Below are 219,215 nucleotides of genomic sequence, written 5' to 3' on the forward strand. Positions count from 1 at the left end.
CCGGTCTACGGCGTCAACGGCCAGAACAGCCAGATTCCGGCGGTCGTGGCGATGGCGAACACCAACTGCAGCGGCCCCCCGACGCGCAGGTAGTCGGTGAACCGGTAGCCGCCGGGACCGTAGACGAAGAGGTTCGTCTGGTAGCCGACGGGAGTCATGAACGCCGTGCTCGCCGCGAAGGTCACGGAGAGCACGAACGCGAACGGGTTCGCGCCGATCTGGAGCGCGGCCTCCACGGCGACCGGAATCATGAGGACGACGCTGGCGTTGTTGCTGATGACGTTCGTCAACAGCGCCGTCACGACGTAGAACAGGCCGAGCACCGCGACGGTCGGCAGGACATCGGCGCTCATCACCACGAGGTCGGCGAGCAGTGCCGCGCCGCCGGTCTGGTTGAGCGCGACGCCGAGGGGGATGACGCCCGCGAGCAGGAAGATGACGTCCCACTGGACGGCGTCGTAGAGTTCGGTCGGCTTGAGGACGCCGGTGGCGACCATCGCCAGCGCGCCCGCGAGCGCGGACACGAGGATTGGGAGTACGTCGAGTGCGGCGACGGCGACGACGGCGGCGACGATGCCGAGCGCGAGCGGTATCTTCGACTCGCGGAAGTCGGGACGCTCGACCTCCTGTGCGACGATGAAGTCCGGGTTGACGCCGAGGCGGTTGATGGTGTCCGTCGTCGCCTGGACGAGCAACGTGTCGCCGACCCGGAGTTCGGTGGCGTCCAGTCGCTCGCGGAGTACCTCCGGGCCGCGCCGGAGCGCGAGCACGGTGGCGTCGTAGCGCTCGCGGAAGCTGGCGGTCGCCAGCGTCTCGCCGACGAGGTCCGACCCGGGACTGATGACCACCTCGACGAGGTTCTCGCCCTCGCTCGCGGCCTCCAGTTCCGCCTCGTCGACCTGGACGTTCGGCACCAGGTCCAGTCCCTCGGTGTCCACCAGTTCGACCAGCGTGTCGCGGTCGGTCCGGAGCGCGAACACGTCGTCGGCCCGGACGGTCTTGCGGGCGAGCGGTTCGAGGAACACCTCCCCACCCCGGACGAGCTGGATGACGTCCACGTCGAGCGGCGTCTCGGCCAGCACCTCACCCAGAGTCCGGCCGACGAGGGGGGAGTCCTCGCGCACGACCACCTCGGTCAGGTAGTCGGCCATCTGGAACTCCTCGGTCAGGTCCTCGCGCGGTCGGATGCGCTCCGGGACGAGCCACCGCCCGACCGTCAGCAGGTACACCGTGCCGACCACGGAGACGAGGAGGCCGAGATGCGTGAACTCGAACATCGAGAACTCGTGGAGCCGGGTCGCTCCCTCCTGGGCCGCGGCGAGTTCGCCCGCGAGCTGGCTGGCCAGGATGTTCGTCGACGTGCCGATGAGCGTCAGCATGCCGCCGAACATCGAGGCGTACGAGAGCGGCAGCAGGAGTTTCGACGGCGACGTGTTGCCCTCGTGGGCGATGTCGGTCACCATCGGCAGGAGGATGGCGACCGCCGCGGTGTTGTTGATGAACCCCGAGATGGGTCCGACGACGCCGATGGTCGCGCCGAGCTGCTTCGTCTCGCTGTCGCCCGTAACCTGGGATATCTTCCGGCCGAGTATCTGGACGACTCCGGTGCGCTGGACGCCGTGACTCAGGATGAACATCGCCAGCACGGTGATGGTCGCGGTGCTGGCGAACCCCGAGATGCCAAGCTCCGGCGTGATACCGGTCCACGGTTCGAGGACCATCAGCGCGACCATCACGCCGATGGCGGTGACGTCGATGGGAACGGGTTCGGTGGCGAACAGGACGAGCGCCGCCACGATGATGCCGAAAACTATCAGCATCCCCGCCGTCGGTGCTGGCACGGCACAGGATGGTGACGAGCGCAACAAAAAGCAACCGAACCTGACCCGCTGCAGTCACGACCCCGCGAGGGACAGCGAAAGCGCGGAGTTCGGGCCGCTATCGGGTGTCGACTCTGACCGTACTGCCCGTGACCTCGGTGATGCGTTCCTGGCCGATTCGGTACTCGTCCTGGTTCTCGTGGCCCTCTCCGAACACCGACTTGATGCGGTCGGTGATGCTGTCGTGCGGCTCGACCAGGATGTCGTCCCCTTCGACGGCGTCGACCGTGCCGATGCGCTCGCCGTCCGAGTCGACGACGCGCTTGCCTTCGTCGTCGGGCGTCAGTTCGACGCGCTCCGTCGCGTCACGGCTCCCCTCGTCCATGGCCGTCGAGGTCGTCGTTCCGCCGGCGGTCGTACCCTCGTCGGTCCTCCCCCGACCTATCTCGGGCGTCGTGTCGACGATGCCGGTCATGTGCTCGTGGTCCGTCTCCGACGGGGTTTCGAGCGACTCCACGTCGATGGTCTCCTCCTCGACGAGTTCGCTCTCGGTCACTTCGCTCGTGACCACGTCGGTGTCGATGACCTCGGCGTCGCGGAGGTCGGCGGTGACGAGTTTCGTCTCGGTCACCTCGCTCTCGATTATCTTCCGCTGGACGGCCGACCTCTCGGTCGGTTCGCCCTCGATTCGTTCGCGGGTGACCGTCTCGGTCTCCATGGTCTCCCTGTCGGTGACCTCCTCCTCGACGTCGTCGCTGTCGACGAGTCGCTCGTCACCGCTCGTCGTGTGGGCCTCGGTGGTGTCGCTCTCGACGGTCTCTTCGGCCGTCGTGTCGGTGTCGACCACCTCGCTCTGGATGTACTCGCGCTCGAAGGCCTCGCTCCTGATGCGGTACGTCTCCAGGACCTCGTTCTCGACGAACGCGCCGATGGCCGTTTCACCTCCGACGGTGTCGGTGTCCATCGCGTCCCCGCCGGCGTCGGTGTCCATCGTGCCCCCGCCGGCGTCGGTGGCCGTCTCGTCCTCGACGAGGCGGCAGTCGACGAGTTCCCGCCCCACGAGTTCGGTGTCGAGGACGTTGCTACCGATTATCTCGCTGTCGACGACCTCGCTCTCGACGGTCTCTTTCTCGACGACCTCGGTCTCGACGACGCGCGTTCGAACGACCTCCGTCTCCACGGTCTCCCCCTGGACGATCTCGTCGTCGATCGAGGTTCGGTCGATGACCTCGGCGAACTCCACCTCGTCGTCGACGCTGTCGAACTCCTGGTACATGAACGCCAGTTGCTCGTCCTCGAACCGGTCGAAGAACTCGTCCCACGACACCTCCTCGTGTCCGGACCGGCCGGTTTCCGCGTCGTGAACGAGCCGGACGCTCGGTTCCTCCGTGCCGGCGGTCGTCCGCCGTACCGGCTCGAGGTTCCGTTCGTCGGCCCAGTTTCGAATCGTTTCGCGGTCTGTCGTTATCTTGCTCTCGACGGCATCTTCGTTCATAATCCCCCCACCGCATCAGAACCCACCAGCGCTGTAGTTAGTTATACTGGCCACCGCGTCTGGCCGGCGTACCGTGCCTTACTCCTCTTCGCCGTGGCGCTCGAGGTCCGCGACGATGTCGAACGGGTGGTGGTCCTTGCGGATGCCGTCGAGCATCTTGAACGCCTCGTCGGGCGCGAGGAAGTGCGTCGTCACCACGCGACCGAGGTCGGTCGGTTCGAAGCCGTCGATGAACTCGTACTCCAGCAGTTTGCCGAGCGCGTGCTTGGTCGGCACGTCGCCGATCATCCGGTCGTTCAGGCGCTTGGCCTGCTTTCCGGCGACGGTGACGTTCGCCAGCGTCTCCTCAACGGCGGCGCTCTCGTCGTAGAGGGTGCGCACGTCCTCCATCTCGCCTTTCAGCAGCTTGAACGCCACCTCGTCTTCGCTCATCTCCATGCTGTTGTGGTAGCTCCCGTCCGGTTCGACGAGGACGTACACCTTCCCGCGGTCGTGGTAGTCCGGACGACCCGCCCGCCCGAGCATCTGGTGGAACTCCTGGACGGTGAGCCACTCGATGCCCATCGCCAGCGAGTCGAAGATGACCTGCGACGCCGGGAAGTCGACGCCGGCCGCCAGCGCCGCCGTCGTGACGACCGCGGCGAGTTCCTGGTCGGCGAACATGCGCTCGACCTTCTTCCGGCGGCCGTAGTCCAGGCCGGCGTGGTACGGCGCGGAGCTGTACTCCAGCTTCCGGGATATCTCGTGGCAGCGTCGACGGGAGTTGGTGAAGATGATGGTCTGGCCGCGATACCCCTGCGAGGACTCGCGGTCGAACTCCCGGCGGACGAGCTTGTTCTCCACGTCGGGTTTCTCCTTCCCGTCGGCGAACGTGACGTGGCGTTCGAGGGGGACGGGCCGCTCCTCGAACTCGACGAGGTTCGCCCGGAGCGACTCCGCGAGGTCCGATGGGTTGCCGACGGTCGCCGAGAGGTACACCCACTGCGCACCGTCGTACTCCTGCCGGCGCTGCTCGCGCTGCTCGCAGTAGTGCTTGAGCCGCGAGATGAGGCCGTCGAGGCGGTGGCCGCGCTCGCCCTCCTGGAGGGTGTGGACCTCGTCGATGACGACGGTCCCGATGTCGCCGAGGTTCCGCCCTGTCCGGAGCGCGTGGTCGATGCCCTCGTAGGTGCCGACGATGACGTCCGCGTTCGGGTCGAACGCGTGCCCGTCGTCCCGGACCCGGCTCGCGCCGACCCGGATGGTCACGTCGACGAGGTCGCCGTACTCCTCCTCGAAGTCCTCGTGTTTCTGGTTCGCCAGCGCGACCAGCGGGACGAGAAAGAGCATCTTCCCCTTGCCGTTCAGCACGCGGTCGATGCCGGTCATCTCGCCGACCAGCGTCTTCCCCGTCGCCGTCGCGCTGACGACGAGCTGGTCCTCGCCGTCCAGCAGGCCGTTCTGGACCGCGAGGCTCTGGACCGGCAGCAGCTCCTCGAACCGCGGTTCGAGGAGGTTCTGGATGCCGGGATGCAGCGAGAGCGACTCGACGGGGACGGTGTCCACGTCCTCGACGTTCGCGCTGATCTCGTCGAACTTCGTCAGGTCCGGGTCGAGCTGTCCTTTCAACAGGTTCGTGATGCGTTCGAGGTCCTGGACCTCGACCAGGAGCTCCTCGAGGCGCTCTTTCGCCGAACTCGTCAGGTCGCCCTGGAACGCGAGTTCGCGCTCCAGTTCCTCTTTCGCGCAGTCCGGGCAGATGTACTCCTCGCCGGCGTCGATCGCCGTGTCGCTGTTGATGGGCGAGTAGCGTCCGGAGTTGGCACAGAACCGACACGTCCGCACCGCCTTCGCGTCGAGCTGGTAGCCCGACAGCAGCGCCTTCAGTTCGTCGCGCGCCTCGCTCGACGTCTGCTGGGAGATGCGGATGCGGCCGGCTCCCCGCGCCAGTTCGACGAACTCGTCCGGGCTGCGCGGCTCCTCGCTGGAGCCCTGCTTGACCCGGAACCGTCCGGGACGCGGCCCCGCGTCCGTCTCCTTCAGTTCGAGGACGGCCTGGAAGCGCCGCTCGCCGCCCTGCCGGACCACCACCTGGTAGCCCCGGTCCACCTCGTGAAGGAACAGCGTATCCACCTGCTGGGCCTGCTTCGACACGAATACCGGTACACGGTCGAGCTATTTCAGCGATTCGAATCGTTGGATTCGAGGTGCGTGTCGTCACCGCGCGGTCCGGGGTGGTGCGACGCAGAGCGCAGGGGTGGCGAACTGGGGCGGGCGAGGCGGTCGGAGCGACGCCAGCGGAGACGTACGAACGTGGACGGGTCCGGCGGACGACCACCGCCGGGACCACTATCAGGTTTTGCGAAACTTCTTACCTAATCGAGTGCCAAGGGTCACTGAATGGCCCGCGCGGAGAACACAGAACTCGTCGACCGGTTCGAGCAGTTCTACCGGCGCTACTACAGCGACGAGATCGGGGACCTCGCACAACAGTACCCCAACGAGCAGCGGTCACTGTACGTCGACTGGGACGACCTCTATCGCTACGACGCCGACCTGGCGGACGACTACCTCGCACAGCCACAACAACACCAGGAGTACGCCGAGGAGGCATTACGGCTCTACGACCTCCCGGTGGACGTGAGTCTCGGGCAGGCCCACGTCCGGATGCGCGGCCTGCCGGAAGTGACGGCCATCCGGGCCATCCGCGCCCGGCACGTCAACACGCTGGTCAGCGTGCAGGGTATCGTCCGCAAGGCGACGAGCGTCCGCCCGAAGATACAGGAGGCGGCGTTCGAGTGTCAGCGGTGCGGCACCCTGACCTACATTCCGCAGGAGGGCGGCGACTTCCAGGAGCCACACGAGTGCCAGGGATGCGAACGACAGGGTCCGTTCCGCATCAACTTCGACCAGTCCGAGTTCATCGACTCGCAGAAGCTCCGCATCCAGGAGAGTCCCGAGGGACTCCGGGGCGGCGAGACGCCCGAGAGCATCGACGTCCACATCGAGGACGACATCACCGGCGAGGTGACGCCCGGCGACCACGTCACCGTGACGGGCATCCTCCACCTCGAACAGCAGGGCAGCGGCCAGGACAAGTCCGCCGTCTTCGACGTGTACATGGACGGCGTGTCGGTCGAGATAGAGGACGAGGAGTTCGAGGACATGGAGATCACCGACGAGGACAAGCAGAAGATAGCGGAACTCTCCAACACCGACGGTATCTACGAGGAGATGGTCGACTCCATCGCGCCGTCCATCTACGGCTATCGTCAGGAGAAGCTGGCCATGATTCTCCAGCTCTTCTCCGGGGTGACCAAGCATCTCCCCGATGGCTCCCGGATTCGCGGCGACCTGCACATGCTCCTCATCGGTGACCCCGGGACGGGGAAGTCCGCGATGCTCCAGTACATCCGCAACATCGCACCGCGCTCCGTCTACACCTCCGGCAAGGGGTCGAGTTCGGCGGGGCTGACCGCGGCCGCCGTCCGCGACGACTTCGGCGACGGCCAGCAGTGGACGCTCGAAGCGGGCGCGCTCGTGCTCGCCGACAAGGGCATCGCGGCCGTGGACGAACTCGACAAGATGCGGCCGGAGGACCGGTCGGCCATGCACGAGGCCCTCGAACAGCAGTCCATCAGCGTGAGCAAGGCCGGCATCAACGCGACGCTGAAATCGCGCTGTTCGCTGCTCGGGGCGGCGAACCCGAAGTACGGCCGGTTCGACCAGTACGAGTCCATCGGGGAACAGATAGACCTCGAACCGGCGCTCATCTCGCGGTTCGACCTCATCTTCACGGTCACCGACCAGCCGGACGAACAGGAGGACCGCCAACTCGCCGAACACATCCTCCAGACGAACTTCGCGGGCGAGTTGAACACCCAGCGAACGGAGATGAACGCGCCGAACGTCTCCCAGGAGGCGGTCGACGAGCAGACCGACGAGGTCGCGCCGGCCATCGAGGCCGACCTGCTCCGGAAGTACATCGCCTACGCGAAGGCGAACGTCTTCCCGACGATGACCGACGAGGCGAAACAGGCCATCGAGGACTTCTACGTCGACCTGCGCTCGAAGGGGGCCGACGAGGACGCGCCGGTGCCGGTGACCGCCCGGAAGCTGGAGGCGCTCGTCCGCCTCGCGGAGGCGAGCGCCCGCGTCCGCCTCTCGGACACCGTCGAGCGCGAGGACGCCGACCGCGTCATCGAGATCGTCCGCTCGTGCCTGCAGGACATCGGCGTCGACCCGGAGACCGGGCAGTTCGACGCCGACGTGGTCGAGACGGGGACCTCCAAGAGCCAGCGCGACCGCATCAAGAACATCAAACAGGTCATCGCGGACATCGAGGAGGAGTACGACGAAGGTGCGCCGGTCGACGTGGTGCTCGACCGCGCGGACGAGGCCGGCATGGACCCCTCGAAGGCCGAACACGAAATCGAGAAGCTCAAGCAGAAAGGCGAGGTGTACGAGCCCTCGACCGACCACCTGAGGACGACGTAGGATGGACCGCATCTCCGCGCTCCGGAACGTCGAGGACGCGCTCGCGGACTTCGAGGCCGGCGAGTCGGACCTGCGGGAGACGGAAGAGCGAGTTCTGACGGTGTTGCGAACGTACGCGACCGAGTTCGAGGACCCGGACCTCTCGGCGTATCGAGCGACGGGAGCCGACCCCGCGGACGGCGTCGTCGTCGTGGCGGAGAGCGAAGCCGACGCCCGCGCTCGCGTCGCCGACCTGCTGGACGCCGAGCAACTGGAGTTCGACCTCGAAACGGTGTGAGTGCTGACAGTTCCATCGACATGGAAAAATAAATAAGCTTGCTCCCGGAAAGAGAAGACACGAAACTGCGCGTGCGAACGCACCAACGCCCGAAACCACACACCGGCCTCGACCGGGTTATAGGGTCCATAATAATGGCGGTAGCCCGATGAATTCCACACGATGGCACGGGACGGACCACGCGGCGAGCGGACACGCAGTTCCCGGGAGCATCCACGAATGACCGAACTCACCGAGCTGGACGGGGAATCGTCTATCCTGCTGCTCTCGCCGTCCATGCGCTCCGAGACCGACGACGTCTGCCTCGACCTGCTCTCGCAGGAGTCGCCGCAACGGGAGAACGTCCTCTGGGTCACGTTCACCCGGTCGCCGGACGGCTGCGTCCAGGACTGGCTCGGTCACGTCGGCGAACGTCCGGCGAACCTGCGATTCGTCAGCGTCGGCGAGACGGTCCGGTCGGCCGCCAGTTCGTCGCCGGTCCAGGAGACGCCGGCGGACGCCGTCATCGAGACGCTGTCGAACCCGGGCGACCTGACGGGACTCGGGATCAAGATAAGCGAGGTGCTCCAGCAGTGGCAGAACGACGGCAACCGGACCGTGGCCTGCTTCCACTCGCTGACCGCGCTACTCCAGTACGCCGACGTGCAGACGGTGTACAAGTTCCTCCACGTGCTGACGGGTCGGTTCGCCACGGCGGGCGTCACCGCCCACTTCCACCTCGACCCGGCGGCGCACGACGACCAGACGATAAACACGCTCAAGTCGCTGTTCGACGCCGTCGCCGAGTTCGACGACGGCGAGTGGTCCGTTCGAACGCGCTAGTTAATTTTAAATCTATCAGGTAAGAAGGAACTCGTGTGCTGCTGGTGATAACGCACTCCCAGCCGGCCCGCCAGACGCTCCGGAACGTCTGCAACGCCCACGAGGAGTCCGTCGTCCGGCGTCTCGGCCGCGCGGCGCTGCTGAAGCCGACGGAGTTCGGCGCGTTCCTCGCGCTCAGACTCCGCGCGAAACACGAGGGAGCGGTCCAGCTAGAGCGGACCGCGCCGCTCAACGAGTTTCGCGACGTGCCGGACGCGGTCAGGGAGGCGGCGTCGTCGTACGAGGACCGCGACCACGCGAGCACGCCGTACGCCCGGTTCGCGGCCGGAACGGGGCACCCGTCCCCCGAGTCGATGCGCGGCGAGGAGCTATGAACGTCCTCGTCGCGGGCGAGCGTCGCTCGGGGCGGGCCGTCGACCTCTCGGGGCACGACCTCGACCCGACCGACGTCGCCGCGGCGGTCCGTGCCGGGACCGGTGACCCGGCGGACGAGAGCGGTCCCGGACGAGACGACCTGGTGGTGCGCTGTCCCGACCCGGGACCGGTCCATGACCGTGTCGGCGTCGTCGCTCCGGACGCGACCTGCCGGGTGCGCCCCGCGCTGGCGGCCGCGGCGCGCTCTCGCGGCCTGACCGCGCCGCAGGCCGACGAGATAGCGCGCCTGGAGCGGCGCATCGCCGACCTCGACGTGCCCGCGGTGTCGCTCCGGGACGCCCGCCGTCGCGTCGCGGAGGCGGCCGGTTCGGAGACGGAACTGCGCGAGCGCGTCGCCGCGCTGCGCGGCCGGGTGCAGGCGCTGCGCGAGGCGGACGCCGACCCGACCGACGCGGAGGAGCGCCTCCTCGAAGCGACGCGTCGTCTCTCGGAGGCCGAGACGGAGCGCATCGCCGCCGAACAGGCGCTCGACCGCGCCCGCGAGCGGGCCGAGTCCGCCCGCGACGACCGGGAGAGACGACTCCGCCTCCGGGACCGGAAAGCGAACCTCGAACGCGAGGCGCGCGCCCACCTCGCCCGGCAGGTCCGCGACGAGTTCGCCGACGCGGTCGCGGCGGTGCGGGACGACGGTTCGACCGGGGCGGAACGGGACGACGACGTGGCCGAACGAGACTCGAACGAGCCCGTCGTCGGCGCGACTCCGGAGGGCGGCACGGCGGCCGCGATTCGGGACGGCGGCCCGTCCCCCCGTTCGCCGCCGGACGACGTGACGGCGGCGCTCGCGGTCGTCCGCGTCGCCGACCTCGACGCGCCGGTCGTGCTGGCCTGCGACCGCTTTCCGTCGGCGGCCGCGGCGGCCGACCGCCTCGACGCGCCCGTCCTCTACGTTTAAGAGTGAAGACGGGACCACGCCCGACCATGGTGACGCTTCGCTGGTCGACCGACGCGCGGACAGGCGCGCACGGAACGGTGACGCTCGTCGAACTGGTCGTCGAGAACCCGGCCGAGACCGCGACCCGGATCCGGGTCGGCAACCGCCTCGACGGACCGGTCTGGCCGCCGCGGCGCGAGGGCGTCCCCGAATCCGGCTGGGACGACGGCGGCTTCGAGAGCGTCGTCGCGGCCGACAGCAGTCGTTCGCTGGGGTACGCCAGCCCCGCCGCCCCGGAGGACCCGCCCGTCGAGGTCGTCTGGACCGAACGCGCCGGGACGCCGACCGACGATTCCGGGTCCGGTCCGGCCGGCGGTGCCGGCCTCGACGCCGCGGCCGTCGCCGTCGACGCGGAGGCGACCGTGGCGGGTGCGATTCGCTCGCTCGGCGACCCGCGACCGCCCGCGGACGCGGTCGCGCCCTCGCCCGACGGCGAGCGGTCGGCCGACGACGAGCGGTCGGACGCGGACGGCGACCTCCCGACTCCGGTCGCGGAGTGGCTGGCGGCGGTCGAGCGGCGGGTGGAGCGCCGGGAGGCGCTGGCGGACGCGCGGTCGCTCGGGGCGGCCGCCGACCGACTGGAATCGGCGGGCGGACTTGCGGGCGCGGAGGAACTCCTGGCCGCGACCCGCGAGGACCGCGCGGCGCTCCGGGCGCTCGAAACTCGCGCGGCCGACCTGCGCGAGCGCACCGCGGCCGACGTTCCGCTGTCCGCGTTCCGGAGGCTCGCGTGATAGTCGCGGTCGCTGGCGGAAAGGGCGGCGTCGGCAAGTCGACGGTCGCGCTGAACCTCGGCGCGGAACTCGACGGCGTCGTCGTCGACGCAGACCTCGCCATGGCCGACCTTCCGGCGGGTCGCGGGCCGGACCTCCACGACGTGCTCGCCGGACGCGCCGACCCCTGCGAGGCAGTCACGCGGGCCGGACCGGTCGCGTTGCTCCCCTGCGGACGGACGCTGGCCGGCGCGCGCGCCTGCGACCTGACCGGTTTCGCGTCGGCGATGGCGGACCTCGCCGCGGAGCGCGAGTGGGTCGTCGTCGACTGCCCGGCGGGGATGGCGGCGGACGCGGGCCTGCCGCTGGTCGCGGCGGACGCCTGCGCGCTCGTGACGACGCCCCGGCGGGCCGCGCTGGCCGACGCGGTCAGGACGCGGGCGCTCGCCCGTCGCTTCGACGCCGGCCTCGCCTGCGTCGCGCTGAACCGCGCCGGTCGGGACCCGCCGACCGACGACGTGGCGCACACGCTGGGCGCGCCCGCAACCGCGATTCCGGAGTCGGCGACGGTCGCACGGGCACAGCGGCAGGGTCGCCCGGTCGCGTCGCTCGCGCCGGAGAGCGTGGCGGCGGACCGCTTCGAGGCGCTGGGACGGGCGATTCGCCGGGCGTCGGTCGCCTCCCGTCGGGCGCGGGTCGAGTAACGTTCGGACCGACGACACGATTTATAATCCAGAGTCTTCTCATGGTCCGTAGATGAACGCGCGCCGTCGTCGCCGGATAACGGCCCGGGACGTCGCCGGATGGGACGACCTCGACGCCATCGCCGAGACGCTCGGCTATCGCGGCCTCGACGACGCGAGCGCGCAGGAACTGACCGACGACCAGCGGAACGCACTCACCGGCGCGGACGTCCGCTTTCTCGAACTGGCACCGGAGGCACTCGTCGGCGTCGTCGAGGCCGCCGAGGGACGGTCGCCGACGGACTACGAGGACGCCCTCGGCGGGCGGTTCGGTACCGCACTGGTCACCGACGACTACCGGCGGTTCACGTTCCTCACCCGCGAGCGGCCGTTTCGCCCGGGGGGACGCGTCTCGTACCGGCGGTTCGCCTTCGAGAAGCGTCATGTCGGCCCCAACGGCGGGCGGTTCTCCGTCCTCGACAGGCTGAACGGCGTCGAGGCCGGCGACCCGACCTCCGTCCGGAACCTCTACGACGCGAGCGACGTGGTCGAGGCGTTCCACCGGGCGTTCGCGTCACTTCGCGCCGACCTCACCGAGGCTGTGTCGGGCGTGACCGCGAGGAAGGCCGGCGACGCGAAGCGGCGGTACGTGCAGGTCCTCTTCGACCGTCTTCTCTTCCTGCAGTTCGTCCAGGCGAAGGGGTTGCTCGACGGGAACCGAAGCTACCTCCTCGACCGGCACGCCCTCGCCGAGTCGACGGCGGCCGGCGTCGCCGAGACCTTCTACGGGCCGCTGTTCGGCGTCCTCGCAGGGGCGGACGACGACGTCGACGCGTCGTTCGTCGAGGGCGACTCGCTGCCGTCCCTGGACTGCGGCCTCTTCGCACCGACTGCGGTCGAACGCGCCAACCCGGACGTCCGTCTCGGCGACGCCATCGAACGGGAGAACGCGCTCTACCGCCGCGTCCTGGAGTTCCTCGACGAGTGGCGCTGGCGCGTCGACGAACGAGCGGTCGTCGTCGAACCGAAGACCCTCTCGCCGTCGATTCTCGGCCACATCTTCGAACGGACGGTCGACCGGAAGGAGATGGGGGCGTACTACACGCCCGACGAGATGACGGAGTACATGGCCCAGGAGGCCATCTACCCGCGCCTCCTCGACGACCTCAACGAGCGAATCGACGGCCGCTCCTACGAGTCGCTAGACCGGGCGCTCGACGACGGCACGCACCTCGAAACGCTGTACGTCGACGTCGTTCGCGGGACGAAGGTCCTCGACCCCGCCGTCGGCAGCGGCGCGTTCCTGCTCGCCGCCCAGCGAGCGCTACTGGACGTCTCCCTCCAGTGCATCGACGGCCTCCGCGAGCGGTACTCGCGCCCGACGACCGGCGACCCCCCGGCGACCGTTCGGGCGGCGATAGAGCGCCCGCCAGACGAGGACGAACCGTTCGCGAGGCGGACCATCGTCCGGGAGAACCTGTACGGGGTCGACGTCGACGACGGTGCCGTCGAGATTTGCAAGCTCCGGCTGTGGCTCTCGACGCTCGCGGCGGTCCGGGACGACCCGGACGCGGTCGAACCGCTGCCGTCCCTCGACTCCAACCTCCGGACCGGCAACGCCCTCATCGGACTCGTCGACGCGGACGAGGACGCGCTCGGGGGACGCCTGCACGAGCGCGTCGCGGCGATCGCGGACCGTCTCGACGCGCGGGAGGCGGCGGCGGGCCGGGAGGCGGCGGCGCTCGGGGAACGGGCCGAGGCGCTGCTGGACGAGTGCCGGCGCGAACTGGACGAGCGGGTGCTGGCCGAGTTCCACGACGCGGGAGTGGACGCGGTCGACGTCGAGGCGGTCCGGGACCACGACCCGTTCCACTGGCCGGTCGAGTTCGCGCGGGCGTACCGCGACGGCTGGTTCGACGTCGTCGTCGGGAACCCGCCCTGGGACCGGATTCGTCCGACCCGCGACGACTTCTTCTCGCAGTACGACGAGTCGTTCCGGAGCCTGCCGCCGGCGGCGAAAGACGACCGGGTGACCGAGCTCCTGGAGCGACGCGAGGGTCTGCGAGCGGAGTACGAGCGGTTCGAACGCGAACACCACCGGCTGGCGGAGTACTTCCGCGGGAGCGACGACTACGAGTTACAGCAGCCGGCGATAGACGGTCGCACGCGCTCGACCGACGCCGACCTGTCGGCGCTCTTCCTCGAGCGCGTCTACCGGCTGGCGCGCGAGGACACGCGCGTCGCGCTGCTCCTGCCCGGCAACGTCTTCACCGGCCTCGCGACGAAGGACCTCCGGACCCGGCTACTCGACTGCAAGCGCGCCGAGTCAATCCTCGGCTTCGAGAACAAGGGAACGTTCGACGACCTGCACGACCAGTACAAGTTCGGCGTCGTCACGTTCGAGAACTCCGGCGAGACGGACGGTCTCAGAGGGGTCTTCGGCCAGACGGACCTCACCGTCCTGCGAGAGCTCCGGAACGGTCGCGCGGACCGACTGCCGGAGATTCCTCGGGCGGTGCTCGCCGACTACTCGCCCATCGCGGGGCTCTTCCCGATGGTCCGTTCCCAGGCGCAGGTCGACGTGCTGGACACCGTCGTCGACCACCCCCCGGTCTCGGAGCCGGACGGGGGAAGCTGGTACGCCGACCCCTACCGGGAACTCGACCGGACGCAGGACGCCGACCGGTTCGTCGAGACGGCGGACGACGGCGACTATCCGGTTCTCGGCGGCGCGAACGTCTACCGCTACGCCTACGACGACCGCGTCCACGACCTCGAACCACCGCGGTTCTGGTCGGTCGACGACGGCTCGGCCGCCAGCGCCAGACGGCGCGTCCGCGAGAAGGGTCGCCGAACGCTCAAGCGTGAACTGTACGAGTTCGCGACGGAGTCCGACGCCGTCCGGGAACGGTACGGCGTTCGGGCGACCGGGTCGATGCGGTCGACGGTCGACGACCTGCTCGAAGCGGCGCGGGGCGAACCGCTCCGCGCGGACGACGTTCGCCTCGACTGCACCGAGTATCGCATCGTCTACCGCGACGTCGCACAGCCGACGGACGAGCGGACGATGATCGCCGCGGTGATTCCGCCCGGTCCCGTGTGCCACAACAAGCTCCACACGGTGCGGCCGTTCGAGATAGCTCCCTCGGTCCTGGACCTGGCGGAGCGGCCGCTCCACGGCGTCTACGAGCGGGTGTTCACCGACGAGGAGCTGTTCGCTGCGCTCGGCCTGCTGAACAGCGTCCCGTTCGACTACCTGATGCGGACCAAGGTGGACAAGAGCGTCGTCATGTACAAGTTCCGGGAGTCGCAGGTCCCGCATCTCACCCGGGGTGACGACTACTTCGAGGCCGTCTGGCGGCCGGCCGCGCAGCTGAACTGCTACGGCGAGCCGTTCGCGGAGATGCGTCGGCGGCTCGGCGGCCTCGCGGCCGTCGACCCGGACGACGAGGAGACCCGTCGCGAGAAGCAGGCGCGCGTCGACGCGGCCGCGTTCCACGCGTACGGGTTCGACGGCGAGGAAGTCGAGTTCGTCCTCGCGGACTTCCACCGCGTCACGTCCCCGCGCGTCATGGACGAGGACTACTTCGCGGCGGTCGAGGACGCCTACTACCGTCTGCAGTAGGCGACCTACTCCGGGCCGACGGTCGTTCGACCGGAGTCCCGGAGCGTCGTGTACGTCGACCGGAGCGTCACCGGCGTCACGTCCGCGGCGTCGGCGGCCTCGCGCTGGGTGAGCGGGTGATTTCGCTCGCGTGCGGCGGTGTAGAGACACGCCGCGGCGACGCCGACGGGGTTCTTGCCCGCGACGAGGTCCAGGTCGTGGGCCGCCTCGACGAGTTCCCGTGCGCGCCGCTCGACCGGGTGCGGCAGGTCGAGACGGGTCGCGAACCGCGCCAGGTACTCGCCCGGGTCGATGGGGCCGGTCGGAAGTCCGAGGTCGCGGTTCAGCGCGTCGTAGGCGCATTTCAGCTCTTCGCGGTCGGCCCGGGCCGCGTCGTCGACCTCTTCGAGGCTCCGTGAGATGTCGCGGATACGGCAGACGGCGTACACGGTCGCGGTCGCGAACCCCTCGATGGAGCGACCGCAGAGGAGGTCCTCGTTCTGGGCGGACTCGAACAGCGTGCAGGCCTGCTCTCGGACGTAGTCGGGGAGCGAGAGCGCGCCGACGAGCCGGCGAATCTCGGTGAACGCGTACACCTTGTTCCGGTCGGACTTCGTCGGTATCCGGGCGCGGTTGTGCTGGCGTCGCATCCGGGCGACGCGCCGGCGCTTGCGACCGGTGAGGCGATTGCTTCGCTTGCCGTACCCGATTTCCGTGGTGAGCCCGCGGTCGTGGCGCGAGCGCGTCAGCGGCGCGCCGGTGCGCTTTCGGTTCGAGTCGCCGTCGCCCTCGAACGTCCGCCACTCCGGCCCGCGGTCGAGCTGGTCTTCGGCGACGACTAGCCCGCACTCGGTGCAGACGGTCTCTTCGCCGCTCGTTCGCAGTTGGCCGTGACACTCCGGACAGGCTTCGACTGGCGCGTGTGCTTTGCTCATCACGTTCGAATCTTCGTCCGAGATGGTATTTAAACGAGCGCCGGAGACGGCGAACGAAACCCGTTCGCGGCGCTCGAACCTACCGGTAACCGGTAGGTTCCGCCCGCGGGGGAGATATCACGACTGATACCTGTCTAGAAGTTTGAAGTGGGAGACGGACTGACCTCCGAACGTGACGCTCTCCGACATCGCTGCGGGGCTAGAGGTGACAGCCGAGCAGCGCGACCGCGGCGTCGCCGCAGTGGACGACACGGACGGCGACCTCCGGGAGCGTCTCGTCCCGTTTGCGGACGACCTGCCCTGCGACCCCACCTCGGCGGCGACGGTCGTCGAGTCGTTCACGGCGGGCGCGTCGGTCGGCGACGCCGGCCGGGACGCCGGGGTCGCGCCCGTCACCGCGGCGAAGACGCTCCACCTGCTCGGGCTCGACGGCGTCTCCCCCCTCGGCCCGACGGCCCGGGACGTGGTCGGCGACTGGCTGACGGCGGACCTCTCGCGGTCGGACGCGAAGGCGCTCACCGGCGCGAGCGAGACGGAGTTCGCGCTGGCGGCGTTCGTCGAGACCCACGACCCGCTGGACGGGGCCGTCGAGGCGGTCGAGGGCGCGCTCTCGCCCGCCGGCGACGCCACCGTCCGGAAGCGTGACGAACTGGGGGAGACGATGAGTGACGTCGGCGACCTGCTCTGACTCTCGTGTCAGAGTGGCGTCGTCGCGTGACGAGCGAGTGACGTCGGTGACCTGCTCCGAGTTCGTCTCGGAACGGCGTCGCACCGCGGTGGAGCGACGTCGGCAACCTGCCCCGACTTCGGACGACCGCGAACCGTCGCCTCCGCGGGGAGGTTTAAGGCGGTTCCGGCGCTACGTACGCCTATGAGAAGCTTCAGAATCGGGAGCGCCTTCGGCATCCCGATAAAGCTGGACCTGACGTTCCTGTTGATTCTGCCGGTGTTCGCGTGGATCATCGGGACGCAGATCGGTCAGTGGGTCGACATCCTGAACATGCTCTGGGGAGTGCAACTGACGGTCGAGCCGTTGACCGGCGGGTCGATGCCGTGGATTCTCGGCACGATAGCGGCGGTCGGCCTGTTCGCCGGGGTCGTCCTCCACGAACTCGGTCACTCGCTGGTGGCGATGCGCTTTGGCTTCCCCATCGACTCCATCACGCTGTGGATCTTCGGCGGCATCGCCAGCCTGACCGAACAGCCCGAAGACTGGCTCGAGGAACTTCTCATCGCCATCGCCGGTCCGGCGGTCAGCATCGCGCTCGGCGTGCTCTCCTACGCCGCGCTCTTTCTCGTCCCGGTCGACCTGCAGGCGGTGCGGTTCGTCGTCGGCTATCTCGCGCTGATGAACCTCGTGCTCGCCGCCTTCAACCTCCTGCCGGGATTCCCGATGGACGGCGGTCGCGTCCTGCGCGCACTGCTCGCGCGCACTCGACCGTTCGCGCAGGCGACCCAGACCGCCGCGGAGGTCGGCAAGTTGTTCGCCATCCTGCTCGGTCTCCTCGGCCTGCTGCAGATCAACATCGTCCTCATCGGCATCGCCTTCTTCATCTACATCGGCGCGACCAGCGAGGCCCAGCAGACGGTGTTCGCGGCCGCGTTCAGCGACGTCCGGGTTCGGGACGTGATGACGCCCGCGTCGGAACTGAAGACGGTGTCGCCGGACGACTCGGTCGCCGACCTGCTCGACCGGATGCTCCGAGAGCGCCACACCGGCTACCCCGTCGTCGAGAACGGCAATCTCGTCGGCATCGTGACGCTGGACGACGCCCGCGAGGTCGACCAGGTCGAGCGCGACGCGTACCGCGTCGACGACGTGATGTCGGGCGAAGTCCAGACGATATCGGCCGAAAGCGACGCGATAGACGCCCTCCGTGCGCTCCAGCAGCACGGTATCGGTCGGATGCCCGTCATCGACGCGAACGGCGACCTGGCGGGCATCATCTCACGAACCGACCTGATGACCGCCTTCAACATCATCCAGAGCAGCGGACGGTCGGAAGAAGACGTTTCCCAGCACGAACAGCCGCTGTAGCGGCGTACGGTCGCCACCCGCTCCGACTGCGGTCTCGCCCTTCGGTCGCTACTCGCGCAGCGACACCGACCGCCCGTCGAGGGTGAGCAACTGCGGGTTGTACTGCGAGAGTGGGTGCGGTTCGAACCCCGAACCCCGCGATGGCGAACGCGAGCCACGCTATCTTCCCCGAGATGGCGACGACGATACCGAACGCGGAGTAGATGCCGCCGCCTATCATCCCCCCGAGAGCCATCGCTACCGCTTCCTTCAATCCGAGCTGCTCTCCCATCGGGTGAAAATCGTTCTCCCAGCCACGGGAATCTGACGGCTGAATTTTCGATGTCGTTTAAGACGAGGGCGGTGACGCGGCGAACGACGTCGGTCGCGTCTCAATCAGCGTCGTCGCTCTCGGTCGTCTCCAGCGCGAGCGTGTTCTGTAGCAGGTTCGCGTGGGCGCGTCGCATGCGCTGGGAGACGGACTGGACGGTGATGCCGAACTCGTCGGCCAGGTCCTCCATCGTCGCGTCCCGCGGTACCTCGAAGTACCCCATTTCGAGCGCGGTCAACAGCGTGCCGCGCTGCTCGGCCGTCATCTCGAAGTCGCCGAACGTCGCCGTGTTCGACCGGTCGAACACCTGCTTCAGCGAGTAGTCGTACTCCTCGTCGCAGTGGTCGTCGAACGCCGAGAGCGCGTCCCGAGTGGGGAACACCATCCGGAGGTCCCACACCTCCCCGCCCGTCCTGGCGTGAGTGACGGTCGCTTCGGCCTCGTGAATCCCCCTCACGAGGTGGTCGACGTCCTCCGTCCAGTCGCCCCGGTAGAACCGCTCGTCGTCGACGCGTTCGAGCGTCCGGACGTTCGTCACGGTCTCGTCGTCGTCGACGTAGCGCTCGAACTCCTCGAGCGCGTCGCCGGCCACCTGGAAGTACGGCGTGAGACTCGACTCCGTCTGGACCACCCGTTCTATCCCCACGGTCACGTCCGGCCCGTTGCACACGGCGTGGGAGAGAACGAAGTCCTCCGGAGGCACTGCGAAGTCCGCGATGACGCTCATAGTCTCGCTTGGGGGCGTCGAACAGATATGTCTACTTGCCGCGCGAGACACGCCAGCCGGCCGTTCGAACATCTCTCCCGGGCCTTCGACTCGCGTCGACGCTCCGATTCGGGCTCCCGGCCGTCGGTCATTTTCGCGGCCGCTCGGCCGACCGCCGTGGGGAACGAGTTAGGAAGATTCTTCCCGCTCGCTCACGACTATCTTGGCATGAACACGTTTACTGTTCGCGGACGCTTCCAGGCCCGTAACGGCTGGGAGCAGTTCGAGACGACCATCGACGCAGAGAACGAGTCCGTCGCCGAGGAACACACGTACGCCAACTTCGGCAGCAAGCACGGCCTCAAGCGCACGCAGGTCGACGTCTCGGAGGTCGAAGCGCGATGATGGGTGGCGGCAACCAGGAGCTCCAGCAGCTCCAGCAGCAGTTGCAGGAACTCGACGAGCAGAAAGAACAGCTCGAAAACGAGGTCGAGTCGCTCCGGGACGAGAAGGACGAGGTCGACGAGGCCATCGAGGCCATCGAGACGCTGGAGACCGACTCCGTCGTGCAGGTGCCGCTGGGCGGCGGCGCGTACATCCGCACGACCGTCGACGACATCGACGAGGTCGTCGTCGAACTCGGCGGCGGCTACGCCGCGGAGCGCGACCAGAATGGCGCGGTCGACTCCCTCGAGACGCGCAAGGACACCCTCGACGAGCGCATCGACGAACTCGAAGCCGACATCAGCGACGTCGAGGAACAGAGCAGCGAACTCGAACAGAAGGCCCAGCAGATGCAACAGCAGCAGATGCAACAGCAGATGCAGCAGATGCAGCAGCAGGAAGACGACGAGAGCGAGTAATCGCCGATGTTCGACAGCCTGAAGGACAAGATCAGCGGGTTCCGCGAGGACGTCGAGGAGACGACCGAGGAGAAGGCCGAGGAGGCCGCCGACGAGGCCGAGGCGACCGAGGCCGAACCGGAACCTGCCGAAACGAACGCGACCGAAGCGAACTCCGCGGAATCGGACGCGACCGACGCGGAACCGGCGGAGTCGGACGCGACCGAAGACGAGGCGTCCGAGCCGTCGAACGGTGGCGGTTTCACCCAGAAGGCGAGGTCGTTCGCGCGCGGGGAAATCGTCATCGAGGAGCAGGACATCGAGGACCCGCTCTGGGAACTGGAGATGGCCCTGCTGGAGAGCGACGTGGAGATGAGCGTCGCCGAGGAGATCCTGGAGGGCATCCGCGAGGACCTCGTGGGCGCGACGCGGTCGTTCAACGCCGAGACGGCAGACGTGGTCGAGGAGGCGCTGCAGGACTCGCTGGAGTCGGTCATCAGCGTCGGTCAGTTCGACTTCGACCGTCGCGTCGCCGAGGCCGACAAACCGCTCACCATCATCTTCACCGGCGTCAACGGCGTCGGCAAGACGACGACCATCGCGAAGCTCTCCCGGTATCTCGAAGAGCGGGGATACTCGTCGGTGCTGGCGAACGGCGACACCTACCGCGCCGGGGCGAACGAACAGATTCGCGAGCACGCCGACAATCTGGACCGGAAGCTCATCGCCCACGACCAGGGCGGTGACCCGGCGGCCGTCATCTACGACGCCGTCGAGTACGCCGAGGCGCACGACGTCGACGTGGTGCTGGGCGACACGGCCGGTCGACTCCACACCAGCGAGGACCTGATGGACCAGCTGGAGAAGATAGAACGCGTCGTCTCCCCGGACATGACGCTGTTCGTCGACGAGGCCGTCGCCGGCCAGGACGCCGTCCAGCGCGCCAAGCAGTTCAACGACGCCGCGGAGATAGACGGGGCCGTCCTCACGAAGGCGGACGCCGACTCGCAGGGCGGTGCCGCCATCTCCATCGCGCACGTCACGGGCAAACCCATCCTCTTTCTCGGCACCGGTCAGGGGTACGACGACATCGAGACGTTCGACCCCGAGCGCCTCGTGAACCGGCTCGTCGGCGAGGACGAGGCGTAACGTCCGCCCCGTCTTTCCGCCGCGTTCGTCGACGAGGAGCGACGTCGCTCGCGACGGTTCGGCGGATGGGAGAATCCGGACTAGAAAAAGCATTTAAACGAGTACGGAGCCAAGAAGGGACAACGATGGTACTCGACAATCTCGGCAGTTCTCTTCGCGGGTCGCTCGACAAGTTGAGCGGCAAGTCGCGCGTCAGCGAGGAGGACGTCGAGGAGATCGTCAGGGAGATTCAGCGGTCGCTCCTGCAGGCCGACGTCGACACCAGCCTGGTGATGGACCTCTCGTCCTCTATCGAGGAGCGTGCGCTCGAGGAGGAACCGCCGGGCGGAACGACGGCCCGCGACCACGTGCTCAGCATCGTCTACGAGGAACTGGTCGACCTCGTCGGCGAGTCGACCGACCTGCCGCTGGAGAGCCAGACCATCCTGCTCGCCGGTCTCCAGGGGTCGGGGAAGACGACCACCGCCGCCAAGATGGCGTGGTGGTTCTCGAAGAAGGGGCTGCGGCCCGCAGTCGTCCAGACGGACACCTTCCGTCCCGGCGCGTACGACCAGGCGAAAGAGATGGCCTCCCGGGCCGAGGTGGAGTTCTACGGCGACCCGGACAACGACGACCCCGTCGACATCGCCCGGAAGGGACTTGAGGAGACCAGCGACGCCGACGTACACATCGTCGACACCGCGGGTCGCCACGCGCTCGAAGACGACCTCATCGACGAGATAGAGCAGATAGAGCGCGTCGTCGACCCGGACCGCAACCTGCTCGTGCTCGACGCCGCCATCGGTCAGGGCGCGAAACAGCAGGCCCAGCAGTTCGACGAGTCCATCGGCATCGACGGCGTCGCCATCACGAAACTCGACGGGACCGCGAAAGGTGGGGGCGCGCTGACCGCCGTCAACGAGACGGACTCGTCCATCGCCTTCCTCGGCACCGGGGAGACGGTCCAGGACGTCGAGCGCTTCGAGCCGAACGGCTTCATCTCCCGGCTGCTCGGGATGGGCGACCTGAAACAGCTCACCGAGCGCGTCGAGCGCGCGATGGAGGAGACCCAGGAGGAAGACGAGGACTGGGACCCCGAGGACATGCTCCAGGGCTCGTTCACCCTGAAGGACATGCGAAAGCAGATGAACGCGATGAACAAGATGGGGCCGCTCGACCAGGTGATGGACATGATTCCGGGCATGGGCGGCGGCATGATGGACGAACTCCCCGACGACGCCATGGACGTGACGAAAGACCGGATGCGGGACTTCGAGGTCGTCATGGACTCGATGACCGAGGCGGAACTGGAGAACCCGCGCGCCATCGGCGCGAGCCAGGTCGAACGCATCGCCCGCGGTAGCGGCAAGGGCGAGGAGCGCGTGCGCGAACTGCTCGAACAGCACAAGATGATGGCCCAGACGCTCAAGCAGTTCCAGGGCATGGGCCAGGGCGGCGACATGGAGCGGATGATGAAGAAGATGCAGGGCGGCGGTGGCGGCGGCGGTGGCGGCATGGGCGGAATGGGACCGTTCGGGTAAGACGTCCGCCTCCCGGCCCACAGAGCTATCGACACCGCCGTCGACCGGTCGTACCATGCCATCCGTCCAGTGTCACGGCGCAGACCTCTACTTCGAGGACGAGGGAACGGGACCGCCGATACTTTTCCTGCACGGGGTAATGGCGGGACTTCGCTTCTTCGAGCCGCAGCTGTCGACGCTCCCGGCCGACCACCGGACGGTCGCGCTCGACTACCGGGGCCACGGCCGCTCGGCGAAGACCGAGACCGGGCACACGGTGGCCCAGTACGCCCGCGACCTCGACGCGTTCCTCGAACGCCTCGACCTCGACGAGGTGGTGGTCGTCGGTTGGTCGATGGGCGCGCTCGTCGCGTGGGAGTACGTCGACCGGTTCGGTACCGACCGACTGCGCAGTCTCGTCGTCGTCGATATGTCGGCGTCGGCGTTCCAGTGGGACGACTACGACCACGGCACCACCGACCTGTCGCGGCTGACCGACACCCTCGAACTCGTCCAGACGGACCACGAGCGCCTGCTGGAGCAGCTAATCGCGGCGGCGTTCGAGCAGCCGGTCGACCGCGAGACGCACGCGCTGGCGTTCGACGAACTCTCCCGCACCCCGCCGCCGGTTACGAGCGCGATACTCTTCGACTACACGATGCGCGATTACCGCGACGTGCTCCCCGGCGTCGACGTTCCGGCGCTCGTCTGTGCCGGCGCGGACGAGACGTGGCGGTCCGTCGCGGCCGTCAGGGACGTCGCCGAACGGCTCCCGGACGCCGACTTCGAACTGTTCGAGGAGAGCGGCCACTGTCTCTCGCTCGAAGAACCGGACCGCTTCAGCCGGACCGTCGGGGAGTTCGCCGCGTCGACGTGACCGCGACGACGTTCGACCGTCGCCCGCGACGAACGTTTTTTTGTCCGGGGGCGGTGACACGGGAATAGATGAGCGTCCGCGACGTCGCCGTCGAGGCCTACCGCGAAGCCCTGCCTGCGCTGGGTGCGAGCGTGGTCGGCGGCCTGTTCGCGGGCGTGGTCCTCGGCGGGATGCGCGCGGAACTCCGGGCGGTGCCGGGCCTGCTGGTGCTGGTGCCCGCGCTGCTGGCGACGCGCGGCAACGTCTACGGCTCGCTCGGCGCGCGGCTCGCCTCCGGTCTCCACCAGGGGGTGGTCGACCCGGAGGTCGTCGCGAGCGACGAGCGCGTTCGGGCGGCCGTCGCGGCGGCGCTCGCGAACGGCGTTCTCGCCAGCCTGTTCGCGGCGGCCGTCGCGTTTCTCGTCCTGCAGGTGCTCGTACGGCCGGTCGCGCCGCTGCCGACGCTGCTCGCCATCGCGCTCGTCGCGGGCGTCCTGTCCGGCGTGGCGCTGACCGTCGCCGTCGTCGTGGTCGTGTTCGCCGGCTACCGGCGCGGCCAGAATCCGGACACCCTGGTCGGACCGCTCGTGACGACGACGGGCGACGTGTTCGGCATCGCCTTCCTGTTGCTCGCGGTGCGAATCGTGCTCGCGCTCGGGGGTGGGTGAGTGCCGACGTCCTGGACCGTTCGCGCCATCACGCGGGCGACGCTCCCGGTCCTGCTCGCGCTCACCGTCGTCGAAATCGGCAGCGGACTCGTCCTCGGGTCGTTCGAGAGCGAACTGCTCCGGTACCCCTCGTTGCTCGCGCTGGTCCCCGTCATCATCGGCACGGCGGGCAACCTCGGGAGCATCCTCGCGGCGCGACTCTCGACGGCGTTCCACCTCGGCACCCTCTCGTTCGAACGCGGCGACGAACTCCTGGCGGGCAACGCCGTCGCGACCGTCGCGCTGTCGGTGACCGTCTTCCCCGTCGTCGGCGCCGGCACGTGGGTGCTCACGCGAGCGACGGCCGGCACCCAACTCGAGTTCGCAACGGTCGTGGCCGTCGCGCTGGCCAGCGGCGTCGTGCTGGCGTTCGTCGCAATCGCGGTGACGCTCGTGGCGACGTACGCCGCCTACCGACTCGAACTCGACCCGGACGACGTGGTCATTCCGGTCGTGACCAACGTCTGCGACGTGCTCGGCGTGATCGTCCTGTTCGCCGTCGTCCAGATGCTGGTGTGAGTCCAGCTGTCTCTCCTCGACTCGAACCACACGGATTGAAACCATCACGGCGGAAACAGGGCAGCCAACGGACAACTTCGGCGGCTTCGATTCGAACCCATGCAACCCATCAAGGACAGCGTCCACGACCACGTCGAACTCCCGCCGGTCGCCGAGGACCTGCTCGACACGGACCCCCTCCAGCGACTCCGGCACGTCAAGCAGTTGAGCACCGTCCGCCTCGTCTACCCGTCGGCGAACCACACGCGCTTCGAGCACAGTCTCGGCGTCGCCCACCTCGCGGACCGCGCGCTGGACCACCTCGGAGTCGAGGGCCACCGCGCGAAGATGGTCCGCGCGGCCGCGCTCCTGCACGACGTGGGTCACGGTCCCTACGGCCACCAGACCGAGGGCGTCATCGAGCGCCGACTCGGCCGTCACCACGACGAGGTCGGCGACCTGCTGGCCAGCGGGGAGCTCGCGGCCGTGCTGGAGCGCCACGACCTCGACCCGCGCCGGGTGGCCGCGCTCGTCGCGGGCGAGGGGGAACTCGGGCAACTCGTCGCGGGCGAACTTGACGTCGACCGGATGGACTACCTCGTCCGGGACGCCCACCACACCGGCGTCCCCTACGGCACCATCGACCACGGTCGCCTGCTCCGGGCGCTGCGGTTCGCGGGTGGCGAACTCGTCCTCGCGGAGGGCAACGTCCGGACCGCCGAGAGCCTGCTCGTCGCCCGCGCGCTGATGAACGCGACCGTCTATCGCCACCACGTCTCCCGCATCGCGGGCACGATGCTCGAACGCGCCAGCGAGCGCCTGCTCGACGCGACCGACCTCTCCCCGGAGCGGTTCCGGCGGCTCACCGACGCCGAACTGCTCGCCGCGCTGCGCGACTGCGACGCGACCGCCGAGATGGCCGACCGGCTCAGGGGACGGAACCTCTACAAGCGCGCGACGTGGGCGGAGTGGGACGCGGTGTCCGAGGCCGTCGTCGCCAGCGACCACGAGGCGATTCGGCGCTACGAGCGCGAGATAGCGGCCGAGGCGGGCGTCCCGGAGGAGGAGGTCGTCCTGGACGCGCCCGGCGAACCGAGCATGCCCGAGTCGTCCACCCGCGTCGTCGTGAACGGCGAGATTCGACGGCTCGACGACCAGTCTCCGCTCGTCGAGGGGCTACAGGCCGCCCACCGAACCCAGTGGCGACTCGGCGTCTACGCGCCCGAAGCGGAGACGGCGGCCGTCGGTGAGGCGGCGGAGGCGGTACTTGGCCTCACTCTTTCAACGCACCCGCGGTCAGACCGCTGACGATGCGCTCCTGGGCGATGACGACCAGCACTGCGACGGGGAGGACGCCGACGATGCTCGCGGCCGCCATCAGGTTGTAGTACGCCTGGAACTGCCCCTGGTAGTTCAGGATACCCCAGACGATGGGGGCCCAGTGCTGGGCCTGGCCGTCGGTCATCAGGAACGAGAAGAAGAACTCGTTGTACACCGAGATGAAGGTGAGGACGCCGGCGGTGGCGACGCCGGGCGCGGACAGCGGCATGATGACCCGGAACAGTGCGCCGATGCGGGTCGCGCCCTCGACGCGCGCGGCGTCCTCCAGCCCGTCCGGTATCTGGCCGTAGAACGTCGTCAGGATGAATATCGTCAACGGCATGTACAGCCCCGAGAACGGCGTCACGAGCGCTCCCGGCGTGTTGAACCAGTTCGGGCTCGACACCCCCAGGACCGAGACGTTGCCGGTGAAGAAGTTGAACAGCGGCAGGATGAACGCCGCCGGGGGGAAGTACGAGATGGCCAGCAGGAGGAGCAACAGGCCGGTCCGGCCGCGGAACTCCAGGCGACCGAAGGCGTACCCGGCGAAGCTCCCGATGAAGAGGACGATGACGGTCGTCGCCAGCGCGATGGCGATGCTGTTGAACATGTACCGGTGGAACGGGATGAGCTGGAACATCTCGACGAACGACCCGGGGTTGAACCCCTTCGGCACCACTCCCATGTTGGAGATGCGAGCCAGCGGCGTCAGCGCCAGCACGAGCAGCCAGTAGAACGGGAACAGCGTCGTGACGATGAAGAAGATGGCGGCGACGTAGAACATCGCCCGGTACGCCTTCCGGGGGTTCTGGATGGTGCTCTGCACCCAGCGCGTGTACGGCCCGTCCTCGGGTTCCTGTTCGTACGACATGGTTAGCTCACGTCCGCGAACCACACGATGTACACCATCGCCACCGACCCCACGATGACCGCCGTGATGAACGCCACCGCCGCCGACGTTCCGTATCGTCCCGAGCTGAACGTATCGACGACGAGACACGTGAGGGTGGGGACGTTGCTACAGCTCGTTATCGTCTCGACGATTCCGAACACCCGCATCGCCTGAATCGTCCGGAACAGCATCGCCACCAGGAGCGTCGGCAGCACGAGCGGGAACGTTATCATCTTGAACATCTGCCACCTCGACGCGCCCGACACGCGACCGACCTTGTACAGCGTCCGGTCGACGCTCTGCAGGCCCGCGAGGATGAGCAGCGCCATGAACGCCGACGCCTTCCAGATGTCGGCGACGATGAGGATTATCATCGAGTCGACGCTGTTGATGAGCGGCGTCGACGAGAACACGCCGAGGTCCTGCATCAGGCTCGTGCCGAAGCCGATGCCCGGCTGGAACAGCAGGTAGAAGATCATCCCCTGGATGGCGATTGGCACCGCCCACGGGATGATGATGGCGACCCGGACCCAGCGCCGTCCCCGGAAGTCCTGGTCGAGCACGAGCGCCTGCCCGAAGCCGACGAGCGTCTCGAACGCCACGCTCACGACGGTGAAGATGAGCGTCACGACGATGGCGCTGGAGAACGGCTGGCTCAGACTGAAGAAGGGGTTCCCCAGGATGCTGTCGCGCTCGCCCGTCATGAGGGCGACGTAGTTTTCGATTCCGACGAACTCGTCGACGTAGCCCCCGCCGAAGAGGTTGTCCGCGTGGAGCGACAGCTCGAACGTCCGAACGAGCGGCCAGAACGCCATCGCACCGACCAGCAGGAACGCCGGAAGAACGAGCAGGTACGCGAACTGCTCCTCGTCCAGCCGCTCGGTCCAGCTGGCGGGGCGTTTGACCAGCGTTCGCACGGAGCTGCGCTCCGTACTCATCTGGTCAGACGCTCCCCTCGATGTCCTGTAGCGTGCTCTTCAGCGCCGACATCGCCTGCTCCGGCGCCTGCTGCTGGGCGAGCACGGCGTTGACGCGGTCGGCGATGGCCGTCGACTCGTCGGGCCAGACCACGGTGACGGGGCGCGGAATCGCCGTCTCGCCGGCGAGACGCAGGGTCTCGAGGTAGTCGCCCCAGACGTCCACCTGCTGTGCGCGGTCGGTCTCCAGGAAGGTGCTGTCGGGCGGGAAGTAGCCGAGCTCCTGGAACTCGAACTCCCGGAAGGGGACCTTGGCGACCGCGTTGAGCGCCTGCACCGCGGCCTGTTTGTTCTGGGAGTTCGGGTTGAGCGCGAGGTGCCAGCCGCCGAGCGCGGCGGCGGTGCCGCCGGTTCCGTCGTACTCCGCCTGGTCGGGCTGGACCCCGTACGGAATCGGCATGACGCCGAGCTGGTCGCCGAACTCTTGGGCCGCCTCGAAGAGACCCGAGGGCCACCAGCGCATCGCCACGGCGTTCTCGTTCATGAACGCCGACTGCGACGGCCCTTCGGTCCACTGGAGCACCGCCTCGGGGGATATCTGCTGGTAGCCGTCCAGCGAGAACTGGTCGTCCTGACCGTGGACGAAGGTTCGGCCCATCCGGAGCGCGTCGATGACGGGCTGTTCGTCGACCGTGACGGGTCGGTCGCCGACCGGTCCGAAGAGGTTGTCGCGGCCGCCGAAGTACGCGCCGCCCCACGTCGTCATCAGTTCGTTGAACGTACAGCAGGACAGGCCCTCGTAGGCGTTCGCCTGCCACGAGTAGCCGTACTGGGTGTTCTGCTGTTGCTGGGTCTGGCTGATGACCTGGGAGAAGCGCTCCCACGAGATGGGTTCGGTCGCCCAGTTCTCTCCCTCCGGGTCGAATCCGGCGTCGGTCACCCAGTCCTTGCGGTACTGTATCGTCGGCAGGTCGGTGAAGTACGGCACCCCGTAGAGGTCGCCGTTCGGTGCCGACGCGGTGTTGACGCTGGCCGTGAAGTTGTCCTCCTTGATGCGGTTCACGGTCTCCTGAGACAGTTCGTCGCTCAGGTTCGCTATCTGGTTCCGGGCGATGAACGGTATCGTCCACCCGCTGTCCATCCGGAGGATGTCGGGCTGGTTACGACCGGCCTGCAACCACTGGCGGTACTGCTGCTGGACGTCGTCGGTGATGTTCGAGGTGACGATGACCTCGATTTCGATGTCCTGGGACATTCCCGCGTCGCGTAACGCCTGGGTTATCGCGTCGACGTTCTGCTCGTCGACGGGATTGCCCGCCCACTGAATCGTGGTCGTTCCCTGTCTCGTCGCGGTCGCGAACCCGGAAACCCCCGTGAGCCCCCCGGCCGCCCCGACGGTCTTTACGAACTTCCGTCGCGTCGTGGCCTTTCGTGCCATTTGTTTCCGCTCCCCACCGGGATACCACAGACGTTCTCAAATGAGTTGCGTATCAGTCGTGACAAGTAGTAATATAATCACAATAACGCGGACGATTGGTTGAAACTGCCAGACAGTCGGGTAGGTGCACGAGGGCGGCGCTCGACGCACCGATTATACGTTCGATAAGTCGGTTAACACGTTCTGTAATCGAATCCAAGACATGGATACGCTCGCTTATGTGATGGATAGTAATCATACCGGGCGTCGTACTGCGAGCAAATGTCGAACTCGGAACTTCTCGGGATAGTCGCCGGCCAACTCCTGGCGGTGGCGGTGCAGGCGGTCCAGTTCGTCGGCTTCTGGACCTCCGTGTCGCTGCCGCTGCTGTACGTGCCGCTGCTCGCAGACGGCCTGGAGGCCGGAGCGGAGCTGTTCGCCGGACTGGTAGCGCTACACGTCGTCTCGCTGGTGCTCGGTCACGAGTACGGACGGGACGAGGTCACCGACGACGTCACCTGACGCCGACTGCGGGGTCATTCCCACTCGCCGCCCACCTCGTCGACGGCCTCGGCTTTCGCCCGGGAGCGCTCGACCACGTCCGGTCGCCCCTGGACCGCGAGCGACACCGTCTCCCCGCCGTAGTCGACGCCCTCGACGGTCGCGTGGTCGTACGCCCACGAGACGACTCCCATCGCGTCGTCGCAGTTCGGCATCGTCAGTTCGGCGCGCTCGGTCGGCAGTCGTTCCCGGACGGCGGCGACCAGCCGCTCGACGTTCGTCCCCGCCGTGACGCTGACCGGGACGACCGCGGGCGCGAGTTCCGCGGCGACGGCCCGCCGGCGTTCGCGCTCGTCGTCGTCGAGCAGGTCGACCTTGTTCAGCGCGGTCACGACGCGCTCGCGCTCGACGTCCTGTGCGTCGAGGACGTCGAGCGACACCGAGAGCTTCTCGCGGAGTTCCTCGACCGGATCGCTGGCGTCCGCGACCAGGACCACGGCGTCGGCCGCCGCCGCCTCCGACAGCGTCGCGCTGAACGACTCGACCAGCCAGTGGGGCAGGTCGTCGACGAATCCGACGGTGTCGGTCACCAGCGCCGGCCGCTCGGCGAGCGTCGCTCGGCGCGTCGTCGTCTCCAGCGTCTTGAACAGCCGGTCCTCGACGGCCGCCGTCGCGTCGCGGTCCGGATGGTCCGGCTCCGCGGCGAGGTCGAGGTCGTCGGCGAGTCGATGCAGCAGCGTCGACTTTCCGGCGTTCGTGTAGCCGGCGAGCGTCACGAGGTCGAATCCCTGCTCGCGGCGGCGTTCGCGGTACTGTTCGGCCGGCTCAGGCAGGTCGTCGAGCTTCGACTCCAGTTCGTCGATGCGGTCCCGGACGTCGTACAGCCGCGTCCCCTTCTCCGTTCGACGGTTGAGCATCCCCTCGTCGCTCTCCTCGCGAATGCGGGGTAGTTCGTACTTCAGTCGCGCGAGTTCGACCTGCAACTGCGCGCGACGCGTGCTCGCCTGCTCGCCGAATATCTCGAGGACGAGGCGGTAGCGATCGTAGACGCCGGTCCCGTCCGGGAGCGCATCTCCCAGCTGTTTGCTCTGGCCGGGCGACAGTTGGTCGTCGACGACGACGTGGTGCGCTCCGGTCGCTGCAGCGCGGTCGGCGAGTTCCTCGACCTTCCCCGCCCCGAGATACGTGCCGGGGTCCTTCGGACGGACCTGCGTGACCGCTCCGACGACCTCGTAGCCCGCGGCCGCGGCGAGCGCGCGAATCTCTTCTGTTTCGACTGGCTTCGCGTCGGCACGCCGCGCGACGAGCGCCGGCGTGCCGGTTCCCGAATCGTGTTGCATTGCTGTGTAATGACGTGGTATCGGCTAGCGAACGATACCGATCGGCCGGAGTCGAGCTGCGAGTCCGGCCGGCGAACGAAAGAGAACCGGGTAACCGCTACGCTTCCGACGTGGAGACTCCGGAAGCGGGGCGGACGACCCGGCTCAGTGGAAGGATAGGGTCTCCATGGGCCTCGACTCACCAGTCGCGCGACTATCATTAATAATTTTCCCCGCCGTCCGGCCCGACTCCGTTCGACGCCCCCTGGCCCACGGGTCGACGCCGCTCGCGGCCGAGCGTCGGAGTCCGTCGCTGACTCCGAACCGTCGCCGAGCGCACATTTGATATCGCACTATAGGATTTATGCCAACTGCCTTTAAATACGGTAGCGTCGTCCGCCATGGAGTCGTCCGTCGTTCGAGAAGTCCAGCGACGAATCGCGACGTCACGTGAATCGGATGGTCCGTTCGCGGCCGTCGATCACGGCCTCGGCCCCCATCGGCAGCGGAAGAACCGGCGCGGCGTGGCCGAAGTCGAGGTCGAACACCACCGGCAGGTCGTCGGCGTATTCGGCGACGGTGCCGGCGATGGCCTCGCGCTGCCGCCGCCGGAACTCCTCGCGGTCCTCCCGAGCACCGCCCGGCGTCTCGGGCTTTCCGACGAGTAGGGCCGCGAGGTCGCCGAGGACGCCCCGTTCACCGAGCGCGACGAAGAACCGCTCGACCTCGCTCGCCCCGGGCGTTTCGCCGGAGGTCTCGACCGCCAGCGCGCAGTCGTCGAGCGAGTCCAGATCGAAGTACGGCGCCCCGGCGATCAGGTGGGTACGGAGCATCGACAGACAGCCGCCGACCACGGGTGCGCGCACCCGTTCGTCGGGTCCGTGCCACTCCCAGCCGTCGGCGGGGAACCAGGTCCGGGGTTCCCGGTCGTCGAAGTCGTAGTACTCGTCGCTCCACCGGGGTGCGGGGCGGACCCGACCGAACGGCGTCTCCCCGAGCGCCCGTTCCACGTTCGCGCGCGTGTAGGGGTGGACGGCGGGGTCGGCGGCCAGGTCCGGGAAGAGCTGACCGCCGTAGAAGGAGACGAGGCCGGCGCTGTTGAGGAAGAGGTGGAGGTGGGTGTTGTCGCTGGACCCGAAGAACCGCTTGGGGTTCCGGGCGACGGCGTCGGCGTCGAGGTGGTCGAGCAACTGGACGGCGCGGTTACCACCCATCGCGGCGACGACGGCGTCCGTCTCGTCGTCCCGAAAGGCGTCCATCACGTCCTGCGCTCGGGCCTCGGGTCGGTTCCGAAGCCACGCCGTGTCTCGGGTCGCCGTATCGAAGAGCTTCGTCCGGACGCCGAACGACCGGAGACGGCGCAGACCCTCGTCGAACCCGTCGGGTGGGGCGTGGGAGGGCGCGACGACGGCGACGGTGTCGCCGGCCGTCACGGGCGGCGGATAGTCGCAGTCGAACATGCCAGCGAAAGGAATCGGGGTTCGGAGTTACGTGTTCCGGCCGGGGCACCCCGCATTCTTTAAATCTTGTATCGTATATCGCTATATAGAATCTCCTTTCGACCGCCTCGCTCTCCTCACTCTCTCCGGAGGTACGGAAACACGCCCGCCAGAAATCTAATAGCCGCTGGATGTCGAAGTACTACCTCGTCGTCGGGGTGCCCTATGACTGCTATGACTGAGATAACTTCATCTCGGGACGAGCGTCATCTGGTCGGAGAGGTGACTCGATGGTTTCTGCTCACCGGCAACCGCCTCCTCGTCTCGCTCGTCCCGCTCGCGATACTGGGGGCGTACATCCTTCACGTGGCGACCATCGCCCGACGAACGGCGGCGTTCGGCCCGTTCGTCCCCGAAACCGACCGTCGGTCGAGCGACGACGAGACGTAGGGTCCGGGGGTCGACGCGGACTTCGACGCGGGTGGACGCCCCGGTAGGGGGAACCTTCTCTCGGAAACGTCGCGCGTGAGGAGCGGTGCGGCCGGGTCGTTACCGGTACACCTCGCCGCGGGGTTCGTACTCCATCTCCTCGCGCACCTGCGTCGCCGTCTCCGCTCCGAACTCCCGTTCGACGAGGTGGAGCGCGAGGTCCAGTCCCGAGGTGACCCCGCCCGCGGTCAGCACGTCGCCGTCGTCGACGACCCGGGCGTCGACGACCTCGGCGTCCGTCGCCCGCAGGTCGTCGAGCGCGCTGGCGTGCGTCGTCGCCGGCCGTCCGTCGAGGAGGCCGGCGCGTGCGAGCAACATAGCGCCGGTACAGACCGACGCGACCGTCGTACCCGCGTCGTTCGCCGCGGCGACCGCGTCCGGAACCGCGCCGCGCTCGGCCTCCGTCCACGCGCCCGCCTCGCTACGGTCGTTCCAGCCGCCGCCCGGGACGACGAGCAGGTCGGGCGACAGGTCGTCCAGGCGGTCGTCGACCTCGACGCCGAGGCCGTGGCTCGCCGCGACCCGTTCGCGGCCGTCGAGCGTGCACAGCGACGTTCGACAGTCCGCGCCGACGTTCGCGGCGTTCTCCAGCACCTCGAAGGGGCCGATGGCGTCCAGTTCGTCGAAGCCCTCGTACAGCAGGATGGCGACCTTCATGCGACTGGACGACGGTGAACTCCCACCGGCAAAAGGGTTCGCACGGCCGGGCCGCGACGGCGACGGAGCCGACCTCACCGCGCTCTCGACGGGACCGGGCCAGCGTTCTCGTGGTATCGTCGACGCCCTCGGCGAAAATTCCTTTCCGAATACGGCACGAAGAGTTCGGCGTATGTCGCCCAGAGAGTGGGAGTACGAGACGATTCGTCCGCCGCGGGAGTCGACGAAGAAGGAAGCGGCCGACCCGAAGGAGAAGCTGAACGAACTCGGCGCGGAGGGGTGGGAACTGGTCGAGAGCATCGAGTACGTCGGCGGCGGAACGAAGCTCCTGGTGTTCAAACGGCCCGTCGCGGGCGAGGAGTCAGCGGATGTCTGAGAGCAACGGCGGGGACATCAGCACCGCGAACACGATGCGCGAACGGGCCGGAGAGAGCCATCTCAAACTCCGGCTTCTGCTAAGGAGCAATCGACTGGTGGTGACGGCCGTCCTGGCCGCGTCGGTGTTCGCTCTGTTCGTCCTCGCGGGCGTGTTCGTCTATCCGGACTTCGCTTCGCAACTGCGGGGTAGCGACACCCTCGAGACGATGTTCTCGACGATGATCAGCGTCGTCGTCACCGGGACCACCCTCGTCGTCACCATCAACCAGCTGGTGCTCTCCCAGGAGACGGGGCCGCTGGGCGACCAGCGCAAGCGGATGAGCGACTCGATGGACTTCCGCACGTACGCCAGTGAACTGATGGGGGAGACGACGCCCTCGGACCCGTCGGCGTTCCTCCGGGAGATAGTTGCCGTCAGCGAGACCCGCGCCAGACGATTGCGAGAAGCGGTCGCGGACAGCGAGAACGACGACCTGCGCGACGAGGTCGACGAGTTCGTCGACAGCGTCACGGGCAACGCCCAGACGGTCAAGGAGGAACTCGACGGAGCGTCGTTCGGTTCGTTCGACGTGCTGTTCGCCGCGCTCGACTTCAACTACTCCTACAAGATATTTCAGGTCGAGCGAATCAGCGACGAGTACGCGGACGACCTCACCGACGACCAGGCGGCTGCGTTCGACGACCTCCGGACCTCGCTGACGATGTTCGGGCCGGCGCGCGAGCACATCAAGACGCTGTACTTCCAGTGGGCGCTGGTCAATCTCTCGCAACTCATCCTCTACGCCGCGGTGCCGGCGCTCATCGTCGCCGGGAGCATGCTGGCGTTCGCCAGTTCGACGACGTTCCCCGGCACCACGTTCGGCGTCGCGAACGTCCTCTGGATGACGGGCGTCGCGTTCACGGTGACGCTCGTCCCCTTCCTGCTCTTCACGTCGTACGTGCTCCGCATCGCGACCGTCGCGAAGCGCACCCTCGCCATCGGCCCGCTCATCCTCCGGGACTCCCAGCGGTAGCGGAACGGGTCCACGGACGCCGACGCCGTCGACCGGGCCGTAGCGAACGAAGAAAACGAGCCGTTCCCTCTCAGGCGTTCTGGACCTGCTGGAGCACGTCCGGCGCGTCCTCCAGCGCCTCGTCCAGCTTGTCGGCGTCGGGGCCGCCGCCCTGCGCGAAGTCCGGCGGACCGCCGCCGCCGCCGCCGACCTTCGCCGCGAGTTCGCTGACGACGTCGCCGGCGTTGACGCCACTTCCCTCGGGGACGGCGACGACGAACGTCGCGCCGTCGGCTCCGCTGCCGATGACGGCTATCTTGCCCTCCTCGACGAGGGCGTTCGCGGTCGCGCGGAGTTCGTCCATGTCGGCGTCGATGCGCTGGACGACGGCCGTCGTGTCCCCGACCGTGACCTCCTCGCCGCCGCCACCGCCGCTGGCGCGGGCCTCGGCGAGTTGCTCTTTCAGGTCCTCGATGGTCTTGCCCCGCTCCTTCCACTCGCGGAAGAAGCGCTCGGCGGTCTCGGGCACCTCCTCCGTGGAGACGTCGAGCGTGTCGGCGGCCGCGCGGAGGTCGTCCTCGGCCTCCTGGGTGGCCTCGATGGCGGCGTCGCCCGCGGCGAACGTGAGGCGCTCGACGCCGTCCTGCACTCGCTCGGTGTTCAGAATCTTGATGGCGCCGACGTCGCCGGTCCGCCGGACGTGCGTGCCGCCGCAGGCCTGCACGTCCTCGGCGACGTGGATGAGCCGGATGTTCGTGCCGCCCGGGATGCCGCCCTGGTAGAGGTCGAAGCCGAACTCCTCTTCGGCCTCGTGGCGGTTCGGCCACTCCTGCTGGATGGTCGTGTTCTCCATCACGATGTCGTTGGCGAGGAGCTCTATCTCCTTGGCCGTCTCGCGGTCGATGCGCTCGTAGTGGCGGACGTCGATGCGCGAGCTGTCGGTCCCCTTCTGGGCCCCGGCCTGGCGGACGTGCTCGCCGAGCACCTCCCGGGCGGCGTGGATGACGATGTGGGTCGCCGTGTGGTGGCGCATCAGCCGGCGGCGACGCTCGACGTCGATCTGGCCGCGGACGATGTCGCCCTTGCCGACCTCCTCCTCGGTGCGGTGGAGGACGACGCCGTTCTCGATGGTCGTGTCCTCGACCTGGACCGTCTTCTCGTCGGTCGAGAGCGTCCCCCGGTCGCCGGGCTGGCCGCCGCCCTCGGGGTAGAACATCGTCTGGTCGAGCACCACGTCGTACCCCTCGTCGCGCTCGAACACGTCGAGCACCACCGCCTCGAAGTCGGTGCGGTACTGGTCCTCGTAGTAGAGGCGTTCGGTCTTCGGCAGGTCGGCCAGCCGGTCGTCCTCCTCGACCTCTTCCTCGAACGCCTGCCCGCTATCGTGGCGGTCGGCGACGATGCTGTAGAAGTCGTCGGGGACATCGACCGCGACGCCGAACTCGTCGGCGATCTCCTGGACCATGTCCGGCTGGAGGCCGTGGGAGTCGTACAGTTCGACGAGCTTCTCGGTCGGGATGGGCTTGCCCTCCTCGGCGTGTTCGCGGGCCAGGCGACGCACCCGGCGGCCGCCCTGGTCCAGCGTCTCGCGGTACTTCTCGACCTCGGTGCGGACGATGTCCCGGATGGTGTCGCGGTTCTTGTAGTCCAGGCGCTCGGCCTGCATGTCGACGAGTTCGTCGAGCGGAGCGTCGACGCCGACGTTGTCGCAGAGGCGCTTGGTGCGCCGGAGGACCATCCGTGCGAGGTAGCCCGTACCGACGTTGCTCGGGACGATGCCGTCGCCGAGCATGTAGGCGAGCGTGCGGCAGTGGTCGGCGATGGCGTAGATGTCCTCGAGCGGTTCCAGCAGGTCCTCGAGGCGCGTCGTGGAGACGTCTAGCTTCTCGGCGATGTTGTCCCGGGCGGCCTCCATGTCCTCGGCCTCGTCGATGTCCATGTGGCCGGCGAGCTTCGAGGCGCGGTGGACGAGTTCGGCCTCCTCGTCGGTGTGGTCGATGCCCGCGTTCTCCTTGAGGAACGATATCATCTCGGGGTAGACCGCCTCGTAGACGGTCGGAGTCCCCTGGGACATCCACGTCCACCGTTCGAGGCCGTACCCGGTGTCGACGATGTAGGTGTCCATCTTCGAGTAGCGGTTGCCGTCCTTCATCTCGTACTCGCCGTCGGGGTCCTGCTCCATCGACATGAAGACGAGCGTGGCGAGTTCGGCACCGCGGTAGATGACCTCGATTGCGGGCCCGGCGTTGCCGCCGCCGACCCACGGGTCCTCGATGTAGGTTATCTCCTCCAGGTTCGCGCCCATCGACTCGAAGAACTCGTCGCAGTACTGGACCGTCTCGTCCTTCCAGTACACCTCGCCGGAGTAGGCGTACTCGTCGCCGACCTCCTCGCGGGCGTTGAACGCGTGGTGGGCCATCATCTCGAAGGCCATCGTGTGCCGGCCGGTCTTGCCCACGTTGTCGATGTCCTGCATCCGGATGCAGGGCTGGCTGATGGTGAGGGGGTTCGCCGGCGGTGGCGTCTCGCCAGACGTGACCAGCGGCTGGAAGTCGTAGATGGACGCCTGGGTCAGCAGGACGTCGTCGCGCCAGCGGTTCGCGGCGACGGGGTAGGGGTCGATGCGCTCGTGGTCGTTTTCCTCGAAGAACGAGAGGAACGCCTCTCGCATCTCCGTGAGCGACAGTTCCTCGTCGAAGCCCGGATTGTCGATGAACGAGTACTCCTCGCAGGGAGGCTCACCACACGTCGTCCGGTCGTGGTCGCGCGTCCAGAAGTGGTCTCCACACTCCGAACACTCCTTTCGCACGAAGTCGTTGTCCTCGAAATATTCGAGGCGATACTCTTCCTCGAGTTCACTCATTCGTGGTTGTTCCTCGCCCGTCAGCGGGTAAAACAGTTCCGCAAGTACTACCTCCGGCGAATAGGGGCCTCGAGCGTGCGTTCGGCGAACGTCGCGCGAGCGTTGCGCGGCCGGTCGCCGACGGTCCTCGCTGAGGGGAAAACTCCCCTCCCGGTCACCTCGCTGCGTCTCCTCCCGGCGACGCTGCCGCCGACGCTGGCGGGCGAATCGCCGACCGCTCTCAGAGCGTGAACGTCTCGAACCGGCGGACGGCGTACCGGTAGGCGGCGGGCGGTGCGACGACGCCGAAGAGGACGGCGACCGCGCCGCCGGCCAGTCGGACGGTCTCGGCCCCGGGAGCCAGCGGGACGCCGGCGAGGTCCGCGAGGAAGGCGACGAGGCCGGCGACGACTTCGGGGGCACCCTCGACTGCGAACAGCGCCGCGCCGCCGAAGCCGAGGACGACGACGACGGAGTAGAGCGCGAACGCGGTCTTGCTCGGGACGACGACCCGCCGGCTCCGGGTCACCTTGACCTCGCTGAACCGCGGGAAGGTGGTGCCGACGCCGAGCGCGACGACGGTGCTGGCGACCGTGACGACCGCGCTCGCGGCGGCCAGCGCCAGCCAGCGTGCGGGGGCGAGCGGACTCAGGTAGCCCGTGAGCGCGGTCGCCGCGACGACGAGCGGGAGACCGACCAGCGTCGCCGCCAGCACGTGCCCGCGGACGAACCGGTCGCCGTCGACGGTCGAGGTGAGGGTGACGGGAAGCATCGCGCCCTCGTCGCCGAGGGGGTTGAGCGCCGACGCGCCGACCGCCCAGGTGCCGTAGAACGCGAGGAAGACGGGCAGCGACCGGGGGATGGAACCGATCTCGACGGCGCTGCGAAGCGGCGTGACGAGGAAGAAGAGGGGGTAGGCGACGTAGACGAGTCGCAGCGGCGAGCGCTTCGTCCGCCGCCAGACGTTCGCGGTGACGGTGCGCGTCTGACGGTGGGCGACGCCGGCGAGGAACCCGAGACTCGACTCGCCGGCGGCGTTCCGTTTCGTCCCCGACCCTCCCGTCCGGGACTCGCTCGACTCGGGGCGGACGCGGTCGGTGTACCAGAGCCGGGTCGCCGCGCACACGTCGACCGCGAGCAGGGCCGGAATCGCGACGGCGACGAGCGCGACCGCGCCGGCGACCCGGGTGAACGAGGGGTCGACGCCCGTCGTCCCGACCAGCAGCGCGTCGCCGAAGTACGCCATCGGGGCGTCCCGGAGGACGGTGCCGAGGCGTAACAGCACGTCGCCGAAGGCCTCCGACGTGATGGCGGCCATGTAGACGAGGAAGGCCGCGACGAACACGACGCTCCTGTAGCGTGCGAGCAGTTCGGACTGCGCGAACGCTATCTTGAGGGCGACGCCGACGACGTGGCCCGCGAGCAGGGCGGTCGCCAGCAGCGCCGCGGCGGTGACGGGGACCGCGACGACGGACACGGGCGTCCCGAACGCGACGCTCCAGGCGGCACTCGTCGCGAGCAGCGGGACGACGGCGATGGAGAACAGGCGACCGAACTCCGCGAGAACCAGTCCGCCGACCACGTCGCGGGCCGGTACGGTCGTCAGCATGCCGGCCTCCCGGTCGATGCGGCCCGTCTTTCCGATGGTGCGCGTCGCCGTAATCACGCCGACGCCGACCCAGGCGACGGCGGTCGCACCGCGTGCGGCGGCGAGCAGCGGCAGGTTCGCCGCGATTCGGTCGCCGAACCGGTAGATGCCGTACGCGCCGCCGACGGTCGGGACGCCGACGAACAACAGGAGGAAGACCCCGAAGCCGAGCATCTGGACGGTGTTGTCGGCGATGGCGCGGACGCTCCGGCGGTACTCGACGCGGGCGATGCGGAGGCTCCGGCGTGGCGTCGGCCAGTTCATCGCTCCACCGCGGCCGGTTCCTCGCTCGTCACGTCGAGGAACACCTCCTCCAGGCTCCGTTCGGCCTCCGCGCGGTGGGTGAGCCGTTCGGGGGAGTCCTCGGCGACGAGGTCCCCGTCGTACAGCACGCCCACCGTGTCGGCGAGTTCCTCGACGACGGGCAGGATGTGCGTCGAGAGGAAGACGGTCATCCCGCGGTCGGTGAGTTCGGAAATCAGGTCGCGCACGGTCCGGGCGGCGCGGGGGTCCAGCCCCGACGTCGGTTCGTCGAGGAAGACGACCGCGGGTTCGTGGAGGATGGCCTGGACGAGCGCCGCCTTCTGTTTCATCCCCTTCGAGTAGGTGCCGACGCGGTCGTCGGCGTCCGCCAGGAGGTCGAACCGGTCCAGCAGCGCGTCGATGCGCTCGTCGGCCGCCCGTTCGTCCATGTCGCGCAGGCCGGCGACGTACCGCAGCTGTTCCCGGCCGGTGAGTTCGTCGTACAGCGGCGGCTCCTCGGGGAGGTAGCCGACGTGGCCGACGACCGCCTCGCGGTCGGCGACGGAGTGGCCGGCGACGCGGGCGGTCCCGCTCGTCGGACGGATCAGCGTCGTCAGCATCCGCATGGTCGTCGTCTTGCCCGCACCGTTCGGGCCGAGGAACCCGTACACCGACTCGGCGGGAACGCTCAGTTCCAGGTCGTCGACGACGGTCGTCTCGTCGTACCGCTTGGTCAGCCCCTCGGTCACTATCGCCGGGTCGGCGGGCGAGCGACTCATCGCCCCACCTCCCGGCGGCGGCGACGTGACCGGAGGACCGGGGTAGCCCGAGAACCGTGGCAGGCGTACGTCATATCCCTACGAGCACGCTGGGGGGTGAAAAGACCATCTCTCGGGCGGAGGAGAGCGTTCTTCGCCGACCGGAACGCTCCCGTCGAACTGGAGGTCGACCGTCTCCGACGACGAACCGAAGCGGGGTCCGGACGACGGAGCGACGGGAAGCCCAGCGAGTCCGGAGGGCGTTCTCGGTCAGTCGTCGAGCGCGAGCGAGGCGAGCATCGCCTCCAGTTGGACGCGCTCGTTCGCGCCCTCCGTGATGCGGTAGTCGGCCTCACCGACGCGGTCGAGGATGCGCACGGCGTCGTCGTCGTCGAGGTCGAACTCCCAGACGGAGCGGTGAATCTGGTCGATGACGTCGCCGCCGGCCATGCCGCGCTCGGTGAGCAGTTCGTCGAGCGTCGAGCGCGCCTTGCTGAAATCGCCCGCGAGCGCCATGCTGACCATCTCCTCGATGTCGTCCGGGCGGGCGGTGCTGGTGATGGTGAAGACGGTGGACTCGTCGACCGTCTCGCCCATCACGGCGGCGGCCTGGAGCGCGTTGATGGCCTTGCGCATGTCGCCGTCGGCGGCGTAGACGAGCGCGTCGACGCCGCCCTCGGTCGTCTCGATGTCCTGGTCGACCGCTATCTCGCGGACGTACTCCGCGATGGCCTCGTCGGAGAGCGGGCCGAACCGGAAGACGGCGCACCGCGACTGGATGGGGTCGATTATCTTGCTGGAGTAGTTACACGAGAGGATGAACCTGGTGTTGTGCGAGAACTGCTCCATCGTCCGGCGGAGCGCCGACTGGGCGTCGTCCGTCAGCGAGTCCGCCTCGTCCAGGAAGATGATGCGGTAGTCGTACCCGCCGAACGACGAGCGGGCGAAGTTCTTGATGCGGTCCCGGACCACGTCGATGCCGCGCTGGTCGGAGGCGTTCAGTTCGAGGAAGTTGTCCCGCCAGTCGTCGCCGTACACCTCGCGAGCGATGGCGAGCGCGCTGGTCGTCTTGCCGACGCCGGCTGGCCCGGAGAAGAGGAGGTTCGGGAGGTCGTCCTGCCGGATGTAGCTCTGTAGCCGGTCGGTGATGTCGTCGTGGCCGGCGACGTCGGAGAGCTCCTGCGGGCGGTACTTCTCGACCCAGATGTCGCCGCGCCCGGCGGCGCTCTCCTCGTCGGCGTCCGTCGCCTCCTCGGCGGCTTCGGCCGCCTCGGCGTTCGTCCCGACCTCGTCCGCGTCAGCCTCGGTCATACTCCAGCAGAGGTACCTGTTACCCTTAAAGCCCGCGAGAACGGCCGCGCCGCGGAGCGATAGGTGGCGGTTGGATTCCGCCGTCCGGACCGGAAACATCCGTTTCGGGAGCTATAAGCACTCAATTACTATCCCGACGGTCGTCGTTTCCGGCCGACATGATGGAACGCTCGGTCGCCGTCCTCGCGGTCACCGTCGTCCTGGTCGCCGCGCTCGCCGCGGTTCCGGCGACGGTCGCGGCCCAGGAGACACGAACGGGCGGAACTGTCGTCGTCGAGCGCGGCGAAACCGTCGACGGCGACCTCACCGTCACCGCGGGGAGCCTCGTCGTTCGTGGAACCGTGAACGGCGACGTGACGGCGCTCTCGGGCAACGTCGACGTCCCGGGGACGGTGAACGGCGACCTCGTCGCGTTCGCCGGCAACGTCCGGGTGAGCGGCGACGTCGCCGGCTCGGTCAACGCCGCCAGCGGGACCACCATACTCGAACGAGGCGCACGGGTCGGTGCGGTGGAGTCCGCGAGCGGGTCCGTCGCCCTCAACGGGACGGTCCGCCGGGACGCCGTCGTCGGCGCGGGTTCGATATCCCTCGGCCCCAACGCGAGCATCGGCGGCGACCTGCGGTACAACGGCGAACTCGACCGTGCGGAGGGCGCGCAGGTTCAGGGGTCTATCATCCAGAGCGACGAACTGCGGGTCGGTCCGGCCCCGGTCGTGCCGAACTGGGTCGGCGCGGTGTACGGCTTCTTCGTGAACCTCCTGCTCGGCGTCGTCCTGTTGGCGGTGTTCCCCACGTTCTCCCAGAGCGTCGCCGGTCGAGCGCGCGCCACTCCGCTGCTCTCTGGAGGCGTCGGCCTCGCGCTGCTCATCCTCGTTCCCCTCGTGCTCGTCATCTTCGCCATCACCATCGTCGGCATCCCCATCGCGGTCCTCGGCGCGCTGCTGTTCGCCGTCGTCCTCTGGGCCGCCGCGGTGTACGGGGCGTACGTCGTCGGCGCGTGGTTGCTCTCGCTCGCGGACGAGCGCAACCGCTGGCTGGCACTCCTGCTCGGACTGCTCGTCGTCGCGGTGGTGACGAGCATCCCCATTCTCGGGGGACTGGTCCAGTTCTTCGTCCTCCTGCTGGGGCTGGGCGCGCTCTCGCTGACGCTGTGGGCGCGCTACCGGGGACGGCGCGAGGAACCGACGCGACCCTCACAGCGCGGGCGCGGGGGCGACGAGGGACCGACCACCTGAGACCGGGCGACGACACGCTAAAGGCGAGACGGGCGAAACGGGGAGTATGAACGTCACCGTCGAGGTGGTCGGCGAGGACACCCACGAGTTCGAGGTGGAGGAGGCCACGTACGCCGACCTGCTCGCGGAGGTCGGTCTCAGCCCGCACGAGGTGTCCGTGATGGTCGACGGTCGGCCGGTCCCCGAGGACCGGCAGGTGGACGCGGCGCACGTGAAGGTGCTCCGGCTCATCAAGGGCGGATGACCGTCCGCGTCGCCGACCCGGACGACCATCTCGCCGTCATGCGTCTCCTCGACGCCGCGATGCTGGAAGCCGACGCCGCCGCCGTCGAAGCGCGCATCGAGGCGGGCGACGTGCTGGTCGCGGTCGAGGAGGGCCGGGTGCTGGGCGCGGCGGTGCTCGAACCGCTCGACGACGGCGTCTTCCTCCGGTCCATCGCGGTCCGGCGCGCCCGCCGCGGGAACGGCATCGGAACCGCGCTCGTCGACCGGGCGACCCGGCGCCACGGACGGCTCACCGCCGAGTTCGACGAGCGCGTGCGACCCTTCTACGCCTCGATGGACTTCGAGATGGAACGCCTGAGCGACGACAGGCTCCGGGGGTCGACCGGGGACGACCCCTGAGCGTCCGCGTCTCGCTCCGCTGCCACACGACTCCCGCCCGCGACGGCATCCGAGTCGACCGTCCTCGGGCGACTGCGAACCCAAACACTGACGCGCGTCGCCGGCCAACCGTGACCATGGACGAGACGAAACGGCGTCGACTCGCGGGCATCTGGCTCGCGTTCGCCGTCCTGATGGCGTACATCACGCTCGCCGACGGGTTCGTGATGGGCGTCGGCGACCTCCTCGGACTGCTCGTCGCCCTGCTCGGCGTCGCGCTGGCGGTCGTCTACTACCTGAATCCGAGCGGCCTCCTCAGCCTCGACTCCACGTGACGGACCCAACGTTTATCACTACGACGGGAAACAGGTACAGGTGATGACACCCGACTGCGTGCGAGACGCGCCGACGCGCCGGCGCCGCGAGCGCTCCGCTCGCACACTGCGTACGCAGCGGGACGCGTCCGCCCCGAATAGTGCGCCTGCCACGTAGCAGGCGCTCCACAGACTCCCCCTCGTTTTCGCCCGGTTCGCCCGACGGCGAGCCACGGTATCGCGTGACGAACGACGCTACCCAACAACACGACTACGCAACGACACGACTCCATGACACACATCGTAGCTATCGGCGGCGGAGAGATCGCCGAACGAGAGACTGAACGAATCGACCGGCGCGTCGTCGCGGCGGCGGACGGCGCGTCACCGACGGCGCTGTTCGTCCCGACCGCGAGCGGCGACGCCGCGGGCTACTGCGAACGGTTCCACCGCTACTACGGCGACGAACTCGGCTGCGAGACGACGGTGCTCCGACTGGTCGACGACCCCGACGGCGACGACGCGGTCGAACGGAAGATCGCGGCGGCCGACCTCGTCTACGTCGGCGGCGGCGACACGGGTGCGCTGCTCGACCGGTGGCGCGAGCGCGGCGTCGCCGAACGACTCCGGACGGCGGCGCGGGACGGGACGCTCCTCGCGGGACTCAGCGCGGGCGCGCTCTGCTGGTTCGACGGCGGACTCGCCGACGCGGTTCCGGACGCCGAGTACGGACCGCTCGACGCGCTGGGCTGGGTCGACGGCCTGCGGTTCACGCCGCACGCCCACGCGGAGCGACGGCGTGCGTTCGCCGACGCGCTGTGCGGGACCGGCGCGACGGGGCTGGCGCTCACCGACCGCGCGGCGGTCGAGATACGGGACGACGAGTTCCGGATTCTGACCGACGGCGACGACGCGGCCGCGTACCTCCTCGTGGACGTCGGCGGGCGCGTCGTCACCGAGCGCGTCGAAGCGACGTCGTTCCGGCCGCTCGACGACCTGGGCTACCGGTTCGGTGCGGACTAGACCAGCGGCTCGACCAGGTCGCGACCCGCGTCCAGCAGTTCCGACACGCGGTCCTCGCTGTCCGCCTCGGCGTAGACGCGCATCTTCGGCTCCGTCCCGCTCGGCCGGACGAGCAGCCAGGAGCCGTCGTCGAGCAGTATCTTGAACCCGTCCGCGGTCACGACGTCCTCGACGTCCTGGCCGGCGACCGACTCCGGCAGTTCGGCTTCGAGGTCGTCGAGCACGCGCGCCTTCTCCTCGTCCGGGCAGTCGACGCTGATCTTGCCCTGGTGTATCTCGCCGAACTCCGAGAGGAGGGCGTCGACGCGGTCGTCGAAGCCGCGTTCGGCGGCCGCGGCGGCCGCGAGCAGCGCCACGAGGACGCCGTCCTTCTCGCGGACGTGGCCCCGCACGGAGAACCCGCCGCTCTCCTCGCCGCCGACGAGCGCGTCGTGGTCGGCCATCGCCTGCGCGACCCACTTGAAGCCGACCGGCGTCTCGAACACCTCCTCCCCGTGGGCGTCCGCGACGCGGTCGACGAGGAAGGTGGTGGAGACGGTCCGGATGGCGGGTCCCGAGTCGTCCTCCAGCAGGTAGTCGTACAGCGCGGCGAAAAAGAGGTTCTCGTCGAGGAAGCCCCGGTCGGGCGTGACCACCGCGAACCGGTCGGCGTCGCCGTCGTTGGCGATGCCGAGGTCGGCGTCGCGCTCGCGGACCGCGGCGGCGAGGTCGCCGAGATGCTCCTCGCTCGGTTCCGGCGGCGACCCGCCGAACTCGGGGTCGCGCTCGCAGCGCAGGCGCTCGACCTCCGCGCCCGCCTCCGCCAGCAGGCGGTCGGTCACGCCGCGACCGCTACCGTGCATGGCGTCGTAGACGACCGAGAGGTCCGAGAGGTCGAGAGGGACTTCGCCCCGGCTCCCGTCCGACCCGGCGCGCTCGGCGACGAGACCGAAGGCGTGGTCGGCGTAGGGCGCGACGAAGTCCTCCTCGCGGACCACACCGTGTTCGTCTTCGGGGAGCGGGTCGGGTTCCGCGAGTCGCGCCTCTATCTCGTCCGTCACCTCGGGGAGCGCAGGCGCGCCGTCCGACGGGATGAACTTCACGCCGTTGTACTCCGACGGATTGTGCGAGGCGGTCACCATTAGCCCGCCCGCCAGCTCGCGGTCCGCGATGGTCCACGCGAGCAGCGGCGTCGGCGTGTCCCGCTCGGGGATGAGCACGTCGAAGCCGTTCGCGGCCAGCACCCGGCTGAGGTCCTCCGCGAACCCGCGCGAGGTCTCCCGGGCGTCGTAGCTCACCGCGACGGTGCCGTCCTCGCGCCCCTCCACCTCCCGCAGGTAGTTCGCCACGGCCTGCCCCACGATACGAACGCGCGGAGCAGTGAACTCGTCCAGCGTCGCCCGCCAGCCGTCGGTTCCGAACGAAATCGGCGTCTCCATACTGCCCACGACATCGCGCCCCCCGAAAAAACCTCCGCGTAACGGGGTTCGTTCACAGGCGTCACGGCTCCGCGCCCCGCCGACGCCGGGCGATTCGAGGTCCGTCCGGACGGGCTCGCGGCCGGAATCTCCCCGGGGACGGACCGCGGCCACGGACCGCCGTCGACGCCGGTCGCGGTCGGAAGCGGCCGTGACGCGACGACGCGACGGAGCCGGGACGACAGCGGTCGTTTCGCACGCTTTTTGAGGCTCGACCGCAAAACGATGACAACGAATGATCTCGAAGGGCTGTGAACAGTGCGCCAAAGGGGGCAAGATGGTACTTTTCGTCTACGGTTACTGCGACCAGCGCGACTGCTTCTACTGCCCGCTCGGAGAGAACCGCAAGAACGTCACCGACGTGTACGCCAACGAGCGCCTCGTCGAGGACGACGAGGACGTCATCACCGAGGCGAAGCGGATGGACGCTCTCGGCACCTCCATCACGGGCGGCGAACCGCAGGAGGCGATGAACAAGACCTGCCGGTACCTCTCGATGCTCAAGGAGGAGTTCGGCGAGGACCACCACACGCACCTCTACACCGGCATCACGGGCGGCCGGGAGAACATGCGTCGCCTCTCGGAGGCCGGCCTCGACGAGATACGGTTCCACCCGCCCTACGAACTCTGGGGGGACCTCCACGGCACCGAGTGGGAGGAAATCCTCCATATCGCCCGCGAGGAGGGACTGACGCCCGCGTTCGAGATTCCGGGCATCCGACCCGAGGAGGAGTTCCTGGAGTTCCTCGACGAAGGTGCTGCCGAGTTCTGCAACGTCAACGAGTTCGAGATGTCCGACGGCAACTACCGCCGGATGCAGGAGGCCGGCTACGAACTCCAGGACGGGCACATGTCCGCCGTCGACGGGTCGAAAGAGCAGATTCTCGACGTGATGGGCGACCACGAGCGCGTCTACTTCTGTACCTCCGTGTTCAAGGACGCGGCCCAGCACCGCAATCGACTGAAGCGGATGGCCCGGAACATCCGCCGGGAGTTCGACGACGTCACCGACGACGGCACGCTCGTCTACGGCAAGACGTGGGAGACGAGAGAGCGTCTCGAAGAACTCGGCGTCCCGGAGGAGTTCTACACGGTCAAGTCCGACCACGTCGAACTCGCGTGGTGGCTGCTGGAGGAGATGGTCGAGGAGGGCGACGTCGAGCGCGGCGAGATCGTCGAACAGTATCCGACCTACGACGGACAGGTCGTCGAACGCACGCCGCTGGCCTGAGATGACCGGACAGTACCTCACCATCGGACTGCTCGCGCTGTGCTGTGCGACGTTCGGCGTCTCGCTGAGCATGATGGGTATGCTGACCGTCGGCCTCCCGTTCGTCCTGCTGTACGGCGGCAGCGGCGCGTACGTTCTCTGGAAGCGCGACGTCCGTTCCGCGTGAGCGAGGCCGACCGCCGGAACGTCGCGGTCCTGGGTGTCGCCGCTCGGCGCTTCTCGGACGGGAGACCACGGGCAGCGACGGCGGTGCGTGCCGGCGTCTCGGGCCGCAGAAAACGGCTGTCGGAAGTGTTTAGGCGGGGGGAACACAAGAGGTAGCCATGCCGGACTGTCCACTCGCCGACGACTGCCCGAGTTTCGAGGAGCGCATCGATGGAATGGGGTGTCACCACTACGGTGACCGCGGCGGGGCCGAGTGGTGCAACTACTACAACCAGCCGATTCGCGACCTGAAGACCGCCCCGGTCCAGCCCGGCGAGGAGGTCGTCGTCGACGTCGACGACATCCACGAGAGCGGTGCCGGCGTCGGCCGGACCGAGGACGGCTTCATCGTCATGGTCGACGGCGTCCTGCCGGAGGCCCGCGCCAAGGTCGAGATAATCAACGTCAAGAGCAATCACGCTCGCGCCGACCTCGTCGAACGTCTGCCGATGGACGAAGCGGACGAAACCGACGCGGACGAAGCGGACGCCGACGCCGACGAAGCGGACGACGAGGCGACCGCTGACGACGAGGAGACCGCCGAAGACGACGGCAGCGAGCGACCGCCCCAGCTCGGCAGCCGCGACAACTTCTGGGGCGGGTGAGGCCCGACGAGACGACCGTTTCGGGCGTGGACAGTCCTCGGTCTCTCTCGTCTCGCCGGAGTTCGCTCGCCGCGGACGGACCTTTTTTCGCTCCCGACTCCTATCGGTCGGTATGAGCCAGCACCCCGACGCCGACGAACTGCTCCGGCAAGCCGGGTTCGACGCCGACGAGAGCGTGCTCACGTATCGGCAGGCGGAGGTGCTCGCGCTCCGCGAGCGCGGGCTCTCCCAGGCCGCCATCGCCGACGCGCTCGGGACGTCGCGGGCCAACGTCTCCAGCGTCGAAGCCAGCGCCCGCGGGAACGTCCGGAAGGCGCGCGAGACGGTGGCGTTCGCGGCGGCCCTCGAAGCGCCGGTACGCATCGAGGTCGACGCCGGAACCGACCTCTACGACGTTCCCTCCCGGGTGTACGACGCCTGCGACGACGCCGGCGTGAAGGTCAGCCACGCCGCGCCGGAACTGATGAAGCTCATCAGCGACTCGGCGGGCGACGCCGTCGACGGTCGGGCGGTCCAGGAGCCGCTGCTCGTCGGCGTGACTCCCGACGGTGACGTGACGGTGCGCAAGCCGGGCCGACCGTCGCCGTAGTCCCGGGCGCTGGCGAACCGCGGACGCGAACCGGTGGGATTGATGAGCGTCGGAGCAAACGTGTCGAACAATGGGCATCCTCGAAAACAAGCGCCGCGCGAGGGTCTTCTACAAGTACCTCTCGAAGGTGTACGACACGGTCAACCCGTTCGTCTGGAACGAGGAGATGCGAGCGGAAGCGATATCGATGCTCGACATCGACCAGGACGACCGCGTGCTGGACGTCGGCTGCGGTACCGGCTTCGCCACCGAGGGGCTGCTCGAGCGGACCGAGAACGTCCACGGGCTGGACCAGAGCGTCCACCAGCTCGAGAAGGCGTGGGACAAGCTCGGCAAGCACGACCCCGTCAGCTTCTATCGCGGCGACGCCGAGCGTCTGCCGTTCCGCGACGACACCTTCGACGTGGTGTGGTCGTCGGGGTCCATCGAGTACTGGCCCGACCCGGTCGCGACGCTGCGGGACATGCGACGCGTGACGAAACCCGGCGGCCAGGTGCTCGTCGTCGGCCCGAACTACCCCAAGACGGGCGTCATGCAGAAGGTCGCTGACGCCATCATGCTGTTCTACGACCGCGAGGAGGCCGACCGAATGTTCCACGCGGCGGGCTACGACGACGTCCGCCATCGCGAGATGGGCCCCTCGTACGACCCCGACGTCGCCATAACGACGGTGGCGCGCGTGCCCGAGGAGTGACGAACCGCCGGACGAACGTCTTCTCTGCGAGCACCTCTCGGCGAACGCTCGATTCTCGACCGGGGCGTCGGACTCCCGGACTCGACGAACGGGAACTCAGCCAGCGGTCGTCGACACCTCCGCGACGAGTCGACCGTCGAGGCGGACGCGGACCAGGACGCGGTCGCCCGGGTCGAGGAGCGGGTCGTTCGTCCCGGCGAGTTCTATCGCCGCCCGTTCGCCGGAGGTCCAGGTCTCGTTCGTCGCGCTGTTGAACGGCCCCGTCGGGCCGGGCCGGAACCCCGTCGCGGCGAAGAACGGGACCGGCGGCTGGTGGTCGAGCGGCGTCCCGTCGATTCGGACGGCGACCGAGAGTCGCTCGACCGACAGCGGGTCGCCGCCTCGGTGGAGCAAGACGAGCCGGTCGGCTTCCGCGTCGGCCGAGACGGCGAGGGCGGCGTGGGTCGGCTCTCGCGGCACGGTCGTATCCAGCGCGAGCGTCCCGACCCCTCCGGCGAGGACGAGCGCCACGACCAGCAGGAGGACGGTGCCGACGGCGGGCGAGAGGGCGCGAGACGACACGCCCCGAGGTGGTCCCGTCTCCGTACTTCAAGTTTCGGACGGGCCGGACGTGGCGTTCTCGGCCTGGACGCCGTACGGACGGACGGTCACCGAGACGGTGTTCAGTCCGCGTCGAGCGGAGACGGTGAACTGCTCGCGCGGAGCGACGGTCATCAGGACCCCGTCCGCGCCGGTCGGTCCGAGTTCGGTTCCGGCGACCTCGACGGTGCCGTTGACCGGATTACCGTTCGCGTCGGTCAGGTTGACCCGGAGCGGACCCCCGGAGTACGTCCGGTTGACCGCCAGTTCGAGGTCCGTGGAGTTGTTCCGTACTGCCGGACCGTAGGGGACCCGAGACGGACCGGTGAGGTCCTTGTACTGGACCTCGCGGAAGACCTCCTTCGTGCTGCCGTCGAGGTACGCCTCGATGACTCCCTGGGGGTGGACGAAGTCGGTCTTCCAGATGCCGACCGAACTGTATCGCACGTCGGTACTCTTGTCCACGTTGACCGAGTTCGACTGCAGCCACGGATACTGCGAGACCGTGACGTTCTGGGCTTCCCGGTAGGACATCGTCCCCGTCGTCTTCGGTTTTCGGTAGTCGGCCCGGTACGCTTCGCGGACGTACTGCGAACCGCGAGTCGTCGCGAGGACGACCCCCGACTTCGTCGCCGCGACGGAGACGACGTTGGCGTCCGACTGGCCGCGAATCGTCCTGCCGATCGACTGCCTGACCGGCCCCTGTAGCGTGACGAGGTCGCCCCTGAGCGTCCAGACCTGCGGCGCGAACCGCGGGACGTCGTCCGCGTGCTCCGCCATCCAGCTTATCGACCGCTCGACGCCGGCCGCCTGCGCGTCGATGAGGGCGAGTCTGCGAGTGTACTGCCGCGTCGTGAGCGTTCCGTCGTTGTACTTCTGGCTGGCGGCGCGCTCCGCGTTCTGTAGCGTCGAGAGCCGGGACTTGATCGAGAACTGGTAGCGGAGCAGGATCTGATTTTTCTCCTGGCGACCGCTCGCCGACTGGAGGCGCTCCTCTAGCGCGTACATCTGGTGTCGGGTCTCGGTCCGTTCGGTGTTCATCGCCAGCGCCGTTCCGAGTCCGATAGACGGCGAGTGGACGTCGGTTCTGCCCGGTGTTCCGAGGCTCAGATGCGAAGACGTGTTGTTGAACCCGGGCGGCTGTACCGGATTCGATTCATTCTCGCTCGGTGGCCTCTCCGCCGCGGGCGCGTCGACGCCGACGGCGACCGCCGACGACGAAAGGAGAAGGAGCAACGACAGGATAAGGGGGAGGGCTCGACTCATAATCGTTGCTTAGGAACTTACTCGTTAAAATACGTGGGGGTCTCGGAGAGGAGAACTACGAACGACGCAGAGAGGCTGAAACGTTTTAAAAACAACGTTGATGTTTTATCGCATGGATGGAAAGTATTTTCTTGGCGGGTTGACCAGACATGGGTATGCGGTCGCACCCGTCCCTCCTCGTTGCCCTCCTTTTCCTCCTCGTTCTGGGGGTCGCCACCGGAACGAGCGGCGCACGCTGGGACGCCACTCGTCCCGGCGTGGCCGCGAGCGTCGACGCTCCCACCGACGTCGACGCAGCGGTCGCGAACCGGTCGGCACCGGCGAACGCCACGCGGTCGAACGGAACGACGATGTACGTCACGCCGCAATCCGACGGTGACGCCCACTGGAACGTCTCGACGAGGTTCGCGCTCGACGGTGCGAACGAGACGGCCGCGTTCGAGCGCCTCGGCAAGGAGTTCGAACGCGGACAGAACGACGTGGGCTACTCCGTCGAGTTGTTCCGGAAGGTCGCTCGTCTGGCCGCGGACGAAACGGGTCGGACGATGCGGATACGGCAGGTCGACCGGAGCTACCACGTCGGGAACGGGACGGGACGGCTGTCGCTGACGTTCACCTGGACGAACTTCTCCCGGACGCCGGGCGACCGCATCGTCGTCCGCGACGCCTTCCTCCTCGACGGGGGCAACTCGACGTGGCTCTGGGAACTGCGGGACGACCAGCGACTCGTCATCCAGAAACCGGAGGGGTACCACGTCAAGAGTTCGCCGAACAAGGGTCACGAGAACGGGACGCTTCGCTACGAGGGCCCGACGTCGTTCTTCCCCGGCGAGATAGCGGTGACGTACGAGAAAAACAGCGGCCAGGGGCCGTCCCAGGAGAGTTTCGACTGGCGCGGGCTACTGGGAATCGTCCTCCTGTTGTTCGTCGTCAGCACCGGCGGGGCGGGTCTGTACGTCCTGGCGCAGCGGCGTGACGAGGAGTCGTCCGACGACGCGCCGCCCGCCGAGGAGCAGACGTTCGACCGCGCCGGCAGCCTCGCTCCCGAACCGGACGCGTCGGACGGGGACACCGACCCCGAACTGCTCTCCGACGAGGAACGCGTCGAACACATGCTCCGCCGAAACGGTGGTCGGATGAAACAGGCCGACATCGTCACGGAGACGAACTGGTCGAACGCGAAGGTGTCGCAACTGCTGTCGTCGATGGCCGACGAGGGGCAGGTCGACAAGCTCCGCATCGGCCGCGAGAACCTCATCACGCTCCCCGACGAGGAAGTCGGCGACTTCGACGAGGAGTGACCTGCGGTTCGTCCGCTCGTCTTCGCTGCACGACGCTCGCCCCGTCAGTTCCTGCGGGAGCGCGAAAAGAGTCGGTTCAGGCTCCGCGGGGTTCGCTCCCCGGCGGAGTGGTAGTCTCGCGGGCCGTCTCGCGGCCGCCCATGGCGACGAACACCATCGCCAGACCGCTGGTCAGCAGCTTCACGCCGAAGAGCAGGCCGATGGCCCAGGCCGCGCTCGCCGGGAAGTTCACCCAGACGAGTCCGGCCAACACGAGCGCGAGCGCGCCGCTGACGACGAGTCCGCTCCAGTTCTTCTCCGGCCGTGCCCGGACGCCCATGACGATCTCGAAGACGCCGGCCGTGAACAGGAACGCGGTCACCAGCACGGTCAGCGTCGCGAGTCCGACGACCGGGTTCGCCATCAGCGAGATGCCGGCGACGGCGTAGAGGACCGCCAGCAGCCCCTGGACGACGAATCCCGTCCATCCCTTGCCGGAGAACGCCGCCGCGACGTGGACGAGGCTCCCCACGACGAGCGCCGCGCCGAGCAGGATGGACAGCGAGACGCCCGTGACGAACGGGAACAGTATCGCCAGGACGCCGAGGACCGCCACGACGATTCCGGCTCCCATCATTCCGCGCCACCCCTCGGCGGCGGTGTTCGATACCATTTCGGTGCCACTCTCGTACTCAGTGTTCATCGTAATTCCTCCTCATTATGTAGATACGCTAGAATACTATTTAAATAGAGTTGCCTGTTTGAAGCAGCTTCCGGCTTCTAGACCGTTCACCGGGCGTACTGCGGTCAGAATCGGCCGCGTCGCTCGAACGTCGCGGCACGAGCGACTGCGTCCCCGTCGTCAGGACCGACTACGAACACGTCGAGCGGCCGGCCGATTCGCCGGCCGTACCGTTCCACCGCAGTCCGGGCGTTCGGTCGCGGAGCCTCGAACGTCTGACGGGTCGCCGGCAGGACCCTCCCGAACGTCGCTCTCGTTCGTCCGGAACTCCGGTCACCACGTCTCGACGCGCCCGTCGCGGACGTCCTCGGCGCAACCCTCGCAGTCGGGATGGTCGGGGTCGAAGCAGGCCGGACGACCCTCGGGGTCGAGGCGGACCGCCCGGCGTTCGACGTACCGCCGACAGACTATCTTCGCCCGGCCGTGCTCGTCCTGTGGAAGGTCCGCGAGCGCGGTGTCCCGGGCGTTCCGGTAGGCCTCCTTCGCCTCGGAGATCTGGTCGCTGGTGGACCTGCGTCGCTCTTCGACCTTCTTGCCCGCCTTCCGGAGTTTCGAACGGAGGAAGCGTTCGAGGCGGTCGTCCATGCGTCGCGTTTGTGGGTAGAGGTAGATAGGTTAACTGGTGGTCTCGGCCTCGCGGTCGGCGGCCACGCGTCCGCTACGATTCGGAGGGAGGTTGCAGTCCCAGCATCACCTCGTCGGTTTCGGCGACCGACGGGAGCGACCGTATCTTCGGGTGGACGAGGTAGTAGCAACCGAGCACGACGAGCAGCCCCGAAAACAGGGACAGCACCGACCCGGGACCGAACGCTTCGCCCGCGGCTCCGCCGAGGAGGTTGCCGACGGGCATCATGGCTGCGGTGAGACTCGACACGACGGCGCTGACGCGGCCGAGGAGCGCGTCGTCGACCGACGATTGCAGCATCGACGAGAACATCACGTTGAACGCGCCGACGGGGGCGACGCTGGCGAACAGGAGCACGGTGGTGGCGAGCGGTCCGCGAACGGTCAGCGCCGCGAACAGGCAGCAGCCGGCCGACACGAACCCGACGACCGAGAAGTACCCGTACGACCGGTTCTCGACCAGCGACGCGGCGGCCGCACCGAGCAGGTTCCCGCCGGCGAGCGCCGCCATCAGCAGACCGTACGTCTCGGGGCCGCCCAGCGAGTCGGCGAACGCGGGCAGCACGGCCATCGCCGCGCCGGCGCCGAAGTTCGAGACCATCGCGCCCAGAACCATCGATACGACGACCGACCCGCGGAGGTAGTCGATGCCTTCCCGGAGGTCTTCGAGGTAGCGTTCGTCCGCCGCGTCGTCCTCGTCGCTCGCGTCGTCCACCGCCGGAACGGTCAGGCCGACGAACAGGAGGGTCGCGGCCGCGAACGTGACCGAGTCGACGACGAACAGCGTCGTCGCGCCGACGACCGCGAGCACCGCACCGCCCGCCGCGTTGAACACCACCTCGGTTCCCTAGTAGGCGGTCGAGAACAGCGAGTTCGCGCGGACGAGCTGCTCTTCGTCGACGATTCGAGGGAGCGCCGCGGTCTGGGCCGGGTACACCATCTGGTTGACGAGCGAGAGCACCGGCATGACGGCCAGGACGACCCAGACCGAGAGATGCCCGGTCGCGGCGGCGAGGGGGACGACGAGGACGAAGACGCCCTGGACGAGCTGCGTCCCCACGAGGACGCGTCGGAGCCGCCAGCGGTCCACGAGCGGGCCGAAGAGGAACTGAACGCTGGTCGGTAGCTGGACGAGGAATCCGGCGATTCCGGTGTAGAGCGACGACCCGGTCAGGTGGTAGACCAGCCACATCGCGCCGACGAAGTAGAGGCTGTCGCCGGCGTTCGTGACGAGTCGACCGAGGAACAGCCGGACGAACGCGACGTTCGAACGGAGCTTCGACATGAACGGAGGCAGTACCGCCCCGCCGTTAACTGTTAGTAGAAATACATTTCTGTGAGCGTCGTTGCAGAAACGAGTTTCTATTACGAATCTGTCACTTTTGCCGGTCGTCGACCACGTCGAGGTCCGCGTCGAAGGTGAACACGCGGGTCTCGTCGTCGACCGTGACCGGAACCTCGACGCGAAGCGGGTCCTCGTCGACGACCGTCGCGGCCCCTGCTCGCAGCCAGTCCAGTTCCCACATCGGCGTCTTCCGCACGTCGACGCCGTGCTCGTGGTGGAAACCGGCGACGGCCGGATGCGCGACGACGACGGCCGGAATCAACGAGTCCCACCGCTGACTGCACCGACCGCAGTCGTACCTGACCCGGACGTCGAACTGCTCGCCGTCGACCCAGTCCGGGGCGACGTCGTCGTCCGGCAGGTACACCGTCTCCTCGACGGGGCCGTCGCAGCAGTCGCAGAACCCGTAGGTCATCGCGTGCATCAGCTGCTTGCTCCACCGGTCGACGACCGCCGGGGCGTCCTCCCGTGACCGGTCTTCGAGGATGCCCGGCGGGACGTCCGGATTCGCGAACGTCATGTCACAGTCGTCGCAACCGACGGTGATGCCGTCCTCGCGGAATCGCGTCTCCATCGGCGCGCCGCAGTTCAGGCACGGGACGTCCATGGGGACCGGGTCGCCCTCCAGCACGCTGGTGTACCCGCCGGACAGCACTGCACCGACGACTCGACGTCCGGCGGCAGTGAGCCGATACCCCTCGTCGTCCTCGCGGACGAACCGCCCGACGAGTTTCCCGAGGTGGTAGTTGAACTGTCCCGGGTCCTCGACGCCGACCCGCTTTCGCACCTCGCTGAACGCGAGCGGGTCGTCGACCTCGTCCAGCGCGCGGAGGATGCGGAACCGGGTCTCGTGAGCCATCAGTTCGAAGGCCTCGTCGGGGGACAGGCGCTCGACGACGACGTCGCTCATGCCCGTCGTTCTGTCGGCGATGGACAAGGAATTTCGGGTCGGCACCGGTCCCGCGCTTGTTCTAACCCGGACCACCCTCCGGACGAACCGGAGAGGGCTCTCGAACCGCCCGAAAACGCTAGCTTCAAACCACCCATATACGCATCCTCGGCGCTGCTCGCTCGGATTTACACTTTCACTCCGGCTACGTAACCTTTTATGCCATCGCGCACCAACCCCGATACGTCTCCCGTGGAAACCAAAGCGGAGACGTGGAGCAAACCATGACCGATGTGCGACAGCATGCGGAAGAGATTCAGGAACAGTTCTCCGACCACCTGGACGTGACGGTAGACGACGTAGCGTCGCGTCTCGACAGCCTGGTCAACGAGTACAGAGTGCCGATGGAGGAGGCTCGACGCAGCGTCGTCAGCCACTACCTCGACGAGGCGGGCCTCGAACGCGACGAGATTCGCAGCGGCGGCGGCACCGAGGAAGCCGAACTCGCCGACATCGACACCGACGAGCAGTGGCTGAACGTCACCGCCAAGGTAGTGGACCTCTGGGAGCCCCGGAGCGACGCCGTCGGGCAGGTCGGCCTGCTCGGCGACGAGAGCGGCACCATCAAGTTCACGAAGTGGGCCAAGTCCGACCTCCCGGAACTGGAGGAGGGCAAGGTCTACCGACTCGGCAACGTCGTCACCGACGAGTACCAGGGCGACTACTCCGTGAAGCTCAACCGGACGACCACCATCGAGGAACTCGACCGCGAGATGGAGGTCGGCGACGACAGCGAGGAGATCGAGGGCGCGCTGGTGGACATCCAGTCCGGCAGCGGCCTCATCAAGCGCTGTCCCCACGACGACTGCACTCGCGTCCTCCAGAACGGTCGCTGCTCGGAACACGGCGAGGTCGAGGGCGAGTTCGACCTGCGCATCAAGGGCGTTCTGGACGACGGCGTCGACGTGCACGAAGTCATCTTCGACGAGGGAGCGACGGAGGAACTGACCGGCATCTCGCTCGACGAGGCGAAACAGATGGCGATGGACGCGCTCGACACGACGGTCGTCGCCGACGAGATGCGCGAAGAGACGCTCGGACACTACTACCGCGTCTCCGGGCCGACGATGGGTCGATACCTGCTCGTCGACGAGATGGAGACGCTGACCGGGCCAGTGGATGCCGAGGAAGCGCTCATCAAAGCGAGGTCGATCTGACATGAGTGGTGCACCAACGCGAGAAGTCGCGCGGCGTGCGTTCGCCGCGGAGTTCAACGACGCGAGCTACACGTTCAAGGAGTCGGAGGACGAACGCGCACCGGTCTACCTGCTCCTCCCCACGGGCGAGCGGGCGAACCGCGTGTTCGTCGTCGGAACGCTGACCGAGAAGGAGGACGTCGGCGAAGACAGCGAGTACTGGCGCGGCCGGGTCGTCGACCCGACCGGGACGTTCTTCGTCTACGCCGGCCAGTACCAGCCCGACGCCGCGGGGATGCTCCGCGAACTCGAACCGCCGGCGTACGTCGCCATCGCGGGCAAACCGCGCACGTTCGAGACGGACGACGGGACGGTCAACGTCTCGGTGCGTCCCGAGTCCATCACGGTCGTCGACGATTCGACGCGCGACCGCTGGGTCGTCGAGACGGCACAGCGCACCATCGAACGCGTCGCGGCGTTCGACGACGACGCGAACGAGTACGCCGCGATGGCGCGCGAGCAGTACGACCTTCCGGTCGAACAGTACCGCGAGGCGGCCATCGACGCGCTGGAGGGCCTCGACGAGGACGCCGACGCCGGCGACGCTGGCGAGTCCGGCGAGTCGGAGCCTCCTGCGCAGTAGCGGACGCGGTCGACTCGACGGCCGCGGTCCACCGCGTTCGAGAACATTTCTGGGGGGGTGACGACGAACCGTCGAACGAAGACGGAGCCGCGAGTAGTCGTACGAGCGCGATGGGCGGGAGAACAGCGCGACGAACGACGCCTGGCGTCGTGAAACGGTCGGGGTGTCACCAGCACCCCGACGCCGGGCGTGCCTCTGCCAGCAAGCCCAATGCACACCCATACGAGACGGTTACAAGAAATCACCGTTCCCGAACCGATAACCGGGCCGCACGAGGGACTCGACGCGGACGGACGCCTCGACCACCAGTACTGGCGCTGTGAGCGCTGCGGCCTCGAAAGCACCGACTCCCGCATGCGAGCGGGCTGCTTCCGCTGCGGTGCGGGAGGCGACGATGGTTGACGAGCGGTCCTCGCCCAGCACCGGCTGGGAGGAGGTGTACGACGCGATGGACGCCGACACCGACGCCGAGGGGCCGGCCCGCCCGTGTCCGGACTGCGACGCGGAGTCCGAACGCGTCTTCGACCGGGTGTTCCGCTGTCCGGACCACGGGTTCTGGGCGCTCGGCCGCGACGGAGACGTGCGGTCGGGCAACCGGACCGGGACGGAAGCGTAGTCGCGCTCCGGCCGACTTCGGACCGTTACTCCAGCGACTCGTCGAGGTCGTCCTCGACGCGCGCTTCGAGCAGGCCGGACCGGACCAGCGTCGCTGCGGTCGCGATGTCCTCGTGGATAGGTCGGTCCTCGACGAGCGGCGGCACGACCTCCCGAACCGCGTCGTAGGCCGCGCCCGTCCCGACCCCGTGCGCGAGGTCGTCGTCCTCGCCGTCGTGGTCGGCGCTACCTGTCGCGTCCGCCGCCGCCAGCGCCTCGCGGTCCACGAACTCCGCGGCCTGGGCGGCACAGAGGAGTTCGACCCCGACGACGGTCAGCGCGTTCTCGACCGCGCTCCGGGCGTCGAAGGCGCTCTGGGCGCTCATGCTCACGTGGTCCTCCTGGTTGCCGCTGACGGGCGTGTTGTCCATCGACGGCCGGCCGGTCGCGCGGTTCTCGTTGACGAGCGCGGCGGCGGTGTACTGGGCGAGCATGTACCCCGAGCGCAGGCCGGGCCGTTCGGTGAGGAAGGGCGGCAGGTGCGGTTCCTGCACGTTCGGGTTCAACATCCTGTCCACCCGTCGCTCGGCGATGGCGGCGAGTTCCGTGACGGCGTTCGTCAGGTAGTCGAGCGGGAGCGCGAGCGGGTCGCCGTGGAAGTTGCCGCCGGAGAGGACGGCGGCGTCGCCGGTCCCGCTGGCGCGCTCGTCGACCGCGTCGGCCGGGAAGATGAGCGGGTTGTCGGTCGCGCTGTTGAGTTCCGTCTCCACGGCATCCCGGAGGTGGGCGACGGCGTCCCGGACCGCGCCGTGGACCTGGGGAAGACAGCGAATCGAGTAGGCGTCCTGCACGCGGTCGCAGTTGCGGTGGGACTCGACTATCTCGGAGTCGACGGTGAGTCGCTTGACGTTCCGGGCGCTCGCGGCGTGGCCGGCGTGGGGACGCACGTCGGCGATGGCCCGGTCGCAGGAGGCGGTCGTGGACATCGTCACCTCGGTCGTGAGCGCGCCGGCCACGTCCGCGGCCCGTATCGCGCGCTCGGCGTCCTGGACCGCGAGCGCGGCGAGGCCGACCGTCAACTGGGTGCCGTTGATGAGCGCCAGCCCCTCCTTCGCCTGCAACGTCAGGGGTTCGAGGTCGGCGGTCGCGAGCGCCGCGTCGCCGTCGAGTCGTTCGCCGTCCGCTCGGCGGTCGCTCTCCTCCTCGCTCGCCCCGTCCGTCGAGCGTCGCTCGACGCGGGCCTCTCCCTCGCCGACGAGCACCAGCGCGAGATGCGCGAGGGGGGCGAGGTCACCGCTCGCACCGAGGCTTCCCCGGGAGTTGACGACCGGGTGAATTCCCTCGTTCAGCATCGTCGCGAGGTGGTCGACGACGACCTCGCGCACGCCGGAGTAGCCCTTCACGAGCGCGTTGACGCGTCCGACCATCATCGCCCGGACCTCCTCGCGGGTCAACTCGCGGCCCGCGCCGGCCGCGTGGCTCCGGACGAGGTTGGTCTGCAGGGTCTCTATCTCCTCGGCGGGGATGCGCTCGTCGACGAGTTCGCCGAACCCGGTGTTGACGCCGTACACCGCGTCGCCGCTCTCGACGACCGCGTCGACGCGCTCGCGGGCCGCCCGGACGCGCTCGCGGGCGTCGTCGGTGACGGTGACTGGCGCGTCGTCGCGGGCGACGCGCTCGACGTCCTCCGGCGTCAGGCTCTCGCCGTCGAGGCGTACCTCGGTCATGCTCGCACCTCCTGAACGCTCAGGGTCGCCCGTCGCCGCCGGTGAACGACACCCTCCCGTCCGCCTCGGCGACGTAGCGGTCGCCGAACCGACCGTTCTCCGATAGGACCTCGCGAATCACGACGTGCATCTCCTCGGGCGTCGAGTCGGGCCGCTCGACCAGGAACTGGAGACTGAGCGACCCGACACCGACCGGGCCGACGTCCGGTATCTCCAGTATCGTCGCGCCCGCGTCGGGGTCGTCGCGGAAGCGAATCTCCGGGTCTGGGCTGCCGTCGAAGGTGTCGAGGTACACGTCCGGCGGTACGCTCACGCACGGTCGACCACCTCCCTGCTCTCGACCACGTCGCCACCGTCCGCGACCACCTCGCCGCCCTTCACCACGGTTTCGACGGCGTTCACGCCGAAGTTGTAGGGAACGTGAACGTAGGTCGGCGCGTCGAGCACCGCGAGGTCGCCGGGCGTCCCCTCCAGCAGGGTCCCGGTGCCGTCCTCGACGTCGACGGCCCTGGCCGCGTTCTTCGTCGCGGCGACCAGCGCCTCGGCCGGCGTCATCCCCATCTCGACGCAGGCGAGCGACGCGGCGAACCCCATGCTCTGGGAGTAGCAGTTCGGGTTGAAGTCCGTCGCGGTGGCGACGGGCGCGCCGGCGTCGAGGAACGTCCGGGCGTCGGCGTAGTCCGCGCCGAGACCGAACGCCGTTCCGGGGAGGAGGACGGGCGAGACGCCTGCCTCGACGAGCGCGTCGACGTCCTCCTCGGTCGAGTGCAGCAGGTGGTCGGCGCTGGCCGCGCCGACGTCGGCGGCGAGTTGCGTCCCGCCGATGTGGGCCAGTTCCTCGGCGTGCACCTTCGGCGTCATCCCCTGCTCCGCCGCGGTCACGAGCACGCGCCGCGACTGGGGAACGTCGAAGACGCCCTCCTCGCAGAACACGTCGCAGAACTCCGCGACGCCCTGGTCGGCGACGGCGGGGATCTGCTCCTCGACGACTTCGGTGACGTACTCCTCCGTCTCTCTCCCCTCGGGCACCGCGTGAGCGCCCATGAACGTCGGCACCACGTCGACGGGATGGCGGTCGTCGGCGCGGTCGACGACGTCGAGCATCCGAAGCTCCGTCTCGGTGTCGAGGCCGTACCCCGACTTCACCTCGACCGTCGTCGTGCCGTGCGCGAGCATCGTGTCGAGGTGGTCGAGCAGGTTCGAGAGCAGTTCGTCGTCGCCAGCGTTCCGCGTGGCCCGCACCGTCCGGAGGATACCGCCGCCCTCCGCCAGTATCTCCTGGTAGGTCTTCCCCCGCAACTTCGCCTCGAACTCGTCGGAGCGGTCGCCCGCGAACAGCGCGTGCGTGTGGGGGTCGACGAACCCCGGAATCACGGCCTTCCCGTCCGCGTCGACCGCGTTCGCGGCGTTCTCCGGCGGGAACTCGCGGGTGACCGGGCCCGAGGAGCCGATTCGCGCCACCTCGCCGTCGACCACGGCGACCGCCGCGTCCTCGTAGACGCCGAGCTCGCCGTTCTCCTCGACCGTGACGACCTCGTTCGCGTCGTACACCACGGCGTCGACGTCGCTCATCGTCCACCTCCCGCGGCCGCGGCGAGGAAGTGCGCGACGGCTCGCGCCCCGGCCTGCGCCGTGCGGTCGCCGGACTCCAGCGGCGGCGCACACTCGACCACCTCGAACCCCGCGACGCGGTCGCGAGGTCCGCCGGCGTCCGCCGTGGCGCGTCGTGCCCCGCTGGCGACGAGGCGGAGCGAGCGGAACAGCTCCCGGGTCGAGAGGCCGCCGGGCGTCGGCGCGCTCACGCCGGGCGCCGCGGCCGCGTCGAGCACGTCGAGGTCGACGCTGACGTACACCGAATCGACGTCCGCCATCGCGTCCAGCGCGGTGTCGACCGCCTCGACCGGGTCGTCGCCGACCTCCTCCGCGGTGACGACCTCGCCCCGCTCGCGGACGTAGTCGGCGTACGCCGTCGAGTTCTCGAAGTGGCGCGCACCGACCACGGCGTAGGCGTCCAGCCCCGCCTCGTGCAACTGGCGGTACGGCGTCCCGCTGGACGGCTGGCCGTCGACCGCCCGGCAGTCGAAGTGGGCGTCGAAGTTGACGACGCCGACCGACTCGTCGAGCAGTGGCGCGACGTTCGGCACCGTCAGCGAGTTGTCGCCCCCGAGAAACACCGGTAGCGCGTCGGTGTCGTGGACCGCCGCGGTCGTCTCACCTATCGCGTCCTGAACGTCGGCGACGCTCTCGCCCGTCGGTACGTCCACGTCGCCGAGGTCCGCCACGCCGCCGACGGGACCGGCGTCCAGGTGGTGAGTCTTCGTTCCCGCGAGCGCGCTCCGGACGGCGGCCGGTCCCTCGCGGGCACCCGGACGGCCGATGACCGCGCCGTCGTAGGGTTCGCCGACGATGACGGCGTCGTACCGGTCGGCGTCCGCGAGCGCGGCCTGCTCGACGACGTGGCCGAACTGCTCGTCGTTCGGGTCCGCCGAGGTCCCCGTCCACTCGAAGGCGTGCGTGAGTCCCGTCATTCTCGGTCACGCATCGGGACGGCGACGTTCGACTTCTCCGACTCCTCCAGCGCGAGGTCGTAGCCAGCGTCGGCGTGCCGGACGACGCCCATGCCGGGGTCGGTGGTGAAGACCCGCCGGGCCTTCTCGGCGGCGAGGTCGGAGCCGTCGAGCACGACGTGGTTGTTCGCGTGGAGGGCGTTGCCGATGCCGACGCCCCCGCCGTCGTGGACGCTCACGATGTCCGCGCCCGCCGCGCAGTTCAGGAGGGCGTTCAGGATGGGCCAGTCCGCGACCGCGTCCGAGCCGTCCTGCATCGCCTCCGTCTCGCGGTTCGGCGAGGCGACGCTGCCCGCGTCGAGGTGGTCGCGGGTCACGACGACGGGCGCTTCTATCTCGCCGTCGGCGACGAGGTCGTTGATGCGGAGCGCGAACCGCGCCCGCTCGGTGAGTCCCTCGTCGTCCGTCTCGTACCCCAGCCAGCAGACCCGCGAGGGGAGGCCCTGGAACTCCACCTGCTCCTGGGCGAGGTCTATCCAGCGGTGCAACTGCTCTTTCTCCGGGAACAGTTCCTTGACCGCCTCGTCGGTGCGGTGGATGTCCTCGGGGTTCCCCGAGAGCGCCGCCCAGCGGAACGGCCCCTTCCCCTGGCAGAACAGCGGGCGCACGTAGGCCGGGACGAAGCCCGGATAGTCGAACGCGTCCTCCATCTCCCGGTGCTCTTTCACCTGCCCGCGGATGTTGTTGCCGTACTCGAAGGCGACGGCCCCCGCGTCCTGCATGTCGAGGATGCCCTGGACGTGCCGGGCCATCGTGTCGAGGCTCTCCTCGACGTACGTCTCGGGGTCTCGCTCGCGCAGTTCGTCGGCCTCCGCGACGGTGTAGCCGGAGGGGTAGTACCCCTCAAGTTCGTCGTGGGCGCTCGTCTGGTCGGTGACCACGTCGGGGACGAACCCTCGCTCCAGCATCGCCTCCAGCATGTCCGCGGCGTTGACGTGGACCCCGATCGAGTAGGATTCGCCCGCCTCGGCGGCCGCCTGGGCCTTCTCGATGGCCTCGTCCAGGTCGTCGGTCTTCTCCTGGCAGTAGCCGGTCTCGATGCGGCGGTCGATGCGGTCTTCGTCCACCTCGGCGGCGATGCAGACGCCCTCGTTCATCGTGACGGCGAGCGGCTGTGCGCCGCCCATTCCGCCGAGACCGCCCGTGACGACTATCTTCCCGCGAAGCCCGTCGTTCTCCGGGTAGTGTTCCTCCGCGAGCGCGGCCAGCGTCTCGTACGTGCCCTGGATGATGCCCTGCGTGCCGATGTACGCCCACGAACCGGCGGTCATCTGGCCGTACATTATCAGCCCCTTCGCCTCGAGTTCGTGGAAGTGCTCCCAGTCGTCCCAGTGGCCGACGAGGTTGGAGTTGGCGATGAGGACGCGCGGGGCCATCTCGTGGGTCCTGAAGCGACCGACGGGCTTGCCGGACTGGACGAGCAGGGTCTCGTCGTCGTCCAGTTCGCGCAACTCGTCGACGATGGCGTCGTAGGCGTCCCAGCTCCGGGCCGCCCGTCCGGTGCCGCCGTAGACGACCAGTTCCTCGGGCTTCTCGGCCACCTCGGGGTCGAGGTTGTTGTTCAGCATCCTGAGGGCGGCCTCCTGCCGCCAGCCCTCGCACTCGATGTCGGTGCCAGTGGGCGCACCCCGGTACTCGCGCCACTGCTCGCTCGGTTCGCCGACGTCGTGGTCGACCTCGACTTGTTCACTCATCTCTACCACGTGTTTGGTTCCCAGAGTGCAAATATCTCGGCCCCCGCAAGCGGAGGGGCATTTAAGTACTATCGGTGAGACGGAGCGTCCATGCACGAGGCGGTGTTGCGCGTCGGACAACCGGGCGTGTACGCGGCGGCGACGGACGGCACCGACACCACGCTCGAACTGTGGTGCAACGACCACTGTGACCTCCTGCACGTCAGCGGTCCCGGCGGTCGGGCGGTGCTGGACCACGTCGAGTCGCTGGTCGGCGTCCGCGAGTGGCTGGTCGAGGGCGACGAGCGCCTGCTCATCACCGAGTCCTGTCTGAAAGACCACGAGAACGACCGCATCGAACCCGTGCTCGCCCGCCACAACTGTCTGCTCGTCCCGCCGCTGCGGTACGCGGACGGCGAGAAGTGGTGTCGCGTGCTCGCGCTCGACCCGGCGAACCTCACCGCCCTCTACCGCGAACTCGCCGAGTCGTTCCCGGTGACCGTCGAGTCCAAGCGCGAGGTCGCCTCCGTAACCACCGACCGTCCGCTGCTCACTCCGGAGACGGCGCTGCCAGACCTCTCCGAACGCCAGCGGGAGGCGCTGCTCGCGGCCCACGAGGCGGGCTACTACCGGATTCCGCGCGAGACCACGACGGCCGAGTTGGCCGACGCGATGGACGTCGAACGCCGGACGTTCGAGGAACACCTCCGACGTGCGGAGAACAAACTCGTCGCCGGGCTGACCGAGTTCTACTGAAGCAGCCCGAGCGCGGCCACGAGGTGCGTCATCGCGGCGACGAGCGGGACGAGGATGACGGTTCGCATCGCGAACAGCAACAGGAGGTCACGGAACCGGATGGGGACGTCGCTGAACATGTCCATTATCATCGGACCGACGCTGGAGAAGAAGATGAGTTGCGACACCGCGAGGACGGCGACGAAGAACCTCGCCATCGGAGCGGCGTTCTTGGCGATGAGGACCGGCACGTACATCTCCGTGATGCCGACGATGGTCGCCGGCGCGACGGTTTCCGCGCTCGGGATGCCGAGCGCCGCGACGACCGGAACGAGCGGCGTTCCCAGGACGTCGAACGTCGGCGTGTACGCGGACAGGAGCACCGCCGCCAGTCCGACGGCGAGGATTGTTCCGAGGATGAGGCTGGTGAGCCGCAGTCCGTCCACGAACCCTCGTCTCGCCGCCTCGAAGAACGTCTCTCCCTCCTCTGCCTTGCCGACCGCTTCGCTGACGGCGAACCGGAAGTAGTCGAGTCCGGACCCCTGGAACGGGACTTCGGGGTCGGGTTCCGCGACGTACTCCCGGGGAATCGAACTGATGGGTGGAATCCGGACGAGAATCGCGCCGCAGACGACGACGCAGACGAAGTACGCCGCGAAGATGATCGGGAAGAGCGCGAGCATGTCGAGCGTGACGGCGACGACGCCGACGAACCCGATGCTGACCGTCGAGAAACAGGTGGCGATGGTGAACACTTCGCGTTTGTCGTAGCCGCCGCGTTCGAACACGTTCCGGGTGACGTACAGTCCGACGCTGTAGGACCCGACCCACGAGGCGAGACTGTCGAGTGCGGCCCGGCCAGGGAGCTTGAACAGCGGTTTCATCAGTGGACGGGCGAGCGTCCCGACGAACTCCAGCCCCCCGAGTTCGACGAATATCGTGATGAACACCGCGCCTATCGGGATGATGACGCCGACGCTGTACACCAGCGTTCCCCACATGAACCCGCCGGTGCCGTTCGAGTGGAGCCACTCCGGCCCCAGCTTGAAGAACATGACCGGTGCGAGAATCGTCCCGACGACGCGCAGGAACCAGAATCCGACGGAGATCTCGTAGTACGAGAGGTCGACGTCGAACCAGCCACGCCTGACGTCGAGTTCGGCGAGCGTCGTGAGTACGCCGCCAGCGACGATGATAGCGAGCGAATAGACCCCGACGGCGTCCGGGAAGTTGTCGGTGACGTAGCTCACCGCGATGTCGAACGGGACGGTTATCTGGCCCTCCCACGGAATCGGCAACAGGAAGAAGAACGCGCCGACGGCGAACGCGACGACGAACTTCGCCACGGGTCGCGTGCTGTACTCGTTCAGGTCGATATCCTCGATGCTCCGAACCGACGGCTCAGTGTCGACGGTCCACGTGTTTTCGGTAGACATTGACACCCACGAATCGACGGCCGCGTGATATATACCCCACACCGCCACACGCGGAGGAATTTATAAGCTCTCTCGCTCTCACCGGTCAGCGACGGTCGATTCGCCAGCCGTGTCGATACGCCGTTGCTAAGGCCGCCGCCCGACGCCGGGCGCGGAGAAACGGCTCGTTACGACGGATTCAAGCGGCCCGTAACGGCGGAGCGAAACGGTATCGCCAGGATACTGTCGAGAAAGCGGCTCATAACAAAGCCGGTCGCACCGTTACGCCAGGCCACAGGCGCGAGAGTTGTTATGAGTGGCACGCACGAGACGAGTACGCACGAGGAACAGTTGCCCCAGCGGTTCGACGAACGGGTGGAACTAGAGATCGAAGACGGCGCAGAGCGCGAACGACCGCTGGTCAGGATGCGCGACGCGACCGACGACGGGGCGTGGGTAGCGGCGAACATCGACGCCGTCGTCTCCCTCTCCGAACACCGCTAGGCGTCTTCGACGAGTTCTATCTCGTCGTCGCCGTTCGGGACGGCGCAGATGAACGCGCCCGCCTTCTCGGCCTCGTTGCGGTACCAGTGGACGGTCCCGGCGGGGATGAACAGCGAGTCGCCCGCGCTCACCTCGTACTCTTCGTCCCCGATGCCGACGACGTACTCGCCCTCCAGCACGTACTGCTCGTGTTCGACCTCGTTGGTGTGTTTCGGGACCTCCGCGCCGGCCTCGAGCGTGAACCGCCGGACGGCGAAGTTGGGGGCGTTCTGGTCCTCGCCGACGAGCACGCCCTTCGACAGGCCGTCGGCGGCGTCGACGCTCTCGTACTCGATATCGTCCGACCGGCGAACGACTGGGTCTGGCATACCCGGTCGTAGGCGCTCCGCCGGCTAAGTCTTTGGCACTTCCGACAGTTCCGCGTTCGGAACGAAGTCGCCGTCCGGCGTCACCCGACCCGAGGACAGCGCGCAGTACGCCGCGCCGACGCCGGGCGAGGAGAGCGGCCCGCGGCGAACGCACCGGAACGCGACGTTCTTCGCCGCGTTGTAGTCGTCGTTGGCCTCGTTGCCACATTTCAGGCACTCGAAGTGGTTGCGGTCGAGGTCGCGGTTCTGGGGATGGGTGAACCCGCAGGCGGTGCAGCGCTGGCCGGTGTACTCGGGGTTGACCTGCACCACGGTGATGCCGCGTTCGGCGGCCCGGTAGGAGACGAACTCGTACAGTCGCTCGAACGCCCACTCGTGGAACTCCCCGGCGTCCTGCAGTCGGTCGTGGGCGTCGCCGAGTTCGCCGAACGCGACGACTTCGCAGCGGTGTCGCTCGGCCTCGTCGACGATGCCGCCGGCGACCCGGTGGAGGTAGTCGCGGGCGTGCCGGTCCGTTCGGTCGCCCGTCCTGCGCAGCGTGCGGCGGGCGCTCCGGGTGTCGGTCGCCCGGAGGCCCGCCCGGCGGTCGACGAACTCGCGGTGGCGGTGCGCGAGTTCACCCCCCGGGAAGAACTCCGCCGTGCTGGTCACCGCGAGGTTCTCCACGCCGAGGTCGACGCCGAGGACGGTCGCGTCCTCGCCCGGCGGGTCCACGGCGGGCCGGGACGCGCGAAAGCCGAGGTGGAGGTCGAACTCGCCGTCGCGGTAGTGGAGGGCGCTCTTGGCGGGTTCCCAGCGGTCGTCGTCGAGGTAGCGCGACTGGTACCCGTCTTCGGCGGTGACGAGGTCGCAGCGGACGCGCTCGTCGGTCGTCGTGAGGCTGACGGTGCGGTCGTCGAAGACCGTCATCGTCCGGGTGTCGTAGACGACCGTCGGTGCGGTGAACTCGGGCTTTGCGCCCGGGTCGTCGGCCTGCCCCCGGTCGATCGCACCCTTGACCGCTTCGGCGGCGCGGTGGGTGGCGAGGACGGCGTGCTGGCTCCCCAGGTCGGTGCGCTCGCGAAGCTCGTCGTACGCGAGCTGCTGGACCTCGTTTCGCGTGTGACAGCGTCCCCAGGCGCTGTTGACCGCTATCTGACACCCCCGCTTCCACTCCCGGACCATCGCCAGCAGTCGCTCCCGGTCCCGCGGCTCCACCGCGAGGCGGGTGACCGCCGTCCGCTTGCAGTAGTCGGACTCCGTCACGCTCTTTTCTCGCGGGAGTGGCGCCTTGAATACTTCGGGATGGTACGCCCGCGCGGTCGTGGCGGAACCGGGCTTGTCGTCCCGCGCGCTGAATCGGGCGTTCACCGTCTTCAGGAGAGCGAGTCCGGCACGTACTCGTCGGGAACGTACTCCTCGCGGGCGGCGTTCAGCACGCCCTCCGTCGGGAACTCGACCTCCAGTTCGGCCGCGACGAGCGCTTCCGCGGCGCGGGCGACGGCGGGCGAGAACTCGGCGTCCAGGTCCGGTGCGCTCGCCGGGGCGGCGTCCCCGTTCGCCGGCACCACCGCGTCCGCGGCGTCGACCGGCTGGTCGTCGTCCGTCGCGCGGGTGGCGACGACGGTCTCCGCCGTCACCCCGACGTCGGCCAGTCGACCGCGGGCGCGCTGGACGGCGTCCGCGCCGCGCTCGGTGGCGGGTGCGACGAGCGCGACGCGCTCGACGGCGTTCGCGGCCGCGACGGCCTGGTTCGCCGCGACCGGCGGCGTGTCCACCAGCACGTGGTCGAACTCGCGGGCGGCCTCGGTAATCAGGTCCTCGAAGCGTTCGGCCGCCTCGGCAGTCTTCGCGCGAGCCAGCCGCTCGAAGGGAGCGTAGGCCGGACAGAGCGCGAGTCGCCCGGCGAGGTCGGCGGGGTGGTCGACGAGCGCGTCAGAGAGGTCTACGTCGGTGTCGGTCAGCAGCGCGGTCGCGTCTGGGTCGATGCGTCCGGGCGCGTGGCGGGCCAGTCCCTGGGTGGCGAAGGCCGCGTCGAGAACGGCGACGTCTCGTCCGGCGTGCGCGAGCAGGGCCGCGACCTCGACGCAGAGCCGGGTCGTCCCGGCCCCGCCGGTCGCGCCGACGAGTGCGACGGTTCGTTTCACGTTTCTGACCGAAACTGCTTCGGTGTCCTACAAAAACCTACGGGTCAGCGGGCGGAAGAAGGTCAGTGACCGCTCTCGATGTCCGCGGCGATCTCGTCCAGTTCCTCCTCGGAGAGGTCGGGGCGCCGGCCCGCGACCGCGTGGATGGGATTACCGCCGTCGTCGTGGAACCGGGGTATGACGTGGGCGTGGACGTGCGGCACTTCCTGGCCCGCGGCCTCGCCGTTGTTGAACGCGACGTTGCTCCCGTCGGCGTCGACCGCGTGCTCGACGGCGGGCGTGAGCCGGTGGAGGACGCCGAAGAGGTGGGCGGCGGCGTCCTCCGGCACGTCGTCGAGCGTCTCGTGGTGGCGCTTCGGAATCACGAGGGTGTGGCCGGGCGCGAGGGGATTCGCGTCGAGGAACGCCATGGAGACGTCGTCCTCGAAGACGGTTCGACTCGGAATCTCGCCGTCGACTATCTGGCAGAAGATGCAGTCGTCTTGGCTCATGACGTCGGTGATTTCGAGCGCGTGGCGTATCAAGGTTGAGGCTCCGCTTCGGCCCCGTCCGCGACCGACGCTCCGTCGGGACGGCCCGAATCGACCTCCGACGGGTACTACAGGCCCAACTGTACAACCGAACTCGATTTAACGTCGGGGAAGCACAGAACCAGTATGAGCAGCTTCGAGGACAGCGAGGAACAGAACTCGTCGAACCGCCGAACGCGGTTCGGCGAAGTCGACGACCAGTACGAGCCGGACGCGGTGGAGGACCGCGTGTTCGAGTACTGGGACGAGGTGGACGCCTACGAGAAGGCCACGGAACACCGCGAGGGAGAGGAGCCGTTCTTCTTCGTCGACGGCCCGCCGTACACGTCCGGGGCGGCCCACATGGGAACGACGTGGAACAAGACGCTGAAAGACGCCTACATCCGCTACCTCCGGATGCAGGGCTACGACGTGACCGACCGCCCGGGCTACGACATGCACGGGCTGCCCATCGAGACGAAGGTCGAGGAGCGGATGGGCTTCGAGAACAAGAAGGACATCGAGGAGTACGGGATGGAGAACTTCATCGAGGAGTGCAAGGAGTTCGCCGACGAGCAACTCGACGGCCTCCAGAGCGACTTCCAGTCCTTCGGCGTCTGGATGGACTGGGACGACCCCTACAAGACGGTCACCCCCGAGTACATGGAGGGCGCGTGGTGGGGGTTCCAGCAGGCCCACGAGCGTGGCCTCGTCGAGCAGGGCAAACGCTCCATCAGCCAGTGTCCGCGCTGCGAGACCGCCATCGCCAACAACGAGGTCGAGTACGAGGACGTCGAAGACCCCTCCGTCTACGTGAAGTTCCCGCTGCGGGACGGCGGAGCCGGGAACCGCGAGGGCCACCTCGTCGTCTGGACGACGACGCCGTGGACCATCCCGGCGAACACCTTCGTCGCGGTCGGCGAGGACGTGACCTACGTCGGCGTCGACGCGGAACGGGAGGGCGACACCGAGCGCCTCTACGTCGCCGAGGACGTCGTCGACGACGTCCTCAAGCAGGGACGGTACGAGGACTACGAGGTCGTCGAGGAACTGACCGGCGAGGAGATGGTCGGCTGGGAGTACGAGCACCCGCTCGCCGAGGAAGTTCCGGACCACCCCGACGGCGAGGATGCGCTGCAGGTGTACACCGCGGACTACGTCGAGGTCGACCGGACGGGGCTGGTCCACTCCGCGCCCGGCCACGGTGAGGAGGACTTCGAGCGCGGCCGCGAACTCGGTCTCGACATCTTCTGTCCGGTCGGCGGCGACGGCGTCTACACGGAGCAGGCGGGCGAGTACGCCGGCCAGTACGTCAAGGACGCCGACGACGACATCGTCGCCGACCTGGAGGAGAAGGGGCTGATGCTCTCGTCGGACACGACGACGCACAGCTACGGTCACTGCTGGCGCTGTGACACGGGCATCGTCCAGATAGTCACCGACCAGTGGTTCATCACGGTGACCGACATCAAGGACGAACTGCTCGCCAACATCGAGGACAGCGAGTGGCATCCCCCGGAGGCCCGCGACGAGCGCTTCCGCAACTTCGTCGAGGACTCGCCCGACTGGAACGTCTCCCGGCAGCGCTACTGGGGCATCCCCATCCCCATCTGGACGCCCGAAGCGGACGGGGACTCGTCCGCCGACGACTGGAACGGCGACATGGACGACGCCATCGTCGTCGGTACGCGCGAGGAACTCGCCGAACTGGTCGACCAGGACGTCGACCCCGAGAGCGTCGACCTCCACCGGCCGACGGTCGACGACCTGACCATCACGAGAGACGGCACCACCTACACGCGCGTCCCCGACGTGTTCGACGTGTGGCTGGACTCCTCGGTGGCGTCGTGGGGAACGCTCGACTACCCGAGCGAGCAGGACGACTTCGAGGACCTGTGGCCTGCAGACCTCATCATCGAGGCCCACGACCAGACCCGTGGTTGGTTCTGGTCACAGCTCGGCATGGGTACCGCCGCACTCGACGAGATTCCCTACGAGGAGGTGCTGATGCACGGGTACGCCAACATGCCCGACGGACGCGGGATGTCCAAGTCGAAAGGCATCACCATCGAACCCGACGAGGTCATCGACGAGTACGGCGCCGACCCGATGCGGCTGTTCTTGCTGTCGGTGACCCCGCAGGGCGAGGACATGAGCTTCTCGTGGGACGAGACCGAGAACATGCAGCGGGACCTCAACATCCTCTGGAACGTGTTCCGGTTCCCGCTGCCGTACATGCGCCTCGACGACTTCCGTCCCGACGACGTCGACCTCGACGAGGTCGACCTCGAACTCGTCGACGAGTGGGTGCTGTCGCGGCTCCAGACCGTCACCGCCGAGATGACCGAGCACTGGGAGGAGTTCCGCCAGGACAAGGCGCTGCACACCTTCCTCGAGTTCGTCGTCGAGGACGTCTCCCGGTTCTACATCCAGGTCGTCCGCGAGCGCATGTGGGAGGAGGAAGACAGCGCGAGCAAGCGGGCCGCCTACGCGACGTTCTACCACCTCCTCACGGACCTGGTCGCCCTGCTCGCGCCGTACGCGCCCTTCGTCAGCGAGGAGATCTACCAGAAGCTCACCGGGGACGCGGGCTACGACACCGTCCACATGCTCGACTGGCCGGACCCCAGCGGCTATCTCCAGGACCCGCAGCTGGAGACCGACGTGACGATGCTGCGCGCCATCGAGGAGGCGGGGTCGAACGCCCGCCAGCAGGCCGAGCGCAAGCTCCGCTGGCCGGTCCAGCGCGTCGTCGTCGACGCCACCGACGAACGAGCGGTCGAGGCGGTCGAGCGCCACCGCGACCTGCTGGCCGACCGCCTGAACGCCCGGAACGTCGAACTCGTCGCACCCGACGAGCAGTGGGGCGAACTCCAGTACAGCGCCGAGGCCGACATGTCACTGCTCGGTCCCGCGTTCGGCGACGACGCCGGCCGGGTGATGAACGCGCTCAACGAGGCCCGCGTGACGGACCCGACCGTCGCCGCCGTCGAGGGCGCGGTCGAGGAAGCGCTGGACGAGGACGTTGCCCTCGACGAGGAGATGGTCTCCTTCGTCACCGAGACGCCCGACGACGTCACCGGTGCGTCGTTCGGCGTCGACGGCGAGGAGGTCGGCGTCGTCTACGTCGACACCGCGCTCACCGAGGACATCGAGAGCGAAGGGTACGCTCGCGAGGTCATCCGCCGCGTCCAGGAGATGCGCAAGGCCCTCGACCTCGACATCGAGGAGCGCATCCGTCTCGAACTCGACGTCCGGGACGACCGCGTCGCCGACCTGGTCGACCAGCGCCTCGACCTCGTGACGTCCGAGGTCCGCGCCGACGACGTCGGCCCCGTGGAGGACGGCCACCGCAAGGAGTGGGACGTCGAGGGCGTCGCGATGGAGATCGCCATCGCGCCGCTGGCGGAGGCGCAGGCGTAACCCGACGGCCGTTTTCTTTTCCGCCGGCACAATCGCTGTTTTTATACCGTGTCGTCGTACGGTGCCCGTCGAAGTCGGCGACGAACTCCACTGGAGCGACGAGATAACGGCCGACGAGATAGCCGACCTGCTCGACTGACTACAGCGCGTCCGCGACGGTCGGCGCGACCGACACCGCGCTCACCGCGCCCTCGACGGTGTCGGTGCCGTACACGGCCTCCACTCCCGCGCGCGCCAGCTTCGTCCGGGCGTTGCTCGCCAGCACGGGATGGACGCAGGTGACGTACACGTCGCCCACGTCGCGCTCGCCGAGGAGGGAGACGGCCTCGCTCATCGTCGAGCCGGTGGCGATGATGTCGTCGGTGACGACCACGTCGCGGCCGGCGACGTCGGTGTCGCTCGGGCGCATCTCCACCTCGGTGTCCGAGAGGCGCGTCTTCTCGAAGTAGTCGGTGGTTCCCGTACCGTAGGCGTCCCGGACCGTCTCGGCGATGTCGAGCGCGCCGTCGTCCGGCGAGAGGAAGACGGGGTCGACGAGCTCGCCGGGCAGCGGTTCGGCGAGGCGACCGGCGGCGTCGACCGGTTCGGCGGGTACGTCGAAGAAGTCACAGACCGCGTCCTCGTGGGGATTGACGGTGAGCACGCGGTCGGTGCCGGTGCTGACCGCGCGAGCGACGGCGCGGGCGGAGATGGGGTAGCCCGGCGTCGGTCCCTCGTCCGCCTTCCCGGGCGCGAGCGGCCTGTCCTGGCGGGCGTAGCCCATGTACGGAAGGACTGTGACGACCTCCTCGGCACCCCACTCGCGCGCGGCGTCCTGCAACTGGAGCAGTTCGACGTGGGCGTCGCTGGAGACGGTAGAGGCGACGATGACGGCTCGGTCGTCCTGGAAGCCGGGCGCGCTGGCGAGCAGTTCGCCGTCCGGGAACTTGCGGTACGCCACGGACGCGAGCGGTTCGTCCAGTTCGTCGGCGAGGGCCGCCGCGAGCGACTGGGAGGCGGACCCGCTGAGTATCATAGAAGAAGGCTGGACGGCCCCGGTTAAACTCGTTTTCACTCCCCGTTACGGGCCCAACAGCATCGCGGCGGCTTCCGACTCGCGTCGCCTCTCGTCCGCTTCGTGGTCCTCTGACTCTTGGGACGTTTCTTCTTCTGATTCCATCGTTGTTTACAACTATCACGCTCTACAACTAAAGCGTGTTGGCGCGTTGACGACGTGGCGGAGACGACTCCCTCCGGATATATTTTATGTAGTAAAATAATAATATTTTATTTATCCGGCGGGGTATTAGTGTCGGCGCGATGGTTTCGGTAATTCGGCTCGACAGCGATGCCGCGGGGCTCGTCGACGAAGAGAATCTGACACCGGCAGAGACGGGCGTCGTCAACCTGCTGGTGAAGGACCGGTGTACTCCCGCGTACGTCGCCGATCAACTGGCCATCGAGCCGGGCACGGCCGGGGCGCTACTGAGCGACCTGTGCGAGCGCGACGTCGCCAGGAAGGTGTACCGCGGCCTGTACGAACTCGCGGACGGGACGCCGGACCCGCATCGCCGACCGACCGAACGGTTGCTCGTCGACGTCCCGTACGACGAGACGCAGTTCTCGCCCACGGAACGCGGAATCCTGAACCTACTCGGGGAGGGACGAGCCATCCCGGCCTATCTCGCACAGGAACTCGACGTGACCCAGGGTTGGGCGAAGGCGCGACTCCGCGACCTGTCGCAACCCGGCCCCGTGAGACGCGTCCATCGGGGCCTGTACGAACTCGATGCGCGACGATGACCGCGAGCAACGCTAGTGGGTGACGCCAGCCTGCGCGACTGCGAGCCTGTGCGACCGTCGGGTCACGCGACCGCGAGGCCGTTGACGTCGCGGAGGCCGATTCCCCGGTGTCGCCAGCCGTCACCGACCGTCACCAGGAACGTGCCGTCCGCGGCGACGACGTAGGTCCCCTCGCCGTAGTCGACGTCGGCGACGGGTCCGTCGACGGGGAGCGACTCCTCGCGCCACTCGTCGCCTCGCCGGGCGAACAGGGCGTCGTCGGTCGCGGCGTGGGCGCGCCCGGCGTCGGCACCGACGACGCGGAAGTCGCCGTCGAGCAGGTCACGCCAGCCGTTGCCGAGTCCGTAGAGACCGGTGCCGGTCGCGGCAAGCGGCGGTTCGGCGGCCGCCACGTCGCTTGCGTCGTCGAGACCGACGTGCTGGACGCCGTCGTCGAGCGCCCGGTAGACGCCGTCGGCGGTCGCCACGAGGTCGCCGTCGATGGAACGCACGTCGCCGACCGCACCGAGTTCTCGCCACCCGTCGTCGCCGTCCAGGCGTTCGACCGTTCCGTCCGGCGACGCCGCCAGGAGGGCGTCGCCGTCGAACCCGACCGCGACCGCCGGGCCGAACCCGAGGGGTTCGAACGCCCCGTCGAGCACCGCCTCGTCCGTGGCGACGGCGACCGCCGGTCGACCGTCCCGTCGCGCGTCGTCCGCGGTTCGGTCCCTGGCCGCCACGTCGCGAGCGGAACAGCGGTGTGCGACGCCGAACTCGCCGACGATGTCGTCCGACACCGACACGGTCACGACGCCGATGTCGGCGGCGACGAGGACCGTCGTCGCCTCGCCCCGGTCGTCGTACACGCGCTTCTCGTCGATGCTGACCATGTCCGGAACTCGAACCCGGGGATGCGAAAACGTTCGGATTCGGGTACTGGCTGCGGTCGCCGTCACCGTGCCGTCCCGCATTCGGGCGACGACGGTGCTCCCGACTGCGGAGGTGGTCGACCGCTCCCGACGTAGTATTCTCGTCGGCTGTTTTCGGGACTATTCGGAATCTCTTTGAATGCAGGGGCCTCACCTGGCGCATATGAAGGTGTTCGGGTCGAGCGGGACTCGCGGAGTCGTCAACGAGGAGCTGACTCCGGAGTTCGTGCTGAAGATCGCCAAGGCAGCCGGTACTGTCTGGCGGTCGGACCGGGTCGCGCTCGCGCGGGACACGCGAGCGACCGGGGACATGCTCGCGGACGCGGCCGCGAGCGGTCTCGCCAGCGTCGGTGCCGACGTCGACCGTCTCGGGATGGTGCCGACGCCCGCCGCGCAGGCGTACGCCGAGCGCGAGGGCGTGCCGGCGCTGGTGATCACCGCCAGTCACAACCCGCCGGAGTACAACGGCGTGAAACTGGTCGGGGACGACGGCATCGAACTCTCGGTCGACCACCTCGAACGCGTCGAGGAGAAGTTCCTCACGGAGGCGTTCGAGTCGGTTCGCTGGAACGAGACGGGCCACACCCACCGCGTCGAGGACGTACGCGACCGCTACGTCGACCAGTTGCTCGACGCCGTCGACCGCGAGGCCATCGCGGACGCCGACCTGACCGTCGCGCTCGACCCCGGTCACGGCGCGGGAGCGCTCACCTCCCCCGAGTTCTTCCGCCGACTCGGCTGCGACGTCGTCACCGCGAACAGCCAGCCCGACGGTCACTTCCCCGGCCGCGACCCCGAACCCGTCCCGAAGAACTTAGACGACCTCGGCCGCCTCGTCGAGGTCACCGACGCGGACGTCGGCATCGCCCACGACGGCGACGCCGACCGCGCCATCTTCTACGACGAGACCGGCGAGTACGTCGAGGGCGACGCCACCCTCGCCGCGCTCGCCGCCGCGGAACTCGACGCGGGCGACGCGGTCGTCTCGGCGGTCAACGTCTCCCAGCGCCTCGTTGACGTGGCCCGCGACGCCGACGCTCGACTCGAACTCACGCCCATCGGGAGTACGAACATCATCACCCGCATCCGCGAACTCCGCCGGGCGGACGTGTCCGTCCCCGTCGCCGGCGAGGGCAACGGCGGCATCTTCTTCCCGAACTACCGCCTCACGCGGGACGGCGCGTACACCGCCGCCAAGTTCCTCGAACTGCTGGTCGACGGTCGCGCCAGCGAGGTCGTCGCCGACTACGACGGCTACCACAACGTCCGCGTCAACGTCTCCTACGCCGGCGACGCCGAGCGCGACGCCCTGCTCGCGGCCGCCGAGCGCGCCGCGTCGGAGGCCGACGTCGAGGTGAACGCCCGCGACGGCTACCGCCTGGACCACGGCGACGCCTGGGTGCTCGCCCGCCCCAGCGGTACCGAGCCGATGGTCCGCATCTACGCCGAGGCGCGCGAGAGAGAGCGCGCCGAGGAACTCGCCGAGGAGATGGCCGAGACGCTGCGCGTCGCGAAAGCGAGCGTCTGAACGCCCGCCGTCGACCGCGGTCCGCACGCTACCCGGAACCGACTGTCCGACGAGCAGTCGGACGGTCGACCCGCGTGGCCCCTCGAAACCCCGGGCCGCTCGTCGGGGATTTCGGCCGCGAGACGCGTCGGTCGGCGGAACTCACGCCTCCTCGCTCCGTTCTTCTCCGTGCGCCACACAGAGGATGTCGCCGGTTTCCGTGTCGAAGAAGAACGCGTCGCCGGGTCCGATTCGCTTTCCGTCCTCGCCGCACCCGTCCGCGTGCTGCAGGAAGTACTTCCCCTCCTCGCGTCCGGTCTCCAGCCGCCCTGCCTGTGCGGCGAACCGGACGATTCCCTCCCCGATCTGCGTTCGCTCGGTCGAATCCGCCATCTCGAAACGAATGAGTGGCACGTGAATCCCCCGGCGACCTACGGGGACCGGGGGAATAAATCCGCGGACCGGCGCTTGCCATACGGTAACAATCACTATTGCGCTCGCCGACTACGGTGCGCCCATGGAGGATGCCACGTCGATCTTCGAGGAGTTCGGTGACGAACGGTTACCGCCGGGCCAGCGCCGCACGAAACGGTTTCCCGTCCTCTCGAAGAGCGGAGTTCCGAAGCGGGACGTGGACGCGTGGGAGTTCACGGTCACCGGAGCGGTCGAGGACGAACTCGCGTTCTCGTGGGACGAGTTCACCGACCTCCCGGCCGAGACCCAGCGCCAGGACTTCCACTGCGTGACGGGATGGAGCCGGTTCGACAACGAGTTCACCGGCGTGCCGTTTCCGACCATCGCCGAGCGCGCGGGCGTGCGCGACGACGCCGTCCACGTCATGTTCTCCGCGCTCGACGGCTACACGACCAACCTTCCGCTGGACGAGTGCATGCGCGAGGAGGTCCTGTTCACCTGGGAACTCGACGGTCAACCGCTCCCGTCCGACCACGGGGGTCCGCTCCGGGTCGTGACGCCGCACAAGTACGCGTACAAGGGTGCGAAGTGGGTCGACGGCGTCGAGTTCCTCACCGAACCGGAGCGCGGCTACTGGGAGAAGCGCGGCTACTCGAACACCGCGAACCCGTGGGAGCAAGAGCGGTACAGTTCGTGGTGAGCGCTACGACGCGCCGGAGCGTCCGCGAGGAGGCCCGCGAGCGGACTACTTCCGCGGAGAGTCGAGTTCCATATCGAGGTCCTCCAGGAGCTCCTCGGCCTCCTCGCGTTTCTCCTGGTGCTCTTCGAGGAACTGCTCCATCAGCTCGGCGGCCTGTTCCTTGCAGCCGCCACAGAGGCGCTCGCCGCCGACGCACTCGTCGTACACCTCCTTGGCGAACTCGTCGTCGTCGCCCGCGAGCAGGTAGGCGTACAGTTCGTACACGGGGCATTCGTCCGCTTGCCCGCCGAGTTCGCGCTGCTTCTCGGCCGTCTCGCGGCCGCCGGTGGTCGCGGCCTTCACCTTGTCGTACCCCTCCTCGGGGTCGTCGAGCAGGCTGATGTGGCTCGCCGGCACGGACGAGGACATCTTCCCGCCCGTCAGCCCGGTCATGAACCGGTGGTAGATGGACGATGGCGGGACGAAGCCGTAGCCGCCGTGGTCGACCTCGACCTCCCGGGACAGCTCCTCGGCTTCCTCCCGCGAGAGGTCGAAGGAGTCGACGTGCTCCTCGAAGACGCGCTTCTCGCCGTCGACGGCCTCGACGAGCGCCTCGAACGCCTCGTCGGTGGCGTTGCGGTCGAGGAACCGGACGCGCGGCCGCAGGGGCTCCATGCCGGCGTTGTCGAGCTTGTCGATGGTTCCGGCGACGACGGGGTCGGTCGCGTCCCTGACGTCGGCCAGCCACTCGGCGGCCTCCTCGCAGCGCGGTCGCTCGGGCTCCTCGGCGTACGATTCGCGGTTCTGATACGCTGCGGCGACGTGGATGCGCTCGGCGTCGGTCAGCTCGAAGCTCGCGTACGCCTCCGTCACGCCGAAGTAGCGCATCCGCGCGGCGAGGTCCCGGGCGAGTCGGACGTGGGGGTCCTGGTCGGGACCGACCGGGATGACGGTCGGCTTCGGCTCGTCCAGTTGCGGGTAGCAGATGTCGGCCATCTGCGTGACGACCGACTGCATGTGGGCGACGTCCGTCTCGCCGGAGAAGCCGTAGATGTTCTCGAGTTCGGAGAAGTTCGCCTTGCTCCCGAGTTCGAACGCGAGGTCCTGCAACTCGCGGTTCTCGGACTGCCGGTAGAGCGTCCCCTCCTCGGGGTCGAAGCCGAGCGCCACGAGCGAGAGGAGGTAGTCGCGGGCGTGTTCGTCGATTTCGTCCCACGAGAGCCCGCGAGCGCTGTGGGCCTCCAGGTCTGCGATGAGACCGTAGGTGTCCCCGCCCTGCTGCTGGTGCCAGATGAGTTCGTCGAAGACGAGCTTGTGCCCGATGTGGGGGTCGCCGGTCGGCATGAACCCCGAGAGCGCGGCGAACGGCTCGTCGTTCCGCATCGCCTCGGCGACCCGGCGGTAGTCCCGATGGCCGAAGATGACGCCCCGGCGCATCAGGTAGTGCGGGTCGGGCACCTCCTCGAGCAACTCGTCGAACTCCTCGATGCCGAACTCCTCGAACAGTTTCCGGTAGTCGGCGACGGTCGCCGACCCCCAGGGGTCGAGCGCGACCTGGTCGTCTCCCGCCGCCGTTCCGCCGTCGGGGAGCTTCTCCTCGCGTTCGCTATCGATGTCTCGTGTCATGGTGTGAGTCGGCCGACCGAGAGCCGCGTCGTTGTGCCCTGAATCGGGTCGGTTCGCGCAAAAACTATTCGGTCTCGGCGGGCGCGACGGCGCTCGACACCCGTCGGCGGGAACCGTCCGCGCTCTCCTACGGCGTCAGCCGATTCACGCCCACCCACGACACCGACTCGCCGTCGGTCAGGGCGAACACCATCCGCTTGCGGACGCCGTGGGCCAGTCGCACGTCGAGCGCCAGGTCGCGCGGGGAGAACACGTAGTCCGCGGGCAGCACGCGCACCAGGTTCTCGGAGTGGCCGAGGTTCTCGACCGACTCCACGTCGGCGTACGTCCGGAAGTCGGCTCCGAACTTGAACCCCGTCTTCGGAACGACGTCCTCCTCCCGCAACGTCCGGTAGACGGCCAGTCGGCGGTCGAACCGCTCGCCCTCGACGGTTCGGCCACGCTCGACGATGGCGTCGTACCCCCCGTCGACGGAGAGGACGCCCTCGGCGGCGAGGTGGGCAGCCTCCAGCAGCGACAGCTGGAGGACGTCGACGGCGCCGCGGTCGCCCAGCGGCTGGCCGTAGAAGGCGTCCTCGTGGACCGCGGCGGGCGGGTCCCACAGCAACACGTTGTCGGCCAGCAGCGCGCCCTCCAGACGCGCGGGCAGGTGCTCCTCGGTGTCGCCGGTCGGGTCCGGACGCTCGGTCTCGAAGTACGTTATCTCGCTCTCCTCGTCGACGACCGCCAGGACCACGTCGCCGAGTTCCGTCGCCGGCAGCGACTCGCGTTCGGAGACGACCCGGACCCGGTACAGCAGGTCGTCGCCCCACGGCCCGTCTCCGCGCGGGTAGACGACGAAGTCCGACCCCGGAAGGGGGTCGGGAACCCACCCCTTCCGGTCGGGCGAGAGGTAGAAGCCGCGCTCGCGGAGGTCGGCGTAGACGAGAAAGCGCGCCCCGAACCCGTCGCCCGTCGAGTTCTGGAGGAACTCGCGAAACCCCGCGCCGTCGACGGAGTCGAGGTCGCCGCGAAAGAGGAGGTGGGCGGCCTCGACCCGCGAGAGCGCCACGTCGTCGCCCCCGAGCGGTCGTCCGTACCCTCGCGAGTCGTAGTAGCGCTGGCGGGCGTCGCCGCTCACGACCACTTCGTCGTCGCGCAAACGTCCGTCCATACGCGCTCTTCCGGCGCGCGGCGTCATAGGTACTGCGACTCGGGCGCCGACGCCGTCCGCCGCTCGCCCGCCCTCCGGAATCGCTCCCACACTTCCCCCGTCCGCACCTTTAAATTGCAGAACGGGACCAGGGCGGCCCATGCCCGAGACGATACGCGTCTTCGCCGGCGACTGCACGATAACGTTCGGAGACGACGACCGCCGCCGACAGCGCGGGGAGGTCGTCGTCCTGCTGAAACCGGACGACACCCTGCTCGTCCACGACGTCGACGGGTACCAGCCCGTCGCGTGGCTCACCCGCGCCGATACCGCCCGCGCCGAGGTCGAGGACGGCACGTTCACGCTCGTCGCGGCGACGAACGACCGCCGGGTCCGCGTGGAGTGTCACACCTGCTACGGCATCTCCCGGTACCCCGGCTCCGAAGCCGGCATCCCGGTCGGCGACTGCCCGGACTGCGACGGGCCGCTCGTCCGCGCCGACGGGAGCGTCGCCTGCCTCGGCTGTTCGGTGGACCACGCCATCCCCCGCCGGGCAACCGTCCGCCAGGAGACCTGCGAATGCGGCCTCCCGACGATGCGCGTCGAGCGCGGCGACGCCTTCGACGTGTGCGTCGACCGCGACTGCGAACCGCTCGTCGCGGCGGTCCGCGAGCGGTTCGACCGCGAGTGGGACTGTCCGTACTGCGGGGCCGACCTCCGCATCCTGGAGCGCGGCGGCCTCATCGCGGGCTGTGAGGAGTATCCCGACTGCGACACCGGGTTCGGAGTTCCCGACGGAGCGGTCGTCGGCGACTGCGACTGCGGTCTCCCGGTGTTCGAGACCCGAACCGGTCGGCGCTGTCTCGACACCGACTGCGACGCGGAAGTCCCCCGCCAGCGCGACCAGCCACAGTCGAACCGCTCATAAGTACCATGAATGTGAAACTCGTATCCTTAACGATTCGAACGCCGTTAACGAAATATGACTAGCTCCGGCCCAGATGAGGAGCCAGCGTCTGCTGGCGAAGCGTGGGACGTCGACGTTCGTCGACACCACGACTGGGACAGCGAGGACCACGTCGGAACTGCGATCATCGCTGCCCTGGCGGAAGCCCTCGACGTTCCACCGCCCGAACTCACGCCGACGCTGTACGACACCGTCGACCCCTCGGCCATCGACGCGCTGTTCGCGCCGTGCGACGACGGAACCGAACGGTCGACGACGGGCCACGTCTCCTTTCGATACGAGGAGCGTCGCGTGGTCGTCGCGAGCGACGGAACCATCGAGGTCAAGAAACGGTGACGCCCGGTCGGTAGGCGTTCACCGTCGACGGGCGACGGTGGCGAGCGACGGACGTCCGACAGCGACAGTCCTACGATGCCGGGCCGCGTTGGAACGCCCGTGCCTACATTCGATGCAGTACTGTTCGACATGGACGGAGTCATCGTCGACTCGGAAGATTACTGGGTCGACATCGAAGAGCAGACGATCTTCCCCGAGGTCCTCGAAACCACGGTGTCCGCCGACGAGATAACCGGGATGAACTACCGGGAGATCTACGACTATCTCGACGAGCATTACGAGACGACCGTCGAGAAGTCGGAGTTCGTCGACATCTACGACGAGGCCGCCGAGGACGTGTACGGCGAACACGCCGCGCTGATGGACGGCTTCCGGGACATCGTCGCGGACCTGCGCGCCGACGGGGTCGACGTCGCGCTCGTCTCCTCTGCACCCCACGCCTGGATCGACGTGGTGCTCGAGCGATTCGACCTCGACTTCGACGCGGTCGTCAGCGCCGAGGACGTGGACGCGCCGGGGAAACCCGGGCCGGCCATCTACGAACACGCCGCCGAGCGGCTGGGCCACCGGCCGTCGGCGTGCGTCGCGGTCGAGGACTCCGAGAACGGCGTCGAGGCGGCGGTCCGGGCCGGTGCGGACTGCGTCGGCTACCGGAACGGTGCGAAGAAACTCGACCTCTCGGCGGCCGACGCGGTGGTCTCGACCCCCGAGGCGCTGCGCGAGCAGTTGTTCACTCGACCCTGACCGTCCGCGAGTCGGTGACCGGCACGAGCGGCAGGTCGGGGAACGCGACGCGGACGACGAACTCCATCTCCTCGGCGCTACCGCCGAACACGCCGACCGGGACCGATTCGGGGCCGTCGAGGTACGTCGTCCGGTCGGTCATCTCGACGCCGTTGACGGTCACGTCGATGGCGGCCTGCGCGCCGCCGCCCCGGTTGCGGACGGTCACTTCCTGCATCGCGTTCTCGCCGCGCGCGATGTCGTCGGGGAACGCGCCCCACTCGATATCGACAGCGGGCAGTTCTCGCACGCTTTCGACGACCTGCTCGGCGACGCCCTCGGAGAGCCCCGCCCGGACGAGGCCGTCCACGCCCGCTTCGCGCACGTCGGCCGGCGTCTCCAGGCCCTCGGCGGCGAGTTTGCTCGCCCGGCCCGAGCCGACCCCGTCGACGGCGGTCAGCCCGACGGCGGTCGACGAGACGCCGTTCTCGACGCGCGCCTCGACGCGGCGGGTGCGGTTGGCGGCCACGGGGCGGTCGAACCGCTCGAAGAAGGCCCGCAACGCGGAGAGGAGGCGGACGGCGTTCTGGCGGATGACCCACGCGTCGCTCCGGAGGTCGGCGGGGGTCGACCCGGTCATGCTCGACCGGAGGATGGCGAGTACCTTCCGACCGCCGGCCTCCAGGTCACCCGAGTCCTGCCCGACCAGCACGGAGTCGACGGCCTCGCGCTCCGACTGGCGCGCGCTGACGCTGTCGAACTCGCCGGCCCCGGCGACCGTCGCCAGGATGGCGTCGTCGTCGACCGTGGGCAGGTTGGCGAGGTCGGCGAAGCGCTCGGCGGTGTCGAGGCGGAGGTAGAACTTCGAGGCGAGCATGCCGAGCGGGGTGGCGGCGACGCCGAGGTCGTCGCCCGTCTCGACGAAGCCGCGGTCGACGAGGCGTTCGAGCGTGGCCCGGACGCGGTCGCGCAGGTTCTCGAAGTCGTACTGCTCGGGGTCGTTTTTCGCGCGGACGTAGTAGAACGTCGTCCGGAGCCAGTCCATCACGTCGTCGAGGTCGGCGATGGTTCCCATCGCTATCTCGGCGTTGAGGTGGGCGTCCAAATCCTCCGCGAGTCGGGACTCTATCTCCTTGCCCTCGCGCAGCAGTTTCCGGTACTTGTCGGCCTCGGCGTGGTCGCAGACGACCCAGCCGTAGCCGACGTCGTCGTACCCGGGTCGGCCCGCGCGTCCGAGCATCTGGAGCACGTCGAGCGGACTCATGTCCACCTCGCCCTCCAGGGGGTCGTGGAGCTTCGTGTCCCGGAGGACGACGCAGCGCGCGGGGAGGTTGACGCCCCACGCCAGCGTCGAGGTGGAAAAGAGGAGCTGTATCTTCCCCTCTCGGAACCACTCCTCGACGAGGTCCTTGTCGTTCTTGGAGAGGCCGGCGTGGTGGAACGCGACCCCGTCGAGGACGGACTTCCGGAGCGTCTCGTTCTCCAGTTCCTGGGTCTCGGTGTGGAAGTCGTAGTCGCCGCGCGCGCCGACGGAGAGGTCGCGTTCCGCTATCTCGTCGCGGGCCTTCTTGGCGGCCTGCACGGTGTCCTGCCGCGAGGAGACGAACACGAGCGCCTGGCCGCCCTCCTCGATGTGGGGCTCCGCGAGGTCGAGCGCGCGGTACAGCCGGCGGTACTTGTCGGCGAAGGAGTTGTCCCCGTGGGTGTAGGTCTTCACGTCCGCGTGGAGGTCGACGGGACGGTACTCGTCGCCGAACTCGAAGGTGGTCTCGGGCGGCGCGTCCAGCCACTCGGCGACGTCGTCGACGTTCGGCATCGTCGCAGAGAGCGCGACGATGCGGGGGTCACAGAGCCGTCGGAGGCGCGAGACGGTCACTTCGAGGACGCTCCCGCGCTTCTCCGAGTCGAGCAGGTGGACCTCGTCGATGACGCAGACGTCCACGTCGGTGATGAACGAGTAGCGCCGCGAGTCGTGCTTCCGGGTCGCCGAGTCGGCCTTCTCGGGCGTCATCACGAGGATGTCCGCGCGCTCCGCTCGCCGGGGATTGAGGTCGCGCTCGCCCGTGACGACGTAGACGGAGTGGCCGAGGTCCTCGAACCGCTCCCACTCGCTCTCCTTCTCGTTCGTGAGCGCGCGCATCGGCGCGACGAAGAGCGCGGTGCCGCCGTCCCGGAGCGCCTTGCAGATGGCCAGTTCCGCGAGCGCGGTCTTCCCGCTGGCGGTCGGCGCGCTGGCGACGACGTTGTCGTCGCTGTCGAGCAGGGCCGGCAGCATCTCCCGTTGCATGTCGTTGAACTCCTCGAACGGGAACGCCTCCGCGAACTCGGGGACCACCTCGGAGACCTGCATCGTTACGAAGGCAGGACGGGGGGTAGAAAGGCGTTTCTTTACTCGACTGTGGTTCGATTCGACAGGTCGGAACCCGGTCGTGACTAGCGCTGGGCACTTCGCACGAGTCGTCGAGGATTGGCAGGAGAATCCGCAGCCCGCCGAAGTAGGTCGACATCGAACTACCGACGCTACTCTTCCGGCCGGCGTGCTTCCGTCGGTTTGGTGGGTCGGTCCCGGCCGTATCGTACGCCCGCTCCGATAGCGAAGGCCGTCGTCCCGACGGCGACGGTGTACAACCCTGCCGAAAGGAGCAGTGCGTTAATCGCGCTGACTATCGTCGGCTCCTGGCCGAGTGGCGCGTCCGTGAGCGCGAACGAGAACGCGAACGGAAGTATTCCCGATGCGGCGAGGAACCAGCTCGTCAGCAATCCGCCGTTGACGTAGGCGCTTACTGCCGCACAGCCGAACGTGACGACGGAGAGTAGTTGGAAGTAGTGCGTGCTCGAAAGTCCCCGTCCAGCAGGCGTGTACAGAAGGACCGCGAACGAACTCGCGACGACCATTCCAACGCCGAAGAAACGAACCGACGTGCGACGATTCCGGCCGAGTAGGAAGGCGTGCATACGACCTGCGTCCATAACGATTATCCCCAATCGTAGCGGTAATAAGCCTTCTTCGCCCCCGACGGAGCGTACGACGTCGCCGAATCGCCAAGACGCACCGTCAGTGTGCAGATACGAACGCGAGAGGAAGCGTCAGTTGACGGCAGAAGCACACCTGTCGCCTCCGATTCCAAACCATAAAGAGACGCGAGAACCACCGACGGACCATGATAGAACTCGGGGACGTACTGGAGGCCCGAGAGCGAGTCGCCGAGACCTCTCGGCACACGCCGCTCGACTACTCGCACACGTTTTCGGACATGACGGGTGCGGCGGTCCACCCGAAACTGGAGACGTTCCAGCGCACGGGCTCGTTCAAGATTCGCGGTGCGACCAACCGCATCAAGACCCTCTCCGAGGCGGAGAAGGAGGCGGGCGTCGTCACCGCCAGCGCGGGCAACCACGCCCAGGGCGTCGCGCTCGCGGCGACGCGCAGCGGCGTCGACTCGAAGATAGTCATGCCGGAGAACGCGCCCATCTCGAAGATAAAGGCGACCCGGGACTACGGCGCGGCGGTCGTCCTCTACGGCGAGGACTACAACGAGGCCCAGGAGCGCGCCCACGAACTCGAAGACGAGGAGGGTCGCACCTACGTCCACGCGTTCGACGACGAGAAGGTGATGGCGGGCCAGGGCACCATCGGCCTGGAGATAGTGGACGACCTGCCGGACGTCGACACCGTGGTCGTCCCCATCGGCGGCGGCGGACTCGTCAGCGGCGTCGCCACGGCGGTGAAGGGTCAGATCCCCGACGCGCGCGTCGTCGGCGTTCAGGCCGAGGGCGCCTCCAGCGTCGCCCAGTCGCTCCAGAAGGGCGAACGCCACCGACTCGACAGCGTCGACACCGTCGCGGACGGCATCGCCACGCGGAGCGCCGGCGAGAAGCCGTTCGAGGTCATCCGGGAACGCGTCGACGAGGTCGTCACCGTCTCCGACTCCGAGATCGCGGTCGCGCTGACCTACCTCCTCGAACGCAGCAAGACGCTCGTCGAGGGGGCCGGTGCGGTGGCACTCGCCGCGACGCTGGGCGAGAAGTTCGACTACGTCGACGACGAGGTCATCGCCCCCGTCCTCTCCGGCGGCAACATCGACATGAACACCCTCACGACGGTCATCATGCGCGGACTCGTCGAGACGGGCCGGTACGTGAAACTCCGAACCGTGCTGAAAGACCGCCCGGGGTCGCTCCGCGAACTGCTGGACGTGGTGGCCGACGCGCGGGCGAACATCTACGCCATCCAGCACGACCGCACCTCCCGCGACATCGGGATGAACGCGACCGAGGTGGAACTCGACCTCGAAACGCGCGGTCCGGAGCACGTCGACGACCTGCTCGCGTCGTTGCGCGACAGCGGGTTCGACGTCGAAGTGCTCGTCTAGACGATGGCTTTCGCTCCGTTTTGACGTAGGTTTAAGTCCTGGCGAGCGAACTGTCTGTCATGAAGCGAGTTATCAGCACGCAGGACGCGCCGGAAGCGGTCGGAGCGTACAGCCAGGCGACGACTAACGGCGACATCGTGTTCACGGCCGGACAGATACCGATGACCCCGGATGGCGACCTGCTGGACGACGAGGACATCGCCGTCCAGACCCGCCAGAGCCTGGAGAACGTGAAGGGCATCCTCGAGGAGGAGGGGCTGACGATGCAGGACGTGCTGAAGGTCACCGTCTTCATGGACGACATCGAGGACTTCGACGCGATGAACGAGTCCTACCAGGAGTACTTCCAGGACAACCCGCCGGCCCGGAGCGCGGTCGAGGTGGCGAACCTCCCGAAGGGCGTCGGAATCGAGATAGAGGCCATCGCCGCCGCCGAGTGACCTCGCCGTGGACCCCCGCGTCAAGCACAGTCTGCTGTGGGGCGTCATCGGTATGCTCGCCTTCCTCGTGCTCCTGCAAGGGTACGAACTGTTCAGCGGCTACCGGTACGACGTCGCCGTGAAGGTCGGCGTGGCGCTCCTCGTCGCCGTCGGGGCGTCGACGCTCACCTACGTCGCCGACGGCGTCCTGTCGTAAAGGGAAGCCTTTAAACGCGACTCTCGGTTACCAACTGTTGGGCCGGGATGGCCGAATGGCAAAGCGCACGCCTGGAAAGCGTGTCCCCGTTAGGGGTTCTGGGTTCAAATCCCAGTCCCGGCGTCTTCTTGCGATTTCCGACCGCAAGCGCCGCGTCTCGTCGAGATGACACCTTCGAACTACGCTAGCGACGTGCCGACGCCCGCCGGTAGCGACTCCGTGGCGAACTCGACGGCGAACGCGGCGAGCAACTCGCCGCCGACGTACAGTATCGCGCCCGCCGCGAGCCCGAGCGCGAGCAGGACGAACAGCAGTATCCACCAGAACGGAACCGATTCTTCGGCCATCTCCCGAACACTACGTGTCGAAGAAACAACTTGTTTCCGGCGTCAGCGGAACAGCGACCCGATGCGGCCGAAGATGCCCGCTTCGTCCTCGTCCGCTTCGTCGTCCTCGTTCGCCATCGCGCCGAGTTCCGTCTGGCCAGGTTCGCCCTCCTCGAACGGGACGGCCTCCGGTTCGTCGTCCGCGTCGCTCGCCTGCCACGGCGCTTTCGCCGTATCGCCGGCCGATTCGGGCGCGTCCTCGGGCACCGCCGCGGCGTCGTCAGATGCATCGTCGGGCGCGTCGCCGGACTCGGCCTCGTCCGTCGCCGGCCGGTCGCTCGCCTTCGTCTCGTCGGGCGTCGGTGCCGAGGAATCGGGCGCGACGTCTCCCACCTTCGCTTCGGTCGCGGCGTCGTCCATCTCGTCGGTCACCCGGACGCGCTTCCCGTCCGTCGCGTCGGTCCGGTCGTCGAGCGGGTCTTCGGAGGCCGGGTCGTCGGTGCTGGCCTCGTCGTCCGCCTCGTCGGAACCGGTGGCGTCGACCGCCGTAGAGCCGTCGTCGCGGGACGTCGCTCCGGAGTCGTCCGGGTCGCCGCTCGCGTCCTTCTCGTCCGCCGGCCCGGACGGAGTCTCGTCGGCGGCGTCGCTCGCGTCCTCGTCCGGAGCGGAGGGCTCGGGGGCGTCGGCCGCCTCGACGATGCGCTCGTCGATGAGGTCGTGAACCGGGTCGGCGTCGAACGAGTCGGCGTCGCCCAGTTCCGCCTCCGCGTCGGCGAGCGCCGGCGCGGCGTCGTCGCCCGGTTCGGGGTCGTCGTCCGCCGCGTCCCGGAACCCGTCTCCGTCCTCGTCCGTCTTTGCCTCCCGGCGCTCCGTTTCGTTCGACCCGGCCAGCACTCCGGCGAGGTCGCGGTACGCGGCCGCCGCGTCGCCGTTCGGCGCGAACGCGGCGAGCGGTCGTCCGGCGTCGATGCTCATCGGGACGGTCTCGTCCGTCGGGACGACCGCCAGGATGTCGGTCTCCAGCGTTCCCTCCACGTCGTCGGCGTTCAGGATGTCGTCGCCGCGCTGGGTGAGCACCGCGCCGCGGACCGTGCCGCCGACGTGCGCGGTGAGTTCGCCCGTCTTGGCCGTGTCGCGCACCGAGGCGACGTCCGGCGTCGTGACGAGCAGGACGGCGTCGGCCAGCGAGAGGGGAAGCATCGTGTCGTAGCTGATGCCGGCCCCGGTGTCGAGCAGGACGAAGTCGTACTCCTCGCGGAGTGCCGCGACGACCTCCGGGAGGTTCTCCGTCTCTGACTTGGCGAACGCCTGGATGTCGGTGCTGCTCGGAAGGACGTCGACGTCGCCGGGGGCCTCGTAGACGGCGGCGGCGACGTTCGCCTCGCCAGCCAGCACGTCGTGGAGCGTCGCCCCGTCCATCTCGAAGTCGAGGAACCCGGCGATGTTCGCCATCCCCAGGTCCGTGTCGACGACGACCACGTCGGCCCCCGCCTCGGCGAGCATCGCCCCGAGGTTTATCGCGGTGGTCGTCTTCCCCACACCGCCCTTCCCGCTCGCGACGGTGTACACGTGTCCGGTCATATCTGTTACTTCGAACCCAACGAAGACATGTATATAAAGTTAGCCCGTCGAGAGGCGGCGTCCGACGCGTCTCGGACCGGACCTACCGCGAGTACTCCACGCCGCCCAGGTGCGCCAGCAGCGCCTTCTGGACGTGCAGGCGGTTCTCGGCCTGCCGCCAGGCGAGCGAGCGCTCGCTCTCCAGCACGTCGCCGGTGATCTCCTCGCCGCGGTGGGCGGGCAGGCAGTGCATCACCGCCGCGTCCGGGGCGCGTGCGAGCAGGTCGGCGTTCACCTGGAACCCCTCGAAGGCGGTCAGTTTCTCCTCGCGCTCGCCCTCGTCGCCCATGCTCACCCAGACGTCGGTGTAGACGGCGTCGGCGCCCTCGACGGCGGACTCGGGGTCGTGGACGACCTCGGGCGCGGGACCGCGCGCCGCCGCGCGTTCGAGCACGTCCGCGGGGAGTTCGTAGCCCTGCGGCGTCGCCACCGTCACGTCGACGCCCATCGTCGCGGCGGCGACGACGAACGACGCGGCGACGTTGTTCCCGTCGCCGACCCAGGTGACCGACAGGTCAGCGAGCGAGCCGAACTGCTGACGGAGCGCGAGCAGGTCGGCCAGCGCCTGGCAGGGATGAGCGAAGTCGGAGAGCGCGTTGACGACCGGGACGGTGGCGTGCTCGGCCATCGTCTCCAGGGTCCCGTGGTCGAACACGCGCGCCACGACGAACTCGCCGTAGCGCGACAGCACCCGCGCCGTGTCCGAGACGGGTTCGCCGCGGTCGAGCTGAGTGTCGTCCGGGCCGAGGAAGACGGCGTGACCGCCGAGGTGGGTCATCCCCGTCTCGAAGGAGACCCGGGTCCGGGTGCTGGGCTTCTCGAACAGCATCGTCGCCGTCGCGCCCGGCAGCACGGCGTGGGGTTCGCCGTCGGCTCGCGCCCGCTCGAACGCTCGCGCCGAATCGACGACGGCTCGGAGGTCGGCTTCGCTCAGGTCGTCGACGGTCAGGAAGTGCGCCGGGTCGGCGTCGACGTTCGGACTGCTGTTCGACGGCTGCTGTGTCGGGGTCGTCCCGTGGTCGTTCGGCGTCATTGGTTCGTGCTTCGGCGTCATTCGTGGCTCTCCAGGCGGTTCTCCGCGACCCGTCCGAGCACCGCGACGGCGCGGTCGAACTCCGCGAGGTCGAGGCGTTCGTCGGGCGCGTGGTCGAACGTCGAGTCGCCGGGGCCGTAGGTGGCGACCGGGCAGTCCCAGGCCGCGGCGTAGAGGTTCGCGTCGCTGGTCCCGGTCTTGCGGAGCAGACCGGGGTCGCCGCCCTCCGCGCGGACGGCGACCCGGAACGCTCGCGCGAGGTCGGTCCGGGGGCTGGACAGCGTCGGCGGGATTGGCTCGCCCCAGGAGACGCTGCCGGCGTCGAGTTCGCTCTCGGCCGTCTCGCGTATCTCCGCGGCGGTCGTCCCGGGCGGAATCCGGAACTGCACGTCGACGGTGGCCGCGGTCGCGAGGCCGTCGTCGTCGAGGCCGCCGTCGAACTCGACCGGTTTCACGGTCACCGACTCGAAGACGGGGTCGTCGGTGGCGAACTCGGCCTTCACGCGCGAGAGCCAGCCCGTCGCGTGCTCGACGGCGTTCGGGTCGGGGCGCGAGGAGTGGACGGAGTCGACGGCGACCGAGTAGGTGCCGGCGAGGAAGCCGCGGTAGCCGAGCGTCAGGTCGTCCCAGCCGCTGGGTTCGCCGTTGACGACCGCGGCGGGTTCCGCGCGCTCGTCGACGAGGTGGCGCGCGCCCCTGGAGTCGGTCTCCTCGCCGACGACGCCGACGAAGCTCGCGCCCGTCTCGACGGCCGCGACCGCCATCGCGGCCAGCGGCCCCTTGGCGTCGACGCTGCCGCGTCCCCAGAGGACATCGCCCTCGTCTGTCTCCTCGACTTCCACCGGAATCTCGCCCGGAACGGTGTCGATGTGGGAGGTCAGCAGGACGCCGTCGTCGCCGGGCGCGCGGACGTTGCCGACCTCGTCCAGCCGCGCCTCGCGGTCGTGGCGCTCGAAGAACGCGGCGAGGCGCTCGGCGCACTCGCGCTCGTCGCCCGTCACGGACGGCGTCTCGACGAGGTCGACGAGCAGGTCGCGGGCCGCCGCCTCGGACACCTCGTGCGTGACGACGTCGGCCGCCCCGTCGCTCGCGCTCATCCGTCACCTCCGAGCGCGTCGGCGAGCGCGTCCACCACGCGGTCGACGTGCGAGCGCTCGACGGTCAGCGGTGGGAGCAACCGGAGGACGGTCCGGCCCGCGGGGAGCGCGAGCACGCCGTGGTCGAGCGCGAGTTCCTTCAGGAGGCGGTTCGCGCCGCGTTTCACCTCGACGCCGACCAGCAGGCCCTCGCCCCGGACGTCGCGCACCGGCAGGTCCGCGGCGTGCAACTCCTCGCGGAGGTACGCGCCCGTCTCGGCGGCGCGGGCGGGGAGGTCCTCCTCGACGATGACCGACAGCGTCGCCTCGGCGGCGGCGCTGACGACCGGGCCGCCGGAGAACGTCGACCCGTGCGAGCCAGCGTCCTCCGCTATCCAGTCGGCACACAGCGTCGCGCCCATCGGCAGGCCGCTGGCCAGTCCCTTCGCGGTCGTCAGCACGTCCGGGACGACGCCCGCGGACTCGCAGGCCCACAGCGTCCCCGTCCGGCCGAGGCCGGTCTGTATCTCGTCGAAGACGAGGGCGGCCCCCGCCTCGTCGGTCAGTTCGCGGGCCGCCTGCAGGTACCCCTCCGGCGCGGGGTTGACGCCGCCCTCGCCCTGGACCGGTTCGAGGACGACCGCAGCCGTCTCGTCGTCCACGGCGTCGGCGAGGTCGTCCTCGTCACCGTAGTCGACGAACTCCACGTCGGCGAGGAGCGGTTCGAACGGCTCGCGGTGCTTCGACTTCCAGGTGGCCGACAGCGCGCCCATCGTGCGGCCGTGGAACCCCTGCTTCGCGGCGACTATCTTGGAGTTCCCGGTGGCGCTCCGGGCGAACTTCAGCGCCGCCTCGTTGGCCTCCGTCCCGGAGTTGCAGAGCCAGACGTTCCCGACGTCGCCCGGTGCTATCGCGGCGAGCCGCTCGTAGAGGACGTCGCGCGCGCCGTTGCCGTAGGACGCCTGGACGTACAGCAGTTCGGCGGCCTGTTCCTGCACCGCCTCGACCACCTCGGGGTGGCAGTGGCCGACCGGCGTGACGGCGTAGCTCGCGCCGAAGTCGAGGTACTCCGTGCCGGCGTCGTCGTAGAGGTACGGCCCCTCGCCGCGCTCGATGCTGATGGGCTTCTCGGAGAAGACGAACCCGCTCACGCGTCCTCACCGAGCGCGGTCGGCTCGAAGTGGGTTCCGTGACCGTTGCGCGCCGCCGTCACCGGGTCGCGGTTGTTCGCGTCCGCGACGACGACCGATGCGGCGCCGCCCGACAGCGCCTCCGTCGCGGCCATCACCTTCTTCGTCATGAACCCTTCCGCGGCGTCCTCGACGGTCGCCATCTCGGCGGGCGTCGTCACCTCCTCGACGAGCGTCGACTCGTCGTCGGGGTCTTCGAGGACGCCGGGCACGTCGGTCAGCACGACGAGCTGGCCGCCGAGCGCGCCCGCGACGGCGGCCGCCGCGCGGTCCGCGTCGGCGTTGACGGGCGTCAGCGTGGCGTCGCCATCGCCGTTCTCCTCGGCGAGCATCGGCACCGTCACGACCGGCGTGTAGCCCGCGCCGAGCAGGAGTTCGAGCAGGTCCGCGTTCACGTCCTCTATCTTTCCGGAGTGGTCGCCGCGGCGGATCTTCTTCCGGCCGTCCTCGACGACCTTCACCGCGGACTTGCGCGGCCCCGTCAGGAGCGCGCCGTCCACGCCCGAGAGGCCGACGGCGCGCACGCCCTCCGTCTGGAGGCCTGCCACGAGGTCGGTGTTGACCTCGCCGGGCAGCACGCGCTCGAAGGCGGCCATCGTCGTCTCGTCGGTGAACCGACCGACGACGCCGTCCGGCGTCTCGACGTACTCCGGTTCCTCGCCGAGCGCCTCCAGGTGGTCGTCCACCGCGGTCGAACCGCCGTGGACGACGACGACGTCCTCGCCCGTCGCGGTGAGGTGGGCCACGTCGGCCAGCGCGCCCGCCGGGTCCACGGCGCGCGCGCCGCCGACCTTCACGACGACGGGCGGGGTCTCGTCCGCGACCGTCCCGTCGTCGAACCGACCGTCCGACGAGACTCGCGAACCGCTCGTCCGCTCGCCGCCGTCCGTCCGCACGCGGTCCTCGCCGGCGTCGTTGTCGACGAGTTGCTCGTGGGCCGCGAGCAGTTGCTCGCGGGTGTAGCCGTCCCCGGTCATGGCGACCCCACCGGGTGAAGGCCCGAGAACTCCAGTCCGGCCGTCTCCTCGAACCCGAGCGCGACGTTCGCGGCGTGGACCGCCTGGCCGGCCGACCCCTTCATCAGGTTGTCGATGGCGCTGAACGCGACGACGCGCTCGTTGCCGGGGTCGAGTTCGAAGCCGACCTCGGCGTGGTTCGTGCCGGCGACCGCCTTCGGTTCGGGGTAGCGGTAGACGCCGCTCCCGCCCGCGACGAGGCGGACGAACGGTTCGTCCTCGTAGGCGTCGCGGTACGCGGTCCAGAGGTCGCCCTTCGAGACGGGGTGGTCGGGGAAGACGTGGCTCGTCGCCGACGCCCCGCGAACCATGTCCACGGCGTGGGCCGTGAAGGAGACGCTCGTCCCGAGCATGGCCTCTATCTCGGCCTCGTGACGGTGGCCGGTCGGCGCGTACGGGCGGACGACGCCCGAGCGCTCGGCGTGGCTCGACGCCTTCCCGCCGCCGGCGCCGCCCTCCGAGGAACCGACCTTCACGTCCACGACGACCTGCTCGTCCCCGTCGAGGACGCCCGCGTCGAACAGCGGCTTGAGTCCCAGCAGGGTCGCCGTCGCGTTGCAACCGCCCGCAGCGATGAGGTCCGCGCCGGGGAGTTCCTCGCGGGTGAACTCCGGCAGGGCGTACACCGCCTCGTCGAGGTACTCCGGGCAGACGTGGCCGTCGTACCACTCGTCGTACTCGGCCTCGGTGTCGAGGCGGAAGTCCGCGCTCAGGTCGACGACGGTGTCGGCGGCGTCCTCGAACGCGTCTATCTGCTGCATCGAGACGCCGTGGGGCGTCGCGGCGAACAGCGCGTCGACCGAATCGAGGTCGCCGGGGTCGGAGAAGCGCAGGTCGGCCCCCCGGAGGTTCGGGTGGACCGACCCCACCGTCTTGTTCGCGTACTCGCGGCTGGTGGCCTGTTCGACCTCGAAGTTCGGGTGGCCGACGAGCAGGCGGAGCAGTTCCCCGCCCGTGAAGCCGCTCGCGCCGACGACGCTCGCCGTGAGCGTCTCTGCGCTCTCGTCGCCCCGCCGGTCGGTCGCGGTCGCCATCAGACGACCACCTCCTGGGGGACCTTCGTCTCCAGCCAGTCCACGACTGCGGCGGGCACGTCCACGTCCACCGCGTCGTTCAGCGCCTTGAACTCGACCGTGTGGTTGATTTCGTGGACGGTGTACCCCTCTTCCAGTTCCATCAGGTCGACGCCGAGCAGGCCGCCGCCGACCGCGTCGCTGGCCGTCTCGACCAGCGCCTCGGCCTCGTCGTCGAGTTCGAACGACGCCGTCTCCGCGCCCTTCGCGGCGTTCGTCAGCCAGTGGTCGGAACTGCGGGCCATCGCGGCGACGGGTTCGCCGTCCGCGGCCAGCACGCGCAGGTCGCGACCGGGCTTCTCGACGAACTCCTGGACGTAGAACACCTTGTGCTCGTAGTGGCCCAGCGTCGCCTTGTGCTCCAGGATGGCCTCGGCGGCGCTGCGCGACTCTATCTTCGCCACGAGGCGACCCCAGGACCCGACGACGGGCTTGAGAACGCAGGGGTAGCCGAAGGACTCGATGGCCTCCAGCGCGGCCTCCTCGGTGAACGCCACCTTCGTCTCGGGCGTGGGGACGCCCGCGCCGGCGAGCGCGATGCTCGTCTTGGCCTTGTCCGCGCACGTCTCGGCCGTGTCGGGCGCGTTGACGACGGGAATCCCGTACGCCTCGCAGAACCGCGTGGCGTAGAGGCTCCGACTCGTCGCCAGACAGCGGTCGAGCACGAGGTCGACGCCCTCGAACGCCTCGGGGGCCTCGTCGAGCCCGAACGTCTGGTCGCGTACGTCTATCTTCGTCACTTCGTGCCCGCGGTCGCGCAGTTCGGCGAGCAGGAGCTTCTCGTCTTTCCGAATCCGGGAGTAGAGCAGTCCAACGTGCAACTTACTCCCCCCAGTCCTCTTGGAGCTCCGGGGCTCGGTCGAGGACTGGCGGGTTCACGTCGACGACTTCCAGTTCGACACCGCAGGTGGGGCAGTCGATAATCTCTCCGGCTTCGGGATCGTCGTGCAGGGTTACGTCCGCCCCGCACTCGACGCATTCTGTCATCGTACTCTCCTCTATCGCCCTATCGGACTTAAATCCATCGTTATTAATTATGAAAGAAAATGCCGGACTACCGTCTCACCGCGCGAAAGCGGACGCCGCGATTCCGGTTCAGCGACAAGTAGGGACCCCACGAGGGGGTCGCGGTGGTTCAGACATAGTCGGTCACCTCCGAGTGGAGCGCGTCGTCCGCGGCCGCGAGCGCGTCGCGCGCCGCCGCGACCGTCGATTCGTCGTCCGTCAGCTCCGCCTCGGCCGTCGCGAGCTGTTCCGCCACCGCGTCGGGCGCGGGGCCGCCGGGCGAGTCGCGGCCGGCGACGCTCTCGGCGGGGTCCAGCGCCGCCTCGACGGCCTCGCGGTCGACGTACGCTTCGAGGGGGTCGCCGAGCACGTCCTCGGCCGCCGCGTCGAGCGCCGCGTACTCCGGTGCGGCGTCGGCCTCCGACTCGGCGGCGGCCGCGGCGACCGTCTCGTGGGCGGTGCGGAACGGCACGCCGTGGCTCGCCAGCAGGTCCGCGACGCCCGTCGCCGTCGAGAACCCCTCGCTCGCGGCGTCGGCGAGCGCGCCCTCGTTCCACGTCGCGGTCGCCACCGCGCCGCCGGCCACGTCGACCGCGTCGGTCACGGCGTCGACCGCGTCCCAGGCGTGGGGCGTCGCGCGCTGGAGGTCCCGGTTGTACGCCCGGGGGAGTCCCTTCAGCGTCGTCAGCAGTCCCGACAGGCCGGCGTGGGCGTCGCCCGCCGTCGCGCGCGCCAGTTCCAGCGTGTCGGGGTTCTTCTTCTGGGGCATGATGGACGAGGTGGACGCGTAGTCGTCGTCGAGTTCGACGAACCCGCGGTTCGAGTAGACGACCAGGTCCTCGGCGATGCCGGAGACGGTCGTCGCCAGCGCAGCCAGCGCCGCGACCGACTCCAGCAGGAAGTCGCGGGCCGACACCGCGTCGGTGGCGTTGTCGACCGTGCCGTCGAACCCGAGCAGGTCCGCGGTGCGCTCGCGGTCGACGTCGAAGGGCGTGCCCGCGAACGCCGCCGCGCCGAGCGGCGACTCGTTCACGCGACCGTAGGCGTCGAGCAGGCGCGCCGCGTCGCGGGCGAGCGCGCGCTCGTACGACAGCAGGAAGTGGCCGACCGTCGTCGGCTGGGCCGGCTGGAGGTGGGTGTACCCCGGCGCGAGCGTCTCGGCGTGCTCGTCGGCGCGGGCGAGCAGGGCCTCGCGGAGCGCCAGCGTCGCCTCCAGCGCGGAGAGCAGGTCCTCGCGCAGGCGGTAGCGGATGCAGGTCGCCACCTCGTCGTTGCGGCTCCGGGCGGTGTGCATCCGACCGCCCTCGGGACCGACCGCCTCGACGACCGCCGTTTCGATGGCGGCGTGAACGTCCTCGCCGTCGGGGAGCGCGTCGTGGCCGTCCGACTCGACCGTATCGAGCGCGGCCAGTATCTCACCCGCCGTCTCCTCGTCGACGATGCCCTGCTCGGCGAGCATCACGACGTGGGCGCGGTCCACCGCGAGGTCGGCGGCGAAGATGCGCTCGTCGGCGGAGAGCGACGAGAGGAACCCCCGGGCCGGTCCGCCGGCGAAGCGTTCGCCGCGGACGACGTCCTCCTCACTCATCCGTTTCGCCGCCGTCGGTGGCGACGGCCTGCTTCTCCTCGGCCGCCTTCTCGGCCTCGTTCGCCAGGCGCGCCTGGAACCCGTGGTACTTCGCCACGCCCGTCGCGTCGGCCTGTTCGATGCCCTGGACGGTCTCGGTGTTGAACGACGCGGCGGCCTCCGAGTACACCGCGTAGTCGCTCTCGCGGGCCACCGGACGCGCCTGTCCGCCGTCGAACTTCACCGTCACCGTCCCCGTCACTTTCTCCTGCGTCTCGTCGACGAACCCCTCCAGGGCGTCCATCAGCGGATGGGCGAGCAGCCCCTCGTAGGCCTTCTCGGCCCACTGCTGTTCGACCTGCTGTTTGAAGCTGCGCTCCTCTTTCGTCAGGACGAGACCTTCGAGACCCTCGTGGGCCGCGAGGAGGGTCGTGGCGGCGGGGTGTTCGTAGTTCTCGCGCACCTTCAGGCCGAGCATGCGGTCCTCCATCATGTCCGTGCGGCCGACGCCGTGCGCCCCCGCCAGTTCGTTCAGTTCCTCGATCAGTTCGACGGCGTCTTTCTCCTCGCCGTCGAGCGCGACCGGGTAACCCTCCTCGAACTCGATCTCGACCAGTTCCGTCTCCGCGCCGGGGGCGTCGGTCCACTCGTAGATGTCCTCCGGCGGGACGTACCCCGGGTCCTCCAGGTTGCCGCCCTCGATGGAGCGACTCCAGAGGTTCGTGTCGATGCTCCAGACGCCCTCGTTGCCGCCCTCGACGGGCAGGTCGTGGTCGTCGGCGTACTCCATCTCCCACTCGCGGGTCAGTCCGAGTTCGCGCACCGGCGCGACCACGTCGAGGTCGGAGCTACGCCAGACGGCCTCGAAGCGCAACTGGTCGTTGCCCTTGCCCGTACAGCCGTGGGCGAGCGCGTCGCAGTCGTGTTCCTCCGCCACGTCGAGGATGGCCTCGGCGATTATCGGACGTGCGAGCGCGGTTCCGAGGGGGTAGCCCTGGTAGGTGGCGTTCGCTTTCACCGAGTCGAGACACTGCTCGGCGAACGCTTCCGTGGCGTCGACGACGTAGTGTTCGAGGCCCAGCGCTTCGGCCGTCTCCTCGGCCTCGTCGAACTCCGCTTCCGGTTGGCCGACGTCGACCGTGACGCCGATGACTTCGTCGTAGTCGTACTCCTCTTCGAGGAGTGGGACGCATACCGTGGTGTCGAGTCCGCCCGAGAAGGCGAGTGCAGCGCGTTTCATCGTACACCACCCCACGAGCTACAGCCCCTTAAATTCTTCTCAGAAAAATTAGAAATAAAGTCGTAGAGTAGACTAACGACGAGTTAGTGTCGAATGAGTCCGTACGAAACGAACGTCGGGTCGCGGTGGAATTGGAATTAGTGGGGCAGGGAGAGCCCCGGTCGTCGCGGAGAGAAGGAGACGGACGCGCCGCTGGTCGCGAGGGCGACCCCGAACTGGCGCGTCCGCGTCATTGCTACCCTCTTCCGCCGCGCTCCGGATAAAGGCTTTCGGACAGGCAACGTTTGCAGTCGGAGTGCCGACAGTTCCAGCGAGCCGACCCTACACGCCTACGCGACCGCTCCCCGTATCTCGAAGCGTGCACCGCCGGACTCGCTCTCCGTGACGGAGACGGTCCAGTCGTGGGCGTCCGCGATGTGCCGGACGATGGTGAGACCGAGTCCGGTCCCGCCCCCGGTCGAGTAGCCGTGGTCGTACACAGCCTCGCGCTCTCCCTCTGGGATGCCGGGGCCGTCGTCCGCCACGTAGAACCCGCTCCCGTCGTCGAGCGTGCCGACCTCGACGGTCGCGGCGCGGCCGGCGTGTTCGACCGCGTTCCGGAACAGGTTCTCCAGCAACTGCTGGAGGCGCTCGCCGTCCGCTTCGACCGTCGGGTCGTCCGCCGTCCGGAGGGTCGCGTCGGCCGTCTCCGTGGTCCGCCACGCGTCGGCGATGGTCTCGGACAGGTCCTGGGGGGTCTTCCGGGCCCGCGCCTCGCCCTCCTGTGCCAGCGTCAGCAGCTTCTCTATCAGTTCCTCGATGCGTTCGTGTGCGTCCCGGACCTGCTCGAAGTCCTGGGCGTCGCCGCTCCTCTCGGCCGCGTTCAGGTACATCTCCGCGATGCTCAGGGGATTGCGCAAGTCGTGTGAGAGCACGCTTGCGAAGTCTTCGAGGCGGTCGTTCTGCCGTCGGAGCACCTCGGCGTCGGCGCGCCGTTCCAGTTCGTACTGCAACCACTGCGAGACGAGTTCGACGTACGCCGACTCGCTGTCGGTGAACGACCGCTGGCGCGGCGGCCCGTCGGCGAAACAGAGCGTCCCGTACAGCTCCCCGTCCACGCGAACCTCCGTCCCGATGTAACAGCCGAGTCCGTACGTCTCGTACGCGGGGTCGTCGGACCATCCTTCGGACGCGGCGTCCCGGACGGTCAACGACTCCTCGCTGTCGAGCGTCTTCCGGCAGTACGTCTCCGAGAGGGGAGCCGTCCGGCCCGACTGGAGCAGTTCGTGGGACCCGACCGCGTCGACGATCTCGAACCTGTCGCCATCGATGCGAGAGACGAATCCGACGTCGACGCCGAGTCGTTCCCTCCCCAGCGTCAGCAGCCGACGTCGCTTCTCCTCGAGCGTCAGTTCGGCGTCCGACGCGGTCCGGTACAGCTTCTGCAGGTACGAGTCGTTCCCCCTGCGCTCGGCCGGGTCGCCGTCGTCGCTCGCGACCGCGTTCTCGACCCGGACCGCCAGGAGACCGAGCGGTTCGTCGTCGCTCCGGCAGTCGAGGTACTCCGTCGCTCCGCGTGCGAGCGCCGCCTCGGCGTCGGCGTCGTCCTCTCGCGCCACGAGGACGTACGGGAGGTCGGGTCGGCGCTCCCGAACGGTCGATAGCAGGTCGAGACCGTCGTCCGCGTCGCCGACGACGCAGTCGAACGACTCGTCGTCGAGCAGCGAGAGACCGCGCTCCCGGCGCTCGACCGTCGTCACCGCGAACTCCCCCGAGTCGTCGAGGGGGTCCACGAACCCCTCCCCGTCCGGCCGATTTCGAAGACACAGTATCCGAACGGAATCGCCGGATGACTCCATTGACCTATTCGTTTCTCCCGTCGAAGGCTGTTAAAAGTAGTTGCCAGTCTGATTCCCCCTCCCTTTATTCAGCACCGGCCCGGGCGACCGCTTCGAGACACCGCTCGCGTTCGGCGTCGCCGCGGCGGTGGTCGCGGCTGCTCGCGCGGACGACCGGCACCCTCTTGTAGCGCGGTGGTCGACCTCCCGGCAGTGTACAGCCTCAACGTTCCGGTTCCCGGCGCGGTCGAACGCCGCGCCGAGGAGCTTCGCCCCGCGCTGCTCCCGTTCGACGCTGTCCGGGAGCGCCGCACGCTCGTCTGCAAGCGACTCGGGGAATCGCCGGTCGGCGGCGGCCACGCGAGCGAGGCGGAGCGACGTGACGGCGTCGCGCGCCTGCGAGAGCGGGTCCGGTCCGCGCTCGCCGGCGAACCCGCGTTCGAGGCCCGCGTCGCGAACGTCGACTACTTCGAGCGCCCCGCGAGCGGTGACGCCCCCGTCGTCTACCTCGCCGTCGAAAGTCCCGGCCTCCGGAAGCTGCACCGTCGGCTGTGTTCGACGTTCGACCCCGTCCCCGGCATCGAGGGCGACGACTACGTTCCCCACGTCACGCTGGCCCGGGGCGGCCCCGTCGAGGCCGCCCGTCGACTGGCCGAACGGGAGGTCGAGCCAGTGACCTGGACCGTCGACCGGCTCAGCCTGTGGAACGCGACGTACGACGAGGCGGTCGACGAGTTCCGGCTTCCCGCCTGAACTACGGCGTCGGCGGGTCGCCGGTCCACGCGTCCCGGTCGGTGTAGAAGTTCAGCATGGCGAACTTCAGTTTCTCCGGCGCGACGTCGACCATCTCCTCGCGCTCCTCCGGTGGGAACGTCTCGCGGACGCTGTACTTGCCCATCTCGGAGACGCTCGCGGCGGTGTAGCGCTCGTCGAGCAGCACGCGGACGCCGAACTCCTCGGGCGACCGGATGACGCGGCCGAGCGCCTGCCGGGTCTTCCGTATCGTCGGAATCTCGACGGCGTACTCCCAGCCGGAGTCGTGGGCCGAGCGGTCGGCGAACGCGCGGTCGTAGGCGTCCTGGACGGCCTTCGACCTGTCGTCGAGGTGCGGATACGGGACGCCGACCACGACCACCGTGCGGGCGTCGTCGCCGTCGAAGCTCACGCCCTCCGCGAGGGTCCCCCAGAGCGAGGTGAAGAGGACGGCGTCGTCGTCCGCGGTGAACGACTGGCGCAGGTCGTCGGCCGAGATGCCGGCCTCGTCGAAGTACAGCGTCGCGTCGATGTCGGACTCGACGCGGTCGCGGTAGCGCTCCGCCTCCGAGTAACTCGGGAAGAAGACGAGCGTGTTCCCCGCGGTGAACTCGACGGCGTCCCGCAGCGCGTCGGCGATGACCGCCTGCGTCTCCGGGTCCGAGCGTTCGCTGGCGAACAGCGCGGGCGTCCCGACGGAGAACGTCCGGCGGTTCTCCTCGGGGAACTGGAGACCGTAGGCGAGGGTGATGGGGTCTTCGAGACCGAGCACGTCCCCGAGCACGTCGAACGGTCGCAGCGTCGCGCTCATCAGGACGGTCGCGTACACCTCCGAGAAGAGCTCCTCCGTCACCTCGCGGGGGATGCAGGTGTACAGTTCGGCCCGGCCGTACACCTCGTCGGTCCCCTCGTCGCGGCGCACCGACACCACGGGGTACTGGCCGAGTTCGCCCCCCTCGTCGACGAACGACTTGACGAACCGCGCCGCCTGCAGCGTCTGGCACTCCTTGCGCGTCGTCGCGTCGCCGTTGCGGTACGCCTCCTCGTACTCCTCGTCGAGGTCACGACCGAGCGCGAGCGCGTCGTCGAGTTCCGAGTCGAAGCCGGGCCCGGTGTACTCCTGCAGGAAGTTCAGGGTGAGGTCGTCGCGCCTGTCCTCGTTGGCGATGGACACGTCCTCCCAGTTCTCGCCGACCTGCTCGCGCTCGCCGAACGAGAACGAGTCCTCGTAGGTCGTCCGGAGCGCGCGCTGGAACGCGGCGAGGACGTTGAACCCCGCGTCGCTCCGGTGGTCGTCGCTCTCCTGTAACTCGTCGAGCGCGCTGTCGACGGTGTTCTCGGTCAGCGTCCGGGTGGCGTGCTCGCGCGCGACGCCCTCGACGTTGTGCGCCTCGTCGAAGATGGTGACGACGTCCTCGGGGTCCCGGCCGAGCCACCGGAAGAACTGCTCGCGGATGGTCGGGTCGAGCAGGTGGTGGTAGTTGCAGACGACGAGGTCGACGCCCTCCATCCCGTCTTTCAGGAGTTCGTAGCCGCAGAGCTGGCGCTGTTCGGCGTAGTCGTACACGTCGTCGGGGGTGCGAACGTCGTCGTACAGCCACTGGTAGAACTCCTCGTTGTCCCCCGTGAGGTTGTTGTAGTAGTGCTCGCAGACGTTCGCGTCCTGCAGGTCCTCCAGTTCCTCCTCGACCGCCTCGAGTTCGTCCATGACGGCGCTGCGGGCCTCGGCGGCCTCGTCGTCGCCCTCCTGGGCCCGTTCGAGCAGCTCCGCCTGGCGCTGTTCGAGTTCGCGCACGTCGCGCTCCGAATCGACCACCTCGTAGGTGTTGTCCCGGAGCACCTGACACTCCTGGTAGTCGACGTCAACGTGGCACATCGACCCCTTGCCGCGGAACACGACAGCGCGCAGGGGTTCCTGGTCGTTGACGGCTCGTGCCTCCCGGACGAACTGGCGCATCTGCTGGTGGACGTTGGTCGTGATGACGACCGTCTTGTCCTCCTCGCGTGCGTACTCCAGCGCCGGCACGAGCGACGACAGCGTCTTCCCCGTTCCACACGCCCCTTCGAAGACCACGTCCTGACCGCGAGACAGACCGTTGTAGATGCGGTCCATCGCCTCCCGCTGATTATCGTAGGGGTCGGCGTACGGGAAAAACCGCATGTACTCGCTGGTGGTCGACACGATACCGGGTATTCGCGCCTTAGTTCAAAAATCCTTGCCTATCCGAGAAGTGTCGTCTCGGCGGACGAACTGCGAACGACGACCGCGGCCCGGTCAACTGGCCGACTTCGACGTCGTCTCCTGAACCTCGGGCTCGATGTAGACCTTCTTGACGTGCTCGTTGGTGGTCCTCATCTCGTCCTCGATGTCGGAGATGCGGTCGTCGATATCACCGGTGTCGAGCGTCGAGTCGAACGCCACGTCGGCGGTGACGATGAGTCGCTTCGGCCCGAAGTAGACGGTCCGGAAGCCGACGACGTCGACGACGCCGTCCCACTCCGCGAGCAGTTCCCGGAGCGGCCGTTCTTCCTCTTTCGGCAGGCTCTCACCGAGCAGGAGGCGCTTGTTCTCCCACGCCAGCGCGACGGCGAAGCCCATCAGCATCAGGCCGATGAGGAACGCGGACGCCGCGTCGTACATCGGGTTCCCGGTCGTTCGCGAGAGGTAGATGCCGAGGAGCGCGATGCCGGCGCCGCTCAGCGCGATGGCGTCCTCGGTGAGCGCGGTCAGCGTCGTCACGTTGCTGGTCTTGCGGAACGCCTCGCGGAAGCCGCTCCAGTTCCGGCGCTCTATCTCTCCTTTCATCGCGCGGTACGCCTTCATGAACGCGTAGGTCTCGAACAGTATCGCGGCGACGAGCACGGCGTAGTTGACGTAGACGGGAGCGAACGTGACCCCGAGCAGCGTCACGGGGTCGAGCTGTTCCGCGTGGGGGTGCATCAGCGCGTTGTACCCGTGTTTCGCGCTCTCCCAGCCGGCGATGGCGAAGAGGAGAACGCTCACGAGGAAGCTGTAGAAGAACTGCGCCTTGCCGTACCCGAACGGATGCCCGCGGGTGGCCTCGCGCTTGCCGTACCGGATGCCGATGAGGAGGAAAATCTGGTTGCCGGTGTCGGAGATGGAGTGATACGTCTCCGAGAGCATCGCAGCGCTTCCGGTCAGCAGGAATCCGATGAACTTCAGCACCGCTATCGCCCCGTTGGCGAACAGGGCGGCGATGACGACCGATTTGCTCTCTGCCATTACTCGAATCCCTCCCGGAGAGAGTAAAGAAGTTGTGACGGAAAAACACTCGACCGTGCAGTGCGTACGGTCGCCCGTGATTACAGTCGTCTCCGACACCCACAGCACGTCCGGCCACGAACTGTCCGGGCGACCCCTCGACGCGGTCAGGGAGGCCGACCTCGTCGTCCACGCGGGCGACTTCACGACCGAGGCCGCGCTCGACGCGTTCGACGCCGCGAGCGAGCGACTAATCGCCGTTCACGGCAACAACGCGACGGCGGGCGTCCGCGAGCGACTGCCGTCGGCGCAGTCGTTCGAGGTGGACGGCGTCCGGTTCGCGCTCACCCACCGCGAGGAGGGCGGTAGCGTGGGGTTAGAGCTGTTCGGTCGTCAGCGCGGTGCGGACGTCGTCGTGTTCGGTCACTCGCACCGTCACGCCGTTCGAGACACTGGAGAGGTGACGCTTCTCAATCCGGGCAGTCACGCCCGGCCGCGGGGAAACCTCCCGACGCACGCCGAACTTCGACCCGACGGCGAGGCGCTGGCGGGGCAGATTCGGACCCGGGACGGGTCGCTCGTCGAGGAGTTCCGCGTCGAAAGGTAAGGAAAGCCAATGGTGGTGTTTTCGACGGAGGGCCGAAGCGGGGCGGCCACACTCTCCCCTACGATGGGCTGTATCAAGTAGTCTCGGTAAGCTCAAAAACGCGCTTTAGTTACCGGTTGCGCAGGTACCACCAGGTGGCGCCGAGCGCGAGAACGAGCGCGCCCCCGGCGAAAAAGAGCAGTCCCGGCGGAAGCGTGGTCGCCGCGGTCTCGGCGGTCTGCTGTGCGGCGTCCTGCGACGTCGCTTCCATCGTCCCCATCGTCCCGGCCCCTCCGCCGCTCTCCGCGGTCCTCTCCGCAGGCTCCGGTCCGAGTCCGAACAGGTGCTCCTGGAACGCGTACTGCACGGCGGCGCTGACCGCGCCCAGCGCGACCACGATTCCGAGAACGCGCGAGAGAGCGTCTTTCAGTCCGGTCGTCTGCTCTTCCCGTCCGGCGAAGAGGACGAGCGGCTGGTCGGTCGGGGCGTACACCTTCATCTCGCGGCCCTTCTCCGAGTAGATGGTGTCGACCGACTCGATGAGGTCGGCCTCTTCCAAGTTGCCGAGGTGGTACTGGGCGTTCTGGAGCGACGTATCGACTCGCTCGGAGAGTTCCGACGCCGTGGCGGGGTCGTCGTGGAGTTCCGACAGGAGGGCCCGGGCCGTGTCGGACGAGAGCGCACCGAGCAGGTCGTCGGCGTCGTCGCTGTCGACACCGAGGACGCGCGGATCACCGCCCTGTGTCGGTTCGGCGTCCGAACTGGAGGGCAAGAGGTCTGCCATAGACGGGTCTATACGACCGCCAACCAATCAACTTTGTCACTATCCACCGGAAAAACGTTGTGGCGGGAACGGCGAACCCCTGCCGGGACGCGTGAGTACCCGAAACGACTTTGGTCCGCCGACTGATACTCCGACGTATGACCCCCCTCGGACTCTTCGGCGACCTCCTCCAGGACCCGGTGTTCGTCGGCCTCCTGGTCGCCCTGCTGGCGTTCGTCTTCTTCATCTACCTGTTCGTTCGCCGCACCATCACCGGATTCCAGGAAGGCATCAACAAGGGCCAGCGCTGAGGGTACTCGTCCCACCCGATTCGTCGGTTCGGACCCCGACGGATTCACCGGGGTAGTACCGATCGAGCCCTCGTTCGTCCTAGAGCGCGTCCCGTATCCGCTCGGCGGCCGCCTCGACGTCTTCGCGGTCGACGTCCCAGTGCGTACAGAAGCGGGCGACGTGCGCGTCGAACTGCGTCCCGAGCACGCCGGCGTCCTCGCAGTCGTCGAGGAACGCGTCGGCGCTCCGGCCCGCGCTCTCGGTGCTGACGAGGACGATGTTCGTCTCCGGTGGCTGGACGGCCAGACCGTCCACGTCGGCGAGTTCCTCGGCGAGCACCTGGGCGTTGTCGTGGTCCTCGGCGAGGCGGTCGACGTTGTCCAGCGCGAGCAGGCCCGGCGCGGCGACCATCCCGGCCTGACGCATCCCGCCGCCGAACAGCTTCCGGGTCCGGCGCGCCCGGGCGACGAACTCCTCGGTCCCGGCGAGCATCGACCCGACCGGCGCGCCCAGTCCCTTCGAGAGACAGAACATCACTGAGTCGACCTGCTCGGTGAACCGGGAGACGGGAACGTCGCGAGCGACCGCGGCGTTGCAGACGCGCGCACCGTCGAGGTGGACCGGGACGCCGAGGTCGTGGGCCGCCTCGGCGGCGGCGTCGATCTTCTCCGGCGCGATGGCGACGCCGCCCTTGCTGTTGTGGGTGTTCTCCAGCGTCAGCAGACCGGTCCCGGGACGGTGGGCGTCCTCCTCGACGTACCCCTCGCGGACCTGTTCGGGCGTCGGCACGCCGCGGCTTCCGCCGTCGAGCGTGCGCACCTGGAGGGCGGCGTGCTGGGCGAGCCCGCCGAGTTCCCACTTGTAGACGTGGCTCTCGCGCTCGACCAGGACCTCCTGGCCGCGCTCGGTGTGGACGCGCGCGGCGACCTGGTTGCCCATCGTCCCGGTCGGCACGTAGAGGGCGTCTTCAGTGCCGACGAGGTCGGCCGCCCGCGCTTCGAGTTCGTTCACCGACGGGTCCTCGCCGTACACGTCGTCGCCGACGTCGGCGTCGCGGGCCGCGTCGCGCATCGCCTCGCTCGGCGTCGTCACCGTGTCGCTCCGGAGGTCTATCATGTATCGCTCTCTAGCGCGCCTGGTCAAATAACCGTGGGACGACGCCGAACCGAACGCGGAATCTCGGAGACCGACATCGAAAGCGGTTTTCGTGGGGTGGCAATATCTGCCACTATGGACGAACGCGTTCGGGAACATGCCGAAATAATCGTCAATCACTCGCTGGACGTCGAATCCGGCGACGCCGTCGTCGTTCGCGCACCCTCGGTCGCGGACGAACTGGCGGTCACGGTCAGCGAACTGCTGGGCGAGCTCGGAGCCTACCCCCTCGTGATGTCCGGTCGCCGCGACGCGAAGCAGGCGGCGTTCCTCGCGGCCGCCGACCCCGCCGACCTCGACACGCCCGACCACGAGCAGGCGCTGTTCGACGCCGCCGACGCCGTGCTCCACGTCCGGGCGCACGCGAACGCCTCCGAGATGAGCGACGTGGACGCGGACACCCACGCGGCGTACAACCAGGCCTACCAGCCCATCCAGCAGGAGATTCTCTCGAAGCGCTGGTGTCTCACCCAGCATCCTTCACCCGGGAGCGCGCAACTCGCCGAGATGAGTTCGCGCTCGTACGCCGACTTCGTCTACGGCGCGATGAACAAGGACTGGGAGGAACAGCGCGAGCACCAGGAGCAGATGGTCGAGATACTCGACCCCGCCGAGGAGGTCCGCATCGTCTCCGGGGACACCACCGACCTCCGGATGAGTGTCGCGGACATGAAGACCATCAACGACCACGGGAAGAACAACCTGCCGGGCGGCGAGGTGTTCACCGCACCCGTCCCCGACTCCGTCGAGGGCGAGGTCCTGTTCGACAAACCGCTCGTCCACCAGGGACAGATCGTCGAGGACGTTCGCCTGGAGTTCGAGGGCGGCGAGGTCGTCGACCACGAGGCCGGGAAGAACGAGGACGTGCTCACCGGCGTGCTCGAGACGGACGAGGGCGCGCGCCGCCTCGGCGAACTCGGCATCGGGATGAACCGCGACATCGACCGGTTCACCTACAACATGCTGTTCGACGAGAAGATGGGCGACACCGTCCACCTCGCCGTCGGGATGGCGTACGACATCTGCGTGCCGGACGACCGCGAACCGAACGACAGCGCGGTCCACGTCGACATGATCGTCGACATGAGCGAGGACTCGTTCATCGAGGTCGACGGCGAGGTCGTCCAGCGCGACGGTACCTTCCGGTTCGAGGAGTAACGTCCCGAACTGGCCGTGAGCGATACGAGTCGCTCGAAGAGCGTCTCGGAACACGCGAACGGCATCGCCGTGAGCGAAGTGAGGAAGACGTTCGTACGCAGGCCGTCCAGCGCGGGGCACGGTCGGACCTCCCTATAAAAGACCTTCTCGGACGTGCCCATTCGGATGATATAAGCTGGAATTAGCCACTGCTATCTTAAACGCAATCGCGCGCCAGGACAGGGTATTATATAATACTTGTGGCCCCCGTGATTTAAGTGGGTGCGATTGTATAGCTGGAAATGTGTCGAAGGTAGCCTGTCCACAGTGCAGTCGTAATATCGCGCTCCACGAACTGGAAACCAAGACGGTCGCGCAGTCCAGCGGGTTCTCGACGAACTACCGCTGTCCGTTCTGCCGGACCGACATCCAGAACGTCGCGGAGCAGCTGTAGGTTCGCGACCGGTCGGTCCTCGCCGGCGACGACGAGATGACCGCGCGCCCGTCAGCGAAGGTGCGCTAATGTCCTCGCGAGAAACCGGGACAGGAGCCGGGCGCGAAGTCGTTCACCGTCGACTCGCATCGGGCGGCAGTCGCCGAGCCGCGAGTGTTCCTCGCGAGCCCAGTCGAGCGTCGCGACGCTGTACCGCGCTTCCGGAATCGACCGCCGAGTCATGCGTCCAGGGAGCAACGGCTCGTTGAAAAGGATTCCCGTCCGCGTCGCCGCACGGTAATCCGGCGTTACGGCTCGTCGAGCGACGACGCTACTCCTTCGGTCGCCACACGGGCCTGTGGCTGGCGGGGTTCGAGTCCGTCGAGAACGTTCGCTACGCCTCGCTGTAGTTCGGCGAGCGCACGGGCACGATGGGATTTGAACCCACGACCGTCGGATTAGAAGTCCGACGCTCTATCCGGACTGAGCTACGTGCCCTCGTCGTCCCATTCACGACGATTCGTCATAAGGAATGGGATTCCCGCTATCCGTCGAATCGGTACAGAGACGTGACGTACGGGAGCCGATTGAACATCCAGTACGCGACCGGAAGCCCGACGATGGTCACCGCGAGGACGGCGGCGACGTTCGCCCAGAGCCAGCTCAGCCACCAGCCGACGAGGACGAAGTACACCGCCCGGACGACCAGGGACCGCTGGCCCCGTCCCGACCCGGGTTCGAGGCGGGAGCGAGGCTCCTTCAGCGTGAGCACGGTCGGCACCAGGTTGATGAGCTTGATGCCCACCGGCAGCAGGAGTACGGTGGCGTTCAGCGCCCACGCGACGTTGACGAGAATCGGGGTCGCCCACCAGCCGACGAGGAGGAACCAGGCGGCCCGGACGAACAGCGAACGTTGACCCATGTCGTCCCCCAAGGCGGCGACGGAACGAAAACCCGTCGCTACTGGCGGCGCTCCGGACCGCTCCAGTGTACCATAGCACAGCGCTTAAGCAGGGTTCGCGTGAACGAAACAACGATGAGAGTCATCGGGACCGTCGGCTTGCCGGGAAGCGGCAAGGGAGAAGCCGCGGCCGTCGCCGAGGAGCAGGACGTCCCCGTCGTCACGATGGGGGACGTCATCCGGGAAGCGTGCCGCGAGCGCGGCCTCGACCCGGCGGAACACCACGGCGCAATCGCCAAAAAGCTCCGCGAAGAAGACGGACCGGACGCCATCGCCCAGCGGTCGCTACCGCGCATCGAGGACGCGCTGGAGGAGTCCGGGACGGTGCTCGTCGACGGCATCCGCTCCGGCGTCGAGGTCGAACGCTTCGAACAGGCGTTCGGGGACGCGTTCTCGCTCGTCAGCATCGAAGCGCCGTTCGAGTTGCGGGCCGAGCGCCTCGGCGAACGCGGCCGCGACACCAGCGACGCGGACGTCGAGCGTCTCCGGGAGCGCGACGAGCGCGAACTCGGGTTCGGCCTCGACCGCGCGATGGAGCGGGCCGACGCGACCATCGACAACAGCGGGTCGCTCGAAGCGTTCCGCGAACAGGTCCGGGCGCTGTTCGACGACGGCGTCGCGGGACTCGAACGCGTCCAGGCGGCAGAACAAGCATGATTTACAGCATCGACGTCCAGATCACGGCCCCGGTGTGCGACACCGAGGTCCCCGACCGCATCGCCGACGCCATCACGAACGTCTTCCCCGACGCCGACGTGGAGGAGGGCCACGGCGAGATAGTCGCCGAGACCCACAGCGTCGAGCACTTCTCGGAACTGCTCCACCGCCAGGAGATACTCGACACCGCCCGTGGGGAGTTCTTCTCGGACCGCCGCGGCGACACTATCTCGTTCTCGCTGAAGAAGCAGGCCGCCTTCCAGGAGGTCGTCAACTTCGCGGTCGGCAACCCCGACGAACTCGGCGACATCCACGTCCGGATTCGGGTGACGGAGCCGACCGTCGAGGAGTTCGTCGACCACGTCGCACCGCCGACGGAGGACGGCAAGCCCGTCACCGACGACTCCTGACGAACCATGCCGACAGCCCACAACGGAGACGTCGAACTCTACTACGAGACCGAGGGACCGTCCGACCGCGAGACGGTCGCGTTCGTCGAGGACGTCGGCTACGGCGCGTGGCAGTGGGGCTGGCAGCACGCCGCCGTCGCCGGGCCGTTCGAGTCGCTGGTCTGGGACAACCGCGGTACCGGACGCTCGGACGCGCCGCCGAGCGCCTCCCGGCGAGCCGAATCCGGTTCGGAGGCGCCGGGACCGTACGACGTCGAGACGATGGCGGCCGACCTCGAAGCCGTGCTGTCGTCCCACGGCGTGCGGAAAGCGCACGTCGTCGGCGCGGGTCTGGGCGGGATGGTCGCGCTCCAGTACGCCCTCGACCACTCCCGTGCGCGGACGCTGACCCTGCTCGGCACGTCGCCCGGCGGTCCGCGAGCGCGACCGACGCCGACGGACGTGCGCGAGCAACTGTTAATTTCGGAGAAGTCTCGCGACGAACTCCGCGAGTCGCTGCGCCCTGCGATGAGCGAGGCGTTCTTCGCCGCCGACCCCGAGGAGGTCGTGGAGTGGCGACTGGCGGAGGACGCCGGTCCGGCCGCCCAGCGAGCGCAGTTCGCGGCGATGGACGCCTTCGACGCCAGCGACCGCCTGTACGAGATTACCGTTCCGGCGCTGGTGCTCCACGGCACCGCCGACCGCGTCGTCCCGGTGGAGAACGGGCGCTCGCTCGCGGAGGACCTTCCGCGGGGCGAACTCCGGGAGTTCGAGGACGGCTCGCACCTCTTCTTCCTCGAACGGTCGAAGGACGTCAACGACGAACTGCTCGGCTTCCTCGACGAACACGCCGAGCAGGACCTGGAGTGACCGCGCCGTCCCGCGGTCGACGCGCGGTTTCGCGGACGAACGTCCGGTCGGGCGAGCGGCGCGACGATACCGTAACGATGCCTTTAAACGCCGCGGAAGGGAAATCAGTCCTATGACGACGCTCTACGACGTTCCGGCGGATGCGCTCATCGACGCGCTCGCCGAGGACTTCGAGGATCGACTCGACCAGCCCGACTGGGCGCAGTTCGTGAAGACGGGCGAACAGCGAGAACTCCCGCCCGAGCAGGAAGACTTCTGGGCGCGGCGCGCCGCCAGCCTCCTGCGGAAGGTCGCGACCAACGAACCCATCGGCGTCGAGCGCCTGGCGACCGAGTACGGCGGCAAGAAGGGCGGTTCGACCCGCTACCGCGTCGCCCCCGAACACCGCACCGACGGCAGTCGGAAGGTCATCCGGACCATCCTGCAGCAGCTCGAGGACGAGGACCTCATCCAGGTCAGCGACGGCGAAGGTCGCCGGGTCACCGCCGAGGGTCGCAGCCTCCTCGACGACACGGCGGGCGAGGTCATGGAGGACCTCGACCGTCCGGAACTCGAACGCTACGCCTGAGCCTCCGTCGACGAGCCGTTCTCGCTCCGGGGATCTCACGCTGCGATACCCCCGCTCCGTAATAGTTTTTGCCAGTGGACAGTAAGTAACACGTAGAGCTATGAGTGGCAGTCCTGACGACGAACGACTCGAAGAACTCCGCAAACAGAAGATGGAGGAGCTGAAAGAGCAGGAGGGTCAGGAGGAGGCCCAGCAGCAGGCCCAACAGCAGGCCGACGCCCAGAAGCAGGCGATGCTTCGCAAGCACCTCACCGACGGTGCGCGCAAGCGACTCAACTCCGTCCGGATGAGCAAGCCGCAGTTCGCCGAGCAGGTCGAGCGCCAGGTCGTCGCGCTCGCCCAGAGCGGTCGCATCAACGGCAAGATAGACGAGGACAAGATGAAAGAGATCCTCCGCGAACTGAAACCCGACTCCAAGAGCTTCAACATCCGTCGCCGCTGAGATGGACCTCGGACTCCTCTACAGCGGGGGCAAGGATTCGACGCTCGCCGCCCTCCTGCTCGACGACTTCTACGACGTGACGCTCGTCACCGCTCACCTCGGCGTCACCGACGACTGGCGACACGCCCGGGAGACGGCCGAGACCACCGGGTTCGCCTTCGAGACGGTGGAACTCGACGACGACGACGCCACGGAGGCGGTCGAACAGATGGTCGAGGACGGCTACCCCCGGAACGGCATCCAGCAGGTTCACCAGCGCGCGCTCGAAGCCGTGGCGGAGATGGACTTCGACGCCATTGCCGACGGGACCCGACGTGACGACCGCGTTCCGACCGTCTCCCGCGCGCAGGCCCAGAGCCTGGAGGACCGCCACGGCGTCGACTACATCGTTCCGCTGGCGGGGTTCGGTCGCGGTGCGGTCGACCGCCTCGTCGAGGCGAACCTCTCGGTCGAGTCCGGACCGAGCGAGGAGGTCCGGAAGGCCGACTACGAGGCGGAACTCCGGGCGCTGCTGGCCCGCGAGCACGGCGAGAACGCCGTCGAGGACGTGTTCCCGGACCACGAACAGACGTACGTCACCGGACTGGTCGCCGACCGCTGAGCTCCGGCGTGCCGTCTCACTCGGTCGGCGGCGTAACGTCCGTCTCCTTCGCGGCGTCTCGCCAGGAGTGGACCGGACGCCAGTCGAGCGTCGACTGCGCCTTGGCCGTCGAGAGCGCCGAGTCGTCGCCGGAGACGGCACACTCCTCCGGCACCTGGTCGAACGTCTTCCGGAGCGCCTGCTCGATGGGTCGGTCGAGGTAGTTGTCCGCCGCCGCCACGAGGTACGGTTCGTGGCCGTCGAAGTCGCCCGCCAGCGACCGTTCGACGGCGCTGGCCAGGTCCCGGACGTCGACGTACGACCAGCAGTTGCCCGCGCCCGCCGCGAGGTCGCCGCGAACGTCCCGGCAGTCGTAGTCGCCGGGGTACTGCACCCAGGAGGAACGCAGCGAGGCGACGGGGACGTCGTGGCGACGGGCGACCATCCCGGCTATCTCCTCGCCGACCACCTTCGCGGTGCCGTGCGGGTCCTCGGGCCGCCGCGGATGCTCCTCGTCGACCGGGAGGTACTCCGGGGGCGTCCGCCCGGCGGAACACGAGAGCCCGTAGGCGCTCTCGCTCGACGCCCACGCGATGCGAGCGTCGTTGCGTCCGGCCGCGGTGAGGACGTTGTACGCGCTCGTCACCTCGTTCTCGAACACGCGCATGCCGGCGTGGCGCTCCGGCGACGGGAGCGCCGTCCAGTGGACGACCGCGTCGGGGTCGACGCTCCGCACGAGCTCCGCCGTCTCCGACTGGTCGGTCAGGTCGGCGGCCCGGAACGCCACGCGGTCCCGGGCGTCGACGCCGTCCGGACACGAGAGGTCCACGCAGGTAACGTCCCACCCGCCTACGTCGAGATGTCCCGTGAGCCACCGCACCGCGCGGTCGCTCCCCCCGGTCACGAGAACGGAATCAGCCATACTGGAACCTCGACGTTTGAGTCTTGGCCATGTGGACAGGCAAGTCCGGTTCTTCAGTAAACATTCTGGCTCTGCGCCGTCATCTTTCCGTAACAGGTGACGCAAATAACGCCGGTCCGGGAAACTTCCGGGCAGTCACGCCGTTCCGGCCGGCGGAACCGCACCACCGACTCCGGCGTTCTCGCGCGAAGTTCGGACCCGGCGGCGAACCGACCGCCGCCGAGCAACGAATCTTTAAACGGTCTCAATCCCTAGACGAGCGTATGAAATGGAAGGCAGACTGGGGGCTTCGGGCCCGGATGGGCCTGACGATGTTCCTGCTGTTCGCGCTGTACGTCGTCTTCGTCGGCGTGCTGTGGGCGTACACCTCGGGGAACCTGTTGTTCATCGTGTTGCTCATGGGGAGCTTCTCGCTCGGCCAGTTCTTCTTCAGCGACAAACTGACGCTGTGGAGCATGGGCGCGAAGGAGGTGAGCGAGAACGAGTACCCCGAACTGCACGGGATGGTCGGTCGGCTCTCCCAGCAGGCCGACTTGCCGAAGCCGAAGGTCGCCGTCGTCGACAGTCGCGTGCCGAACGCCTTCGCGACCGGCCGTTCGCAGAAGAACGCCGCGGTCTGCGTGACGACGGGGCTGCTGAACGCGCTGGACCGCGACGAACTCGAGGGCGTGCTCGCCCACGAACTCGCCCACGTGAAGAACCGCGACATGATGGTGATGACCATCGCGTCGTTCCTCTCGACCATCGCGTTCCTGGTCGTGCGCTGGGGCTGGTGGTTCGGCGGTGGCGACCGGCGCAACCAGGCGCCCATCTGGGTCGCCATCCTGGCGTCGCTGGTCGTCTGGATAGTGAGCTACTTCCTCATCCGCGCGCTGTCGCGGTACCGGGAGTTCGCGGCCGACCGCGGCGGCGCGACCATCACCGGCAAACCGTCGGCGCTGGCGTCCGCGCTGCTGACCATCGACGGTCGGATGGACCGCGTGCCCCAGGACGACCTCCGCGAGGAGTCGGAGATGAACGCGTTCTTCATCATCCCCGTCAAGAGCGGCTTCGTCGGGAAACTGTTCAGCACGCACCCGAGCACCGAGCGCCGCGTCGAGAAACTGCGCGAACTCGAACGCCAGATGGAGTCGGCCTAATTTAACCGCGGCGTCGCGCGCACCCGACCCGCAGACACATTTCCTCGCGGCACCAGTGTACGGTGGGGTTTCCATGTCAGAGGAGAGCGACAAGTACCCGGAGGAGTCCGGACGTCGACGGTTCGTCAAGGGCGTCGTCGGCAGCGCGGCGCTCGCCAGCGTCGGCGTCGGCAGCGCCACCCTCCTGAACGTATCGACCGAACCGTCCGGTAGCGGCGGGGGCATCACGCAGTACTTCGGCATCGAGATCGTCGACGGTCCGGCACCGAGGGGGATGCCACAGATCCCCATCGAGATAGACGACGAGGGGTTCCTGCAGGGCGTGTTCCCGGAAGCCCAGACCGTCGAACGACAGGGCCGGGAGGTCCAGGTCGCCCAGACGCAACTCGGCGGCATCACCTACTCCGCGGAGTGGTTCCAGTACTGCGGCGTCCAGACGTACCCCGGGGTCCGTCCCGACTCCGACCAGGACAACTACTTCCGGTACGCGGAAAGCTCGGAGTACGATTGGCAGACAGAGGAGGTGTCGGCCGGCGACCGCGTGAACGTGTCCGACTTCGAGGACTACGAGACGTGGGGGAACGACATCGGCGTGGCGGGGCTGGGCAAGCCGGCGATGGCGACGTGGCGCTCCCAGGACGTGCCGCCGTCGGGGACGCTGCCCGTGCAGGTGCTTCGCGTCTCGCCGGACCAGTTCGAGCGGATGCAGGAGAACGTCGACGCCGGCCAGTGGCTGGAGGCGAGCATGCAGGAGAACTTCGTGGCGTGGCTCAACAAGTGCACGCACTTCTGTTGCGTTCCGGCGTTCAAGGGGACGCCCCAGAGCGCCAAGTTCGGGGCCGCCAACGACGTCTACTGTCCCTGCCACCAGTCGGTGTACAACCCGTTCAATCCGGCGGAGTACACGTTCGTCGCGCTGCCGCGGCCCGAGGACGAGTGAGTCAGGGCGTCTTGACGTAGGCGTACCCCTCCGACTGGAGTTTCGTGAGCTCGCCGACGCCGGCGGGGACCGTCTCGACGCCCTCCAGCAGGTCGTCGTTCGAGTAGTCGAACGCCTCCATGCTGTTGGCGCACGCCTTGAACGCGACGCCGTTCTCGGCGAGCGACCGCACTTTCTCCGGAACGGTCGAGTCCGTCGTGAGGAGTTTGACGCCGGCGCCGTTGGCGACGAGCGCGACCCGCTCGACGTCCGTGGTGCCGTCGTCGAGGAGGTTCTTCGCGTTCGCGGTGGCGTGTTTCTGGTGCTCTTCGCCGCTGCTGAAGTGGAAGACCGTGCTCATGGTTGTCGTTTCGGTTGTCGTCGTTTCGGTGTCCGTTTCGGTGGTCGCGGTCGATTCCGTCCCGGTTTCGGCGTCGGTCGGCGTCGTTCCGGCGTCGGTGCCCGTGCCGGAACAGCCCGCGAGCGCGACCGCGGTGCCGGCACCCGCCAGTTCGAGGAACCGACGGCGAGAGTGGGTTCCCATCGGTCGCACGGAGGGGGCGAATCGTCTTTGTTAACTGGCACATAAAATCGCGGGCGTCGGGTCGAACCCCCGAGTCGTCGCCTCCGGCCGCCTACTCGAACTTCTCGAGTAGCCGACCGTAGAAGCCGTCTTCTCCCCCATCTGCCAGCTTCTCGACGATGAGTTCCGGCGTCGAGCGCGCGAGGTGGTCCTTGACGGGCGATCGCTCGACCACGAGTTCGCCGTCGACCAGGCCCTTCGCCTCGATGCCGTCGACCGCCACCGGGTAGTCGGCGACGTCGCGTATCTCGTCGGCGAGGTGCGAGACGAACACGCCGGTCACGTCGCGTTCGCGGAGTTCTTCGAGGATGCCCGCGATGATCTTCGCGCTCGCGCCGGGTTCCGTGATGGACTCCAGTTCGTCCACGAGCACGAGTCGATTCCGCGCGCCGTCCGCGAGCGCTCCGAACTCGCGCAGCGTGGCCTCGAACGCGCCAGCGTCGAGGGTTCCCTGCGTCTTGGCGTGGTAGTGTAACTGCTCGAACCGCTGGAGGCGCACCGACTCGGCGGGAACCGGCAGGCCCATCTGGGCGAGGACGACGACGAGCGCGACGAGGTCCAGCGTCGAGGTCTTTCCGCCGCTGTTGACGCCCGAGAGCAGCGCGACGCCGGAGACGCCGTAGTCCACCGGTTCGACGGCCTCGAAGGGGACGTCGAGCAGCGGGGAACGACCGCCCGCTATCTCGAACCCCCGACCGCCGAACTCGGGCATCGTGCAGTCGAAGTCCTCGGCGAATCGCGCGACGGCGAGTTCCACGTCGAGTTCCAGCGCGGCCTCGACCAGCCGTTCGGCCGGCTCGCGCCGGTCGGCCAGCGTCCCGGCGAGTTCGCGCTTCCGGCGCTCGGCCCGCCGCGACTTCGCCGTCTGCAACTCCTCGCGCAACCGCGAGACGACGCTCTCGTCGCGCTCGACCGGGAACGTGGGTTCGTCGGGGAACGCCCGCCGAGCGACCTCGGCCTCGCCGGCGTCGAGGGCGAGCGCGTCGACCAGGTGGTCGCGGGCCGCCGCGACGGCCCCGTCGTACTCGTCGGCGAGCTCTCGGGAGAGCAACGAGTCGACGCCGGCACCCTGTTCGACCAGCGAGAGGAGGTCGGCCCCCTCGATGGTGACGTCGCGCTCCCGGATGGCCTCGCGCATCCGGTCGTTGGCGACGCTCTCGGCGGCGGAGACGGCGGCGTCGAGGTCGGCCAGTGCGGTCGTCAGCCGGTCGAGTTCCTCGTCGCCCGCCACCTCGCCGTCGGCGTCCACCCGGGCCAGTGCGGCTTCGAGTTCGTCCAGGTCCAGCGGCGCGTCCAGGTCGGCGGCGCGATGGACCTCGGCGGCGGCGAGCAGGCGGTCCCTGTTCGCCGCGAAGAAGGCGAGCGGACGCTCGGGTACGACCTCGGCGGGGTCCTCCGTGGCGTCCGGTTCGACGCGCACGTCGCCCTCGACGGCGACGCCGGCGAACTCCTCGTCGAGCGCGACGACCGTCGAGTACCCCCGCGCGAGTTCGGCGAGTTCGCGCGCGTCGTCGACCACCTCCACAGGGAGTTCCGGAACGGCCTCACGGGCGGCGGCGTACCGCTCGGCGTCGGCCGTCGCCAGACAGCGGTCCCGTACGGTCACGTCCGGGGGCGACGAGAGCGGTTCGACGCCGGCGAGCGCGTCGAGCACCTCGGGCGCGGGGTCGCGTTCCATCGCCCTCGCGGCGAACTCCCGCACCTCCTCGATGCGGGACTCGGCGGCGCTGGGATAGAACGTTTCGAGGCGCTTCTCGGCGTAGGTCGTCACCGTTCGCTCCTGCAACAGCGAGAGCGCGTCGCGGTACAGTTCGCGCGCCCTGTCGGTCGCGAGGAACCCACCGGGGTCGTCGTGCTCGGTCCGGATGGCGGCGCGCGCGATGGACGCCGCCCGGCCCTCGGTGACGCCGGGTGCGCGCGTCAGCGCCGCCACGTCGCCGGTTCTCAGCGCGCGCTCCGGGTCGTCGAGTTCCGCCAGCGCGTCGGCCGTCTTCGTCCCGACGCCCGGTATCGCCTCGAACTCCATCGAGCGCGACTTTTCGCGTCACCGTTAAAAAACGTTCCCGACCCGGCGTCGCCCGGGTCGGAGTCGGCGCGACGCGCCGGGGCCGACGCGAGGGGCTTTTGCCCGTCCGGACGCAACGACGGTGCATGTCGACTGTCGAGGAGAAACTGTCTGCCGTGCGCGAAGACCTCGCCGAACGGGACGGGGTGCTCGTCGCGTTCAGCGGTGGGGTCGACTCCAGCGTCGTCGCCGCCATCGCTCACGACGCGCTGGGGGACGACGCGGTCGCCTGCACCGCCAGGAGCGAGACGCTCCCCGAGGCGGAACTCGCGGACGCGAAGCGCGTCGCCGACGAGATCGGCGTCCGTCACGAACTCGTCACGTTCAGCGAACTCGACGACCCCTCGTTCGTCGCGAACGACGACGACCGCTGCTATCACTGTCGGACGATGCGCCTCGGGAAGATGTTCGAGGCGGCCGAGCGCCTCGACATCGAGGTCGTCTGCGACGGGACGAACGCCAGCGACGTGGACGGCGACCACCGCCCCGGCCTGCGCGCGGTCGAGGAACTCGACGCCTACTCGCCGCTGCTCCAGCACGGCGTCACGAAAGCGGAGGTCCGGGAACTCGCCGACCGGTACGACCTCTCGGTGGCGGACAAGCCCTCCATGGCCTGCCTCTCCTCGCGCATTCCTACCGGACTCGATGTGACCGAGACGCGACTCACGCGCATCGAACGGGCCGAGGCCCTGCTCCGGCAGTGGGGCTTCGAGCAGTTCCGCGTCCGCGACCACGACGGTCTCGCACGCATCGAGGTCGGCGGCGACGAACTGCCGCGGGCGCTCGACGAGGAGTTCGTCACGGCCGCTCGCGACCACCTCACCGACCTCGGATTCGACCACGTCACGCTCGACCTGCACGGCTACCGGACGGGGAGCGTGAGTCCGGACGAGACGACGGACGCCGCGAGCGCCGGCGACGGGAGCGCGACGGACGAACCGCTCGTCGAGGACGTGTTCGCGGCCGACTATCCGAGCGACGGCGAGTAGAAATCGAAGTGCGTTCGCACCCAAAGGGTGGCAGTTTGCTGGCACGCGAACTGCGGATAGCTGCTGGCACGCGAGCTAGGGCAGGCGCGAACGCTACCGGTCACTTGGAGTTCCATCCCCTTAGTTATCCGCAGGTTACGACGAAGGAAAGCGACCATTGTGACGTCGCCCGGCGAGCGTGCGTCACGGGGTCGTCCGTCGGTCGCGGGCTACCTGCCCGTCCACTTGAGTAACAGCAGTGTTCCCTCGAACAGGAGGACCATGGTGAGCGCCACCATGAACGGAGCCATCCCGGTCGGGTCGGGGCTGAACAGGAAGGCGAAGCCAAGGAAGCCGCCCCAGAAGTACAGCCGGCGGTTGGCGAGCCACTGGCGGGTCGTCAGCCCCATCATGATGGCGAGCATCATGAGCAGCGGAATCTGGAAGACGACGGCGAGCACGCCCATCATCATCAGGATGAGGTTGAACGTCTTCGTCAGCCCGAAGGCGATGGCGATGTCGGCGCTCTTGGTGTAGCTGAGGAAGTACGTGAAGATGGCGGGCAGGACGAGGAAGTAGGCGAACGATATGCCGACGAACGCCAGCACGAGGCTCGTCGGTACCGCTGCGAGGTAGTACCGGCGCTCGTGAGGATACAGACCGGGACGCATGAACAGGTACGTCTGGTACACCATCACCGGCAGCGCGACGACGAGTCCGGCGAGGCTGGCGACCTTCAGCTCCGTCAGCACCAGCGCCAGGGGGTGAAAGAGCCGGGGTCGCGCCTCGTCGACCGGGAGGATGGAGTTCCAGAGGAAGTTGATGACCGTGTCCGCGACGGGGAAGACGAAGACGCTCACCGTGCCGGCGACGACGAGGACGACCGCCAGCCGCTTTATCATCTCCTCGATGTGGGCCGCGAGCGGCATCTCCTCGTCCTGGAGTGGCTCGCTCGGCTGGTCGTTGACGGCCGGCTCGGGGTCCTCCGGCGCGTACATCTCGGAGTCGTCCGGTGGCTGAGGGGTCTCCTCGGACGACGGCGACTTCGAGATGTTGCTGCCCGGTGAGGCCTCCGACTCTTCGCCCATTCACCCGAAGCGTAACGCCCCAGTTCTTATAGGCTTTCTTCATCTTGGGAGACGAGAAGATTGATAACTGGCACGCGGCTACCGTTCCGAAAGCATGTCCACCTCGGGGAGCAGCGTCATCGACGAGGATACCGCCCAGACGGTCGCCAGCGGTCGCGAAACCATCGGCACGATGCTCTCGGCGGCACAGACCCATCTCCAGAAGGTGTTCATCGTCTTCGTCGTCGGATTCCTGGGCACGTTCTACGCGATGTCGATGGCGGTCTGGCCGTTCCTCAAGCGGGTCACCACGTCGGAGATGCCGCGGGACATCATGAACCAGGTCGAGATAATCGCGGTGACGCCGTTCGACGTCATCCTGCTGCAGGCGAAGATATCGATGGTCGCCGGCGTCGTCTTCGCCATCCCCGCGCTGCTCTACCTCGCCCGCGACTCGCTGCGTCGTCAGCAGTGGTATCCCGACGTCTCTATCTCCTACTGGAAGATAGCCGCCTTCCTCGTGCTCGCCGCCGGCCTGTTCGTCGGCGGTCTCTTCTACGGCTACTCGCTCTTCTTCCCCCTGATGTTCCAGTTCCTCGCGGAGAACGCGGTCAACGCCGGCTTCAGCCCGAAGTACGGCATCGTCGAGTGGACCCAGTTCGTCATCATCCTCTCGGTGTCGTTCGGTCTGGCCGCCGAGATGCCGCTCATCATGAGCGGACTCGGCTACACCGGTATCGTCCCCTACGAGACGTTCCGCGACAAGTGGCGGTACGCCGTTCTCGGCATCTTCGCCTTCGGCGCGATGTTCTCCCCGCCGGACCCGTTCACCCAGCTGATGTGGGCTGCGCCGCTGGTCATCCTCTACGGCTTCAGCCTCTACCTGACGAAGACGGTCGTGACTATCAAACGAGGGAGCGGCGACGTGAGCCTGGGCGGGACGCTCCGGCGGAAGTGGAACAACGTCCTGGGTCTCACGCTGTTCGCGGCCGTCGGGACGTACCTCTTCGTCACCCAGGGCGGCGGCGTCTACGTCCAGGAACGACTGTTGCCGATGCTTCCGGCGAAGTACAGCCCGGCGACGGTGCCCACCGTCCAGCAACTGTTCGGCCTCCCGCGGGAGACGGCCGTCCTGGCGGCCACCGCCGTCGTGGCGCTGGCCGTGCTGGTCGTGGCGGTGCTGTACTACCTCTTCACCGGCATCCAGGAGACGGCCGCCCCGGGCCAGGGCGAGGCGTCGGTCAGGCCGACCGGCGGTCCGGCCGACCTCGACGTGTCCACCCTCGACGCCTCGGGCGTTCGCGCGGCCCCGCCGGAACTGTTCGCCGAGATGAGCGAGGCCGAATCGCTCCAGCACGCCCAGTCGGCGATGGACGACGACGACCCCGAGAAGGCCCAGGCCATCCTCGACCGCTTCGACGCGGTCACCGAGTCCGGGGACGCCGACGCGGCGGGCGACGAGACCGGAACCGCGGACGCGACGACCGAAGCGGCCGCTGCGGCGAGCGAGGACGACGAAGACGGCGCGCCGCTCGCGGAGGAGGTCGCGCGCCAGCCGAGCGAAAGCGGCGGTGGCGGCGGGAACGTCTTCCAGAGCACGGCCGCCGGGATGGCGGACGCGTTCACCGAGGAGGATACCACCGAGGACGACATCGGCGGCTACTACTACGACCTCGCGTTCATCTTCCAGAGCCTCACCTCGAAGATGTTCCGCATCGTCGCGGTGTTCATGCTGGTGCTCGCGTCGGTGTTCGTCGCGCTCTACCGGGGCGGCATGAGCGCGATAAACGAGGACTTCACGTCGCGGGTCCCCCAGCACGTCATCGCCGAGGTGGTCCAGGACGGCGGCACCCTGCTCCCCATCGTCACCCTCCACCCCGTCGAGGCGCTCGTGTTCGAGGTGAAGATAAGCACCCTGCTGGGCGCGCTGACCGTCCTCCCGATGGTGCTGTACTACGCGTGGCCGGCCATCGAGGAGCGCGGCCTCGTTCGCGGCGGGGGCGACCGTCGCATCTTCTTCGTCTGGGGCGGCGCGCTGCTCGGCGGCCTCCTCCTCGGAAGCGCCATCGGGTACGGGTTCGTCGCGCCGAGCATCATCTCGTGGCTCGTCGTGGACGCGAACCAGGCCAACATGGAGATCGCCTACCGGGTGAAGAACTTCTTCTGGCTGGTGTTCGCGACCACCGTCGGCATCGGTTTCCTCGTCGACGTGCCGGTGACCATGCTGCTGTTCGAGCGGGGCGGCATCGTCTCCTACGACACCTTCCGCGAGCGCTGGCGGGTGTTCGTCATCGGCGTGTTCGCGGTCGCGGGACTGGTGACGCCGGACAGCCTCTACACGATGTTCCTCGTCGCCGTTCCCACCTCGCTCGCCTACGGCCTCGGACTCGCGCTGCTCTGGGTCGTCACCCTCGGCGGCCGGCGCGGCTGACCCCGGCCCGCCGTTCTGCGCGAGTACGGCTCGACGACGCCCTGCGGTGGAGCGTGACTTCTGACGGAGCGTTTAAGTTTCGGACCGATAATATCCGGATATGACCAAGATAAGCGTCGAAGTGCCCGACGAGCTTCTCTCGGACCTGGACGACCACGTCGGCGAGGACGGCAAGTTCGTCAACCGCAGCGAGGCCATCCGGGCGTCGGTCCGGAAGATGCTCGACATCCTCGACGAGATCGACGAACGCCACGGGAGACTGGAGGATGACTGAGGCAGGACGGCGAGGAGACGCGATCGGAACGGGCCAGTTGGCCATCGTCGGACTGTTCGTCACGGCGCTGGTGACTGCCCAGTTGACCGCGGCGAAGGTGTTGCAGTTCGGCCTGCCGTTCTCGCTGCCCGTGACGGGGGACGTGCTCGTCCTGCCGGGGGCGGCGCTCGCCTACGCCCTGACGTTCTTCGGGTCGGACTGCTACGCCGAACTGTACGGCAAGCGGCCGGCCCAGCGGCTGGTCAACGTCGGGTTCGTGATGAACTTCGTGATGCTGGCGCTGGTCTACTCGACCATCGCGGCACCGGCGGCCCGGTCCAGCGTCGACCCCCAGCAGTTCAGAACCGTGCTCGGTGCGAGCACCAACATCGTCGTCGGAAGCCTGCTGGCGTATCTCGTGAGCCAGAACTGGGACGTGATCGCCTTCCACAAGATTCGGGAGTGGACGGACGGCGACCACCTCTGGGCGCGGAACGTCGGTTCGACGGCGAGCAGCCAGGCCATCGACACCGTCATCTTCGTCTCGGTGGCGTTCGCCGTCCTGCCGGAACTGGGCGTCAACCCCGAACTGGGCCTGCCGACGGGGGTCCTGCTGTCGCTGATGGTCGGCCAGTACGTCTTCAAACTGCTCGTCGCGGTGTTCGACACGCCGTTCGTCTACGCCGTCGTCGGCTACCTGCGGTCGCGCGGGCACGTCTCGTCCCGCCCGCGAACGGCGGACTGACGCCGGGTCAGTCGACGCGTTCTGCGAACCCGAACCGCGGCTTCACCTGGTCGACGCGTATCTCGACCGTCTCGCCCTCCTCCGTGCCGGGAACGAACAGCGTGTAGTTCTCCACCTTGGCGACGCCGTCGCCCTCGCTGCCGACGTCCTCGATGGTGACTTCCAGCCTGTCACCCTCGCGAACCGGCGCGGTGAGCCGACCCCGGGCGACCAGGTACACCTCCGAGGACTCGTCCCGGGAGGCGTCCGGACTCATCGTTCGGACGTACTGGAACTCGTCCTCGACGTCCGCCCGGAAGTCGTCCAGGTCCGGCCCCTGGAACACCTTCACGACGAAGTCCCCGCCCGACTCGAGCAGTTCCGTGGCCGTCTCGAACGCCTGGCGAGCGAGGTGGACCGAGCGCGCGTGGTCGACGGTGTACTCGCCGGTCATGTTCGGGGCCATGTCCGACATCACCACGTCCGCCTCGCCGACGGTCTCGACGACGTCCTCGCGGGTCTCCTCGTCGGTCATGTCGCCCCTGACGGTCTCGACGCCGTCCAGCGGGTCGATGCGCTGGAGGTCGACGCCGACGACCGTCCCCGACTCGCCGACGCGCTGGGCCGCGACCTGGAGCCAGCCGCCGGGGGCCGCGCCGAGGTCGACCACCGTCGCGCCCTCGTGGAGGAGGTCGGCCTCGTCGTCTATCTGCTGGAGCTTGTACGCCGACCGGGAGCGATACCCCTCCTGTTTGGACTTGTTGTAGTAGTGGTCCTTCGTCATTTACTTGCTGTCACGTTACCGACGCTGGCGTTTACGCGCTTCGCTCTCCCGCCCGGACCATCTCGCCGGCCATCCCAAGTCCGCCCGCGAAGGGTATCGCCATCGTCTCCGCCTCCGGCACCGTCTCGGCCCACCGCTCGTACTCCGCCATCGACGCGAAGGCGTTCACGTAGGTGCAGATCTGCCCGTACGCGACTTCCGGGTCGAAGCCGTCCGTCGCGGCGTCGCCCGCGCCGAGCGACAGCACCGCGTCCGACGGCGCGAACGTCATGCTCTCGCGCCCGACCTCCGCGACGACGGTCTCCGCGTCGACCGGCGTCTCGGAGCGGATGCGAACCGTGCCGTCGGTCAGGAACGGGACGAGGAGTGCGTCGAGGTCACAGTGGAAGTACCTCGTCTCGCCGTCGACGGTGGCCTCGTGGCGCGAGTCGTCGGTAAGACAGAGGTCCTCGACGGCCGGCGGCCAGTCGGTGGCCGTCCGGGCGCGACGCCGGAACTGCTCGACCCACTCGCCGAGCGTTTCCGGTCGATCCGAGAGGTCGAACGCCCGTGCGAACCGCGCGCCGAGTTCCGGGGGGACCGCTCGGTTTCGGTACGACGACTCTTCGAACGACACCGTCTTTTCTGGGCTGTCGTGCGTCATGCGACTACACTTTGGAACCCGAAGCTATTAAGATACGGAGTCCAAAGCATAGGAGTAGATTCGGAGGCTCGAAGCTATGACCGAGAGCGACTGTCCGACCGGAGATCCGACTTGCTACTGTCCGCTCACCGACGTGATAGACGTCCTGGGAAGAAAGTACGCCATCCCGGTCGTCTGCGCTGTCGACGCGCACGGACGACTCCGGTTCGGCGACCTCGAAACCCACTTCCCGGACGCCAGCACGTCGACGCTGTCGGCGCGGCTGGACGACCTGCAGTCGGCGGGGCTGGTCGACCGGACGCAGTACGACGAGATTCCGCCGCGGGTCGAGTACGAACTCACCGACGACGGGTGCGAACTCGCCGACCGGCTCGAACCGCTGGTCGAGTGGGTCGCCGGCCGGGAGTGAGAAGCGAGGAGGATGGAGGGCGGACGAGCCTGGGCGAACGAGGACGGACGGGCGAGGAGGACGGCGGGAAAGGTGGGGTCGAGCGAGGACCGGCGGACGGGAGAGAGACAGGCGGACGGGAGCGCCTCTCGCGCCCACGCGCGCGAACGGGTGACTTTTTATGGCGGGGTTTCGTAGCCTCCGCCAACATGTTCAAGGCTATCGTGAGTGCCGACACGCTCCGGACTACTATCGACTCCGTGGGCGTGCTGGTGGACGAGTGCAAGATCCACCTCGAAGAGGATGGCCTCTCTATCAAGGCGGTCGACCCGGCGAACGTCGGGATGGTGGACCTGCAGCTCGACGCCGAGGCGTTCGAATCCTACGAGGCCGACGGTGGCGTCATCGGCGTCAACCTCGACCGACTGGACAGCATCGCCGGCATGGCGAACTCCGACCAGCTCGTCGAGATGGAACTCGACGAGGAGACGCGAAAGCTCCACATCCAGATCGACGGCCTGGAGTACACGCTCGCGCTCATCGACCCGGACTCCATCCGTCAGGAGCCGGACATCCCGGACCTCGACCTCTCGGCGAACGTCGTCATCGAGGGCACGGACATCGACCGCGCCGTCACCGCCGCCGACATGGTGAGCGACCACATCGCGCTCGGCGTCGACGAGGACGACGAACTCTTCTACGTCGACGCGGAGGGCGACACCGACGACGTCCACCTCGAACTCACCCGCGAGGACCTCATCGACCTCACCGTCGGCCCGGCGCACTCGCTGTTCTCTCTCGACTATCTCAAGGACATGAACAAGGCAATCCCGAAGAACGGCGAGGTCTCCGTCGAACTCGGCGAGGAGTTCCCCGTCAAGATGCACTTCGAGATAGCGGAGGGGCTGGGGCAGGTCTCCTACATGCTCGCGCCGCGCATCCAGAGCAACTGAGCGTTCTACGTCTCCTTCGGCCTACAGACTCCGGTCGATGACCGACTTCGCGGCCTCCGCCTTTTCCTTCCAGCCGTAGCCCGTCTCGTAGACGTGGCGCTTCTCGTCGACCAGTTCTCCGGGCGAGGACTCCTCGAAGCCGCCCCGGTCCCACGTCCCGCTGTCCCGCAGCCACTCGACCACGTTCTCGCGGGTCTCCTCCCAGGAGAGACCGACCATCTCGTACCAGGCGACCATGGCGAAGACGGCGTTGTCGTGACAACCCGGGACGCTGCCCTTCTCGTAGATGGTGCGCATCGGCTCGATGGTCGGTTCCGAGACGGTCTCGCGGAACTCCTCGGCCGACAGCAGGCGGAGCGCGCCGTCCGTCTCGACGACGCGCTGTTCGTGGCGCAGGCGGTCGAGCGCCGCCTCGTGGAGCGCGTCCCAACTGCCGTGGGCGGCGTCGCGCAGTTCGCGTTCGGTACGGGCCTCGGCCGAGAGGACGGCCACCACGTCGACGTAGGCCTTCTCGATGTCGGCCCAGGGCTCCCCGTCGAACCGGCAGTCCGGGCCGTGGAGGTTCGTCGTGGTCCGGCAGTCCGGACAGGGGTACTCGAAACGTGGCACGCACCGGCGTTCGAACGCCGCGGTAATAACCCGTTGGGTTCGCTCCGGCGCGCGTAACGGCGCGTTTCCTTCCGGCGTCGAACCGGCGCGGCGGGGTAATCGCTCGTTACCGCCGGACCGTCGCGTTTATCGGGGACCGGTTCGGAACGGGATAGCATGAACGCGCTCCACGCCCGGTACCCGTTCCTGTCGGCGGCCCGCGACGCGGTCCGCGAGGCGGACGTGGAGATCGCCGCCGTCGTCTCCAGCGACGGCGACCGCCATCCCGCCGTCGAGCGCGGCGTCGAACGCGTGCGCCGGGCGCTGATGGACGGCACGGTCCGACCGCCCGAAGACGGCCGGCGCTGGAACACGAGCGCGGAACTGCTCTCCTACCCCGTCGCGCGCCTGCTCGTCTCGCTGCTGGACGCGCCCGGGGCCGTGGACAAGTACGCCAGCGCGGAGGCGGACACCGCCTACGAGACGTTCACGTACGACTTCGAACACCAGGACGACCGGACGCGCGAGACCATCGACCTCGACGCGCTGCTCGCGGACTTCGACCTCGCGGACGCGGTGGAGCGACGTCGGGAGGGGTTCGGCGTCGCGGTCGGCACCTACCTCTCGCTCGCGGCCGACCTGCGCGGGGACCGGTGGCGACTCGCCGGACGACGACTCGGCGACGGGTGGGTCGCCGTTACGGCGGCCGAACTCCACGAACTCCTCCGGGAGTCGGTGAAAGCCCGCGTGGCGGCCGACCTCCCGCTGGACGTGCCCGAGGAACTCGCGGCTGGTCTCGCCGACGAGGTGTCGGAACTGGAGTCGTCGTTCACGGACGCCGACTTCTCCCACGACATCGACACGCTCGCACCGCCGCTCTTCCCGCCGTGTATGAAGGCGCTGGTCGAGCGTGCGCGGAGCGACGACGCGCTGGACGACCACTCGTGGTTCTCGCTGGTCGCGTTCCTCACCGGCATCGGTCTCGACGCCGACGAGGTACTGTCGTTCTGTGCGGTCGAGTCCGGGTCGCAGGCCGACAGGGTACGCTACCGGGTCGAACGCGTCGCCGACGACGGCGACGGCCAGTACGCGCCGCCGAGCTGTGCGACGATGCAGGCGTACGGCGACTGCGTCGACCCGGACGAGCGCTGCGAGTCCATCACGCACCCCATGGCGTACTACGAGGACGCGCTGGCCGACGGCGGCGAGGTAACGGACTGGCGCGAACGAGAAGCGTAGTTCTAGTGCTGGTTGGCCAGCCAGTAGCCGATACCGCTCATCAGGACGACGAAGGCGACGATGATACCGACGATGGCGAGCGCTCCCTGCTCCGTCAGACCGCCGCTGTCGAACCGCATACCGACGACCATGGTCGCGACGATGAAGAACCCGACCGCAGCGACGGAGATGACGATATCGCGGAGCGTTTCGCGCTCGACGTTCATGGGCGTCCGTTCCCGCGGTGGTTTCAAAAACACTGCGTTTCGAAGTCGCTCCGACCGCGTCGAACGCGCAGCGGTCCGACTGCTCTCGCACCCGCCTCGCTCTCCTCGCTCTCCCCGCTCGTCGGCCCCTGGCCCTCCCTCGTCGACCCTTCGTCGGCCGGTCGAATCGACTACGCCTCCCGGTCGCCGAAGCGGGGGTAGTTCAAGCCGCCGTTACCGCCGAATCTAGCCGCGAGAGGCGTGTGAGATTGCAGAAACAGGTGAAACTCTTACCAGCGTCCAGCCCCTACGATTAGATACGCGGACCCGACGGACGGCGCGACGAGAACGCCGGACAGCGCCGAGACAGCAGCCACGGTAGCCGTGTCGAGACGGACCGCACAGGAGGAAGCAACTATGCCAAACACAGCCGCTTCCAGGAAAGCATCGCTAGCACCGCTCCGCGAGACGGGCGAGGAGGACGCTCGCTCCCAGCGCGCCCGTGCGGAGCGGATGGCCGTCGCGCCGCTCGGCGGCGGTCTCTACGAAGTCGAAAGCCAGAGCGACGAGACGTACTTCGTCGACCTCCCCGGCGGCCGGTGTACCTGCCCGGACCACATGTTCCGCGGCGTCCGGTGCAAGCACGTTCGCCGGGTCGCCATCGAGATCAACGAGGGGCGCGTCCCCCCGCCGGGCGAGAAGGCCGCGGAGTGTACGTCCTGCGGAACGACGGTGTTCGTCGACGAGAACGCCGACGGCGTCCACCTCTGCGAGCACTGCGACCTGCCGACGGGAACGCCGGTCGTCGACCGGGAGTCGGGCGACCTGCTGGTCGTCGTCGAGGTGACCGACCGGCGCGCCGACGAGGTCGAGGTGCCGGACCGCGACTGCACCGTCGCGGAGTACCCGAACAACGTCGACTATCCGGACGACGACCCGGTGGTCGAACTGCTCTACCCGCTTCCGAACGACCTCGGCCCGGGAGAGATCCAGCCGCGCCACCTGCGGCGCTACTCGTTCCCGCTCTCGCGACTCGAACGGCGCGAACAGCGGGACGACGAGCAGACGGCACTGACGGACTTCCCCGCCGCGACGCAGGAGGAGTAGACGGTTACTCGGTGCCGTTCAGCTGGATGTAACGAACTTCTATCATGCGCTCGTCGGCTTCCAGGGCTTCTTTCGCCTCGTCGGTGAGTGCGTCGTCCAGATTGTAGACGGAGAGCGCCTCGCCGCCGATGGTGCCGCGAGCGTTGAACATCCCCGCGATGTTGACGCCGTGCTCGCCGAGGACGGTGCCGACGAACCCGATGACGCCGGGTTCGTCGCGGTTGCGCGCGACGACCATGTGCCCGTGCGGGATGGCGTCGACGCGGTAGCCGTCGATGCGGACGATGCGCGGGTCGTCGCCCGCGAACAGCGTCCCTTCGACGGTTATCTCCTCGTCCTTGCCGGCGACGGTGACCGCGACCAGGCTCTGGAAGTCCTCGGCCTGGCGGGTCTTGCTCTCGGTGACCTCGACGCCGCGCTCCTCCGCTATCTGGGGCGCGTTGACGGCGTTGACCTGCCACTCCAGCGGTTCGAAGACGCCCTTCTGGGCGCTCGCCGTGACGAGTTCCACGTCCTCCTCGGCGATGTCGCCCTCGTAACTCACCTCGACGCGCTCGATGCGCTCGTCCAGCAGTTGCGTGGCTATCTTGCCGGCGGTCTCGCCGATGGCGATGTACGGCTCGACGCGCGGGAACGCGCTCTTCTCGATGGACGGGGCGTTCAGCGCGTTCATCACCGGTTCCTCGTCGAAGGCGGCGAGCACCTGGTCGGCGGTGCTGGTGGCGACGTTCTCCTGGGCGGCCTCGGTACTCGCGCCGAGGTGCGGCGTGACGACCACGTCGTCGACGTCGAGCAGCGGGTTGTCCGGGGAGACGGGTTCGTCGGCGAACACGTCCACCGCAGCGCCCGCGAGGACGCCGTCTTCGACGGCGTCGGCGAGCGCCTGCTCGTCGACGACGCCGCCGCGCGCGCAGTTGACGACGTACCCGCCCTCGAGCTGCGCGAGCTCCTCGTCGCCGATGAGTCCCTCCGTCTCGGGGGTCAGCGGCGTGTGGACGGTGAGGAAGTCGGCGCGAGCGAGGCAGCCGTCGAGGTCGACGAGTTCCGCGCCGAGCTGGGCGGCGCGCTCCTCGCTGATGTAGGGGTCGTAGGCGACGAGGTCCATCCCGAGGCCGTCGAGCTTGCGTGCGACCTCCTGGCCGACCCGACCGAGGCCGAGGATGCCGAGCGTCTTGCCGTTCAGTTCGGTGCCGAGGTAGTCGCCTTTCGCCCACTCGCCGTTCCGGAGGCGGGCGTGGGCCTGCGGGATGGAGCGCGCGACCGCGAACGCCATGGCGACGGTGTGCTCGGCGGCGGCGCGGACGTTGCCCTGGGGCGCGTTGGCGACGATGACGCCGTGTTCGGTGGCGGCGTCGATGTCGATGTTGTCGACGCCGATGCCGGCGCGGCCGACGATGACGAGGTCGGACGCGGCTTCGAACACCTCGCGTGAGACGTCGGTCCCGGAGCGGACGACGAGCGCGTTCGCGTCCGAGACGGCGTTCAGGAGCGCGTCACCCTCGACGTCGTAGGCGGTCTCCACGTCGTGGCCCGCATCGCGGAACCGCTCGAGGCCCGCGTCGGCGATAGGGTCCGTTACGAGTACCTTCATAGCAAGATAGGACGTTCTCATCGGGATAACCCTTTCTCTGCCTGCGAACCTTGCCAATATATTTCTACAATTCTAACGAGAAAATTTTCCGGGCGGAGCTGTCGGACGTTCGTGCGGGCGAGAAGAGCGGGGTCCGAACTCCACCCCGCGCCAGCCAGCGGCGGTGCGCGGATGGACCCGGCGAACCGGGAGGGCGGCGACCGCGAGCGTTCGACGTTACGCCTCGGGGGCGAAGTTCCGCACGACGTAGACGGCACCGGCCGAGAGGACGGCGACCACGACGCCGACGAGGGCGGCGTTGAGCAGCAGATTGCTCACGGCGAGCTTCGTCCCGCCGACGAGGATGGCCGATGGGATTCCCTCGACGGCACCCATGCCGGCGCTGGTGGTCATCTGCGCTTCGGTGCTGAGCTGCTGGGCCTGGCTGGAGAGCTCGGGGGTGGGGACGGGCTCTATCTGGGTCGAGGCGAGGAAGCCCACCAGCGTCACCAGCACGAACGAGCCGACGGCGGAACTCGCGGCGGCGTTGACGTACGCCTCGCGGTCCGCGACGTCGAGGGTGGTGCCGACGTACGTGCCGGTGAGGACGCCGAGCAGGGCCGCGAGCAGCGGCGCACCGTTGATAGCCTGCGACGCCAGCCGGTTCATGTGCATCTGGCTAAGTATCGCGCCGAGGTTCTCGACGTTGTCCTCCAGCACGTTCGACACCGTCCCGCTGAGGTCGGGCTGGAGCACCGCACCGCCGAGGAGGCCGACGGCGACGAGACTCAGCCCGACGGCGAGTCCGACGATGGCGTACATTCCGGTGAAGAACTTCAGGTACTCCTTCGTGCGCGGCTTCGTCAACAGTTGCCCGAGCGACTCCTGCTGCGGATGTGCGCCGGGTTGCGGTTGTGGTTGCGCCGGGGTCTGTCCCTGCGTCTGTACGTTCGCTTGTTGGCCGCTGTCTGACTGTCCTGACATCAGGAACCAAATATGAACGATAGGTTTTATAATTTTGCTTACTGGCAGGGTGGCGGATAGCTTTCCGTTTCTTTACCGCCAGAGAGGATTAAATTCCAAGGTGGGAGAATCCCGTTCCGACCGAACGGACGACTATCTGCCGGGAACACCCTCTTTTAACCCGGCCGACGACGAACGCGGGAGTGAATGAAGGTAGTCGCGTTCGACTTCGACGGCACGCTCTCGGACTCGGAGATGACGGTCCTGCTCGGCGAGCGCCAGGGGACCGTCGAGCGACGGTCGACGGACGGCCGCGCGGAGAGCGTCGACGTCGCCGAGGAGATGGCCGCCATCACCGCGCGGGCGATGAACGACGAGATCAGCTACGCGCGGAGTCTGCGGGACCGCGCCGCCCTGCTGGAGGGGCTCTCGCTGGAGGCGGCCGAGGAAGCCTACGGCGACGTGACCCTGCGGCCGGGCGCGGCCGACCTGCTCGACGCGCTCGCGGAGAAGGGAACGTACGTCGCCATCCTCACCGGTGGCTTCGAGGACGGCGTCCGCGCGGCCCTCGAACGCGAGGGCGTCGCCGTCGACGAGATAGTCGCAAACCGCCTGCCGGACGACGGCGAGGCGCTGACCGGCGAGGTGGAGGGGTCGCTCATCGAGGGAACGAAGGACGAGGCGCTGGAGCGACTCGCCGCGGAGAACGACGCCGACATGGTGAACACCGTGGCGGTCGGTGACGGTGCGAACGACCTGCCGATGCTCGAGGTCGCCGGTCTGGCGGTCGGCTTCGAACCCAAGCCGGCGGTCGAACCGGCCTGCGACGTGGTCGTCTCGGACATGGCGGAACTGCGCGAGGTGCTGGAACGAAAGAACGCTATCTGACGGCGATTCCCGGAAGAGGGGCTGTCGACCGTGATATCACGATTCTAGCTATCTTTATCTACTCTCGGAACGTCTGAATTATCGGTGAATTTCGATGGAACGTTACACCCCCTTCGAGGAGATGGACCGGATGTTCGACCAGATGCGCTCGCAGATGTGGCTGCTGAGCGGCGCGGACGTGCGCGGGCACGGCGACGCCGGCGGACGGACCCCGGGCGAACCGGAGGCGCGACGTTCCGGCGACGTGACCGTCGAGACGACCGACGAGGCGGACGTCGAGCGTCGTGACGGGTCGACTGCTCCCGCGACCCGCGAGTACGATAGCGCCGCGACCGGCAGCGAGCAGTGGGGCACTCGCCTCGTCGAGCGCGACGGCGAGTTCGTCCTGGTCGCGGACCTCCCCGGCTTCGAGACGGACGACATCGAACTGACGTTCGCGGACGGCACCCTCGCCGTCGCGGCGAGTCACGAAGACGGCGAGGAGTCGTTCGCCCGTTCGCGCGAGGCGTCCGAGCGCGTCTCGATTCCGAAGGACGTCGACGCCGACGCCATCACCGCCAGCTACCGCAACGGCGTGCTGGAGGTCCGTCTTCCCCTCCTCGCCGACGAGGACGCCGTCCGCCGCATCGAGATAGACGGCTGAACGCTCCGTTCGGTCGCGAGCGCGTGACGCCTCGGGCCGGACGACGCGACCCGGAGCGGTCGCGTCACTGGTCCGGCGGCGAACGTCTTCCGAGCGTCACCCGGACCTGCTGGCGCTCGCCGTTCCGGACGACGGTCATCGTCACCGTCTCGCCGGGCCGCGACTCCGCGAGGACGCTGGAGAGGTCCTCGGCGGACTGGACCGGCTGACCGTCGACGCGGACGATGACGTCACCGCCGACCGGGACCTCCACGCCCTCGACGGTTCGGGTGCGCTGGCTACCCTGCAGGACGCCGCTAGCGGGGCTGTTCGCCAGTACGTCGACGACGAGCACGCCCTGCGCACGTTCGAGGCCGTTCGCCTCCGCGACGACCGGCGACAGCTCCGTCGAACTGATGCCGAGGAACGCGTGACTGTAGCTCCCGTTCTCGACGAGCGAGGGGACCACCCGGCGTATCACCTCTGCTGGGATGGCGAACCCGAGGTTCTCGCTGGCCTGGATGCCGGCGGTGTTGACGCCGACGACTTCGCCGCCACAGTTGACCAGCGGCCCGCCGCTGTTACCGGGGTTGATCGGTGCGTCGGTCTGGATGACGTCCGGGATGGCGAACCCCTGCTGGCTGGGAATCGTCCGGTTGAGTCCGCTGACGATGCCCCGGGTGATGGTTCCCTGGAGGCCGAGCGGGCTCCCGAGCGCGGCGACCGGTGCGCCGGGTTCGGCCTGGCCGTCCGCCACCGGCAGCGGCGCGGCGTACCCCGGAACGTTCCGGACGCGCAGTACTGCGAGGTCGCTGTACGGGTCGGTGCCGACGACGGTCGCCGTCCGCCACTCGCCGCGGTCGAACTGTAGCTCCACGTTCGTCGCGTTGGCGACGACGTGCTGGTTCGTGACGACCAGGTTGTCGTCGTAGAGGAACCCCGACCCCAGGCCGGCCTGGCCGTCCTCGGTGGTGACCCGTACCGAGACGACCGAGTCGATGGCCCGGTCGTACAGTTGCGTGAAGTTACACTGTCGGCCCTGCTGCTGTTCCTGCTGGCCCGACGCTCGGTCGTCCTGCTGGCCGACGGACGCCGTCGCTGCCACCCCTCCCGCGCTCGCGGTCACCAGCGCGACCACGAGTATCGTGATGAGTCGATTTTGCATCCCGGACCTCCCACGACGCCGCGAGCAATGAAAGCCGCGGCCCACGAGTTGGGTATCGGCGAGCGGCGTGCCGCGACGCCGCGGTCTCCGGCCGCCCGCTTCGCCCGCTACTCCTGGAGCGACTCGATGGCGTCGCGGACGTACTCGGCCATCCGCTCGGCGCGGTGCTCAGCCTCCTCGCCCGTGACGTTCCCCTGCAGGAACAGCGACCGGATGTACGACACAGTGTTGACGAGTCGGTAGACGTCGCCCCGCTCGTCGAAGCCGTCCGGAAGCGGCCGCACCGACTCGTAGCCGGCGCGGAACGCCGACTCGGCGCGCTCGCCCTCGTTACTGCGGAGCGGAATCGCCGTCCGCCAGTAGTCGTGCTCGCCGGGACCGGCGAGCGCGTGCTCGAAGTCGATGACGCAGGTCACGTCCCCGCCGTCGGTCCCGACGTGGTCCGGCAGGTAGTTGCCGTGACAGAGGACGGGGTCGCCCGCCCCGGCGAGCAGTCCGGGACGGTCCCGGACGAACGCCAGCGCGTCGGCCGCCACGTCCGCGTACTCCCGTCCCCGGTCGTGGGTCGCCAGGAACGCCTGCCGGTCGGACAGGAACGCACAGACCGCCTCGTGCCACGTCTCGCGGGCGTCGAGAGCGAGTTCGCCGTCCGCCGCCTCGAAGAAGCCGGGGGCGTCGACGGCGGTCTCCTCGTGGAGCGTCGCCAGTCCCGCGCCCATCGTCCGGGCGCGCGCCTCGTCGACCACCCCGGCCTCCTGCGGTGCGTCGTCGCACCACGCCGCGACGAAGTGGTCGACGCCCGCGGCGAGGACCCGGGGGACGGAAATCGACGTCTCCCGTCCGACGTGCCGCAGGATTTCGGCTTCGGTCGCCGGGTCGCCCTCGTCGCTCGTCGCTAGCTTGCAGACGGCGCGCCGCCCGTCGAGCGTGACCTCGTAGGTGACGTGGGGCGGTACCTCGTGGAGGGGGCCGCGAACCTCGTACTCGTCGGCGTGCGATGCCAGTCGCTCGCGTACGTCTCGTTCCCGTACGTCTCGTTCGTCTTCGTACATGGTTGGTTCGCCGCGTGACGGGCGGCGACCGGCCGGAGCGCACCGACCGTCGAGCGCGGGTGCTGCGGCTCCGGCCGAGAAGATGGACGGCTCACTCTTCTCCGCTTTCCGTCATAAACCTTCGGTCGCGGGTGAGCCCCGGAAAAGACGCTGTTCGTACGCCGCGATGCCGGTCGCTGACCGCGATTACCGCGCCATCGTGACCGGACTACTCGTAGGCGGCAATCCCGGTCGCTGCCCGCGATTACCGCGCCATCGTGACCGGACTACTCGTAGGCGGCAATCCCGGTCAGATCCTCCCCCAGCACCAGGGTGTGGATGTCGTGGGTGCCCTCGTAGGTGTAGACGGTCTCCATGTTGGCCATGTGGCGCATCGGGGGGTAGTCGGTGGTGATGCCGTTACCGCCGAGCATCTCGCGGGCGACGCGGGCCTGGTCGCGGGCCATCCGGACGTTGTTGCGCTTGGCCATCGAGACGTGCTGGGGGCGCATGTCGCCGCGCTCTTTCAGTTCCGCGAGCCGGTGGGCGAGCAACTGGGCGGTCGTTATCTGGGTGGCCATCTCCGCGAGCTTCTCCTGCTGGAGCTGGAACCGCGCGATGGGGCCGCCGAACTGCTCGCGGTCGGTGGCGTAGTCGCGGGCCGTCTCGAAGCAGTCCCGGGCCGCGCCGACTGCGCCCCACGCGATACCGTAGCGGGCCTGCGTGAGACACGACAGCGGTCCCTTCATCCCCTCGACGTCCGGCAGGACGTTCTCCTTCGGAATCCGGACGTTCTGGAGGCCGATTTCGCCCGTGACGGAGGCCCGCAGCGAGAGCTTCTCCCCTATCTCGTTGGTCGTCACGCCGTCGCGGTCGGTCTCGACGAGGAAGCCCCGGACGGGGTCGTCCTCGGCGGAGTGGTCGCGCGCCCAGACGACCGCCACGTCCGAGATGGGCGAGTTGGTGATCCACGTCTTCGAGCCGTTCAGCACGTACTCGTCGCCCTCCCTCTCGGCGCGAGTCTCCATCCCCGAGGGGTTCGAACCGTGTTCGGGTTCGGTCAGGCCGAAACAGCCCACCGCCTCGCCCGTGCCGAGGTCCGGCAGCCAGCGCTCTTTCTGCTCCTCGGAGCCGTAGGCGTAGATGGGGTACATCACGAGCGCGCCCTGCACGCTGGCCATCGAACGCAGACCGGAGTCGCACGCCTCCAGTTCCTGCATCAGCAGGCCGTACGCTTTCTCGCTGACCCCTGGTAGGCCGTACCCCTCCAGGTTCGGCGCGTAGAAGCCGAGTTCGCCCATCTCGGGGATGACCTCGGTCGGGAAGGTGCCCTCCTCGAAGTGTTCGCCGACGTCCGGCTTGACGTTCTCCTCGACGAACTCCCGGGCGGTGTCCCGTATCATCCGCTCCTCCTGGTCGAGGTCGGCCTCCAGTGAGACGTAGTCCAGCATGGTTGTCCCTGTGGGACCGGTCGTGAAAAACACTCCTACTCGGTGGCCGAACCGCCGCCCCGATACGTTCCGGTTCCGGCGACCGTCGCCGGTTTGTACCTCGGTCGGGCACCGAAAGGGGACGTGGGCCTCACCTCCCTCCGGGCCACGTTCGTCTCGCTCGCCGCGGGAATCGTCGTCGGTGGCGCGCTCGCGGCCCTCGACCTTCTGAATCCGGCCTCGGCCTTCCGAGTCTGGCCCCGGCCCCCGGTCGGCGTCGTCGCCGGCGCGACGGCGCTGCTCGGCACGTTCGTCGGTCACTGGGTCGTGACGTCGGGACCGCTCCGACCCGTCTCCCGTCGCTCCCGCTCGCTCGACGGCCGCCAGCACCGCGGATAGTCGGTCAGGTTCTCGTACCCCGGTTCGGTGACGACGACGAGGTCCTCGATGCGTACCCCGCCACGGTCGGGGTCGTAGACGCCGGGTTCGACCGTCACCACGTTGCCCGCTTCGAGTTCGGCGTCGCTCGACAGCGAGGGCGCTTCGTGCAGCGAGCGGCCGACGCCGTGGCCCGTGCCGTGGTACATGCCGACCTCGACAGCGCCGGAGTCGAAGCCGTGGTCGCCGAGCACCTCGGTCGCGCGCTCGTGGACGGCGCTCGCCCGTGTGCCGGCACCGCCGTCGAGCACGGCGAACGCGGCGTCCTGGGCGTCACAGACCGCGTCGTAGGCCGCCTGCTCCCACTCGCCGAGCGGACCGACGACGAACGTCCGCGTGCAGTCGCCGTAGTAGCCCGCCGGGCCGCGCGGCGAGAGGTCGAGGAGGACGGTCTCGCCCGGCCGTATCTCGGCGTCCCCGGTGAAGTGGAGGTCGGCGCAGGTCGGCCCCGCGCCGACGACGGTGTTCCCCGCGCTCCGGACGCCACTGCCGGCGAGGACGGCGTTCACCTCGCGCCGGAGTCGCTCGGTCGTCAGCGGTTCGCCGTCCCGGAACACCGCTTCGGTACCCGGCGTCGCGTCGGCGAGCACCGCCTCGGCGCGGGCCATCCCGCGCCGGGCCGCCGCCTGGACTGCCGCGATGCGGTCGCGCTCGGCCTCGGTCTTTCGCGCCCGCCCGAAGTCGGCGTCCGTGGTGGCGACGGCGAACGTCTCGGCGAGCGTCGAGACGGCGTCGTACGGGGCGCTCCCGGGGACGAGCAGTCGCTCCACGCCGTCGAACTCCTGCAGGGTCTCGGTCGCTCGCTCGGCGGCGGTCGTGCCGTCCTGGCCCGCGGCGGTCCGTACGTCGCCCGGGAACTCCCGGCGCGCCTGCTCGGCGAAGAGGCGCGGCGCACAGAGCACCGCCCGGCCGTCGGCGTAGACGACGGCGTAGTCGCGGTCGGGGCCGGAGAATCGCGTGAGATGCCGGAGCAGGTCGTCGAACCGGTCGCCGACGTGGACGAAGGCGTCTGCCGCCCGGGCGTCGAGTCGGGTTTCGACGGCGCTGCGGACTCGCTCGAACGCCGCGTCGGAGTCGCTCGTGCCGGACGCGTCCGCTCGGAACGAGCGGCGTCGGTCGTCGCTCATGGCGTCACCACTCGTCGGTCGGTGATGAGCGTTCGCATACCGGGAGAACGCTCCGGAAAAACATCGGCGTCGGACGAGCGGCGGTCTCCGGTCAGTCCTCGAACGACACGGCGTCGTCCCGCGTTATCGCGATGTCGAGGTAGGCCTCGGCCTGCTCGGCGTGAACGCCCTGGTCGACGAGGTCGCGGTCGTCGTCGTACTGGACGAGACCCGCCATCGCGAGCTTCGGCAACTGGGTGTGCCGCAGGGACGTGCGGACGTTCTGGAGGTGCTCGTTCGAGACGAGGTCGATAGCCTTGTCGGTCTCCCACGCCGCGACCGACTCGACGAGTTCGGCGACCGTCACCGGCGTCTCGTTGCGGCGAAGGTAGTGGAGAACGTATCGACTACGTCGGGACGCGAGTGCATCGAAGAGGGCGTCCTGCGAGAGTGACGGCACGTCGGAGTCCGGTCCTGCCGGAGCCGACGTGCCCTGTGTCAAGCTTTCCTCCCTGTCCGTCGACTGGTTTTCCATAGCAATAGGGAAAGTCGCGTTCAAGGGTGACTTTGGTGGCTAACTATTCATGCCGTTTATATCTTCGACGAGAACTGAACCGACCAAACCGCAGTACTGCGGAGGGGCACCGTTCGTGCCGGGGAAGACGGTGGAGATTCGACGAAAGTGGACCGACGCCACGAGCGAACGGCGGGCGAGGCGGGAACCGACCCCGGGCGGCGAGCCGAACGCTCGGTCGCTCTCACGCCGGAACCTCTCGCACGTCCCGGACGTAGTCGAGGAAGTTCTCGAAGACGAGTTTCGCCTCGCAAGCCGCGTCGTGGTTCTCGTCGGTGATGCCGTCGAGGACGCGCCGGATGCGGTCGTCCGGCAGGTCCTTGCCCCGGGTGACCTCCTCGGCGGTGGCCGTGTCGTACTCGGGGTGGAACTGGACGCCGAAGACGTCGCCCTTCCGGAAGCCGTGGTTGCCGTACTCGTTCTCGGCGATGGACTCCGCGTCGGGCGGCAGTTCGGCCACCTCGTCGGAGTGGGTCGTGAACGCGACGAAGCGCTCGTCGACGCCCTCGAACAGGGGCGAGTCGCCCGAGTGCCGTATCTCGCGGTAGCCGATTTCGTACTCGCCCATGTCCCGGACTTCGCCCCCGAGCACGTCCGCGAGCAACTGGTGGCCGTAACAGACGCCCAGCATCGGCATTCCGGTCTCGATGGCCCGCTCGACCCACTCCTTCACCTGCGATATCCACGGCTCGTCCCAGTAGACCGACGAGCGCGACCCGGAGACGACCGCACCGTCGAACTCGAAGTCGCCGGGGAGATGGCCGGACGTCACGTCGAACTCGACGAGGTCGGCGTCGAGTTCTCGACGGAAGTTCCGTCGCGTGTTCTCGCCCTCGTGAGCGGCGTTCAGGAACGCTATTCGGAGACGGCTCATCGTAGGAAAAGACTCAGTCCGGAGACAAGTGGGTTTCGCTCCCGGGAATCCTGCCGCTACTCCTCGTCGGTCTCGAACTGCCGCCGCAGTTTCGCCCGGTCGAGTTCCCCGGTCGGACGCCGCGGGAGCGCCCCGACCACCTCGACGGCCCGGGGCACCTCGTGGGACGCCAGTCGCTCCTCGGCGAACTCCCGGAGCGCGCCGGGGGCCACGTCGCCGACGACGACCGCCTTCGGCGCGGGACCCCCGGTCTCGTCCGCGGACTCGACGACGCCCGCCGCGACGACGCCCGGCGCGGTTTCGAGCACGGCCTCGACTATCCGCGGGTGGACGTGCTCGCCCGCGTGCTCGAACCGCTCGCCGACGCGCCCGACGAGCGCGTACGCGCCGTCCTCGCGCCGGAACAGGTCGCCCGTCGGCACCCACCCGTCGGACGACGCGCCGTCGAGGCCCCCCCGGGCCGTCGTCGGTCCCCGGACTTCGAGTTCGCCAACGGTCGCGTCGCCCGTCTCGGCCCGCTCCTCGACCTCGGTCTCCGCGAGTCGCAGTTCGACGCCGGGAAACGGTCGACTCGCGGCGTCGGGGTCCTCGGCGGTACCCCGGAGAACGTTGACGCCGACTTCGGGTCGGCCGTAGGCGCGCACGAGCGGGAGCGGGAACGCCTCGCGAACGTCCGCCGGAACCCGGGCCCGAGTCGCCAGCCAGTCCACCGACGACCAGTCCGTCCCCGCCGCCCCCTCGTCGGCCAGTTCGCGGAACTCCGTCGGCCCCCCGGTGGCGCAGGTGACGCCGTGGCGCTCGACGGCCACCGCCACGTCCTCGGGGTCGAACGCTCGCTGGACGACGACGCATCCCCCGACCGTGAGCAGGGGGAGCACGAACCTGAGCAGGCCGTCGGCGTCCGAGAGCGGCAGCAGCGTCGCGGTGCAGTCGCGCCGGCCCAGACCCCACCCTGCCGTCGCCGCCGCGCAGTTCGCCACGACGGCGCGCGCCGGGAGGTCGACGACGCGGCCGCCCTCCTCGTCGCCGACGTGCAGGTAGAGCAGCGAGTCGTCGGGAGCGGGCGGGGTCGCTTCGCGGGGGTCCGGGTCGACGTGGCGGAGTTCCTCGAACGAGCGCGTCCGGTCGAACCCCCGAACGAGGTCGCGCTGCGCCGACTCGTGGACGACGACCGCGGGGTCGATTCGCTCGACCGGTGCCGTCACCGTCGCGGGGGTCAGCCGGTGCGGCACGGGCGCGAACGCCGCACCGAGGCGGCGGGCCGCGAACAGCAGCGTGAGAACCTCGACGCGGTTGCGCGAGACGACCGCGACGGCGTCGCCCGCCTCGACGCCGAGCGCCGCGAGTCGCCCCGCGGTCTCCTCGGCGCGGGCGGCCAGTTCGGCGTACGACGCGTACTCGTCGTCGACGACCGCCGTCCTGTCCCCCCAGAGGTCGCCCAGTCGTGCGATTGACAGCGACATACTCGACCTGGGACGGGAGAACGGTTAGTAGTTCCGCGGGGTGCGGGCGGTACTCCGTACCCGGGCCGGACGCCCCGTCTACAGTCGCCGCTCGATGTAGTCGACGAGGATTCGGTACTGGCGGATGCGTCGCTCGGTGTCGGTGGAGCCGTGACCCTCCTCACCGAGTTCGTGGTACTCGAAGTCGCCGTCCTCGCCCTCCGTCCACCCCATGTCCTCCAGGGCGTCCCGGAAGAGACGGGCCTGGGAGACGGGACAGCGCGGGTCGTTGACCCCGTGGAGGATGCCGATGGGGCGCTCCATGTTCTCGACGTGGGTGACGGGCGAGCGCTCGCGGTAGAAGTCGGCGTTCGCCTCCGGGTCGCCCAGATGCTGTTCCAGCGTGGTCTTGAAGTGGGGCATCGACTCCTCGTAGAGCCGACGGAGGTCGGTCATGCCGACGATGGCGACGCCGGTCGCCCACAGCTCCGGGTACGTCGTGAGCTGGCAGTAGGTCGAGTAGCCGCCGTACGAGCCGCCGAAGACGGCCACGCGGTCGTCGTCGACCCAGTCGCGGCCTTTCAGCCAGCGGCCGGCTTCGGCGACGTCGCCCTGCTCGTCGCCGCCCCAGTCGCCGTGGACCGCGTTCTTGAACTCTCGGCCCTTGCCCGTCGAGCCGCGGTAGTTCGGCGCGAAGACGGAGTACCCCTGCGCGACGAGATACTGGACGAACGGATTGAACCGACGGAGCGTCTGGGCGTGCGGTCCGCCGTGGACCATCACGAGCGCGGGCGAGGGACGCTCGCCGGAGTCGTACAGCAGTCCGTCTATCTCCATCGAGTCGTGCGACTCGTAGGTGACGTACTCGGCGTCCGCGAACGTAGCGGGGTCGAAGTCGCCGTACTCGGCCTCGACGAGGGGGTCGTGGTCGCCGCTCGCGAGGTCGTAGGCGACGAGTCGCTGGCGGTCGGCGGCGGTGCCGAAGGAGGTCACCACGCGCCCGTCGTCGGTGACGACCCGGGAGGTGCCGGTGCCGACCGGCGCGGCGACGCCCTCGGGGAGGTCGAACTCCTCGCCGTCGCCGTCGGGGTCGTCGTAGCGGACGGGCAGTATCGCACACTCGCGGGTCCGCATCGCCAGCACGTCGCCGTCCGGCGTGAACCGGACCGCGTACTCCTCGTGGTCGCCGGGGCCGTACCACGTGACCTCGTCGGTACCGAGGTCGTACACCCCGACGCGCCCGAGGTCAGCGCTGTTGTCGTCGACCAGCAGACGGTCGCCGCGCCAGTCGCTCATCCCGGCTTCTGCGCCGGTCTCGCCGACGTTCAGGTTCCGCGGGTTCGAGCCGTCGGCGTCCGCGACGTAGACGTCCCGGTTCTCCAGGTCGTCGGCCTCGTTCGTCCGGTAGGCGATTCGCTCGCCGTCGGGACCGTAGATGGCGTCCCAGACGGGCCGGTCGTAGTCGGTCAGTTGCTCGCTCTCGTCGCGTTCGAGGTCGTAGCGGTAGAGGTTCTTCTGCTCGCCGGCGGTACTGGTGAACAGCAGGTAGCGGCCGTCCGGGTCGACGTCCTCCAGCACGCACTGGCCCTCGTGGATGACCAGCGGTTCGCGGTCGCCGTCGAGCGTCATCGCGTGAATATCGTTCTGTTCGTCGCCGTCGTCGTCCTCGTGGAAGAAGATACGCTCTCCGTCCCGGCTCCAGGCCAGCGGGTAGCGCGCGTCGCGCGGGACGTTGCCGTCGCTTATCCGCTCGCGCTCGCCGGTCCGCAGGTCCTGGACGTACAGTTCCACGCGGCCGGTCTCGTCGTAGTAGAAGGCGATGCGCTCGCCGTCGGGCGAGACGACGGGATTGTAGTAGTCGGGCAGTCGGATGAGGTCTTCGAGCGGGAACGGCGCGCCCGCTCGCGCGTCGTCGTTCGGAGCGCCCTGCGAACGGTCGGCGTCTCCCGTCCGTCGGTCGCGGGAGTCGTCCGTCGGGGATTCGGTGGAGCCGTCCGTCGAACCGTCTCGTGGTGTTTCGTCTGTCATGGTGAGGTGTCGTCCTGTCGAGTGGTCTGATGGCGATACGCCGTCGTCCTCGGCACGCCCACGCCCCGCGGGACCGACCGTCGAGTGCTCTCGGCTCGGGTCCCGAGGTCACGTCGTCCGTCGTCGTCCGTCGCGCATCGCCGTCGGTCCGGGTGCGAGTCGTCCGTAGAGCGCCCGGACTTCGCCAGCGACGGAGCAGTAGTTATGCGGAACTGATAGAAAAATACACCGATTTTATTTCAGACTATTCTTCGGCTCAATATTCGAGGGGCTGGATAATAAAGACTTCGGTGGATGCGGCCTGCCGGTCCGCCGGCCAGGGGACCCGCGGACGACGCCTACTGGTATCGTCCGCGTCCCTCGACCTCGCGGAGTCGGTCGAGCACCGACCCGTCGCCCGCGTCGCGGTAGGCGTCCTCGAACGCCGTCTGCAACGCCGCCGCGTCGTCCGCGGTCCCGGCCAGGCTCTGTCCGAACACGTGCAGGTCCATCGCGTAGTCCTCCACGTCGTCGGTGTAGTAGCCGAGGCCGAAGTCGATGAAGAAGGTCCGCTCCGCGCCGACGCGGACGTTCCGGGTCGTCGGGTCGCCGTGGACCAGTCCGGCACCGTGTATCGCCGCGAGGTGACGACCCACGTCGCGCACCCGCGAGGGGGTCAGCGTCTCGCGGAGGTCGGCGTCGCCCACGCGCTCGAACTCCAGGACGGCCTCCCGGCGGTCCACGTCGTAGACGATCGGCGTCGGCACACCCGCGCGGCGCGCGTCGCTCGTCAGGCGCGCTTCGAGCACCGTCCGCTCGCGTCGGAGGCGTTCGTCCAGTTCGGGATGCCGATAGGACTTCGGCAGGCGACGCTTCACGACGCGGTCCTCGCCGATTTCGACGGTCGCCTCCGCGCCGCGAACCTCGCCCTCCTCGTCTATCCGCGGTACCGCGGACTCCGCGTCGTCTCGCCAGGTAACGTCGACCTCGTCCGGCCGGAAGTTCGGGTTCACGCCCGACTCCTCGACCGCGAGCGTGTCGCCCGCCGCCAGCATCTCCGCGCCCAGCACCGCTATCATCCCGGCGTTGTCCCGGAGGAAGCGCGGTTCCGGCGCGAAGAAGTCCGCACCGCGCTGCTCGCACATCTCCTCGAGCATCTCGCGGAGGCGGGCGTTCTGCCCGACGCCACCGCCGAGCACGAGTTCGTCCCGGCCGGTCAGCGACAGGGCTCGCTCTGCGACCTCGGTGAGCATGGCGAAGACGTTCTCCTGGAGCGAGAAGCAGACGTCCTCGACGGGCGCGCCGTCGTCGTAGGCGTCCTTGGCGGCGCTCATGATGCCCGAGAAGGAGAAGTCCATCCCCTTGACGACGTACGGCAACTCGACGTACTCGCCGTCGCTCGCCGCTGCCTCCACCTTCGGCCCGCCGGGATGGGTCCAGCCGACGTGCCGGGTGAACTTGTCGATGGCGTTGCCCACCCCGGTGTCCATCGTCTCCCCGAGCACGCGATAGCGGCCGTTGCGGTAGCCGAGCACGTGCGCGTTCGCGCCGCTGGCGTTCAGGCAGACGGGGGATTCGAACCCCGAGCGCTGACGGCCGATCTCCAGATGGGCGACCATGTGGTTGACGCCGACGAGCGGCACGTCGAGCGTCTGCGCCAGTGCTCGAGCCGCCGTCCCGACGATGCGCAGGCAGGGGCCGAGGCCGGGGCCGCGCGAGAACGCCACCGCCTCGATGGGTTCGTCGGCCCGGTCCAGCGCCGTCTCGACGACCCGGGGGATGGCGTCGCCCATGTGCTCCGCGGCCTCGCGCGGATGGATGCCGCCGCTGTCCGGTTGGTAGGCGTCGGTCTCGATAGAAACCGCGTTCGTTTCACGCGTGAAGACGGCCGCGCTGGCCGCCCACGCCGTCCCTTCGATGCCGAGTATGGCCATCCCGCGTCGCTACTTCCACTCGGTGTAGCTGCACTTGCCGCAGTGGAGACGGTCGCCGTGGTCCGCGAGGAAGGTGTCGCCACAGCGCGGGCACTGCTGGCTCTCCGTCGAACCGTCGTCGCCGTAGAGCTCGTGGCGCGCCATTATTCGGCCTCCTCCGCTTCGGTCTCGCCCTCGGCGTCGGCGTCGGCGTCGGCGGTGATTTTGTTGCGTTCGAGCATGTGGTCCTGCTCGACGTCACGGGCGTGTTCGGGACTGTCGTACACTTTCGCGTAGCCGACCGTCTTGCGCATCCCGAACTTCGTGTTCATCTCGTGAACGACGACCTCGTCGGCGTCCTTGTCGAGTTTCGCCGCGAGGCTGTCGCGAACCGACAGCCGTGACGGGGTCGCGTCGTCGTGAACGATCTGGAACCGCACTTCGGACCGGTGGAGCATGGGATTTTGCTCCTCCGAGAGGATTTCGACTTCCATGTGTAACACTCAGTTGTACACTGTTTCTCCCCGAAGCGTGTAAAAGGATTTCGAAGTGAGCGATTATGACGGTGAGACGCGCGAACGCCCGCGCTTCTCGCCGGTCCGGCCGCGGCGGGAATTTTACAGCTGGAAGTAACGGAAACTATACGGGCAACCACGGCGACGTCAGGTCCCGCCCCGTGAAGTGCCACCGTTCCTGGCCGCCGTCGGCGGCCCGGTACTCGATGACGGCGTCGAACAGCGACGCGAACGCCTCGACCGTCTCGTGGTCGCGCTCGTAGGGGAGGACGAAGTGGCCCATCCCGTTCGCGCCCCGGACCTGGCCGGTCACGATGCCGAGAAACTGGCGGACGACCCTGCGGTCGTACCGGTCCATCAGTGCCGAAAGCGAGTCGAGACAGACGCGCAGTTCGCCCGGTTCCAGTCCGCCGCTCTCGGTGTCGAACGACGTTACCGCCTCCGAGATGGCCGACCCGAGTTCGGCGAGTCCGTCGTCGACGTGGCATCCGGGAATCTCCGGGTCGACGCCTCGCGGTTCGGCGCCGTACGTGACGAACCGGACGGTATCCACCGCGTCGGCGGTCGGCAGGCGACCGCCGGACGAGCGGGCCGCCCCGGCGAGCACCAACAGTCGGTAGCGGCGCTCGCTCGCGTCTCCCAGTAGCTTCCGGCTGGCCGCCGTCAGCACGGAGTCGGGAACGGTTCCGACGAGCAACAGGTTACAGCCCCGGCGCTTGAGGCGCTGGAGGGTCCGCGTGAACTCCGCCTCGACGCTCGGGTCGTCGCCCATCGTCGCATGCTGACCTCTCTTGAGCTATAAATTTTTCTAGTCTTCGACAGCGGATTTACTCGGCATCGTATTCTATCGGCCGTTCGGTGACAATCTCTCGAATCCTCGTCCCCGGCGGAGGGCCTGGCGGGTGCGCGCCCACGAGTCGGGGGCCGACGCCAGCGAGCGAAGCGTTCCGCGAGCGAAAAGCCGGGACTGAAAAGCTGCGAGTGAAAATCGAACGTTCTCAGGACGGACTCGAGTACTCCGCGCACGGGTCGAGTTCGAACTGCGTCGTCAGTCGGCGAGTACGTCGAAGAGTCGGTCGGGGTCGCCGTCCATCCGCGACAGTATGTCCCGCACCGCCGCGCGTGCGTCCTCGTCCACGCGAACGTGGACCATCCCCTCGTCCGGTTGGCCGTAGACGACGCTCGCCCCCTCGGGCGCGGCCAGCACCGCGGGGAGCGCGGCGAGGTCCTCCTCGCCCGAGACGGCGATTACTGTCTTCTCCGGCGCGTCGACGGCGGCGACGAGCGCGTCGAGCAGGTCCGCGGTGAGCGTCCCGGCCGGGTTCGTAACCGTGACCCGGCGGGCGTCGTCGCTGACCGCCGCTTCGACTTCGGGAGCGACCGTCTCGCGCTTCGTCAGGCCGTCGACGAGCGCCACGTCCGGCGTGACGCCGGCGCGTTCGAGGTGGTAGGTGACCACGTCGCCGACTGCGACGAGCGGGTCGCCCGCGTCCGCGAGCAGTCGCTCGGCGTCCGTGACGACGGGGCCCAGCGGCTCCTTCAGTTCGGTGCGCATCGCCTCGGGGAGCGAGACGACGACGTCGCTTCCGGCGCCGTCGCTCCCGTCGGCGGACCGTGGTTCGTCGGTCACGTTACCGGACCTTCAGCGCGTAGCTGCCCGCTTCCGTGACCTCCATCTCCTCGGCGATCTCGCTCTCCTCGGGGTGCGCGATGACGACGTACCCGCTCCAGTCCTCGGTGAGACTGCTCGACCCGCAGATGGGACACAGCTCCTCGTCGGGTTCGACGACGGCGTGACATTCCCGGCAGGCGAGTCGGTCGCTGGCCATCGTCACTCACCTTCCGTGGTCGCCTGACGTTTCTGGCGGTCCTCTTCCAGCCAGCCGTGCTTGCCGAGTCCGACCTGCTTCGCGGTGAGACCGATCTTGCTCTCGCGCGGATTGCGCTCGTCGATGCTCTTGGTGACGATGCGCGCCCGGACGCTGTCGCCGACGCCGAGCGTGCGGTTCGACTCCCGGGAGGCGAGCTGCTGGTTCTCCTCGTCGAACGCCAGGTACTCGTCGGAGATCTGGGAGACGTGCAACAGGCCGTCGACGGGGCCGATGCCGACGAACGCCCCGAAGTTGACGACCTCGACGACCTCGCCGTCGACGACTTCCTGCATCTGTGGGTCGAACGTGACCGCGTCGAACTCGGCCTCGTAGTAGACGCCGGGCCGGTTCGGCAGCACCGCGCCTTGCCCGATGTCGTGGACCTTGGTGACGCTGACGACGCTCCCCACGTCCTCGTCCATCCTGCCTTCGAGTTTGTCCTGCAGTAGCCGCTGCACCAGTTCCGGCGACACGTCCGCGAGGAACTGGGGGGGCACCTCGACCGTATCTTTCAATCTAACCCGTTTGTACATGCTAAGGTTTGCTAACTGCGAGTTTGTTCTGGGCCCTTATATGAATTACCGGAACGCCGGCGTCGAGCAGGCGTTCCCGCAAGGGCGCGTCGTTCGTGACGACGTAGTCGAACCGTGGACCGAGTTCGACCAGCGCGTCGTCGGCGTACGATACCTCGTGGTCGACGGTTCGACACCGCGTCGCCAGGTCCGCGCCCACGCTCGCCGCGGTGGCCTCCTCGCCGCCGCCCTGCGAGAGCGAGTCGAGTTCCTCGACCACGGCGCGGGGGACGACGCAGTCGTAGTCGCCCACCACGCGGTCGAGTTCGTCGAACAGCCTGACGCCGGCTTCGACCGGCATCATGAGGGCGCTGGTGTCCATGGCGACGACCGTCATCTAGTCTTTGAGGGTACCGATGCCGATGAGCCGCCATCGAGCGCCGATGCGGCGGTTGATGGCGATCTTCGCTCCCTCGGGCGCACAGACGGGGCGCTTGAGCGCGACCTCGCACTCGCCCTCGCGCGCGCTGGTGACCGACCCGACGGTCGTCGCGGTGCCGACGGTCAGCATCAGCGGTTCGCCGGTCGATATCTCGTCGACGTCCTCGTCGTCGAGACCGACGAGGCGGTCGAGGAGGTCTACCTCCATCGTGAACTGCCGCCACGTCGGCGGCAGCGTCCCGGGCGGGCCGGCGACCTGGCCGGCCAGCGCGTCGCCCTTCGTGAGGCTCGGGTCCAGTCCGGTCCCGACGCCGAGCAGACCGCCCGGCGTCACCTCGTCGACGGTCTCGCCGCCCGCCTGGAGCGAGCGCACCTCGGTCTGGATGGGTTCCCAGTCCGTCTGGCCGCCCTCCTCGACCTCGCGGCCGGGGCGCAGTTCGAGTTCGTCGCCCGACTGTAAGTTCCCCTGGAAGAGGCTCCCCCCGAGAACGCCGCCCATCAGGCCGTCCCAGGTGGTGCCGGGACGGTTGATGTCGAAGCTCCGGGCCACGTACATCTGCGGGTCGGCGTCCGGGTCGCGGTCCGGCGTCGGAATCTCCTCCTCGACCGCCTGCATCAGGAGGTCGACGTTGACCTCCTGCTGGGCGCTGATGGGGACGATGGGGGCGTCTTCGGCGACGGTCCCCTCGACGAACTCCTGAATCTGTTCGTAGTTCTGGCGGGCCTGGTCGCGGTTGACCAAGTCTATCTTGTTCTGGGCGATGACGATGTTGTCGATGCCGATGATGTCGAGCGCCATCAGGTGCTCTTCGGTCTGGGCCTGCGGGACGGGTTCGCTGGCGCTCACGACGAGCACCGCGCCGTCCATGATGGCCGCTCCCGACAGCATCGTCGCCATTAGCGTCTCGTGACCGGGCGCGTCGACGAACGAGACGGTGCGAATCGGCTCGCTCTGGGAGCCGTCCGGGCACGTCTCGTCGACGGTGTAGCAGTCCGGTTCGTCCAGGTCGGGACAGCGTCGGAACGTGGCGTCGGCGTATCCGAGGCGGATAGAGATCCCCCGCTTCATCTCCTCGGAGTGTTGGTCGGTCCATTCGCCAGAGAGCGCCTGAACCAGCGTCGTCTTTCCGTGGTCGACGTGGCCGACGAGTCCGATGTTCACCTCCGGTTGGTTGTGGTTTTCAGTCAACGTTTACCTCCTGAGAGTAATTTGGTGTAGATTCGCCCCGAACGACTGATAAACCTGCTGTTCTAGAACGGACGCTGCAACGTGACAGATTGGTAACCAAAACGAAATACACGGAAGGTTTTAGCCGCCCCTCGTAGAGAGTTGACATATGAGCAGCGAAACCGGCGAATCGAGCTTTCAGGACTGCGAGGACTGCCTGGCTCCGGCGGAGGCGTTCTCCGTCATCGCCAACGAGACTCGGCTCTCCATCCTCGAAGCCCTCTGGCAGTCGCCCGAGCGGCCGGTCAGTTTCTCGGAGCTTCGCAAGGAGGTCGAGATGCGCGACAGCGCGCAGTTCAACTACCACCTCCAGCAGCTGACCGACCACTTCGTCGTCCAGACCGACGCGGGCTACGACTTCCGGCAGGCCGGCAAGAAGGTCGTCCGGGCCGTCCTCGCCGGGTCGTTCAACGAGCGCCCCCAGGTGAAACCCATCGAGTTGAGCGAGACGTGCGTCGACTGCGGAGCACCGCTCCGGGCCGACTACCGCGACGAGATGCTCGGCATCGAATGTCCCGACTGCGGGAAGCCCCACGGGCGCTATCCGTTCCCGCCGGGCGGCCTGAACGACCGCACCGACGACGAGGTGATGGACGCGTTCAACCAGCGCGTGCGCCACCTCCACTGCCTCGCGGCCGACGGCGTCTGCCCCGAGTGCAACGGAAAGATGGGAACGACGATAACCCTCGACACCGAGGACCTGCTCGGACTCGAAGTCCGCGTCGACCACCGCTGCCAGCAGTGTCACCACCAGCTGTACTCCGCGGTCGGACTCTCCCTGCTGGACCAGTCCGAGGTCGTCACCTTCCACCGCGACCACGGCATCGACCTCTGTACGAAACCGTACTGGGACCTCGCGTGGTGCGTCAGCGACGAGTACACGACCGTACTCTCGACCGACCCCTGGAAGATACGGGTGACGATTCCGCTGGACGACGAGGAACTGCAGGTCACCCTCGACGGCGACCTCGCAGTGCTCAGCACGGAGCGCGTCGACGCGACGACCGCGCCGGACGCGAAACAGCCGGTTTCGTAGCTCGGTCGCTTCTCCGGGCCCCACCCCGGACGCTCGCGTTCCTGCTGAACGCGCTCCCGCTCGTCGGCGGCGTCGTGCTCGTCGGGGTCGGTCCGACGTCTCACCGCACTCGTGTCGATGGATGCCATCGCCGTGCTCGTCGCCTGGGTGACGAGCATCGCCGCCGCTGCGCTTCCGTTCGTCGTCCGGGCCGCGGTCCCACTCTCGAACGGTTCCAGTAGCGAGCGCCACGGTCCGGCGAAAACGCTTATCGAACTCCGCGCCGCTCTGTACTGTTGGGGGATACCATGTGTCATCCTCGGGACCACCGAAGTGAGGAGTACGAATCGACCAGCGAAACGGAGCGCGACCCGATTCCCGACTGGAAGCGCGAACGGTTCCCGGACGACGACCGGCGCGAGGACGAGGAGTGGGAGCGGCGGAAGCGGCGGAAGCGCGACGGACTGATTGCGCGGGTGACTACCAGGGTCGCCTCGCTGTTCTAGGACGGAATCACGCCGAAATCGGGGAGGGGCCCGGGCCGATCACCGACGGACGCCGCCCTTCCTCGAACTCGCCGACAGCGAACGGCTTTTCTCGCGCGCGTTCGTGGTGGCAGTCGTGCGAGAGTACCCGTTCGAACTGGCGCTGTGCGCCCACCTCGAGGCGACGACCGACCGGGTCGTCGCCCGGCAGATCGGTGCGGGCGTCCACGCGCCCGGCAATCGGGTGCTCGACGTGGTCTGCGTCGAACCGGGACCGGAGTTCGAGGAGCGCGCGGCGCTGACGAGCGAGACCATCCCGCCCCTGGCCGTCGAGAGCGAGGCGGGCGTCGGCCGGGCGCGCCCCTGGCGCGACGCTGTCGACGCCTCCGCCGACCACGCCCGGCGCGTCGTCGACCGGGCGGTCGAGGTCGGGTTCTTCGAGCGCGAGCGCCGGGGCGGCCGCGAGTACGTCCGGCAGGTCGCGCGGTACCCCGACTGGGTCGGTCGCCTCGTCGGCGTCGAGAACAAGCCAGACCTCGGCGACCCCGGCGACCTCGAAACCCAGCTCCGGAAGGACGTGAGCCTCGCGCTCGTCGACGAGATCGTGCTGGCGACCGAGAGCTACGTCACCCGCGCGCACCGCAACCGCCTCCCCGACGAGGTCGGTATCTGGCGCTTCGACCCGGAGACGGGCGAGCGCGAGGTCGTCCGCGAGGCCGAACCGCTCGCGACCGACGAGGCGGGCGTCGAACTGCTCGACGTCCACCCCGGCCGCACGGACGTGCGCGTCGCCGGCGCCGACGCGAAGGCGAGACGACGCCGGCGGATGGCCGAGCGCGCCTACGGCAAGGGCTGGCGACCCGACGCACTCCCCGCGTGCGCCGAGGCCGCGGTACGCGACGGCGGCCTTCCGCACTGTCGCTGGAAGGGGACGGTCGTCGACCCCCGCGAGTGCGGCCCGGCGTGTCCGGGCCACGACCCGGCCGACCCGCCCGAGTTCGACGCCGACGCCGAGCGCGACGACCGCTCGCCCTGGGTCGCCGACCCGGAGGGCCGCGCCCGGCGGCAGGCCGGCCTCGACCGGTTCGGGTAGCGCCGGCCGCCGCTACGAAGGGAACCGAAGGAATCTTGAAGTGTATTGCGCGGCCATTAAGATATGACAATGGCAGACGCCCGCACGAGAGGGGGGAGAGACGAACTGGCGACCGTCATCGGTCTGTACGCCCTCGGGGAGTTGACGCTGGGAGAGGCGGCGGACCGTCTAGACGTCTCCCGGTACAAGATGCGGGACATTCTCCGCGAGTCGGGCGTCCAAGTGCGGCTTGGACCTGAATCTGCCGAAGATGCCCGAGACGACGCATCGAACGCCCTGGATATCGAATAGATGTCGTCGCAGCGAGCAACTCTGGTGGTTCTCGACGCCACCGTTCTATCAAACTTCTCTCATATAGACGAGATAGATTTCCTCGCGTCGACGTTCAACAACCCTGTAACCGTGGCGCAGGTCGCCGAAGAACTCCGCGCCGGTGTCGATGACGGCTACACGTTTCTCACACGAGCACTCGACGCTATACCGGAGAACAACGAATCCAACGTCAGTTCGCGTGACGAGCAAACAGACCCTCATATCAGAGTCGCCCTCGTCATGAAGGAAGTTGTCGAGAATATTTTAAGCGACCACAGGCTCGATGCAGGCGAGGCGCACGCATTGGCGTTGGCCGTATCCAACAACACATCGGGTAGGACAATCCTCGACTGGGGCTATAGCGAGGTGGTGTTCGCCAGCGACGACCAGGACGCCCGACGCGAGGCACGCGACCGGAACGTCACCGTTATCGGGACCGTCGGTATCCTCGCCCGCGGCGTCGATCGCGGCGCGTTCTCGCTAGAACAGGCAGATGCCTGGTTAGACACATTGGTCGAAGACACGGGCTACTATTCGCCCGTCGAGAGTATCGCGGAGGTCCTGCCGGACGACGTGGAGTGACTGCCAGTCAGTGTAGCGTAACGCACGAACGTTCACTCAGGCCGACGGTGTATCCGACAACCCTTTTATCCGCAGTGCGAACCGTCGCCTATGGAGCAGTATCTCGGACTCGTCGAGCGCATACTCCGGGACGGGACCTACAAGCCCAACCGGACCGGCGTCGACACCGTCTCGTCGTTCAGCCAGCACTACGAGGTGGACCTCCAGGGGGGCTTCCCCCTCCTGACGACGAAGCGGATGGACGGGTTCCGCTGGGACTCGATGATTCACGAACTGCTGTGGTATCTCTCCGGCGAGGAACACGTCCGGAACCTCCGCGAGAAGACCGGCATCTGGGACGAGTGGGCGGACGAGGAGGGCCATCTCGACACGGCCTACGGGCGCTTCTGGCGGCGCTTCCCCGTCCCCGAGGAGGGGCTGCCCGGCGAGTCGTGGCCCGACAACGACCACCGCTGGCGGAACGACGACGGCACCTTCGACCAGATTCGGTACGCCATCGACCAGTTGCGGGAGAACCCCCGCTCGCGGCGCATCGTCGTCAACGCCTGGCACCCCGCGAACGCGGCGGTCAGCACCCTGCCGCCCTGCCACTACACCTTCGTCTTCAACGTCCAGGGCGACCGGCTGAACCTCCACCTCACCCAGCGCTCGGGCGACGTGGCGCTCGGCATCCCGTTCAACGTCGCCGCGTACGCCCTCCTCGCCACCGTCGTCGCGCGCCAGACCGGCTTCGAGGTCGGGTCGTTCGCCCACACCGTCGTCGACGCGCACGCCTACTGCGGCGAGGGCGAGCGCGGCGAGTGGTACCGCGACAACCTGCCCGAACTCCAGGAGCGCATCGCTGGCGTCGAGTCCCGCGAGGAGTTCTCCGACGTGCGCGACTGGCTCGACGCCGAAGCGCCGGGCGACAACGACGACCGGATGGACCACGTGCCCGGCCTGCTCACCCAGCTCTCCCGCGAGCCGAAGTCCCGCCCCGCCATCGAGGTGGACGCCGACTCGCTCGCCGACCTGGAGTACGAGGACGTTCGCCTCCGCGACTACGACGCCCACCCCGGCATCTCCTTCGGGGTCGCGGAGTGATGGACCTCGTCCTCGTCGCCGCCGTCGCCGAGAACGGCGTCATCGGCCGCGACGGCGGGATGCCCTGGCACTATCCCGCCGACCTCGAACACTTCAAGGAGACGACCACGGGCCACCCCGTCGTCATGGGTCGGACGACGTACGAGAGCATCGCCGCCGACCTCGGCGGCCCGCTCCCCGACCGGACGAACGTCGTCCTCTCGCGGAGCGACCCCGACCTGCCCGACGACGTGGTGGTCGTCGAGAGCGTCGACGCGGCCGTCGAGGCCGCCGAGCGCGCGGCCGAGGCGCGTGTCGTCGACGTCGCGTACGTCGTCGGCGGCGCGTCGGTGTACGAGCAGTTCATCCCGCGCGCCGACGCGATGGTTCTCACCGAGATTCACGACGCCTACGAGGGCGACACCCGCCTCCCCGGCTGGAGCGAGGACGACGGCTGGAACGCCGAGGGCTGGACGGAGGTCGAGCGCGACGACCGCGAGGAGCTGTCGTTCGTCCGGTACGAGCGCCCCTAGTTGGCGGCCTCGCGTCCTCCTCCTACGTTTCGCCACGCCGCGACCGCGCCGATAGCGAGCGCGACGGTGCCCGCGGCGAGCGCTATCGGCAACGCCGTCGTTCCCCTCGCGGGGTCGACGTCGAGCGCGGACGAGAGCAGGAGCACCACTATCCAGCTGACGATGCTGAACACCCACACCTGCCGGTAGGAGACCGGCAGCCGGCCGGTGGCGACGAGCGTACCGACGACGAGTCCGGGAAGCGTCCACAGCAGGACGACCTGCGGCGCAGGGTCGCCGACGAGGAGGGACGAGAACGCGCTGGTCGGCAGAGCGAGGAGGAGGACGCTCCCGACCACGATTCCGACCCGTTCGAGGCTATCGGGGGAGACCATGCTCGATTCGACGCCGGCCGGTGGCATACGCTTTCTCCTCGGGTCGTGCCCCGGCGTGCCCGCACCGACCGCCAAACTACAAGCCTCGGGGCACCCAACCGACGAGCATGCGACTGTTCGTCAGCATCGACCTCGACGCCGACCTGGCCGAGAGCGTCGCGGGCGTTCAGGAACGGTTCGCGGACGCCTCGGGGCTGAGCTTCACCGACCCGGAACAGGCGCACGTCACGCTGAAGTTCCTCGGCGACACCGACCCGGACCGCGTCCCCGAGATAGTCGAAGCTATCGAGACCGCCGTCGACGACGTGGATTTCGGTCCGTTCGAGGCGGAGTTCGGCGGACTGGGCGTCTTTCCGAGCCTGGAGTACATCAGCGTGCTCTGGCTCGGCGTCCGCGACGGTAGCGAGGAGATGACGCTGCTCCACGAGACCGTCGAACCGCGGCTGTACGACCTCGGGTTCGACCCCGAGGAACACGACTTCACCCCGCACGTCACCCTCGCGCGCATGGAACACGCCGGCGGCAAGGAACTCGTCCAGGAGAACGTCCGCGAACTCGACCCGACCGTCGGCAGGCAGCGCGTCGAGACGGTTCGGCTGACCGAGAGCGAACTCACCGCAGACGGGCCGGCGTATTCGACCGTCGAGGCGTTCGACCTGTAGCGCGCTCTAAAAGGAACAAGATTTTATGCGACGGCGGGGAAGACCCTACCACTATGGGTAAGAAATCGAAGGCCAAGAAGAAACGACTGTCCAAGCTGGACCGTCAGAACAGCCGCGTTCCCGCGTGGGTCATCATGAAGACCGACCGCGACGTGATGCGAAACCCCAAGCGCCGTAGCTGGCGGCGCAGCAACACGGACGAATAATGAGCGCGAGCGACTTCGAGGAGCGCGTCGTGACGGTGCCGCTCCGGGACGCCAAGGCCGAAGCGAAGCACAAGCGCGCCGACAAGGCGATGACCATCGTGCGCGAGCACCTCGCTCAGCACTTCAAGGTCGACGAGGACGACGTGCGCCTCGACCCCTCGATCAACGAGGCCATCTGGTCGCAGGGTCGCAAGAACCCGCCGAGCAAGCTTCGCGTGCACGCGGCCCGCTTCGAGGAAGAGGGCGAAGCGGTCGTCGAAGCCGAATACGAAGAGTAGAGCGTTGCTTCGCGCCGCCTTCATCGGTTCGTCGTACGTCGGCGTCTTCGCTCGCAGCACTGACGAGTATCTCCTGATTCGTCCCGACCTCGACGACGACCTCGTCGCCGACGTGACCGACGAACTCGGCGTCGACGCCATCGAGACGACGGTCGGCGGTTCATCGACCGTCGGCGCGCTCGCCACCGGCAACGAGAACGGCCTGCTGGTCAGCAGTCGGGTCACCGACCGCGAGCGCGACCGCATCGAGAACGTGGTGGACGTGCCGGTCACCGAACTGCCGGGGCGCATCAACGCCGCCGGCAACGTCGTGCTGGCCAACGACAGCGGCGCGTACGTTCACCCGGACCTCTCCCGAGAGGCGGTCCAGACGGTCTCGGACGCACTCGACGTGTCCGTCGAACGGGGCGAACTCGCGAGCGTCCGGACCGTCGGCACCGCGGCCGTCGCGACGAACTCGGGCGTGCTCTGTCACCCGAAGACGACCGACGACGAACTCGACGCGCTGGAAGCCGCCCTCGACGTGCCGGCCGACATCGGCACCATCAACTACGGCGCGCCGCTGGTCGGCTCCGGCCTCCTGGCCAACGCCCACGGCTACGTCGTCGGCCAGGACACCACGGGCCCGGAACTCGGCCGTATCGAGGACGCGCTCGGTTACATCGACTGACCCTTTCTCCGTCTCGACGACGAGCGCCGTCGCGAGCGAACTACTCGTCCCCACCCTCGTCGCGTAGCGCCCGCGGCGTCTCGTCGGACTCGCGTTCGAGCACGACTACGTGCCGCGTCAGCGACCGGTGGACGCGGCGCTCGAACGCGTCGGTGACGGTCCAGCCGGCGTCGCGGGCCGCGTCCGCCCACGGTCGGTCCCCGACGACCACCGCGCGCGGCGCGACCCGGCGGGCTTCCGCGAGCGCGCCCGCCACGAGGTCGTCCAGTTCGAGGTTGGCTATCTTCGACTGGCGGCCGTAGGGGGCGTCGAAGACGACGCCGTCGACCGCGTCGTCGGGGAACGGGAGGTGGGTCGCGTCGCCCCGAACCGTGGCCCAGTCGGCGTCCGGGGCGTAGCGAGCGAGGTTCTCGGCCGCGCCGCGGGCCATCTTGCGCTGGGCGTCCACCCCGAGCGCTCCCGCGCCGACGAGCGCGGCCTCGACGAGCACGCCGCCGGTGCCGCACATCGGGTCGAGAACCGTCGCTCCGGGGCGCGCGCCTGCAACGTTCGCCAGCGCCCGGGCGAGCAGCGGGTCCATGCTCCCCGGCTGGAAGAACGGGCGGTCGGTCGGCTTCCGGGTGCCGAAATCGCGACGGCTCTCGGCGACGAGCCAGCCGAGCAGGCAGGTGTCGTCACTGAACAGCGCGCGGAGTTCGTGGTCGGGGTCGTCGAGGTCGACGGCGAACTCGCGGTCGACGAGCACCTGACCGAGTTCGCGCTCGACGCGCTGGGTGTCGATGCCAGCGCTGTTGCGAACGTCGCGGGCGCGCACGGCGACCGTCCCCGTCCGGTCTATCGACGCGGCCTCCAGCAGCGCGCGAGCGCTCGCCGGGTCGGCGTCGGTCTCGCCGACCAGTTCGCTGGCCCGGTGGGTGTACGCCAGGTCCTGGACGCGGTCGGTGAGCGCCGTCGCTCGCGCGAGACCCGGTGCGACCACCGCCACGTCTGTCGCGGCGCTTTCGGCCTCGCGAGCTGCGAACGCGTCGTCTTCGCCGCCGAGTTCGAGTGCGTACATCTTTGGTGGGTCTCCGACCGTCTCTTCGACGACGCGTCTCAGTTCCCCGTCGCACCGAGCTCGGCGAGCATGTGCGAGACGTGGATGCGGCCGCTGGTGCCCTCGGTGAGGTCCATGTCGACCTCGCCCGCGAGACGGTACGCCTCGGCGAGTCGGTCGCCGGTGTAGCGGTTCGACCGCGAGATGACCTCGAGCATCTCTTCGAGCACCTCCTGGCCGCTGTACCCCTCGTCGATGAGCAGTTCGTCGAGCGTCTTGCGCGCGTCGGTGAACTCGCCGGCCTCGGCGTCTTCGAGCATCTCCTCGACGCGTCCGCGAACGCCGAACTCCCGGAGCACCTCGTAGGCGTCGGTCGTGACGGCGCCCTCCTGTTCGTACAGCAGTTGCGCGCCCAGGATGGCCTTCCGGAGGTCGCCCCGGGCGTAGCCCGCGACGAACTGCAGGCCCATGTCGTCGTACTCGACGCCCTCCTCCACCAGTATCGGTTCGAGCACGGAGACTATCTCGTCCTCGGTCGGCGCGCGCACGGCGACCGGGAAACAGCGCGACTTGATGGGCGGGATGAGCTTCGTCGGCTGGCGCGTCGTGACGACGAACTGCGTCGTCTCGTGGTACTGCTCCATCACGCGACGCAGCGCCTGCTGGAAGTCCTCGCGAATCGCCTCGGCGTTGTCGAGCACGACGGTCTTGTACGACCCCGAGACGGGCTGGTAGCTCGCCGACTCCTTGAGTACGTGGTTGATGAGGTCGGCCTTCGAGGAGTTGCGCCGTCGCTTGCTGTCGATGAAGGACGCGAATCGGGGGTCCTCGCTGATCTCCTTTTTCGTCATCCCGAAGAAGTCCGCGACGTTGATCTCCACGAGGTCGTTGTCCGGGTCGTCGTGCGCTTCGCGCGCCAGCGCCCGCACGGCGGCCGTCTTCCCGCTCCCGCTCGGGCCGTAGAGCACGAGGTTGAGCGGCTCCTCGACCGCCCGCTGGAGGTAGTCGCGCACCTCCGGCTGGGGCAACTCGGAGAGGTCCGGCGCGTGCGTCTCGGTCCACAGCGGCGCTTCCATTCTGCCCTGCTCTAGGCAGCGGCCGGGTATGAATCGGTCGATTGCTGGCCGTCCGGACCTCCCCGGTCCGGACCTCCCGTGCGGTCGGCAGCGACTTCACGGCCGCTCGCCGACGGCACTGGTAGTCGGTTCGTCGTCGGTCGATGGACGAAAGAAGCAGAAATCGATGGTCGCCGGTTCGATGCCGAACTGCCCGGACGTGGCGTCTCAGGCTTCGGCGGTCGTCGTTTCCTCCGCGACCGTCTCGTTGGCGACGGCCGTCGTCGTCTCTTCTGCGACCGGCGTGGTCGTCTCCGCCTCAACTGGCGTCGTCGTTTCTTCTTCGATTGGCGTCGTGGTCTCCGCTTCGACCGGCGTCGTCGTTTCCTCTTCGACCGGCGTGGTCGTCTCTTCCTCGACCGGCGTGGTGGTTTCCGCTTCGGCCGGCGTCGTCGTCTCTTCCGCGGGCGTCGTGGTCGTCTCTTCGGCCGGCGTGGTGGTTTCGGCCGTCTGCAGCGTGATGGCTGCTATTTCGCCGAAGTTGCGCGTGTAGACGCCGTGCGTGTACGTACCGGGCGCGACGTCGCTGGTGTCGACCTCGTACGTTATCGACGCGTTCTCGCCCGGACCGAGCGTGACGTTCTTGCGCTGGACCACGTCACCGTCGAGCCGGAAGTCGACCGCCTGGGTGAGCTCCTGGTCGGTCGGGTTGGTGACGGTCACGTTGACCATCAGCGTCTCGCCGACCGTGGCGTTCAGCGGCGCTTCGAGATTCATCACGTCGAGCGACGGCCCGAGGTCCGTCACGTCCTCGACGCCCTCGGCGGGCGTCGTGGTCTCCTCTTCCTCGGCAGGAGTCGTGGTCTCTTCTTCAGCCGGCGTGGTGGTCTCTTCCTCGACCGGCGTCGTGGTTTCTTCTTCAGCCGGCGTGGTCGTCTCCTCTTCTTCGACCGTCGTCGTCTCCTCTTCTTCGACCGGCGTGGTGGTCTCTTCCTCGACCGGCGTGGTCGTCTCCTCTTCGACCGGCGTAGTGGTTTCCTCTTCGGCCGGCGTGGTCGTCTCGGCACCCTCGACGCTCACCAGCGCGGGGTCGATGACGACCTGGTTGTCGACGACGTACGGGATGTCCTTCTGGCCGTCCGATTTCGAGAAGTCGTACACCTGGTTGCCGTTGGTGTCCAGGTGCGGCATGGCGATGAGGACCTGGCTCCGTTCTATCGGCTCCTCCAGTCTCACCGTCACGTCCTCGTGGGTGCCGGGTTCGAGGTACTGGGACGTCCCGACGACGCTCCCGACCGCGTTCCCGTCGAGCAGGCTCCGGTCGTGGATGGCGACGAAGCCGCCCTCGGACATGCTCACGGAGTCGACGGTGACGGTCTCACCGGCCGTGGTCTGGTTCTCGAACGTGACGTTCGCCGACAGCCGCGAGACGTCCTGCGGCTGTTCGGGTGCGCCCGGCATCGCCGGCATCTGGACGTCTCGGGGCATCTCGAAGGTGAAGGTCACGTTCTCGACGGTGACGTCGGACAGCACGACGCGGACCGTCTCGATGTCGCTCGGTGCGTCGGTGTCAGCGTCCTCGGCCTGTTCTTGAGCGTCCTCGGCTTGCTCCTGGGCGTCCTCGGCGGCCGCCTCTATCTCCTCCTGGTCGGTCCCGCTGACCGACTCCTCGACGGTACCGCCCATGAGGAGTTCGGTGAGGTTCACGTCGACCTGCTGGTCGCGCAGCGTCACGTCGCTGACCCGCACGGTGCGGTCTGGCTCGGTGCTGTCACCGATGACGAACGACCACTCGTCGATGTTCATCTCCTCGACCTGGAACACCAGCTCTTCGGTCGGCTGGGCTTCCTCGGTCGGGGCACCGACGGTGACGTCGGCCTGGTCGATCACCACTTCGCCGGCCGACGTGTACGGACCGTCGACGTCGCCCCCGCCGATGACGAAGTCGTACACCTGGTTGTCGTTGGTGTCCAGGTGCGGCATGGCGATGAGCGGCTGGCTCTCGTTGATGGGTTCGGCGAGCGTGACGGTGACGTTCTCGTGCGTGCCCGGTTCGAGATACACCGAGTTGCCGCGCACGCTGTCGACGACTTCGCCTTCGAGCAGGGTCTGGTCGTGGATGGCGACGAAGCCGCCCTCGGACATCGTCACCGACTCGATGACGATCTGCTCGCCGTCACTCCTCTGTTCGTTGATAGTAATGCTCGCTTCCGTCTCCTCTTCCTGTGTGTTCGATAACTCTGTGCCTGTTGCCGCGTTGGTCGACGTCGCTGCCGCCAGCGATACAGCTGCTCCACTGGCGAACACGACGAGGACGACCATGACGGCGACGCTAACAGTTCTCGGGTCGCGTGTCATATCTCCCTCCTGAGCCGCACGATACCGAACGACGAGTCCCCGGATAAACGCGCCAGACCGTTCACGGGGACCCCCTTCGACGCCGACAGTTAGGCCGAACCTGCAAGCGGTCGCCCGTCCTCTAATCGCATCGTTAAGTTCGCGTTTCGACCGCGGTCCTCGTTCGCCGGAGCAGTCACGGTTTCGAAGCCGGTTTAGCAGTCCAGCCCCCAACGTCGAACGACTGATGTCGATGCGCGTCACCTTCCTCGGAACCAGCGGGGCAGTGCCGACCACGAGGCGAAACCCGAGCGCCGTCTTCGTCAACCGCGAGGGCGACCGCCTGCTGTTCGACGCCGGGGAGGGAACCCAGCGCCAGATGATGCGCTTCGGCACCGGGTTCGCCGTCTCGGACGTCTTCGTCTCCCACCTCCACGGCGACCACGTCCTCGGGATTCCCGGTCTCGTCCAGACGATGGACTTCAACGAGCGCGAGGACCCCCTGACCATCCACGTTCCTCGCGGCACCGGCGACGACGTGAACGACCTGGTTCACGCCGCCGGCAACCGCCCGTCGTTCCCCGTCCGCGTCTCGGAGGTCGCGCCGGGCGAGACGGTCGTCCGCCGCGAGGAGTACGAGGTCCGGACGTTCCGAACCGACCACGACGCCAACGCCGTCGGCTACGCGCTGGTCGAGGACGACCGCAAGGGCCGATTCGACCGCGAGAGGGCCGAGGAACTCGGCGTTCCGGTCGGTCCGAAGTTCTCGAAGCTCCACGAGGGCGAGCCGGTCGAACTCGACGACGGCACGGTCGTCCGTCCCGAGCAGGTCGTCGGCGACCCCCGTCCCGGACGACGGTTCGTCTACACCGGCGACACCCGGCCCAGCGAGCAGGTCGTCGCCGCGGCGGAGGACGCCGACCTCCTCGTCCACGACGCCACGTTCGCTAGCGACCGCGCCGACCGCGCCGCCGACACCGCCCACTCCACCGCGGCACATGCCGGCGAAATCGCCCAGCGCGCCGGCGCGGTCCGGCTCGCGCTCACCCACATCTCCTCCCGGTACGCCGGGGACGTCTCCGCACATCTGACGGAGGCCAGCGAGACCTTCGACGGCGAGGTGTTCGTCCCCGAGGACGGCGAGACGCGCGAGATTCCGTATCCTGACGGTTGAGTCTGACCGGTCGTCCTCCGGACTCCTCGACCCGTGCTGAAGATTTTTGACGGTCGAGCGAGAGTCGATGGTATGCGTCCCCACTTCGCGCTCCTCGTCGCCGCCCTCTCCGGAGCGGTCGGTCTCGGCTACGCCGTCGGCGGCGTCGACGGCGCCGCCACCGCCGGCGTCGCCGTCGCGCTCGGCGTCGGCATCGTCGTCGGCTTCCTGCTCGTCGCCAGCGCCCTCGGCGCGACGGTCGACGACTCCGCGCCGTGGCCCGCCGTCCCGGTCGCGGCGGTCCTCCTCGCCGCACTCGCCGCGCCCGAGTACCTCCCCGCGGCGGACGCGCTGGCGTCGTTCGAACGCTTCGCGGCCGCGTTTCTCGCCGGCGGTCTCCTGCTGGGGGTCGCCGGCGGCGACGCGCGTCGGGGCCTGTGGTTCGGCATCGTCGCCGGCGGGGCGGCGGGCGTGGGGTACGTCTTCGTCGCGGTCCACCAGTCGTTCGCGACGCGGCCCGAACTCTGGCTGTTCGTCCTCGTCGCGAGCGTCGTCGCGCCCGCCGTCGGTAGCGCGCTCGCCGGTGCCGGCGGCGCGCTGGGTGGGGCGCTCTGTAACGCGTTCGACCGCGCCGACGGCGTCGCCGACCGCTGACTCGCGCTCGCCGCCGAGTTCGTCGAACTCGACGACGGCACGGTGCGCGTGCGCTTCGACGCGGCCGAACTGAAGCGACTCTCCGGTGCTGCCGGCCGGATTCAGCTCTATGGGAAGTACGACACGACCGCCTCCGAGCGCGTCTACTTCGACCACTCGGTCCTGAACGCGAACCTCGCGGCGAGCGACTTCGGCGAGAAGCGGGGCCGGGACGACGAACCCACCTGCGAGGAGCGGTCGAACGCCACCGCGACCGCGTCCGTCGCCGGTCCGACCCGTCGCCGCCTGAGCGGTCCGGCTTCCGGGACGTCGGGACTGCCGCTTCTCTCAGTCGCCGATTCGCGGCGACCGCTCCGTCACCGATTCGACGGCGGGGACCCGCCTCGAACGTCGAAGTGGATGGCTTTTTCACCGGGGATACCGCCGGTTCGAGCATGCGCGTAGACCTCGGCAACGCCTTGGACGACGTCGCCTCGCCCGGTGTCGCCCGCGCGGAGTTGGAAACGCTCGACGAACGGGTCGCGGACGCCCACGAGCGCATCGCGGACGGCCGGGCGAACGACGAGCACGGCTACGCCGCGCTGAACCTTCCCGGGACGACCGACGCGGACGAGATACGGTCGGCGGTCGAACCGTTCGCGGACGCCGACGCCGTCCTGACGGTCGGCATCGGCGGGAGCGCGCTCGGCGCGGCCACGCTCGCCGACGCGCTCGACTCGGACGTCGACGCCTACTTCCTCGACAACGTCGACCCCGAGCACGTCGCGGGGCTCCTCGACGACCTCCCCCTGTCCGACACCGCGGTCAACGTCGTCTCGCGTTCCGGAACGACCGCGGAGACGCTGGCGAACTTCCTCGTCGTCCGTGACGCGATGGACGCCGCGGGCGTGGACTGGACCGACCGGACCTTCGTCACGACCGGCGAGTCGGGCAACCTCCGGGACCTCGCCGACCGCCACGACCTGCCCGCGCTCGACGTGCCCGAGGGCGTGCCGGGACGCTTCTCGGCGCTGTCGACCGTCGGGCTGGCCTGCGCCGCCATCCAGGGACACGACTTAGACGCCATCCTCGCGGGAGCGGGCGACGCGGCCGACGGCCTCTCCGGGTCGCTGTTCGAGTCGCCGGCGTACGCCTACGGCGCGGCCTGCTACGCGCTCGACGAGCGCGGGGCGAGCGTCAACGCGATGATGCCGTACGCCGAGTCGCTGGAGACGTTCGCGGAGTGGTTCGCCCAGCTCTGGGCCGAGAGCCTCGGCAAGGACGGCGTCGGCCAGACGCCGGCCCGCGCCCTCGGCGCGACCGACCAGCACTCCCAGCTGCAGCTCTACCGCGCCGGCCCGCGCGACAAGATGGTGTCGTTCGTCCGCCCGACCGAGCGCGAGGACCGCGAGATTCCCGAGACGGACCTGCCCGGCCTGGAGTACCTCGGGGGGTCGTCGCTCGGCGAACTGCTGGACGCGGAGTTCGAGGCGACGGAGGCGAGCCTCGCGGCGGCCGGCCGGCCGAACGTCCGCGTCGAGATAGAGCGCGTCGACGAGCGCGGCCTCGGCGAACTGCTGTACAACATGGAGGCGGCCTGCGTCCTCGCGGGCGAACTGTACGGCGTCGAGACGTTCGTCCAGCCGGCGGTCGAGTGGGGCAAGCGCGCGGCCCGCGGCCTGCTCGGCGGCGGCGACTTCGAGGAAGCCGCGGCCGTCGACGAGAAGACGACGCTGACCGTCGAGTAGGACGCGGGCGGGGACCCGACTACTTCCGCTCGTCGGGGAAGAAGGCGAGGTCGTGGAGGCGGTCGTCGTCGGTGAGTTCCGGGTGGAAGGAGAGGCCGACGACGGGGCCGTCCCGGACGGCGACCGGGTGGTCGTCCCACGACGCCAGCACGTCCGCCTCGCCCACGTCGGCGATGCGCGGCGCGCGGATGAACACCGCCGGGAACGGGTCGTCGAGTCCGTCCACCGCGAGCGGCGCTTCGAAGCTGTCCTTCTGGCGGCCGAACGCGTTGCGCTCGACGGTCGCGTCGACGAGGTCGAGCGTCTCGACGCGCTCGTCGCCGGCGTCCGTCGCGGCGACGATGAGGCCGGCGCAGGTCGCGAGCACCGGCTTTCCGTCGGCGACGTGGTCGCGTATCTCGGGCGCGATACCCTCGGAGTGGAGGAGTCGCGAGATGGTCGTCGACTCGCCGCCCGGGAGCGACAGGAGGTCGCAGTCGGGGACGACGCCGGACTGACGTATCTCGACGACCGTCACGTCGCGGCCGCGGGCGTCGGCGGCCCGACGGATGGCGTCGGCGTGTTCGCTGACGTCGCCCTGGACCGCGACGACGCCGGCTGTGAGACTCATGGGCGCGTTACGAAGCGCGCGGAAAAAAGGGCCTCGCTACAGCGCGAGGAAGTTCAGGACGATGATCAGGACGCCGAAGAAGACGCCGAACGCGACGATCGACTTGGGGTCGATGCGGATGGCGTTTCGGTCTTCGGCGTCGAAATATCGGACGAGTCCGGCGCTGGACATCAGTCCGCCGGAGTTCTGGCCACTGCTCATACATCGGGGTCCGTCTCCGTCAGGTGTAAAGGTTTCGCCACGACCGCGACGGCGACGACCGGCGACGGTTCGCCGTCCGGCCACCCGGTGTCTTTTTTCTCGCCGGATTCGGGTCGACGAATCGGTTCGCGGGCAGCGCGCGGTTCCGGTCGCGGCAAGCCACGGGGAGTGGGAAACCCTTATGCGCGGGACAGACTAACGTCCGGGAAGAGAGCATGACTGTGAGGCTACTGGACTTCTACGCGGACTGGTGTGGCCCGTGCAAGACGCAGGACCCCATCCTGGAGGACTTGGAAGAGGACTGGGGCGACCGCGTCGAGTTCGAGAAGGTCGACGTGGACGAGCATCAGGACGTGGCGAACGAGTATCAGGTTCGCTCGATTCCGACCATCGTCATCGAGGACGACGACGGCGTCGTCGAGCGCTTCGTCGGCGTCACCCAGCGCGAGGACCTCGAAGGCGTCCTCGAAGAGGCCGGCGCGTAACTCGACCGCCGACTCGCCGGGCCGAGAGCCGGACCACCGACGGCAGTTCACCGTTTTCTGCGAGAGAATCCGTTGCGACACCGGAGAGCGACCCGCTCGCCCGGGTCGTCAACACCGCGACGAATCGACTCAGCGCGTGACGCGTCCGACGACGAGGGGGTACGCCAGGATACCGCCCTGGGCGACGCCGTTGATGACGAACACCGCGGCGAGCGGGAGCGGCCACCGGAGACCGACGTACGACAGCGCGCCGAGGACGGCCAGACCGACGACGGCGGCGACGTACCCGACGTTCCCTTCCGGGCGGCCGTCGAGCGCGTGCCACGCCGCCAGCGCGCCGACGGCACCTCCGAACGCCGCGACCGAATCGATACTCGGCGCGGCGACGGTGCCGGGGTCGCCGCCGAGGCTCGTGACGACGACGGCCGAGGCGGCGACGACGGACGCGACCGCGAACATCGGCAGCGGCCGCCAGTCGACGACTTCGACGACGAAGGCGAGGTAGACGAGGCCGACGACGAGGCCGACGACGACGTCGACCGCGAAGTGGACGCCGATGGCGAGTCGGGAGAACCCCACGAGCGCGACGACGACCGTCGCGACGGCGACGCGTATGCGGTGGCGCGCCCGCTCGATGGAGAGCGCCAGCAGCCCCCAGACGACCGTCGACCCGATGGCGTGACCGCTCGGGAAGCCGTAGCCCGACGCGTGGGCGAACCTGAGCGCCTCGTCCGGTCGCGGGCGAGCGAACACTCCTTTCAGCGTCAGCGTCAGCGCGAGCGCGCCGACCGTCGCCCCGATGACGAACCCCCAGCGTCTGCGTCGGTCGCCGAACCAGTACAGCACCGCGAGGACGACGAAGAAGAACCACGCGTCGCCGAGTTGCGTCAGCACCGAGAACGCCTCGCGGACGACGGTCGGTAGCAGTTCGCTGAGCCATTCCGTAACCCCCCATTCGCGGCTCATGGTTACGAACGCCAGTCCCGGACGCGGCCGACGACCCGTCCCGGGACGCCGAGTGCGTTCACGCCGAAGCCGACCAGCAGCATCAGCGCGTACAGTCCGAGCGTCGACAGCCAGACGACGACCATTCCCGCGATGGCCCAGCCGCCGTCGAGCCAGCGGAACGCGCCGAGCGTCATCAGCGTCCCGTACAGCAACACGAGATACGGCCCCCATCCGCGGGCGTGGCCGCGGCGCATCCGGCTACGGACGTACTGTTTGAGCTCCGATTCTAGCTGTGGCTTCTCGACCGTTCTCTCGTCGACGTCGCGCTCGAAATCCTCGAGTTCCGACTGGACCTGTCGCAGGTCGTCGCGCAGTTGGAGGATGTCCGGCGCTGACTGATCAGTATCGTCGGTCATGTGGTCCCCTCGGTCTTCCTGCTGTCTTTTCTTGGCGTCCGCCGCGTCTTTAGTTTTCCTGAACGACTTACGCCTCGCGAGGACGACGTTCACCACCACGCCGAGCAACAGGAGGATGCCGCCGAAGTACAGGAGCGTCACGAGCAACAGCGCGCCGCCGAGCACGCCGTAGACCGCGAACCGCCCCGCCTGCTCGAAGTACGCCTGGAAGCCGGCCTGGAGGACGGTCCAGCCTACCGTCGCCACCAGCGCGCCGGGCAGCGCCTCCCGGAGCGAGACGCCGGCGTCGGGGAAGACGTAGTACAGCGGAAGGAAGACGGGCAGGAGCGAGAACAGGAGCACGACCGACGCCACGAGGCCGGCGAACGGTACCCACGCGAACGTCGACAGCAGCGCCTCGACGGCGACTATCGCGCCGACGGCGGCGCCGATTATCGCCAGCACGGTCACCGCGTCGACGACGGTCTCGACGAAACTGCCGTCGTCGTGAGTGTCGTAGACCCGCGAGAACGCCTCGTCCAGGCCCCGGAACACCTTCAGCGTGCTCCACAGGAGGACGGTCGACCCGACGACCGTCGCGCCGCCTCGCCCCGACCGGTCGCGAATCACGTCTCCGACGATCTCCGCGGCAGCGGGACTGAGAGACCCCTGGAGTGCCGCCTGGACCTCGGCGGCGAGCGCCTCGCCGCCGAAGAAGGAGGCGGCAGCGACCGCCAGCAGCAGTGCCGGGATGATGGAGACGAACGCGTAGTAGGCGATACTGGCCGCGAGAAACGTTATCTGCTGGGCGCGCGCCTCGTCGACGATGTCGCGCACCGTAGTCGTAAATCCGCCATATGCCGTCGTCACGGTCTTCGTTTCGTCGGACCCTACAAAAACTCCGCCACTGTTGGGACCGAACCGCGGACACCGTCCCGTTTTTGGTCGTGCAGCGCCGACGCTCTGGCATGGGAACGCCGCTGCCGACCGAGGAGTCCGGCGAGTCGGGGAACCGCGTCCGCGCGGCGAAAGCCGTGGCGCCGTTCCTCGCGCTGGGACTGTTCGACCTCCTGTTGCTCATGGGCTGGGGAGTGGACCCGCTGTGGGGGTTCGCCATCCTCCCGCCAATCCTGTTCATCAGCGTGCTGGCGTGGATCGGGTTCAAGTCCGGGTTCATCACCGACCACAACGACCACGGCGACTGACCGGGGGCCCGGACTCCCCGGTGTCTCGACGCCGCGTCGAGTCACGGTCGACTCGTCGGCTTCGCTCTCCCGAATCGCTAAGGCACGCCGGACCGTTCCGGCGAACGTGCTCGACCGCTATCCCGACCTCGACCCCGACGCGGACGAGGTGCTGACCGAGGAACTGGCCGTGAGCGACGACGTGCTCGTGAAGGCGTTCGCGCTGGGTCCCGGCGCGGAACTCGACCCCCACGAACACGGCGACAGCACGAACGTCTTCCACGTGCTGGACGGCGAGGTCGTCGTCGTTCAGGGCGACGCGGAGGCGGTCGTCGACGCGCCCGGCGTCGTCGTCCACGAGCGCGGCGAGGTCCACGGCGCGCGAAACGAGTCCGACGACGTGGCGGTCTTCACCGCGAGTCTCTGCCCGCTCCCCTGACCGGGTCCCCGGTCGCGACTCCTTTCGGAACGAATTTGAAAGCGGCACGCATGGCGGCACGCATGAACCGCATCATCGGGGAGCGCGACCTGTCGGAGACGCCGTTCTCCGCGGAGGAGGCGCGCGAGACCTTTCGACAGATGGTCCGGGCGCGGCAGTTCGACGAGCGCGCGCTGGCGCTCCAGCGCCGCGGCTGGATGAGTAGCTGGCCGCCGTACCGCGGCCAGGAGGGGTCGCAGGTCGGCGCGGCGCTGGCGATGGCCGCCGACGACTGGCTCTTCCCCACCTATCGGTCGAACGCGATGCAGATAGCTCGCGACGTCCCGATGAGCGACGTACTGCTCTTCCGTCGGGGCCGTCCCGAGTTCGCGTCGGACCACGACGTGCCCAACTTCCCGCAGGCGGTGCCCATCGCCACCCAGATTCCCCACGCGACCGGCGCGGGGATGGCGATGAACCACCGCGGCGACGACGGAGCGGTGCTGTGTTACTTCGGCGACGGCGCGACCAGCGAGGGCGACTTCCACGAGGGGCTGAACTTCGCCGGCGTCTTCGACGCGCCCGTCGTCTTCTTCTGCGAGAACAACAACTGGGCGATCAGCCTGCCGCGCCACCAGCAGACCGCGAGCGACAGCATCGCGGAGAAGGCCCGGGCGTACGGCTTCGGCGGCGTGCAGGTGGACGGCAACGACCCGCTCGCGGTGCGGGAGACGGTCGCCGAGGCGCTCCGGTCGGCCCGCGACGGCGAACCGGTGCTCGTCGAGAGCCTGACCTACCGCCAGGGGGCGCACACGACCAGCGACGACCCGAGCAAGTACGAGGACGCCGAGCAGGAGCTTCCGGAGTGGCGGAGAGCCGACCCGCTCGACCGCTACGAGGAGTACCTCCGGGAGCAGGGCGTCGTCGACGACTCGTTCGTCGAGAGCGTCGAGGAGGAAGCGGGGACGGCGCTGGACGAGGCGGTCGAGACCGCCGAGTCGGCTCCGGAGCCGGACCCCCACGACGTGTTCGACCGGGTGTACGAGGAGGTGCCGCCGCGCCTGCGCGACCAGCGCGGATGGCTCGACTCGTTCCGCGAGGACAACGACGTGTACGAACTCGACCACTGAGCAATCGGTTCGCTCCGCAGGTCGTACGAACTCGACGTTCCGCAGGTCAGTCGATCGCCATGTAGGTCTTGGTGTCGACGACGCCGTCCAGTTTCTGCACGTCCGACGAGGCGGTCTGGAGCACGTCGTACACCTCGTCGGCGTCGACCTCGACGACGATGTCGTAGTCGCCGGCGACGATGTGGGCCTCCTGAACGACGTCGAACCCCCGAACCGCGTCGAGCAGGTCCTGTGACTTCCCGGCAGCGGTGTTGACCATGATAAACGCGTGCACCATGTCGCTGTGTCATACTCTACCACGCGAGAAAAACCTTCCCCCGGAGAAAAGTTATTCAACCCGTCTGCCGTACCGTTTCGCATGCGATTCGTTATCACTGGTGCAGGGCGCGTCGGCTTGCGGACTGCCCGCGTGCTCCGGGAGGAGGGCCACGACGTCGTGCTGGTCGAGCGCGACTCGAACAAGGCGGACCGGGCGCGCAACGACGGGTTCGAGGTCGTCGATGGCGACGCCTCCAAAGAGGAGGTGCTCGAGGAGGCCGACCTCGAATCGGCGGACGCGGTCGGCGGACTGACGGGCGACCTGAACGTCAACTTCGCGGCCTGCATGGTCGGCAAACACCACGGCTGCCGGACCGTCCTGCGCATCGACGAGGACTACCGCGAGGACATCTACCGGAAGTTCGCTAGCGACGTGGACGAGGTCGTCTACCCCGAGCGTCTCGGTGCCATCGGCGCGAAGAACGCCCTGCTGGGCGGTAACGTCCGCGCCATCGCCGACATCGCCCAGAACCTCCAGGTGGTCGAGTTGACGATAACCGACGAGTCGCCGATGCGGGGCTACTCCATCAGCGAACTCGAACTGCCCGCCAACTCCCGGCTGCTCGCCTTCGGCAAGCAGGACGAGCCGATGCGAATCCCGTTCCCGGACGACTCGCTGGAGTTGGGCGACCGCATCGCCGTGCTCGCCGACTTCGCCGTGCTGGAGGACGTGCGCCAGATTCTCGTCGGTAACGCCAGTCGCGCCACCGCGGGAGGTGTCTGAGATGGTTCCCGCCTACATCATGGTCAAGGCGAACACGAGCGAGGCCGACCGCCTCAAAGACTCCATCCGCGACCTCGACGGCGTGGAGGACGCTCACATCGTCGCCGGAGACGTCGATCTCATCGTGAAGGTCACGGTCGACAGTCCCGCCGAGGTGAAAGAGATCGCCGCCACCGGCATCCAGGGTATCAGCGGCGTCGAGGACACCCAGACCTACATCGCGATGGACTAGCCGTTCTCGTTCACCGGCGCTCTCGCGTCCCCTCCTCCCCCTCGTCGTAGTTCTGTCGCGCCCGATCGATCAGCCCCGCCGCCGGTTCGCGGTAGTCGTAGCCCGGAACGATGCCCTGTACCCAGGTTCCCTCCGCGTACTCCACGACGGCCAGCGCGTCCTCGGGGGCCGGCGTCGTCGAGAACGAGACGGTGAGAACCACCTCGGCCCCCTCACGTCCTATCTCCGGGGGCGTAGCGTCGTCGGCCTGCGCGACGGTGTGGACGTCGTCGAGGCGACGCTCCAGCGTCTCGTACCAGCCGTCTTCGACGACCTCCGCGACCGTCTCGCCGGCGACGACGGCGTCCAGCGTCGGCAGCCGAACGGTCACCGCGGCGTCGCCGTCCGTCTCGCCGTCGCTCTCCTCGTCCGCCGTGCGCACCGTCGCGTCGAACGGCGTCGTCGTCGCGACGAACTCGCCCGTCTCCCGTCGCTCGAAGGCGTCGTGGGTCTCGAACGACCGCCGTGCTCGCGTCTCGTCGGTCATCGGTCGCGCTACGGACGCGGCAGTGAAGGGCGTTACGAGAGGTCGGCGGCCACCGCGGTGGTCGCCCGGCCGTCGTCGTCCTTGCGGTCGCCCGGCCGTCGTCGCCCCCGCGGTCGCCCGGCCGGTTCAGAGGTCGAACCACTCGGTCGTGTGGCCGGTCGTCCGGAGGTGCCACCGCTGTTGCGCCCCGGCGTCGCGGGCGCGCAGTTCGACGATGGCGTCGAACTTGCTCGCGATGGCACGCACGGGCCGCGAGCCGTACTCCACCGGCAGGACGTAGTGGGCCATCCCGGAGACGTCCTCGACCGCCCGGCAGATGGGTCCGAGGAACGCGTCGACCTCGTCCTCGGCGTTGTCTTCGACGACCGGCCGGAGCGAGTCGAAGCAGAGCCGGAGTTCGGCCGGGTCGAACTCGCGCTCGTCGTCCAGTCGCTCGATGGTGTCGACGACGGTCTCGCGGAGGTCGTCGGCGTCGCCCGTGACCGGTTCGACGGTCGGTTCGACTGGTCGCGAGTCGGCGTCGGCGGCCGAGCGCGCACCGGTGTGGTAGTTTATGACGTGGGCGTCTTCGCCCGAGGAGTCCGCCATCGAGAGCCGGTTGCTGGCCGTCGAGACGCCGCGGTCGTGGAGCGCGAACACCCGGGTCCGGCCGCAGGCGGTCTCGCCGAGCAGGAACGTGCTCGCGGCGTCGAAGACGGTGTCGGGGACCGCCCCCACGACGAGGAGGTTACCGCCGCGCTCCTTGATTCGCGCGAGGCCGGGCTGGACGGTCACGGTGCCGTCGCCGTCGACGGTGACGTGGTGTCCGTACAGGGAGAACGAGAGGCGGCCACCCCTGCGCGGGGTTCCGTCGTCTCGCGGTTCGAAGAGCTTGTCGAGCGCCTCGGGGTCGATGACGTCGTACAACTGTTCGGGGATGTCGGACGGTTCGACGCCTGCCGCGTCGGCGACCGCGACCGTTATGGTCGTGCTCAGCGCCTGGTCGCTGTCCAGGTCGTGGTGCACGCGGTGGACTTCGCTCTCGTCGGGGGACCGGTCCCCGTCGATACCGTCCATGTGTTTCCTGACACTCCGGAGTCCAGAGGGAAAAACTCATCGTCACGAGAATGACAGCAACTCGCAAAATTCGGCGATGGCTCCGGACTCCGGCGGCTCGGCCGCTCCCGTCGTCGCGGTAGCGTGTCGCAAACGTCGAGAGGTTCACAATTATCGACGGTGCAGGTATGCCGTCGCGGGAGCCGCGCGGGCGAGCCGAACGGCTCGCGCTTCCGATAGGGAGCGAGAGCGGAGCGAACGCCGAGTGGCCGGTAAGACGGTACCGAGGTCAACGGACGGGGCCGAAGCGACGCAGTAACCGTCGGAAGGCGGTCGTGAAGACCAGGTATCGGACGACGCGAAAGCGGCGTTCGAGAAATGAGGTGAGACCAGCCACGGTCGACGGGTCGTGGAAAACGTCTCCCGTTCGGGTCCTAATCGCGCTCTCGCGTCCTTCTCACTACCGATTTGGACCGGCAGCGACGCGTTTCCAAACCGTTTATACCCGAGGATGCGCAATCCCGCGGTATGGCAAAAGAGCAGAAGGAAGTGCGTGACCTTCAGGAAGGAAACTACGTGATGGTCGAGGACGCTCCCTGTAAGATAAACTCCTACAGCACGGCCAAGCCCGGCAAACACGGCAGCGCCAAGGCCCGCATCGAGGCCGAAGGCGTCTTCGACGGCAAGAAGCGCAGCCTCAGCCAGCCGGTCGACGCGAAGATCTGGGTCCCCATCATCGAGCGCAAGCAGGGTCAGGTCGTCAGCATCGAGAGCGCCACCGTCGCGCAGGTGATGGACCTCGAGACGTACGAGACCATCTCCATCCAGACGCCCGAGGACGTCGACCTCTCGCCCGACGACCAGATCGAGTACCTCGAGATGGAAGAGCAGCGCAAGATCCTCGAATAGATGTTCCCTGGAGCGGTCGCCGACCGTGAGACGGCCAACTTCGTCGTCGTCGGTGCGCCGCTCGACGTTTCTACCACGTTCCAGCCCGGCACCCGGTTCGGCCCCGACCGCGTCAGGAGGTTCGCCCGGACGTTCGACGACTTCGACCACCGGACCGGCCGGCACTTCTCCGACCTCGCCGTCCACGACCACGGCGACGTCCGCGCGTGGGACGACGCCGCCGAGTATCTGGAGTATCTCGAGGGCGTCCTCACCGACGTTCGCTGGGACGACGCCGTCCCCCTTCTGCTCGGCGGCGAACACACCGTCACCGTCGCGGGCGTTCGCGCGACCGACCCGGACGTCTTCGTCTGTCTCGACGCCCACCTCGACCTTCGCGAGGCCTACGACGGCAATCCGTTGAGCCACGCGACCGTCACCCGACACGCCCTCGACGTGGCCGACGAGGCCGTCGTCCTCGGCGCGCGGACCGGCGACGAAGGCGAGTGGGAACGCGCCACCGAGGACGACGTGACCGTCGTCCCGCCCGAGGACGTGGCCGACTGGACGCCCGGCGTCGACGGCCCGGCGCTCGACGGCGACGTCTACCTGAGTGTCGACGTCGACGCCGCCGACCCGGGCTTCGCCCCCGGGACCGGCACGATGGAGCCGTTCGGCCTCTCGCCCCGCGAGATGCGCGATGCGGTTCGGGCCGTCGCGGACGACGTGGCCTCGACCGACGACGCCGCGGTCGTCGGCTTCGACGCCGTCGAGGTCAACGACCGCGACGACGGCCAGGCCGCCGCCCTCGCCGGGAAACTCCTCCGCGAGTTCGTCTTCGTCGTCGCCGAGTGAGGCGGTGGACCGCCGTCGCGCGTCGCAGGCCACCGAGATTTAATACGTCTCGCTCGTCTGCCGGGATATGGGCACGATGGAGGGTCTCGAAGTGACGGAGTGTACGCGCTGTCCGGCGCTGGTCGAGTGTCGGAGTCAGATAGTCAACGGCGTCGGCCCCGGGGACGCCGACCTGCTGTTCGTTGGCGAGGGTCCCGGCAAGCAGGAAGACCAGCAGGGCGAACCGTTCGTCGGGCGCAGCGGGAGCGTCCTCGACGACAAACTGGAGGAGTTCGGCATCGAGCGCGAGGACGTGCGCATCACCAACTGCGTGCGCTGTCGCCCGCCGGAGAACCGCGACCCGACGAAGGAGGAACTGAACAACTGCCGCGAGTACCTCGAATCCGAGATCGACCAGGTCGACCCCGACGTGGTCGTCACGCTCGGGAAGGTCCCGAGCGAGCACCTCCTCGACCGGGACGTCGCCGTGACGAAGGAGGCCGGGTCGGTCGAGACGGTCGAACTCGGCGGCCAGCGCCGTGACGTCCTGATATGCGTCCACCCGGCGGCGACCCTCTACGACGGCAGCCAGGAGTCGACGCTGGAGAACACGCTCGACACCGCGGCGACGATGGCCGGCGTCGAGACGGACGGCGGCCAGTCGCGCCTCGGCGAGTTCTGACTCAGTCCTGGCCGGTCTCGACGTCCACGCCCTCGAAGGTGACCGACACCGACTCGGCGTACCGGTCGCCGTTCGTCTCGTCGTGGCGCATGAACGCCGGCGCGTCGATTTCGACGTGGACGTCGTAGGAGCCGTCTCCGGGCACCTCGACGTTCTTGCCGTAGTGGTGGAGTCCGGGGTGCCAGACGAACGGCACCTCGAACGGCCCAACCTCCTCGCCGTCCTCGGACTCCAGGGTGGCGCGAACCGCCAGCTCCGGGACGAACCGGTGGTCGACCGCGTCGGCGACCGCCACCTCGATGTGGCAGTTCTCCTCGTCCGGTTCGACCCACTCCAGGCCGTCGTCCGTCGGGTGGTACATCCCCTCGGCCTCCTCCTGGGCGATGCCGACGAGGAAGTCGCCCGCCTCCCGCGTGTCGCCAGTGTGAGCGACCTCCGTCGCCATGTACTGCAGCGCCTCGTGGTAGGCGTCGCCCTCCTCGCGGGCCAGTTCGAGTTGCTTCTCGTCCACCTCGTCGCTCGGCCGTTTCTGGTTCCCCATGGCGTCTTCCCTTCCGCCCGCGAGTCGGATGAGTGTCGTGGCCGGGGTCGCCGCTCGGCCACGAACTTATAACCGAGCGCGAGACAACCAGCAGAGTGATGGCAACGGTGAGCGCCGAGAATCCGTACGTCGAGGACCCGTCGACCGACTTCGCCCCCGTCGAGCAGCTGAGCGAGGAGGCGGCGCGCGAGCAGGTCGAGCAGCTGCGGGAGGCCATCCGCTACCACGACTACCGCTACTACGTCGAGAACGACCCGCTCGTCGCCGACCGCACCTACGACGCCCTCTTCTCGCGCCTGCAGGACCTCGAATCGGCGTTCGACCTCCGGACGCAGGACAGTCCCACGCGACGGGTCGGCGGCGAACCGGTCGAGGAACTCGGCACCGTCGAGCACGTCGCGCCGATGCTCTCCATCGACTCCAGCGGCGACCCCGACGACGTCCGCGCGTTCGACGAGCGAGTGCGCCGCGAGGTCGACGGCGTGGACTACGTCTGCGAGCCGAAGTTCGACGGTCTCTCCCTGGAGGTCGTCTACGAGGACGGCGAGTTCGTCCGCGCCGCGACCCGGGGCGACGGGGAGACGGGCGAGGACGTCACCGAGAACGTCCGCACCATCGCCAGCGTTCCCCACCGACTGCGCGGCGACTACCCCGATTTCCTCGCCGTCCGGGGCGAGGCGTACATGCCCCGGGACGCCTTCCGGGCGTTCAACCGCGAGCGCGTCGAGCGCGGCGAGGAGCCGTTCGCCAACCCCCGGAACGCGGCGGCGGGCTCGCTGCGCCAGCTCGACCCCTCCGTGACCGCAGAGCGCCCCCTCGACTGCTTCTTCTACGACGTGCTGGCCGTCCGGTCGAACGACGACGGCGTCTCCGAGGAGTACGACTCGAACTGGGCGGAACGGCAGGCCCTGCCGGAGTACGGCCTCCCGGCCACCGACCGCACGGAGCGCGTCGACACCATCGAGGACGCCATCGACTACCGCGACGACCTCGCGGCCGACCGCGAGGACCTGAACTACGAGATCGACGGCGTCGTCATCAAGGTCGACGACCTGGAGCAGTGCGAACGGCTGGGGACGACCGCCCGCCACTACCGCTGGGCGTACGCGTACAAGTTCCCGCCGCGCTCCGAGGAGACGCCCATCACGGACGTGACGGTGCAGGTCGGCCGCACCGGCCGGCTCACCCCCGTCGCGCTGCTCGAACCGGTCGACGTCGGCGGCGTCACCGTCTCGCGCGCCAGCCTCCACAACCCCGAGGAGATAGCGGAGAAGAACGTCAACGTCGGCGACGTGGTGCGGGTCGAGCGCGCGGGCGACGTCATCCCGTACGTCGACGAAGTGGTCGAGAAACGGAGCGAGGGCCACTACGAGATGCCCGACCACTGCCCGGTCTGCGACAGCGCCGTCGAGCGCGACGGCCCCATCGCTTACTGCACCGGTGGACTGGCCTGCGACGCGCAGTTGCGCCGCGCCGTCGAGTACTACGCCAGCGACGACGGCCTCGACGTCGAGGGGCTGGGCGAGGAGCGCGTCGACCAGTTGCTCGACGCCGGCCTCGTCGAGGACAGCCTCGCCGACCTCTACCGCCTCGAGAAGGCGGACCTGGTCGAACTGGCTGGCTGGGGTGAGACGAGCGCGGAGAACCTGCTCGCGGAACTCGAAGCGTCGAAGCGGCCGTCGCTCGCCGCCTTCCTGTCGGCCATCGGCATCCCGAAGGTCGGGCCGGCGACGGCCCGGGAACTCGCCCGAGAGTTCGGCGACGTCGAGCGCGTGCGGTCGGCGTCCCGCGAGGAACTGACGTCGGTGCCCGACGTCGGACCGAAGGTCGCCGACCAGATTCGGGAGTTCTTCGACTCCGAGCGGAACGCGGCCGCGCTCGACGACCTGCTGGAGTACGTCGACCCACGGCCCCCCGAGACAGAGGGCGGCGACGAACTGGCGGGCCTCACCTTCGTCTTCACGGGGTCGCTGGACCGGCCACGAGACGAACTCGAGGAACTAATCGAGACGCACGGCGCGAACGCGACGGGCAGCGTCTCCGGCAACACGGACTACCTCGTCGTCGGGGAGAATCCGGGGACGACCAAGCGCCGGGACGCCGACGACGAGGGCGTGCCCGAGCTCTCGGGCGAGGAGTTCCGCGACCTGCTCGCGGAGCGGGGCGTGGACGTCGGATAGAACGCGGGAAGTCTCCGCCGGGTCGACGTCGGAGCGGTCGAGGCGGCGGCGCGATTGGCGGACGGTCGAGGACGCTGCTCAGAGCTCGGCGTCCCTGAACACGAGGTAGCCGACCGCTACCGGAACGAACAGCCAGGCGAGCATGTAGGCGGCGACGAATATGTCGCCGTAGTAGACGGGCAGCGGCTTGCCGATGGCGTTGGCGGCGGGCTGCCGGGTGAAGAAGCTGAACGTGGTGATGCGGGCGTTGAACTGGCTGCCGAGGAGCGCCGTGTCCAGCAGCGTCTTGTACGCCGCGGTCGGGTTCAGCAGTTTGATGAACAGCACGGTCTTCAACTGACCGGCGGTGCCCACGTCGAGCCCCTTGTTCAGCAGTTCGGCGACCTGGTTGGCGAAGGCGTTCCAGAGGACGACCATGAAGATGTAGACGCCGGTCGAGACCACCATCGCGCGGCGGCTCGTGCTCGCGACGGCGGAGACGCCCGTCGCGAACCCGACGAACACCAGACCGAGCAGGAGCGTCAGGAGCACGAACACCAGGTAGTTGACTATCTTGAACTGGAGTCCGACGACCACCAGCGCGACGGCGGTGACGACGACGCCGACGAGGATGGAGAGGCCGACGACGGCGCTTCGCCCGAGCACCTTGCCGAACACCACGTCGTCGCGGGAGTGCGGCAGCGAGAGCAGCAGCTTCAGCGTCCCCGACTCGCGCTCGCGGGTGATGGAGGCGTACGCGACGACGATGGAGATGAGCGGCACGAGGATGGACGTCCCCTGCTTCATCAGGAAGAGGTAGGCGTCGCTGCTGCCGGACCCCTGCCTGGGCGCGTTGCCGAGTCCCCCGCCGAAGATGAGGAGCGCGGGCGCGGCGAACACGACGACGAACAGCGCGGTCAGCACCCACAGCCAGCGCGAGCGCACGGCGTCCTGGAAGTCCTTGCGCGCGACGGCCTGCCAGCTCATGCCGGCACCTCCCGGTTCTCGGTGTAGGCCACGAACAGGTCTTCGAGCGACGCCTCGCGCGTGTCGAAGTCCCGCACGTCGACGCCAGCGTTCTCCAGCGCCGCGATGACGGCCGTCTTCGCGCTGGCCTCGCAGTCGACGAGGAGCACGTCGGCCTCGCGGGTGACGCCGGAGACGCCGTCGATGGCACGGATATCATCGATAGCGCCGGCGGGGTCCGACGCCGTCTCGACGCGGAGCGTGGTGCCGGTGCCGACGGCCTCGCGGAGCCCCGCGATGGAGTCTTCGGCGACCAGTTCGCCCTCGCGGAGGATGCCCACGCGGTCACAGACCGCCTCCACCTGCCCGAGGACGTGACTGGAGAAGAACACCGTCGTGCCGCCGTCGGCCTCCTCGCGGACTATCTCGCGCATCTCTCGCGCGCCGTTGGGGTCGAGTCCGGTCGAGGGTTCGTCGAGGATGAGCAGGTCGGGGTCGCCGACCAGCGCCATCCCGAGCGCGAGGCGCTGGGCCATCCCCTTCGAGTAGCCGCCGGCCTTCCTGTCGGCGGCGTCGCTGATGCCCACGCGGCGCAGGATAGCGTCGACGTCGTCGTCGACCTCCTTCGACTCGACGGCGAACTCCACGTGCTGGCGGCCCGTCAGTCGGTCGTAGACGGAGAAGCCCTCGGGGAGCACGCCGGTCCGTCGACGGATGGCGACGCTGTCTTCCTCGGCGTCGTAGCCGAGTACGCGCACGTCGCCCTCCGTCGGGCGGATGAAGTCGAGAAGCAGGTTGATGGTGGTGGATTTACCGGCCCCGTTGGGACCGAGGAACCCGAACACCTCTCCCTCCTCGACGGTCAGAGAGAGGTCCCGGACGGCGGTGACGTCGCCGAACCGTTTCGTCACCCCGTTCAGTTCGATTGCAGCCATGGTTGGCGGTTACGCCAACTCACATAAAGTCTTACTGTTCCATGCTAAACGGTAACTATCGGGGGGTAGAGTGCCTCACTGTCGGTCTCGGAGATTTCACCGGCGGTCGGACGACGTCCCCGACGGTCCCGTCAGACGGTGGCGTCGGGGTCGTGCTTCTCGGCCATCCGGGAGGCTTCGGCGGCGTAGCGTTCCCTCTCCTCGTCGTCGTCGACGCGCGTGAGGCGGTCGGGTGCGACGTCGATGGCCGCAGTTGCGTCGCCGCCCAGGTGGCCCGACCGCTCCTTCCGCAGGTAGCGCTCGCCGTCCGGCGTGGCGTACACCAGCGTGATGAGGTCGCGCTGCGTGTACGTCCGCTCGACGAGCCAGAGTCGTTCGTCGTCCATGCCCGTCCGTTCCGGGCCGCCGGATTTGTATCTGGTGGGCCGCCACCGGCGGTACGTGCGGTGCCGCCCCCGGATTCGGGCGCTCACCCGGTTCTCCGTCGTCGAGTCGGCCCGCCGGTGTCCGTCGAGTCACGCCCGCCGGCCGAAGGGTCGTCGTTTCGACGGCGAAAATCTATAGCGAGAGATAGGTTCGGGCGTCGAGCGTCGGTGGCCCGAGAAACGGGAGCCGCAATCTTATTTATGTCTGTGAGTGCATCGATAAACGATGCACGAGTCCCCGCTGTCCCAGACGACTGACGACCGTCTGGCGGATATCCTGTTCGCGGGCGAGGAGATAGAAGAGGAGATCACGGTCGACGACGCCCGGATAGCGGTGACGAGCCACCGCGTCCTGGCGTTCATGCCGGGTGGCGGGGACCGCCAGTTCGACCACGCCGACAGGCCGAACGTCGTGGACGCGAGCGTCCAGACCACGGGACGGCGGCGGTATCTCTCCTGGGCCGTCCGGAGCGTCGTCTACGGGGCCATCCTCGTCGGCGGCGGCTACCTCCTGCACAGCAGCGGCGTCCTCTCGACGCTCGACGGGACCTCCGTGCCGAACAACCAGGCCGTCGGCGACGTGGGCCAGATGATAGGGACCTTCTCGAGCCTCTTCGGCGTGCTCACGGACGTCCTCGTGCTGGTCGGCGTCGTCCTGCTCGCCGTCGCGGCCGCGCTCGCCGGCCTCTACTACGCCAGCCGGTCCGAGGAACTCGTCATCGAGCGCGCCGGTCGGGAGCCGATTCGGGTCCCGGTCGGCGGCGAACAGGCCGAGGCGGCGGCCAGCCGGATTCGTTCGCTGGTTGGGACAAGTTCAAAGCCACGGAACGACTAGACGGCGCCGATGGACGGGGTGACGGTCAGGGAGCGCGCAGGAGAGTTGCCGCGCGAACCGGGAGTGTACCAGTTCCTCCAGGGAGAGACCGTTCTGTACGTCGGCAAGGCGGTCGACCTCCGCTCGCGCGTTCGTTCGTACGCGGACCCGCGGAGCGACCGCATCGCGCGGATGGTCGACCGCGCCGACGGCGTCGACTTCGCTGTCACGGACACCGAGACGCAGGCGCTGTTGCTCGAGGCGAACCTCATCAAGCGTTACCAGCCCCGGTACAACGTTCGGCTGAAAGACGACAAGTCCTACCCGCTCGTCCAGCTGACCGGCCACGAGTTCCCGCGCATCGAGGTGACCCGCGACCCCGACCGGGACGGGGCGACCGTCTTCGGCCCGTTCACGAACAAATCGACCGTCGAGACGGTGGTGAAGGCGCTCCGGGAGACGTACGGCGTCCGCGGGTGTTCGGACTACAAGTTCAGCAACCGCGACCGTCCCTGTCTCGACTACGAGATGGGCCTCTGTACCGCCCCCTGCACGGGCGAAATCGGCCGCGAGTCGTACCTCGCGGACGCCGAGAGCGTCGAGCGCTTCCTCGGCGGCGAGGCGGACGTGCTGGCGGACCCCCTCCGCCGAGAGATGGAGCGGGCCGCCCAGGAGCAGGAGTTCGAGCGCGCGGCGAACCTCCGGGACAAGCTCGACGCCGTCGAGCGGTTCCACGGCGGCGACGCCGACGCCATCGCGTCCCAGGGCGACGAACGTCGCGTCGACGTGCTCGCGGCGGTCGTCGAGGGCGAGACGGCGACCGTCGCCCGCATGCACAGCGAGGGCGGCCAGCTCGTCGACCGGGACCGCCACGCGCTCTCCGTGCCCGAGGGCGGGAACGAGGAGGGCGACGTCGCGGCGGTGCTCGGAGCCTTCGTCACGCAGTTCTACGCCGAGCGCGAACTGCCGGACGCGCTGTTGTTCTCCGAACGTCCCGACGACGAGGACGTGACCGACTGGCTCGAACGCGAGGGCGTCGCGGTTCGCGTTCCGGGCGCGGGCCGGGAGGCGACGCTGGTCGACCTCGCGCTGAAGAACGCCCGGCGGGGGGCGAGCGACCCCGACGAACTCCGGGCGCTCGCCGACGCCCTCGACCTCGATTCCGTCGAGCGCATCGAGGGCGTCGACGTGAGCCACGCCCAGGGGTCGGCGGTCGTCGGGAGCGACGTGGTCTTCGTCGACGGCTCGCCGGAGAAGTCCGACTACCGCCGGAAGAAACTCGACGAGCGCAACGACGACTACGGGAACATGCGGTCGCTCGTTCGCTGGCGCGCGAAGCGGGCGGTCGAGGGCCGCGACGACCGCCCCGACCCCGACCTGCTGCTCGTCGACGGCGGCGAAGGGCAACTCGACGCCGCGCGCGAGGCGCTGCGCGAGGTGGGGTGGGACGTTCCCGCCGTCGCGCTCGCGAAGGCCGAAGAGCGGGTCGTCACCCCCCACGGAACCCGCAACTGGCCGAGCGACGCGCCGCACCTCCACGTGCTCCAGCGGGTCCGGGACGAGGCCCACCGCTTCGCGGTCCAGTACCACCAGACGCTGCGCGACGAGGTGTCCACCGAACTGGACCGCGTCTCCGGCGTCGGCCCCGAGACCCGTCGGAAGCTGCTCCGGCGGTTCGGCAGCGTCGACGGCGTCCGGACGGCGTCGGACGACGAGTTACGCGAAATCTCCGGCGTCGGCGAGAAGACGGCCGAGGCGCTCCGGCGACTCTGACGACGTCGGTCGCGTCGCGGACCGTCGCCGACGCTACCCGGGAGCGATGGCCGAAAGAAGTTCAACCGCCAGTACCGCGAACGGTCGCTACTTGCCGTGGCCCTTCTTCTTGCCGCGGTCCTTCCCGTCTTTCTCGTCCTTGTCGTCCTTCTCGTCTTTATCGTCCTTTCCGTCCTTATCGTCCTTCTCGTCGCCGCCTTGCTTCGCGTGCTCGGGCGGACCGCGGTCACCGCCTTCCTTCGCGTGGTCGCTCTTCTTGTCCGCGCCGGGGTTGTTCTCGGTCACCCACTCCGAGATGGCCTGACCCGGGTGGTCGACGCTGCTGTCGTTGAGGACGTCGTCGACGTACGCCGAGACGCGCTGACCGAACGGCCCGTCTTCTTCCTCGTCGCTCTCGCTCACGGTCAGCGTGGCCGTCGTCGTCGCGCTCAGGTTGCCGTGCTCGGCGACGACCTCGACGGTCACGTTCTCGGCGGGCGCGGGGAGGCTCACGGTCCCGTTGGCGTCGGTCGTCGCCGTCCCTTCGCCCGCGTACGAGGAGTTGTTCAGCGCCGTGACCGTGACCGAGGCGTTCTCGACGGCGGTCCCGTTCTCCGTGACGGTGAGAGTCACGTCATCTGACTGTTCGACCCCGACCGACAGTCCCTCGGAGCCGCTCGTGCCCGCGAGCGCGGGCGCAGCGACCGAGACGAGGAGGACTGCTGCGAGCGACACTGCGATTACATTTCGTTTCGTCGTCATGCACGCTACCCGACAGACCGGGGAAAGATAAAGCCGTGTCGCCGTTTGGAATCGTTCGCTTCGTACACGAACGGAACAGAAGCCCCGAGAACGTTTAAAGCCGCTTCTCATCGTTCAATTTCGAACTCATGTAGGACGAGTTACGGATACTGTCTAGCGTAAGTATAATTTGACGTAGGGTGAGGGAGAGTTCACTCGGTAGCTCGCTCTACGGCGGCTTCTGCACGCTCTTCGGCTCGCTTCCGAACAGAACCCTCGTCGAGAGTGAGTATCTCTCTATCGCGCATGAGGATGGTACCATCACATATCGTATGTCTCACGTCGCTGCCGCGCGCGGCGTACGCGAGGTGGCTCACGAGGTCGTGGTGGGGGGTGAGGTGGGCCGCCGAGAGGTCGACGACCGCGAGGTCGGCGTTCGCGCCCGGTTCGATGCGGCCGCCGTCGAAGCCGAGCGCGGCGGCGCTGCCCGCGGTCGCCATCTCGACGACGGACGCCGCGTCGACCGCGCTGGCGTCGTCGGCCGCCAGCTTCCCGAGCATCGCGGCGTCGCGCATCTCGTCGAACATGTCGAGGTCGTTGTTCGAGGCCGCGCCGTCCGTTCCCAGGCCGACGGAGACGCCCGCATCGAGCATCGCCTCCACGGGGGCCATCCCGCTGGCGAGTTTCATGTTCGACGCCGGACAGTGGACGACGCTCGTGTCGCTGTCGGCGAGCAACTCGATTTCGGTTTCGTCGACGTGGACGCCGTGGGCGACGAAGTCGTTCGCCGCCGTCATGCCGAGGTCGCGAGCGCGTTCGAGCGGGCGCTCGTCTTCCGCCTCGACGATGGGCGCGACCTCGTCTTCGGTCTCGTTCGCGTGGTAGTGGAGCGGAACGCCGGCCTCGCGCGCCTTCGGGACGTACTCCCGGAGGTACTCGTCGCCGACGGTGGTGAGGCTGTGGGGTGCGACGAACGTCGAGACGCGACCGTCGGCGGCCCCGTCGTACTCGCGAGCGAAGTCGAGGCTAGTCTCGAAGTCCTCGCGGGCCGCGGCGTCGTCCTTGCCGACCGTGACGACGCCGTGGCCGAGTCGCGCCCGCAGGCCGGCCGCCTCGACCGCCGCCACCACCTCGGGTTCGTGGAAGTACATGTCCGCGAACCCGGTCGTGCCGGAGCGAATCATCTCCGCGAGCGCGAGTTCCGTCCCGGCGCGGACGTCCTCGGCGGTCAACGCGCCCTCGACCGGCCAGATGTCCTCCCGGAGCCACGCGTCGAGCGGCTTGTCGTCGGCGTACCCCCGGAGCAGCGTCATCGCGGCGTGCGTGTGGGCGTTCACGAGGCCGGGCATCACCAGACAGTCCTTGGCGTCCAGCCGCTCGTCGCCCTCCGGCGTGTCGCCGACCGCGAGGACGTCGCCGTCGTCCCGGTCGACCAGCACGTCGCCGCGTTCGACGGTCGCGTCCGGAAGCAGTACCTTCCCGCCGGCGATTCGGAGCGTGGTCATGAGTACGGGTTGTGACGGCGTCGGTGTTAATCCACCGAGTCTCCCCCGACACGGCGGGGCGTGCCTCGGCGTGACAGTCGTCGCCGGGAAAGGAAGAATAATCCGTCTGGCGCGTCGAGAACCAGTCGATGCGTATTGCTGTCCCCAACAAGGGCAGGCTGCACGACCCGTCGATGGAACTGCTGGAACACGCCGGACTGCACGTCGTCGACGGTGCTGACCGCAAGCTCTACGCGAACACGGTCGACCCGGAGGTGACGCTGCTGTTCGCTCGCGCGTCCGACATCCCCGAGTACGTCAGCGACGGCGCGGCGGACGTCGGCATCACCGGTCTCGACCAGGTGCGTGAAGCCGACCCCGACAACGTCTCCGACCTGCTGGACCTGGAGTTCGGTCAATGTCGTCTCGTCCTCGCCGCGCCGGAGGACGGCGACATCACCGACGTCGGCGACCTCGCGGGCAAGACCGTCGCCACGGAGTTCCCCCACATCGCCGAACGGTACTTCGCCGACACCGGCGTCGACCCGGACATCGTCGAAGTGAGCGGTGCGACGGAGCTAACGCCCCACGTCGACATGGCCGACGCCATCATCGACATCACGAGTACGGGGACGACGCTGCAGGTGAACCGCCTCGCCATCGTCGACGAGGTGCTGGAGAGTTCGGTCTACCTCTTCGGTCGCGACGACGTCCTCGACGACCCGAAGGTCGAACAGGTCGTGATGGCGCTCCGGTCGGTGCTGTCCGCCGACGGCAAGCGCTACCTGATGATGAACGCCCCGGAGGACCGTCTCGACGAGATACGCGACGTGATGCCCGGTCTCGGCGGCCCGACGGTGATGGACATCGCCGGCGGCGACAAGGTCGCCGTCCACACCGTCGTCGACGAGCGCGACGTGTTCGAGACCATCAACGAGGTCAAGGAACTCGGCGCGAGCGGCATCCTCGTCACGGAGATCGAGCGACTCGTCGACTGAGCCACCTGCTCTTCTTTCGTCGGCTTCGCCCTTCGCCGACGAGCACGCGACCGGGACGCGGTGGTCCGGCGTCACGGGCGCGCACAGAGAGAAGTCGTGGAGGCCACCTGACCCGCCCGACTCAGAACGAGACCTGGCCGGGACCGGCGGTGCCGAGCGTCGTGGGGTCGCGGTCGCTGTAGTGGCGGCGACCGACAGCCTTGCTCGAGAGCGCGCAGTACATCGCCTCGCGAGCCTCGCGCGGTGAGTCGTACGTCTCCTGGCCGACGCGCTCGAACACGGCCCCGAGCGTCTCGGAGCCGTTGGGGAGGTCGAGTTCGTGGTCGCCGTGGTCGGCGACGAGTCGTTCGGTGTCGGTCGGATACTGGTGGTCGTCGAGCAACCGGGTCGCTTGCTGTAGCGTCATCACCACAAACAGGGCTAAAGATAATTATAAACTTTGTCGCCTAGGAATACGGTCGAATATAATGCCCTAGACCGTGTTTAATGCACACCGCAAACGCCTTGCCGCGACGCGAACGAGATAGCGCATGAGCGTCTTCGCGGACCTCCACGTTCACACGACCAACTCCGACGGGGCGATGGACCTCGACGCGGTGCCGGCGGCCGCCCGCGAGGCCGACGTGTCGGTCGTCGCCGTCACGGACCACGACAGGCTCCACCCCGACCTCCAGACGCCCGTCACCGTCCTCGACGGCGTGACGGTCGTCCACGGTATCGAACTCAAGGTGGAAGCCCCGCACGGCGAGCACGTCGACCTGCTCGCGTACGGCGTCTACCCCACGCCGGACCTCGCCGCGGAACTGGAACGCCTCCAGGAAGACCGGGTCGAACGCGGCCGGGCCATCATCGAGTGCGTCGAGGACCGCCTCGGCGTCGACCTCGACCTCGAAGCGCGCGAGGGCATCGGTCGGCCTCACGTCGCCCGGGCCGTCGACGCCCATCCGGACACCGACCACGACTACGAGGGCGCGTTCGAACACCTCATCGGCGACGACGGCCCCTGCTACGTCGCCCGCGACGTGACGGCGTTCGAGCGCGGCGTCGAGCTGCTCTCGGACGCCAGCGGGCTGGTCGGCCTCGCACACCCGCTTCGCTACGACGACCCGGGCGCGGCGCTGGAACTGACGAGCGAACTCGACGCCGTCGAGCGCTACTACCCCTACGGTCGCGAGGTCGACGCCCGGCCGGTCGAACGGGCGATCGCGGAACACGACCTCGTTCCGACCGGCGGTAGCGACGCCCACGACGACGACCTGGGGAAGGCCGGCCTGTCGAAGGCCGAGTACCGCCACTTCCGGTCCGCGGTGTCGGTGAACGGGTGAGGACCCGGCGTCCCGACGAACGGGACGGATGACCCTCCGGCGGACGACGAGGGCGTAGCGTTAAGGTGGGTCGAGCACCTACGTGTTCCCATGCAGTGTCACTACTGCGACAGGGACGCGACGTTCGCCCCGGAGAGCGACGGTATCCGGGTCGGACTCTGTGACGAGCACTTCCGCGAGCAGTTCGAAGAGCTAGCGGAGACGGAGGCGATGGAGTCCCTCCGCGAGCAGTTCGACGTCGACCGCCTCGAATAATCTGAACCCTACCGTTTCTCGGTCACACTGAACGCGACGCCCTCGTAGACGTAGACGCGCCCGGACTGCGGCGGGGCGTCGGCGTCCCTCGTCGGGTCGAGGTACGCGCTGGCGAGCACCGTCTGTGCGTACGTGCTGCTGCTCGTTTCGACCCGCACTTCGGTCACGTCCTCGGAGAGGAGGTAGGGCAGTCCGTTCCGGAGCGCGTACGACTGGACGACCTGCTCGGTGACGAGCGTCGCCGGACGGGCGGGGTTCGTCGTCCGCTCTACGACGAGCGTCTCCGGGTCGTCGGTCTCCTTCGCGCGACCCGTCGTCACCGTCAGCACGTCGCCGTCGCGCTTCGTGGCGGCGACGTCGGTCGGTTCCAGCGCGAGGGGGTCGCCGGTCACCTCGAACAGGACGAGCGTGCCGGCGTGCGCGAACGCGTAGACGCCCGGGCCGAGATGCTGGATTCTGGCGGTGCTCCCCATCTCCTCCTCCTCGGCGTTCGCGTCCCCGATGCCGAACCACCACGTGAACCGCTGGCCCGGTCGAATCTTGGTGTACGGCTGCGGCACGGCGTGGGGTGCGACGTGCGCCCATCCGTCGTCGAGACGCTTCGCGACGGTCCACGCGAAGGGGTTCATCCCCACCGACTCGTCGCTCCCGTTGTACAGCGTGAACCGCGTCGAGTCGGACGGTCGCTCCAGTACCTCGCGTTCGGGGACGACGTACGCAGTCTCGTGAACGCCGGATTCGAGCGAGTGGTAGCAGACGGTGTCGTCGAAGAATCCGGGGCAGGGTTCGCCCTCGAACCGCGAGTCGCGGACGGCGAGCGGTTCGCCCTCGGACGACCTCCCGGTCGTCTCGGTTCCGTCGCCGGTCGAGGTTCTGTCGGTCGTCGTCCGGTCCGTCCCGGTGGGGGAAGCGGTCGTTCCGCCGGGACTCCCGGGCGAGCGGTCGCCGAGACAGCCGGCGAGCGCGCCCGACCCGAGGAGTGCGAGGAGTTTACGGCGTCGCATACCGATAGCTCTTTCCGGCGAGATAAAGGCTTTCAGTAGACTCAAACGGTCGTTTGACCAATCGGGTTGCGGCGACCGGCGAAGCGAAAAGTAGAGCGAATCAGACGCGGCCGGCGTCCACGTCGATGGCGTCCACCGGACAGACGTCGACGCAGAGCATGCAGTCGATACACTGGGCCTCGTTGGCCGGGTCGGCCTTCTTCTCGCTCTCGGGATGGTCGGGGGTGTCCACCCACTCGAACACGTCGACGGGACAGTCCTCCAGACACGCACCGTCGGCGATACAGAGGTCGAAGTCGACGGCGACGTGGGTGCCGTGGATGCCCAGCTCCTCGGGCTCGTCGACCGGACCCCAGACGTCGTGTCCCTCGTGTTCGTCTACCTTCTCGCGATTTTCGGTGAACTGCGGATCTATAGCCATCGTTGACCACCTGTGCGTACCAAGGTGGAAGCGATACTTAAACCTCCCGACCAAACTTAAATGCATCGCCCCCGGGTGAGGTTTAGGCAAGGCTAAAAACGGGGGCGAGAGGAGCGCGCTCGCGGATTCTCGCTCTCGCCCCGATGAAGGATTTAAATAGGACTATCGTCCCGGGTCGCGCCGACGTTGCCGGCCGGTCGACGGGCCCGGCCGCGACCGGGACGGCACCGCCGTCCGGTCGGCGAGACGGGTCGCCCGGGCGACGACGACACGGTCGACGGGTGGTTTTTTCGCGCCGCGCTCGGTATCACGGAGCATGGAGAAGGTTCGCATCGACGACGTGTCGTCGTACGTGGGGCCAGCGGACGTGAAGCGACCGCTGACCGACGCGCTCGGCGCGGAAGACGTCGCGGTCAACTACTACGAACTCGCGCCGGGCGACAGCTTCGCCTTCGGCTACCACGCCCACGAGGACCAGGAGGAGGTGTTCTACGTCCAGTCCGGCACGGTCACGTTCGAGACGGAGGCGGGCGACGTGGCGGTGGCCGGCGGCGAGGCCGTGCGGTTCGGCGCCGGCGAGTTCCAGCGCGGCGTGAACGAGACCGACGAGCGCGTCGTCGCGCTGGCGCTCGGCGCGCCGCGCGACTCCGAACTGACCGAACTGCGCCGACGCTGCGGGGAGTGCGGCGAGCGCACGCCGAACGAGATAGAGGCGACGGACGACCGCGATGCGCTCCTGACTCGCTGTCTCGACTGCGGGTCGGTGACGGGACGCTTCGACTGACCGTCGCCGGGTCCCGAAGCGTTCCACTGGGGGCGACGCCGTGCCCGGACCGTGCGCGGGACGGGGACCGCTCGGCGGTTCCCGCGGGTCACCACCGTCCCGCTACGTCAGCGCGAGGTACGGGCCGAGCGCGACGAGGACGACCGCCAGCGCCCGCTTGAGCCGACGGGGGTCGCTGGCCTGCGCGAGTCGCCAGCCCGCGACGACGCCGACGAGCTGGGGAACCCCGATGGCGACGGCCAGGGGGAACGAGACCGTCCCGCGGACGAGATAGCCCGCGGTCGCGAACCCGGCGACGAACACCGACTGGACCTGCGCGACCGCCACGGCGACGAGCATCGGAACGCCCGCGGCGACCAGCAGCGGGACCGCGACGACCGGGCCGCCGACGCCGAGCAGTCCGCTCGGGACGCCGACCGCGAACCCGATGGCGGTCACGACCGTACGTCCGCGGACGCCGGCGAGGTCGAACCCGTTCGCCGTCCCCCCATCGGTGCGGGTGCGGTACCAGACGAGCACGCCGGTGAGCGCGAGGAAGGCACCGAGGAGCAGTCCGAACAGTCGCTCCGACACCAGCGCGTTGAGGCGAACGCCGACCAGCGCGCCGACGAGGCCGGCGACGCTGAGCAGGAGCGCGGCGACGCGCTCGGGGCCGGCGGCGAGTTCGCCCGACCGCAGGTAGGCCGCGCTCCCGAGCAGTCCCGTGGCGACGAACGTCGCGCTGGCCGTGCCGGCGACGGTTCCCGGCGAGGCGGCCGTCAGCGCGTACAGCGCTGCGGTGACGAAGACGCCGCCGGGACCGACGGCCGTGATGCCGACGCCGGCGAACAGCGAGACGGCGACCAGCGCGACGAGCGTCGGCGTGGCGAGTCCGGCGACCATGTCGTGCTACAGTCCCCCGCTCAGGATGGCGTCGATGACCGTCCGCCCGGCGGTGACGGCCGAGTAGACTGCCAGCAGGATGAGCGCGCTGTTGAGGGCGTTGAGCTTCCAGCCGTTCGTGTGCCCGCCCATCACGTCGTCGTCGTTGACCGCCCAGAACAGCAGCAGGATGGTGATCGGGAGTCCGACGACGCCGTTGTACGCCGGGAAGAGCAGGATCATGTCGATGACGCTCAGGCCGAGGTACTGGTGGACCAGCGGGGAGAGGCTTCCGAGCGCGACGCCGACGACGTAGATGACGACGAACGCCCGGCGGCTGTCGGCGTACCGCTCTCCCAGCGCCTCGCGGAGCATGTAGCCCGGGGCCCACATGATGGGGATGATGCTGTTGAACGCGGCTGTGAGCGTTCCGACGAGGAAGACGGCCATCGCCCACTCGCCGAGCACGTTCGCCAGCGCCCGCCCGGGCGTGAGGAACGTCCGCAGTTGCGTGTAGCCCGCGGGGCGCAGGACGGCGGCCGCGGTAACGACGATGGCGATGGTGGTGAGACCGCCGACCGCGTAGCCGATGCCGAGGTCGCGGCGCATCGTCGACACGGCCGAGACGTCCGTCCATCCCTTCTCCTCGACGAGTTCCGATTCGAGGAAGAAGTTGGGCCAGAGGGCGGTCGTCCCGAGGATGCTCACCGCGAGCGCCATCCCGCCGACGTCGCCGGCGACGGGGACGAACCCTCGCGCGACGGCGACGAGATCGGGGCCGCTCGCGCCCGCGACGACGACGTAGGCGACCAGCAGCCCGAACATCATCAGCGTCATGATGCGCTCGACCCAGTCGTACCCCAGGATGCCGACGACCATGGCCGCCAGGCCCGTGAGGTAGGCGAACGGCTGCCAGCCGACGCTCTGGAGGCCGAGGAGGACGACGATACCCTTGCCGACAGCGGCGGTGAGTTCGAGCGTCCACGCGACGCAACCGACCGAGAGCGCGAGCATGAGGACGGTCGCGCCGGTCCGCCCGAGCTTCTCGCGGGCGAAGCCGGCGAGCGAATCGCCGAAGATGCCAAGGCGCGCGCTCATGTCCTGCCCGAGGTAGCCGAGCACGACCGCGCCGACGACTGCCCACAGCAGGGCGTAGCCGTATCGGACGCCCGCGGAACTGGCGATGAACACCGAACCGGAACCGAAGTAGCTGGCGACCATCACGAACGCCAGGCCGTACTTGCCGAAGAAGTCGGTAATCGTCGAATCGACGCCGAAGACCGAACGGAGATCGTAATCTCGTTGGAATATGTCCATAGTGAGATGGCGAATCAGTGCAAGCGACTGACGAGCGGCGACCGTCGAGCGGCAGCAGTGGCTGTCGCGTTCCGACCGGAGAACGCCCCGGCTTCGTCGCTCGAACGGCAACTCTCTGCCGGAATAACCGAGGTAAATGAGTGTAATCACGGACGTAACTTATGCGCTGTGGCTACTCCCGTTCGCGGCGGGCGTCCGCCTCGCGTCGCCGTCGTCGACCGCTTCGAACGAGCGCGGTGGGTGCTCCTCGTGGTATCCGCGACGGACCCGGAATCGACGCTCTCGCCCCACGCGAAACCCTGCCGCCGCCGAACCGTCTGCGCCGTCTCCACTCGAAACGGAGGGGTGGGTCAACGAATCCCAAACTCGCCGGCGGTTGGCGAAAAATGTCCGAAAAACGAACCGTTAGAACGGCCAACTGCTACCCGAAGCAGGCGGAGTGTGAACGACTCACGCACCCCTCCGTTTCGACTGGAACGAAAACGCGAGCGAGGACGACGCGTCGGCCGGGAGCGCACGTCCGTCGACGCCGGAACCGTACCGCCGACGCCGCAGGGGCCCGACGTCGCTCCTACTCCCCGCGCCGTCCCACCGGGACGAGAAGGACGGGGGTCGGACTCGCCCGGACGACCTTCTCCGAGACGCTACCGAGCAGGAGTTTGTCCACGCCGCGCCGGCCGTGCGTGCCGATCACGACGAGGTCGGCGTCCTCCGCGGCCGCCAGTATCTCGCGATAGGGCTTGCCGTGGACGACCTCGCCGTCGGCGTCTATGCCGCGCTCCTCGGCGGTCGCCACCCCCGCTTCGACGGTGTCCTCCGCCGCCGCTTCCAGGCGGTCGAAGAGGATGTCCTCGGTCACGTCCCGGGCCATCATCTTCTCGTCGACGACGGAGAGCAGGTGAACGCGCGCGTCGGCGGCCTCGGCGAGGTCGAGCGCGTGGTCGAGCACCGCGTCGGACTCCTCGCTGTCGTCCAGCGGCACGAGAATGCGTTCGTACATCACACCGTCTCTCGGCCGCGACCGTCAAAGACGTGTCGGCGGTCGCGGTCCTCGGCGGTCGGTTCGCCGGGCGGGCGACCGCCGGAAGGGAACGCCCGCGGTCGCCCGCGACGCCGAGAACCGCCGTTTCGCGACGCTACCGCAGTCGTTCGCGGGCGCTGGCCATCCCCGCCTCGACGTCGACGTTCTCGCCGGCTTCGAGCATGGCCTCGCCGACGGTCCGGACGCCGCGGAGAATCTGCTCGTCGGAGAGGTTGCCCATGTTGCTCACGCGGAATATCTCGCCGCCCAGGTGTGCCTGTCCGCCGCTGATGCTCACGCCGCGCTCCTCGACGGCGTCGAAGAAGGCGTCGGGGTTCTCGCGGACGGTCTGGGGGAGCGAAATCGCGGTGAGGGTGTTCGAGAACTCCGAGACGTCGTTGCGCTCCGGGAACGGCGAGAGACCCATCGCGGTGAACGCAGAGCGGAAGGCCGCCGACTGGCGGCGGTGCCGCGAGATGCGCTCCGGCATCCCCTCGTCGACGATGTGCTCGACGGCGACCGCCAGCCCACGGAACAGCGGGACTGCGCTCGTGAACGGCGTCTGGTGGCTGTCGGCCTTCCGGAGATGCCAGTCCAGGTCCTCGTAGAACGGCGCGTCGTCGCCGTCGAAGGCGTCCCGGGCCTGCGGCGTCGCGTAGAGGGCGCTCAGGCCGGGCGGCGCGGCGAGACACTTCTGGGCGTCCGTAATCGCGACGTCGACGTTCCACTCGTCGACGAGGAACTCGTCGCCGCCGATGGAGGTGACGCCGTCGACGACGAAGCGGGCGTCGTGCTCAGCGGCGATCTCGCCCACCTCCGGGACGGGGTTCAACAGCCCCGTGCTCGTCTCGTTGTGAACTATCGTCACCACGGCGGTGTCGTCGGAGACGGCGTCGGCGACCGCGTCGGGGTCGACGGACTGGCCCCAGTCGAACTCGACCGGCGTCACGTCGGCGTGGCGGTCGGCGATGCGCTTGAACCGCCGGCCGAACTTCCCGTTGACGACCGCGACGACCTCGTCGTCCTCGCCCGCGAGGTTGGCGACCGCGGCTTCCATCGCCATCGTCGCCGTCCCGTTGAGTATCAGGCTGGTGCCGCCCTCGGTCGTGGCGGTGCCGTCGAGCGACGACCGCTCGAAGACGGCGTCGAGCGCGTCCTGGGCGCGCTCGTACACCGCCTCGAACTCGGCCGAACGGTGCGACACCATCGGCTCGCTCATCACCTGACGGACGTCTTGCCGGAGGGGAACCGGACCCGGATTGAGCAGGAGGAAGTCCTCTCGCATACGCTCCGGTTACACGGCGGGGCAGATAAACGTCGCCCGTGGCGCAATTTCCGCCACTACCGGTCGCGGTGCTCCCGTCGGCTACGCCGAGCCGTTCCCGGCCCCGTTCGACGGCAGGTTCGGGATGAGCCACGCCAGGAACGCGTCCGGGCTCCGGGACTGCGTCCAGATGTTGCCCGGTCCCTCGAACTCGCAGACCAGCCCTTCGCCGCTGAACAGCGTCGACTTCAGCCCGCCGACTCGCTCGACGGAGAAGTCGACGGTGTCCTCGAACGCGACGACGTGGCCCGTGTCGACGACGTGGCGCTCGCCGGGGTCGAGGCTCACGACCGAGATGGCTCCGTAGCTGGAGAGGAAGGTCAGTCCCCGCCCGCTCAGTTCGAGCAGGAACAGTCCCTCGCCGCCGAAGAACGACCGGCTTCCGCCGAACTTCGTGTCGAGGTCGACGCCCGTCTCGGCGGCGAGGAAGGAACTCGACTGGACGAACAGCGACTCGTCGCGGAGTTCGTACTGGACGATGTCTCCCGGCAGTGCTGGTGCGAGCGTCAGCGTTCCCGGACGCTCGGCCTCGAACGTGTTGACGAAGAACGACTCCCCGCCCAGAACCGACCGCTTCAGCGACGACAGCAGCCCCCCCTCGGCCCTCGTCTCGACGGTCACGCCGTCCGAGTGGCTGACCATCGACCCCGCTTCGGTCCGGACCTCGTCTCCCTCGTCGAGCGTGAGTTCCAGTTCCGTGAACGACGGCCGGTGGTGTCTCTCGTAATCCATGTCGTCGTCTCACGGCATCGACGCGGATATAGTTGGCCGTCACCGTGCCAGAATCTCCCACAGCTTAAGCGCGTCGGGGGCGTAGCGGGACAGTCATGGAGGTGAACTGCGAGGGCTGTGCGGGCTGTTGCATCGACTGGCGCGCGCTCGCGTCCGAGCGGTCGGACCACGAGCGCCGCGGCCCCCGGACGCCGCTCGACGACGCGTACAATCTCGTCCCGCTCACGCGCGGCGACGCTCGCGACTTCCTCGACGCGGGGTTGGCGGACGCGCTGACGCCCCGGCTCTGGCGCGACGAGAGCGGCGTGACGGTGGACGGCGTCGAACTGGCCGCCATCGACGGCAAGCCGGTCTTCTTCCTCGGGCTTCGGAAACCGCCGAAGCCGGTCGCGCCGTTCGACGCCGACTCGCGCTGGCTCCCCACCTGCGTCTTCCTCGACCCGGCGACGCTGCAGTGTCGCATCCACGACCGCCCGGAGTATCCGACCGAGTGCGCGGAGTATCCCGGCCACAACCTCGAACTCGGGTCGACGACGGAGTGCGAACGCGTCGAGGCCACGTTCGGCGGCGACCGACTGCTGGACGACGACCCGCCGGACGACCTCTCCGGCCTCTTGCTCGGTCCGCAGGCGGTCGGCGAGAAGGTGTTCGTCTACCCCGACCCGGACGACCTGGCGGGCGTCCCCGCCCGACTGCTCGCCGACGACCTGACCCGCGAGGACCGTGCGCGGTTCGTCGCCGCCGCGGTCGCGGGCCGCCCCGGTACGACGAGCACCGACAGCGAGCGGTTCGCCGCGGCGTTCGCCGACGCGAAGGCCGCAGACTCGTGGGCCGGCCGCGCCGTCGCCGAGTGGGAGTCGCTGGAGGACGGCGGCGACGCTCCCCGACCGGACGCGGCCGAGCGCGTCGAGGACGACCGCGGCGCACCGCCGACGCCTGGCTGGTAGCGGCGTCGAACCGCGAGCCATCCGCTCGCGACGACGACGGCGAGAAAACCCGAAACGTCCGCTCGCTTCCACGGGCGACTGCGGAACTGCGTTACTCGGACTTGATGTCTTCGAACTGCTCGAGGAGATCCTCGGTCGAGTCGCCGGAGTCGTACTCTACAGTCCCGTGGTAGTTCGACCGGTCGTCGTCGAAGCTCGCGTCCACGGAGCTGTTTTTCCGTTCACGGCGCTCGTGTTCGTCTTCGTCATAGGCACCCATTGACATGACAACCACACCCATACTTGGCGGTAACCGACTATCAATGTAACGGATAATCACATCATTCGGACTGCCTGTAAAATCGTCAGACACGGGAGACGCCGGCGGGATTCGAACGGTGCGGTGAGCACAAGGCGTAAACATCTCCGACCGCTAGTACGACGCGTGGCAAGCCCGCTCCGCTTTCGCCGCTCCACGGAGCGGTGGGACGACGACCGCATCGACCGAGAGGTGTACGCCGACCTCGACGAGAATCTCGGTGCAGCCTCGCCGACGCCTCATTACTCGGGACCGAACGGCTACCGGACCCGCCGATTCGAGATGGACAACGGCGACTTCGCCCTGTTCGCGTGGAACGACGAGGAGGCGTTCTGGCTCGGCAACACCGAGACGCCCTCGGCGCTGTGGCGCACGACGAAGTACACGTTCGACGAGGTTCCGTATCCGATAGCGCGCTGGGCGCAGCGCGAACTGCTGGCCGACCTCGCGGTCGAGTCGCCGTGGCTCGCCGAGTACGACTACGTCTCCTGGTTCTTCCTGCCCGTGTTCCTCTCGAAGGACGGCCGGGAGAGCACCCGGACCTTCTTCCGGGACCACGCCGCCGGCTTTCCGGACGCGACCCGCGACGAGGGGCTGGAGTTCTACGAGCGGTTCCTCCGGACCGGCGCGCTGGACGACTACCGGTACACGATGGCGTCGAAGCTCGGGACGAGCCAGCACGTCGACCCCAGTCGGATGAGTTCCGCGATGAGCGAGTTCACCGTCGCGAAGCTGCTGACCGACGCGGGGTACGACGTGACGCCCGAGATAGAGGTGACGACCGGTCACTCGCTGGACTTCCGGGCCGACCCGGCCGCGGGGACGTCCGGCGGCTCCGTGCTCGTGGAAGTGACGCGTCCGCGCCCGCCGCGCCGTCGCGGGGCCGACAACCCCGTGACCGCGCTCCGGGAGACGGCGGAGACGAAGACGAACGGTCAGCTCAGCGAGCACGGCGGCGGTGCGGTCCTGTTCGTCGACTGCTCGGGGTTCCGGGACGACGACTGGACCGCCATCGCCGGCGAGAAACCCGAAGTCCGCCACCGACCCGCGGTGGTGTTCCGCGCGCGCCCCGACGGCCGCGTCGAGGGGTACGCGAAGGGGTCGGTGCCGCTCTCGCTCGACGGCGCGCTGACCTGGGTGTGAGAAACGCCCGACGACGCGACCGACCGCAGCGGCCGCTGGCGGTGGCGACGCCGCGTCGACCGTTCGACCGTCACTCCCCGCCGCGGACGACGTGACCGTACTTCAGGACAGCGACGAATATCACGCCACCGACCGCGTTACCGACCGTCGCGAGCGCGAGGAAGGCGAGATAGTCGACCGCGCCGATCGCCGGGGAGACGAGCGTCGCCGCCAGCACCTCGATGTTGCCGGCGATGGAGTGGGGGAGATGGGCGAGTCCGATACTGGTGGTGACCAGCCAGACGACGATGATGCGAGCAGTGCTCCCCTTCGCGGCCGTGAGCAGCCACGAGAGCAGTCCCATCAGCCAGCCGGCCGTTACACCCCCGGCGAGTATCAGCCACCAGACGTGGTCGACGAGGTCCCGTCCGATTTCGACGAACGCCGACTGGTCGGCGATGCCGTAGGCCGGGGCGAAGTAGACCATCGAGACGGCGAACAGCAGGCCGCCGATGATGTTCCCGCCGTAGACCAGCGCCCACAGCCGACCGACCTGACCGACGGACGCCCGGCCGTCGATCGCCGGCAGCGCCGCTCGCGTCGTGTGTTCGGTGAACAGTTCGGACCGCCCCCCGATCACGAAGATGAAGCCGACCGCGTACGCGTTCGCTACGACGATGCGCGTTAACGGGTCGCCCCACGTTCCGCCGACGAGCGTGAGTATCACCGCCATGAGCAGCGGACCGAAGCCGAGGTCGAGGCCGGCCGACAGCCCCGAGAGGAACAGACCGCTGCCCGGACGCTCCAGTTCCCGAAGTCCCTCCTGTATCTCCTCGGCGAGTATCTCCTGTTTCGACTTCTGAGTCAGTTCGGGCGACTCGTCGGCGATGCGCTCGTCGAGCTCCTCTTTTGCCACAACTAATGTGGTCGGACTTGCCGCCGAAAAGCGACGTGGCCATGCCGCCTCTCGCCCGTCGGACGCAGGCGTTAAAACGGTGGAATGGCGAGGTATCGGTATGTCGAACGCCAAGGGGGATCGCCGGGAGCGCGAACTCGTCAATCGGCTCGACGAGGCCGGGTTCGCGGTCATGCGCGCGCCGGCGAGCGGGAGCGCCACGGAACGGGAACTCCCGGACGTGCTCGCCGGCAACGGCGACGTCTTCTACGCTATCGAGGCGAAATCGAGCGCGGGCGACCCCATCTATCTCACCGGCGAGGAGGTCGAGGCGCTCGTCTACTTCTCGCAGAACTTCGGAGCGAAACCGAAGATCGGCGTCCGGTTCGACCGCGAGGACTGGTACTTCTTCCACCCCGCCGACCTGTACGTCACCGACGGGGGCAACTACCGCGTGAAGAAGGAGACGGCGCTCGCGGACGGCACGGACTTCCCCGAACTCACCGGTCGGTCGACGAAGACGACGCTGGACGAGGTCGACGAGGACGGCGGGGACGACGAAGACGAGGCGGACGCCGGCGACGACCGCGTCCTCGACGTGCTGACCGCGGTCGAGCAGGGCGTGCTCTCGCCCGACGAGGCGGCGTCGATGCTCGACTGAGGAGGTCGCTCGCTACCTCGCGACCGCGGCGACTCCGACGGTCGATTCACCGTTGCGACTCCCGACGGCCGCTCGGCTCGTCCGGACGGCCCCGCCGTCGCGAACCTTTTGAACGAGGACGGGACCAGACCCGGTGCGACGCCGGCAGCGGACCGCCCGCTCCGCGGTCCGACTGCCGATGCGCCATCGGTGGTGATACGACGCCCCTCGAACGGTCCCGATACGCCCACGTCCCGCCGGGAGAGCACCACTCAAGTAGCCGCCCGTCCATCGTCCGACTCGTGTCGAACGGCGACCCGAGTGACGAGCGTCCGACGAGCGACGTCGGAGACGCAGGCGCGGCCGAACGCGCCGCGAACGGCGGCGCTGCGGTCGAGAGCGACGATGCGAACGCCGACCACCCCGGTAGCGGCGGCGAACGCCTGTTGACGGGCTACTCGGGCCGACTCCTGCTGACGGTGTCGCTCGGCTGGACCGCCATCCAGACCGGCCGGCTCGTCCTCTCGCCGATGCTCCCCGCCATCATGGACCGGCTGACCATCTCGGAGTTCGAGGCGGGGCTGGCGCTCACCTTGCTGTGGGGGCTGTACGCGCTCGGCCAGTACCCCAGCGGCCGGCTCTCGGACCGCCTCTCCCGGAAGACGCTGCTCGCCGGCGGCCTCACCCTTCTCGTCGTCGGTTTCGCGGCGCTGGCGAACGCCCCGGGCTACCCCGCCTTCCTGGTCGGCGCGGCGCTCGTGGGGACCGGCGCCGGCCTCTACCCGACGCCGGCCCGCGCGCTCGTCTCCGACCTGTTCGTCGACCGCCGCGGGCAGGCGTTCGGCCTGCACACCGCCTCGGGGGACGTCGGCGGCGCGATAGCGGCGGGACTCGCGGTCGTCGTCCTCGCAGTTGCGACGTGGCGGGCCGCGTTCGTGCCGGTCGTCGCGGTGCTCGCGCTCGTGCTGGTCCTGCTCCACCGGTGGAACCGGGAGCCGTACACGCCGCCCGCGGTGGACCGGGCTGCGCTCTCCACGGTGCGCGCCGACCTGGCCGCGACCGCGGAGCGGTTCGGCGACCGCCGGACGGCGGCGCTGCTCGTCGCCTACTCGCTGTACGCGTTCGTCTGGCAGGGCGTGACCGGCTTCCTGCCGACCTTCCTCCAGAACGCGAAGGGGTTCGGTGCTGCGCTCGCCGGCGGGGGATTCGCCGCGCTGTTCGTCGTGGGCGCGGTGGTGAAGCCGGTCGCCGGCTCGCTCGGCGACCGCGTCTCCCGGCCGGTGGTCGCGGCCGGCGCGCTCGCGGTGGCGGCCGTCTCGCTGGCGGGCATCCTCGCCGCCGCGTCCACCGTGCTGGTCGGCGCGGGCGTCGTCGCGTTCGCCGCGGGGCTGATGGCCTACCCGCCGGTGATGCAGGCCCACCTGATGGACGCGTTCCCGGACGGGAGCATGGGCGGCGACCTCGGGGCGACCCGGTCGGTGTACATCGGTATCGGCAGCCTCGGCACGACCTACGTCGGCTTCGTCGCCGGGCGCGCCGGCTACACGACGGCGTTCGCCGGACTGCTCGCCTGCCTGCTCGTCAGCGCGACGCTCGTGCTCGGCCTGGCGCGGACCCGTTAATCGCGGCGGGCGTCGGACGGCCGCTCCTCGGCCGGCGGCAGCGGTCCGAACTCCGAGAGCGCACTCCGGAGCGCGTCGGGGTCGTCGCGGCCGGGGAGCGGTTCCGCGGCGGTTCGGCACGGCGCGTCCACGCCCAACCGCTCGCAGACGTGGTCGGCGACGCTCTCCGCCATCAGGCGGTACGTCGTCAGCTTGCCGCCCACGATGGTCGTGAACCCCGACACGCCGTCGCGCTCGCCGTGGTCGAGCAGCGTGTAGCCGCGGGTCACCGAGCGGCCCGCCTCGAACTCGCTCGTCTCGCCGCCGAACAGCGGCCGCACTCCCCAGTACGACCGGACGACCGGGGCCGTCTGCAGGTCGGGGACCATCTTCCCGGCCGTCTCGACCAGTAGGTCGACCTCCCACTCCTCTTTCGGGTACTCGTCCGGGTCGTCGACCGCCTCGCTGGTCGTGCCGAGGACGGCGGTCGAATCGTGGGGCACGACGATGTCGCCGTCCGTCGCCGGGCGCGCCCGGTTGACGACGGCGTCGACCGGCGGGTAGTCGACGACGACCATGGCTCCCTTCGAGGGCCGCATCGGAATCTCGACGTCGGCCAGCGACCCCACCTCGCCCGCCCACGCGCCGGTGGCGTTGACGACGTGGTCGGCGCGTACGGTCTCCGTCCCGGTCGCGCCGGGGCGGCGAATCTCCGCGCCGGTCACCTCGCCGCCGTCGACGAGGAGGTCGACGACCTCGGCATCGGTGTGTACCGCGCCGCCGTGTTCCCGCACGTCGACGGCGTTCGCGACCGCGAGCGGGAACGGGTGGACGACGGCGTCCGGGACCCGGAGGAGCCGCTCCGTCTCCGGCGAGAGGTACGGTCGGTCGCGCCGCACCGACTCGACGTCGACCGGCTCCGTGTCGATGCCGCAGTCCCGGCAGCGGTTGCGCAGTCGCTCGAAGTAGCCGTCGTCGTCCTCGGGCAACTGGGCGAAGAATCCGCCGGTCGGGTCGATGCAGTGCGGGGCGACCTCCCGCAGGACCTCGTTCTCGGCGATGCACTCTCTCGCGCTCTCGGGGTCCGACGTCGCGTAGCGCGCGCCGCTGTGCAGGACCCCGTGCGTGTTTCCGGTCGCGCCGCCGGTGAGTCCGTTCCGTTCGACGACCACCGTCTCGACGCCGCGCAGACCGAGGTCGCGCGCGACGCCGACGCCGGTCGCTCCGCCCCCGACGACGAGAACGTCCGTCTCTCGATTCACGTGCTCGGTTCGGGAGCCAGTCGTTTCACGGTGTCGCCGCGTTCCCCGTCGAGCGCCGGTCGACCGTCGGCGGCGACGCGGGCTGGACTCCCGACGGTCGCGTGCGGTCGTCAGGAGAGGTGGTCGAGCACGCCCGCCGTGTCGGCCGGGACGGGTTCGGGGTCGGCACCGGCGGCGGCCGCGGCGTCCGGGTCTTTCAGCAGGTGACCGGTCGTCAGGCAGACGACGCGCTCGTCGCTCCCGACGACGCCCGCGTCGCGGAGCTTCCGCAGGCCGGCGACGGAGGCGGCGCTGGCCGGTTCGACGCCGACGCCGTCGCGTGCGAGCGCGCGCTGGGCGTCCGTTATCTCGTCGTCGGAGACGGCGACGGCGGTGCCGCCCGTCTCCCGAATCGCGGGCAGCGCCTTCGGGGCGTTGACGGGGTTGCCGATGCGGATGGCGGTCGCCCGGGTCTCCACGTCCGCCCAGCGCTGGACCGTCTCGCGGTCCTCCTCGACCGCCTCGACCATCGGCGCGGCCCCCTCGGCCTGGACGCCGGTCAGCGTCGGCACCTCGTCGACCGCGAGTTCGCCGGCGGCGACGAGTTCGCGGAACGCCTTGTACAGCGCGGCGGTGTTGCCGGCGTTGCCCACCGGCAGGACGATGCGGTCCGGCAGGTCGCCGGTCTGGTCGCGGAACCCTTCGAGCATCTCCAGGCCGATGGTCTTCTGGCCCTCCAGCCTGAAGGGGTTCAGCGAGTTCAGGAGGTACGCCTCCCCGCGGTCGGCGAGGTCGGCGACGACGTCGAGGCAGTCGTCGAAGTTGCCGTCGACTTCGAGAATCCTGGCCCCGTGGAGGCTGGCCTGCGCGACCTTGCCGGCGGCGACCTTCCCAGCGGGCAGCAGGACGAGCACCTGGGTGCCGGCCCGCGCGCCGTAGCACGCGAGGGCGGCGCTCGTGTTGCCCGTGCTCGCGCAGGCGAGGCGGTCGACGCCGAGTCGCTCGGCGACGCGAACGCCGACGGTCATCCCGCGGTCCTTGAAGCTCCCCGTCGGGTTCATCCCCTCGTGTTTCACCCGGAGTTCGGCGACGCCGACCTCCTCCTCGATGGTCGGCACCTCGTACAGCGGCGTGGCGCCCTCCTCGATGCTCACGCCGGAGTCGACCGGGAGCGCGTCGGCGTACCGCCAGACGCCGTGGCCCGAGTCGGCGTCGAACTCGGCGAGCGTGGGGTGGTCGTCGTACCGGACTTCGAGCAGGCTCTCGCAGTCCGGACAGCGGTAGCGAATCTCGTCGAACGGCGCGCCCGTCCACTCGCAGTCGATGCAGGCGAGCCAGACCCCGTCGTCGGCGCAGTCGGGCGTCGGCGCGGTGGGGTTCGAGAGGGAGAGGTCCATCGGGCGGGTGGAGGCGTTCCGTGCTGAAAAAGCCGCTGGACGGTGGCAACTTCGACCGGCCGTCCCGCCGGCGCTCGGTCTCCGGTCGCCGGGAGGGCCGCAGCGCTCCGGGAACGGGTCGCTCGTGCCCTCGCCGCCGCGAGAGCGGTCCCTCAGATGAGGCTCATGTAGTAGTCCCAGTCCCAGTACCGACCGGGGTCGGTGTGGTCGTTGTAGCCGCAGTCGGTCTCGGGAACCTGGTGGTGGCCCATGATGCCGCTCTCGCCGTTGCAGTCCGCGACGCCGGAGACGCGGCTCTTCGGGACGTTGTACTCCTCGCAGAGCCAGCGGACGAGTTCGGCCGAACTCCGGTACTGCGCGTCCGGGAAGCCGCTGCTCACGTAGCCGCCGTGCTCGATGCCGATGGTGGCGTCGTTGTACCACGCGACGCCGCCGGCGTGCCACGCCTCGTTGATGTCGCTGACGGACTGGTACTTGTACCCGTCGTCCCGGATGGTGTAGTGTGCGCTCACGTTGGCGTCGGGGTCCTGGAACCAGTTGACCGTGCTCTCGGCCGACCCCTGGGCGACGTGGATGACGATGGCGTCTATCTCCGCCGCGCCGCGGTTCGCGCTCGTGTAGTTGGTGTAGTGGGCGTCCTCCCAGTCGACCGCGGGCTTCGCCGCCGCGGTGCTGGACGAGAGCGCGGTCGCTCCGATACCGACGGTGCTCGCTGCGCCGATCTTCTTCAGTAGGTTTCGTCTCGTCGTCATGGTCCGAATACCACATCGAAACGTATTCAATTAATATTTTCTAAAGATAACTAAAATTAATTTACGCGCCGATACTGGAGAAACTTCGGTGGCGTCCGCGGAGAACGCCGGTCGCCACTCCTCGTATCGGCGCAGCGTTCGCCGACGCGCCGACGCCACCGTCCGGCTACGGTTCCAGCACGAGCTCTTCGCCCTCGCGCTCGAACTCGGTCCCCATCGCCGCCGACAGTCGGCGCATCCGTCGCCGGCTCCAGTCGGCCGCGGCCGACCCCGCCTCGTGCACCGCGTAGTCGTATATCTCGGTGGGGAAGAGCCGAAGCTCGTCGATTTCGCCGTCCTCGACGGACACCTCGAAGAGGAAACTCCGGTCGTTGTGCAGGTCGGAGTCGACCGCGTAGTCGTCGACGAAGTCGCCGGTGTCGTACAGCACGACCGTTCCGTCGACCACCTCGACGCCGTGGAAGACGTGGGCGCTGTGGCCGTGGACCAGGTCGACGCCTTCGTCGGCCAGCCAGCGTGCGAACGACCGGAACTCCGGCGGCGGCTCCTCCCGCATGTTCGGTCCCCAGTGCAGCGAGGCGACGAGCAGGTCGGGGTCGGCGTCGCGGGCGCGGGAGAGCGCGTCGCCGACCGCGCGCCGCGTCTCCCGGTCGTCGGCGTCGAACTCGACGCGCGCGGTTCCCGGCTTCTCGGGGCCGGCGGCGTACTCCGGCGTGTTGTCGGTGAACGCGACGACGGCGACGGTACGGTCCTCGACCGCGACGACCGCCGGCTCGCGCGCCGCGCTCTCGTCCTCGCCGGCGCCGGCGTGGGCGATTCCGGCGTCGTCGAGGGACGCGAGCGTGTCGAACAGGGCGGGCCGACCGTAGTCCAGCACGTGGTTGTTGGCGAGGCTCGCGTAGTCGACGCCCGCCGCCTCCAGCGCCGGGACGGCCCAGTCCGGGTCCGCCCGGAAGTGGAACGCCCGGTTGGTCTCGGTCCACGGCGTCCCGCGCGTCGAGAGACAGCACTCGAGGTTGACGAACAGGCCGTCGAGCGCGCGCAGGCGGTCGACGACGTCGCCCCAGACGGCGTCTTCCGGTCGTCGGCGCTGGTGCTCGTCGACGAGCCTGCCGAGCATCACGTCCCCCGTGAACCCCAGTCGAACCATCCCACCGGAACTCGGTCGAGAGCGAGAAAAGGATGGGGGTTCGGTCGCTCGCCGGCACCCCGCCACCGCCGCACTTATGCGCGTTCCGACCCCCCTCGCCACCATGTGCGGTCGCCTCTCGCTGTTCGCCGCCGAGTCGGTCGTCACCGACCGGTTCGACGCCACCCCGACCCGCCCGCTCCGGCGGCGATACAACGTCGCGCCGGGCCAGGACCACGCCGTCGTCCGCGACGACGCCCCCGACGAGATTCGGTTCCCGACGTGGGGGCTGGTGCCCCGGTGGGCCGACGAGTTCGGCGGCGGCCACGTCAACGCCCGGGCGGAGACGCTGACCGAGAAACCCAGCTTCCGGGACGCCTACGACGAGCGGCGCTGTCTCGTGCTCGCCGACGGCTTCTACGACTGGCAGGAGTCCGACCTGGGCACACAGCCCTACCGGTTCACGCTGGACCGCGACGAGCCGTTCGCCCTGGCGGGGCTGTGGGAGCGATGGGAGGGCGACGGCGACGAGCGGACCAGCTTCACCGTCGTCACGACGGAGCCGAACGACGCGGTCGCCGACGTACACCACCGGATGCCCGTCGTCCTCGACCCGGACGAGGAGGACCGGTGGCTCCACGGCGACCGGCGCGAGCGCGAGGCGCTGCTCGACCCCTACCCCGCCGCGGCGATGTGCGCCTACCCGGTGTCGACGGACCTCGGCAGTCCGGCCAACGACTCGCCGGAACTGGTCGAGGAGGTCGTACCGGAGTCGGAGGCCCAGACCGGCCTCGGCGACTTCGGCTAGCGTCGTCCCCCGCTCACGCGAACGCCGAGAGGCTGAGTTCCTCGTGCTCCGAGAGGTAGCGTTCGATTCGGTCGGCCCGCCAGCCGAGCGGCGACAGGACGCTCGCCGCCGCCCGGACCAGCGACTCCCGGTAGAAGGCGACGTCGTACTCGGTCGGCTCCTCGACCGCCAACCGCACCCGGTCTCGGGACCGCGCGTCGTCGTCGACGACGACGTACGAGACGTCCTGGCCGGGGCGACGGGTGAGGCCGAGGTCGGCCGCCCGTTCGAGCGCCGCCACGCTCCGCGTCGTCCGCGCGTACGCCTCGCGCGGCTTCGACACGCGCTCCGTGACGACGAGTTCATCGGGGGCGACCGAGCCCCGCCGGAGTCGGTCGAGTTGCGACCGCAACTCCGCACAGACCGGCTCCGGGTCGCGGTGGTCGTCGACCGCTTCGACGAGCGCTCGCTGGGCGTCCGCGACGAACGCGGGCGTGCTCCGCTGGCGACACTCGACGCCGCGATACTTGTACTCGTCCGCGTCCGCCACCGCCCCGAAGTACTTCGTCAGCGCACCCGCCTCCGAGTCCCGCAACGGCACGAACGCGATCCAGTCGTAGCGGGCCTCGTGTTCGAGCGGGACGTCGACGCGCTCGGAGATGCGCTCTGTCATCGTCGCCAGCGGCGTTGGCTCGACGCCGTCCCGGGGGGTCACCCAGACGCTGTCGACGATGCCGTGGACGACCCGCCAGCCGTTGTCCTCCAGCATCGCCTTCGCTTCCAGCAGAATCTCGCGCGCGAACGCGTTGATGGCCTCGTGACACTCGACGCGGCCGAACTTCGCGTTCGAGAACCCCTGGTAGCCGAAACAGGAGACGAGAATCCACTTGATTGCGTTCGACCGCCCCTCCAGTTCGGCGCGACGGTCGGGGTCGTCCGTCTCGCGCAGTTCGGCCTTGATGGCGTCGCGGTCCTCGACGAGCGGTTCGAGCACGTCCACGAGATATCCACGTTCGTCGCAGATGCCGTACCCGAGGCCGGGGACGTCCTCGCGGTCGGCGTGACAGTCGCAGCGAGTCGTCTCCGGACTCACGTTCCGCGTGACGATGACGTTCGGATACAGCGACGAGAAGTCGAGTTCGTGGACGTCCTCGTGCAGACCGACGTCCGGGGCGAACGTGAACCCGCCGCGGTCGGCGTCGTGCAACTGGCGCATCGTCTTGAACTGCTCGCGCCGCCACGAGTGCCACGGCACCAGCACGTTCCGCCGACGCGCTTCCCGGACCTGTATCGCCGTCAGGATGCTCCCGATGGACGACCACGACAGCTCCTGGAGCGGCTTCCAGGAGCGCTCGACGAGGTCGAGGCAGCCGTCGAGGTCGGTCCGGTTCCACATGAACGTGTTCGACTCGTCGATTATCACGCGACCGGAGACGTCGTACCGGGCGGGCGAGTGCCCGACCCGACCGTAGCTCGCGTACGTCGACTCGCCGGCGAGCTGCTGCCAGCCGGGGAGCCGACCGAGCTGGAACGCCACGCCGAGCCGGTCGGCCTGCCGGTAGAGTGCGGGCACCGCGTCCGCGGTGTTCACCACGAGCACGTCGGGGTCGGCCGCGTCGACCCGTTCGTCGAGCGCTTCGAGCACGGCCGCGCCGCCCCCCGAGAGCGGTTCGCCGTCGACCCGACACTCGGTGACGACGTCGCCCGCGAGTTCCGTCTCGGGCACCGTCAGCCGGAGGCGGTCGAGGTCGTGCTCGGGGACCGGCGAGCAGCCCGTTTCGAGGCAGTAGCGGAACTCCCGCGTCAGGTCGACGTTGTAGCAGCGGAACGTCCCCGGTCGTCCCCAGCGGCCGACCGCGCGGGCGACGGTCGTGACCGCGTCCAGGTCGACGACGTCGACCCGCAGCACCGGCCCGGGGTCGTGGCGGAACGAGAGGCGCTGGTCGACGACCGCCGTGCGGTCGACGGCGGGATGGTCCCGGAGCGCCGACCGAACGTCGGCGAGCGTCCCGTCGTCGTGCGCTGACACGTACAGCGTCGGCGCGTAGCCGTCGTCGACCGCGTACTCGGCACCGTCGCCGGTGAGCGACCACCGAAGCACGTCGCCGTCCCGATAGTCCACCTTGTACACCATCGGTTCACGGGTCGTCCGGGACGATACCGTCGGAACCGGCTTCGTCCGGAGTCGTCCCGTCCGTCTCTTCCGAGGTCGTCTCGTCCGTCCCTTTCGAGGTCGTCCCGTCCATCTCTTCCGGGACCGTCCCGTTCGCCTCCTCCGGGGTCGTCTCCCCGGTCGCACCGAGGTCGGCGTTCAGGTCGGCTTCGAGGTGGTCGAGGCGGTCCTCGAGGTCGTCGATGCGCTTCTGCTGTTCGAGGACGACGGAGACGAGGACCGTCACCTCGACGCGCTGGTGGTTCTGCAGTCCGCCCGCGTCGGCGTGTGCGCGAGCGTGCTCGAAGAGACGGTCGAACGCCGCCTGGTCCTCGCGGCGCAGCGCCCGCCGGTAGTCGGACCACCGCGACTCCATGGCGCGCAGCAGGTCGCGGTACGTCGCGTTAGTTCGCCCCACGCGTCGTCACCTCCGTCGGCGTCGCCTCCACCGCGACCGCCGGATGGCGGGCGGCGAGCACCCGTCGCCAGTACGCGAGCGTCGTCTGCACGGTCCCGTCGCCGAGCGGGTAGACGAGCGTCTCGAAGTCCTCGCCCGCGAACCGCGGTCCGAACGCCGTCTGTTCGCAGCGGACCACCGCGTCCGCCGCCTCGTCGAGCGGAGCCGCGAAGCGGTCGTCGGCCGTCCGCGTCAGGACGACCGGCACCCCTTCTCGCTCGGCCACCTCCGCGACGAGGTCGACGCCCGCGGCGAGCATGCGTTCGCCCTGCGCGTCGGTGACGTCGTCGGACCGGTAGAACCAGTCGAACGCCGGCAGGACGACGAGCGGCGTCTCCTCGTCGAGTTCGCCGCGGAGGTCCCGGAGGATGCTCTGGTGCTGCCACGGCGTGAACCCGCGGGCGATTGCGACTCGTTCCAGGACGCGCGTGTTCGGGGCGATTCTCGCGAGCGGCTGGGTGGACCCCTCGTCGCGCGCGTCGACCCAGACGGCCGTCCCGTCGTCGACGAGCAACCGGTCGAGCACGAGCGAGTGTAACGCGCCCGTCGTTCGTTCGTCCGTCTCGAGGAGCGTGATTCCTGGGTCGAGCGTCGGCAGGTCCGGACTCTGCTGTTGGTCCATCATGACGGATAGACGTACTCCCCTCGGCCACATAGGCAAGACCGGGTCGTTTCCGGAGCTTCCGAAACCCGACGCGCGCGGCTCACCGCGCCCGGTACGTGCGTGCCCGGTTCTTCCCGTCGGCGACGACGAGGCGGTAGTGGTCCATCTTCGAGAGGTAGTTCCGGACGGTGCGTTTCGTCTTCGGGTCGTCGACGCGCTCGGCGTACCGGTCGTACAGTTCCCCGGGGTCGAGTTCGCCCTCGTCCCGCAGGATATCGTAGAGGGCGCGCTGGTGCGGGTTCAGCTGTTCGACGGTCTTCTGGCGGACCTCGTCGCGGCCTTCCGGGACGGCCTCGCGGACGACGTCGGCGGTTATCTCGGCGCGGCCGTCCTGGTCCGCCAGCCTGGCGGCGTTCCTGAGGACGCTGATGGCGACCCGCGCGTCGCCCGCCGCGGCGTCGGCGATGAGGGCGAGTTCCTGCTTTCCGATTGCGCCTTCCGAAAGCCCCCACCGCGCTCGCGCCTGGAGAATCGAGACGAGTTCGTCGAGCGGGTACTTGTCGAACGAGATTCGGACGCAAGTCTGCAGGCGACTCGTGAGGCGGTCGTCGAGCTGCGAGAACAGCTCCTGTTCGCGGTTGGCGATGAGAATCATCGAGATGCGTGGCATCCGGTAGAGGTCGTAGAGCACGCTCTTGTCCTCCAGCTGGTCGACCTCGTCGAGGACGACGACGAACTGCGGCCCGTCGTACTCCCGGAGGCGGTCCAGCAGTTCGTCCTTCGGCGTCGAGCGGCGGTGGACGTCGACGGTGCGGTCGATGCAGTCGAGGATGCGGTAGAGCACCTGGAAGCGCGTGTAGTCCTGCCAGCAGTTGACGTACCGGGTGTTGATGTCGAGGACGTTCTCGCGGAGCCGTTCGACGGTGTACTTCGCGATACAGGTCTTGCCCGCGCCGGACGGCCCCACCAGCAGCGAGGTCTCGCCCGGCTGACCGTCCATTATCGGCTTGAGCGTGTCGGACAGCCGATTCACCTCGGGGTTACGATGCTCGACCTCGTCGGGGATGAACTGGGGCTGGAGCACGCGAGCATCGCGAATCATCGTCTACCTGTCGTCTTCTGTGTCAGACCCCATAAACGGAAGCGTGTGCGTTCCGATTGTTCCGATAGCGACCGTCGCCCCGGCTGTCGCGGCAGAGCGCCGTTCACGCCGGCTTCCGCGGAAAACACCGCTGGCGGGGAGTCGCTCGGCAGTCGTTCGCGACCGGCGTCAAGGCAACACCGGTCGCTCGCGGTGGAACTTCGGAAGAAGGTCCAGGTGCGAGAATTGAACCCGCGTCCCAGCCTCCACAAGGCTGGAGGATAGTCCACTACCCCAACCCGGACACGCAATTTCCGATTGACCGGTGAGATTGAAATACGTTTCGGAAGCGAGCGTACCTGTGACCGGTTCGCGTGGGTGCCTGGACGGTATCGGGCCCGCGGGACTCGCTCACGGGCGTAACCGTCCGGCGACGCGAGCCAGGAGCCCGGGACCGTCGGCGTCGACGGAGTTCCAGAGCGCGAACGCTCGGCTCACGTCGGCGTTCGTGCTGGCGACGATTGCCTCGTCGTCGGGCGCGACGACGACGAGGTTGACCTCGTACCGTCCGTAGTAGCCGTACTTCAGCAGCGTCCGGTCGCGGAAGCCGTCGACGAACTCGCGGACCGCGTCCGGAAGCGACGGTGCGACGAGCGCGAACGTGAACTCGGTGCCGTAGTGTCTCTCGCTGGGTTCGATCCACTCCTCGGCGAGGTCGTGGCCCAGGTCAACGAGCGACCGGAGGTCGGCGACGCCCACCGCGTCGACGCGCCGGACGAACAGGTGCTCTTCGGCGCTGTGGTTCGCGTAGTTGAGCGCCCGGTGGAGGAACTGCTTCTGGTTCTCCATCACCAGTCGACCGTACAGGTCGAACGACTCGCCCCGGACCCGGACGTCCTTCTCGAGGTCGTAGTTCGTCAGCAGTCGGTCGCTCACCCGGTCCACGTACTCGTCGTCCCAGTCCGGCACGTCGGTCGGGTCGTCCCGCTCGGGAACGTCGACCGGGCCGGACCGCTCGGCCTCCCCCTCGACGCGCGTCCGGTCCGGGCCGTCGGTCGCGCCAGTCATGGGTCCCCCGGTCGTCGTTCGGCGCGGCGCGGCGCGAGCGATGCCCGGCCTCCCTGCGGCGAGATGACGGAACACATGCTCGACAGGTGGTCGGGGCGCGATAAATAATCGTCGCCGACGCCTGGGGTCGGTGTCGGACCGGCCGAACCCGGAGGGTACGCTTCGAGGCCTCTCAGACGAGGTCGGCCATCTCGTCCAGGTGGTCGTCGTACACGTCGAGCGCGCGCTGGATGGGTTCGGGCGAGGACATGTCGACGCCGGCGGTCTCCAGCAGTTCGAGGGGGTACTCGCGGGACCCGCTGCGGAGGAACTCCAGATAGCGCTCGGCGGCGGGTTCGCCCTCCTCGATTATCTGGTCGGCGAGCGCCACGGCGGCGCTGATGCCGGTGCTGTACTGGTAGACGTAGTACGCGCGGTAGAAGTGGGGGATGCGCATCCACTCGCGCTCGATGCGGTCGTCGACGACCGCGGGTTCGTAGAACTCCCGCTTGAGGTCCCCGTAGATGTCGTCCAGTCGGTCGGGCGTCAGCGCCTCGTTGTCCTCGACGACGCGGTGGGCCCGGTGTTCGAAGTCGGCGAAGAGGGTCTGGCGGTACAGCGTCGAGCGGAACCGTTCGAGGTACTCGTTGAGCACGTGGCGGCGGAACTCGGGGTCGTCGACGGTCTCGAGCAGGTGGTGGGTGAGCAGCGCCTCGTTGACCGTGCTGGCGACCTCGGCGACGAATATCTCGTAGCTACTGTAGGCGTACGGCTGGGTCTCGCTGGTGAGCTGGGAGTGCAGCGAGTGGCCGAGTTCGTGGGCCAGCGTGTACATCGAGGCGATGTCGTCCTGGTAGTTCATCAGGATGAACGGCTGCGTGTCGTAGGCGCCGCCGCTGTACGCGCCCGACTGCTTGTCCTGGGTCTCGTACACGTCGATCCAGCGCGACTCGATGCCCTCCGCGACCCGGGACTGGTAGTCGTCGCCCAGCGCGGCGACCGCCTCGGTGACGTACTCCGCGGCCTGGTCGTACTCCAGGTCGGGACTCTCGGATTCGGTCATCGGCATGTAGAGGTCCCACATCCGGAGTTCGTCGACGCCGAGCGACTCGCGCTTGAGTTCGGCGTGGCGGTGGAGTTTGTCGAGGTTGTCCCGGACGGTGTCGAGCAGGTTGTCGTACACCTCCACGGGGACGTTCGGGCCGTCCATCGCCGCCTCGCGGGCGGTGTCGTAGTTCCGGGCGCGGGCGAGTTTCACGTCGGCCTTGACGCTGTTCTTGTACGCCGCGCCGACGGAGTTGCGGACCTCGCTCCACTCGTCGAAGTACCCCTCGTACACGTCGCGGCGGAACTCCCGGTCCGGTCGCTTGAGCAGGTTCGTGAAGTTGCTCTGGGTTATCTCGACCGCCTCGCCGTCGGGGTCCTCGACGGTCGGGAACTCCATGTCGGCGTTCGACAGCAGGTTGTAGATTTCGCCGGACGCGCCGGTCACCTCGCCGAGTTCCGCGAGCAGGTTCTCGACCTCCGCGGAGCGGGTGTGCTCTTTCATCCGCATCACGTCGTCGAGGTAGTGCTCGTACTGCTCCAGCCCCTCCGTCTCGGCGACGATCCGGTCGAGTTCGTCGCGGTCCAGCGATTGGATCTCGGGCTCGACGAAGCTCGTCGCGCTCTGGGCGCGGGAGGCGAGCGACTGGGCGCGGGAGGCGAGCGCCTGGTACTCCTGGTCGGAGGTGTCCTCGTCGCTGCGCATGCGGGCGTAGGAGACGACCTGCTCGACCTCTCGACCGAGTTCGTCCGAGAGTTGCAGGACTTCCAGCAGCGTCTCGCCGTCTTCGGTCGCTCGTCCCTCGTACGCCTCGACGTCTTCTAGCTGGTCCTCGACGGCCTCGTAGGCGTCCTCCCAGTCGTCGTCGGTCGCGTAGATGCTCTCCAGGTCCCACTTGTACTGCGATTCGACGTCGCTCCGTTCGGGGACAGAACTCATACCACGACCGTAAGCACAGCCACGCCGTAAGCGTTGGTATTTCGGAAGCTTCTCGCGGCCCGCCAGCACCGCTCGACGGCGTCAGCGCTTCGGTCGGTCGTCGGTCTCGCCCTCCTCGATGGCCGACCGGTTTTCCTCCCGACCGCCGACCGGCCTTCCCTCCCCGCTGACCGGAACGAAGGTATTATGCCGTGGTATTGCAGTTCGTTATAAATTCTTTGCGTAATGCTTATATGTCTATCTCACTGTGAGTGGTATGATAACGATGTTCGCGGAATTCTCGAGCGGCTACTACCTCGGACGGCTGTACGTCGAGCCACACGATGGCGAGCGTGCGGTCATGCGTCGCAACCAGCACGAACGCGTCAACCGGGAACTGTACAACAGCGGCGAAGGAATCGAGCGTCTCGACTCCCCGCTCGTGATGAAACTCGGTCGGAAACATCTCTCCGTCCACGGCGACGACGGTATCCCCGAGGGGACCCTGGCGATTCCCGACGACCTGCTCGAGGGGACGTCCGTCGAGAACCCCCCGGAGCTGACCGAGGTCCTGCTGGCGAAGGCCGACCGTGCCGCACAGATACTACAGTATCAGGACGAACTCCCGGGCTTCGAGACCGGCGACCGGGACCGAAGAACTCCCTTCTAGAATCAGTGGGCGTAGCGGAGGACGCCCGAGAGACCGTCGTCGCCGTCCTCCATCTTGTCGAGAGCGTCCTCGAAGTCGGCGCGTCTCACCTCGGTCCGGCCGTCGCGGATGGCGAACATGCCGGCCTCGGTCGTCAGGCTCTCTATCTCCGCGCCGCTGAATCCGTCGACCTCGTGGGCGAGCTGGGCGTAGTCCACGTCGTCGGCGACGTTCATGTCGCGGGTGTGGATTTCGAGGATGCGCTCGCGGCCCTCCAGGTCCGGATTCGGCACTTCGATGAGGCGGTCGAAGCGGCCGGGGCGGAGGATGGCGCGGTCGAGCATGTCGAAGCGGTTGGTGGCGGCGATGATGCGGATTTCGCCGCGGTCCTCGAAGCCGTCCATCTCGCTGAGCAGTTGCATCATCGTGCGCTGGACCTCCGCGTCGCCCGACGTCTTCGAGTCGGTCCGCTTGGAGGCGACGGCGTCGATCTCGTCGATGAAGATGACCGCGGGCTCGCGCTCGGCGGCGAGTTCGAACAGGTCGCGCACCAGCCGCGCCCCCTCGCCGATGAACTTCTGGACGAGTTCGGAGCCGGCCATCTTGATGAAGGTAGCGTCGGTCTGGTTGGCGACGGCCTTCGCTAACATCGTCTTGCCCGTGCCGGGCGGCCCGTACAGCAGCACGCCGCTCGGCGGTTCGACGCCGGTCTTCTCGAACTGTTCGGGGTTCACGAGCGGCTGTTCGACCGCCTCGCGAACCTCCCGAATCTGCTCGTCGATACCGCCGATGTCCTCGTAGGTCACCGCGGGCGAGGCGTCGACCTCCATCGCCTGCGCGCGCGCGTCGGTTTCCGCGTCCAGGATGGTCTCGATGGTGAACGAGTCGTTGACCGCGACGCGGTCGCCTGCGTCGAGTTTCTCGCGGAACTGGGCCGAGACCTCCGTCAGCACCTCCTGGTTGTTACCGTGCTGTTTGATGACGACGCCGTCGTCGGTGATGTCCTCGACGGTGGCGACGTACAGCGAGGTGGTCTTCAGCGTCTCGTTCTCCCGTTCGAGTCGGTCGACCTGTTCGGCGAGGTCCTCTCGACGTTCGGCCGCAGCGTCGACGCGCTCGCTCAGTTTCTCGTTGACCTGGACGATGTCCGCGTAGTGCTCGCGGAGCGCGGCCAGCCGCTCCGCATCGGACATCTCCGGGTCTATCTCCAGTGTCGGCCGGTCGGGAACCGATGGGCTACGCGACATTTCTTGTTCATTCGTATGTCGCCACATTAAAAGTGCCTTTGGGTCGCGGCGGACGTGTCGGCTGTCGCAACCGGTCGACGATTTCGCCGATGTCGGCCGATTCGGGGCATCGACGGTGGTATTTTCGACCTCCAGTCGAGTGAATTTGTCCGTCGACTGGTGGTGAGTCGGTGCCCTCGCCGCCTTTTACCTGTCGGCCTGCGTCGGGAGTGCGTGACGATTCGACGCCGGCTGTCTCGACTCCCGTCGACCGACGAGTCGTGAACGGCGGTCCGTCGAGAACGGCGTCGCCGGTTCAGCTCTCGTCGTCGCCGAGGACGTCGGTCGTCACGGTCTTCTCGTAGTTGAGCGCGTCGAGCGCTATCTTCTGGGTGTGCCCGCGGTACTCGACGACGACGTAGTACGACACCTTCATCTGGCTACGCTCGCCGCGCCGGATGTGGGTCTTCCACCACTCGCCGAGTTGCGAGTTGTCGAGGGTCATCTCGTCGGCGACGGTGCGGGTGGAGTACGGTGCGACCGCGACGGACTTGACCTTCGACTCGTCGGCGAGGACGACGCCGTTCATCGTCACGCGGTAGCCGACCTCGGTGATGTGGATGGGCTCACCGCGCTCGTTCTCGATGGTCGCGGCGGTGTCGATGGGCGTCTCCGGCATCGTCGCCTCGCCCCACTCGGCGCTCATGTCCGAGACGCGTCCGACGCGTCGCCCCTCGATGGCGAGCGTCTGGGCCGACGTGTTGTCGACCGGACCGAGCATGTCGGTGGTGAAGCGACCGCGCTCCGCGGGCCGGTCGAGCGGGAGTCGGGCGAACCCGGTGTCGATGGTCACGTCGCGGTCGACGACGCGCCGGCTCTCCTCGCCGTTGTTGACGTGGCTGACCCACCACGACTGCACCTCGCGGTCGGTGATGGCCGCGGAGAACGCGAGTTCGTTCCGACCGGGCGCGACGTGCCGAGACACCGTCTCGTTCGCCAGGGACACGTCGTTCATCAGCACGGAGTAGCGGGTTCCGAACGAG

At 68.6% G+C, this 219,215-nt stretch carries 229 protein-coding genes, 3 tRNA genes and 2 pseudogenes (1 of these 234 running past the window's edge); 110 read left to right on the top strand and 124 right to left on the bottom strand.

The features are described from left to right. Positions 1-5 precede the first annotated feature (5 nt). The 3 genes from ACTF4R_RS05880 to ACTF4R_RS05890 all read right to left on the bottom strand — a co-directional run bounded on the left by ACTF4R_RS05880 (position 6) and on the right by ACTF4R_RS05890 (position 5,448). Positions 6-1,820 carry an SLC13 family permease gene (locus ACTF4R_RS05880; RefSeq protein ID WP_440007567.1) on the bottom strand — a complete coding sequence of 605 codons (1,815 nt, stop codon included), beginning with the start codon at positions 1,818-1,820 and terminating at the stop codon, positions 6-8. A 118-nt stretch (positions 1,821-1,938) separates the two neighbouring features. Beyond that, entirely contained in the window at positions 1,939-3,315 is a 1,377-nt protein-coding gene (locus ACTF4R_RS05885) for a hypothetical protein (protein ID WP_440006977.1), read from the bottom strand. A 78-nt stretch (positions 3,316-3,393) separates the two neighbouring features. After that, positions 3,394-5,448: a DEAD/DEAH box helicase gene (locus ACTF4R_RS05890; protein WP_440006978.1), complete on the bottom strand. Its 2,055-nt coding sequence runs from the start codon at positions 5,446-5,448 to the stop codon at positions 3,394-3,396. 246 nt (positions 5,449-5,694) lie between these two features. On the opposite strand from ACTF4R_RS05890, the gene ACTF4R_RS05895 reads away from it, so the two are divergent. From ACTF4R_RS05895 to ACTF4R_RS05930, 8 genes are all read left to right on the top strand, one after another. Then, the gene (locus tag ACTF4R_RS05895; protein WP_440006979.1) at positions 5,695-7,791 is read left to right on the top strand and encodes a minichromosome maintenance protein MCM; all 2,097 of its coding nucleotides are present in this window, start codon (positions 5,695-5,697) and stop codon (positions 7,789-7,791) included. Position 7,792: 1 nt separating this feature from the next. After that, on the top strand, positions 7,793-8,068 hold the full coding sequence (locus ACTF4R_RS05900; protein WP_440006980.1) for a DUF7854 family protein: 276 nt from the start codon (positions 7,793-7,795) through the stop codon (positions 8,066-8,068). Positions 8,069-8,287: 219 nt separating this feature from the next. Beyond that, positions 8,288-8,890 carry a DUF7504 family protein gene (locus ACTF4R_RS05905; RefSeq protein ID WP_440006981.1) on the top strand — a complete coding sequence of 201 codons (603 nt, stop codon included), beginning with the start codon at positions 8,288-8,290 and terminating at the stop codon, positions 8,888-8,890. A gap of 35 nt (positions 8,891-8,925) precedes the next feature. Then, the gene (locus ACTF4R_RS05910; RefSeq protein ID WP_440006982.1) at positions 8,926-9,264 is read left to right on the top strand and encodes a DUF7855 family protein; all 339 of its coding nucleotides are present in this window, start codon (positions 8,926-8,928) and stop codon (positions 9,262-9,264) included. After that, positions 9,261-10,217, top strand: coding sequence for a DUF7856 family protein (locus ACTF4R_RS05915; protein ID WP_440006983.1), 957 nt, complete (start codon positions 9,261-9,263; stop codon positions 10,215-10,217). Before ACTF4R_RS05910 ends, ACTF4R_RS05915 begins: the two co-directional genes overlap by 4 nt. A 26-nt stretch (positions 10,218-10,243) precedes the next feature. Next, a complete protein-coding gene (locus ACTF4R_RS05920) occupies positions 10,244-10,990 on the top strand; it encodes a DUF7857 domain-containing protein (RefSeq protein WP_440006984.1) in 747 nt (248 codons plus the stop codon). Beyond that, positions 10,987-11,673, top strand: coding sequence for a MinD/ParA family ATP-binding protein (locus ACTF4R_RS05925; RefSeq protein WP_440006985.1), 687 nt, complete (start codon positions 10,987-10,989; stop codon positions 11,671-11,673). The genes ACTF4R_RS05920 and ACTF4R_RS05925 overlap by 4 nt, the downstream gene beginning before the upstream one ends. A gap of 52 nt (positions 11,674-11,725) precedes the next feature. Then, entirely contained in the window at positions 11,726-15,277 is a 3,552-nt protein-coding gene (locus tag ACTF4R_RS05930; protein ID WP_440006986.1) for an Eco57I restriction-modification methylase domain-containing protein, read from the top strand. 5 nt (positions 15,278-15,282) lie between these two features. Here ACTF4R_RS05930 and ACTF4R_RS05935 read toward each other — a convergent pair whose 3' ends face one another. Then, positions 15,283-16,191: a transcription initiation factor IIB gene (locus tag ACTF4R_RS05935; protein WP_440006987.1), complete on the bottom strand. Its 909-nt coding sequence runs from the start codon at positions 16,189-16,191 to the stop codon at positions 15,283-15,285. Between the two features lie 172 nt (positions 16,192-16,363). Between ACTF4R_RS05935 and ACTF4R_RS05940 the strand changes: the two genes are divergently transcribed. Both ACTF4R_RS05940 and ACTF4R_RS05945 read left to right on the top strand, forming a co-directional pair. Beyond that, positions 16,364-16,879: a DUF7858 family protein gene (locus ACTF4R_RS05940; protein ID WP_440006988.1), complete on the top strand. Its 516-nt coding sequence runs from the start codon at positions 16,364-16,366 to the stop codon at positions 16,877-16,879. Between the two features lie 183 nt (positions 16,880-17,062). Further along, on the top strand, positions 17,063-18,229 hold the full coding sequence (locus ACTF4R_RS05945) for a CBS domain-containing protein (protein WP_440006989.1): 1,167 nt from the start codon (positions 17,063-17,065) through the stop codon (positions 18,227-18,229). A gap of 371 nt (positions 18,230-18,600) precedes the next feature. Here the strand turns inward: ACTF4R_RS05945 and ACTF4R_RS05950 are convergent, their stop codons facing one another. Continuing rightward, positions 18,601-19,266 carry a helix-turn-helix domain-containing protein gene (locus ACTF4R_RS05950; RefSeq protein ID WP_440006990.1) on the bottom strand — a complete coding sequence of 222 codons (666 nt, stop codon included), beginning with the start codon at positions 19,264-19,266 and terminating at the stop codon, positions 18,601-18,603. A gap of 207 nt (positions 19,267-19,473) precedes the next feature. Between ACTF4R_RS05950 and rpl18a the strand changes: the two genes are divergently transcribed. The 8 genes from rpl18a (at position 19,474) to ACTF4R_RS05990 (ending at position 26,104) form a co-directional block, all read left to right on the top strand. Beyond that, positions 19,474-19,650 carry a 50S ribosomal protein L18Ae gene (gene rpl18a, locus ACTF4R_RS05955; protein WP_440006991.1) on the top strand — a complete coding sequence of 59 codons (177 nt, stop codon included), beginning with the start codon at positions 19,474-19,476 and terminating at the stop codon, positions 19,648-19,650. Next, positions 19,650-20,108, top strand: a complete 459-nt coding sequence (gene pfdA / locus ACTF4R_RS05960) for a prefoldin subunit alpha (RefSeq protein WP_440007568.1) — start codon at positions 19,650-19,652, stop codon at positions 20,106-20,108. Before rpl18a ends, pfdA begins: the two co-directional genes overlap by 1 nt. Positions 20,109-20,114: 6 nt before the next feature. Next, positions 20,115-21,236: a signal recognition particle-docking protein FtsY gene (ftsY, locus tag ACTF4R_RS05965; protein ID WP_440006992.1), complete on the top strand. Its 1,122-nt coding sequence runs from the start codon at positions 20,115-20,117 to the stop codon at positions 21,234-21,236. 125 nt (positions 21,237-21,361) lie between these two features. Then, positions 21,362-22,756 (top strand): signal recognition particle protein Srp54, encoded by a 1,395-nt coding sequence (locus ACTF4R_RS05970; protein ID WP_113274630.1) that lies wholly within the window; start codon positions 21,362-21,364, stop codon positions 22,754-22,756. A 55-nt stretch (positions 22,757-22,811) separates the two neighbouring features. Further along, positions 22,812-23,612 carry an alpha/beta fold hydrolase gene (locus tag ACTF4R_RS05975; protein WP_440006993.1) on the top strand — a complete coding sequence of 267 codons (801 nt, stop codon included), beginning with the start codon at positions 22,812-22,814 and terminating at the stop codon, positions 23,610-23,612. A 68-nt stretch (positions 23,613-23,680) separates the two neighbouring features. Continuing rightward, positions 23,681-24,259, top strand: a complete 579-nt coding sequence (locus ACTF4R_RS05980) for a magnesium transporter (protein WP_440006994.1) — start codon at positions 23,681-23,683, stop codon at positions 24,257-24,259. Further along, a complete protein-coding gene (locus tag ACTF4R_RS05985) occupies positions 24,260-24,817 on the top strand; it encodes a magnesium transporter (protein ID WP_440006995.1) in 558 nt (185 codons plus the stop codon). Between the two features lie 99 nt (positions 24,818-24,916). Next, positions 24,917-26,104 carry an HD domain-containing protein gene (locus ACTF4R_RS05990; RefSeq protein ID WP_440006996.1) on the top strand — a complete coding sequence of 396 codons (1,188 nt, stop codon included), beginning with the start codon at positions 24,917-24,919 and terminating at the stop codon, positions 26,102-26,104. On the opposite strand, the gene ACTF4R_RS05995 is transcribed toward ACTF4R_RS05990, so the two are convergent. The 3 genes from ACTF4R_RS05995 to ACTF4R_RS06005 are packed head-to-tail and all read right to left on the bottom strand — an operon-like array spanning position 26,070 to position 29,363. Next, positions 26,070-26,987 carry a carbohydrate ABC transporter permease gene (locus ACTF4R_RS05995; RefSeq protein WP_440006997.1) on the bottom strand — a complete coding sequence of 306 codons (918 nt, stop codon included), beginning with the start codon at positions 26,985-26,987 and terminating at the stop codon, positions 26,070-26,072. The two genes, ACTF4R_RS05990 and ACTF4R_RS05995, sit on opposite strands and share 35 nt — an antisense overlap. A 2-nt stretch (positions 26,988-26,989) precedes the next feature. Beyond that, positions 26,990-27,946: a carbohydrate ABC transporter permease gene (locus ACTF4R_RS06000; RefSeq protein ID WP_440006998.1), complete on the bottom strand. Its 957-nt coding sequence runs from the start codon at positions 27,944-27,946 to the stop codon at positions 26,990-26,992. 4 nt (positions 27,947-27,950) lie between these two features. Continuing rightward, a complete protein-coding gene (locus tag ACTF4R_RS06005; protein ID WP_440006999.1) occupies positions 27,951-29,363 on the bottom strand; it encodes an extracellular solute-binding protein in 1,413 nt (470 codons plus the stop codon). 261 nt (positions 29,364-29,624) lie between these two features. Between ACTF4R_RS06005 and ACTF4R_RS06010 the strand changes: the two genes are divergently transcribed. Next, on the top strand, positions 29,625-29,864 hold the full coding sequence (locus tag ACTF4R_RS06010) for a DUF8028 family protein (RefSeq protein WP_433629131.1): 240 nt from the start codon (positions 29,625-29,627) through the stop codon (positions 29,862-29,864). A gap of 14 nt (positions 29,865-29,878) precedes the next feature. On the opposite strand, the gene hflX is transcribed toward ACTF4R_RS06010, so the two are convergent. Both hflX and ACTF4R_RS06020 read right to left on the bottom strand, forming a co-directional pair. After that, entirely contained in the window at positions 29,879-31,183 is a 1,305-nt protein-coding gene (gene hflX, locus ACTF4R_RS06015; RefSeq protein WP_440007000.1) for a GTPase HflX, read from the bottom strand. A 425-nt stretch (positions 31,184-31,608) separates the two neighbouring features. Beyond that, a complete protein-coding gene (locus ACTF4R_RS06020) occupies positions 31,609-32,622 on the bottom strand; it encodes a S66 family peptidase (RefSeq protein WP_440007001.1) in 1,014 nt (337 codons plus the stop codon). Between the two features lie 213 nt (positions 32,623-32,835). Here ACTF4R_RS06020 and ACTF4R_RS06025 point away from each other — a divergent pair, with 213 nt between their 5' ends. Next, a complete protein-coding gene (locus ACTF4R_RS06025) occupies positions 32,836-33,051 on the top strand; it encodes a DUF7972 family membrane protein (RefSeq protein WP_440007002.1) in 216 nt (71 codons plus the stop codon). Between the two features lie 99 nt (positions 33,052-33,150). Here ACTF4R_RS06025 and ACTF4R_RS06030 read toward each other — a convergent pair whose 3' ends face one another. Continuing rightward, positions 33,151-33,747: a DJ-1/PfpI family protein gene (locus tag ACTF4R_RS06030; protein ID WP_440007003.1), complete on the bottom strand. Its 597-nt coding sequence runs from the start codon at positions 33,745-33,747 to the stop codon at positions 33,151-33,153. A 172-nt stretch (positions 33,748-33,919) separates the two neighbouring features. On the opposite strand from ACTF4R_RS06030, the gene ACTF4R_RS06035 reads away from it, so the two are divergent. Both ACTF4R_RS06035 and ACTF4R_RS06040 read left to right on the top strand, forming a co-directional pair. Beyond that, positions 33,920-34,123, top strand: coding sequence for a Sp36 family protein (locus ACTF4R_RS06035; protein ID WP_113274643.1), 204 nt, complete (start codon positions 33,920-33,922; stop codon positions 34,121-34,123). After that, positions 34,116-35,138: a DUF7972 family membrane protein gene (locus ACTF4R_RS06040; protein ID WP_440007004.1), complete on the top strand. Its 1,023-nt coding sequence runs from the start codon at positions 34,116-34,118 to the stop codon at positions 35,136-35,138. Before ACTF4R_RS06035 ends, ACTF4R_RS06040 begins: the two co-directional genes overlap by 8 nt. Positions 35,139-35,208: 70 nt before the next feature. Here the strand turns inward: ACTF4R_RS06040 and alaS are convergent, their stop codons facing one another. The 4 genes from alaS to ACTF4R_RS06060 form a co-directional block, all read right to left on the bottom strand. Next, complete coding sequence (gene alaS, locus ACTF4R_RS06045; protein WP_440007005.1) at positions 35,209-37,980, bottom strand: alanine--tRNA ligase; 2,772 nt, start codon at positions 37,978-37,980, stop codon at positions 35,209-35,211. Between the two features lie 220 nt (positions 37,981-38,200). Further along, positions 38,201-39,871, bottom strand: coding sequence for a hypothetical protein (locus ACTF4R_RS06050; protein ID WP_440007006.1), 1,671 nt, complete (start codon positions 39,869-39,871; stop codon positions 38,201-38,203). Continuing rightward, a complete protein-coding gene (locus ACTF4R_RS06055; protein WP_440007007.1) occupies positions 39,868-40,629 on the bottom strand; it encodes an ABC transporter ATP-binding protein in 762 nt (253 codons plus the stop codon). The genes ACTF4R_RS06050 and ACTF4R_RS06055 overlap by 4 nt, the downstream gene beginning before the upstream one ends. Before the next feature lie 249 nt (positions 40,630-40,878). Further along, positions 40,879-41,919 carry a replication factor C small subunit gene (locus tag ACTF4R_RS06060; protein WP_440007008.1) on the bottom strand — a complete coding sequence of 347 codons (1,041 nt, stop codon included), beginning with the start codon at positions 41,917-41,919 and terminating at the stop codon, positions 40,879-40,881. Between the two features lie 158 nt (positions 41,920-42,077). On the opposite strand from ACTF4R_RS06060, the gene ACTF4R_RS06065 reads away from it, so the two are divergent. From ACTF4R_RS06065 to ACTF4R_RS06085, 5 genes are all read left to right on the top strand, one after another. Continuing rightward, positions 42,078-43,154 (top strand): bactofilin family protein, encoded by a 1,077-nt coding sequence (locus ACTF4R_RS06065; RefSeq protein WP_440007009.1) that lies wholly within the window; start codon positions 42,078-42,080, stop codon positions 43,152-43,154. A gap of 46 nt (positions 43,155-43,200) precedes the next feature. Beyond that, positions 43,201-43,398 carry a ubiquitin-like small modifier protein SAMP2 gene (gene samp2 / locus ACTF4R_RS06070; protein WP_113274650.1) on the top strand — a complete coding sequence of 66 codons (198 nt, stop codon included), beginning with the start codon at positions 43,201-43,203 and terminating at the stop codon, positions 43,396-43,398. Beyond that, positions 43,395-43,778, top strand: coding sequence for a GNAT family N-acetyltransferase (locus ACTF4R_RS06075; protein WP_440007010.1), 384 nt, complete (start codon positions 43,395-43,397; stop codon positions 43,776-43,778). Before samp2 ends, ACTF4R_RS06075 begins: the two co-directional genes overlap by 4 nt. A 116-nt stretch (positions 43,779-43,894) precedes the next feature. Next, positions 43,895-44,092 (top strand): hypothetical protein, encoded by a 198-nt coding sequence (locus tag ACTF4R_RS06080; RefSeq protein ID WP_113274652.1) that lies wholly within the window; start codon positions 43,895-43,897, stop codon positions 44,090-44,092. A 270-nt stretch (positions 44,093-44,362) separates the two neighbouring features. Further along, positions 44,363-45,094 (top strand): Type 1 glutamine amidotransferase-like domain-containing protein, encoded by a 732-nt coding sequence (locus tag ACTF4R_RS06085; RefSeq protein ID WP_440007011.1) that lies wholly within the window; start codon positions 44,363-44,365, stop codon positions 45,092-45,094. Here the strand turns inward: ACTF4R_RS06085 and ACTF4R_RS06090 are convergent. Beyond that, the gene (locus tag ACTF4R_RS06090) at positions 45,091-46,512 is read right to left on the bottom strand and encodes a phosphoglucomutase/phosphomannomutase family protein (protein ID WP_440007012.1); all 1,422 of its coding nucleotides are present in this window, start codon (positions 46,510-46,512) and stop codon (positions 45,091-45,093) included. The genes ACTF4R_RS06085 and ACTF4R_RS06090 overlap by 4 nt on opposite strands. Before the next feature lie 274 nt (positions 46,513-46,786). On the opposite strand from ACTF4R_RS06090, the gene ACTF4R_RS06095 reads away from it, so the two are divergent. From ACTF4R_RS06095 to ACTF4R_RS06115, 5 genes are all read left to right on the top strand, one after another. After that, a complete protein-coding gene (locus tag ACTF4R_RS06095; protein WP_433626044.1) occupies positions 46,787-47,782 on the top strand; it encodes a radical SAM protein in 996 nt (331 codons plus the stop codon). A gap of 1 nt (position 47,783) precedes the next feature. After that, positions 47,784-47,948, top strand: a complete 165-nt coding sequence (locus tag ACTF4R_RS06100) for a hypothetical protein (RefSeq protein WP_440007013.1) — start codon at positions 47,784-47,786, stop codon at positions 47,946-47,948. A 157-nt stretch (positions 47,949-48,105) separates the two neighbouring features. Beyond that, positions 48,106-48,591: a TRAM domain-containing protein gene (locus ACTF4R_RS06105; RefSeq protein ID WP_440007014.1), complete on the top strand. Its 486-nt coding sequence runs from the start codon at positions 48,106-48,108 to the stop codon at positions 48,589-48,591. A gap of 112 nt (positions 48,592-48,703) precedes the next feature. Next, on the top strand, positions 48,704-49,180 hold the full coding sequence (locus ACTF4R_RS06110) for a Tfx family DNA-binding protein (RefSeq protein ID WP_440007015.1): 477 nt from the start codon (positions 48,704-48,706) through the stop codon (positions 49,178-49,180). Positions 49,181-49,250: 70 nt separating this feature from the next. Beyond that, the gene (locus ACTF4R_RS06115) at positions 49,251-49,874 is read left to right on the top strand and encodes a methyltransferase domain-containing protein (protein WP_440007016.1); all 624 of its coding nucleotides are present in this window, start codon (positions 49,251-49,253) and stop codon (positions 49,872-49,874) included. Between the two features lie 96 nt (positions 49,875-49,970). Here ACTF4R_RS06115 and ACTF4R_RS06120 read toward each other — a convergent pair whose 3' ends face one another. Together ACTF4R_RS06120 and ACTF4R_RS06125 are read right to left on the bottom strand one after the other, a co-directional pair. Beyond that, positions 49,971-50,435 (bottom strand): type IV pilin domain-containing protein, encoded by a 465-nt coding sequence (locus tag ACTF4R_RS06120; RefSeq protein ID WP_440007017.1) that lies wholly within the window; start codon positions 50,433-50,435, stop codon positions 49,971-49,973. A gap of 27 nt (positions 50,436-50,462) precedes the next feature. Continuing rightward, positions 50,463-51,719, bottom strand: coding sequence for a DUF7096 domain-containing protein (locus ACTF4R_RS06125; RefSeq protein ID WP_440007018.1), 1,257 nt, complete (start codon positions 51,717-51,719; stop codon positions 50,463-50,465). 155 nt (positions 51,720-51,874) lie between these two features. On the opposite strand from ACTF4R_RS06125, the gene ACTF4R_RS06130 reads away from it, so the two are divergent. Continuing rightward, complete coding sequence (locus ACTF4R_RS06130; RefSeq protein WP_440007019.1) at positions 51,875-53,020, top strand: helix-turn-helix transcriptional regulator; 1,146 nt, start codon at positions 51,875-51,877, stop codon at positions 53,018-53,020. Positions 53,021-53,096: 76 nt separating this feature from the next. Here ACTF4R_RS06130 and ACTF4R_RS06135 read toward each other — a convergent pair whose 3' ends face one another. The 4 genes and pseudogenes from ACTF4R_RS06135 to ACTF4R_RS06150 all read right to left on the bottom strand — a co-directional run bounded on the left by ACTF4R_RS06135 (position 53,097) and on the right by ACTF4R_RS06150 (position 56,620). Further along, positions 53,097-53,702, bottom strand: coding sequence for an HdeD family acid-resistance protein (locus tag ACTF4R_RS06135; protein WP_433626067.1), 606 nt, complete (start codon positions 53,700-53,702; stop codon positions 53,097-53,099). 312 nt (positions 53,703-54,014) lie between these two features. Next, entirely contained in the window at positions 54,015-54,326 is a 312-nt protein-coding gene (locus tag ACTF4R_RS06140; RefSeq protein ID WP_440007020.1) for a DUF7091 family protein, read from the bottom strand. A gap of 73 nt (positions 54,327-54,399) precedes the next feature. Further along, positions 54,400-55,650: pseudogene (locus ACTF4R_RS06145) on the bottom strand (MFS transporter). A 91-nt stretch (positions 55,651-55,741) separates the two neighbouring features. Beyond that, positions 55,742-56,620: a winged helix-turn-helix domain-containing protein gene (locus tag ACTF4R_RS06150; RefSeq protein ID WP_440007021.1), complete on the bottom strand. Its 879-nt coding sequence runs from the start codon at positions 56,618-56,620 to the stop codon at positions 55,742-55,744. A 263-nt stretch (positions 56,621-56,883) separates the two neighbouring features. On the opposite strand from ACTF4R_RS06150, the gene ACTF4R_RS06155 reads away from it, so the two are divergent. The 4 genes from ACTF4R_RS06155 to ACTF4R_RS06165 all read left to right on the top strand — a co-directional run bounded on the left by ACTF4R_RS06155 (position 56,884) and on the right by ACTF4R_RS06165 (position 59,054). Further along, positions 56,884-57,816, top strand: a complete 933-nt coding sequence (locus ACTF4R_RS06155; protein ID WP_433626075.1) for a replication factor A — start codon at positions 56,884-56,886, stop codon at positions 57,814-57,816. A gap of 1 nt (position 57,817) precedes the next feature. Further along, the gene (locus ACTF4R_RS06160; RefSeq protein ID WP_440007022.1) at positions 57,818-58,438 is read left to right on the top strand and encodes an RPA family protein; all 621 of its coding nucleotides are present in this window, start codon (positions 57,818-57,820) and stop codon (positions 58,436-58,438) included. 210 nt (positions 58,439-58,648) lie between these two features. Beyond that, complete coding sequence (locus tag ACTF4R_RS21170; protein ID WP_473965262.1) at positions 58,649-58,840, top strand: DUF8118 domain-containing protein; 192 nt, start codon at positions 58,649-58,651, stop codon at positions 58,838-58,840. After that, on the top strand, positions 58,833-59,054 hold the full coding sequence (locus ACTF4R_RS06165) for a hypothetical protein (protein WP_440007023.1): 222 nt from the start codon (positions 58,833-58,835) through the stop codon (positions 59,052-59,054). Before ACTF4R_RS21170 ends, ACTF4R_RS06165 begins: the two co-directional genes overlap by 8 nt. Before the next feature lie 25 nt (positions 59,055-59,079). Here the strand turns inward: ACTF4R_RS06165 and hutH are convergent, their stop codons facing one another. Genes hutH through hutU form a run of 5 tightly spaced genes read right to left on the bottom strand, consistent with a single transcriptional unit; the run spans position 59,080 to position 65,020 of the window. Further along, positions 59,080-60,759, bottom strand: coding sequence for a histidine ammonia-lyase (hutH, locus tag ACTF4R_RS06170; protein WP_440007024.1), 1,680 nt, complete (start codon positions 60,757-60,759; stop codon positions 59,080-59,082). A 19-nt stretch (positions 60,760-60,778) separates the two neighbouring features. Further along, on the bottom strand, positions 60,779-61,072 hold the full coding sequence (locus ACTF4R_RS06175) for a DUF8121 family protein (protein ID WP_440007025.1): 294 nt from the start codon (positions 61,070-61,072) through the stop codon (positions 60,779-60,781). After that, positions 61,069-62,331, bottom strand: coding sequence for an imidazolonepropionase (gene hutI / locus ACTF4R_RS06180; RefSeq protein WP_440007026.1), 1,263 nt, complete (start codon positions 62,329-62,331; stop codon positions 61,069-61,071). The genes ACTF4R_RS06175 and hutI overlap by 4 nt, the downstream gene beginning before the upstream one ends. Then, complete coding sequence (hutG, locus tag ACTF4R_RS06185; protein ID WP_440007027.1) at positions 62,328-63,287, bottom strand: formimidoylglutamase; 960 nt, start codon at positions 63,285-63,287, stop codon at positions 62,328-62,330. Before hutG ends, hutI begins: the two co-directional genes overlap by 4 nt. Continuing rightward, positions 63,284-65,020 (bottom strand): urocanate hydratase, encoded by a 1,737-nt coding sequence (gene hutU / locus ACTF4R_RS06190; protein WP_440007028.1) that lies wholly within the window; start codon positions 65,018-65,020, stop codon positions 63,284-63,286. The genes hutG and hutU overlap by 4 nt, the downstream gene beginning before the upstream one ends. Positions 65,021-65,110: 90 nt before the next feature. Between hutU and ACTF4R_RS06195 the strand changes: the two genes are divergently transcribed. Beyond that, complete coding sequence (locus ACTF4R_RS06195) at positions 65,111-65,755, top strand: helix-turn-helix domain-containing protein (RefSeq protein ID WP_440007029.1); 645 nt, start codon at positions 65,111-65,113, stop codon at positions 65,753-65,755. On the opposite strand, the gene ACTF4R_RS06200 is transcribed toward ACTF4R_RS06195, so the two are convergent. Then, positions 65,749-67,170: a YjiH family protein gene (locus ACTF4R_RS06200; protein ID WP_440007030.1), complete on the bottom strand. Its 1,422-nt coding sequence runs from the start codon at positions 67,168-67,170 to the stop codon at positions 65,749-65,751. The genes ACTF4R_RS06195 and ACTF4R_RS06200 overlap by 7 nt on opposite strands. Positions 67,171-67,461: 291 nt before the next feature. Here ACTF4R_RS06200 and ACTF4R_RS06205 point away from each other — a divergent pair, with 291 nt between their 5' ends. Beyond that, positions 67,462-67,653 (top strand): hypothetical protein, encoded by a 192-nt coding sequence (locus tag ACTF4R_RS06205; RefSeq protein WP_440007031.1) that lies wholly within the window; start codon positions 67,462-67,464, stop codon positions 67,651-67,653. Here the strand turns inward: ACTF4R_RS06205 and ACTF4R_RS06210 are convergent. The 4 genes from ACTF4R_RS06210 to ACTF4R_RS06225 form a co-directional block, all read right to left on the bottom strand. Beyond that, positions 67,650-68,021: a cupin domain-containing protein gene (locus ACTF4R_RS06210; protein WP_433626104.1), complete on the bottom strand. Its 372-nt coding sequence runs from the start codon at positions 68,019-68,021 to the stop codon at positions 67,650-67,652. The two genes, ACTF4R_RS06205 and ACTF4R_RS06210, sit on opposite strands and share 4 nt — an antisense overlap. Positions 68,022-68,045: 24 nt before the next feature. Further along, positions 68,046-69,266: an RNA-guided endonuclease InsQ/TnpB family protein gene (locus tag ACTF4R_RS06215; RefSeq protein WP_440007032.1), complete on the bottom strand. Its 1,221-nt coding sequence runs from the start codon at positions 69,264-69,266 to the stop codon at positions 68,046-68,048. A gap of 110 nt (positions 69,267-69,376) precedes the next feature. After that, positions 69,377-70,147: a ParA family protein gene (locus ACTF4R_RS06220; protein ID WP_440007033.1), complete on the bottom strand. Its 771-nt coding sequence runs from the start codon at positions 70,145-70,147 to the stop codon at positions 69,377-69,379. A 62-nt stretch (positions 70,148-70,209) separates the two neighbouring features. Continuing rightward, positions 70,210-70,638, bottom strand: a complete 429-nt coding sequence (locus ACTF4R_RS06225; protein WP_440007034.1) for an HIT family protein — start codon at positions 70,636-70,638, stop codon at positions 70,210-70,212. 165 nt (positions 70,639-70,803) lie between these two features. Here ACTF4R_RS06225 and ileS point away from each other — a divergent pair, with 165 nt between their 5' ends. After that, positions 70,804-74,079: an isoleucine--tRNA ligase gene (gene ileS / locus ACTF4R_RS06230; RefSeq protein ID WP_440007035.1), complete on the top strand. Its 3,276-nt coding sequence runs from the start codon at positions 70,804-70,806 to the stop codon at positions 74,077-74,079. 139 nt (positions 74,080-74,218) lie between these two features. On the opposite strand, the gene prs is transcribed toward ileS, so the two are convergent. Beyond that, positions 74,219-75,094 carry a ribose-phosphate diphosphokinase gene (prs, locus tag ACTF4R_RS06235; RefSeq protein WP_440007036.1) on the bottom strand — a complete coding sequence of 292 codons (876 nt, stop codon included), beginning with the start codon at positions 75,092-75,094 and terminating at the stop codon, positions 74,219-74,221. Between the two features lie 284 nt (positions 75,095-75,378). On the opposite strand from prs, the gene ACTF4R_RS06240 reads away from it, so the two are divergent. Next, positions 75,379-75,861 (top strand): hypothetical protein, encoded by a 483-nt coding sequence (locus tag ACTF4R_RS06240; RefSeq protein ID WP_440007037.1) that lies wholly within the window; start codon positions 75,379-75,381, stop codon positions 75,859-75,861. 62 nt (positions 75,862-75,923) lie between these two features. Here the strand turns inward: ACTF4R_RS06240 and ACTF4R_RS06245 are convergent, their stop codons facing one another. Continuing rightward, positions 75,924-76,730, bottom strand: coding sequence for an HVO_0234 family beta-propeller protein (locus ACTF4R_RS06245; protein WP_440007038.1), 807 nt, complete (start codon positions 76,728-76,730; stop codon positions 75,924-75,926). Positions 76,731-76,932: 202 nt separating this feature from the next. On the opposite strand from ACTF4R_RS06245, the gene glmM reads away from it, so the two are divergent. Beyond that, positions 76,933-78,297: a phosphoglucosamine mutase gene (gene glmM / locus ACTF4R_RS06250; RefSeq protein ID WP_440007039.1), complete on the top strand. Its 1,365-nt coding sequence runs from the start codon at positions 76,933-76,935 to the stop codon at positions 78,295-78,297. 141 nt (positions 78,298-78,438) lie between these two features. On the opposite strand, the gene ACTF4R_RS06255 is transcribed toward glmM, so the two are convergent. Continuing rightward, positions 78,439-78,690 (bottom strand): DUF8075 family protein, encoded by a 252-nt coding sequence (locus ACTF4R_RS06255; RefSeq protein ID WP_473965263.1) that lies wholly within the window; start codon positions 78,688-78,690, stop codon positions 78,439-78,441. 103 nt (positions 78,691-78,793) lie between these two features. Between ACTF4R_RS06255 and ACTF4R_RS06260 the strand changes: the two genes are divergently transcribed. Then, a complete protein-coding gene (locus ACTF4R_RS06260; RefSeq protein WP_440007040.1) occupies positions 78,794-79,390 on the top strand; it encodes a sulfite oxidase-like oxidoreductase in 597 nt (198 codons plus the stop codon). A gap of 45 nt (positions 79,391-79,435) precedes the next feature. On the opposite strand, the gene ACTF4R_RS06265 is transcribed toward ACTF4R_RS06260, so the two are convergent. Continuing rightward, complete coding sequence (locus tag ACTF4R_RS06265) at positions 79,436-80,995, bottom strand: tryptophan--tRNA ligase (protein WP_440007041.1); 1,560 nt, start codon at positions 80,993-80,995, stop codon at positions 79,436-79,438. A gap of 127 nt (positions 80,996-81,122) precedes the next feature. Next, positions 81,123-82,148, bottom strand: a complete 1,026-nt coding sequence (gene endA, locus ACTF4R_RS06270; protein WP_440007042.1) for a tRNA-intron lyase — start codon at positions 82,146-82,148, stop codon at positions 81,123-81,125. Positions 82,149-82,287: 139 nt separating this feature from the next. Here endA and ACTF4R_RS06275 point away from each other — a divergent pair, with 139 nt between their 5' ends. The 3 genes from ACTF4R_RS06275 to ACTF4R_RS06285 all read left to right on the top strand — a co-directional run bounded on the left by ACTF4R_RS06275 (position 82,288) and on the right by ACTF4R_RS06285 (position 84,174). Next, on the top strand, positions 82,288-83,055 hold the full coding sequence (locus ACTF4R_RS06275; RefSeq protein WP_440007043.1) for a DUF91 domain-containing protein: 768 nt from the start codon (positions 82,288-82,290) through the stop codon (positions 83,053-83,055). A 54-nt stretch (positions 83,056-83,109) separates the two neighbouring features. Further along, positions 83,110-83,430, top strand: a complete 321-nt coding sequence (locus ACTF4R_RS06280; protein ID WP_440007044.1) for a HalOD1 output domain-containing protein — start codon at positions 83,110-83,112, stop codon at positions 83,428-83,430. A gap of 99 nt (positions 83,431-83,529) precedes the next feature. After that, positions 83,530-84,174 carry an HAD family hydrolase gene (locus ACTF4R_RS06285; RefSeq protein WP_440007045.1) on the top strand — a complete coding sequence of 215 codons (645 nt, stop codon included), beginning with the start codon at positions 83,530-83,532 and terminating at the stop codon, positions 84,172-84,174. Here ACTF4R_RS06285 and ACTF4R_RS06290 read toward each other — a convergent pair. After that, entirely contained in the window at positions 84,161-86,503 is a 2,343-nt protein-coding gene (locus ACTF4R_RS06290) for a DEAD/DEAH box helicase (protein ID WP_440007046.1), read from the bottom strand. The two genes, ACTF4R_RS06285 and ACTF4R_RS06290, sit on opposite strands and share 14 nt — an antisense overlap. A 170-nt stretch (positions 86,504-86,673) precedes the next feature. Beyond that, a complete protein-coding gene (locus tag ACTF4R_RS06295) occupies positions 86,674-87,123 on the bottom strand; it encodes a hypothetical protein (protein WP_440007047.1) in 450 nt (149 codons plus the stop codon). Positions 87,124-87,314: 191 nt separating this feature from the next. On the opposite strand from ACTF4R_RS06295, the gene ilvA reads away from it, so the two are divergent. From ilvA to ACTF4R_RS06315, 4 genes are all read left to right on the top strand, one after another. Next, entirely contained in the window at positions 87,315-88,526 is a 1,212-nt protein-coding gene (gene ilvA / locus ACTF4R_RS06300; protein ID WP_440007048.1) for a threonine ammonia-lyase, read from the top strand. A gap of 59 nt (positions 88,527-88,585) precedes the next feature. After that, a complete protein-coding gene (locus tag ACTF4R_RS06305; protein WP_440007049.1) occupies positions 88,586-88,966 on the top strand; it encodes a Rid family detoxifying hydrolase in 381 nt (126 codons plus the stop codon). 7 nt (positions 88,967-88,973) lie between these two features. Then, positions 88,974-89,162: a DUF7981 family protein gene (locus tag ACTF4R_RS06310; RefSeq protein ID WP_113274688.1), complete on the top strand. Its 189-nt coding sequence runs from the start codon at positions 88,974-88,976 to the stop codon at positions 89,160-89,162. Between the two features lie 41 nt (positions 89,163-89,203). Then, a tRNA-Ser gene (locus ACTF4R_RS06315) sits at positions 89,204-89,285 on the top strand. A 56-nt stretch (positions 89,286-89,341) separates the two neighbouring features. Here the strand turns inward: ACTF4R_RS06315 and ACTF4R_RS06320 are convergent. From ACTF4R_RS06320 to ACTF4R_RS06375, 12 genes are all read right to left on the bottom strand, one after another. Beyond that, positions 89,342-89,509 (bottom strand): hypothetical protein, encoded by a 168-nt coding sequence (locus tag ACTF4R_RS06320; RefSeq protein WP_440007050.1) that lies wholly within the window; start codon positions 89,507-89,509, stop codon positions 89,342-89,344. Between the two features lie 42 nt (positions 89,510-89,551). Then, a complete protein-coding gene (gene minD / locus ACTF4R_RS06325; protein WP_440007051.1) occupies positions 89,552-91,069 on the bottom strand; it encodes a cell division ATPase MinD in 1,518 nt (505 codons plus the stop codon). Positions 91,070-91,151: 82 nt separating this feature from the next. Beyond that, on the bottom strand, positions 91,152-92,141 hold the full coding sequence (gene argF, locus ACTF4R_RS06330) for an ornithine carbamoyltransferase (RefSeq protein WP_440007052.1): 990 nt from the start codon (positions 92,139-92,141) through the stop codon (positions 91,152-91,154). 17 nt (positions 92,142-92,158) lie between these two features. Next, positions 92,159-93,238, bottom strand: coding sequence for a [LysW]-lysine hydrolase (locus ACTF4R_RS06335; protein WP_440007053.1), 1,080 nt, complete (start codon positions 93,236-93,238; stop codon positions 92,159-92,161). After that, on the bottom strand, positions 93,235-94,368 hold the full coding sequence (locus ACTF4R_RS06340) for an aspartate aminotransferase family protein (protein WP_440007054.1): 1,134 nt from the start codon (positions 94,366-94,368) through the stop codon (positions 93,235-93,237). Before ACTF4R_RS06340 ends, ACTF4R_RS06335 begins: the two co-directional genes overlap by 4 nt. Next, positions 94,365-95,384: an acetylglutamate/acetylaminoadipate kinase gene (locus tag ACTF4R_RS06345; protein WP_440007055.1), complete on the bottom strand. Its 1,020-nt coding sequence runs from the start codon at positions 95,382-95,384 to the stop codon at positions 94,365-94,367. Before ACTF4R_RS06345 ends, ACTF4R_RS06340 begins: the two co-directional genes overlap by 4 nt. Beyond that, the gene (argC, locus tag ACTF4R_RS06350; RefSeq protein WP_440007056.1) at positions 95,381-96,457 is read right to left on the bottom strand and encodes an N-acetyl-gamma-glutamyl-phosphate reductase; all 1,077 of its coding nucleotides are present in this window, start codon (positions 96,455-96,457) and stop codon (positions 95,381-95,383) included. The genes ACTF4R_RS06345 and argC overlap by 4 nt, the downstream gene beginning before the upstream one ends. Then, positions 96,457-97,317, bottom strand: coding sequence for a lysine biosynthesis protein LysX (lysX, locus tag ACTF4R_RS06355; RefSeq protein WP_440007057.1), 861 nt, complete (start codon positions 97,315-97,317; stop codon positions 96,457-96,459). Before lysX ends, argC begins: the two co-directional genes overlap by 1 nt. A 1-nt stretch (position 97,318) precedes the next feature. Continuing rightward, the gene (lysW, locus tag ACTF4R_RS06360) at positions 97,319-97,483 is read right to left on the bottom strand and encodes a lysine biosynthesis protein LysW (protein ID WP_113274696.1); all 165 of its coding nucleotides are present in this window, start codon (positions 97,481-97,483) and stop codon (positions 97,319-97,321) included. Between the two features lie 148 nt (positions 97,484-97,631). Then, positions 97,632-99,089 (bottom strand): argininosuccinate lyase, encoded by a 1,458-nt coding sequence (gene argH, locus ACTF4R_RS06365; RefSeq protein ID WP_440007058.1) that lies wholly within the window; start codon positions 99,087-99,089, stop codon positions 97,632-97,634. Further along, the gene (locus ACTF4R_RS06370) at positions 99,082-100,308 is read right to left on the bottom strand and encodes an argininosuccinate synthase (protein WP_440007059.1); all 1,227 of its coding nucleotides are present in this window, start codon (positions 100,306-100,308) and stop codon (positions 99,082-99,084) included. The genes argH and ACTF4R_RS06370 overlap by 8 nt, the downstream gene beginning before the upstream one ends. A 329-nt stretch (positions 100,309-100,637) precedes the next feature. Further along, complete coding sequence (locus ACTF4R_RS06375) at positions 100,638-102,080, bottom strand: sensor histidine kinase (RefSeq protein ID WP_440007060.1); 1,443 nt, start codon at positions 102,078-102,080, stop codon at positions 100,638-100,640. Positions 102,081-102,338: 258 nt separating this feature from the next. Between ACTF4R_RS06375 and ACTF4R_RS06380 the strand changes: the two genes are divergently transcribed. Next, on the top strand, positions 102,339-102,878 hold the full coding sequence (locus tag ACTF4R_RS06380) for a 2'-5' RNA ligase family protein (RefSeq protein ID WP_440007061.1): 540 nt from the start codon (positions 102,339-102,341) through the stop codon (positions 102,876-102,878). Between the two features lies 1 nt (position 102,879). Here the strand turns inward: ACTF4R_RS06380 and ACTF4R_RS06385 are convergent, their stop codons facing one another. After that, positions 102,880-105,060: an ATP-dependent DNA helicase gene (locus tag ACTF4R_RS06385; protein WP_440007062.1), complete on the bottom strand. Its 2,181-nt coding sequence runs from the start codon at positions 105,058-105,060 to the stop codon at positions 102,880-102,882. Between the two features lie 93 nt (positions 105,061-105,153). Continuing rightward, positions 105,154-106,122 (bottom strand): cation diffusion facilitator family transporter, encoded by a 969-nt coding sequence (locus ACTF4R_RS06390; RefSeq protein ID WP_440007063.1) that lies wholly within the window; start codon positions 106,120-106,122, stop codon positions 105,154-105,156. A gap of 76 nt (positions 106,123-106,198) precedes the next feature. Here ACTF4R_RS06390 and ACTF4R_RS06395 point away from each other — a divergent pair, with 76 nt between their 5' ends. Then, a complete protein-coding gene (locus tag ACTF4R_RS06395) occupies positions 106,199-106,708 on the top strand; it encodes a metallophosphoesterase (protein WP_440007064.1) in 510 nt (169 codons plus the stop codon). 109 nt (positions 106,709-106,817) lie between these two features. On the opposite strand, the gene ACTF4R_RS06400 is transcribed toward ACTF4R_RS06395, so the two are convergent. Continuing rightward, on the bottom strand, positions 106,818-107,471 hold the full coding sequence (locus ACTF4R_RS06400; protein ID WP_440007065.1) for an ArsR/SmtB family transcription factor: 654 nt from the start codon (positions 107,469-107,471) through the stop codon (positions 106,818-106,820). A gap of 137 nt (positions 107,472-107,608) precedes the next feature. Here ACTF4R_RS06400 and ACTF4R_RS06405 point away from each other — a divergent pair, with 137 nt between their 5' ends. After that, on the top strand, positions 107,609-107,761 hold the full coding sequence (locus tag ACTF4R_RS06405; protein ID WP_440007066.1) for a DUF7859 family protein: 153 nt from the start codon (positions 107,609-107,611) through the stop codon (positions 107,759-107,761). A 79-nt stretch (positions 107,762-107,840) separates the two neighbouring features. Here ACTF4R_RS06405 and ACTF4R_RS06410 read toward each other — a convergent pair whose 3' ends face one another. After that, a complete protein-coding gene (locus ACTF4R_RS06410; RefSeq protein WP_440007067.1) occupies positions 107,841-108,857 on the bottom strand; it encodes a threonine aldolase family protein in 1,017 nt (338 codons plus the stop codon). Between the two features lie 114 nt (positions 108,858-108,971). On the opposite strand from ACTF4R_RS06410, the gene ACTF4R_RS06415 reads away from it, so the two are divergent. Both ACTF4R_RS06415 and ACTF4R_RS06420 read left to right on the top strand, forming a co-directional pair. Next, positions 108,972-110,054: an aminopeptidase gene (locus ACTF4R_RS06415; RefSeq protein WP_440007068.1), complete on the top strand. Its 1,083-nt coding sequence runs from the start codon at positions 108,972-108,974 to the stop codon at positions 110,052-110,054. 283 nt (positions 110,055-110,337) lie between these two features. After that, positions 110,338-110,487, top strand: coding sequence for a hypothetical protein (locus tag ACTF4R_RS06420; RefSeq protein ID WP_433626204.1), 150 nt, complete (start codon positions 110,338-110,340; stop codon positions 110,485-110,487). Between the two features lie 402 nt (positions 110,488-110,889). Here the strand turns inward: ACTF4R_RS06420 and ACTF4R_RS06425 are convergent. After that, positions 110,890-110,964: transfer RNA gene (locus ACTF4R_RS06425), tRNA-Arg, on the bottom strand. A gap of 46 nt (positions 110,965-111,010) precedes the next feature. Further along, positions 111,011-111,388, bottom strand: coding sequence for a YccF domain-containing protein (locus ACTF4R_RS06430; RefSeq protein WP_440007069.1), 378 nt, complete (start codon positions 111,386-111,388; stop codon positions 111,011-111,013). 114 nt (positions 111,389-111,502) lie between these two features. On the opposite strand from ACTF4R_RS06430, the gene ACTF4R_RS06435 reads away from it, so the two are divergent. The 6 genes from ACTF4R_RS06435 to ACTF4R_RS06460 all read left to right on the top strand — a co-directional run bounded on the left by ACTF4R_RS06435 (position 111,503) and on the right by ACTF4R_RS06460 (position 114,954). Next, positions 111,503-112,084 (top strand): AAA family ATPase, encoded by a 582-nt coding sequence (locus ACTF4R_RS06435; RefSeq protein ID WP_113274706.1) that lies wholly within the window; start codon positions 111,503-111,505, stop codon positions 112,082-112,084. Beyond that, complete coding sequence (locus tag ACTF4R_RS06440; protein ID WP_440007070.1) at positions 112,081-112,494, top strand: RNA-binding domain-containing protein; 414 nt, start codon at positions 112,081-112,083, stop codon at positions 112,492-112,494. Before ACTF4R_RS06435 ends, ACTF4R_RS06440 begins: the two co-directional genes overlap by 4 nt. Before the next feature lie 6 nt (positions 112,495-112,500). Further along, positions 112,501-113,343, top strand: a complete 843-nt coding sequence (locus ACTF4R_RS06445; protein WP_440007071.1) for an alpha/beta fold hydrolase — start codon at positions 112,501-112,503, stop codon at positions 113,341-113,343. 112 nt (positions 113,344-113,455) lie between these two features. Next, the gene (locus tag ACTF4R_RS06450; RefSeq protein ID WP_113274709.1) at positions 113,456-113,911 is read left to right on the top strand and encodes a 30S ribosomal protein S19e; all 456 of its coding nucleotides are present in this window, start codon (positions 113,456-113,458) and stop codon (positions 113,909-113,911) included. 100 nt (positions 113,912-114,011) lie between these two features. Beyond that, positions 114,012-114,353 (top strand): DNA-binding protein, encoded by a 342-nt coding sequence (locus tag ACTF4R_RS06455; protein ID WP_113274710.1) that lies wholly within the window; start codon positions 114,012-114,014, stop codon positions 114,351-114,353. A gap of 1 nt (position 114,354) precedes the next feature. After that, a complete protein-coding gene (locus tag ACTF4R_RS06460; protein ID WP_440007072.1) occupies positions 114,355-114,954 on the top strand; it encodes a DUF7411 family protein in 600 nt (199 codons plus the stop codon). Between the two features lie 16 nt (positions 114,955-114,970). Here ACTF4R_RS06460 and ACTF4R_RS06465 read toward each other — a convergent pair whose 3' ends face one another. Then, entirely contained in the window at positions 114,971-115,855 is an 885-nt protein-coding gene (locus tag ACTF4R_RS06465; protein ID WP_440007073.1) for an NAD-dependent epimerase/dehydratase family protein, read from the bottom strand. 263 nt (positions 115,856-116,118) lie between these two features. Here ACTF4R_RS06465 and htpX point away from each other — a divergent pair, with 263 nt between their 5' ends. Together htpX and ACTF4R_RS06475 are read left to right on the top strand one after the other, a co-directional pair. Continuing rightward, a complete protein-coding gene (gene htpX, locus ACTF4R_RS06470) occupies positions 116,119-116,994 on the top strand; it encodes a zinc metalloprotease HtpX (RefSeq protein WP_440007074.1) in 876 nt (291 codons plus the stop codon). A 73-nt stretch (positions 116,995-117,067) separates the two neighbouring features. Then, the gene (locus ACTF4R_RS06475; protein WP_440007075.1) at positions 117,068-117,934 is read left to right on the top strand and encodes a Rieske (2Fe-2S) protein; all 867 of its coding nucleotides are present in this window, start codon (positions 117,068-117,070) and stop codon (positions 117,932-117,934) included. 1 nt (position 117,935) lies between these two features. Here ACTF4R_RS06475 and ACTF4R_RS06480 read toward each other — a convergent pair whose 3' ends face one another. Next, a complete protein-coding gene (locus tag ACTF4R_RS06480; RefSeq protein ID WP_440007076.1) occupies positions 117,936-118,457 on the bottom strand; it encodes a DsrE family protein in 522 nt (173 codons plus the stop codon). Positions 118,458-118,548: 91 nt separating this feature from the next. Beyond that, positions 118,549-120,522 carry a MutS-related protein gene (locus ACTF4R_RS06485; protein ID WP_440007077.1) on the bottom strand — a complete coding sequence of 658 codons (1,974 nt, stop codon included), beginning with the start codon at positions 120,520-120,522 and terminating at the stop codon, positions 118,549-118,551. 125 nt (positions 120,523-120,647) lie between these two features. Between ACTF4R_RS06485 and larE the strand changes: the two genes are divergently transcribed. Continuing rightward, entirely contained in the window at positions 120,648-121,550 is a 903-nt protein-coding gene (gene larE, locus ACTF4R_RS06490) for an ATP-dependent sacrificial sulfur transferase LarE (RefSeq protein ID WP_433626235.1), read from the top strand. 209 nt (positions 121,551-121,759) lie between these two features. Here the strand turns inward: larE and tatC are convergent, their stop codons facing one another. Next, the gene (gene tatC / locus ACTF4R_RS06495; protein ID WP_433626238.1) at positions 121,760-122,617 is read right to left on the bottom strand and encodes a twin-arginine translocase subunit TatC; all 858 of its coding nucleotides are present in this window, start codon (positions 122,615-122,617) and stop codon (positions 121,760-121,762) included. 94 nt (positions 122,618-122,711) lie between these two features. On the opposite strand from tatC, the gene ACTF4R_RS06500 reads away from it, so the two are divergent. From ACTF4R_RS06500 to ACTF4R_RS06510, 3 genes are all read left to right on the top strand, one after another. Continuing rightward, positions 122,712-125,027, top strand: coding sequence for a twin-arginine translocase subunit TatC (locus tag ACTF4R_RS06500; protein ID WP_440007078.1), 2,316 nt, complete (start codon positions 122,712-122,714; stop codon positions 125,025-125,027). Positions 125,028-125,127: 100 nt separating this feature from the next. Beyond that, positions 125,128-125,301 carry a ribbon-helix-helix domain-containing protein gene (locus ACTF4R_RS06505; protein WP_113274720.1) on the top strand — a complete coding sequence of 58 codons (174 nt, stop codon included), beginning with the start codon at positions 125,128-125,130 and terminating at the stop codon, positions 125,299-125,301. Continuing rightward, a complete protein-coding gene (locus tag ACTF4R_RS06510) occupies positions 125,294-126,025 on the top strand; it encodes a queuosine precursor transporter (protein ID WP_440007079.1) in 732 nt (243 codons plus the stop codon). Before ACTF4R_RS06505 ends, ACTF4R_RS06510 begins: the two co-directional genes overlap by 8 nt. 7 nt (positions 126,026-126,032) lie before the next feature. Here ACTF4R_RS06510 and ACTF4R_RS06515 read toward each other — a convergent pair whose 3' ends face one another. Together ACTF4R_RS06515 and merB are read right to left on the bottom strand one after the other, a co-directional pair. Further along, complete coding sequence (locus ACTF4R_RS06515; RefSeq protein ID WP_440007080.1) at positions 126,033-126,788, bottom strand: RlmE family RNA methyltransferase; 756 nt, start codon at positions 126,786-126,788, stop codon at positions 126,033-126,035. A 31-nt stretch (positions 126,789-126,819) separates the two neighbouring features. Further along, positions 126,820-127,431, bottom strand: a complete 612-nt coding sequence (merB, locus tag ACTF4R_RS06520) for an organomercurial lyase (RefSeq protein WP_440007081.1) — start codon at positions 127,429-127,431, stop codon at positions 126,820-126,822. Positions 127,432-127,507: 76 nt separating this feature from the next. Here merB and ACTF4R_RS06525 point away from each other — a divergent pair, with 76 nt between their 5' ends. Then, on the top strand, positions 127,508-127,840 hold the full coding sequence (locus ACTF4R_RS06525) for a winged helix-turn-helix transcriptional regulator (protein WP_440007082.1): 333 nt from the start codon (positions 127,508-127,510) through the stop codon (positions 127,838-127,840). 188 nt (positions 127,841-128,028) lie between these two features. Further along, entirely contained in the window at positions 128,029-128,772 is a 744-nt protein-coding gene (locus tag ACTF4R_RS06530; RefSeq protein WP_113274725.1) for a DNA polymerase sliding clamp, read from the top strand. A gap of 21 nt (positions 128,773-128,793) precedes the next feature. On the opposite strand, the gene ACTF4R_RS06535 is transcribed toward ACTF4R_RS06530, so the two are convergent. Then, on the bottom strand, positions 128,794-129,381 hold the full coding sequence (locus ACTF4R_RS06535) for a DUF7474 family protein (protein WP_440007083.1): 588 nt from the start codon (positions 129,379-129,381) through the stop codon (positions 128,794-128,796). A gap of 156 nt (positions 129,382-129,537) precedes the next feature. On the opposite strand from ACTF4R_RS06535, the gene ACTF4R_RS06540 reads away from it, so the two are divergent. Further along, positions 129,538-130,599, top strand: coding sequence for a DNA primase large subunit PriL (locus ACTF4R_RS06540; protein ID WP_440007084.1), 1,062 nt, complete (start codon positions 129,538-129,540; stop codon positions 130,597-130,599). Positions 130,600-130,601: 2 nt separating this feature from the next. Here the strand turns inward: ACTF4R_RS06540 and ACTF4R_RS06545 are convergent, their stop codons facing one another. Then, on the bottom strand, positions 130,602-130,805 hold the full coding sequence (locus tag ACTF4R_RS06545) for a DUF7472 family protein (protein ID WP_433626259.1): 204 nt from the start codon (positions 130,803-130,805) through the stop codon (positions 130,602-130,604). A 396-nt stretch (positions 130,806-131,201) separates the two neighbouring features. Between ACTF4R_RS06545 and ACTF4R_RS06550 the strand changes: the two genes are divergently transcribed. Then, positions 131,202-131,891: an SWIM zinc finger family protein gene (locus ACTF4R_RS06550; RefSeq protein WP_440007085.1), complete on the top strand. Its 690-nt coding sequence runs from the start codon at positions 131,202-131,204 to the stop codon at positions 131,889-131,891. A 4-nt stretch (positions 131,892-131,895) separates the two neighbouring features. Here the strand turns inward: ACTF4R_RS06550 and serA are convergent, their stop codons facing one another. Both serA and ACTF4R_RS06560 read right to left on the bottom strand, forming a co-directional pair. Continuing rightward, positions 131,896-133,482, bottom strand: a complete 1,587-nt coding sequence (serA, locus tag ACTF4R_RS06555) for a phosphoglycerate dehydrogenase (RefSeq protein ID WP_440007086.1) — start codon at positions 133,480-133,482, stop codon at positions 131,896-131,898. Between the two features lie 216 nt (positions 133,483-133,698). Next, positions 133,699-134,445 carry a hypothetical protein gene (locus tag ACTF4R_RS06560; protein ID WP_440007087.1) on the bottom strand — a complete coding sequence of 249 codons (747 nt, stop codon included), beginning with the start codon at positions 134,443-134,445 and terminating at the stop codon, positions 133,699-133,701. A 186-nt stretch (positions 134,446-134,631) separates the two neighbouring features. Here ACTF4R_RS06560 and ACTF4R_RS06565 point away from each other — a divergent pair, with 186 nt between their 5' ends. Together ACTF4R_RS06565 and ACTF4R_RS06570 are read left to right on the top strand one after the other, a co-directional pair. Beyond that, on the top strand, positions 134,632-135,312 hold the full coding sequence (locus ACTF4R_RS06565; RefSeq protein ID WP_440007088.1) for an HAD family hydrolase: 681 nt from the start codon (positions 134,632-134,634) through the stop codon (positions 135,310-135,312). A gap of 94 nt (positions 135,313-135,406) precedes the next feature. Beyond that, entirely contained in the window at positions 135,407-135,955 is a 549-nt protein-coding gene (locus ACTF4R_RS06570) for an Hsp20/alpha crystallin family protein (RefSeq protein WP_440007089.1), read from the top strand. A gap of 64 nt (positions 135,956-136,019) precedes the next feature. Here ACTF4R_RS06570 and ACTF4R_RS06575 read toward each other — a convergent pair whose 3' ends face one another. The 17 genes from ACTF4R_RS06575 to ACTF4R_RS06655 all read right to left on the bottom strand — a co-directional run bounded on the left by ACTF4R_RS06575 (position 136,020) and on the right by ACTF4R_RS06655 (position 152,442). Further along, positions 136,020-137,099 carry a S1C family serine protease gene (locus ACTF4R_RS06575; RefSeq protein ID WP_440007090.1) on the bottom strand — a complete coding sequence of 360 codons (1,080 nt, stop codon included), beginning with the start codon at positions 137,097-137,099 and terminating at the stop codon, positions 136,020-136,022. 107 nt (positions 137,100-137,206) lie between these two features. Next, the gene (locus ACTF4R_RS06580; RefSeq protein WP_440007091.1) at positions 137,207-138,151 is read right to left on the bottom strand and encodes a phosphotransferase family protein; all 945 of its coding nucleotides are present in this window, start codon (positions 138,149-138,151) and stop codon (positions 137,207-137,209) included. 266 nt (positions 138,152-138,417) lie between these two features. Beyond that, complete coding sequence (locus ACTF4R_RS06585; protein ID WP_440007570.1) at positions 138,418-139,581, bottom strand: acyl-CoA dehydrogenase family protein; 1,164 nt, start codon at positions 139,579-139,581, stop codon at positions 138,418-138,420. 296 nt (positions 139,582-139,877) lie between these two features. Further along, positions 139,878-141,125 carry a M24 family metallopeptidase gene (locus tag ACTF4R_RS06590; protein WP_440007092.1) on the bottom strand — a complete coding sequence of 416 codons (1,248 nt, stop codon included), beginning with the start codon at positions 141,123-141,125 and terminating at the stop codon, positions 139,878-139,880. 91 nt (positions 141,126-141,216) lie between these two features. Next, the gene (locus ACTF4R_RS06595) at positions 141,217-141,606 is read right to left on the bottom strand and encodes a DUF7344 domain-containing protein (RefSeq protein WP_440007093.1); all 390 of its coding nucleotides are present in this window, start codon (positions 141,604-141,606) and stop codon (positions 141,217-141,219) included. A 256-nt stretch (positions 141,607-141,862) separates the two neighbouring features. Continuing rightward, positions 141,863-142,552 (bottom strand): type 1 glutamine amidotransferase, encoded by a 690-nt coding sequence (locus ACTF4R_RS06600; protein ID WP_440007094.1) that lies wholly within the window; start codon positions 142,550-142,552, stop codon positions 141,863-141,865. A 56-nt stretch (positions 142,553-142,608) separates the two neighbouring features. Beyond that, on the bottom strand, positions 142,609-144,015 hold the full coding sequence (locus tag ACTF4R_RS06605; protein ID WP_440007095.1) for a class I adenylate-forming enzyme family protein: 1,407 nt from the start codon (positions 144,013-144,015) through the stop codon (positions 142,609-142,611). Between the two features lie 78 nt (positions 144,016-144,093). Next, the gene (locus tag ACTF4R_RS06610; RefSeq protein WP_440007096.1) at positions 144,094-146,022 is read right to left on the bottom strand and encodes a S9 family peptidase; all 1,929 of its coding nucleotides are present in this window, start codon (positions 146,020-146,022) and stop codon (positions 144,094-144,096) included. A 338-nt stretch (positions 146,023-146,360) separates the two neighbouring features. Next, complete coding sequence (locus ACTF4R_RS06615) at positions 146,361-147,935, bottom strand: bifunctional N(6)-L-threonylcarbamoyladenine synthase/serine/threonine protein kinase (RefSeq protein WP_440007097.1); 1,575 nt, start codon at positions 147,933-147,935, stop codon at positions 146,361-146,363. Positions 147,936-147,944: 9 nt separating this feature from the next. Further along, positions 147,945-148,079 (bottom strand): 30S ribosomal protein S27ae, encoded by a 135-nt coding sequence (locus ACTF4R_RS06620; protein ID WP_113274743.1) that lies wholly within the window; start codon positions 148,077-148,079, stop codon positions 147,945-147,947. Beyond that, complete coding sequence (locus tag ACTF4R_RS06625; RefSeq protein ID WP_440007098.1) at positions 148,079-148,408, bottom strand: 30S ribosomal protein S24e; 330 nt, start codon at positions 148,406-148,408, stop codon at positions 148,079-148,081. Before ACTF4R_RS06625 ends, ACTF4R_RS06620 begins: the two co-directional genes overlap by 1 nt. 145 nt (positions 148,409-148,553) lie before the next feature. Beyond that, complete coding sequence (locus ACTF4R_RS06630; protein ID WP_440007099.1) at positions 148,554-149,201, bottom strand: DUF7504 family protein; 648 nt, start codon at positions 149,199-149,201, stop codon at positions 148,554-148,556. 276 nt (positions 149,202-149,477) lie between these two features. After that, positions 149,478-149,984 (bottom strand): GTP-dependent dephospho-CoA kinase family protein, encoded by a 507-nt coding sequence (locus tag ACTF4R_RS06635; RefSeq protein WP_440007571.1) that lies wholly within the window; start codon positions 149,982-149,984, stop codon positions 149,478-149,480. A 76-nt stretch (positions 149,985-150,060) separates the two neighbouring features. After that, the gene (spt4, locus tag ACTF4R_RS06640) at positions 150,061-150,258 is read right to left on the bottom strand and encodes a transcription elongation factor subunit Spt4 (protein WP_113274746.1); all 198 of its coding nucleotides are present in this window, start codon (positions 150,256-150,258) and stop codon (positions 150,061-150,063) included. Between the two features lie 2 nt (positions 150,259-150,260). Then, positions 150,261-150,833, bottom strand: coding sequence for a DNA-directed RNA polymerase (locus tag ACTF4R_RS06645; protein WP_113274747.1), 573 nt, complete (start codon positions 150,831-150,833; stop codon positions 150,261-150,263). Between the two features lies 1 nt (position 150,834). Then, complete coding sequence (locus tag ACTF4R_RS06650; protein ID WP_433626309.1) at positions 150,835-151,209, bottom strand: DUF188 domain-containing protein; 375 nt, start codon at positions 151,207-151,209, stop codon at positions 150,835-150,837. After that, entirely contained in the window at positions 151,210-152,442 is a 1,233-nt protein-coding gene (locus tag ACTF4R_RS06655; protein ID WP_440007100.1) for a translation initiation factor IF-2 subunit gamma, read from the bottom strand. It abuts the gene before it with no gap. Between the two features lie 148 nt (positions 152,443-152,590). Between ACTF4R_RS06655 and ACTF4R_RS06660 the strand changes: the two genes are divergently transcribed. From ACTF4R_RS06660 to ACTF4R_RS06690, 7 genes are all read left to right on the top strand, one after another. Further along, positions 152,591-153,517, top strand: coding sequence for a DUF7351 domain-containing protein (locus tag ACTF4R_RS06660; RefSeq protein ID WP_440007101.1), 927 nt, complete (start codon positions 152,591-152,593; stop codon positions 153,515-153,517). 275 nt (positions 153,518-153,792) lie between these two features. Next, complete coding sequence (locus tag ACTF4R_RS06665) at positions 153,793-154,002, top strand: hypothetical protein (RefSeq protein ID WP_440007102.1); 210 nt, start codon at positions 153,793-153,795, stop codon at positions 154,000-154,002. Positions 154,003-154,117: 115 nt separating this feature from the next. Further along, positions 154,118-155,074 carry a DUF5787 family protein gene (locus ACTF4R_RS06670; protein WP_440007103.1) on the top strand — a complete coding sequence of 319 codons (957 nt, stop codon included), beginning with the start codon at positions 154,118-154,120 and terminating at the stop codon, positions 155,072-155,074. A gap of 63 nt (positions 155,075-155,137) precedes the next feature. After that, positions 155,138-155,365 (top strand): DUF7317 family protein, encoded by a 228-nt coding sequence (locus ACTF4R_RS06675; protein WP_440007104.1) that lies wholly within the window; start codon positions 155,138-155,140, stop codon positions 155,363-155,365. A gap of 24 nt (positions 155,366-155,389) precedes the next feature. Continuing rightward, positions 155,390-155,968, top strand: a complete 579-nt coding sequence (locus ACTF4R_RS06680) for a PIN domain-containing protein (RefSeq protein ID WP_440007105.1) — start codon at positions 155,390-155,392, stop codon at positions 155,966-155,968. A gap of 90 nt (positions 155,969-156,058) precedes the next feature. Further along, positions 156,059-157,051, top strand: coding sequence for a thymidylate synthase (gene thyA, locus ACTF4R_RS06685; RefSeq protein ID WP_440007106.1), 993 nt, complete (start codon positions 156,059-156,061; stop codon positions 157,049-157,051). Then, positions 157,051-157,563: a dihydrofolate reductase gene (locus tag ACTF4R_RS06690; RefSeq protein WP_440007107.1), complete on the top strand. Its 513-nt coding sequence runs from the start codon at positions 157,051-157,053 to the stop codon at positions 157,561-157,563. The genes thyA and ACTF4R_RS06690 overlap by 1 nt, the downstream gene beginning before the upstream one ends. Here ACTF4R_RS06690 and ACTF4R_RS06695 read toward each other — a convergent pair. After that, the gene (locus ACTF4R_RS06695) at positions 157,560-157,964 is read right to left on the bottom strand and encodes a hypothetical protein (protein ID WP_440007108.1); all 405 of its coding nucleotides are present in this window, start codon (positions 157,962-157,964) and stop codon (positions 157,560-157,562) included. The genes ACTF4R_RS06690 and ACTF4R_RS06695 overlap by 4 nt on opposite strands. 80 nt (positions 157,965-158,044) lie before the next feature. Here ACTF4R_RS06695 and thpR point away from each other — a divergent pair, with 80 nt between their 5' ends. The 4 genes from thpR to ACTF4R_RS06715 are packed head-to-tail and all read left to right on the top strand — an operon-like array spanning position 158,045 to position 159,753. After that, positions 158,045-158,599, top strand: a complete 555-nt coding sequence (gene thpR / locus ACTF4R_RS06700; RefSeq protein ID WP_440007109.1) for an RNA 2',3'-cyclic phosphodiesterase — start codon at positions 158,045-158,047, stop codon at positions 158,597-158,599. A gap of 53 nt (positions 158,600-158,652) precedes the next feature. Beyond that, entirely contained in the window at positions 158,653-158,805 is a 153-nt protein-coding gene (locus ACTF4R_RS06705; protein ID WP_113274757.1) for a 50S ribosomal protein L39e, read from the top strand. Next, positions 158,805-159,083, top strand: a complete 279-nt coding sequence (locus ACTF4R_RS06710; RefSeq protein WP_113274758.1) for a 50S ribosomal protein L31e — start codon at positions 158,805-158,807, stop codon at positions 159,081-159,083. The genes ACTF4R_RS06705 and ACTF4R_RS06710 overlap by 1 nt, the downstream gene beginning before the upstream one ends. Positions 159,084-159,087: 4 nt before the next feature. After that, complete coding sequence (locus ACTF4R_RS06715) at positions 159,088-159,753, top strand: translation initiation factor IF-6 (RefSeq protein ID WP_440007110.1); 666 nt, start codon at positions 159,088-159,090, stop codon at positions 159,751-159,753. Between the two features lie 40 nt (positions 159,754-159,793). On the opposite strand, the gene ACTF4R_RS06720 is transcribed toward ACTF4R_RS06715, so the two are convergent. From ACTF4R_RS06720 to ACTF4R_RS06730, 3 genes are all read right to left on the bottom strand, one after another. Next, positions 159,794-160,810 carry a methyltransferase domain-containing protein gene (locus tag ACTF4R_RS06720; protein ID WP_440007111.1) on the bottom strand — a complete coding sequence of 339 codons (1,017 nt, stop codon included), beginning with the start codon at positions 160,808-160,810 and terminating at the stop codon, positions 159,794-159,796. 38 nt (positions 160,811-160,848) lie between these two features. Further along, positions 160,849-161,865: an AAA family ATPase gene (locus ACTF4R_RS06725; protein WP_440007112.1), complete on the bottom strand. Its 1,017-nt coding sequence runs from the start codon at positions 161,863-161,865 to the stop codon at positions 160,849-160,851. 207 nt (positions 161,866-162,072) lie between these two features. Further along, positions 162,073-164,202 carry a DUF7282 domain-containing protein gene (locus ACTF4R_RS06730; protein WP_440007113.1) on the bottom strand — a complete coding sequence of 710 codons (2,130 nt, stop codon included), beginning with the start codon at positions 164,200-164,202 and terminating at the stop codon, positions 162,073-162,075. Between the two features lie 226 nt (positions 164,203-164,428). On the opposite strand from ACTF4R_RS06730, the gene rnz reads away from it, so the two are divergent. From rnz to ACTF4R_RS06750, 4 genes are all read left to right on the top strand, one after another. Beyond that, positions 164,429-165,355 carry a ribonuclease Z gene (gene rnz / locus ACTF4R_RS06735; RefSeq protein WP_440007114.1) on the top strand — a complete coding sequence of 309 codons (927 nt, stop codon included), beginning with the start codon at positions 164,429-164,431 and terminating at the stop codon, positions 165,353-165,355. Positions 165,356-165,427: 72 nt separating this feature from the next. Next, entirely contained in the window at positions 165,428-165,988 is a 561-nt protein-coding gene (locus tag ACTF4R_RS06740) for a hypothetical protein (RefSeq protein ID WP_440007115.1), read from the top strand. Positions 165,989-166,030: 42 nt separating this feature from the next. Then, positions 166,031-166,432: a hypothetical protein gene (locus ACTF4R_RS06745; RefSeq protein ID WP_440007116.1), complete on the top strand. Its 402-nt coding sequence runs from the start codon at positions 166,031-166,033 to the stop codon at positions 166,430-166,432. After that, entirely contained in the window at positions 166,423-167,715 is a 1,293-nt protein-coding gene (locus ACTF4R_RS06750; RefSeq protein ID WP_440007117.1) for a glucose-6-phosphate isomerase, read from the top strand. The genes ACTF4R_RS06745 and ACTF4R_RS06750 overlap by 10 nt, the downstream gene beginning before the upstream one ends. A gap of 19 nt (positions 167,716-167,734) precedes the next feature. Here ACTF4R_RS06750 and pdxT read toward each other — a convergent pair whose 3' ends face one another. Together pdxT and ACTF4R_RS06760 are read right to left on the bottom strand one after the other, a co-directional pair. Then, entirely contained in the window at positions 167,735-168,325 is a 591-nt protein-coding gene (pdxT, locus tag ACTF4R_RS06755) for a pyridoxal 5'-phosphate synthase glutaminase subunit PdxT (protein WP_440007118.1), read from the bottom strand. 36 nt (positions 168,326-168,361) lie between these two features. Beyond that, positions 168,362-168,526, bottom strand: coding sequence for a preprotein translocase subunit Sec61beta (locus tag ACTF4R_RS06760; RefSeq protein ID WP_113274768.1), 165 nt, complete (start codon positions 168,524-168,526; stop codon positions 168,362-168,364). 212 nt (positions 168,527-168,738) lie between these two features. Here ACTF4R_RS06760 and trxA point away from each other — a divergent pair. After that, positions 168,739-169,011: pseudogene (gene trxA, locus ACTF4R_RS06765) on the top strand (thioredoxin); the annotation flags it as partial. 129 nt (positions 169,012-169,140) lie between these two features. On the opposite strand, the gene ACTF4R_RS06770 reads toward trxA, so the two are convergent. Together ACTF4R_RS06770 and ACTF4R_RS06775 are read right to left on the bottom strand one after the other, a co-directional pair. Further along, positions 169,141-169,977 (bottom strand): phosphatase PAP2 family protein, encoded by an 837-nt coding sequence (locus ACTF4R_RS06770; RefSeq protein WP_440007119.1) that lies wholly within the window; start codon positions 169,975-169,977, stop codon positions 169,141-169,143. A gap of 2 nt (positions 169,978-169,979) precedes the next feature. After that, entirely contained in the window at positions 169,980-171,191 is a 1,212-nt protein-coding gene (locus ACTF4R_RS06775) for a YihY/virulence factor BrkB family protein (RefSeq protein WP_440007120.1), read from the bottom strand. A gap of 131 nt (positions 171,192-171,322) precedes the next feature. On the opposite strand from ACTF4R_RS06775, the gene ACTF4R_RS06780 reads away from it, so the two are divergent. From ACTF4R_RS06780 to ACTF4R_RS06790, 3 genes are all read left to right on the top strand, one after another. Next, on the top strand, positions 171,323-171,559 hold the full coding sequence (locus ACTF4R_RS06780; RefSeq protein ID WP_113274772.1) for a DUF8142 family protein: 237 nt from the start codon (positions 171,323-171,325) through the stop codon (positions 171,557-171,559). A gap of 106 nt (positions 171,560-171,665) precedes the next feature. Then, the gene (locus ACTF4R_RS06785; protein ID WP_440007121.1) at positions 171,666-171,977 is read left to right on the top strand and encodes a cupin domain-containing protein; all 312 of its coding nucleotides are present in this window, start codon (positions 171,666-171,668) and stop codon (positions 171,975-171,977) included. Between the two features lie 62 nt (positions 171,978-172,039). Further along, on the top strand, positions 172,040-173,086 hold the full coding sequence (locus ACTF4R_RS06790) for a thiamine pyrophosphate-dependent dehydrogenase E1 component subunit alpha (RefSeq protein WP_440007122.1): 1,047 nt from the start codon (positions 172,040-172,042) through the stop codon (positions 173,084-173,086). 46 nt (positions 173,087-173,132) lie between these two features. On the opposite strand, the gene ACTF4R_RS06795 is transcribed toward ACTF4R_RS06790, so the two are convergent. Then, a complete protein-coding gene (locus tag ACTF4R_RS06795) occupies positions 173,133-173,363 on the bottom strand; it encodes an Lrp/AsnC ligand binding domain-containing protein (protein ID WP_433626379.1) in 231 nt (76 codons plus the stop codon). Positions 173,364-173,444: 81 nt separating this feature from the next. Here ACTF4R_RS06795 and ACTF4R_RS06800 point away from each other — a divergent pair, with 81 nt between their 5' ends. After that, entirely contained in the window at positions 173,445-174,128 is a 684-nt protein-coding gene (locus ACTF4R_RS06800) for a potassium channel family protein (protein WP_440007123.1), read from the top strand. A gap of 1 nt (position 174,129) precedes the next feature. Beyond that, positions 174,130-174,360 (top strand): Lrp/AsnC family transcriptional regulator, encoded by a 231-nt coding sequence (locus ACTF4R_RS06805; RefSeq protein ID WP_113274777.1) that lies wholly within the window; start codon positions 174,130-174,132, stop codon positions 174,358-174,360. Positions 174,361-174,370: 10 nt separating this feature from the next. Here ACTF4R_RS06805 and ACTF4R_RS06810 read toward each other — a convergent pair whose 3' ends face one another. Further along, positions 174,371-174,886 carry a DUF5813 family protein gene (locus ACTF4R_RS06810; RefSeq protein ID WP_440007124.1) on the bottom strand — a complete coding sequence of 172 codons (516 nt, stop codon included), beginning with the start codon at positions 174,884-174,886 and terminating at the stop codon, positions 174,371-174,373. Between the two features lie 126 nt (positions 174,887-175,012). After that, entirely contained in the window at positions 175,013-175,942 is a 930-nt protein-coding gene (locus ACTF4R_RS06815) for a DUF7504 family protein (RefSeq protein WP_440007125.1), read from the bottom strand. A 507-nt stretch (positions 175,943-176,449) separates the two neighbouring features. Between ACTF4R_RS06815 and ACTF4R_RS06820 the strand changes: the two genes are divergently transcribed. The 3 genes from ACTF4R_RS06820 (at position 176,450) to ACTF4R_RS06830 (ending at position 178,325) form a co-directional block, all read left to right on the top strand. After that, positions 176,450-176,830, top strand: a complete 381-nt coding sequence (locus ACTF4R_RS06820; RefSeq protein WP_440007126.1) for a translation initiation factor IF-5A — start codon at positions 176,450-176,452, stop codon at positions 176,828-176,830. Then, positions 176,831-177,664: an arginase family protein gene (locus ACTF4R_RS06825; RefSeq protein ID WP_440007127.1), complete on the top strand. Its 834-nt coding sequence runs from the start codon at positions 176,831-176,833 to the stop codon at positions 177,662-177,664. A gap of 67 nt (positions 177,665-177,731) precedes the next feature. Continuing rightward, a complete protein-coding gene (locus ACTF4R_RS06830) occupies positions 177,732-178,325 on the top strand; it encodes a uracil-DNA glycosylase (protein WP_433626395.1) in 594 nt (197 codons plus the stop codon). A gap of 1 nt (position 178,326) precedes the next feature. Here ACTF4R_RS06830 and ACTF4R_RS06835 read toward each other — a convergent pair whose 3' ends face one another. Beyond that, positions 178,327-178,866 carry an iron transporter gene (locus tag ACTF4R_RS06835; protein ID WP_440007128.1) on the bottom strand — a complete coding sequence of 180 codons (540 nt, stop codon included), beginning with the start codon at positions 178,864-178,866 and terminating at the stop codon, positions 178,327-178,329. 98 nt (positions 178,867-178,964) lie between these two features. Between ACTF4R_RS06835 and ligA the strand changes: the two genes are divergently transcribed. Beyond that, positions 178,965-181,046 (top strand): NAD-dependent DNA ligase LigA, encoded by a 2,082-nt coding sequence (ligA, locus tag ACTF4R_RS06840; RefSeq protein WP_440007129.1) that lies wholly within the window; start codon positions 178,965-178,967, stop codon positions 181,044-181,046. 78 nt (positions 181,047-181,124) lie between these two features. On the opposite strand, the gene ACTF4R_RS06845 is transcribed toward ligA, so the two are convergent. The 3 genes from ACTF4R_RS06845 to ACTF4R_RS06855 all read right to left on the bottom strand — a co-directional run bounded on the left by ACTF4R_RS06845 (position 181,125) and on the right by ACTF4R_RS06855 (position 183,312). Next, positions 181,125-182,012: an ABC transporter permease gene (locus ACTF4R_RS06845; RefSeq protein WP_440007130.1), complete on the bottom strand. Its 888-nt coding sequence runs from the start codon at positions 182,010-182,012 to the stop codon at positions 181,125-181,127. Beyond that, positions 182,009-182,926, bottom strand: a complete 918-nt coding sequence (locus tag ACTF4R_RS06850; protein WP_440007131.1) for an ABC transporter ATP-binding protein — start codon at positions 182,924-182,926, stop codon at positions 182,009-182,011. Before ACTF4R_RS06850 ends, ACTF4R_RS06845 begins: the two co-directional genes overlap by 4 nt. A 131-nt stretch (positions 182,927-183,057) precedes the next feature. Beyond that, complete coding sequence (locus ACTF4R_RS06855; RefSeq protein ID WP_113274787.1) at positions 183,058-183,312, bottom strand: DUF7967 family protein; 255 nt, start codon at positions 183,310-183,312, stop codon at positions 183,058-183,060. A 265-nt stretch (positions 183,313-183,577) separates the two neighbouring features. Here ACTF4R_RS06855 and ACTF4R_RS06860 point away from each other — a divergent pair, with 265 nt between their 5' ends. After that, on the top strand, positions 183,578-184,186 hold the full coding sequence (locus ACTF4R_RS06860; RefSeq protein ID WP_440007132.1) for a hypothetical protein: 609 nt from the start codon (positions 183,578-183,580) through the stop codon (positions 184,184-184,186). Between the two features lie 9 nt (positions 184,187-184,195). Continuing rightward, a complete protein-coding gene (locus tag ACTF4R_RS06865) occupies positions 184,196-185,938 on the top strand; it encodes an excinuclease ABC subunit C (RefSeq protein WP_440007133.1) in 1,743 nt (580 codons plus the stop codon). An 87-nt stretch (positions 185,939-186,025) separates the two neighbouring features. Here the strand turns inward: ACTF4R_RS06865 and ACTF4R_RS06870 are convergent, their stop codons facing one another. After that, a complete protein-coding gene (locus ACTF4R_RS06870) occupies positions 186,026-186,679 on the bottom strand; it encodes a hypothetical protein (RefSeq protein WP_440007134.1) in 654 nt (217 codons plus the stop codon). A gap of 191 nt (positions 186,680-186,870) precedes the next feature. Further along, a complete protein-coding gene (locus ACTF4R_RS06875; RefSeq protein ID WP_440007135.1) occupies positions 186,871-188,163 on the bottom strand; it encodes an amidohydrolase in 1,293 nt (430 codons plus the stop codon). Positions 188,164-188,291: 128 nt separating this feature from the next. On the opposite strand from ACTF4R_RS06875, the gene hisG reads away from it, so the two are divergent. Then, positions 188,292-189,140, top strand: coding sequence for an ATP phosphoribosyltransferase (gene hisG / locus ACTF4R_RS06880; RefSeq protein ID WP_440007136.1), 849 nt, complete (start codon positions 188,292-188,294; stop codon positions 189,138-189,140). 121 nt (positions 189,141-189,261) lie between these two features. Here hisG and ACTF4R_RS06885 read toward each other — a convergent pair whose 3' ends face one another. Beyond that, positions 189,262-189,546, bottom strand: a complete 285-nt coding sequence (locus ACTF4R_RS06885) for a DUF5789 family protein (protein ID WP_440007137.1) — start codon at positions 189,544-189,546, stop codon at positions 189,262-189,264. 124 nt (positions 189,547-189,670) lie between these two features. Between ACTF4R_RS06885 and ACTF4R_RS06890 the strand changes: the two genes are divergently transcribed. Together ACTF4R_RS06890 and ACTF4R_RS06895 are read left to right on the top strand one after the other, a co-directional pair. Then, positions 189,671-190,465 (top strand): PHP domain-containing protein, encoded by a 795-nt coding sequence (locus tag ACTF4R_RS06890; protein WP_440007138.1) that lies wholly within the window; start codon positions 189,671-189,673, stop codon positions 190,463-190,465. A gap of 90 nt (positions 190,466-190,555) precedes the next feature. Beyond that, complete coding sequence (locus ACTF4R_RS06895; protein WP_433626433.1) at positions 190,556-190,720, top strand: DUF6757 family protein; 165 nt, start codon at positions 190,556-190,558, stop codon at positions 190,718-190,720. A gap of 8 nt (positions 190,721-190,728) precedes the next feature. On the opposite strand, the gene ACTF4R_RS06900 is transcribed toward ACTF4R_RS06895, so the two are convergent. Both ACTF4R_RS06900 and ACTF4R_RS06905 read right to left on the bottom strand, forming a co-directional pair. Further along, positions 190,729-191,724, bottom strand: a complete 996-nt coding sequence (locus tag ACTF4R_RS06900) for a hypothetical protein (RefSeq protein WP_440007139.1) — start codon at positions 191,722-191,724, stop codon at positions 190,729-190,731. Positions 191,725-191,824: 100 nt separating this feature from the next. Continuing rightward, positions 191,825-192,145, bottom strand: a complete 321-nt coding sequence (locus ACTF4R_RS06905; RefSeq protein ID WP_113274796.1) for a 4Fe-4S dicluster domain-containing protein — start codon at positions 192,143-192,145, stop codon at positions 191,825-191,827. A gap of 316 nt (positions 192,146-192,461) precedes the next feature. Here ACTF4R_RS06905 and ACTF4R_RS06910 point away from each other — a divergent pair, with 316 nt between their 5' ends. Then, positions 192,462-192,929, top strand: coding sequence for a cupin domain-containing protein (locus tag ACTF4R_RS06910; RefSeq protein WP_440007140.1), 468 nt, complete (start codon positions 192,462-192,464; stop codon positions 192,927-192,929). A gap of 102 nt (positions 192,930-193,031) precedes the next feature. Here the strand turns inward: ACTF4R_RS06910 and ACTF4R_RS06915 are convergent, their stop codons facing one another. From ACTF4R_RS06915 to ACTF4R_RS06935, 5 genes are all read right to left on the bottom strand, one after another. After that, a complete protein-coding gene (locus tag ACTF4R_RS06915; RefSeq protein ID WP_440007141.1) occupies positions 193,032-193,811 on the bottom strand; it encodes a sulfite exporter TauE/SafE family protein in 780 nt (259 codons plus the stop codon). Positions 193,812-193,817: 6 nt separating this feature from the next. Beyond that, positions 193,818-195,107 carry an NRAMP family divalent metal transporter gene (locus ACTF4R_RS06920; RefSeq protein ID WP_440007142.1) on the bottom strand — a complete coding sequence of 430 codons (1,290 nt, stop codon included), beginning with the start codon at positions 195,105-195,107 and terminating at the stop codon, positions 193,818-193,820. A 571-nt stretch (positions 195,108-195,678) separates the two neighbouring features. Beyond that, positions 195,679-196,107, bottom strand: coding sequence for a universal stress protein (locus ACTF4R_RS06925; RefSeq protein WP_440007143.1), 429 nt, complete (start codon positions 196,105-196,107; stop codon positions 195,679-195,681). Between the two features lie 136 nt (positions 196,108-196,243). Further along, positions 196,244-197,413: a pyridoxal-phosphate-dependent aminotransferase family protein gene (locus tag ACTF4R_RS06930; RefSeq protein ID WP_440007144.1), complete on the bottom strand. Its 1,170-nt coding sequence runs from the start codon at positions 197,411-197,413 to the stop codon at positions 196,244-196,246. An 81-nt stretch (positions 197,414-197,494) separates the two neighbouring features. Further along, the gene (locus tag ACTF4R_RS06935) at positions 197,495-198,184 is read right to left on the bottom strand and encodes a TIGR00266 family protein (protein WP_440007145.1); all 690 of its coding nucleotides are present in this window, start codon (positions 198,182-198,184) and stop codon (positions 197,495-197,497) included. A 95-nt stretch (positions 198,185-198,279) separates the two neighbouring features. On the opposite strand from ACTF4R_RS06935, the gene ACTF4R_RS06940 reads away from it, so the two are divergent. Continuing rightward, on the top strand, positions 198,280-199,131 hold the full coding sequence (locus ACTF4R_RS06940) for a YkgJ family cysteine cluster protein (RefSeq protein ID WP_440007146.1): 852 nt from the start codon (positions 198,280-198,282) through the stop codon (positions 199,129-199,131). A 91-nt stretch (positions 199,132-199,222) separates the two neighbouring features. Here the strand turns inward: ACTF4R_RS06940 and ACTF4R_RS06945 are convergent, their stop codons facing one another. Then, positions 199,223-199,396, bottom strand: coding sequence for a DUF5786 family protein (locus ACTF4R_RS06945; RefSeq protein ID WP_433626455.1), 174 nt, complete (start codon positions 199,394-199,396; stop codon positions 199,223-199,225). A gap of 159 nt (positions 199,397-199,555) precedes the next feature. On the opposite strand from ACTF4R_RS06945, the gene ACTF4R_RS06950 reads away from it, so the two are divergent. After that, positions 199,556-200,572 carry a DUF5784 family protein gene (locus ACTF4R_RS06950; RefSeq protein ID WP_440007147.1) on the top strand — a complete coding sequence of 339 codons (1,017 nt, stop codon included), beginning with the start codon at positions 199,556-199,558 and terminating at the stop codon, positions 200,570-200,572. A gap of 70 nt (positions 200,573-200,642) precedes the next feature. On the opposite strand, the gene ACTF4R_RS06955 is transcribed toward ACTF4R_RS06950, so the two are convergent. Further along, on the bottom strand, positions 200,643-201,440 hold the full coding sequence (locus ACTF4R_RS06955) for a formate/nitrite transporter family protein (protein ID WP_440007572.1): 798 nt from the start codon (positions 201,438-201,440) through the stop codon (positions 200,643-200,645). A 127-nt stretch (positions 201,441-201,567) separates the two neighbouring features. Here ACTF4R_RS06955 and hjc point away from each other — a divergent pair, with 127 nt between their 5' ends. Together hjc and ACTF4R_RS06965 are read left to right on the top strand one after the other, a co-directional pair. After that, the gene (gene hjc, locus ACTF4R_RS06960; RefSeq protein WP_433626461.1) at positions 201,568-202,107 is read left to right on the top strand and encodes a Holliday junction resolvase Hjc; all 540 of its coding nucleotides are present in this window, start codon (positions 201,568-201,570) and stop codon (positions 202,105-202,107) included. A 281-nt stretch (positions 202,108-202,388) separates the two neighbouring features. Continuing rightward, positions 202,389-203,708 (top strand): MFS transporter, encoded by a 1,320-nt coding sequence (locus ACTF4R_RS06965; protein WP_440007148.1) that lies wholly within the window; start codon positions 202,389-202,391, stop codon positions 203,706-203,708. Here the strand turns inward: ACTF4R_RS06965 and ACTF4R_RS06970 are convergent. From ACTF4R_RS06970 to ACTF4R_RS06985, 4 genes are all read right to left on the bottom strand, one after another. Further along, positions 203,705-204,949 carry an FAD-dependent oxidoreductase gene (locus ACTF4R_RS06970; RefSeq protein WP_440007149.1) on the bottom strand — a complete coding sequence of 415 codons (1,245 nt, stop codon included), beginning with the start codon at positions 204,947-204,949 and terminating at the stop codon, positions 203,705-203,707. The genes ACTF4R_RS06965 and ACTF4R_RS06970 overlap by 4 nt on opposite strands. A 110-nt stretch (positions 204,950-205,059) precedes the next feature. Continuing rightward, the gene (gene thrC, locus ACTF4R_RS06975; RefSeq protein WP_440007150.1) at positions 205,060-206,325 is read right to left on the bottom strand and encodes a threonine synthase; all 1,266 of its coding nucleotides are present in this window, start codon (positions 206,323-206,325) and stop codon (positions 205,060-205,062) included. Positions 206,326-206,477: 152 nt separating this feature from the next. Next, positions 206,478-207,077 (bottom strand): N-acetylmuramoyl-L-alanine amidase, encoded by a 600-nt coding sequence (locus ACTF4R_RS06980; protein ID WP_440007151.1) that lies wholly within the window; start codon positions 207,075-207,077, stop codon positions 206,478-206,480. A gap of 166 nt (positions 207,078-207,243) precedes the next feature. After that, positions 207,244-208,227: a CapA family protein gene (locus ACTF4R_RS06985; RefSeq protein ID WP_440007152.1), complete on the bottom strand. Its 984-nt coding sequence runs from the start codon at positions 208,225-208,227 to the stop codon at positions 207,244-207,246. A gap of 103 nt (positions 208,228-208,330) precedes the next feature. Here ACTF4R_RS06985 and ACTF4R_RS06990 point away from each other — a divergent pair, with 103 nt between their 5' ends. Next, entirely contained in the window at positions 208,331-209,014 is a 684-nt protein-coding gene (locus ACTF4R_RS06990; protein ID WP_440007153.1) for an SOS response-associated peptidase, read from the top strand. 13 nt (positions 209,015-209,027) lie between these two features. Here the strand turns inward: ACTF4R_RS06990 and ACTF4R_RS06995 are convergent, their stop codons facing one another. The 7 genes from ACTF4R_RS06995 to pepF form a co-directional block, all read right to left on the bottom strand. Beyond that, complete coding sequence (locus tag ACTF4R_RS06995; RefSeq protein WP_440007154.1) at positions 209,028-211,127, bottom strand: type B DNA-directed DNA polymerase; 2,100 nt, start codon at positions 211,125-211,127, stop codon at positions 209,028-209,030. 4 nt (positions 211,128-211,131) lie between these two features. After that, positions 211,132-211,563, bottom strand: coding sequence for a DUF8156 family protein (locus ACTF4R_RS07000; RefSeq protein ID WP_440007155.1), 432 nt, complete (start codon positions 211,561-211,563; stop codon positions 211,132-211,134). After that, the gene (locus ACTF4R_RS07005; protein WP_440007156.1) at positions 211,550-212,227 is read right to left on the bottom strand and encodes a hypothetical protein; all 678 of its coding nucleotides are present in this window, start codon (positions 212,225-212,227) and stop codon (positions 211,550-211,552) included. Before ACTF4R_RS07005 ends, ACTF4R_RS07000 begins: the two co-directional genes overlap by 14 nt. Positions 212,228-212,306: 79 nt before the next feature. Continuing rightward, a complete protein-coding gene (locus tag ACTF4R_RS07010; protein ID WP_440007157.1) occupies positions 212,307-213,308 on the bottom strand; it encodes a Cdc6/Cdc18 family protein in 1,002 nt (333 codons plus the stop codon). A 210-nt stretch (positions 213,309-213,518) separates the two neighbouring features. Next, positions 213,519-213,591 (bottom strand) — tRNA-His (locus tag ACTF4R_RS07015). A gap of 107 nt (positions 213,592-213,698) precedes the next feature. Continuing rightward, positions 213,699-214,355 (bottom strand): DUF8052 family protein, encoded by a 657-nt coding sequence (locus ACTF4R_RS07020; protein WP_440007158.1) that lies wholly within the window; start codon positions 214,353-214,355, stop codon positions 213,699-213,701. A 172-nt stretch (positions 214,356-214,527) separates the two neighbouring features. Continuing rightward, positions 214,528-216,318, bottom strand: a complete 1,791-nt coding sequence (pepF, locus tag ACTF4R_RS07025; RefSeq protein ID WP_440007159.1) for an oligoendopeptidase F — start codon at positions 216,316-216,318, stop codon at positions 214,528-214,530. A 265-nt stretch (positions 216,319-216,583) separates the two neighbouring features. On the opposite strand from pepF, the gene ACTF4R_RS07030 reads away from it, so the two are divergent. Beyond that, on the top strand, positions 216,584-216,967 hold the full coding sequence (locus tag ACTF4R_RS07030) for a DUF5802 family protein (RefSeq protein ID WP_440007160.1): 384 nt from the start codon (positions 216,584-216,586) through the stop codon (positions 216,965-216,967). A gap of 2 nt (positions 216,968-216,969) precedes the next feature. On the opposite strand, the gene pan2 is transcribed toward ACTF4R_RS07030, so the two are convergent. Continuing rightward, positions 216,970-218,193, bottom strand: a complete 1,224-nt coding sequence (gene pan2 / locus ACTF4R_RS07035) for a proteasome-activating nucleotidase Pan2 (protein ID WP_440007161.1) — start codon at positions 218,191-218,193, stop codon at positions 216,970-216,972. A gap of 295 nt (positions 218,194-218,488) precedes the next feature. Then, positions 218,489-219,215, bottom strand: partial view of an LEA type 2 family protein gene (locus ACTF4R_RS07040; RefSeq protein ID WP_440007162.1) — the 3' end only. The gene runs 1,100 nt beyond the window's last position; 727 of the gene's 1,827 nt are visible here — the last part of the coding sequence; its start codon lies off the right edge, out of view — the gene reads right to left on this strand; its stop codon occupies positions 218,489-218,491.

This window comes from Halomicrococcus pelagicus (assembly GCF_051917725.1).
Classification (GTDB): Archaea; Halobacteriota; Halobacteria; order Halobacteriales; family Haladaptataceae; genus Halomicrococcus.

Bases quoted from the DNA above. Each gene is read 5' to 3' on its own strand.
- argC (WP_440007056.1), bottom strand. From the start codon at position 96,457: ATGGCGACCGCGACCGACCGGCGGGGCGACGAGAGCGCAGAGACGCTC.
- ACTF4R_RS06115 (WP_440007016.1), top strand. From the start codon at position 49,251: ATGGGCATCCTCGAAAACAAGCGCCGCGCGAGGGTCTTCTACAAGTAC.
- ACTF4R_RS06660 (WP_440007101.1), top strand. From the start codon at position 152,591: ATGAGCAGCGAAACCGGCGAATCGAGCTTTCAGGACTGCGAGGACTGC.
- ACTF4R_RS06445 (WP_440007071.1), top strand. From the start codon at position 112,501: ATGCCGACAGCCCACAACGGAGACGTCGAACTCTACTACGAGACCGAG.
- ACTF4R_RS06825 (WP_440007127.1), top strand. From the start codon at position 176,831: ATGTTCCCTGGAGCGGTCGCCGACCGTGAGACGGCCAACTTCGTCGTC.
- ACTF4R_RS06625 (WP_440007098.1), bottom strand. From the start codon at position 148,408: ATGGAAGTCGAAATCCTCTCGGAGGAGCAAAATCCCATGCTCCACCGG.
- ACTF4R_RS06610 (WP_440007096.1), bottom strand. From the start codon at position 146,022: ATGACAGACGAAACACCACGAGACGGTTCGACGGACGGCTCCACCGAA.
- ACTF4R_RS06525 (WP_440007082.1), top strand. From the start codon at position 127,508: ATGACCGAGAGCGACTGTCCGACCGGAGATCCGACTTGCTACTGTCCG.
- ACTF4R_RS06035 (WP_113274643.1), top strand. From the start codon at position 33,920: ATGTCGCCCAGAGAGTGGGAGTACGAGACGATTCGTCCGCCGCGGGAG.
- ACTF4R_RS06485 (WP_440007077.1), bottom strand. From the start codon at position 120,522: ATGGAGTTCGAGGCGATACCGGGCGTCGGGACGAAGACGGCCGACGCG.
- ACTF4R_RS06860 (WP_440007132.1), top strand. From the start codon at position 183,578: ATGCACGAGTCCCCGCTGTCCCAGACGACTGACGACCGTCTGGCGGAT.
- pan2 (WP_440007161.1), bottom strand. From the start codon at position 218,193: ATGTCGCGTAGCCCATCGGTTCCCGACCGGCCGACACTGGAGATAGAC.
- ilvA (WP_440007048.1), top strand. From the start codon at position 87,315: ATGATAGAACTCGGGGACGTACTGGAGGCCCGAGAGCGAGTCGCCGAG.
- ACTF4R_RS06200 (WP_440007030.1), bottom strand. From the start codon at position 67,170: ATGTCTACCGAAAACACGTGGACCGTCGACACTGAGCCGTCGGTTCGG.
- ACTF4R_RS06265 (WP_440007041.1), bottom strand. From the start codon at position 80,995: ATGACACGAGACATCGATAGCGAACGCGAGGAGAAGCTCCCCGACGGC.
- ACTF4R_RS06400 (WP_440007065.1), bottom strand. From the start codon at position 107,471: ATGGCAGACCTCTTGCCCTCCAGTTCGGACGCCGAACCGACACAGGGC.
- ACTF4R_RS06110 (WP_440007015.1), top strand. From the start codon at position 48,704: ATGAGCCAGCACCCCGACGCCGACGAACTGCTCCGGCAAGCCGGGTTC.
- ACTF4R_RS06050 (WP_440007006.1), bottom strand. From the start codon at position 39,871: ATGAACTGGCCGACGCCACGCCGGAGCCTCCGCATCGCCCGCGTCGAG.
- samp2 (WP_113274650.1), top strand. From the start codon at position 43,201: ATGAACGTCACCGTCGAGGTGGTCGGCGAGGACACCCACGAGTTCGAG.
- argF (WP_440007052.1), bottom strand. From the start codon at position 92,141: ATGACGCCGAACGACCACGGGACGACCCCGACACAGCAGCCGTCGAAC.
- ACTF4R_RS06510 (WP_440007079.1), top strand. From the start codon at position 125,294: ATGACTGAGGCAGGACGGCGAGGAGACGCGATCGGAACGGGCCAGTTG.
- ACTF4R_RS06240 (WP_440007037.1), top strand. From the start codon at position 75,379: ATGGTTTCGGTAATTCGGCTCGACAGCGATGCCGCGGGGCTCGTCGAC.
- ACTF4R_RS06500 (WP_440007078.1), top strand. From the start codon at position 122,712: ATGTCCACCTCGGGGAGCAGCGTCATCGACGAGGATACCGCCCAGACG.
- ACTF4R_RS07020 (WP_440007158.1), bottom strand. From the start codon at position 214,355: ATGACTGGCGCGACCGACGGCCCGGACCGGACGCGCGTCGAGGGGGAG.
- alaS (WP_440007005.1), bottom strand. From the start codon at position 37,980: ATGAGTGAACTCGAGGAAGAGTATCGCCTCGAATATTTCGAGGACAAC.
- ACTF4R_RS06980 (WP_440007151.1), bottom strand. From the start codon at position 207,077: ATGACGACGAGACGAAACCTACTGAAGAAGATCGGCGCAGCGAGCACC.
- ACTF4R_RS05880 (WP_440007567.1), bottom strand. From the start codon at position 1,820: ATGCTGATAGTTTTCGGCATCATCGTGGCGGCGCTCGTCCTGTTCGCC.
- ACTF4R_RS06140 (WP_440007020.1), bottom strand. From the start codon at position 54,326: ATGGACGACCGCCTCGAACGCTTCCTCCGTTCGAAACTCCGGAAGGCG.
- merB (WP_440007081.1), bottom strand. From the start codon at position 127,431: ATGACGCACGACAGCCCAGAAAAGACGGTGTCGTTCGAAGAGTCGTCG.
- ACTF4R_RS06870 (WP_440007134.1), bottom strand. From the start codon at position 186,679: ATGACGACGAAACGAAATGTAATCGCAGTGTCGCTCGCAGCAGTCCTC.
- ACTF4R_RS06645 (WP_113274747.1), bottom strand. From the start codon at position 150,833: ATGTACAAACGGGTTAGATTGAAAGATACGGTCGAGGTGCCCCCCCAG.
- ACTF4R_RS06040 (WP_440007004.1), top strand. From the start codon at position 34,116: ATGTCTGAGAGCAACGGCGGGGACATCAGCACCGCGAACACGATGCGC.
- ACTF4R_RS06725 (WP_440007112.1), bottom strand. From the start codon at position 161,865: ATGGAAGCGCCGCTGTGGACCGAGACGCACGCGCCGGACCTCTCCGAG.
- ACTF4R_RS05905 (WP_440006981.1), top strand. From the start codon at position 8,288: ATGACCGAACTCACCGAGCTGGACGGGGAATCGTCTATCCTGCTGCTC.
- ACTF4R_RS06515 (WP_440007080.1), bottom strand. From the start codon at position 126,788: ATGACGAAGGACCACTACTACAACAAGTCCAAACAGGAGGGGTATCGC.
- ACTF4R_RS07010 (WP_440007157.1), bottom strand. From the start codon at position 213,308: ATGATTCGCGATGCTCGCGTGCTCCAGCCCCAGTTCATCCCCGACGAG.
- ACTF4R_RS06805 (WP_113274777.1), top strand. From the start codon at position 174,130: ATGGTTCCCGCCTACATCATGGTCAAGGCGAACACGAGCGAGGCCGAC.
- ACTF4R_RS05885 (WP_440006977.1), bottom strand. From the start codon at position 3,315: ATGAACGAAGATGCCGTCGAGAGCAAGATAACGACAGACCGCGAAACG.
- ACTF4R_RS21170 (WP_473965262.1), top strand. From the start codon at position 58,649: ATGCACACCCATACGAGACGGTTACAAGAAATCACCGTTCCCGAACCG.
- ACTF4R_RS05950 (WP_440006990.1), bottom strand. From the start codon at position 19,266: ATGAGCGTCATCGCGGACTTCGCAGTGCCTCCGGAGGACTTCGTTCTC.
- ACTF4R_RS06165 (WP_440007023.1), top strand. From the start codon at position 58,833: ATGGTTGACGAGCGGTCCTCGCCCAGCACCGGCTGGGAGGAGGTGTAC.
- ACTF4R_RS06540 (WP_440007084.1), top strand. From the start codon at position 129,538: ATGAACGCGCTCCACGCCCGGTACCCGTTCCTGTCGGCGGCCCGCGAC.
- ACTF4R_RS06160 (WP_440007022.1), top strand. From the start codon at position 57,818: ATGAGTGGTGCACCAACGCGAGAAGTCGCGCGGCGTGCGTTCGCCGCG.
- ACTF4R_RS06830 (WP_433626395.1), top strand. From the start codon at position 177,732: ATGGGCACGATGGAGGGTCTCGAAGTGACGGAGTGTACGCGCTGTCCG.
- ACTF4R_RS06320 (WP_440007050.1), bottom strand. From the start codon at position 89,509: ATGGCCGAAGAATCGGTTCCGTTCTGGTGGATACTGCTGTTCGTCCTG.
- ACTF4R_RS06085 (WP_440007011.1), top strand. From the start codon at position 44,363: ATGACACACATCGTAGCTATCGGCGGCGGAGAGATCGCCGAACGAGAG.
- ACTF4R_RS06995 (WP_440007154.1), bottom strand. From the start codon at position 211,127: ATGGTGTACAAGGTGGACTATCGGGACGGCGACGTGCTTCGGTGGTCG.
- ACTF4R_RS06615 (WP_440007097.1), bottom strand. From the start codon at position 147,935: ATGGCCATACTCGGCATCGAAGGGACGGCGTGGGCGGCCAGCGCGGCC.
- ACTF4R_RS06275 (WP_440007043.1), top strand. From the start codon at position 82,288: ATGCCCGAGACGATACGCGTCTTCGCCGGCGACTGCACGATAACGTTC.
- ACTF4R_RS06695 (WP_440007108.1), bottom strand. From the start codon at position 157,964: ATGCCACCGGCCGGCGTCGAATCGAGCATGGTCTCCCCCGATAGCCTC.
- endA (WP_440007042.1), bottom strand. From the start codon at position 82,148: ATGGACGGACGTTTGCGCGACGACGAAGTGGTCGTGAGCGGCGACGCC.
- ACTF4R_RS06945 (WP_433626455.1), bottom strand. From the start codon at position 199,396: ATGTCAATGGGTGCCTATGACGAAGACGAACACGAGCGCCGTGAACGG.
- ACTF4R_RS06335 (WP_440007053.1), bottom strand. From the start codon at position 93,238: ATGAGCGCGAGCGACGGGGCGGCCGACGTCGTCACGCACGAGGTGTCC.
- serA (WP_440007086.1), bottom strand. From the start codon at position 133,482: ATGAAGGTACTCGTAACGGACCCTATCGCCGACGCGGGCCTCGAGCGG.
- ACTF4R_RS06990 (WP_440007153.1), top strand. From the start codon at position 208,331: ATGTGCGGTCGCCTCTCGCTGTTCGCCGCCGAGTCGGTCGTCACCGAC.
- ACTF4R_RS06295 (WP_440007047.1), bottom strand. From the start codon at position 87,123: ATGGACGCAGGTCGTATGCACGCCTTCCTACTCGGCCGGAATCGTCGC.
- ACTF4R_RS06530 (WP_113274725.1), top strand. From the start codon at position 128,029: ATGTTCAAGGCTATCGTGAGTGCCGACACGCTCCGGACTACTATCGAC.
- larE (WP_433626235.1), top strand. From the start codon at position 120,648: ATGTCGACTGTCGAGGAGAAACTGTCTGCCGTGCGCGAAGACCTCGCC.
- ACTF4R_RS06585 (WP_440007570.1), bottom strand. From the start codon at position 139,581: ATGCTGGACTACGTCTCACTGGAGGCCGACCTCGACCAGGAGGAGCGG.
- ACTF4R_RS06290 (WP_440007046.1), bottom strand. From the start codon at position 86,503: ATGCAGGTCTCCGAGGTGGTCCCCGAGTTCGCGGAGGCGTTCCCGTTC.
- ACTF4R_RS05900 (WP_440006980.1), top strand. From the start codon at position 7,793: ATGGACCGCATCTCCGCGCTCCGGAACGTCGAGGACGCGCTCGCGGAC.
- ACTF4R_RS06245 (WP_440007038.1), bottom strand. From the start codon at position 76,730: ATGGTCAGCATCGACGAGAAGCGCGTGTACGACGACCGGGGCGAGGCG.
- ACTF4R_RS06925 (WP_440007143.1), bottom strand. From the start codon at position 196,107: ATGTACGAACGCATTCTCGTGCCGCTGGACGACAGCGAGGAGTCCGAC.
- ACTF4R_RS06760 (WP_113274768.1), bottom strand. From the start codon at position 168,526: ATGAGCAGTGGCCAGAACTCCGGCGGACTGATGTCCAGCGCCGGACTC.
- ACTF4R_RS06440 (WP_440007070.1), top strand. From the start codon at position 112,081: ATGATTTACAGCATCGACGTCCAGATCACGGCCCCGGTGTGCGACACC.
- minD (WP_440007051.1), bottom strand. From the start codon at position 91,069: ATGACCGGACACGTGTACACCGTCGCGAGCGGGAAGGGCGGTGTGGGG.
- ACTF4R_RS06605 (WP_440007095.1), bottom strand. From the start codon at position 144,015: ATGTCGCTGTCAATCGCACGACTGGGCGACCTCTGGGGGGACAGGACG.
- ACTF4R_RS06800 (WP_440007123.1), top strand. From the start codon at position 173,445: ATGCGATTCGTTATCACTGGTGCAGGGCGCGTCGGCTTGCGGACTGCC.
- ACTF4R_RS06875 (WP_440007135.1), bottom strand. From the start codon at position 188,163: ATGACCACGCTCCGAATCGCCGGCGGGAAGGTACTGCTTCCGGACGCG.
- ACTF4R_RS06920 (WP_440007142.1), bottom strand. From the start codon at position 195,107: ATGGACATATTCCAACGAGATTACGATCTCCGTTCGGTCTTCGGCGTC.
- ACTF4R_RS06780 (WP_113274772.1), top strand. From the start codon at position 171,323: ATGGGAACGCCGCTGCCGACCGAGGAGTCCGGCGAGTCGGGGAACCGC.
- ftsY (WP_440006992.1), top strand. From the start codon at position 20,115: ATGTTCGACAGCCTGAAGGACAAGATCAGCGGGTTCCGCGAGGACGTC.
- ACTF4R_RS06060 (WP_440007008.1), bottom strand. From the start codon at position 41,919: ATGACCGAGGCTGACGCGGACGAGGTCGGGACGAACGCCGAGGCGGCC.
- ACTF4R_RS06405 (WP_440007066.1), top strand. From the start codon at position 107,609: ATGACCCCCCTCGGACTCTTCGGCGACCTCCTCCAGGACCCGGTGTTC.
- ACTF4R_RS06370 (WP_440007059.1), bottom strand. From the start codon at position 100,308: ATGAAACGCGCTGCACTCGCCTTCTCGGGCGGACTCGACACCACGGTA.
- ACTF4R_RS06650 (WP_433626309.1), bottom strand. From the start codon at position 151,209: ATGACGGTCGTCGCCATGGACACCAGCGCCCTCATGATGCCGGTCGAA.
- hutG (WP_440007027.1), bottom strand. From the start codon at position 63,287: ATGACGGGACTCACGCACGCCTTCGAGTGGACGGGGACCTCGGCGGAC.
- ACTF4R_RS06280 (WP_440007044.1), top strand. From the start codon at position 83,110: ATGACTAGCTCCGGCCCAGATGAGGAGCCAGCGTCTGCTGGCGAAGCG.
- ACTF4R_RS06260 (WP_440007040.1), top strand. From the start codon at position 78,794: ATGGAGGATGCCACGTCGATCTTCGAGGAGTTCGGTGACGAACGGTTA.
- glmM (WP_440007039.1), top strand. From the start codon at position 76,933: ATGAAGGTGTTCGGGTCGAGCGGGACTCGCGGAGTCGTCAACGAGGAG.
- ACTF4R_RS06600 (WP_440007094.1), bottom strand. From the start codon at position 142,552: ATGAGCCGTCTCCGAATAGCGTTCCTGAACGCCGCTCACGAGGGCGAG.
- ACTF4R_RS06210 (WP_433626104.1), bottom strand. From the start codon at position 68,021: ATGCCAGACCCAGTCGTTCGCCGGTCGGACGATATCGAGTACGAGAGC.
- ACTF4R_RS06630 (WP_440007099.1), bottom strand. From the start codon at position 149,201: ATGGGCGACGACCCGAGCGTCGAGGCGGAGTTCACGCGGACCCTCCAG.
- ACTF4R_RS05970 (WP_113274630.1), top strand. From the start codon at position 21,362: ATGGTACTCGACAATCTCGGCAGTTCTCTTCGCGGGTCGCTCGACAAG.
- ACTF4R_RS06430 (WP_440007069.1), bottom strand. From the start codon at position 111,388: ATGGGTCAACGTTCGCTGTTCGTCCGGGCCGCCTGGTTCCTCCTCGTC.
- ACTF4R_RS06075 (WP_440007010.1), top strand. From the start codon at position 43,395: ATGACCGTCCGCGTCGCCGACCCGGACGACCATCTCGCCGTCATGCGT.
- ACTF4R_RS06130 (WP_440007019.1), top strand. From the start codon at position 51,875: ATGCGGTCGCACCCGTCCCTCCTCGTTGCCCTCCTTTTCCTCCTCGTT.
- ACTF4R_RS05915 (WP_440006983.1), top strand. From the start codon at position 9,261: ATGAACGTCCTCGTCGCGGGCGAGCGTCGCTCGGGGCGGGCCGTCGAC.
- ACTF4R_RS06475 (WP_440007075.1), top strand. From the start codon at position 117,068: ATGTCAGAGGAGAGCGACAAGTACCCGGAGGAGTCCGGACGTCGACGG.
- ACTF4R_RS06740 (WP_440007115.1), top strand. From the start codon at position 165,428: ATGCGTCCCCACTTCGCGCTCCTCGTCGCCGCCCTCTCCGGAGCGGTC.
- ACTF4R_RS06710 (WP_113274758.1), top strand. From the start codon at position 158,805: ATGAGCGCGAGCGACTTCGAGGAGCGCGTCGTGACGGTGCCGCTCCGG.
- ACTF4R_RS06155 (WP_433626075.1), top strand. From the start codon at position 56,884: ATGACCGATGTGCGACAGCATGCGGAAGAGATTCAGGAACAGTTCTCC.
- ACTF4R_RS06465 (WP_440007073.1), bottom strand. From the start codon at position 115,855: ATGGCTGATTCCGTTCTCGTGACCGGGGGGAGCGACCGCGCGGTGCGG.
- ACTF4R_RS06435 (WP_113274706.1), top strand. From the start codon at position 111,503: ATGAGAGTCATCGGGACCGTCGGCTTGCCGGGAAGCGGCAAGGGAGAA.
- ACTF4R_RS06005 (WP_440006999.1), bottom strand. From the start codon at position 29,363: ATGGCACGAAAGGCCACGACGCGACGGAAGTTCGTAAAGACCGTCGGG.
- ACTF4R_RS06895 (WP_433626433.1), top strand. From the start codon at position 190,556: ATGCAGTGTCACTACTGCGACAGGGACGCGACGTTCGCCCCGGAGAGC.
- ACTF4R_RS06890 (WP_440007138.1), top strand. From the start codon at position 189,671: ATGAGCGTCTTCGCGGACCTCCACGTTCACACGACCAACTCCGACGGG.
- ACTF4R_RS06635 (WP_440007571.1), bottom strand. From the start codon at position 149,984: ATGCGCACCGAACTGAAGGAGCCGCTGGGCCCCGTCGTCACGGACGCC.
- ACTF4R_RS05945 (WP_440006989.1), top strand. From the start codon at position 17,063: ATGAGAAGCTTCAGAATCGGGAGCGCCTTCGGCATCCCGATAAAGCTG.
- rpl18a (WP_440006991.1), top strand. From the start codon at position 19,474: ATGAACACGTTTACTGTTCGCGGACGCTTCCAGGCCCGTAACGGCTGG.
- ACTF4R_RS06985 (WP_440007152.1), bottom strand. From the start codon at position 208,227: ATGGTTCGACTGGGGTTCACGGGGGACGTGATGCTCGGCAGGCTCGTC.
- ACTF4R_RS06020 (WP_440007001.1), bottom strand. From the start codon at position 32,622: ATGTTCGACTGCGACTATCCGCCGCCCGTGACGGCCGGCGACACCGTC.
- ACTF4R_RS06730 (WP_440007113.1), bottom strand. From the start codon at position 164,202: ATGACACGCGACCCGAGAACTGTTAGCGTCGCCGTCATGGTCGTCCTC.
- prs (WP_440007036.1), bottom strand. From the start codon at position 75,094: ATGATACTCAGCGGGTCCGCCTCCCAGTCGCTCGCGGCGGCCCTCGCC.
- ACTF4R_RS06850 (WP_440007131.1), bottom strand. From the start codon at position 182,926: ATGGCTGCAATCGAACTGAACGGGGTGACGAAACGGTTCGGCGACGTC.
- ACTF4R_RS05920 (WP_440006984.1), top strand. From the start codon at position 10,244: ATGGTGACGCTTCGCTGGTCGACCGACGCGCGGACAGGCGCGCACGGA.
- ACTF4R_RS06575 (WP_440007090.1), bottom strand. From the start codon at position 137,099: ATGCAAAATCGACTCATCACGATACTCGTGGTCGCGCTGGTGACCGCG.
- ACTF4R_RS06620 (WP_113274743.1), bottom strand. From the start codon at position 148,079: ATGGCGCGCCACGAGCTCTACGGCGACGACGGTTCGACGGAGAGCCAG.
- ACTF4R_RS06560 (WP_440007087.1), bottom strand. From the start codon at position 134,445: ATGTCAGGACAGTCAGACAGCGGCCAACAAGCGAACGTACAGACGCAG.
- ACTF4R_RS06480 (WP_440007076.1), bottom strand. From the start codon at position 118,457: ATGGGAACCCACTCTCGCCGTCGGTTCCTCGAACTGGCGGGTGCCGGC.
- ACTF4R_RS06900 (WP_440007139.1), bottom strand. From the start codon at position 191,724: ATGCGACGCCGTAAACTCCTCGCACTCCTCGGGTCGGGCGCGCTCGCC.
- ACTF4R_RS06095 (WP_433626044.1), top strand. From the start codon at position 46,787: ATGATCTCGAAGGGCTGTGAACAGTGCGCCAAAGGGGGCAAGATGGTA.
- ACTF4R_RS06135 (WP_433626067.1), bottom strand. From the start codon at position 53,702: ATGAACACTGAGTACGAGAGTGGCACCGAAATGGTATCGAACACCGCC.
- ACTF4R_RS06565 (WP_440007088.1), top strand. From the start codon at position 134,632: ATGAAGGTAGTCGCGTTCGACTTCGACGGCACGCTCTCGGACTCGGAG.
- ACTF4R_RS06000 (WP_440006998.1), bottom strand. From the start codon at position 27,946: ATGAGTACGGAGCGCAGCTCCGTGCGAACGCTGGTCAAACGCCCCGCC.
- ACTF4R_RS06855 (WP_113274787.1), bottom strand. From the start codon at position 183,312: ATGGACGACGAACGACTCTGGCTCGTCGAGCGGACGTACACGCAGCGC.
- ACTF4R_RS06570 (WP_440007089.1), top strand. From the start codon at position 135,407: ATGGAACGTTACACCCCCTTCGAGGAGATGGACCGGATGTTCGACCAG.
- ACTF4R_RS06105 (WP_440007014.1), top strand. From the start codon at position 48,106: ATGCCGGACTGTCCACTCGCCGACGACTGCCCGAGTTTCGAGGAGCGC.
- ACTF4R_RS06345 (WP_440007055.1), bottom strand. From the start codon at position 95,384: ATGACCGGGGACGGCTACACCCGCGAGCAACTGCTCGCGGCCCACGAG.
- ACTF4R_RS06410 (WP_440007067.1), bottom strand. From the start codon at position 108,857: ATGATAGACCTCCGGAGCGACACGGTGACGACGCCGAGCGAGGCGATG.
- ACTF4R_RS06795 (WP_433626379.1), bottom strand. From the start codon at position 173,363: ATGGTGCACGCGTTTATCATGGTCAACACCGCTGCCGGGAAGTCACAG.
- ACTF4R_RS06590 (WP_440007092.1), bottom strand. From the start codon at position 141,125: ATGAGCGACGACCGACGCCGCTCGTTCCGAGCGGACGCGTCCGGCACG.
- ACTF4R_RS06690 (WP_440007107.1), top strand. From the start codon at position 157,051: ATGGACCTCGTCCTCGTCGCCGCCGTCGCCGAGAACGGCGTCATCGGC.
- ACTF4R_RS06915 (WP_440007141.1), bottom strand. From the start codon at position 193,811: ATGGTCGCCGGACTCGCCACGCCGACGCTCGTCGCGCTGGTCGCCGTC.
- spt4 (WP_113274746.1), bottom strand. From the start codon at position 150,258: ATGGCCAGCGACCGACTCGCCTGCCGGGAATGTCACGCCGTCGTCGAA.
- ACTF4R_RS06550 (WP_440007085.1), top strand. From the start codon at position 131,202: ATGCCAAACACAGCCGCTTCCAGGAAAGCATCGCTAGCACCGCTCCGC.
- ACTF4R_RS05995 (WP_440006997.1), bottom strand. From the start codon at position 26,987: ATGTCGTACGAACAGGAACCCGAGGACGGGCCGTACACGCGCTGGGTG.
- ACTF4R_RS05935 (WP_440006987.1), bottom strand. From the start codon at position 16,191: ATGAGCAAAGCACACGCGCCAGTCGAAGCCTGTCCGGAGTGTCACGGC.
- ACTF4R_RS06810 (WP_440007124.1), bottom strand. From the start codon at position 174,886: ATGACCGACGAGACGCGAGCACGGCGGTCGTTCGAGACCCACGACGCC.
- ACTF4R_RS06305 (WP_440007049.1), top strand. From the start codon at position 88,586: ATGAAGCGAGTTATCAGCACGCAGGACGCGCCGGAAGCGGTCGGAGCG.
- hjc (WP_433626461.1), top strand. From the start codon at position 201,568: ATGTCGAACGCCAAGGGGGATCGCCGGGAGCGCGAACTCGTCAATCGG.
- ACTF4R_RS06505 (WP_113274720.1), top strand. From the start codon at position 125,128: ATGACCAAGATAAGCGTCGAAGTGCCCGACGAGCTTCTCTCGGACCTG.
- ACTF4R_RS06705 (WP_113274757.1), top strand. From the start codon at position 158,653: ATGGGTAAGAAATCGAAGGCCAAGAAGAAACGACTGTCCAAGCTGGAC.
- ACTF4R_RS06010 (WP_433629131.1), top strand. From the start codon at position 29,625: ATGTCGAACTCGGAACTTCTCGGGATAGTCGCCGGCCAACTCCTGGCG.
- tatC (WP_433626238.1), bottom strand. From the start codon at position 122,617: ATGGGCGAAGAGTCGGAGGCCTCACCGGGCAGCAACATCTCGAAGTCG.
- ACTF4R_RS06065 (WP_440007009.1), top strand. From the start codon at position 42,078: ATGATGGAACGCTCGGTCGCCGTCCTCGCGGTCACCGTCGTCCTGGTC.
- ACTF4R_RS05930 (WP_440006986.1), top strand. From the start codon at position 11,726: ATGAACGCGCGCCGTCGTCGCCGGATAACGGCCCGGGACGTCGCCGGA.
- htpX (WP_440007074.1), top strand. From the start codon at position 116,119: ATGAAATGGAAGGCAGACTGGGGGCTTCGGGCCCGGATGGGCCTGACG.
- ACTF4R_RS06545 (WP_433626259.1), bottom strand. From the start codon at position 130,805: ATGAACGTCGAGCGCGAAACGCTCCGCGATATCGTCATCTCCGTCGCT.
- ACTF4R_RS05895 (WP_440006979.1), top strand. From the start codon at position 5,695: ATGGCCCGCGCGGAGAACACAGAACTCGTCGACCGGTTCGAGCAGTTC.
- ACTF4R_RS06885 (WP_440007137.1), bottom strand. From the start codon at position 189,546: ATGACGCTACAGCAAGCGACCCGGTTGCTCGACGACCACCAGTATCCG.
- ACTF4R_RS06750 (WP_440007117.1), top strand. From the start codon at position 166,423: ATGCGCGTAGACCTCGGCAACGCCTTGGACGACGTCGCCTCGCCCGGT.
- ACTF4R_RS05975 (WP_440006993.1), top strand. From the start codon at position 22,812: ATGCCATCCGTCCAGTGTCACGGCGCAGACCTCTACTTCGAGGACGAG.
- pfdA (WP_440007568.1), top strand. From the start codon at position 19,650: ATGGGTGGCGGCAACCAGGAGCTCCAGCAGCTCCAGCAGCAGTTGCAG.
- ACTF4R_RS07030 (WP_440007160.1), top strand. From the start codon at position 216,584: ATGTTCGCGGAATTCTCGAGCGGCTACTACCTCGGACGGCTGTACGTC.
- ACTF4R_RS06820 (WP_440007126.1), top strand. From the start codon at position 176,450: ATGGCAAAAGAGCAGAAGGAAGTGCGTGACCTTCAGGAAGGAAACTAC.
- thpR (WP_440007109.1), top strand. From the start codon at position 158,045: ATGCGACTGTTCGTCAGCATCGACCTCGACGCCGACCTGGCCGAGAGC.
- ACTF4R_RS06415 (WP_440007068.1), top strand. From the start codon at position 108,972: ATGGACGAACGCGTTCGGGAACATGCCGAAATAATCGTCAATCACTCG.
- ACTF4R_RS06390 (WP_440007063.1), bottom strand. From the start codon at position 106,122: ATGGCAGAGAGCAAATCGGTCGTCATCGCCGCCCTGTTCGCCAACGGG.
- ACTF4R_RS05990 (WP_440006996.1), top strand. From the start codon at position 24,917: ATGCAACCCATCAAGGACAGCGTCCACGACCACGTCGAACTCCCGCCG.
- ACTF4R_RS06910 (WP_440007140.1), top strand. From the start codon at position 192,462: ATGGAGAAGGTTCGCATCGACGACGTGTCGTCGTACGTGGGGCCAGCG.
- pepF (WP_440007159.1), bottom strand. From the start codon at position 216,318: ATGAGTTCTGTCCCCGAACGGAGCGACGTCGAATCGCAGTACAAGTGG.
- ACTF4R_RS06055 (WP_440007007.1), bottom strand. From the start codon at position 40,629: ATGAGTCGCTCGCCCGCCGACCCGGCGATAGTGACCGAGGGGCTGACC.
- ACTF4R_RS06025 (WP_440007002.1), top strand. From the start codon at position 32,836: ATGACTGAGATAACTTCATCTCGGGACGAGCGTCATCTGGTCGGAGAG.
- hutI (WP_440007026.1), bottom strand. From the start codon at position 62,331: ATGAGCGACGTCGACGCCGTGGTGTACGACGCGAACGAGGTCGTCACG.
- ACTF4R_RS06125 (WP_440007018.1), bottom strand. From the start codon at position 51,719: ATGAGTCGAGCCCTCCCCCTTATCCTGTCGTTGCTCCTTCTCCTTTCG.
- ACTF4R_RS06455 (WP_113274710.1), top strand. From the start codon at position 114,012: ATGAGTGGCAGTCCTGACGACGAACGACTCGAAGAACTCCGCAAACAG.
- ACTF4R_RS06720 (WP_440007111.1), bottom strand. From the start codon at position 160,810: ATGTACGCACTCGAACTCGGCGGCGAAGACGACGCGTTCGCAGCTCGC.
- hflX (WP_440007000.1), bottom strand. From the start codon at position 31,183: ATGCAACACGATTCGGGAACCGGCACGCCGGCGCTCGTCGCGCGGCGT.
- ACTF4R_RS05980 (WP_440006994.1), top strand. From the start codon at position 23,681: ATGAGCGTCCGCGACGTCGCCGTCGAGGCCTACCGCGAAGCCCTGCCT.
- ACTF4R_RS06450 (WP_113274709.1), top strand. From the start codon at position 113,456: ATGACGACGCTCTACGACGTTCCGGCGGATGCGCTCATCGACGCGCTC.
- ACTF4R_RS06905 (WP_113274796.1), bottom strand. From the start codon at position 192,145: ATGGCTATAGATCCGCAGTTCACCGAAAATCGCGAGAAGGTAGACGAA.
- ACTF4R_RS06100 (WP_440007013.1), top strand. From the start codon at position 47,784: ATGACCGGACAGTACCTCACCATCGGACTGCTCGCGCTGTGCTGTGCG.
- ACTF4R_RS06940 (WP_440007146.1), top strand. From the start codon at position 198,280: ATGGAGGTGAACTGCGAGGGCTGTGCGGGCTGTTGCATCGACTGGCGC.
- ACTF4R_RS06080 (WP_113274652.1), top strand. From the start codon at position 43,895: ATGGACGAGACGAAACGGCGTCGACTCGCGGGCATCTGGCTCGCGTTC.
- argH (WP_440007058.1), bottom strand. From the start codon at position 99,089: ATGAGTGAGGAGGACGTCGTCCGCGGCGAACGCTTCGCCGGCGGACCG.
- ligA (WP_440007129.1), top strand. From the start codon at position 178,965: ATGGCAACGGTGAGCGCCGAGAATCCGTACGTCGAGGACCCGTCGACC.
- thrC (WP_440007150.1), bottom strand. From the start codon at position 206,325: ATGGACCTCTCCCTCTCGAACCCCACCGCGCCGACGCCCGACTGCGCC.
- hutH (WP_440007024.1), bottom strand. From the start codon at position 60,759: ATGACCGAGGTACGCCTCGACGGCGAGAGCCTGACGCCGGAGGACGTC.
- ACTF4R_RS06845 (WP_440007130.1), bottom strand. From the start codon at position 182,012: ATGAGCTGGCAGGCCGTCGCGCGCAAGGACTTCCAGGACGCCGTGCGC.
- ACTF4R_RS07005 (WP_440007156.1), bottom strand. From the start codon at position 212,227: ATGATGGACCAACAGCAGAGTCCGGACCTGCCGACGCTCGACCCAGGA.
- ACTF4R_RS06930 (WP_440007144.1), bottom strand. From the start codon at position 197,413: ATGCGAGAGGACTTCCTCCTGCTCAATCCGGGTCCGGTTCCCCTCCGG.
- ACTF4R_RS06205 (WP_440007031.1), top strand. From the start codon at position 67,462: ATGAGTGGCACGCACGAGACGAGTACGCACGAGGAACAGTTGCCCCAG.
- ACTF4R_RS06460 (WP_440007072.1), top strand. From the start codon at position 114,355: ATGGACCTCGGACTCCTCTACAGCGGGGGCAAGGATTCGACGCTCGCC.
- ileS (WP_440007035.1), top strand. From the start codon at position 70,804: ATGAGCAGCTTCGAGGACAGCGAGGAACAGAACTCGTCGAACCGCCGA.
- pdxT (WP_440007118.1), bottom strand. From the start codon at position 168,325: ATGAGTCTCACAGCCGGCGTCGTCGCGGTCCAGGGCGACGTCAGCGAA.
- rnz (WP_440007114.1), top strand. From the start codon at position 164,429: ATGTCGATGCGCGTCACCTTCCTCGGAACCAGCGGGGCAGTGCCGACC.
- ACTF4R_RS06865 (WP_440007133.1), top strand. From the start codon at position 184,196: ATGGACGGGGTGACGGTCAGGGAGCGCGCAGGAGAGTTGCCGCGCGAA.
- thyA (WP_440007106.1), top strand. From the start codon at position 156,059: ATGGAGCAGTATCTCGGACTCGTCGAGCGCATACTCCGGGACGGGACC.
- ACTF4R_RS06675 (WP_440007104.1), top strand. From the start codon at position 155,138: ATGACAATGGCAGACGCCCGCACGAGAGGGGGGAGAGACGAACTGGCG.
- ACTF4R_RS06090 (WP_440007012.1), bottom strand. From the start codon at position 46,512: ATGGAGACGCCGATTTCGTTCGGAACCGACGGCTGGCGGGCGACGCTG.
- ACTF4R_RS06580 (WP_440007091.1), bottom strand. From the start codon at position 138,151: ATGTACGAAGACGAACGAGACGTACGGGAACGAGACGTACGCGAGCGA.
- ACTF4R_RS06030 (WP_440007003.1), bottom strand. From the start codon at position 33,747: ATGAAGGTCGCCATCCTGCTGTACGAGGGCTTCGACGAACTGGACGCC.
- hisG (WP_440007136.1), top strand. From the start codon at position 188,292: ATGCGTATTGCTGTCCCCAACAAGGGCAGGCTGCACGACCCGTCGATG.
- hutU (WP_440007028.1), bottom strand. From the start codon at position 65,020: ATGAGTGAACAAGTCGAGGTCGACCACGACGTCGGCGAACCGAGCGAG.
- ACTF4R_RS06195 (WP_440007029.1), top strand. From the start codon at position 65,111: ATGCACGAGGCGGTGTTGCGCGTCGGACAACCGGGCGTGTACGCGGCG.
- lysW (WP_113274696.1), bottom strand. From the start codon at position 97,483: ATGACAGAATGCGTCGAGTGCGGGGCGGACGTAACCCTGCACGACGAT.
- ACTF4R_RS06790 (WP_440007122.1), top strand. From the start codon at position 172,040: ATGAACCGCATCATCGGGGAGCGCGACCTGTCGGAGACGCCGTTCTCC.
- ACTF4R_RS06225 (WP_440007034.1), bottom strand. From the start codon at position 70,638: ATGAGCCAAGACGACTGCATCTTCTGCCAGATAGTCGACGGCGAGATT.
- ACTF4R_RS06835 (WP_440007128.1), bottom strand. From the start codon at position 178,866: ATGGGGAACCAGAAACGGCCGAGCGACGAGGTGGACGAGAAGCAACTC.
- ACTF4R_RS06815 (WP_440007125.1), bottom strand. From the start codon at position 175,942: ATGGACGGTATCGACGGGGACCGGTCCCCCGACGAGAGCGAAGTCCAC.
- ACTF4R_RS06935 (WP_440007145.1), bottom strand. From the start codon at position 198,184: ATGGATTACGAGAGACACCACCGGCCGTCGTTCACGGAACTGGAACTC.
- ACTF4R_RS06770 (WP_440007119.1), bottom strand. From the start codon at position 169,977: ATGAGCCGCGAATGGGGGGTTACGGAATGGCTCAGCGAACTGCTACCG.
- ACTF4R_RS06150 (WP_440007021.1), bottom strand. From the start codon at position 56,620: ATGAGCGACGTCGTCGTCGAGCGCCTGTCCCCCGACGAGGCCTTCGAA.